The organism is Pseudomonas sp. CFBP13509 (genome assembly GCF_005233485.1).
GTDB classification, from domain to species: Bacteria; Pseudomonadota; Gammaproteobacteria; order Pseudomonadales; family Pseudomonadaceae; genus Aquipseudomonas; species Aquipseudomonas marginalis.
Map to the genome: position 1 here is coordinate 55,518 of NZ_QGAA01000009.1, position 223,401 is coordinate 278,918.

General features: G+C 61.7%; 210 protein-coding genes, 1 tRNA gene and 1 riboswitch (2 of these 212 running past the window's edge). Of the genes, 91 read left to right on the forward strand and 120 right to left on the reverse strand.

Going from position 1 to position 223,401, the window contains the following annotated elements; translation table 11 throughout:
- Positions 1-660: the 5' portion of a monofunctional biosynthetic peptidoglycan transglycosylase gene (mtgA, locus tag PspCFBP13509_RS16405; protein ID WP_065923856.1), read on the reverse strand. It extends 63 nt beyond the left edge of the window; 660 of the gene's 723 nt are visible here — the first part of the coding sequence; it begins with the start codon at positions 658-660; its stop codon lies beyond the left edge, outside the window.
- 74 nt (positions 661-734) lie between these two features.
- On the opposite strand from mtgA, the gene PspCFBP13509_RS16410 reads away from it, so the two are divergent.
- The 4 genes from PspCFBP13509_RS16410 to trmB all read left to right on the forward strand — a co-directional run bounded on the left by PspCFBP13509_RS16410 (position 735) and on the right by trmB (position 2,979).
- Entirely contained in the window at positions 735-1,109 is a 375-nt protein-coding gene (locus tag PspCFBP13509_RS16410) for a DUF423 domain-containing protein (RefSeq protein WP_065923855.1), read from the forward strand.
- A gap of 79 nt (positions 1,110-1,188) precedes the next feature.
- Positions 1,189-1,389: a sulfur carrier protein ThiS gene (thiS, locus tag PspCFBP13509_RS16415; RefSeq protein ID WP_049711100.1), complete on the forward strand. Its 201-nt coding sequence runs from the start codon at positions 1,189-1,191 to the stop codon at positions 1,387-1,389.
- A gap of 60 nt (positions 1,390-1,449) precedes the next feature.
- Positions 1,450-2,244 carry a thiazole synthase gene (locus PspCFBP13509_RS16420; protein ID WP_065946518.1) on the forward strand — a complete coding sequence of 265 codons (795 nt, stop codon included), beginning with the start codon at positions 1,450-1,452 and terminating at the stop codon, positions 2,242-2,244.
- 9 nt (positions 2,245-2,253) lie between these two features.
- A complete protein-coding gene (gene trmB, locus PspCFBP13509_RS16425; protein WP_065946517.1) occupies positions 2,254-2,979 on the forward strand; it encodes a tRNA (guanosine(46)-N7)-methyltransferase TrmB in 726 nt (241 codons plus the stop codon).
- 81 nt (positions 2,980-3,060) lie between these two features.
- On the opposite strand, the gene PspCFBP13509_RS16430 is transcribed toward trmB, so the two are convergent.
- The 9 genes from PspCFBP13509_RS16430 to PspCFBP13509_RS16470 form a co-directional block, all read right to left on the reverse strand.
- Positions 3,061-3,384, reverse strand: a complete 324-nt coding sequence (locus tag PspCFBP13509_RS16430) for a DUF3392 domain-containing protein (RefSeq protein ID WP_010207241.1) — start codon at positions 3,382-3,384, stop codon at positions 3,061-3,063.
- A gap of 18 nt (positions 3,385-3,402) precedes the next feature.
- On the reverse strand, positions 3,403-4,605 hold the full coding sequence (hemW, locus tag PspCFBP13509_RS16435; RefSeq protein WP_065946516.1) for a radical SAM family heme chaperone HemW: 1,203 nt from the start codon (positions 4,603-4,605) through the stop codon (positions 3,403-3,405).
- The gene (rdgB, locus tag PspCFBP13509_RS16440; RefSeq protein WP_027606096.1) at positions 4,602-5,198 is read right to left on the reverse strand and encodes an RdgB/HAM1 family non-canonical purine NTP pyrophosphatase; all 597 of its coding nucleotides are present in this window, start codon (positions 5,196-5,198) and stop codon (positions 4,602-4,604) included. Before rdgB ends, hemW begins: the two co-directional genes overlap by 4 nt.
- The gene (locus PspCFBP13509_RS16445) at positions 5,195-5,629 is read right to left on the reverse strand and encodes a DUF4426 domain-containing protein (protein WP_027606095.1); all 435 of its coding nucleotides are present in this window, start codon (positions 5,627-5,629) and stop codon (positions 5,195-5,197) included. Before PspCFBP13509_RS16445 ends, rdgB begins: the two co-directional genes overlap by 4 nt.
- Before the next feature lie 21 nt (positions 5,630-5,650).
- Positions 5,651-6,271, reverse strand: coding sequence for a methionine biosynthesis protein MetW (gene metW / locus PspCFBP13509_RS16450; protein WP_017735309.1), 621 nt, complete (start codon positions 6,269-6,271; stop codon positions 5,651-5,653).
- A 7-nt stretch (positions 6,272-6,278) separates the two neighbouring features.
- Positions 6,279-7,418, reverse strand: a complete 1,140-nt coding sequence (metX, locus tag PspCFBP13509_RS16455; RefSeq protein WP_027606094.1) for a homoserine O-succinyltransferase MetX — start codon at positions 7,416-7,418, stop codon at positions 6,279-6,281.
- A gap of 126 nt (positions 7,419-7,544) precedes the next feature.
- On the reverse strand, positions 7,545-8,132 hold the full coding sequence (locus PspCFBP13509_RS16460; RefSeq protein WP_065923851.1) for a YggT family protein: 588 nt from the start codon (positions 8,130-8,132) through the stop codon (positions 7,545-7,547).
- 25 nt (positions 8,133-8,157) lie between these two features.
- Positions 8,158-8,976, reverse strand: coding sequence for a pyrroline-5-carboxylate reductase (proC, locus tag PspCFBP13509_RS16465; RefSeq protein WP_027606092.1), 819 nt, complete (start codon positions 8,974-8,976; stop codon positions 8,158-8,160).
- Positions 8,977-9,009: 33 nt separating this feature from the next.
- Positions 9,010-9,696, reverse strand: a complete 687-nt coding sequence (locus tag PspCFBP13509_RS16470; protein ID WP_065923850.1) for a YggS family pyridoxal phosphate-dependent enzyme — start codon at positions 9,694-9,696, stop codon at positions 9,010-9,012.
- Between the two features lie 57 nt (positions 9,697-9,753).
- Between PspCFBP13509_RS16470 and PspCFBP13509_RS16475 the strand changes: the two genes are divergently transcribed.
- On the forward strand, positions 9,754-10,788 hold the full coding sequence (locus PspCFBP13509_RS16475) for a type IV pilus twitching motility protein PilT (protein ID WP_065923849.1): 1,035 nt from the start codon (positions 9,754-9,756) through the stop codon (positions 10,786-10,788).
- Between the two features lie 78 nt (positions 10,789-10,866).
- On the opposite strand, the gene PspCFBP13509_RS16480 is transcribed toward PspCFBP13509_RS16475, so the two are convergent.
- A complete protein-coding gene (locus tag PspCFBP13509_RS16480; RefSeq protein ID WP_027606089.1) occupies positions 10,867-11,502 on the reverse strand; it encodes a C40 family peptidase in 636 nt (211 codons plus the stop codon).
- 250 nt (positions 11,503-11,752) lie between these two features.
- Here PspCFBP13509_RS16480 and PspCFBP13509_RS16485 point away from each other — a divergent pair, with 250 nt between their 5' ends.
- Positions 11,753-12,181 carry an NINE protein gene (locus tag PspCFBP13509_RS16485; RefSeq protein ID WP_027606088.1) on the forward strand — a complete coding sequence of 143 codons (429 nt, stop codon included), beginning with the start codon at positions 11,753-11,755 and terminating at the stop codon, positions 12,179-12,181.
- Between the two features lie 126 nt (positions 12,182-12,307).
- Here PspCFBP13509_RS16485 and PspCFBP13509_RS16490 read toward each other — a convergent pair whose 3' ends face one another.
- The 7 genes from PspCFBP13509_RS16490 to gshB all read right to left on the reverse strand — a co-directional run bounded on the left by PspCFBP13509_RS16490 (position 12,308) and on the right by gshB (position 18,296).
- Entirely contained in the window at positions 12,308-13,579 is a 1,272-nt protein-coding gene (locus PspCFBP13509_RS16490) for a dihydroorotase (protein WP_065923848.1), read from the reverse strand.
- A complete protein-coding gene (locus tag PspCFBP13509_RS16495) occupies positions 13,576-14,580 on the reverse strand; it encodes an aspartate carbamoyltransferase catalytic subunit (protein WP_027606086.1) in 1,005 nt (334 codons plus the stop codon). The genes PspCFBP13509_RS16490 and PspCFBP13509_RS16495 overlap by 4 nt, the downstream gene beginning before the upstream one ends.
- A gap of 24 nt (positions 14,581-14,604) precedes the next feature.
- On the reverse strand, positions 14,605-15,111 hold the full coding sequence (gene pyrR / locus PspCFBP13509_RS16500) for a bifunctional pyr operon transcriptional regulator/uracil phosphoribosyltransferase PyrR (protein ID WP_065923847.1): 507 nt from the start codon (positions 15,109-15,111) through the stop codon (positions 14,605-14,607).
- 153 nt (positions 15,112-15,264) lie between these two features.
- Positions 15,265-15,702 (reverse strand): Holliday junction resolvase RuvX, encoded by a 438-nt coding sequence (ruvX, locus tag PspCFBP13509_RS16505; protein WP_005792259.1) that lies wholly within the window; start codon positions 15,700-15,702, stop codon positions 15,265-15,267.
- A complete protein-coding gene (locus PspCFBP13509_RS16510; protein ID WP_027606084.1) occupies positions 15,702-16,271 on the reverse strand; it encodes a YqgE/AlgH family protein in 570 nt (189 codons plus the stop codon). The genes ruvX and PspCFBP13509_RS16510 overlap by 1 nt, the downstream gene beginning before the upstream one ends.
- An 88-nt stretch (positions 16,272-16,359) precedes the next feature.
- A complete protein-coding gene (locus PspCFBP13509_RS16515; RefSeq protein ID WP_137212361.1) occupies positions 16,360-17,265 on the reverse strand; it encodes an energy transducer TonB in 906 nt (301 codons plus the stop codon).
- 77 nt (positions 17,266-17,342) lie between these two features.
- Complete coding sequence (gshB, locus tag PspCFBP13509_RS16520; RefSeq protein WP_065923845.1) at positions 17,343-18,296, reverse strand: glutathione synthase; 954 nt, start codon at positions 18,294-18,296, stop codon at positions 17,343-17,345.
- A gap of 240 nt (positions 18,297-18,536) precedes the next feature.
- Between gshB and pilG the strand changes: the two genes are divergently transcribed.
- The 6 genes from pilG (at position 18,537) to PspCFBP13509_RS16550 (ending at position 28,306) form a co-directional block, all read left to right on the forward strand.
- Positions 18,537-18,944 carry a twitching motility response regulator PilG gene (gene pilG / locus PspCFBP13509_RS16525; RefSeq protein ID WP_027606081.1) on the forward strand — a complete coding sequence of 136 codons (408 nt, stop codon included), beginning with the start codon at positions 18,537-18,539 and terminating at the stop codon, positions 18,942-18,944.
- Positions 18,945-18,990: 46 nt separating this feature from the next.
- A complete protein-coding gene (gene pilH / locus PspCFBP13509_RS16530) occupies positions 18,991-19,356 on the forward strand; it encodes a twitching motility response regulator PilH (RefSeq protein ID WP_014720320.1) in 366 nt (121 codons plus the stop codon).
- Between the two features lie 12 nt (positions 19,357-19,368).
- Positions 19,369-19,893: a chemotaxis protein CheW gene (locus PspCFBP13509_RS16535; RefSeq protein ID WP_065923844.1), complete on the forward strand. Its 525-nt coding sequence runs from the start codon at positions 19,369-19,371 to the stop codon at positions 19,891-19,893.
- Complete coding sequence (locus PspCFBP13509_RS16540) at positions 19,890-21,941, forward strand: methyl-accepting chemotaxis protein (protein ID WP_065923843.1); 2,052 nt, start codon at positions 19,890-19,892, stop codon at positions 21,939-21,941. Before PspCFBP13509_RS16535 ends, PspCFBP13509_RS16540 begins: the two co-directional genes overlap by 4 nt.
- 97 nt (positions 21,942-22,038) lie before the next feature.
- Positions 22,039-27,858 carry an Hpt domain-containing protein gene (locus tag PspCFBP13509_RS16545; RefSeq protein ID WP_137212362.1) on the forward strand — a complete coding sequence of 1,940 codons (5,820 nt, stop codon included), beginning with the start codon at positions 22,039-22,041 and terminating at the stop codon, positions 27,856-27,858.
- On the forward strand, positions 27,851-28,306 hold the full coding sequence (locus PspCFBP13509_RS16550; RefSeq protein ID WP_137212363.1) for a chemotaxis protein CheW: 456 nt from the start codon (positions 27,851-27,853) through the stop codon (positions 28,304-28,306). The genes PspCFBP13509_RS16545 and PspCFBP13509_RS16550 overlap by 8 nt, the downstream gene beginning before the upstream one ends.
- Positions 28,307-28,470: 164 nt before the next feature.
- Here PspCFBP13509_RS16550 and PspCFBP13509_RS16555 read toward each other — a convergent pair whose 3' ends face one another.
- Entirely contained in the window at positions 28,471-28,758 is a 288-nt protein-coding gene (locus PspCFBP13509_RS16555) for a HigA family addiction module antitoxin (RefSeq protein ID WP_065923840.1), read from the reverse strand.
- A 14-nt stretch (positions 28,759-28,772) separates the two neighbouring features.
- Complete coding sequence (locus tag PspCFBP13509_RS16560; RefSeq protein WP_137212364.1) at positions 28,773-29,051, reverse strand: type II toxin-antitoxin system RelE/ParE family toxin; 279 nt, start codon at positions 29,049-29,051, stop codon at positions 28,773-28,775.
- A 554-nt stretch (positions 29,052-29,605) separates the two neighbouring features.
- On the opposite strand from PspCFBP13509_RS16560, the gene PspCFBP13509_RS16565 reads away from it, so the two are divergent.
- The 10 genes from PspCFBP13509_RS16565 (at position 29,606) to madM (ending at position 37,167) form a co-directional block, all read left to right on the forward strand.
- On the forward strand, positions 29,606-29,866 hold the full coding sequence (locus PspCFBP13509_RS16565; protein ID WP_065923838.1) for a DUF6124 family protein: 261 nt from the start codon (positions 29,606-29,608) through the stop codon (positions 29,864-29,866).
- 171 nt (positions 29,867-30,037) lie between these two features.
- The gene (gene mdcA, locus PspCFBP13509_RS16570) at positions 30,038-31,708 is read left to right on the forward strand and encodes a malonate decarboxylase subunit alpha (protein ID WP_065946510.1); all 1,671 of its coding nucleotides are present in this window, start codon (positions 30,038-30,040) and stop codon (positions 31,706-31,708) included.
- Positions 31,709-32,542 carry a triphosphoribosyl-dephospho-CoA synthase gene (locus PspCFBP13509_RS16575; protein WP_065923836.1) on the forward strand — a complete coding sequence of 278 codons (834 nt, stop codon included), beginning with the start codon at positions 31,709-31,711 and terminating at the stop codon, positions 32,540-32,542.
- Positions 32,542-32,841, forward strand: coding sequence for a malonate decarboxylase subunit delta (locus PspCFBP13509_RS16580; protein WP_065923835.1), 300 nt, complete (start codon positions 32,542-32,544; stop codon positions 32,839-32,841). Before PspCFBP13509_RS16575 ends, PspCFBP13509_RS16580 begins: the two co-directional genes overlap by 1 nt.
- Positions 32,834-33,676, forward strand: coding sequence for a biotin-independent malonate decarboxylase subunit beta (locus PspCFBP13509_RS16585; RefSeq protein ID WP_065923834.1), 843 nt, complete (start codon positions 32,834-32,836; stop codon positions 33,674-33,676). Before PspCFBP13509_RS16580 ends, PspCFBP13509_RS16585 begins: the two co-directional genes overlap by 8 nt.
- Complete coding sequence (gene mdcE, locus PspCFBP13509_RS16590) at positions 33,673-34,443, forward strand: biotin-independent malonate decarboxylase subunit gamma (protein ID WP_065946509.1); 771 nt, start codon at positions 33,673-33,675, stop codon at positions 34,441-34,443. The genes PspCFBP13509_RS16585 and mdcE overlap by 4 nt, the downstream gene beginning before the upstream one ends.
- A complete protein-coding gene (locus PspCFBP13509_RS16595) occupies positions 34,437-35,033 on the forward strand; it encodes a malonate decarboxylase holo-ACP synthase (RefSeq protein WP_137212365.1) in 597 nt (198 codons plus the stop codon). The genes mdcE and PspCFBP13509_RS16595 overlap by 7 nt, the downstream gene beginning before the upstream one ends.
- The gene (gene mdcH / locus PspCFBP13509_RS16600; RefSeq protein ID WP_065923831.1) at positions 35,030-35,929 is read left to right on the forward strand and encodes a malonate decarboxylase subunit epsilon; all 900 of its coding nucleotides are present in this window, start codon (positions 35,030-35,032) and stop codon (positions 35,927-35,929) included. Before PspCFBP13509_RS16595 ends, mdcH begins: the two co-directional genes overlap by 4 nt.
- A gap of 67 nt (positions 35,930-35,996) precedes the next feature.
- Entirely contained in the window at positions 35,997-36,401 is a 405-nt protein-coding gene (gene madL / locus PspCFBP13509_RS16605; RefSeq protein WP_027606068.1) for a malonate transporter subunit MadL, read from the forward strand.
- A 1-nt stretch (position 36,402) separates the two neighbouring features.
- The gene (madM, locus tag PspCFBP13509_RS16610; RefSeq protein ID WP_027606067.1) at positions 36,403-37,167 is read left to right on the forward strand and encodes a malonate transporter subunit MadM; all 765 of its coding nucleotides are present in this window, start codon (positions 36,403-36,405) and stop codon (positions 37,165-37,167) included.
- A gap of 19 nt (positions 37,168-37,186) precedes the next feature.
- Here madM and PspCFBP13509_RS16615 read toward each other — a convergent pair whose 3' ends face one another.
- Positions 37,187-38,107 (reverse strand): LysR family transcriptional regulator, encoded by a 921-nt coding sequence (locus PspCFBP13509_RS16615; protein ID WP_065923829.1) that lies wholly within the window; start codon positions 38,105-38,107, stop codon positions 37,187-37,189.
- Between the two features lie 144 nt (positions 38,108-38,251).
- Here PspCFBP13509_RS16615 and trhA point away from each other — a divergent pair, with 144 nt between their 5' ends.
- Positions 38,252-38,869, forward strand: coding sequence for a PAQR family membrane homeostasis protein TrhA (gene trhA / locus PspCFBP13509_RS16620; protein ID WP_027606065.1), 618 nt, complete (start codon positions 38,252-38,254; stop codon positions 38,867-38,869).
- Here trhA and PspCFBP13509_RS16625 read toward each other — a convergent pair.
- Entirely contained in the window at positions 38,864-39,766 is a 903-nt protein-coding gene (locus tag PspCFBP13509_RS16625; protein WP_065947840.1) for a LysR family transcriptional regulator, read from the reverse strand. The genes trhA and PspCFBP13509_RS16625 overlap by 6 nt on opposite strands.
- 109 nt (positions 39,767-39,875) lie before the next feature.
- Between PspCFBP13509_RS16625 and PspCFBP13509_RS16630 the strand changes: the two genes are divergently transcribed.
- Genes PspCFBP13509_RS16630 through PspCFBP13509_RS16640 form a run of 3 tightly spaced genes read left to right on the forward strand, consistent with a single transcriptional unit; the run spans position 39,876 to position 42,412 of the window.
- The gene (locus PspCFBP13509_RS16630; protein WP_137212366.1) at positions 39,876-41,123 is read left to right on the forward strand and encodes a D-amino acid dehydrogenase; all 1,248 of its coding nucleotides are present in this window, start codon (positions 39,876-39,878) and stop codon (positions 41,121-41,123) included.
- A gap of 10 nt (positions 41,124-41,133) precedes the next feature.
- Entirely contained in the window at positions 41,134-41,484 is a 351-nt protein-coding gene (locus tag PspCFBP13509_RS16635; protein ID WP_137212367.1) for a RidA family protein, read from the forward strand.
- Between the two features lie 25 nt (positions 41,485-41,509).
- Positions 41,510-42,412 carry a transporter substrate-binding domain-containing protein gene (locus PspCFBP13509_RS16640; RefSeq protein ID WP_137212368.1) on the forward strand — a complete coding sequence of 301 codons (903 nt, stop codon included), beginning with the start codon at positions 41,510-41,512 and terminating at the stop codon, positions 42,410-42,412.
- 44 nt (positions 42,413-42,456) lie between these two features.
- Here the strand turns inward: PspCFBP13509_RS16640 and PspCFBP13509_RS16645 are convergent, their stop codons facing one another.
- Together PspCFBP13509_RS16645 and PspCFBP13509_RS16650 are read right to left on the reverse strand one after the other, a co-directional pair.
- The gene (locus tag PspCFBP13509_RS16645) at positions 42,457-43,176 is read right to left on the reverse strand and encodes a 16S rRNA (uracil(1498)-N(3))-methyltransferase (RefSeq protein ID WP_065923824.1); all 720 of its coding nucleotides are present in this window, start codon (positions 43,174-43,176) and stop codon (positions 42,457-42,459) included.
- Between the two features lie 37 nt (positions 43,177-43,213).
- A complete protein-coding gene (locus PspCFBP13509_RS16650; RefSeq protein ID WP_074847808.1) occupies positions 43,214-44,620 on the reverse strand; it encodes an adenosylmethionine--8-amino-7-oxononanoate transaminase in 1,407 nt (468 codons plus the stop codon).
- Positions 44,621-44,892: 272 nt separating this feature from the next.
- On the opposite strand from PspCFBP13509_RS16650, the gene PspCFBP13509_RS16655 reads away from it, so the two are divergent.
- The gene (locus PspCFBP13509_RS16655; protein ID WP_065923822.1) at positions 44,893-45,444 is read left to right on the forward strand and encodes a cytochrome b; all 552 of its coding nucleotides are present in this window, start codon (positions 44,893-44,895) and stop codon (positions 45,442-45,444) included.
- A 32-nt stretch (positions 45,445-45,476) separates the two neighbouring features.
- Complete coding sequence (locus PspCFBP13509_RS16660) at positions 45,477-46,055, forward strand: YceI family protein (protein ID WP_027606057.1); 579 nt, start codon at positions 45,477-45,479, stop codon at positions 46,053-46,055.
- Positions 46,056-46,219: 164 nt separating this feature from the next.
- Here the strand turns inward: PspCFBP13509_RS16660 and PspCFBP13509_RS16665 are convergent, their stop codons facing one another.
- The 5 genes from PspCFBP13509_RS16665 to ahcY form a co-directional block, all read right to left on the reverse strand.
- Positions 46,220-48,112 (reverse strand): DEAD/DEAH box helicase, encoded by a 1,893-nt coding sequence (locus PspCFBP13509_RS16665; protein WP_137212369.1) that lies wholly within the window; start codon positions 48,110-48,112, stop codon positions 46,220-46,222.
- A 221-nt stretch (positions 48,113-48,333) separates the two neighbouring features.
- The gene (locus PspCFBP13509_RS16670) at positions 48,334-49,125 is read right to left on the reverse strand and encodes a substrate-binding periplasmic protein (protein WP_137212370.1); all 792 of its coding nucleotides are present in this window, start codon (positions 49,123-49,125) and stop codon (positions 48,334-48,336) included.
- Positions 49,126-49,188: 63 nt separating this feature from the next.
- Positions 49,189-50,271 carry a hypothetical protein gene (locus tag PspCFBP13509_RS16675; protein ID WP_065947515.1) on the reverse strand — a complete coding sequence of 361 codons (1,083 nt, stop codon included), beginning with the start codon at positions 50,269-50,271 and terminating at the stop codon, positions 49,189-49,191.
- Positions 50,272-50,355: 84 nt separating this feature from the next.
- Positions 50,356-51,201, reverse strand: a complete 846-nt coding sequence (gene metF, locus PspCFBP13509_RS16680; RefSeq protein WP_137212371.1) for a methylenetetrahydrofolate reductase [NAD(P)H] — start codon at positions 51,199-51,201, stop codon at positions 50,356-50,358.
- A gap of 172 nt (positions 51,202-51,373) precedes the next feature.
- Positions 51,374-52,783 carry an adenosylhomocysteinase gene (gene ahcY, locus PspCFBP13509_RS16685; protein ID WP_053128057.1) on the reverse strand — a complete coding sequence of 470 codons (1,410 nt, stop codon included), beginning with the start codon at positions 52,781-52,783 and terminating at the stop codon, positions 51,374-51,376.
- Positions 52,784-52,804: 21 nt separating this feature from the next.
- Positions 52,805-52,911: riboswitch (S-adenosyl-L-homocysteine riboswitch) on the reverse strand.
- 198 nt (positions 52,912-53,109) lie between these two features.
- Between ahcY and PspCFBP13509_RS16690 the strand changes: the two genes are divergently transcribed.
- Positions 53,110-53,514 (forward strand): acyl-CoA thioesterase, encoded by a 405-nt coding sequence (locus PspCFBP13509_RS16690; protein ID WP_065925501.1) that lies wholly within the window; start codon positions 53,110-53,112, stop codon positions 53,512-53,514.
- Positions 53,515-53,590: 76 nt separating this feature from the next.
- Positions 53,591-54,481, forward strand: coding sequence for a formate/nitrite transporter family protein (locus PspCFBP13509_RS16695; RefSeq protein ID WP_065925500.1), 891 nt, complete (start codon positions 53,591-53,593; stop codon positions 54,479-54,481).
- A gap of 55 nt (positions 54,482-54,536) precedes the next feature.
- Here the strand turns inward: PspCFBP13509_RS16695 and PspCFBP13509_RS16700 are convergent, their stop codons facing one another.
- Positions 54,537-55,826 carry a cation:dicarboxylate symporter family transporter gene (locus tag PspCFBP13509_RS16700; protein WP_235865614.1) on the reverse strand — a complete coding sequence of 430 codons (1,290 nt, stop codon included), beginning with the start codon at positions 55,824-55,826 and terminating at the stop codon, positions 54,537-54,539.
- Positions 55,827-55,860: 34 nt separating this feature from the next.
- The gene (locus tag PspCFBP13509_RS16705; RefSeq protein ID WP_137212372.1) at positions 55,861-56,274 is read right to left on the reverse strand and encodes a VOC family protein; all 414 of its coding nucleotides are present in this window, start codon (positions 56,272-56,274) and stop codon (positions 55,861-55,863) included.
- A 93-nt stretch (positions 56,275-56,367) separates the two neighbouring features.
- On the opposite strand from PspCFBP13509_RS16705, the gene PspCFBP13509_RS16710 reads away from it, so the two are divergent.
- The gene (locus PspCFBP13509_RS16710) at positions 56,368-57,255 is read left to right on the forward strand and encodes a LysR family transcriptional regulator (RefSeq protein ID WP_137212373.1); all 888 of its coding nucleotides are present in this window, start codon (positions 56,368-56,370) and stop codon (positions 57,253-57,255) included.
- A gap of 20 nt (positions 57,256-57,275) precedes the next feature.
- On the opposite strand, the gene PspCFBP13509_RS16715 is transcribed toward PspCFBP13509_RS16710, so the two are convergent.
- A complete protein-coding gene (locus PspCFBP13509_RS16715; RefSeq protein WP_065925497.1) occupies positions 57,276-58,511 on the reverse strand; it encodes a cation:proton antiporter in 1,236 nt (411 codons plus the stop codon).
- Between the two features lie 189 nt (positions 58,512-58,700).
- Here PspCFBP13509_RS16715 and PspCFBP13509_RS16720 point away from each other — a divergent pair, with 189 nt between their 5' ends.
- Positions 58,701-59,087, forward strand: coding sequence for an MAPEG family protein (locus tag PspCFBP13509_RS16720; protein WP_065925496.1), 387 nt, complete (start codon positions 58,701-58,703; stop codon positions 59,085-59,087).
- A 128-nt stretch (positions 59,088-59,215) separates the two neighbouring features.
- Here the strand turns inward: PspCFBP13509_RS16720 and mltA are convergent, their stop codons facing one another.
- On the reverse strand, positions 59,216-60,412 hold the full coding sequence (gene mltA / locus PspCFBP13509_RS16725; protein ID WP_065925495.1) for a murein transglycosylase A: 1,197 nt from the start codon (positions 60,410-60,412) through the stop codon (positions 59,216-59,218).
- A 127-nt stretch (positions 60,413-60,539) separates the two neighbouring features.
- Here mltA and PspCFBP13509_RS16730 point away from each other — a divergent pair, with 127 nt between their 5' ends.
- Complete coding sequence (locus tag PspCFBP13509_RS16730; protein ID WP_074847801.1) at positions 60,540-60,989, forward strand: c-type cytochrome; 450 nt, start codon at positions 60,540-60,542, stop codon at positions 60,987-60,989.
- A 6-nt stretch (positions 60,990-60,995) separates the two neighbouring features.
- Here the strand turns inward: PspCFBP13509_RS16730 and PspCFBP13509_RS16735 are convergent, their stop codons facing one another.
- From PspCFBP13509_RS16735 to PspCFBP13509_RS16755, 5 genes are all read right to left on the reverse strand, one after another.
- On the reverse strand, positions 60,996-61,391 hold the full coding sequence (locus tag PspCFBP13509_RS16735; RefSeq protein WP_065947512.1) for a DUF1090 domain-containing protein: 396 nt from the start codon (positions 61,389-61,391) through the stop codon (positions 60,996-60,998).
- A 66-nt stretch (positions 61,392-61,457) separates the two neighbouring features.
- Positions 61,458-63,119, reverse strand: a complete 1,662-nt coding sequence (gene ligB / locus PspCFBP13509_RS16740) for an NAD-dependent DNA ligase LigB (RefSeq protein ID WP_137212374.1) — start codon at positions 63,117-63,119, stop codon at positions 61,458-61,460.
- 95 nt (positions 63,120-63,214) lie between these two features.
- Positions 63,215-63,565 (reverse strand): hypothetical protein, encoded by a 351-nt coding sequence (locus tag PspCFBP13509_RS16745; RefSeq protein WP_065925491.1) that lies wholly within the window; start codon positions 63,563-63,565, stop codon positions 63,215-63,217.
- 213 nt (positions 63,566-63,778) lie between these two features.
- Positions 63,779-64,969 (reverse strand): methionine adenosyltransferase, encoded by a 1,191-nt coding sequence (metK, locus tag PspCFBP13509_RS16750; RefSeq protein WP_065925490.1) that lies wholly within the window; start codon positions 64,967-64,969, stop codon positions 63,779-63,781.
- Between the two features lie 19 nt (positions 64,970-64,988).
- Complete coding sequence (locus tag PspCFBP13509_RS16755; protein ID WP_027606041.1) at positions 64,989-65,984, reverse strand: ArsR/SmtB family transcription factor; 996 nt, start codon at positions 65,982-65,984, stop codon at positions 64,989-64,991.
- A gap of 272 nt (positions 65,985-66,256) precedes the next feature.
- Between PspCFBP13509_RS16755 and tkt the strand changes: the two genes are divergently transcribed.
- From tkt to fba, 6 genes are all read left to right on the forward strand, one after another.
- The gene (gene tkt / locus PspCFBP13509_RS16760) at positions 66,257-68,254 is read left to right on the forward strand and encodes a transketolase (RefSeq protein ID WP_065947509.1); all 1,998 of its coding nucleotides are present in this window, start codon (positions 66,257-66,259) and stop codon (positions 68,252-68,254) included.
- Between the two features lie 169 nt (positions 68,255-68,423).
- Entirely contained in the window at positions 68,424-69,479 is a 1,056-nt protein-coding gene (gene epd, locus PspCFBP13509_RS16765) for an erythrose-4-phosphate dehydrogenase (RefSeq protein ID WP_065947508.1), read from the forward strand.
- Positions 69,480-69,496: 17 nt separating this feature from the next.
- Positions 69,497-70,660 (forward strand): phosphoglycerate kinase, encoded by a 1,164-nt coding sequence (locus tag PspCFBP13509_RS16770; protein WP_027606038.1) that lies wholly within the window; start codon positions 69,497-69,499, stop codon positions 70,658-70,660.
- 29 nt (positions 70,661-70,689) lie between these two features.
- The gene (locus tag PspCFBP13509_RS16775) at positions 70,690-70,917 is read left to right on the forward strand and encodes a hypothetical protein (RefSeq protein ID WP_027606037.1); all 228 of its coding nucleotides are present in this window, start codon (positions 70,690-70,692) and stop codon (positions 70,915-70,917) included.
- A 60-nt stretch (positions 70,918-70,977) separates the two neighbouring features.
- Entirely contained in the window at positions 70,978-71,310 is a 333-nt protein-coding gene (locus tag PspCFBP13509_RS16780; protein ID WP_027606036.1) for an MliC family protein, read from the forward strand.
- Between the two features lie 258 nt (positions 71,311-71,568).
- Positions 71,569-72,633 (forward strand): class II fructose-bisphosphate aldolase, encoded by a 1,065-nt coding sequence (gene fba / locus PspCFBP13509_RS16785; protein ID WP_003177554.1) that lies wholly within the window; start codon positions 71,569-71,571, stop codon positions 72,631-72,633.
- A 105-nt stretch (positions 72,634-72,738) separates the two neighbouring features.
- Here the strand turns inward: fba and PspCFBP13509_RS16790 are convergent, their stop codons facing one another.
- Entirely contained in the window at positions 72,739-73,404 is a 666-nt protein-coding gene (locus PspCFBP13509_RS16790; protein WP_065925486.1) for a polysaccharide lyase family 7 protein, read from the reverse strand.
- Between the two features lie 308 nt (positions 73,405-73,712).
- Here PspCFBP13509_RS16790 and PspCFBP13509_RS16795 point away from each other — a divergent pair, with 308 nt between their 5' ends.
- The 3 genes from PspCFBP13509_RS16795 to PspCFBP13509_RS16805 are packed head-to-tail and all read left to right on the forward strand — an operon-like array spanning position 73,713 to position 76,678.
- Positions 73,713-75,818, forward strand: a complete 2,106-nt coding sequence (locus PspCFBP13509_RS16795; RefSeq protein ID WP_065925485.1) for a putative bifunctional diguanylate cyclase/phosphodiesterase — start codon at positions 73,713-73,715, stop codon at positions 75,816-75,818.
- Between the two features lie 43 nt (positions 75,819-75,861).
- Positions 75,862-76,362, forward strand: a complete 501-nt coding sequence (locus PspCFBP13509_RS16800; RefSeq protein ID WP_065925484.1) for a M48 metallopeptidase family protein — start codon at positions 75,862-75,864, stop codon at positions 76,360-76,362.
- A 19-nt stretch (positions 76,363-76,381) separates the two neighbouring features.
- Positions 76,382-76,678 (forward strand): winged helix-turn-helix domain-containing protein, encoded by a 297-nt coding sequence (locus PspCFBP13509_RS16805; protein ID WP_065925483.1) that lies wholly within the window; start codon positions 76,382-76,384, stop codon positions 76,676-76,678.
- A gap of 22 nt (positions 76,679-76,700) precedes the next feature.
- Here PspCFBP13509_RS16805 and PspCFBP13509_RS16810 read toward each other — a convergent pair whose 3' ends face one another.
- The gene (locus PspCFBP13509_RS16810) at positions 76,701-77,153 is read right to left on the reverse strand and encodes a GNAT family N-acetyltransferase (RefSeq protein ID WP_065925482.1); all 453 of its coding nucleotides are present in this window, start codon (positions 77,151-77,153) and stop codon (positions 76,701-76,703) included.
- Between the two features lie 200 nt (positions 77,154-77,353).
- On the opposite strand from PspCFBP13509_RS16810, the gene PspCFBP13509_RS16815 reads away from it, so the two are divergent.
- Positions 77,354-78,091 carry a substrate-binding periplasmic protein gene (locus tag PspCFBP13509_RS16815; protein WP_065947505.1) on the forward strand — a complete coding sequence of 246 codons (738 nt, stop codon included), beginning with the start codon at positions 77,354-77,356 and terminating at the stop codon, positions 78,089-78,091.
- A 529-nt stretch (positions 78,092-78,620) separates the two neighbouring features.
- Here PspCFBP13509_RS16815 and yccS read toward each other — a convergent pair.
- The 10 genes from yccS to betI form a co-directional block, all read right to left on the reverse strand.
- Complete coding sequence (gene yccS / locus PspCFBP13509_RS16820; protein WP_065947504.1) at positions 78,621-80,804, reverse strand: YccS family putative transporter; 2,184 nt, start codon at positions 80,802-80,804, stop codon at positions 78,621-78,623.
- Between the two features lie 219 nt (positions 80,805-81,023).
- Positions 81,024-82,202, reverse strand: a complete 1,179-nt coding sequence (locus tag PspCFBP13509_RS16825) for an NAD(P)/FAD-dependent oxidoreductase (protein WP_065938167.1) — start codon at positions 82,200-82,202, stop codon at positions 81,024-81,026.
- A gap of 216 nt (positions 82,203-82,418) precedes the next feature.
- Positions 82,419-83,756 carry an ATP-dependent RNA helicase DbpA gene (gene dbpA / locus PspCFBP13509_RS16830; RefSeq protein ID WP_235865629.1) on the reverse strand — a complete coding sequence of 446 codons (1,338 nt, stop codon included), beginning with the start codon at positions 83,754-83,756 and terminating at the stop codon, positions 82,419-82,421.
- 130 nt (positions 83,757-83,886) lie between these two features.
- Positions 83,887-85,314: a multidrug transporter subunit MdtD gene (gene mdtD, locus PspCFBP13509_RS16835; RefSeq protein ID WP_065925478.1), complete on the reverse strand. Its 1,428-nt coding sequence runs from the start codon at positions 85,312-85,314 to the stop codon at positions 83,887-83,889.
- 36 nt (positions 85,315-85,350) lie between these two features.
- The gene (locus PspCFBP13509_RS16840) at positions 85,351-86,241 is read right to left on the reverse strand and encodes an alpha/beta fold hydrolase (RefSeq protein WP_065925477.1); all 891 of its coding nucleotides are present in this window, start codon (positions 86,239-86,241) and stop codon (positions 85,351-85,353) included.
- A gap of 223 nt (positions 86,242-86,464) precedes the next feature.
- The gene (locus tag PspCFBP13509_RS16845) at positions 86,465-87,781 is read right to left on the reverse strand and encodes a TldD/PmbA family protein (protein ID WP_137212375.1); all 1,317 of its coding nucleotides are present in this window, start codon (positions 87,779-87,781) and stop codon (positions 86,465-86,467) included.
- Entirely contained in the window at positions 87,778-89,223 is a 1,446-nt protein-coding gene (locus PspCFBP13509_RS16850; protein ID WP_137212376.1) for a TldD/PmbA family protein, read from the reverse strand. The genes PspCFBP13509_RS16845 and PspCFBP13509_RS16850 overlap by 4 nt, the downstream gene beginning before the upstream one ends.
- Positions 89,224-89,428: 205 nt before the next feature.
- Positions 89,429-91,132 (reverse strand): choline dehydrogenase, encoded by a 1,704-nt coding sequence (gene betA / locus PspCFBP13509_RS16855; protein WP_065925474.1) that lies wholly within the window; start codon positions 91,130-91,132, stop codon positions 89,429-89,431.
- 163 nt (positions 91,133-91,295) lie between these two features.
- On the reverse strand, positions 91,296-92,768 hold the full coding sequence (betB, locus tag PspCFBP13509_RS16860) for a betaine-aldehyde dehydrogenase (protein ID WP_065925473.1): 1,473 nt from the start codon (positions 92,766-92,768) through the stop codon (positions 91,296-91,298).
- Positions 92,769-92,878: 110 nt separating this feature from the next.
- Positions 92,879-93,472 (reverse strand): transcriptional regulator BetI, encoded by a 594-nt coding sequence (gene betI, locus PspCFBP13509_RS16865; RefSeq protein WP_053128113.1) that lies wholly within the window; start codon positions 93,470-93,472, stop codon positions 92,879-92,881.
- 390 nt (positions 93,473-93,862) lie between these two features.
- Here betI and PspCFBP13509_RS16870 point away from each other — a divergent pair, with 390 nt between their 5' ends.
- Positions 93,863-95,797, forward strand: coding sequence for a BCCT family transporter (locus PspCFBP13509_RS16870; protein ID WP_242001078.1), 1,935 nt, complete (start codon positions 93,863-93,865; stop codon positions 95,795-95,797).
- 110 nt (positions 95,798-95,907) lie between these two features.
- On the opposite strand, the gene choV is transcribed toward PspCFBP13509_RS16870, so the two are convergent.
- The 3 genes from choV to PspCFBP13509_RS16885 form a co-directional block, all read right to left on the reverse strand.
- On the reverse strand, positions 95,908-97,086 hold the full coding sequence (gene choV / locus PspCFBP13509_RS16875) for a choline ABC transporter ATP-binding protein (RefSeq protein ID WP_065925471.1): 1,179 nt from the start codon (positions 97,084-97,086) through the stop codon (positions 95,908-95,910).
- Positions 97,083-97,928 (reverse strand): choline ABC transporter permease subunit, encoded by an 846-nt coding sequence (choW, locus tag PspCFBP13509_RS16880; protein ID WP_065925470.1) that lies wholly within the window; start codon positions 97,926-97,928, stop codon positions 97,083-97,085. Before choW ends, choV begins: the two co-directional genes overlap by 4 nt.
- A gap of 69 nt (positions 97,929-97,997) precedes the next feature.
- A complete protein-coding gene (locus tag PspCFBP13509_RS16885; RefSeq protein ID WP_027606017.1) occupies positions 97,998-98,945 on the reverse strand; it encodes a choline ABC transporter substrate-binding protein in 948 nt (315 codons plus the stop codon).
- A 415-nt stretch (positions 98,946-99,360) separates the two neighbouring features.
- Between PspCFBP13509_RS16885 and PspCFBP13509_RS16890 the strand changes: the two genes are divergently transcribed.
- Positions 99,361-100,737 (forward strand): L-serine ammonia-lyase, encoded by a 1,377-nt coding sequence (locus PspCFBP13509_RS16890; RefSeq protein ID WP_065925469.1) that lies wholly within the window; start codon positions 99,361-99,363, stop codon positions 100,735-100,737.
- 537 nt (positions 100,738-101,274) lie between these two features.
- Positions 101,275-102,378 carry a choline metabolism transcriptional regulator GbdR gene (gene gbdR, locus PspCFBP13509_RS16895; protein WP_065925468.1) on the forward strand — a complete coding sequence of 368 codons (1,104 nt, stop codon included), beginning with the start codon at positions 101,275-101,277 and terminating at the stop codon, positions 102,376-102,378.
- Between the two features lie 43 nt (positions 102,379-102,421).
- Here gbdR and PspCFBP13509_RS16900 read toward each other — a convergent pair whose 3' ends face one another.
- From PspCFBP13509_RS16900 to PspCFBP13509_RS16925, 6 genes are all read right to left on the reverse strand, one after another.
- Positions 102,422-102,685 carry a hypothetical protein gene (locus tag PspCFBP13509_RS16900; protein ID WP_065925467.1) on the reverse strand — a complete coding sequence of 88 codons (264 nt, stop codon included), beginning with the start codon at positions 102,683-102,685 and terminating at the stop codon, positions 102,422-102,424.
- A 468-nt stretch (positions 102,686-103,153) separates the two neighbouring features.
- Positions 103,154-104,314 carry a gamma-butyrobetaine dioxygenase gene (locus tag PspCFBP13509_RS16905; RefSeq protein WP_065925466.1) on the reverse strand — a complete coding sequence of 387 codons (1,161 nt, stop codon included), beginning with the start codon at positions 104,312-104,314 and terminating at the stop codon, positions 103,154-103,156.
- Positions 104,315-104,323: 9 nt separating this feature from the next.
- Complete coding sequence (locus tag PspCFBP13509_RS16910; RefSeq protein WP_137212377.1) at positions 104,324-104,800, reverse strand: thioesterase family protein; 477 nt, start codon at positions 104,798-104,800, stop codon at positions 104,324-104,326.
- 13 nt (positions 104,801-104,813) lie between these two features.
- Positions 104,814-105,779 (reverse strand): L-carnitine dehydrogenase, encoded by a 966-nt coding sequence (locus tag PspCFBP13509_RS16915; RefSeq protein WP_065947496.1) that lies wholly within the window; start codon positions 105,777-105,779, stop codon positions 104,814-104,816.
- An 83-nt stretch (positions 105,780-105,862) separates the two neighbouring features.
- Positions 105,863-106,750 (reverse strand): 3-keto-5-aminohexanoate cleavage protein, encoded by an 888-nt coding sequence (locus PspCFBP13509_RS16920; RefSeq protein ID WP_065925463.1) that lies wholly within the window; start codon positions 106,748-106,750, stop codon positions 105,863-105,865.
- A gap of 87 nt (positions 106,751-106,837) precedes the next feature.
- The gene (locus PspCFBP13509_RS16925) at positions 106,838-107,782 is read right to left on the reverse strand and encodes a choline ABC transporter substrate-binding protein (protein WP_137212378.1); all 945 of its coding nucleotides are present in this window, start codon (positions 107,780-107,782) and stop codon (positions 106,838-106,840) included.
- Positions 107,783-107,975: 193 nt separating this feature from the next.
- Here PspCFBP13509_RS16925 and PspCFBP13509_RS16930 point away from each other — a divergent pair, with 193 nt between their 5' ends.
- The 3 genes from PspCFBP13509_RS16930 (at position 107,976) to PspCFBP13509_RS16940 (ending at position 110,823) form a co-directional block, all read left to right on the forward strand.
- Entirely contained in the window at positions 107,976-108,920 is a 945-nt protein-coding gene (locus tag PspCFBP13509_RS16930) for a GlxA family transcriptional regulator (protein ID WP_027606007.1), read from the forward strand.
- Positions 108,921-108,988: 68 nt separating this feature from the next.
- Positions 108,989-110,164, forward strand: a complete 1,176-nt coding sequence (locus PspCFBP13509_RS16935; RefSeq protein WP_065925462.1) for an AAA family ATPase — start codon at positions 108,989-108,991, stop codon at positions 110,162-110,164.
- Positions 110,165-110,394: 230 nt separating this feature from the next.
- Entirely contained in the window at positions 110,395-110,823 is a 429-nt protein-coding gene (locus tag PspCFBP13509_RS16940; protein WP_065925461.1) for a hypothetical protein, read from the forward strand.
- Between the two features lie 6 nt (positions 110,824-110,829).
- Here the strand turns inward: PspCFBP13509_RS16940 and PspCFBP13509_RS16945 are convergent, their stop codons facing one another.
- Together PspCFBP13509_RS16945 and PspCFBP13509_RS16950 are read right to left on the reverse strand one after the other, a co-directional pair.
- The gene (locus PspCFBP13509_RS16945) at positions 110,830-111,246 is read right to left on the reverse strand and encodes a DUF3010 family protein (RefSeq protein ID WP_065947493.1); all 417 of its coding nucleotides are present in this window, start codon (positions 111,244-111,246) and stop codon (positions 110,830-110,832) included.
- A 41-nt stretch (positions 111,247-111,287) separates the two neighbouring features.
- On the reverse strand, positions 111,288-111,689 hold the full coding sequence (locus tag PspCFBP13509_RS16950; RefSeq protein WP_074847796.1) for a lysozyme inhibitor LprI family protein: 402 nt from the start codon (positions 111,687-111,689) through the stop codon (positions 111,288-111,290).
- Between the two features lie 219 nt (positions 111,690-111,908).
- On the opposite strand from PspCFBP13509_RS16950, the gene PspCFBP13509_RS16955 reads away from it, so the two are divergent.
- From PspCFBP13509_RS16955 to etfB, 6 genes are all read left to right on the forward strand, one after another.
- Positions 111,909-112,886 (forward strand): dipeptidase, encoded by a 978-nt coding sequence (locus tag PspCFBP13509_RS16955; protein ID WP_010207105.1) that lies wholly within the window; start codon positions 111,909-111,911, stop codon positions 112,884-112,886.
- A 52-nt stretch (positions 112,887-112,938) separates the two neighbouring features.
- Entirely contained in the window at positions 112,939-113,469 is a 531-nt protein-coding gene (locus tag PspCFBP13509_RS16960) for a DUF5943 domain-containing protein (protein WP_074847795.1), read from the forward strand.
- Between the two features lie 15 nt (positions 113,470-113,484).
- Positions 113,485-115,545 (forward strand): dimethylglycine demethylation protein DgcA, encoded by a 2,061-nt coding sequence (dgcA, locus tag PspCFBP13509_RS16965; RefSeq protein WP_065925458.1) that lies wholly within the window; start codon positions 113,485-113,487, stop codon positions 115,543-115,545.
- A 156-nt stretch (positions 115,546-115,701) separates the two neighbouring features.
- Complete coding sequence (gene dgcB / locus PspCFBP13509_RS16970; RefSeq protein WP_065925457.1) at positions 115,702-117,645, forward strand: dimethylglycine demethylation protein DgcB; 1,944 nt, start codon at positions 115,702-115,704, stop codon at positions 117,643-117,645.
- Entirely contained in the window at positions 117,645-118,865 is a 1,221-nt protein-coding gene (etfA, locus tag PspCFBP13509_RS16975; protein WP_137212380.1) for an electron transfer flavoprotein subunit alpha, read from the forward strand. Before dgcB ends, etfA begins: the two co-directional genes overlap by 1 nt.
- Positions 118,866-118,875: 10 nt before the next feature.
- Positions 118,876-119,646, forward strand: coding sequence for an electron transfer flavoprotein subunit beta (gene etfB / locus PspCFBP13509_RS16980; protein WP_065925455.1), 771 nt, complete (start codon positions 118,876-118,878; stop codon positions 119,644-119,646).
- 118 nt (positions 119,647-119,764) lie between these two features.
- Here etfB and PspCFBP13509_RS16985 read toward each other — a convergent pair whose 3' ends face one another.
- From PspCFBP13509_RS16985 to gbcA, 14 genes are all read right to left on the reverse strand, one after another.
- A complete protein-coding gene (locus PspCFBP13509_RS16985; RefSeq protein ID WP_137212381.1) occupies positions 119,765-121,690 on the reverse strand; it encodes a secretin N-terminal domain-containing protein in 1,926 nt (641 codons plus the stop codon).
- An 18-nt stretch (positions 121,691-121,708) separates the two neighbouring features.
- Positions 121,709-122,200, reverse strand: a complete 492-nt coding sequence (locus PspCFBP13509_RS16990) for a hypothetical protein (RefSeq protein ID WP_065947488.1) — start codon at positions 122,198-122,200, stop codon at positions 121,709-121,711.
- A complete protein-coding gene (locus PspCFBP13509_RS16995) occupies positions 122,197-122,733 on the reverse strand; it encodes a hypothetical protein (RefSeq protein ID WP_027605995.1) in 537 nt (178 codons plus the stop codon). The genes PspCFBP13509_RS16990 and PspCFBP13509_RS16995 overlap by 4 nt, the downstream gene beginning before the upstream one ends.
- Before the next feature lie 6 nt (positions 122,734-122,739).
- Positions 122,740-123,297, reverse strand: a complete 558-nt coding sequence (locus PspCFBP13509_RS17000; protein ID WP_065925452.1) for a hypothetical protein — start codon at positions 123,295-123,297, stop codon at positions 122,740-122,742.
- Positions 123,294-124,019, reverse strand: coding sequence for a hypothetical protein (locus PspCFBP13509_RS17005; RefSeq protein WP_242001076.1), 726 nt, complete (start codon positions 124,017-124,019; stop codon positions 123,294-123,296). The genes PspCFBP13509_RS17000 and PspCFBP13509_RS17005 overlap by 4 nt, the downstream gene beginning before the upstream one ends.
- Positions 124,000-125,637, reverse strand: coding sequence for a GspE/PulE family protein (locus PspCFBP13509_RS17010; RefSeq protein ID WP_137212382.1), 1,638 nt, complete (start codon positions 125,635-125,637; stop codon positions 124,000-124,002). The genes PspCFBP13509_RS17005 and PspCFBP13509_RS17010 overlap by 20 nt, the downstream gene beginning before the upstream one ends.
- 4 nt (positions 125,638-125,641) lie before the next feature.
- The gene (locus PspCFBP13509_RS17015) at positions 125,642-126,826 is read right to left on the reverse strand and encodes a type II secretion system F family protein (protein WP_137212383.1); all 1,185 of its coding nucleotides are present in this window, start codon (positions 126,824-126,826) and stop codon (positions 125,642-125,644) included.
- Entirely contained in the window at positions 126,823-127,287 is a 465-nt protein-coding gene (locus PspCFBP13509_RS17020; RefSeq protein ID WP_137212384.1) for a transglycosylase SLT domain-containing protein, read from the reverse strand. Before PspCFBP13509_RS17020 ends, PspCFBP13509_RS17015 begins: the two co-directional genes overlap by 4 nt.
- A 1-nt stretch (position 127,288) precedes the next feature.
- Positions 127,289-127,720 carry a type II secretion system major pseudopilin GspG gene (gspG, locus tag PspCFBP13509_RS17025; protein WP_137212385.1) on the reverse strand — a complete coding sequence of 144 codons (432 nt, stop codon included), beginning with the start codon at positions 127,718-127,720 and terminating at the stop codon, positions 127,289-127,291.
- A gap of 212 nt (positions 127,721-127,932) precedes the next feature.
- Positions 127,933-129,447, reverse strand: a complete 1,515-nt coding sequence (locus PspCFBP13509_RS17030) for a lytic polysaccharide monooxygenase (protein ID WP_137212386.1) — start codon at positions 129,445-129,447, stop codon at positions 127,933-127,935.
- A 62-nt stretch (positions 129,448-129,509) separates the two neighbouring features.
- Complete coding sequence (locus PspCFBP13509_RS17035) at positions 129,510-130,025, reverse strand: type II secretion system protein (protein WP_242001077.1); 516 nt, start codon at positions 130,023-130,025, stop codon at positions 129,510-129,512.
- Positions 130,012-130,392, reverse strand: coding sequence for a type II secretion system protein (locus PspCFBP13509_RS17040; RefSeq protein ID WP_065925445.1), 381 nt, complete (start codon positions 130,390-130,392; stop codon positions 130,012-130,014). The genes PspCFBP13509_RS17035 and PspCFBP13509_RS17040 overlap by 14 nt, the downstream gene beginning before the upstream one ends.
- Entirely contained in the window at positions 130,367-130,861 is a 495-nt protein-coding gene (locus PspCFBP13509_RS17045; protein ID WP_074847786.1) for a type II secretion system protein, read from the reverse strand. The genes PspCFBP13509_RS17040 and PspCFBP13509_RS17045 overlap by 26 nt, the downstream gene beginning before the upstream one ends.
- 927 nt (positions 130,862-131,788) lie before the next feature.
- Positions 131,789-133,084: a glycine-betaine demethylase subunit GbcA gene (gene gbcA / locus PspCFBP13509_RS17055; RefSeq protein ID WP_065925443.1), complete on the reverse strand. Its 1,296-nt coding sequence runs from the start codon at positions 133,082-133,084 to the stop codon at positions 131,789-131,791.
- Positions 133,085-133,365: 281 nt separating this feature from the next.
- On the opposite strand from gbcA, the gene gbcB reads away from it, so the two are divergent.
- The gene (gene gbcB, locus PspCFBP13509_RS17065) at positions 133,366-134,466 is read left to right on the forward strand and encodes a glycine-betaine demethylase subunit GbcB (RefSeq protein WP_065925442.1); all 1,101 of its coding nucleotides are present in this window, start codon (positions 133,366-133,368) and stop codon (positions 134,464-134,466) included.
- An 86-nt stretch (positions 134,467-134,552) separates the two neighbouring features.
- Here the strand turns inward: gbcB and PspCFBP13509_RS17070 are convergent, their stop codons facing one another.
- Positions 134,553-135,593: a threonine aldolase family protein gene (locus PspCFBP13509_RS17070; protein ID WP_027605982.1), complete on the reverse strand. Its 1,041-nt coding sequence runs from the start codon at positions 135,591-135,593 to the stop codon at positions 134,553-134,555.
- Positions 135,594-135,683: 90 nt separating this feature from the next.
- On the opposite strand from PspCFBP13509_RS17070, the gene PspCFBP13509_RS17075 reads away from it, so the two are divergent.
- The 8 genes from PspCFBP13509_RS17075 (at position 135,684) to fdhA (ending at position 145,538) form a co-directional block, all read left to right on the forward strand.
- Positions 135,684-136,412 (forward strand): TraX family protein, encoded by a 729-nt coding sequence (locus PspCFBP13509_RS17075; RefSeq protein ID WP_137212388.1) that lies wholly within the window; start codon positions 135,684-135,686, stop codon positions 136,410-136,412.
- A 170-nt stretch (positions 136,413-136,582) separates the two neighbouring features.
- Positions 136,583-137,836, forward strand: a complete 1,254-nt coding sequence (gene glyA / locus PspCFBP13509_RS17080) for a serine hydroxymethyltransferase (RefSeq protein ID WP_137212389.1) — start codon at positions 136,583-136,585, stop codon at positions 137,834-137,836.
- Positions 137,837-137,858: 22 nt separating this feature from the next.
- A complete protein-coding gene (locus tag PspCFBP13509_RS17085; protein ID WP_010207084.1) occupies positions 137,859-139,109 on the forward strand; it encodes a sarcosine oxidase subunit beta in 1,251 nt (416 codons plus the stop codon).
- A gap of 15 nt (positions 139,110-139,124) precedes the next feature.
- Positions 139,125-139,427, forward strand: coding sequence for a sarcosine oxidase subunit delta (locus PspCFBP13509_RS17090; RefSeq protein ID WP_003194855.1), 303 nt, complete (start codon positions 139,125-139,127; stop codon positions 139,425-139,427).
- Positions 139,424-142,441 (forward strand): sarcosine oxidase subunit alpha, encoded by a 3,018-nt coding sequence (locus PspCFBP13509_RS17095; protein ID WP_027605978.1) that lies wholly within the window; start codon positions 139,424-139,426, stop codon positions 142,439-142,441. The genes PspCFBP13509_RS17090 and PspCFBP13509_RS17095 overlap by 4 nt, the downstream gene beginning before the upstream one ends.
- A gap of 145 nt (positions 142,442-142,586) precedes the next feature.
- Positions 142,587-143,219: a sarcosine oxidase subunit gamma gene (locus PspCFBP13509_RS17100; RefSeq protein WP_027605977.1), complete on the forward strand. Its 633-nt coding sequence runs from the start codon at positions 142,587-142,589 to the stop codon at positions 143,217-143,219.
- 142 nt (positions 143,220-143,361) lie between these two features.
- The gene (purU, locus tag PspCFBP13509_RS17105) at positions 143,362-144,219 is read left to right on the forward strand and encodes a formyltetrahydrofolate deformylase (protein ID WP_065925438.1); all 858 of its coding nucleotides are present in this window, start codon (positions 143,362-143,364) and stop codon (positions 144,217-144,219) included.
- A 119-nt stretch (positions 144,220-144,338) separates the two neighbouring features.
- On the forward strand, positions 144,339-145,538 hold the full coding sequence (gene fdhA / locus PspCFBP13509_RS17110; protein ID WP_053130983.1) for a formaldehyde dehydrogenase, glutathione-independent: 1,200 nt from the start codon (positions 144,339-144,341) through the stop codon (positions 145,536-145,538).
- Positions 145,539-145,673: 135 nt separating this feature from the next.
- Here the strand turns inward: fdhA and PspCFBP13509_RS17115 are convergent, their stop codons facing one another.
- Positions 145,674-146,132, reverse strand: coding sequence for an anti-sigma factor (locus PspCFBP13509_RS17115; protein WP_065925437.1), 459 nt, complete (start codon positions 146,130-146,132; stop codon positions 145,674-145,676).
- 138 nt (positions 146,133-146,270) lie between these two features.
- Here PspCFBP13509_RS17115 and PspCFBP13509_RS17120 point away from each other — a divergent pair, with 138 nt between their 5' ends.
- Complete coding sequence (locus PspCFBP13509_RS17120; protein ID WP_074847782.1) at positions 146,271-146,843, forward strand: DUF2780 domain-containing protein; 573 nt, start codon at positions 146,271-146,273, stop codon at positions 146,841-146,843.
- Here PspCFBP13509_RS17120 and PspCFBP13509_RS17125 read toward each other — a convergent pair.
- A complete protein-coding gene (locus PspCFBP13509_RS17125) occupies positions 146,840-147,727 on the reverse strand; it encodes an acyltransferase (protein WP_065925435.1) in 888 nt (295 codons plus the stop codon). The two genes, PspCFBP13509_RS17120 and PspCFBP13509_RS17125, sit on opposite strands and share 4 nt — an antisense overlap.
- A gap of 173 nt (positions 147,728-147,900) precedes the next feature.
- Between PspCFBP13509_RS17125 and rloA2 the strand changes: the two genes are divergently transcribed.
- Genes rloA2 through PspCFBP13509_RS31365 form a run of 5 tightly spaced genes read left to right on the forward strand, consistent with a single transcriptional unit; the run spans position 147,901 to position 152,083 of the window.
- Complete coding sequence (rloA2, locus tag PspCFBP13509_RS17130; RefSeq protein WP_065925434.1) at positions 147,901-148,401, forward strand: retropepsin-like aspartic peptidase RloA2; 501 nt, start codon at positions 147,901-147,903, stop codon at positions 148,399-148,401.
- Positions 148,402-148,410: 9 nt separating this feature from the next.
- A complete protein-coding gene (creB, locus tag PspCFBP13509_RS17135) occupies positions 148,411-149,079 on the forward strand; it encodes a two-component system response regulator CreB (RefSeq protein WP_027605971.1) in 669 nt (222 codons plus the stop codon).
- Positions 149,079-150,518 (forward strand): two-component system sensor histidine kinase CreC, encoded by a 1,440-nt coding sequence (creC, locus tag PspCFBP13509_RS17140; protein WP_065947478.1) that lies wholly within the window; start codon positions 149,079-149,081, stop codon positions 150,516-150,518. Before creB ends, creC begins: the two co-directional genes overlap by 1 nt.
- 51 nt (positions 150,519-150,569) lie before the next feature.
- Positions 150,570-151,943, forward strand: a complete 1,374-nt coding sequence (gene creD, locus PspCFBP13509_RS17145; protein ID WP_065925432.1) for a cell envelope integrity protein CreD — start codon at positions 150,570-150,572, stop codon at positions 151,941-151,943.
- The gene (locus PspCFBP13509_RS31365) at positions 151,940-152,083 is read left to right on the forward strand and encodes a hypothetical protein (protein WP_159440258.1); all 144 of its coding nucleotides are present in this window, start codon (positions 151,940-151,942) and stop codon (positions 152,081-152,083) included. Before creD ends, PspCFBP13509_RS31365 begins: the two co-directional genes overlap by 4 nt.
- An 85-nt stretch (positions 152,084-152,168) precedes the next feature.
- Here PspCFBP13509_RS31365 and PspCFBP13509_RS17150 read toward each other — a convergent pair whose 3' ends face one another.
- The 8 genes from PspCFBP13509_RS17150 to PspCFBP13509_RS17185 form a co-directional block, all read right to left on the reverse strand.
- Positions 152,169-152,798, reverse strand: coding sequence for a glutathione S-transferase (locus PspCFBP13509_RS17150; protein ID WP_065947477.1), 630 nt, complete (start codon positions 152,796-152,798; stop codon positions 152,169-152,171).
- A gap of 106 nt (positions 152,799-152,904) precedes the next feature.
- The gene (locus PspCFBP13509_RS31370; RefSeq protein ID WP_137212390.1) at positions 152,905-153,075 is read right to left on the reverse strand and encodes a DUF4175 domain-containing protein; all 171 of its coding nucleotides are present in this window, start codon (positions 153,073-153,075) and stop codon (positions 152,905-152,907) included.
- Entirely contained in the window at positions 153,072-154,175 is a 1,104-nt protein-coding gene (locus tag PspCFBP13509_RS17160) for a PepSY-associated TM helix domain-containing protein (RefSeq protein WP_137212391.1), read from the reverse strand. Before PspCFBP13509_RS17160 ends, PspCFBP13509_RS31370 begins: the two co-directional genes overlap by 4 nt.
- 171 nt (positions 154,176-154,346) lie before the next feature.
- On the reverse strand, positions 154,347-156,779 hold the full coding sequence (locus tag PspCFBP13509_RS17165; protein ID WP_065947475.1) for a TonB-dependent siderophore receptor: 2,433 nt from the start codon (positions 156,777-156,779) through the stop codon (positions 154,347-154,349).
- A gap of 86 nt (positions 156,780-156,865) precedes the next feature.
- Positions 156,866-157,846: a FecR domain-containing protein gene (locus PspCFBP13509_RS17170; protein ID WP_065947474.1), complete on the reverse strand. Its 981-nt coding sequence runs from the start codon at positions 157,844-157,846 to the stop codon at positions 156,866-156,868.
- Positions 157,843-158,361, reverse strand: a complete 519-nt coding sequence (locus tag PspCFBP13509_RS17175) for an RNA polymerase sigma factor (protein ID WP_027605963.1) — start codon at positions 158,359-158,361, stop codon at positions 157,843-157,845. The genes PspCFBP13509_RS17170 and PspCFBP13509_RS17175 overlap by 4 nt, the downstream gene beginning before the upstream one ends.
- Before the next feature lie 100 nt (positions 158,362-158,461).
- Positions 158,462-159,169 (reverse strand): 3'-5' exonuclease, encoded by a 708-nt coding sequence (locus PspCFBP13509_RS17180; protein WP_065925427.1) that lies wholly within the window; start codon positions 159,167-159,169, stop codon positions 158,462-158,464.
- A complete protein-coding gene (locus PspCFBP13509_RS17185; RefSeq protein ID WP_174562751.1) occupies positions 159,166-161,088 on the reverse strand; it encodes a putative nucleotidyltransferase substrate binding domain-containing protein in 1,923 nt (640 codons plus the stop codon). The genes PspCFBP13509_RS17180 and PspCFBP13509_RS17185 overlap by 4 nt, the downstream gene beginning before the upstream one ends.
- A gap of 246 nt (positions 161,089-161,334) precedes the next feature.
- Here PspCFBP13509_RS17185 and PspCFBP13509_RS17190 point away from each other — a divergent pair, with 246 nt between their 5' ends.
- Positions 161,335-161,781, forward strand: coding sequence for a response regulator (locus PspCFBP13509_RS17190; protein ID WP_065925425.1), 447 nt, complete (start codon positions 161,335-161,337; stop codon positions 161,779-161,781).
- A gap of 118 nt (positions 161,782-161,899) precedes the next feature.
- Here PspCFBP13509_RS17190 and PspCFBP13509_RS17195 read toward each other — a convergent pair whose 3' ends face one another.
- Complete coding sequence (locus tag PspCFBP13509_RS17195; protein ID WP_137212392.1) at positions 161,900-164,077, reverse strand: malate synthase G; 2,178 nt, start codon at positions 164,075-164,077, stop codon at positions 161,900-161,902.
- A 266-nt stretch (positions 164,078-164,343) separates the two neighbouring features.
- Between PspCFBP13509_RS17195 and PspCFBP13509_RS17200 the strand changes: the two genes are divergently transcribed.
- Positions 164,344-164,856 (forward strand): glycine cleavage system protein R, encoded by a 513-nt coding sequence (locus PspCFBP13509_RS17200; protein WP_137212393.1) that lies wholly within the window; start codon positions 164,344-164,346, stop codon positions 164,854-164,856.
- A gap of 222 nt (positions 164,857-165,078) precedes the next feature.
- Here PspCFBP13509_RS17200 and rarD read toward each other — a convergent pair whose 3' ends face one another.
- From rarD to PspCFBP13509_RS17225, 5 genes are all read right to left on the reverse strand, one after another.
- The gene (gene rarD / locus PspCFBP13509_RS17205; RefSeq protein ID WP_065925422.1) at positions 165,079-165,963 is read right to left on the reverse strand and encodes an EamA family transporter RarD; all 885 of its coding nucleotides are present in this window, start codon (positions 165,961-165,963) and stop codon (positions 165,079-165,081) included.
- A 188-nt stretch (positions 165,964-166,151) separates the two neighbouring features.
- A complete protein-coding gene (locus PspCFBP13509_RS17210) occupies positions 166,152-167,126 on the reverse strand; it encodes a serine/threonine protein kinase (protein WP_137212394.1) in 975 nt (324 codons plus the stop codon).
- A gap of 165 nt (positions 167,127-167,291) precedes the next feature.
- Positions 167,292-169,190 carry a PhoX family protein gene (locus PspCFBP13509_RS17215; RefSeq protein WP_065947470.1) on the reverse strand — a complete coding sequence of 633 codons (1,899 nt, stop codon included), beginning with the start codon at positions 169,188-169,190 and terminating at the stop codon, positions 167,292-167,294.
- Between the two features lie 79 nt (positions 169,191-169,269).
- On the reverse strand, positions 169,270-170,034 hold the full coding sequence (locus PspCFBP13509_RS17220) for a TOBE domain-containing protein (RefSeq protein ID WP_137212395.1): 765 nt from the start codon (positions 170,032-170,034) through the stop codon (positions 169,270-169,272).
- Positions 170,035-170,086: 52 nt separating this feature from the next.
- The gene (locus tag PspCFBP13509_RS17225; RefSeq protein WP_065925418.1) at positions 170,087-170,824 is read right to left on the reverse strand and encodes a ComF family protein; all 738 of its coding nucleotides are present in this window, start codon (positions 170,822-170,824) and stop codon (positions 170,087-170,089) included.
- 93 nt (positions 170,825-170,917) lie between these two features.
- On the opposite strand from PspCFBP13509_RS17225, the gene bioB reads away from it, so the two are divergent.
- The 10 genes from bioB (at position 170,918) to PspCFBP13509_RS17275 (ending at position 183,108) form a co-directional block, all read left to right on the forward strand.
- Positions 170,918-171,973 (forward strand): biotin synthase BioB, encoded by a 1,056-nt coding sequence (bioB, locus tag PspCFBP13509_RS17230; RefSeq protein ID WP_137212396.1) that lies wholly within the window; start codon positions 170,918-170,920, stop codon positions 171,971-171,973.
- 46 nt (positions 171,974-172,019) lie between these two features.
- A complete protein-coding gene (gene bioF / locus PspCFBP13509_RS17235; RefSeq protein WP_137212397.1) occupies positions 172,020-173,201 on the forward strand; it encodes an 8-amino-7-oxononanoate synthase in 1,182 nt (393 codons plus the stop codon).
- Entirely contained in the window at positions 173,194-173,925 is a 732-nt protein-coding gene (locus PspCFBP13509_RS17240; protein ID WP_065925415.1) for an alpha/beta fold hydrolase, read from the forward strand. Before bioF ends, PspCFBP13509_RS17240 begins: the two co-directional genes overlap by 8 nt.
- Entirely contained in the window at positions 173,918-174,730 is an 813-nt protein-coding gene (bioC, locus tag PspCFBP13509_RS17245) for a malonyl-ACP O-methyltransferase BioC (RefSeq protein WP_065925414.1), read from the forward strand. The genes PspCFBP13509_RS17240 and bioC overlap by 8 nt, the downstream gene beginning before the upstream one ends.
- Positions 174,727-175,407 (forward strand): dethiobiotin synthase, encoded by a 681-nt coding sequence (bioD, locus tag PspCFBP13509_RS17250; protein ID WP_137212398.1) that lies wholly within the window; start codon positions 174,727-174,729, stop codon positions 175,405-175,407. The genes bioC and bioD overlap by 4 nt, the downstream gene beginning before the upstream one ends.
- Positions 175,408-175,513: 106 nt before the next feature.
- Positions 175,514-175,795, forward strand: coding sequence for a pyrroloquinoline quinone biosynthesis protein PqqE (locus PspCFBP13509_RS17255; protein ID WP_137212399.1), 282 nt, complete (start codon positions 175,514-175,516; stop codon positions 175,793-175,795).
- Positions 175,796-176,047: 252 nt separating this feature from the next.
- Complete coding sequence (locus tag PspCFBP13509_RS17260; protein ID WP_027605944.1) at positions 176,048-177,853, forward strand: phenylacyl-CoA dehydrogenase; 1,806 nt, start codon at positions 176,048-176,050, stop codon at positions 177,851-177,853.
- 204 nt (positions 177,854-178,057) lie between these two features.
- Positions 178,058-179,347 (forward strand): GGDEF domain-containing protein, encoded by a 1,290-nt coding sequence (locus PspCFBP13509_RS17265; RefSeq protein ID WP_065925411.1) that lies wholly within the window; start codon positions 178,058-178,060, stop codon positions 179,345-179,347.
- A 90-nt stretch (positions 179,348-179,437) separates the two neighbouring features.
- Positions 179,438-181,207 (forward strand): acyl-CoA dehydrogenase C-terminal domain-containing protein, encoded by a 1,770-nt coding sequence (locus PspCFBP13509_RS17270; RefSeq protein ID WP_065947467.1) that lies wholly within the window; start codon positions 179,438-179,440, stop codon positions 181,205-181,207.
- A 122-nt stretch (positions 181,208-181,329) separates the two neighbouring features.
- A complete protein-coding gene (locus tag PspCFBP13509_RS17275; RefSeq protein WP_065925409.1) occupies positions 181,330-183,108 on the forward strand; it encodes an acyl-CoA dehydrogenase C-terminal domain-containing protein in 1,779 nt (592 codons plus the stop codon).
- A gap of 240 nt (positions 183,109-183,348) precedes the next feature.
- On the opposite strand, the gene PspCFBP13509_RS17280 is transcribed toward PspCFBP13509_RS17275, so the two are convergent.
- On the reverse strand, positions 183,349-184,248 hold the full coding sequence (locus PspCFBP13509_RS17280) for a LysR family transcriptional regulator (protein ID WP_137212400.1): 900 nt from the start codon (positions 184,246-184,248) through the stop codon (positions 183,349-183,351).
- A 209-nt stretch (positions 184,249-184,457) separates the two neighbouring features.
- Between PspCFBP13509_RS17280 and PspCFBP13509_RS17285 the strand changes: the two genes are divergently transcribed.
- From PspCFBP13509_RS17285 to PspCFBP13509_RS17300, 4 genes are all read left to right on the forward strand, one after another.
- Positions 184,458-185,726 carry an aspartate aminotransferase family protein gene (locus PspCFBP13509_RS17285; RefSeq protein ID WP_137212401.1) on the forward strand — a complete coding sequence of 423 codons (1,269 nt, stop codon included), beginning with the start codon at positions 184,458-184,460 and terminating at the stop codon, positions 185,724-185,726.
- Between the two features lie 224 nt (positions 185,727-185,950).
- Entirely contained in the window at positions 185,951-186,316 is a 366-nt protein-coding gene (locus PspCFBP13509_RS17290) for a type II toxin-antitoxin system RelE/ParE family toxin (RefSeq protein ID WP_074847776.1), read from the forward strand.
- Positions 186,300-186,620: a helix-turn-helix domain-containing protein gene (locus PspCFBP13509_RS17295; protein WP_065925406.1), complete on the forward strand. Its 321-nt coding sequence runs from the start codon at positions 186,300-186,302 to the stop codon at positions 186,618-186,620. Before PspCFBP13509_RS17290 ends, PspCFBP13509_RS17295 begins: the two co-directional genes overlap by 17 nt.
- A gap of 95 nt (positions 186,621-186,715) precedes the next feature.
- Positions 186,716-186,874, forward strand: coding sequence for a YqaE/Pmp3 family membrane protein (locus tag PspCFBP13509_RS17300; RefSeq protein ID WP_010207008.1), 159 nt, complete (start codon positions 186,716-186,718; stop codon positions 186,872-186,874).
- Between the two features lie 5 nt (positions 186,875-186,879).
- On the opposite strand, the gene pqqE is transcribed toward PspCFBP13509_RS17300, so the two are convergent.
- From pqqE to PspCFBP13509_RS17350, 10 genes are all read right to left on the reverse strand, one after another.
- On the reverse strand, positions 186,880-188,010 hold the full coding sequence (gene pqqE / locus PspCFBP13509_RS17305) for a pyrroloquinoline quinone biosynthesis protein PqqE (RefSeq protein WP_065938222.1): 1,131 nt from the start codon (positions 188,008-188,010) through the stop codon (positions 186,880-186,882).
- The gene (gene pqqD / locus PspCFBP13509_RS17310; RefSeq protein WP_065925404.1) at positions 188,003-188,278 is read right to left on the reverse strand and encodes a pyrroloquinoline quinone biosynthesis peptide chaperone PqqD; all 276 of its coding nucleotides are present in this window, start codon (positions 188,276-188,278) and stop codon (positions 188,003-188,005) included. Before pqqD ends, pqqE begins: the two co-directional genes overlap by 8 nt.
- Positions 188,275-189,027, reverse strand: a complete 753-nt coding sequence (gene pqqC, locus PspCFBP13509_RS17315) for a pyrroloquinoline-quinone synthase PqqC (RefSeq protein WP_065925403.1) — start codon at positions 189,025-189,027, stop codon at positions 188,275-188,277. The genes pqqD and pqqC overlap by 4 nt, the downstream gene beginning before the upstream one ends.
- A 106-nt stretch (positions 189,028-189,133) precedes the next feature.
- Positions 189,134-190,045: a pyrroloquinoline quinone biosynthesis protein PqqB gene (gene pqqB / locus PspCFBP13509_RS17320; RefSeq protein ID WP_010207003.1), complete on the reverse strand. Its 912-nt coding sequence runs from the start codon at positions 190,043-190,045 to the stop codon at positions 189,134-189,136.
- Between the two features lie 71 nt (positions 190,046-190,116).
- A complete protein-coding gene (gene pqqA / locus PspCFBP13509_RS17325; protein WP_003194766.1) occupies positions 190,117-190,191 on the reverse strand; it encodes a pyrroloquinoline quinone precursor peptide PqqA in 75 nt (24 codons plus the stop codon).
- Positions 190,192-190,350: 159 nt separating this feature from the next.
- Positions 190,351-192,720, reverse strand: a complete 2,370-nt coding sequence (pqqF, locus tag PspCFBP13509_RS17330) for a pyrroloquinoline quinone biosynthesis protein PqqF (RefSeq protein WP_137212402.1) — start codon at positions 192,718-192,720, stop codon at positions 190,351-190,353.
- 47 nt (positions 192,721-192,767) lie between these two features.
- Entirely contained in the window at positions 192,768-193,562 is a 795-nt protein-coding gene (locus tag PspCFBP13509_RS17335) for a carbon-nitrogen hydrolase family protein (RefSeq protein WP_065947461.1), read from the reverse strand.
- 10 nt (positions 193,563-193,572) lie between these two features.
- The gene (locus PspCFBP13509_RS17340; RefSeq protein ID WP_137212415.1) at positions 193,573-195,255 is read right to left on the reverse strand and encodes a flavin monoamine oxidase family protein; all 1,683 of its coding nucleotides are present in this window, start codon (positions 195,253-195,255) and stop codon (positions 193,573-193,575) included.
- Positions 195,256-195,423: 168 nt separating this feature from the next.
- On the reverse strand, positions 195,424-195,870 hold the full coding sequence (locus PspCFBP13509_RS17345) for an Lrp/AsnC family transcriptional regulator (RefSeq protein WP_032883895.1): 447 nt from the start codon (positions 195,868-195,870) through the stop codon (positions 195,424-195,426).
- Between the two features lie 36 nt (positions 195,871-195,906).
- Entirely contained in the window at positions 195,907-196,776 is an 870-nt protein-coding gene (locus PspCFBP13509_RS17350; RefSeq protein WP_065925400.1) for a LysR family transcriptional regulator, read from the reverse strand.
- A gap of 111 nt (positions 196,777-196,887) precedes the next feature.
- Between PspCFBP13509_RS17350 and PspCFBP13509_RS17355 the strand changes: the two genes are divergently transcribed.
- Entirely contained in the window at positions 196,888-197,313 is a 426-nt protein-coding gene (locus PspCFBP13509_RS17355; protein ID WP_027605927.1) for a VOC family protein, read from the forward strand.
- A 73-nt stretch (positions 197,314-197,386) separates the two neighbouring features.
- Here the strand turns inward: PspCFBP13509_RS17355 and PspCFBP13509_RS17360 are convergent.
- From PspCFBP13509_RS17360 to rpsU, 5 genes are all read right to left on the reverse strand, one after another.
- Positions 197,387-197,463, reverse strand: a tRNA-Ile gene (locus PspCFBP13509_RS17360).
- Positions 197,464-197,478: 15 nt separating this feature from the next.
- Positions 197,479-201,222 carry a bifunctional diguanylate cyclase/phosphodiesterase gene (locus tag PspCFBP13509_RS17365; protein WP_065925399.1) on the reverse strand — a complete coding sequence of 1,248 codons (3,744 nt, stop codon included), beginning with the start codon at positions 201,220-201,222 and terminating at the stop codon, positions 197,479-197,481.
- Between the two features lie 121 nt (positions 201,223-201,343).
- Positions 201,344-203,194: an RNA polymerase sigma factor RpoD gene (gene rpoD, locus PspCFBP13509_RS17370; protein WP_065925398.1), complete on the reverse strand. Its 1,851-nt coding sequence runs from the start codon at positions 203,192-203,194 to the stop codon at positions 201,344-201,346.
- A 67-nt stretch (positions 203,195-203,261) separates the two neighbouring features.
- The gene (gene dnaG / locus PspCFBP13509_RS17375) at positions 203,262-205,232 is read right to left on the reverse strand and encodes a DNA primase (protein ID WP_027605924.1); all 1,971 of its coding nucleotides are present in this window, start codon (positions 205,230-205,232) and stop codon (positions 203,262-203,264) included.
- A gap of 445 nt (positions 205,233-205,677) precedes the next feature.
- The gene (gene rpsU / locus PspCFBP13509_RS17380; protein WP_002551877.1) at positions 205,678-205,893 is read right to left on the reverse strand and encodes a 30S ribosomal protein S21; all 216 of its coding nucleotides are present in this window, start codon (positions 205,891-205,893) and stop codon (positions 205,678-205,680) included.
- 203 nt (positions 205,894-206,096) lie between these two features.
- Between rpsU and tsaD the strand changes: the two genes are divergently transcribed.
- Entirely contained in the window at positions 206,097-207,122 is a 1,026-nt protein-coding gene (tsaD, locus tag PspCFBP13509_RS17385) for a tRNA (adenosine(37)-N6)-threonylcarbamoyltransferase complex transferase subunit TsaD (protein ID WP_027605922.1), read from the forward strand.
- A gap of 33 nt (positions 207,123-207,155) precedes the next feature.
- Here tsaD and plsY read toward each other — a convergent pair whose 3' ends face one another.
- Positions 207,156-207,725: a glycerol-3-phosphate 1-O-acyltransferase PlsY gene (plsY, locus tag PspCFBP13509_RS17390; RefSeq protein ID WP_065925396.1), complete on the reverse strand. Its 570-nt coding sequence runs from the start codon at positions 207,723-207,725 to the stop codon at positions 207,156-207,158.
- Between the two features lie 72 nt (positions 207,726-207,797).
- On the opposite strand from plsY, the gene folB reads away from it, so the two are divergent.
- Both folB and folK read left to right on the forward strand, forming a co-directional pair.
- Positions 207,798-208,151, forward strand: coding sequence for a dihydroneopterin aldolase (gene folB, locus PspCFBP13509_RS17395; RefSeq protein WP_046069798.1), 354 nt, complete (start codon positions 207,798-207,800; stop codon positions 208,149-208,151).
- A complete protein-coding gene (folK, locus tag PspCFBP13509_RS17400; RefSeq protein ID WP_137212403.1) occupies positions 208,142-208,672 on the forward strand; it encodes a 2-amino-4-hydroxy-6-hydroxymethyldihydropteridine diphosphokinase in 531 nt (176 codons plus the stop codon). Before folB ends, folK begins: the two co-directional genes overlap by 10 nt.
- Here the strand turns inward: folK and PspCFBP13509_RS17405 are convergent.
- The 11 genes from PspCFBP13509_RS17405 to PspCFBP13509_RS17455 form a co-directional block, all read right to left on the reverse strand.
- Complete coding sequence (locus PspCFBP13509_RS17405) at positions 208,655-209,887, reverse strand: multifunctional CCA addition/repair protein (RefSeq protein ID WP_137212404.1); 1,233 nt, start codon at positions 209,885-209,887, stop codon at positions 208,655-208,657. The two genes, folK and PspCFBP13509_RS17405, sit on opposite strands and share 18 nt — an antisense overlap.
- 63 nt (positions 209,888-209,950) lie before the next feature.
- Positions 209,951-211,516: a SpoVR family protein gene (locus PspCFBP13509_RS17410; RefSeq protein WP_065925393.1), complete on the reverse strand. Its 1,566-nt coding sequence runs from the start codon at positions 211,514-211,516 to the stop codon at positions 209,951-209,953.
- On the reverse strand, positions 211,513-212,784 hold the full coding sequence (locus PspCFBP13509_RS17415; RefSeq protein ID WP_065925392.1) for a YeaH/YhbH family protein: 1,272 nt from the start codon (positions 212,782-212,784) through the stop codon (positions 211,513-211,515). Before PspCFBP13509_RS17415 ends, PspCFBP13509_RS17410 begins: the two co-directional genes overlap by 4 nt.
- A gap of 113 nt (positions 212,785-212,897) precedes the next feature.
- Complete coding sequence (locus PspCFBP13509_RS17420; protein WP_003194732.1) at positions 212,898-214,820, reverse strand: PrkA family serine protein kinase; 1,923 nt, start codon at positions 214,818-214,820, stop codon at positions 212,898-212,900.
- Positions 214,821-215,104: 284 nt separating this feature from the next.
- Positions 215,105-215,434, reverse strand: coding sequence for a thiosulfate sulfurtransferase GlpE (gene glpE / locus PspCFBP13509_RS17425; protein ID WP_065925391.1), 330 nt, complete (start codon positions 215,432-215,434; stop codon positions 215,105-215,107).
- A 9-nt stretch (positions 215,435-215,443) separates the two neighbouring features.
- Positions 215,444-216,295, reverse strand: a complete 852-nt coding sequence (locus PspCFBP13509_RS17430) for a symmetrical bis(5'-nucleosyl)-tetraphosphatase (protein ID WP_137212405.1) — start codon at positions 216,293-216,295, stop codon at positions 215,444-215,446.
- Complete coding sequence (gene apaG, locus PspCFBP13509_RS17435) at positions 216,295-216,675, reverse strand: Co2+/Mg2+ efflux protein ApaG (RefSeq protein ID WP_027605913.1); 381 nt, start codon at positions 216,673-216,675, stop codon at positions 216,295-216,297. The genes PspCFBP13509_RS17430 and apaG overlap by 1 nt, the downstream gene beginning before the upstream one ends.
- Before the next feature lie 103 nt (positions 216,676-216,778).
- Positions 216,779-217,591 (reverse strand): 16S rRNA (adenine(1518)-N(6)/adenine(1519)-N(6))-dimethyltransferase RsmA, encoded by an 813-nt coding sequence (rsmA, locus tag PspCFBP13509_RS17440; RefSeq protein WP_065925389.1) that lies wholly within the window; start codon positions 217,589-217,591, stop codon positions 216,779-216,781.
- On the reverse strand, positions 217,588-218,577 hold the full coding sequence (gene pdxA / locus PspCFBP13509_RS17445; RefSeq protein ID WP_074847768.1) for a 4-hydroxythreonine-4-phosphate dehydrogenase PdxA: 990 nt from the start codon (positions 218,575-218,577) through the stop codon (positions 217,588-217,590). The genes rsmA and pdxA overlap by 4 nt, the downstream gene beginning before the upstream one ends.
- A complete protein-coding gene (locus tag PspCFBP13509_RS17450; RefSeq protein ID WP_027605910.1) occupies positions 218,574-219,914 on the reverse strand; it encodes a peptidylprolyl isomerase in 1,341 nt (446 codons plus the stop codon). Before PspCFBP13509_RS17450 ends, pdxA begins: the two co-directional genes overlap by 4 nt.
- A complete protein-coding gene (locus PspCFBP13509_RS17455; protein ID WP_065925387.1) occupies positions 219,889-222,702 on the reverse strand; it encodes an LPS-assembly protein LptD in 2,814 nt (937 codons plus the stop codon). Before PspCFBP13509_RS17455 ends, PspCFBP13509_RS17450 begins: the two co-directional genes overlap by 26 nt.
- 130 nt (positions 222,703-222,832) lie before the next feature.
- Here PspCFBP13509_RS17455 and PspCFBP13509_RS17460 point away from each other — a divergent pair, with 130 nt between their 5' ends.
- Positions 222,833-223,401, forward strand: partial view of an aminoglycoside phosphotransferase family protein gene (locus PspCFBP13509_RS17460; protein ID WP_065947455.1) — the 5' portion only. The gene runs 457 nt beyond the window's last position; only the first 569 of its 1,026 coding nucleotides appear in the window; its start codon is at positions 222,833-222,835; its stop codon lies beyond the right edge, outside the window.

Here is a 223,401-nt window from a genome sequence, read left to right on the forward strand (position 1 = left end):
CTGGCTCATCTGCTGGCGAATCCAGGCTGCCCGTCGCGCCACATACGCGGTCGGATGGCTGGCACTCCACACCCGTGGATTAGGCAACACCGCCGCCAGGTAGCTGGCCTGCTGCCGTGATAACCCCTTGGCACTTACGCCAAAGTGATGTCGCGCCGCCGCTTGCGCGCCAAACACGCCTTCATCCCATTCCACGCTGTTGAGGTACACCTCAAGAATCCGCTGCTTGGGCCACAACACCTCGATCAGCCCGGTAAACCAGGCTTCCAGGCCTTTGCGCAAATAACTGCGACCCGCCCACAGGAACAGGTTTTTCGACACCTGCTGGCTCAGCGTGCTCGCGCCCCGGATCGAACCGCCGCGCTCGTTGTGCAGGAGCGCTGCCTGGATCGCGCCGAAATCAAAGCCCCAATGCTGCGGGAAGCGTTGGTCTTCACCGGCCATCACCGCCACTTTCAGGTCGTCGGAGAGCTCGTCCCACGGCACCCAGGTGCGTTGCAGGTCAATGGGTTCGCCGTCGAACCAGGATTCGACCTTTCGCTCCACCATCAGCGCGGTGAAGGGCGGCGGGACGACACGGAACAGCAGCACCAGCAGAACACTGCCGATGGCAAACCATTTCACGACGTTGAGAAGGCGTTTGAAGAGGACACGCAGCATAGAGATGGCTTGGCCGAACCCGTTGAGCGGGCCATTATACAGACCCTGTCCAATGAGTCTGACTGGAGTTCCTCATGCTGCGTAGCTTTCTGATGCTGGCTGCCTTTTTCGGCTTCACCGGTGTCGCCCTCGGTGCGTTCGCCGCCCATGGCCTGAAAAGCCGCCTCAGCGCCGAGTACCTGGCGATCTTTCACACCGGCGTGACTTATCAGTTGGTGCACACCCTGGCGCTGTTCGGCGTGGCGTTGCTGGCCGCGCACCTGCCGGGCCGGCTGGTAACGTGGGCTGGCATCTCGTTCGTAGTCGGGATCCTGTTGTTCTCCGGCAGCTTGTATGTGCTGACCATGACCGGCATCAGCAAGCTCGGCATCATCACGCCGTTCGGGGGCCTGGCCTTCCTGTCTGGCTGGTTCCTGTTGGGGCTGGCAGCATGGCGCTTGCAACTGTGACCGCTTGACGCTTGAAGCTGACCTTCAGGTCTCAATCGCGCTAGAATGCTGGCCCCTAAAAACGATGGCGGCCCCTGGCATGCGCATTCAGTTGAACGGCGAATCCCTTGAACTGCCCGACGGTGAAACCGTTGCGGCCCTGCTGACCCGTCTGGACCTGACCGGGCGTCGCGTCGCAGTGGAACTCAACCTGGATATCGTCCCGCGTAGCCAGCACGCCGAGACCACGCTCACCGAGGGTGACCAGGTCGAGGTGGTCCACGCCATCGGCGGCGGCTAGTCCCGCGCGTTTATGTAGCCCCGGATTCTGCAGAACCTCACCCCATTTCGAGGATTTCCCATGAGCATCGTTCGCAACGACAAGCCCTTCGTCCTGGCCGGTCGTACCTACCAGTCCCGTCTGCTGGTCGGCACCGGCAAGTACCGCGACATGGAAGAAACCCGCCAGGCCATCGAAGCCTCGGGCGCCGAGATCGTGACCTTCGCCGTGCGCCGCACCAACCTCGGCCAGATCGAGGGCGAGCCGAACCTGCTCGACGTGCTGTCGCCGGATCGCTACACCTTCCTGCCGAACACCGCCGGTTGCTACGACGCTATCGAAGCCGTGCGTACCTGCCGCCTGGCCCGTGAACTGCTCGACGGCCACAACCTGGTCAAGCTGGAAGTGCTGGCTGACCAGAAAACCCTGTTCCCCAACGTGATCGAAACCCTCAAGGCCGCAGAAACCCTGGTCAAGGAAGGTTTTGACGTGATGGTCTACACCAGCGATGACCCGATCATCGCCCGCCAACTGGCCGAAATCGGCTGTATCGCCGTGATGCCGCTGGCCGGCCTGATCGGTTCCGGGCTGGGTATCTGCAATCCGTACAACCTGCAGATAATCCTCGAAGAAGCCAAGATCCCGGTCTTGGTGGACGCCGGTGTCGGTACCGCCTCCGACGCCACCATCGCCATGGAACTGGGCTGTGACGCGGTGCTGATGAACTCGGCCATCGCCCACGCCCAGCACCCGGTGCTGATGGCCGAAGCCATGAAACACGCCATCGTCGCCGGCCGCCTGGCCTACCTTGCCGGGCGCATGCCAAAAAAACTCTACGCCAGCGCCTCTTCGCCGCTGGATGGTCTGATCAAGTAAGAGCCATTGATGACTGAATCAAACGAAACGCCGAACACCGTGGAAGAAGGCGACGAGTCCAAGCACCGCCGCATCAAGAGTTTTGTGATGCGCGCCGGCCGCATGACCGAGGGCCAGCAAAAGGGCCTGGAGCAAGGTACGCCGCTGTTCGTCCTGCCCCTGGCCGATGCGCCGGTGGACTATGACCAGGTGTTCGGCCGTTCGGCCCCGCGTTCCCTGGAAATCGGTTTCGGCATGGGCCACTCCCTGCTGGAAATGGCCGCGGCCTCGCCGGAACAGGATTTCATCGGCGTGGAAGTCCACCGCCCAGGTGTCGGTGCGCTGCTTAATGGCGTGCTGACTCAAGGCCTGACCAACCTGCGGGTCTATGACTGCGACGCGATCGAAGTGCTCAACCGCTGCATCGCCGACAACAGCCTCGACCGCCTGATGCTGTTCTTCCCCGACCCATGGCACAAGAGCCGTCACCATAAGCGCCGCATCGTCCAGGCCTCCTTCGCGGAACTGGTGCGCAGCAAGCTGAAAGTCGGCGGTGTCCTGCATATGGCTACCGACTGGGAACCCTATGCCGAATACATGCTGGAAGTGATGGACGTTGCCCCTGGCTACCGCAACCTGGCGCAAGACGGCAAATGCGTACCACGCCCGGCCGAACGCCCGATCACCAAGTTCGAGCGGCGTGGTGAGCGGCTGGGGCATGGGGTTTGGGATTTGAAGTTCGAGAAAGTCGACTGACAAGTCCCTGGCTTGGAATGCAGTAAAAAATGTGGGAGCGGGCTTGCCCCCTCCCACAGTTGTTTTGTGTTGGATTTGAGGTCAGCGGCGATCGGCGACGACGCCAATCAACACCAGCACCACCACCAGCACCGGCGCCAGGCTGTAGTTATTGAACTGGCTCAATCCCCGCACAATCCACGGCGTGGCGTAGATCAGCGCCGCACCACTGCCGATCATGCACAGCAGGGCCATCAACGGTACGCGCAACGCGCCGGCAACGCTGCCCAGGCGTGCTTCGACCCAGCCCTTGATGTCGGCGCCAAACAGCACCAGCAAACAGCCCACAAGGGCCAGGGAGATTTCCGACAGGTTGCTGCGGCTCCAGCGGGATACCGTGGCGAGCAGGTCGAGTACCAGATCCATTCGATTTCCTTAGAGCGATCAGCTCAAAAACTTCTGCAGCAGGTCATTGAGAAAGAGTTGCCCGCGATCGGTGGCCGCCAGGCGTGACGGTTCGACCTGCATTAAGCCACTTTGTTCTGCCTCGCGCCGCGCCTCGTCGAGGCTCGCCAGGTCGAGGCCGGTGCGTTCGGCGTAGAGCGTGGCGTCGACGCCCTCGGTGAGGCGCAGGGCGTTCATCAGGAACTCGAACGGCAACTCTTCGTTGGTCAGCTCCTTCGCCCCGGCCTGGAAGCTTTTGGCCGGGTTGAGGTAGTCCTTCGGCGCGCGGGTCTTCCAGGTGCGCACAATGCGCCCGTCCGGATGGCTGAGCTTGCCGTGGGCCCCGGCGCCGATGCCGATAAAGTCGCCGAAACTCCAGTAGTTGAGGTTATGCCGCGCCGGGCGCCCGGGCTGGGCGTAGGCCGACACTTCGTATTGTGCGTAACCGTGTTCGGCCAGCAGCGCCTGGCCGGCTTCCTGGATGTCCCACAGGGTGTCGTCTTCCGGCAGCGCGGGCGGCTGGTTCCAGAACACGGTGTTGGGTTCCAGGGTCAACTGGTACCAGGACAGGTGTGTGGGTTTGAGCGCGATGGCCTGGCGCAGGTCGCTCAACGCATCGTCCAGGGACTGGTCGGGCAAGCCGTGCATCAGGTCCAGGTTGAAGTTGTCGAACCCGGCCTGGCGCGCCATCCCGGCGGCGCGTACGGCTTCGTCGCCGTTGTGGATGCGGCCCAGGGCCTCAAGCTTTGCCTGCTGGAAGCTCTGGATGCCGATGGACAGCCGGTTGATCCCCAGCGCGCGGTAGGCGACGAACTTCTCTTGCTCGAACGTGCCGGGGTTGGCTTCCAGGGTGATCTCGATGTCGCCGGCAAACGGGATGCGTGCTTCCACGCCTTTGAGCAATCGGCCCAGCGCCGCAGCGCTGAACAGGCTTGGCGTGCCGCCGCCGAAGAAGATCGAACTCAGTTCGCGCCCATACACCGCGTGCAGGTCCTGATCGAGGTCGGCCAGCAAGGCGTCCACATACTCTTCTTCAGGCAGCACCTTGCTGGCGGTGTGGGAGTTGAAGTCGCAGTAAGGGCATTTGCGCACGCACCACGGGATGTGGATGTACAGCGCCAGGGGCGGCAGCACCGGCAGCGCCGCCCGAGGTGTTTGCGCGCCACCGTGGATCAGCGGCTGCGCGGAGGTGTTCCGGGTCATTTCAAGCCCAGGCGCTGGCGCAGCAAATCCATTGCGCGGGCACGGTGGCTGATCTGGTTCTTGTCGGCCGGGCTCAATTCGGCACTGGAGACATTGCGCTCCGGCACCCAGAACAGCGGGTCATAGCCAAAACCGTGCTCACCGCTGGCCGCGTGCAGGATGCGCCCGTGCCACAGGCCTTCGCAGAGGATCGGCAGCGGGTCATCGGCATGCCGTACCAAGGCCAGCACACAGACGAACTGCGCGCCGCGCATCGCGTCCGGCACGTCCTTGAGCGCGTCCAGCAGCTTGGCGTTGTTGGCCGCATCGCCCTTGCCATCGGCATAACGCGCCGAGTAGATACCCGGCGCGCCGCCGAGGAAGTCCACCGCCAGGCCAGAGTCGTCCGCCAGCGCCGGAAGGCCCGAGATGCGTGCGGCATTGCGCGCCTTGAGGATGGCGTTCTCGACGAACGACAGGCCGGTCTCTTCCGGCTCCACCTGGCTGAACTCGCCGATGGAGCGCAGCTGCACGGATTCGCCGAGCATGGCCTGGAGTTCTTTGAGCTTGCCGGCGTTATGGCTGGCCAATACGAGTTGAGTAAGGTTCATCATTCCGCCGGAAACAGTTCCTGGTTGAATTGGAAGCTATGGGCTTTGCCGCCGGTTTCCACATTGATGGTAAACGTCTTGTATTCCCGCTGCGTCACGGAGTACGGCGCGAGGTAATTGATCCCGCCTTTCTCGTCGATTTGCTTGAACGTCAGGATCTCACTCTTGCCGCCCAGGTCCTTGATGGTGCCTGTCACCTGCGCTGCCACCGGGGTTACGCCCTTGATCACGGTCACATTGATCAAGCCCTTCTCCTTGCTGCGCACCACGCCGACTTTCTGGGCGGTTTCCGGCTGCAGGAAGCTGGAGGTGAAGGTGTTGTAATGAACGGTGATATCACCGAAGTCTTTCTTGCGATTAGCGTCGATAGTGTCCGCCGCCATGGCGCTGGCGCCCAGGCATGCAGTCAGTAGAAAAATAGCCAAGCGACTCATGATCGTCCCTCTTGAAAATGATTAGACGGCAATCTTGTGATCCGTCAGGCCAGGGCTGCTGACCCGATAGATACCAATTTCGCCCAACAGATTGGGCCATAGCTTGCTTGCCCAGCCGTGACGATGCTGTTGATCGACGGCCAGGCGGTTGATCACCTTGGCTTCACGCTCGCCACACAGGGCTTCGAAGTCTTCGAAGGTGCAGAAGTGGATGTTCGGCGTGTTGTACCAGGTGTACGGCAGGAAATCCGAGACTGGCATGCGGCCCTTGGTCGCCAGGTACCAGCGGCAGCGCCAGTGCCCGAAGTTGGGGAAGGTGATGATGCACTGGCGACCCACGCGCAGCATTTCGTCGAGGATGCGGTCCGGGTAGTGCACCGCTTGCAGGGCCTGGGTCATCACCACGATATCGAAGCTGTTGCTGGCGAAGTTGCCCAGGCCCTTGTCCAGGTCCTGCTCGATCACGTTGATGCCCTTGGCCACGCACTGGGCGATGTTGTCCGGGTCGTTTTCCAGGCCGTAGCCGGTGACTTGCTTGTTGTCGCGCAGCCAGCTCAGCAGTTCGCCATCGCCGCAGCCCAGGTCGAGCACGCGGCTGCCGGCGGGGATCCAGTCTTGGATGATGTCCAGGTCGGCTCTCATGGCGTTCTCACAAAGTAATGCGGTTCATGTAGTTGCTGAAAGCCTGGAGGTAGCGCGGGATCGGAATCAGGAAGGCGTCATGGCCTTGCGGTGCATCGATCTCCAGGTAGCAGACGTCTTTCTTGGCCGCCATCAGCGCATCCACCAGCTCTCGGGAGCGAGCCGGCGAGAAGCGCCAGTCGGTGGTGAACGACATGACGCAGAACTTGGCGGTGGCGCCCTCGAAGGTTTTCGCCAGGTCGTCGTCGTGGTTGGCTGCCGGGTCGAAGTAGTCCAGGGCCTTGGTCATCAGCAGGTAGGTGTTGGCGTCGAAACGCCCGGAGAACTCCTCGCCCTGATAACGCAGGTAGCTTTCCACCTGGAACTCGACGCTGTGAAAGTCGTAGTTGAGCTTCTCGCTCTTGAGGCCACGGCCGAATTTCTCGCCCATGGAGTCATCGGACAGGTAGGTGATGTGCCCGACCATTCGCGCCAGCATCAAGCCGCGCTTGGGGATCACACCGGCTTCCTGGAACGAACCGCCGTGGAACTCGGGATCGGTGAGGATGGCCTGGCGCGCCACTTCGTTGAAGGCGATGTTCTGCGCCGACAATTTGGGCGCCGAGGCGATGGCCAGGCAATGGCGCACGCGATCCGGATACGTGATGGTCCATTGCAGGGCCTGCATGCCGCCCAGGCTGCCGCCGATCACCGCGGCCCATTGCCGGATACCCAGCAGGTCGGCGAGGCGCGCCTGGCTGTGCACCCAGTCTTCCACAGTGAGTACGGGGAAGTCGGCGCCGAACGGCCTGCCGGTTTCCGGGTTGAGGCTGCTGGGGCCGGTGGAGCCATTGCAGCCGCCGAGGTTGTTCAGGCTGACGACAAAGAACTTATTGGTGTCGATGGGCTTGCCGGGGCCGATGCAACTGTCCCACCAGCCAGGCTTGCGCTCGTCAACGCTGTGGAAACCAGCGGCGTGATGATGACCGGAGAGGGCGTGGCAGATCAGCACGGCATTGCTCGCCGTGGCGTTCAGTTGGCCGTAGGTTTCATAAATCAGGTCATAGGCAGGCAGCGAACGACCACAGGCCAGGGCCAGTGGTTCGCTGAAGTGCGCCACTTGGGGCACGACCAGTCCAACAGAATCGGGGGGGAAGGCAGTTGGCATCGACCCTGCTCTCGTTTAAATGAGGCGTAAGTCTAAAGACCGATGCACCCAGCGGCAAGCAAAGGCCAAATGTGGGAGGGAGCAAGTCGAATCGTCGCCCCGCCCCTCCTGCATTTGCTCCGCCTGTCAGATCAGTCCGAACAGTTCCTTGGGCATGTTCGCGAAGTCAGCCAGGTACGGGATGCCCCAGCCTTGTATCAGCTGGATCGCGATAAACGCGAAGATCGGCGAAATATCCAGGCCGCCCAGGTTGGGCACCCAGCGGCGGAACGGCGCGAGCACCGGCTCGGTGATCTGAGACACCAGCTCGGCACCTGGGCTGCGGCTACCCGGCGCGACCCAGGACAGGATCACGCTGATGATCATCGACCAGAAGATGATCTTCAAAAACAACGAGAAGATCCCGATCAGTGCCCATGGCAACAGCAGCACGGTGTAAGGCAGGTAGCCCTTGAGCATCAAGACCAGCACGAACAGCAGGATCTGCAGCAGCAGCGCCAGCACCAGCGACGACATGTCCAGGCCGAACATGCTCGGGACCACTCGACGCAGGGGCTTGAGCAGCGGTTGGGTGGCCTTCACCACGAATTGGCACAGCGGGTTGTAGAAGTTCGCCCGCACCAGTTGCAGGATAAAACGCATCAGCACGATCAGCAGGTACAGGCTGCCCAAGGTCTGGATGATGAAGATGACGGCGTCATTGAGTCCAAGCATCATTTATTCCTTTGTAGGGGGACGACTATTTGCCCAGCTGCTCGGCCATTTCAGCCGAACGATGTGCTGCGGCACCCAGTGCTTTTTCCACCAGGGCTTCAAAGCCCCCGGCCTGGAACGATTCGATGGCAGCCTGCGTGGTGCCGCCGGGGGAGGTGACGCGACGGCGCAACTCGGCAGCGTCCACTTCACTGGAGACAGCCATTTTCGCGGCGCCCAGGGCGGTTTGCTCGGCCAGTTGCTCGGCGACTTGCTGTGGCAGGCCCAGTTTCACGCCGGCGGCGGTCATGGCCTCGATCAGCAGGAAGAAGTAAGCCGGGCCGCTGCCCGACACGGCGGTGACCGCGTCCAGTTGCTGCTCCTGTTCCAGCCACAGGGCGATGCCCACGGCGGACAGCAGTTCCTGGGCCTGGTCACGTTGCTCGGCGGTCACCTCGTGGGTGGCGTACAAACCGCTCACACCCTGGCGCAGCAGCGCCGGGGTGTTGGGCATGCAACGCACGATCGGTTGCGCGCCGAGCCAGTTGTTCATGCTGGCGCAGGTGATACCGGCGGCGATCGACACCACCAGTTGGTGTGGCTGAAGGCTTGGGCGCAGGCTTTCGCACACGGCCTTCATGGCCTGTGGCTTGACCGCCAGTACGATCACATCGACACCTTGGATGGCTTCGGCGTTATCGGCGAAGGTTTCGATACCGTGCTCGGCGCTGACGCGGGCACGGGTCTCGGCGCCCGGATCGCTGGCGCGGATCTGCGCCGCTTCCAGGCCCTTGGCCCGCAGGCCGCCGATCAGGCTGGCCGCCATGTTGCCGGCGCCGATAAAGGCAATACGCGTGTTGCTCATGACAGGTCCTTACTTAGATGGATGTCAGCCATTTCATGGCTGGCCGTAGTCGCGGGCGCCAAACAGGGCGGTACCGATCCGCACCCAGGTGGCGCCTTGGGCGATGGCCGACTCAAGGTCGTGGCTCATGCCCATGGAAAGTGTGTCGAGCGGCAGGTTCAGGTTGTTTTGCAGGTCGCGCACGCTGGAAAACGCGGCGTCTTGTTCGGCCCGATCGTCCGTCGGCTCGGGAATCGCCATCAAGCCCCGCAGCTTCAAGCGCGGCAGGGCGCTGATGGCGTTGGCCAGGGCCGGCAGGTCGGCGGGGGTGCAGCCGGACTTGCTGGCCTCGCCACTGACATTGACCTGGATGCAGATATTCAGCGCAGGCAGGTCCACCGGGCGTTGCTCGGACAGGCGTTGTGCAATTTTGAGACGGTCCACGGAATGCACCCAAGCGAAATTCTCGGCGATGGCGCGAGTCTTGTTCGATTGAATGGGGCCGATGAAGTGCCAACTCAAGGGCAGGTCGGTTAATTCGGCCTGCTTGCCCAGGGCCTCCTGCAGATAGTTTTCGCCAAAATCACGCATCCCGGCGGCATAGGCTTCACGCACGGCTTGGGCGGGTTTGGTCTTGCTCACGGCCAGCAGGTGGATGCTGTTTGCGTCACGTTGCACGGCGTCGGCTGCGGCGCGGATGCGCTGGCTAACCTGGCCGATGTTGTCTGCTATCGTCGACATTCAAGATGCGCCCGTGGATATGGAGTCCGCGGCATTCTACTGGAAATGGAAAGCCCTATGGATATCACTGAATTACTGCAGGCCGGCGTGCGTCGCGGCGCTTCCGACCTGCATCTGTCGGCCGGTATGGCGCCTATGCTGCGTATTGATGGTGAGGTCTGGCCGTTGGATTGGCCGGTGCTTTCACCCCCGCAAGTAGCGGATTTATTGAGCCCGTTGCTCAACCGCTACCAACAAAAGGATTTCGAAACATCTCTTGAAACGGATTTTGCCTTCGAGTTGCCGGGCGTGGCGCGGTTCCGGGCGAACGTATTCCAGCAGGATCGCGGCATGGGCGCGGTGTTTCGCACCATCCCGGCCGAGGTCCAGAGCCTGGAAAACCTCGGCCTGGGGGAAGTGTTCCAGCGTATCGCCCAGCTTGCGCGCGGCCTGGTGCTGGTGACGGGCCCCACCGGCTCCGGCAAGTCCACTACCCTGGCGGCGATGATCGATTACCTCAACCAGCATCGGCGCCAGCACATCCTCACGCTGGAAGACCCCATCGAGTTTATCCACACGCCGAAAACCGCCCTGATCAACCAGCGCCAGGTGCATCGAGATACCCATAGTTTCTCGCTGGCCTTGCGTTCGGCGCTGCGCGAAGACCCCGACGTGATCCTGGTGGGCGAACTGCGCGACCTGGAAACCATCCGCCTGGCCCTGACGGCGGCGGAGACCGGGCATCTGGTATTTGGCACCCTGCACACCACCTCGGCGGCAAAGACCGTGGACAGGCTGGTGGACGTGTTCCCGGCGGGGGAAAAGGCCATGGTCCGCTCGATGCTGTCGGAGTCGTTGCAGGCGGTGGTGTCCCAGGTGCTGGTCAAGAAGGTTGGCGGCGGGCGGGTGGCGGCCCATGAAATCATGCTGGGCACGCCGGCTATTCGTAACTTGATCCGCGAAGACAAGGTGGCGCAGATGGTCTCGGCGATTCAGACCGGCGGCGCGTTGGGCATGAAGACGTTGGATATGAGCTTGAAGGCGTTGGTCACGGAAGGCGTGATCAGCCGGGAAGAGGCGCGGGAGAAGGCGAGGGTGCCTGGGGATATCTGAGGGGTGTGGACGACACACATCAAATGTGGGAGGGGGCTTGCTCCCCTCCCACATGTACTACTGCATTCCAGCTTCAGATCAGCGTTGTACTACCCGCAAGGTATTCTGCTCTTTCGGCAGAACCCGCTTGGCAATCACGTAGTTCTTGTCCCAGAACGGCTTTTTCAGCGTGTCGATGCTGACCGACTTGCCACGGCGCGGTGCGTGGATGAAGCGGTCGTTGCCCAGGTAGATGGCTACGTGGTTCACCTGGCGGCTCTTCAGTTTGAAGAACAACAGGTCACCCGGTTTCAGGTCCTTGCGCTCAACCTTCTGCCCATGACCGGCGGCCATGGCGTTGGAGGTGCGCGGCAGATCCACGGCCGCTACGTCGTTAAACGCATATTTCACCAGGCCGCTGCAGTCGAACCCTTTACTTGGGCTGCTGCCGCCCCAACGATAAGGAGTACCGAGCACGTTTACGGCGCGGCTGAGGACGGTGCTGCTTTGCCTGGTGTTGACTGCCATCAGGCCTGGAACTGCTTTACCGTGGGCCTTGCTCAGTTGAGTCGGGCGGCTGACGGTCGGCTTTGCCGATTTGGCAGTGCTGGGCGCGCTGTGGACTTTAGGGGTGAAACCGTTGACGTTCGGAAGTCGTTGCTCACGATTGGTGGCGTGGGCGGCCAGTGGCATTAATAGGCAAATGGTTAGCCATGTCTTTAAAAATGGTCGCATTAGGCGTGGCTCTTATGGGTTTGCGCGCAACTTTATAACAGCTTTTTGTGTCGTTCTCAGGCCGTTTGTCGACTGAACCTTGGGGTCAAACTCAGGAAAAACGCGACGATTCGCCGCGATTGTCCTACACAAGTCAGGTGGCATAAGGCTTTCAGGGGAGGGAAGATACCATTTGCCGTACGTCGGGCGCCTGTAAAAAAGTCACAAAGAAAGTGAAAAAATTTATCTATCGAAGCAAAAGAGGTACTCCATGAACACCTATCAACAGGTTGGTCCGCAGCAAGACACCCACAGCAAGGTGATCGGTTACCTGCTCTGGATTTTCGGGTTTACCGGGGCCCATCGTTTCTATTACGGCAAACCGGTCACTGGAACGATCTGGTTTTTCACCCTCGGCTTGCTGGGGATCGGCTGGCTGATCGACCTGTTCCTGATTCCGGCCATGGACCGTGAAGCGGACCTGCGTTTTACCGCTGGGCCTATCGAATACAACGTGGCATGGATTCTGTTGGCGTTTCTGGGGGTGTTCGGCGTGCACCGCATGTACCAGGGCAAATGGATCACCGGCCTGATCTACCTGCTGACCGGCGGCTTGTTCCTGGTGGGAGTGCTGTATGACTTCTGGACCTTGAATACCCAGGTTTCGATCCGCAATGCCGAGCGCAACGGCGGCCGGTAGATCATAAATAACCTGTAGGAGCGAGCTTGCTCGCGAAGAACGTTAACGATAACGCAGCGCTATCAGGTAGCCCGCATTGTCTATTCGTTCTTCGCGAGCAAGCTCGCTCCTACAGGTTTTAGTGGCTCAAGCCTGATAGCTGATGCGCCCGTCCACCAAGGTGTAGCGCACGCTCGCCGGCAGGCTATGGCCGATGAACGGGCAGTTTTCACCCTTGGACAGCCAGTGCTCGCCCGCAACCGTGGAGCCGGCCGGATCAAACAGCACTAGATCTGCCGCCGCCCCCACCGCCAGCTTGCCCGCCGGCAGGCGCAAGGCCTCGGCCGGGCCTGCGCTCAGGCGCGCCAGCAGTGTCGGCAGGTCCAGCAAACCGTCTTCCACCAACGTCATCGCCAGCGGCAGCAACAGCTCCACGCTGCTGATGCCCGGCTCCGTCGCGCCGAACGGCGCCAGCTTGGCATCGCGCTCATGGGGCTGGTGGTGGCTGGAAATCGCCGAGATCACCCCCGATTTCACTGCCGCACGCAAACCGTCACGATCGGCCAGTGTGCGCAGCGGCGGTTGCACGTGGTAAAGGCTGGAGAAGTCGATCAGCGCCTCATCCGTCAGCAGCAACTGATACAACGCCACGTCTGCCGTCACCGGCAGGCCACGGGCCTGGGCCTGGGCGATCAGGGCCACGCCCCGGGCGCTGGTCAGTTGGCTGAAGTGCGCACGCACGCCGCTTTGTTCCACCAGCAGCAGGTCACGGGCCAGGGCTACGGTTTCAGCGGTTTCCGGAATGCCCGGCAAGCCGAGGAAGCTGGCGACCGCACCTTCATGGGCCAGGCCGCCTTCGGCCAGGTCGCGGTCCTGGGAGTGGAAGATCACCGTCAAGTCGAAGGTGGCCGCGTATTCCAGGGCGCGGCACAGGGTGCGGGTGCTGCGGAAACTCTCCAGGCCGTTGCCGAACGCCACGCAACCGGCATCGCGCAGGGCGATCAGTTCGGCGAGTTGTTCGCCTTCCAGGCCTTTGCTCAGGGCGCCGATGGGGAACACTTTGCAATTGCCGGCCTCACGGGCACGGTCGAGGATCAGCTCGGTCACGGCCGACGTGTCGAGCACCGGCTTGGTGTGCGGTGGGCAGCACAGGCTGGTGACGCCACCGGCTGCGGCCGCGCGGGTCTCGCTGGTGATATTGCCTTTGCGGCTGAAGCCCGGCTCGCGCAGGGCGACGTTCAGGTCCACCAGGCCGGGCGCGGCCACCAGGCCTTTGGCATCGATGGTCTCGCTGGGGCTGAAAGCACCGGGCGCGGCGCCGATGGCGATGATCCGGCCGGCCTCCAGGTGCAGATCGGTAACCTGATCCAGGCCACTGGCCGGATCGATGACTCGGGCGCCGAGAATGCTGAGCTTCACTGGGCCTTCTCCTGCTCGAATTGACGTTGCGCGGTTTGCCCGCTCATGGCCATGGACAACACCGCCATGCGCACGGCGATGCCATACGTGACCTGGTTGAGAATCACCGACTGGCTGCCGTCGGCCACCGCCGACTCAATCTCCACGCCTCGGTTGATCGGCCCCGGGTGCATCACGATGGCGTCCGGCTTGGCGCCGGCCAGGCGTGCGGTGGTCAGGCCGAACAGGCGGTAGAACTCGCCTTCGCTCGGCAGCAGGCCACCCGACATGCGTTCGCGTTGCAGGCGCAGCATGATTACCACGTCCACATCCTTGAGGCCTTCGGTCATGTCGGTGTAGACCTTCACGCCGTATTGCTCGATGCCGATGGGCAAGAGGGTTTTCGGTGCGATCACGCGTATGTCCGGGCAACCCAGGGTTTTCAGGGCCAGCATGTTCGAGCGTGCCACCCGTGAGTGCAGGATGTCGCCGACGATGGCCACCGAGAGGTTTTCGAAGCTGCCCTTGTGCCGACGTATGGTGAGCATGTCGAGCATGCCCTGGGTCGGGTGGGCGTGACGGCCGTCGCCGCCGTTGATGATCGCCACCTGCGGGCACACGTGCTCGGCAATGAAGTGGGCGGCACCGGAGTCGCCGTGGCGCACCACGAACATGTCGGCGGCCATCGCTTCCAGGTTGCGCAGGGTGTCGAGCAGGGTCTCGCCCTTGCTCGCCGACGAGGTGGACACGTTCAGCGTGATCACGTCGGCCGACAGCCGTTGGGCCGCCAGTTCAAAGGTGGTCCGTGTACGGGTGGAGTTCTCGAAGAACACGTTGCAGATGGTCTTGCCGCGCAGCAACGGGACTTTCTTCACCGCCCGGCCGCCAACCTCGAGGAACGAGTCGGCGGTGTCGAGGATTTCGGTGAGCAGTTCGCGGGGCAAACCGTCGAGGGACAAGAAGTGTTGCAACTGGCCCTGAGCATTGAGCTGCAGCGGGCGCTTGGCATCTAGAGGCGTCATCGCGGGGACTCTTTACAAGGCGGTTTAAAGGGCAAGGTCTTGCAGTTCGAGTTCGAGCGGCGTGGGACCGGACAATTTTACTCGCTGGCTGGCCTCAAGGGACAGCGTGGCGCCAACCACGTCCGGGCTGATGGGCAGTTCGCCTGCGTCCAGGTCCAGCAGGCAGACCAGGGTGATGCTGGCCGGGCGCCCGTAATCGAACAATTCATTCATGGCGGCGCGGATGGTACGGCCGCTCATCAGCACATCGTCGATCAGCACCAGGTGCTGGCCTTCAATCTCGAACGGCAGGGCAGACGGGCGCACTTGCGGGTGCAGGCCGTTCTGGCTGAAGTCGTCGCGGTAGAAGGACACGTCCAGGGTACCCAAGGGTGAGTCGCTGCCCAGTTCGTCCAGCAACGCTTGGGCGACCCACACACCGCCGGTGCGAATACCGATAAAGCGCGGTTCGCTGATGCCACGGTGTTCCAGGTGCGTCTTGAGGCTAACCGCCATCTGGCGGATCAGTTCGGCGGGGTTTGGCAGGCTCATGGTGGCTCCTTCAAGGCAGGCGATAGTGTGTAGGAGCGAGCTTGCTCGCGAAGAACTCACAGGCACCGTGTTCATCCAGGTTTCATGCGTTATCGTTGACGTTTTTCGCGAGCAAGCTCGCTCCTACAAAAAGCGACAGGCAGGCCGCGTCAGTCAGGATTCAAATAAAGCAGTGTTTTCGTCCAGCCAGCCCTGTAACAACAAGGCGGCGGCGATGGCGTCCACCGGGTTATCGCGGTAGCTGCCTTTCTGGCCGCCACGGTCGCGGCGTTCGCCCTTGGCTTCAAAGGTGGTCAGGCGTTCATCGTGGGTATAGAAGGGCAGGTTGTAGCGGCCGTTAAGACGGCGGGCGAACTTTTCGGCGCGCAGGCACATGTCGCTGGGGGTGCCGTCCATGTTCAGGGGCAGGCCGACCACTACGGCATCGGGCTTCCACTCTTTGATCAGGGCTTCGACCTGGTTCCAGTCCGGTATGCCGTTCTGGGCCTTGAGGGTGCACAGCTCGCGGGCCTGGCCGGTGATGACCTGGCCGACCGCTACGCCGATCTGCTTGGTGCCGTAGTCAAAGCCGAGGATCAAACGCAAGGCCATCAGGCGTGCCCCGCCTGGCTGGTCAGCAGGCTGAGGTTGACCCGCAGCTTGGCCGCGGCGGCTTCCAGGCGCAGTTCGCTTGCGGTGTTGAACAGGATGTCGGCATCGAACGGGCAGGTCAGCCAGGCATTGCTGGCCAGTTCGGCTTCCAGCTGCCCGGCTTCCCAGCCGGCGTAACCCAGGGTGATTACACTTTGCTCAGGGCCCACGCCGTCGGCGATGGCGAACAGCACGTCCTGGGAGGTGGACAGCGAGACTCCGTCCAGGTCCACCGTGGCCTGGAACTTCGGCCCGGTGGGGTGCAGCACAAAGCCGCGATCGGTCTGCACCGGCCCGCCGATGTAGATCGGCACGCCCTGGCAACGGGCCGGCGGGTCGACCTCCGGACGCAGCTGTTCAAGGATATCGGCCAGGTTCAGCGCCTGCGGGCGGTTCACCACCAACCCCATGGCACCATTGGCCGTGTGCTCGACGATGTAGGTCAAGGTCTGCGCAAAGTTCGGGTCGGCCATATGGGGCATGGCGATCAGGAATTGGTGCTTGAGGTAGGTCGGGCTGACATTTTTCATGTCCGCTAGTGTGGCGTTGGAGGGGCGAACTGACAAGCTGGACGTGACCCGAATACAGTGCTGTCGGCTTTTCTGTAGGACGGCGCGTTCAGTTGCTGGAAAGGCGATCACCCTTGGCAAACTTCCAGGTGCGGATGATTTCCAGGCGGTCCACATCGTTCAAGTCCCCGGTAAACGGGGCAAAGGGCGCGGCCAGGCGCACGATGCGTTGGGCGGCCTGGTCCAGCAGCGGCTGACCGGACGATTCCAGCACCTGCACTTCATATAAGGTGCCGTCGCGGTTGATCGACACCAAAAGACGCAAATTGCCGTAGATCTGCTGGCGCCGTGCCTCTTCCGGGTAGTTGAGGTTACCGATGCGCTCGACCTTCTTACGCCACTCGTCCTTATACCAGGCGCCCTTGTCGCGCATGGTCGAGGCGGCGTTCAGGCGGTAAATGCGTGGGCGCTTGGCGTAAAGCTGTTGTTCATGGGCCAGTTCGGCTTCCAGGCTGGAGATTTCGTCGGACAGTGTCGAGCTGTCGAACGTCGGTGCCGGCTTCACGGGCTCGGGTTGCGGCTCGGTCTTGGTTTTCTCGCGCTGGACCGGGGCTTTTTGCGGCTTGGGTGCGACGGTGGTCACCGTGGGCTTGGGCGTGGCCTGTTTGACTTCAGGCTTGGGCGCCGGCGGCGGTGTGACCTTATTGACCTTGTTGTCCTGGAAGGGCGCCACTTCGGTGGTCTTGGGGATCGCCTTCTTGTCCAGGGTGCCACTGCCCTGCTGGTTGTCCTGGGCGATAAAGTCCACCTTATCGGGCTTCTTTTCGCTCTTGAATGTGGCGAGAGTGATTTCCAGGGTCTTGGTGATCTGCTTGGGCTCGACCATGGTGAAACCCACGCCGAGGATCAAGGCCAGGTGAATCAATGCCGCAAGAAACAGGGTAAATCCGAGCCGATCAGCCGGGCGCACGCCGCTGTGGGAGAGTTCGGAGGGCAGATCGGACGGGAGTGTCATGACAAGAAAACCAACATCGCGCGTTTCACAGGTCGGGCATGATAGCGCAATGTTGGTGTGTGTCCGGCTGTTCTATATCACTTGGCCTGCAGCTTGCGTTCGATGGCGGCCATCAACATTTCGCCGATGTTCGTGCCAAATGCGTTGTCGATCTCGCGAATGCAGGTCGGGCTGGTGACATTGATTTCGGTGAGGTTTTCCCCAATTACGTCAAGGCCTACAAACAGCAAACCCTTTTCCCGCAGGGTCGGGCCAACTTGGCTGGCGATCCAGCGGTCTTTGTCGGACAACGGCCGCGCTTCGCCTCGACCGCCTGCCGCCAGGTTGCCACGGGTCTCGCCTGCCGCCGGAATACGCGCCAGGCAGTAATCCACCGGCTCGCCGTCGATCATCAGGATGCGTTTGTCGCCGTCCTTGATCGCCGGCAGGTAGGCCTGGCCCATGATCTGCTGGGTGCCCAGGGCGGTCAGGGTTTCGAGGATCACCGACAGGTTCGGGTCGCCGGCGCGGTGACGGAAGATCGAGGTGCCACCCATGCCGTCCAGCGGCTTGAGGATCACATCGCCGTGCTTGGCGGCAAATTCACGCAGCACGTCGGCACGACGGCTGACCACGGTGGGCGGTGTGCACTGCGGGAACAACGTGGCGAACAGCTTTTCATTGCAGTCACGCAGGCTTTGCGGCTTGTTGACGATCAGCACGCCGGCACGTTCGGCCTGCTCCAGCAGGTAGGTGGAGTAGACGAACTCCATGTCGAACGGCGGGTCCTTGCGCATCAGGATCACGTCGAGGTCGCTCAGGGGGCTGTCGATTTCGTCCTGCAGTTCGAACCACTTCTCGGGGTTGGCAAACACCTGCAGCGGGCGCATGCGTGCACGGGCCTCGCCGTCGCCCTGGTAAAGGTCGCGCTGCTCCATATAGAACAGGCTCCAGCCGCGGGCCTGGGCGGCCAGGAGCATGGCCAGCGAGCTGTCCTTTTTATAGGAAATGCTGGCGATAGGGTCCATGACAATGCCGACGCGAACGCTCATGGGGGATTTCCTCTAGCAAAATTGGGGCGCATAAAAGTGGCGTCAGAGTGGCGCTGCGGCTGTTGTGGGTCAAGGAAAAACCACCGGGCGGGTGCCTCGATAGATTGCTCCCCGAGACTGTGCTAAAAAGACTGCCACGGCGCAGCAGCCCTTGAATTCCAAGGCCTGCGGCGCTCATCCTGTGCAACATCAGGCAGTACACACCGAAAACCGATTCGCTGTGGCGATGGTAGAGCAGATATGGAACAGCATTCCAACGCCTTGAGAGTGATGGTGATCGACGATTCGAAAACGATCCGCCGCACCGCCGAGACGCTGTTGAAGAACGTGGGCTGCGATGTCATCACGGCCATCGACGGTTTCGATGCCCTGGCCCGGATTGTGGATCATCACCCGCACATTATCTTTGTCGACATCATGATGCCGCGCCTGGATGGCTATCAGACCTGCGCCCTGGTGAAGAACAACCCGGTGTTCAAGTCGATCCCGGTGATCATGCTGTCCTCCAAGGACGGCCTGTTCGACAAGGCCAAGGGGCGCATCGTGGGTGTCGATCAGTTTTTGACCAAGCCTTTCAGCAAGGAAGAACTGCTGAGTGCGATCAAGGCCTATGTGCCCGGGTTCGCCGCAGTGGAACAAGCACACTGACGCCGCCTCACAAGGGCCGGCGCCGACCAATGTAGTGGGGAAAACCATGGCACGTGTTCTGATCGTCGACGATTCGCCGACCGAAATGTACAAACTGACCGGCATGCTGGAAAAGCACGGCCACCAGGTCCTCAAGGCCGAAAACGGCGCCGACGGCGTGGCCCTGGCCCGCCAGGAAAAGCCTGACGCCGTGCTGATGGACATCGTGATGCCGGGCCTCAATGGCTTCCAGGCCACCCGCCAGCTGTCCAAGGAGCCGGAAACCAACGGCATCCCGATCATCATCATTACCACCAAGGATCAGGAGACCGACAAGATCTGGGGCGCACGCCAGGGTGCCAAGGATTACCTGACCAAGCCTGTGGACGAGGAAACCCTGATCGCCACCCTGAACAAGGTGCTGGCCGGCTGACGGCACGCCATCATGACCGAGTCGCAAACCGCCTTCGAGTTGTTGCTGGACATCGACCGCCGCTGCCGCCTGCTGGCCGCCGACCTGCCATCCCAGGAAACTCGCCTGCAACGCTGGAGCGGGATTGGCTTTCGCCTGGGGCAGCATTGGTATGTCGCGCCCATGGGCGAAGTCGCCGAAGTCCTGCATGAGCCGCGTTGCACTTTAATGCCCGGGGTCAAGGCCTGGGTCAGGGGTGTTGCTAACCTGCGCGGGCGTTTGCTGCCGGTGATGGACCTCGGCGGCTTCCTTGGCCTTGAGCTGTCCAAGGCGCGCAAGCAACGGCGGGTGCTGGTGGTGGAATACAACGATCTGTTTGTCGGGCTGTTGGTAGACGAGGTGGTGGGGATGCAGCATTTTGCACAAGACGCCTTGCTGGCGAGCCCCAGCCCCGGCGCGCCATTTATCCAGGGCCAATTCGACGGCGAGCCGCTGTGGCAGGTCTTCAGCCCCTTCGCCCTGGCCCAGGCCCCTGGCTTCATGGATGTCGCCGCATGACCACCGCTACTACGCCCAAACCCCAGGCCGGCTCGCGCAGCCGTTCACAGATCATCGTGCTGTTTATCGCGCTGATCGTATTCATCATGCTGCTGTTCGCCAACTTTGCTTACCTCAACACCCAGTCCACCTACGACAAGCAGTACATCGGCCACGCCGGTGAACTGCGCGTGCTGTCCCAACGCATCGCCAAGAACGCTACCGAGGCCGCCGCCGGCAAGGCCGCCGCATTCAAGCTGTTGGGCGACGCGCGCAACGATTTTGCCCAGCGCTGGGGTTACCTGAAAAAAGGCGACCCGGAAACCGGCCTGCCCGCTGCGCCCAGTGCGGTCCGCGCCGAAATGCGCGCGGTGCAGACGGACTGGGAAGCGCTGTTGAAAAACACCGACGCGATCCTCGCCAGCGAACAGACCGTGCTGTCCCTGCACCAAGTGGCCGCGACCCTCGCCGAAACCGTACCGCAATTGCAGATGGAGTCGGAAAAGGTCGTCGACATCCTGCTGCAACGCGGCGCGCCGGCCAGCCAGGTGGCCTTGGCCCAGCGCCAGTCGCTGCTGGCCGAGCGTATCCTGGGCGCGGTCAACACGGTGCTGGCCGGTGACGAAACCGCCGTCCAGGCCGCCGACACCTTTGGCCGCGACGCCAATCGCTTCGGGCAGGTGCTCAATGGCATGCTCAACGGCAACCCCGGGCTGCGCATCACTCAGGTAGAAGACCGCGATGCCCGCGCGCGGCTGGCGGAAATCGCCGAGTTGTTCGAGTTTGTCTCCGGCTCCGTGGATGAAATCCTCGAAACCTCGCCGCAGTTGTTCCAGGTCCGCGCCTCGGCGAGCAATATTTTCAACCTGTCGCAAACCCTGCTCGATGAAGCCTCGCACCTGGCCACCGGTTTTGAAAACCTCGCCAGCGGACGCAGCTTCGACACCATCGGCGGCTATGTGCTGGGCCTGTTGGCGCTGGCCTCGATCATCCTGATCGGCCTGGTGATGGTGCGCGAAACCAACCGCCAACTGCACGAGACCGCCGAGAAGAACGAGCGCAACCAGAACGCGATCATGCGCCTGCTCGATGAAATTGAAGACCTGGCCGACGGCGACCTCACTGTGACCGCCTCGGTGACTGAAGACTTCACCGGCACCATCGCCGACTCCATCAACTATTCCGTGGACCAGCTGCGCGACCTGGTGGCCACCATCAACCTCACCGCCGGGCAAGTGGCGGGTGCCGTGCAAGAGACCCAGGCCACCGCCATGCACCTGGCCCAGGCCTCCGAGCATCAGGCCCAGCAGATCGCCGAAGCCTCCACCGCGATCAACCAGATGGCCCAGTCCATCGACCAGGTGTCGGCCAACGCGGCCGAATCATCGGCGGTGGCTGAACGTTCGGTGGAAATCGCCAACAAAGGCAACGAGGTGGTGCACAACACCATCCACGGCATGGACAACATCCGCGAACAGATCCAGGACACCGCCAAGCGCATCAAGCGCCTGGGCGAGTCGTCCCAGGAGATTGGCGACATCGTCAGCCTGATCGACGACATTGCCGACCAGACCAACATCCTCGCCCTCAACGCCGCGATCCAGGCGAGCATGGCCGGGGATGCCGGACGCGGCTTTGCGGTGGTAGCCGATGAAGTGCAGCGGCTGGCCGAACGTTCGTCGGCGGCCACCCGGCAGATTGAAACCCTGGTGCGCGCGATCCAGGCCGACACCAACGAAGCCGTCATCTCCATGGAACAGACCACCACCGAAGTGGTGCGCGGTGCACGGCTGGCCCAGGACGCCGGGGTGGCGCTGGAAGAGATCGAAGGCGTATCGAAAACCCTGGCCGCGCTGATCCAGAGCATCTCCAACGCGGCGCAGCAACAGACCTCATCGGCGGGACAGATCTCCCTGACCATGAACGTGATCCAGCAGATCACCACGCAGACGTCATCGGGCTCCACCGCTACCGCCGAAAGCATCGGCAACTTGGCGAAGATGGCCAGCCAGTTGCGCAGGTCGGTGTCGGGTTTCACCCTGCCAGCGGCCAAACAGGCTGATGATTGAAATGCGATCCAAATGTGGGAGGGGCTTGCCACCTCCCACACTCGATCTCCATTGGCTTTGAGATCCAGGCAACCCACGAATTCTAAGCGGAGCAGTTATGGTTGATCGGCACGACTACGTGGCCCTCGAATGGGTCAAGGGCGACATTGCCGAAACCCTGAAACAGGCCCGTTCGGCGCTGGATGCATTTGTCGAGACCCACGACGATGGCGTGATCAGCCAGTGCCTGGACGCTATCCACCAGGTGCATGGTGCGCTGCAAATGGTCGAGTTCTACGGCGCGGCGCTGCTGGCCGAAGAGATCGAAGAACTGGCCCTGGCGCTCCAGGCCGGGCATGTCGGCCAGCGCGAGGAAAGTATCCGCCTGCTGCAACAGGCCCTGGGCCAACTGCCGTTGTACCTTGACCGGGTGCACAGCGCTCGCCGTGATTTACCGCTGGTGGTGCTGCCGCTGCTCAACGACCTGCGCAGTGCCCACGGCGAAAGCCTGCTGTCGGAAACCAGCTTGTTCAGCCCGCAACTGCTGTCGATTGCGCCGCTTCCCGATGACGCCCTGGCTCAACGCGCGCCGGCCGACCTCCAGGCGCAACTGCGCCAGTGGCATCAACTGTTGCAGCAAGCCCTCGCCGGGCTGCTGCGTGAAGACCACGGGCCGAGCAACCTGGAAGATATGGCGCGGGTGTTCGCGCGCCTTGAGGCGCTGTGCCAGGGCGCGCCGCTGTTGCCGCTGTGGCAAGTGGCGTCGGCGCTGGTCGAGGGCATGCTCACCGGCGTAGTCGCCAACAGCCCGGCGCTGCGCAGCCTGCTCAAGGCCAGCGACAAGCAGCTCAAGCGCCTGCTGGCACAGGGCATCGGCGGGATCAACCAACCCGCACCGGATGAACTGCTCAAGAGCCTGTTGTTTTACGTCGCCAAAGTCACCCGACCGACCCCGCGCATGCAGAGTCTGAAAGAGCGCTACAGCCTGGATGAGGCCTTGCCCGACAGCACGGTGGTGGACGCCGAACGCGCGCGCCTTGCCGGGCCGGATCGCAACGCCATGGGCTCGGTGCTCGGTGCGTTGTGTGAAGAGTTGGTCCGGGTCAAAGAGCGCCTCGACCTGTTCGTGCGCAGCGACCGCCAGCACACGAGCGACCTCGACGCGCTGCTGGCGCCCCTGCGACAGATTGCCGATACCCTCGCGGTGCTGGGGTTTGGCCAGCCGCGCAAAGTCATCATCGACCAGCTGGCCGTGGTATTGAGCCTGGCCCAGGGGCATCGCGAGCCCAACGATGCGGTGTTGATGGACGTCGCCGGCGCGCTGCTCTATGTGGAAGCCACGCTGGCGGGAATGGTCGGCACCGTCGAGCCGGAAGGCCATGAAGAGAGCCGCCTGCCCACCACCGACCTGACCCAGATCCACCAGTTGGTCATCCGCGAATCCTGCCAGTGCCTGCAGCAAGCCAAGGAGCTGGTGATCGACTGTATCGAAGCCGATTGGGACCGCCAGCGCCTGGAATCCCTGCCGGAACTGCTGAGCCAGGTGCGCGGCGCGCTGGCGATGATCCCCTTGCCCCGCGCGGCCAGCCTGATGCGCGGTTGCACCGATTATGTCGACGAACAGTTGATGGTCAACGACAACCCGCCGTCGGAGGTACAACTGGGGCATTTCGCTGACGTGATCAGCAGCCTGGAGTATTACCTCGAACGCATGCTCCAAGACCCGGACGCCGCCGGTGAACGGGTGTTGGAAATGGCCACCCAAAGCCTGGCTGCGCTGGGCTACCTGCCTGCCGAAAAACCCTGGCGCCAGGCGCTGGCAGCACCCGATGGCGCGCTGTCGAGCGAGGTTGCGCCCAGCCAGTCGCAGTTCGACGCACTGGCCAACCCCACTTCGGGCCTCAATCCGCCGGCCTTGCAACGCCCCGGTAGCCTGCTGCCGCCGCCGGCCGATGAAGCGCCCATCGACGATGAACTGCGCGATGTCTTCCTCGAAGAAACCGAGGAAGTCCTTGAGGTGCTGCACCGTCACCTGCCCAACAGCGCGGACAAAACCGCCCAGGGCGAAATGCGCCGCGCTTTCCACACCCTGAAAGGCAGCGGCCGCATGGTACGCGCCCTGGTGCTGGCGGAGCTGGCCTGGGCCGTGGAAAACCTGCTGAACCGTGTGCTCGAGCGCAGTGTGGCCCTCGGCCCCGAGATCCAACAGGTGCTGGATGACGCCGTGGCCCTGCTGCCGGCATTGATCGCCGACTTCGCGACGGGCGAGCAACACCAGCGCGATGAGGTCGACGCCCTGGCCGCCCGCGCCCACGCCTGGGCCAACGGCGCAGGGTCAGGCGCCGAACCCCACGATCCGATGTTGCTGGAGATCTTCCGCAACGAAGCCCAGAGCCATCTGGACAGCCTCAACCACTTCCTGCAACAGGCCGCCGAGCATGTGCCGCTGCAAGTCAGCGATGAACTGCAACGGGCCCTGCACACCCTCAAGGGCAGCGCCTACATGGCTGGCGTGTTGCCCATCGCCGAGCTGGTGCGCCCACTGGATCACCTGACCCGCGAATACAAGGCCCATCGCCTGCCGCTGGACCTGGACGAAGTCGAGTTGCTGCTGGAAGCCGAAGGCCTGTTCCAGCGCGGGTTGCGTCAACTGGACCGCGATCCCCTGGTGCCGATCAAGGGCGCGGATGACTTGATCCGCCGTACCCAGGCCCTGCTCGACCATCAACTGGCCGCGCTGCTCGACGCCCCCAACACGGGGTTGCGGATCAAGCGCGACCCGCAACTGATTGCCAACTTCCTGGCCCAGGGCATGGACATTCTGCTCGACGCCGAAAGCCTGCTGCGCCGCTGGCAGCAACACCCCGGCGAACGCCAGGAACTCACCGCGCTGCTGGATGAATTGACCACGTTGGGGGAGGGCGCGCATGTTGCTGACCTGCACGCCATCGATGAACTCTGCGAAGCCTTGCTCGACCTCTACGGCGCCGTGGAAGAAAGCAGCCTGGCGGTCAGCGAGCGGTTTTTCCATGAGGCCGAACAGGCCCATGAGGCGCTGATCAGCATGCTCGATCAATTGGCCGCCGGCCAGGAAATCATCCCGGCTCCGGCACGTGTACACGCCCTGCGCGAACTGCTGGACGATGCGCTGGACCCTTCTGCCACCGGCCTGATCAAAAGCGACGGCAGCCGTACCCTGAGCATCTCCGAACTGGGCGCCGCCACCGCGCAACTGCAGGATGAAACGTGGATCGACGATGAACTCGTGGAGATCTTCCTCGAAGAAGCCGTGGATATCCTCGACAGTGCGGGGCAGTCGCTCAAGCGCTGGCTGCTGGAGCCGGACAGTGCCGCGCCGTTGTCGTCCCTGCAGCGCGACCTGCACACCCTCAAGGGCGGCGCGCGCATGGCCGACATCGGACCGGTGGCCGACCTTGCCCATGAATTGGAGTGCGTGTACGAAGGCCTGGTGGATCGGCGCTACAGCTACTCCAGCGAGCTGTCGCAGGTGCTGATGGCCAGCCATGAGCGACTGGCCTTGCAACTGGAGGAACTGCAGCACCATCAACCCTTGAGCGACAGCGCCGAACTGGTCGCCAGGTTGCGCGCGCTACGCCAGGGCGGCATGCCGGCTGCACAGGCCGCTCCACCTGCGGAAACGCCGGGCACCGACCCCGAGTTGCTGGACATCTTCCTCGAAGAAGCCGCCGACATTCTCGACAGCTCCGGCAGCGCCTTGCTGCGCTGGCAGGCCGAGCCGAACAATCGCCAGGAAGTCGAAACCCTGCTGCGCGACCTGCACACCCTCAAGGGCGGCGCGCGCATGGTCGAGATCGGGCCGATCGGTGACCTGGCCCATGAGCTGGAATTTCTCTACGAAGGGCTGTCCGCCGGTTTGCTCGCGCCGTCCGCCGAACTGTTCGCGTTGCTGCAGGGCTGCCACGACCGCCTGGCGCAGATGATCGACGCCGTGGCGGATGGGCTGCCGGTGGGGTCGGTGGACAAGCTCATCGAACGTATCAAGAGCCTGGTGCACCCCAGCGATGAGCCCGTGACGCCCGTGGCGCTGCCCGCAGGCAAGGTCGAAGCGGTGGTTGATCCCGGCGCCGACATGGTGAAGATTTCCGCTGACCTGCTGGACGACCTGGTCAACCTGGCCGGCGAGACCTCGATCTTCCGTGGTCGTATCGAGCAGCAAGTCAACGACGCGCGCATTGCCCTGCATGAGGTGGAAACCACTATCGAACGCATGCGCGACCAACTGCGCCGCCTCGACACCGAAACCCAGGGGCGCATCCTCAGTCGTCAACAGGCCGAGGCCGAGCGCCTGGGCTATGAAGAATTCGACCCGCTGGAAATGGACCGTCATTCGCAGTTGCAGCAACTGTCCCGGGCGCTGTCGGAATCGGCCTCCGACCTGCTCGACCTCAAGGACACCCTCGACCGCCGCAACGAGGACGCCCATGACCTGTTGCAGCAACAGGCGCGCATCAACACCGAGTTGCAGGAAGGCCTGATGCGCACGCGCATGGTGCCCTTCGAACGCATGCTGCCGCGCCTCAAACGCATCGTGCGCCAGGTGGCGGGCGAGTTGGGCAAGGACGTGGAATTCATCGTCGGCAATGCCGAGGGCGAGATGGACCGCAATGTGCTGGAGCGCATGGCGGCACCGCTGGAACACATGCTGCGCAACGCCGTCGACCATGGCCTGGAATCCCGCGATGCGCGGCTGTTGGCCGGCAAGCCGGAGAAGGGCCGCATCACCCTGGACCTGGCCCACGAAGGCGGCGATATCGTTTTCGACATGCGCGACGACGGTGCCGGCGTGCCCTTGGAAGCGGTGCGGCGCAAGGCGATCAAGCGCGGTTTGCTCGCCCCTCATCAAGAGATGAGCGACCGTGATGTGTTGCAGTTCATCCTGCAGCCGGGGTTCTCCACGGCGGAAAAGATCACGCAGATTTCCGGGCGCGGCGTGGGCATGGACGTGGTGCACGAAGAAGTGCGCCAGCTCGGCGGCTCGATGTTCATTGACTCGACACCGGGGGAGGGCGTGCACTTTCGCATCCGCCTGCCGTTTACCGTGTCGGTCAATCGGGCGTTGATGGTGCACTGCGCGGACGATCAATACGCGATCCCGCTCAACACCATCGAAGGGCTGGTGCGGGTGCTGCCCCATGAGCTGGCGGGGCACTACCAGCAGGATCCGCCGTGTTATGAATATGCCGGCCAACGCTACGAGCTGTTTTACCTGGGTGACCTGCTGCACACCGTCGGTCGCCCGAAATTACTGGGCCAGTATCAACCCGTGCCGGTGTTGCTGGTGCAGTGCAACGAGCGCCGTGTGGCGGTGCATGTGGACGCCATGGCCGGCACCCGGGAGATTGTGGTCAAGGGCCTGGGCCCGCAGTTTTCCGGGGTGCAGGGGTTATCCGGCGCGACCATCCTGGGGGATGGGCGCGTGGTGTTGATCATCGACCTGCTCGCGCACATCCGCGCCCGGCAACCGGCCTTGCCGGCCCAGGCGGTGGATGCTCCGTTGATCCTCAACGACCCGCTGAAAAAGCGCCCGCTGCTGGTGCTGGTGGTGGACGACTCGGTCACCGTGCGCAAAGTCACCAGCCGCCTGTTGGAGCGCAACGGCATGAACGTACTCACCGCCAAGGATGGCATCGACGCCCTTGCCGTGCTCGAGGAACATACCCCCGACCTGATGCTGCTCGACATCGAAATGCCGCGCATGGACGGCTTCGAAGTGGCCATCCAGGTGCGCAACGACCCCCGGCTGATGCGCCTGCCGATCATCATGATCACCTCCCGCACCGGCCAGAAACACCGCGACCGCGCCATGGCCATCGGCGTCAACGACTACCTGGGCAAGCCGTACCAGGAATCGGTGCTGCTCGAAAGCATCGCCTACTGGAGCAAATCCCGTGCTTGACCACCGTACCAGCCAACTCACCGGCCTGCTCCTGCCCCTGGCCGACCGCCACCTGATACTGCCCAACGTCGCCATCGCCGAGTTGATCGACTTCCAACGCGGCGAACCGGCCAGCGATGCGCCGCCGTGGTATTTGCGGCAAGTGACCTGGCGGGATCGGCAAATCCCGTTAATCAGCTTTGAAGCGGCGTGCGGCGAGGCCGGCGTGACCGGCGAACGCTCGCGGATCGTGGTGTTGAATGCACTGGGCGGCCGACCGACGTTGAAGTTTATTGCGCTGGTGATCCAGGGTATTCCACGGTCGTACAAGCTCGATAGCGAATTGAGCTACGTGGACGTGCCGCTGTGCCCGCTGGAACTGGCGGCGGTGCAGGTGGGGGAACAGGTGGCTAAGGTGCCGGATTTGATGGGGCTCGAGGCGTTGCTGGTGGAGTCCGGGTTGGCGTGAATCTAAGTCATGTGAGGATCCCCTGTGGGAGGGGCATCTGAATGTGATATTGCGTAGCAGCTGTCGAGCCCCGGCGAGGCTGCGCTTGCGGCCCGTCTGACACACCGCTGACGCAGCCTCGCCAGGGCTCGACAGCTGCTACGCAGGGAGACTTGCTCAAGCCCTCAATCAATCCGCGCAAACCGCTCAATCAACGGCTGCTCCCGATGCTCGGCCTGCCACAAGTCGTAGGCACTTTGCATCGATAGCCATAGTTGTGCAGTACTTACGCCGGCTCGCTCCAACCGGACGGCAAGGTCCGGGCTGACGGGAGCGTGGCCATGCAAGATCCTTGAAAAAGTTTCGCGGGCAAAGCCAAGACGTTTAGCCATTTCGGTGATGGTGATGCCCAAGGCTGGGACCACGTCCTCAAGCAGAATTTCACCTGGGTGAGGTGGGTTGTGCATACCCATATCGATACCTCTACTCAGTGGTAATCAAGATAATCAACCAGTTCGACCTGATCGTCGAACATCCGAAAAATGATGCGCCAGTTACCACTTATGCTGACTGACCAGTAGTCGATCAGGTCGCCCTTCAAACGGTGGAAGCGCCAGCCGGGCAGATCCAGTGCATCTGGGTGCTCGGCCTTGTCCAGAATGAGCAGCATGCGGCGCAAGCGCTTTGCATGATTTGCGTTGATGCCTCTGGTTGAACCGGTCTCATAGAACGCCCTGAGTCCTTTATGTTTACAGCTGACGATCATGGCGCGATTGTGATGTGATACATCACGCTCTGCAATGGCCTTGCATCGGGATTAACGATCGGGTTCATGATGCCTGCCCGTAGCTATTCGGAGCGAAAAGCCTAGGGACAACGGTTCCGAGCAACAACCTGAAAAGTCTGTCAGATAATTCTCTTCTGAGTGTCGATGATCGTTCCCACGCTCCGCGTCACCCTATTGCAGGGCTTTGGCCTTGCGCTGGCTGGCGGCTGGGGCTTCGGATTTTTCCTGCAAGATTTTGGGTTATGCATGAACTTGTCGCGTGCAGTCAGCGCGCCTAGTCTTCGTCCCGTCATCGCAAAAAACGGTGACACGGACGTGCAAGTCCGGTTACATGTCGGCGCACCAACGCCCATAGCCATTCAACGGGCGTTTTTTATGCCTGCTGTATTTGTTATGGCGGCTGTGCGTGGGAGATCCTTCGGGGTCTGCCGGGGTCCGATATGCCCGGTCTTGCACACCTGCGCACAGCTGCCACCTTAATTCGCGTGCAAGCGGAAAAGGGCAGTCTCCATCACATATCGGAGTTGTAAATCATGGTTAAACCTACCCCCAATCCGCCCGCAAGCCTCTTCACCGTAAACCCCCACCAAAACACCGAAACCCTGCTGGTCAACGCCAGCGAAACCCTGTCCTCCCTCAACGCACTCACCTGCAACCTGGCCTTCGACCTGGACACTTCCCAGCGCGCCATCATGCTTGGGATCCAGCAAATGGCCGAGTTGGGGCAGTTGTTGGTGGATAGAGCTCTGGAGCAGGTCAGCCCTTCTGCGGAAGAGGTCCCAGCCAGGGACTGATCATTCCCTTTTTGGGACCGCCCCTCCCACATTTAGATCATCTTTTGGCTCGGGTCAGCGTTTGCTGATGCTCCATTACTCCAACCGTAACGATCCACCGCCCAGCTTGATTGATGGCCCCCTGAATCACTCCTAAGGTACAGCCCACGACAGCAAACCCGTGGAGCGACCATGACAACAACAATAAACCCCGACTCGCGCTGGACGCGGCGGCGCGACGAGAAGCAGCGGCGGCTGGGGCTGGTCAAAAAAATCGCAGACGGGGCCGTGTTGCCCAGTGACAGGATTGTCGAGGCGCTTGAGGCGCTGATCCTCCCCGGCGACCGCGTGGTGCTGGAAGGCAACAACCAGAAGCAGGCCGACTTCCTCTCGCGCTCCCTGGCCCAGACTGACCCGGCCAAACTCCACGATTTGCACATGATCATGCCCAGCGTCGGGCGGTCCGAGCACCTGGACCTGTTTGAAAAGGGCATTGCGCGCAAGCTGGACTTTTCCTTCGCCGGCACCCAATCCCTGCGCATCAGCCAACTGCTCGAAGACGGCCTGCTGGAAATCGGCGCGATCCACACCTACATCGAGCTCTATGCACGGCTGGTGGTGGACCTGATCCCCAACGTCGTACTGTCCGCCGGTTTCATGGCCGACCGTGCCGGCAATATCTACACCGGCGCCAGCACCGAAGACACCCCGGCGCTGATCGAACCCGCCGCGTTCAGCGATGGCATCGTGATCGTGCAGGTCAACCAGTTGGTGGATGACGTCAGCGACTTGCCCCGCGTCGACATCCCCGCCAGCTGGGTGGATTTTGTGGTGGTGGCCGACAAGCCGTTCTACATCGAGCCGCTGTTCACCCGCGACCCGCGCCATATCAAGCCGGTGCATGTGTTGATGGCGATGATGGCGATCCGCGGCATCTACGAAAAACACAATGTGCAGTCCCTCAACCACGGCATCGGCTTCAACACCGCCGCCATCGAATTGATCCTGCCCACCTACGGTGAATCCCTGGGCCTGAAGGGCAAGATCTGCCGCAACTGGACCCTCAACCCGCACCCCACGCTGATCCCCGCCATCGAAAGCGGCTGGGTGGAAAGCGTGCATTGCTTCGGCACCGAACTGGGCATGGAGAACTACATCGCCGCGCGCCCGGATGTGTTCTTCACCGGCCGCGACGGTTCGATGCGCTCCAACCGAATGTTCTGCCAGCTGGCCGGCCAATACGCGGTGGACCTGTTTATCGGCGCTACCCTGCAAGTCGACGGCGACGGCCATTCCAGCACCGTGACCCGTGGCCGCCTCGCCGGCTTTGGCGGGGCGCCGAACATGGGCCACGACCCGCGTGGCCGTCGTCACGGCACGCCGGCGTGGCTGGACATGCGTCACGGCGACGCGCCGGAAGCGCTGCTGGAGCGCGGCAAAAAGCTCGTGGTGCAGATGGTCGAGACCTTCCAGGAAGGCGGCAAGCCCACCTTCGTCAACACCCTGGATGCGGTCGAAGTGGCGCGCAAAAGCGGCATGCCCCTGGCGCCGATCATGATCTACGGTGACGACGTCACCCACCTGCTCACCGAAGAAGGCATCGCCTACCTGTACAAGGCGCGGTCCCTGGAAGAGCGCCAGGCGATGATCGCCGCCGTCGCCGGGGTCACCGCCATCGGCATGCGCCACAACCCCAAGGACACCGCACGCATGCGCCGCGAAGGCCTGATCGCCTTGCCCGAAGATTTGGGCATCCGCCGCACCGACGCCACCCGCGAGCTGTTGGCCGCCAAGAGCGTGGCCGACCTGGTGGAGTGGTCCGGTGGCCTGTACAACCCGCCCGCCAAATTCAGGAGCTGGTAAATGCGCGCCCTTAAACTGCACGAACTCAGCCTCGCGGATCGCCTGGCGGATATGGCCGTCGATGCGCTGATCGATGAAGCCGACCTGTCGCCCAAGCCCGCCCTGGTGGACCGTCGCGGCAACGGCGCCCACAGTGATTTGCACCTGGGGCTGATGCACGCGTCAGCGCTGTCGCTGTGGCCGATGTTCAAGGCAATGGCCGAGGCGGCGCTTGAACTCGGTGAAGTCGGCTTGCCCCTGCGCGAAGCCCTCGGCCGTATCGGGCGCGAAGGCGAACAGGCGATGCTCGTCACCACCCACGGCGTGAACACCCATCGCGGTGCGATCTGGGCCCTTGGCCTGCTGACCGCAGCGGCTGCCCTGGAACCGCGAGCCATAACGCTGAACGCCGCCAGACTGGCCCTGCTCAACGACCGTTACGCGCCCCAATCGATGAGCCACGGCGCCCAGGTCGCGCAACGCTACGGCGCACGCGGTGCCCGTGAAGAAGCGCAATTGGGCTTCCCCGCCGTGACCCAACGCGGTCTGCCGCAACTGCGCCAGAGCCGCCGCCAGAACGTCGGTGAACAGAACGCGCGTCTTGACGCCTTGCTCGCGATCATGACCGACCTGGCCGACACCTGCGTGCTCTATCGCGCCGGCCTGGAAGGCCTGCATGCCATGCAGCGCGGTGCCCAGGCCGTGCTCGACGCCGGCGGCAGCGCAAGCCTCGCCGGGCGCCGCCAACTGCATGAGCTGGACCATCAACTGCTGGCCCTGAATGCCTCCCCCGGTGGCGCCGCCGACCTGTTGGCCGCCTGCCTGTTTATCGACCGCCTCGACGGAGCGTTGTGATGGAAACCTTATCCTTTGAATTCCCCGCCGGGCAGCCGCCAACAGGCCGTGCGCTGGTGGGTTGCGTCGGCTCGGGCGACCTGGAAGTGCTGCTGGAGCCGGGCACGGCCGGCACGTTGACCATCCAGGTACAGACCTCGGTGAATGGCGCCGAACAACGCTGGCAGCACCTGTTCGAACGCATTTTCCAAGAGCAGACGCCACCGGCCCTGAACATTGATATCCACGATTTCGGCGCCACCCCCGGCGTGGTGCGTTTGCGCCTGGAACAGGGATTCGAGGAGATCGGCCATGACTGACTTGCTGGCTAAACACAGCTTCGTGGAACTGGGTGCGCGGCAGCGGGCCAAGGCCTTGTTGGATGCCGGCACCTTTCGCGAACTGATCGACCCGTTCCAGAGGGTCATGTCGCCCTGGCTCAGCCGCCAAGGGGTGGTGCCCCAGGCCGATGACGGCGTGGTGATCGCCAAGGGCAGCATCGGCGACTTGCCCGTAGTGATTGCGGCCATTGAAGGTAACTTCCAGGGCGGCAGCCTCGGTGAAGTGGGCGGCGCGAAAATCGCCGGCGCCCTGGAACTGGCCGCCGAAGACAACCGCAAGGGCATCCCGACCCGCGCCGTGCTGCTGTTGGAAACCGGCGGCGTGCGCTTGCAGGAAGCCAACCTCGGCCTGGCCGCGATTGCCGATATACACGCGGCGATTGTCGACCTGCGCCAGTACCAGCCGGTGATCGGCGTAGTGGCGGGCAGCGTTGGCTGTTTCGGTGGCATGTCTATCGCCGCCGGGCTGTGCAGCTACCTCGTCGTCACCCGCGAAGCGCGCCTGGGCCTGAATGGTCCGCAGGTGATCGAACAGGAAGCCGGGTTGGAAGAGTACGACTCCCGCGACCGTCCTTTTATCTGGAGCCTCACGGGCGGCGAACAGCGTTTCAACAGCGGCCTGGCCGACCGTTACGTGGCCGACGATGCGGCGCAGATCCAGCAGACGGTCAGCGCGTTGTTGCAGCAAGGCGTGCCCGCCCAACAACGCAGTCGCCAGGCTGATTATTACCTCACACGCTTGGCCGAGTTGGACGCCGTAGCGCAAATCGACCCGGCGACGGTGCGCGAGCTGTATCAGGGAGAACGCTCATGAGAGGCTTGCAGTGGTTCAACGCATTGAGCGCCGGCGCTCCAGTTGTAGACGATTTGCCGGCGTCGCTGAGGGTGGCCGACGGTGTATTGGGTGAGCAACAGGTGCGCTTTGTCGCCGTGGTGACCGACGCGCAAAACCGCTTCCCTCGGGCGCGCAATGGCGAAGTCGGCCTGCTCGAAGGCTGGGGCCTGGCCAAGGCCGTCGATGAGGCCATCGCCCGCGGCGACAAGCGGCCCATCATCGCCATCGTCGATGTGCCCAGCCAGGCCTACGGCCGTCGTGAAGAAGCCCTCGGCATCCATCAGGCCCTGGCCGCTGCCGCCGACAGCTATGCCCGCGCGCGCCTCGCCGGCCACCCGGTGATTGCGCTGCTGGTGGGCAAGGCCATGTCCGGTGCGTTCCTGGCCCATGGCTACCAGGCCAACCGCCTGATTGCCCTGCGCGACCCCGGCGTAATGGTGCACGCCATGGGCAAGGCCTCGGCCGCGCGGGTGACCCTGCGCAGCGTCGAAGAGCTGGAAGCCCTGGCCGCCAGTGTGCCGCCCATGGCCTATGACATCGACAGCTATGCCAGCCTCGGCTTGCTGTGGGAGACCTTGTCGGTCAGCCAGATTGAACAGCCCACGGCGGACGATGTAGCGCGGGTCAGTGATTGCCTGGTGAATGCGATCAAGGACATCGGCAGCGCCGATCTACGCGGACGCCTCGGCGCGACTAATCGGGCAGCCTCCAGCCAGGTTCGCCAACTGCTGCGGGAACAATGGTGAACGCCCACGACTTGCTCTGGGGCATGACCCCGGCGCATGCGCCCGCCGATGCACCGGCCTGGGTGCTCGAAGCGCTCGGCGCCGGCCATCCGGTGGTGGTGCGCCGCGCCATTGCCGCGCCGGGGCATGTGGCGGTCGGCGTGCGCGGGCGTTTGCGTGAGCAGCGGTTCGCCGCCGAGATGCCGCTGGCGGCGGTGCAGCGGCGTGTTGCACCGGAAGCCCTGCGCGACGTGGTTTCGTCACGGGATTTACCCGCGCTGCAAGCGCTTGCTCAATTGCGTTCGGTGCTGGTGCACGAGGCATGGGGCGTCAGTGGTAGCGCAGGCTTTGAATTGGCCACCGGCATCGAAGCGCTGCATGCCCAGAGTGATCTGGATTTGATCCTGCGCACGCCCAAGCGCCTTGAACGCGCCGATGCCGAGGACCTGCTGGCGAGCCTGGACACGACGGTGTGCCCTGTGGACCTGCAACTGCAAACCCCGTTTGGCGCCGTCGCCTTGCGCGAATGGGCCAGCGGCTCACGCGGTGTGCTGCTGAAAACCGCCAGCGGCGCGCATCTTGTGCTCGACCCTTGGCAGGCCGTGGCATGAGCAGCCTGCTGGTGTTTCCAGGGCAGGGCGCTCAGCGACCAGGCATGCTGAAGTCGTTGCCCGAACCTGTGCTGGCAGAAGCCAGCGATGCCCTGGGCGAAGACGTGCGCGTGCTCGATTCCGCGCAAGCCCTGGCCAGTACCCGCGCCGTGCAACTGTGCCTGTTGATCGCCGGCGTCGCCCACGCCCGCCTGTTGGAGCGCACCCCGGATTACGTGGCGGGCCTGTCCATCGGCGCCTACCCGGCTGCGGTCATCGCCGGGGCCCTGGATTTTGCCGATGCGGTAAAGCTTGTGAGCCTGCGCGGCCAACTGATGCAAAACGCTTATCCACACGGCTACGGCATGACCGCGATCATCGGCGTGGAGTTATCCACCGTCGAAACACTCCTCGCCGACATCCACAGCCCTGAAACCCCGGTGTACCTGGCCAATATCAACGCCGATAACCAAAGCGTGATCGCCGGCAGCGACGAGGCCATGAAGCGTGTTGCCGCGCGCATCAAGGGCAACGGCATCGCCAAACGCCTGGCCGTCAGTGTGCCGTCCCATTGCGCGCTGCTGGAGCAGCCGGCCGAGGTCCTGGCCCAGGCATTTGTCCCGCTCAAGGCGCCGCGCATCACCTACCTGAGCAGCACCCGCGCGCGGCCGATCCACAACCCCGAACACCTGCGCGACGACCTGGCCTTCAACATGTGCCGCGTCGTTGACTGGCGCGGCACCGTACAAAGCGCCTACGAGCGCGGTGTGCGCCTGCAAATCGAACTGCCCCCGGGCGCCGTGCTCACCGGCCTGTCACGCCGCGTGTTCGAACAAGGCACCGTGATCGCCTGCGAAGGCGCACGCCTGGATACCTTGCAGGCCCTGCTGGAAGAGGAGGAGCGCCGCCACCGATAAAGCACCACCCAAGGCTGTCGAAGCACAAAAACAACAATTTCGATCGAGCACTTCGAGGACAACAACAATGATTATTTACGGTGTGGCATTGCTGGCGATCTGCACGCTTGCAGGTGTGATCATGGGCGACATGCTCGGCGTGTTGCTGGGCGTCAAATCCAACGTGGGCGGGGTGGGTATCGCCATGATCCTGCTGATCTGCGCTCGCCTGTGGATGCAAAAACGCGGCGGCATGACCAAGGAGTGCGAGATGGGCGTGGGCTTTTGGGGCGCCATGTATATCCCCGTGGTGGTGGCGATGGCCGCGCAGCAGAACGTCGTAACCGCCCTGCACGGCGGCCCGGTCGCGGTGCTGGCGGCGATTGGTTCGGTGGTGGTCTGTGGTTGCACCATTGCGTTGATCAGCCGTACTCACAAGGGCGAGCCTCTGCCCGCCGAAGAGCCGCTGATCGTGCCTGCGGGAGGTCGCTGATATGTGGGATCTCATCGAAAAAGGCCTGGAACATAACGGCCTGATCACCGCGTTTGCGTTTGTTGGCGTGGTGATGTGGATTTCCGTGGTGCTGTCCAAGCGCCTGACGTTCGGGCGCATCCACGGCTCGGCGATTGCCATCGTCATCGGCCTGGTCCTGGCCTGGGTCGGCGGCACCCTTACCGGCGGGCAAAAAGGCTTGGCCGACCTGGCACTGTTCTCCGGTATTGGCCTGATGGGCGGCGCGATGCTGCGCGACTTCGCCATCGTTGCCACGGCGTTCGAGGTGCAGGCCACCGAGGCGCGCAAGGCCGGGATGATCGGTGTGATTGCGCTGCTGCTGGGCACGATCCTGCCGTTTATCGTCGGCGCCAGCATGGCCTGGGTGTTTGGCTATCGCGACGCGATCAGCATGACCACCATCGGCGCGGGTGCGGTGACCTACATCGTCGGCCCGGTGACCGGTGCGGCGATTGGCGCGACTTCGGATGTGATGGCACTGTCGATTGCGACCGGGTTGATCAAGGCGATCCTGGTGATGGTCGGCACCCCGGTGGCGGCGCGTTGGATGGGCTTGGACAATCCGCGTTCAGCGATGGTGTTCGGTGGCTTGGCCGGCACCGTGAGCGGCGTGACGGCAGGGCTGGCGGCGACGGATCGGCGCTTGGTGCCGTATGGCGCGTTGACGGCGACGTTCCATACCGGGCTTGGGTGTTTGCTGGGGCCTTCGTTGCTGTACTTCATTGTGCGTGGGTTGGTGGGCTGACCTTGAGGGTTGCGGAGTGTCAGGCTGTTCCCTGCCGATTGGCATACATCCGACACTCCGCCAACAACGCGAGTAAATTCGGATCACGCTCCTTGGCCTTCAGGAACACCACCCCGATATGCTGCTGCAACCGATACCTGGGTTGCAGCGGTATCAGCTTCACGCGGTTCTCGTACACCGCCGCGATCCTTCCTGGCAGCAACGCATAACCCACCCCCGAACTGACCATGCTCAGCAGTGTGAAGATGTCATTGACCTGCATCGCCACCTTCGGCTCGAACCCCGCCTGCTTGAATACCCGGTTGCCATCCTGGTGGGTGGCGAAGCCTTGGGTGAGGGTGATGAAGGTGGCGTCGCGCACGTCGGCCAGGTCGATTTCCTGGGCGCGGTCGAAGGGTGAGTCGGCCGGGGTGGCGAGGAAGATGTCGTCGCAGAACAGCTCGATCTGTTCGCAGTCGGGGTCGTTGGCGTGTTCGTCGAGGGAGATGAGGATTGCGTCGACTTCCATATTCTTGAGCTTGTACAGCAGGTCGAAATTGGAGCCGAGGATCAGGTCGATATTGAGTTCGCTGCGCCTGATCTTCAGGCCCATGATCAATTGCGGCACGGTCTTGACCGTCAGCGAATACAGCGAGCCTAGCTTGAAGCGTTCGGCGGAGAAGCCGGCGGCTTCGCGGGTCAGGCGTACGCTGTCGACCACATCGGCGATGAGTTTCTGTGCGCGTTCTTCCAGCACGTAGGCGCTTTCCAGCGGGGTGAGGTTGCGGCCCTCGTGTTTGAACAGCGGGCAGCGCAAGGCATTTTCCAGCGAGTGGATGGCGCGGTGCACGCTGACATTGCTGGTTTGCAGCTCGGCGGCGGCGCGGGCCAGGTTGCCGGTGCGCATGAATGCCAGGAAGATTTCCAGTTTCTTGAGGGTGAATTCTTCGTCGATCAGCATGGCCGTGGGCTCTTGTTCGAATGCGTCCGATTGTGCCCGCAAAACCCGGCGGCGTCCTCGGAACGTCACAAGTCGCTTGCACTCTTATGCGCAAGGCTGGACGCTTGCCAGCCAGTTCCAGCGGCTACAGGAGGTCAGTGACAGATGTATCACGGGGAACGATTCAACGCCTGGAGCCATTTGCTCGGTGCAGTCGCGGCGTGTATTGGCGCCGTGTGGATGTTGGTGGTGGCGAGCCTGGACGGCAGCCCCTGGAAGATCGTCAGCGTGGCGATTTATGGCTTTACGCTGATGGTGCTGTACAGCGCGTCGACCGTGTACCACAGCGTGCAGGGGCGGCGAAAAGAGATCATGCAGAAGGTCGATCACTTTTCGATCTACTTGCTGATCGCCGGCAGCTACACGCCGTTTTGCCTGGTGACGTTGAGAGGCCCGTGGGGCTGGACGCTGTTCGGCATCGTGTGGGGGCTGGCGGTGATCGGCATCCTGCAAGAGATCAAGCCGCGCTCCGAGGCGCGCATCCTGTCCATCGTGATCTACGCGGTGATGGGCTGGATCGTGCTGGTGGCGGTCAAGCCGCTGATCGCCGCGCTGGGCACCGCCGGGTTTATCTGGCTGGCGGCGGGCGGGGTGCTGTACACCGTCGGCATCATCTTCTTTGCCCTGGAGGATCGCCTGCGGCATTCCCATGGGATCTGGCATTTGTTTGTGATCGGCGGCAGCCTGCTGCATTTCGTGGCGATCATGCACTACGTGTTATAGGCGCTCCAGCAGCTCCTGAGCCCGGTTGCCGAGGATCTGTAGCAGGTTGGCCAGCATATGCGGCGGTGGTTCATTGGCACGGGTCAAGGCGTAGAGGGTGATCGGCAGCGGCGGTGTAAGTGTGCGGATGCAGGTGGTCGCCGTCGATGCGCCGAGGGCGGTAAAGGGGTCGATGACCGTCAAGCCGGCGCCGGACTCCACCATCGCCCGTGCCAGGGAATAGGTTTGCACCGAGATCGTCACCCGAGGCGGCGGGTCGACGCTCTCCAGGTAGTTGTCGAGCTTCGCCGCCAGCGGGTCGGCGCTGGACAGGCCAATCAGCGGTGCTCCCGCCAGGTCTGCCAGGGGCAGGGCTTGATGCAGCTCAGCGTCCGGCCAGTAGTTTTTCGACGCCAGGGCCACCAACACACCGTTGGCCAGCACTTGTGTGGTCAACCCGGGATGGCCGGAGAAGCTGAGGGTCAGTGCCAGGTCGATCTCGCGCATCAACAGTTTTTGCACCAGCTCGCGGCTATGGTCGCTGGACAGTTCGCAGGCGATGTCCGGGTAGTCGCGCTTCCATTCCAGAATCGCCGGGGGCAGCAGCGACAGCGCCAATGCCGGGATTGCACCAATCCGCACACTTTGCCCCGGGGCGCGGCGCAGGCTCTTGGCCAGGCGCCGCACGCCTTGCAGGCTCGCGGTGACTTTTTCGACTTCGCTTTCCAGCGCCAGGGCTTCGGGCGTGGGCTGCAATTTGCCGCGTACCCGCAAAAACAGCGGGAAACCCAATTGTAACTCGGCATGTTGCAACACCTTGGTCACCGCCGGTTGGGAGACATGCAGCAACTGCGCGGCGGCGCTGATGGAGCCGGTCTGGCGGATGGCCTGGAAGATTTCGATATGACGCAAGCGCATGGCAGGTCCATAACCTTTGTTTATAGGTGCCCCATCTTTATTCATTGTCGGCGGCCTGTCACCTGCACCTACCCTGGGGCTTTCTTGGATCAAGGGCTGGGGGTGTTGAATGGCCAGGCAGGTTTGCATCATTGGTGGAGGCGTTATCGGCCTGGCGAGTGCCTACGCGTTGGTACGTGCAGGTCATGACGTGACGGTGATCGACGCGCGTGACACCGTGGGCAGCGAAACCAGCTTCGCCAATGGCGGGCAATTGTCCTACCGCTACGTCGCACCGCTGGCGGATGCGGGAGTGCCGCTACAGGCGATTGGCTGGTTGCTGCGCGGTGACTCGCCACTGAAGCTGCGCCCACGCCTGGACCCCCGACAATGGCGCTGGATGGCTGCGTTCATCGGCGCTTGCCGTGGCTCGGTGAACAAGCGCAACGCCGCCCACTTGCTGCGCCTGGCGAGCCTGAGCCAAAACACCTTGCAGCAATGGCGCGTCGACGATCGCCTGGACACGTTCAACTGGCGGCGTAACGGCAAGCTGGTGACCTTTCGCAATGCCGACACCTTTGAGCGTGCGCGCAGCAAGGTCACCGATATCCTGCAACAACAGGTGCTGTCGGCGCTGGATTGTGCGCGGCTGGAGCCGGCGCTGGCGCAGGTGGCGGGTGAGTTTGTCGGTGGTATCTATACGCCCAATGAAGAAGTGGCGGACTGTCATGCCTTCTGCCAACAGCTGGCGGCACGCCTTGAAGCGTCGGGGCGCTGCACCTTTCTGCTGGGGCGCAAGGTCACCAGGATTCGCCATGCCGACGGCGCGGTACAGGCCATCGAGCTGGGCGGCGAAGTGATGCCGGTGGAACACCTGGTGCTGGCGGCCGGTCATCGCGCCGCCGAGTTGGCATTGCCCGGTGTGTCACTGCCACTGTATCCACTCAAGGGCTATAGCCTCAGCGTACCGATTGGCGCACAGCACCAGGCGCCGAATGTGAGCATCACCGACTACGACCGCAAGATGGTCTACGCGCGTATCGGCGAACAGCTGCGGGTGGCGGCCATGGTGGATATCGTCGGCTTTGACGCCAGCCTTGAGCCCAAGCGCCTGGCGCTGATGAAACGCCAGGCGGTCGAGACATTTCCTACCGCTGGCGACTATGCCAATGCCGTGGAATGGGCCGGTATGCGTCCCGCCACCCCGACCGGTGTGCCGCTGATTGGCCCCAGCGTGTATCGCAACCTGTGGCTGAACCTGGGCCACGGCGCCCTCGGCTTTACCCTGGCGTGCGGCAGCGGCCAATTGCTGGCCGAGCTGATCGGCCACCACCTACCTTCCATAGATATGCAGGGCCTGGCGCCCCGCGCCGCGTGAGGATTGACCCATGACCATCAACCGAATCAGCAGCAACGACCGACTGTCCGGCGCCGTCACGTTCAAGGATCTGGTATTCCTTTCGGGCCAGGTGCCCGGCGAAGGCCAGGATGTGGCGACGCAAACCCATGAAGTGCTGGCCAGGATCGATGCGCTGCTGGCCCAGGCCGGCAGTGACAAGGATCATTTGCTCAATGCGACCATTTACTTGAAAGACATCGGCAGCGGTTTCGCGCCGATGAATGAGGTGTGGGCCGCCTGGCTATCGCCCGGGATGGCGCCGACGCGCACTACCCTGCAGGCGGAACTGGCGCGGCCGAGCGTGCTGGTGGAAATCAGCGTGATTGCGGTACGAAAATAACGTCAAAGACCAACGGAGAATAACAATGAAAAAAATCCTGTTGACCGGCTGCACCCTGGGCCTTTTGCTGGGAGTACACGCCCATGCCAACCAGGCGCCGCTGGACGGTACGCTGGGCAAGATCGCCAGTACCCAGTCCATCACCCTGGGTTATCGCGATGCGTCGGTGCCGTTTTCCTACGTGGGGGATCACAGCGGCAAGCCGATGGGCTATTCGGTGGACCTGGCCAGTAAGATCGTCGAGCGTATCCAGCAGAAAACCGGGGTGGCCGACCTTAAGGTGAAGTACAACCTGGTGACCTCTCAAACGCGGATTCCGCTGGTGCAGAACGGCACCGTCGACCTGGAATGCGGCTCCACTGGCGTCACGGCCGAGCGGCAGAAGCAGGTGGCATTTTCCTACGGGTTTATTTACGTGAAAGGCCAGTTGTTGACGGCTAAGGACAGCGGCATCAAGGGCTTCGCCGACCTGGGGGGCAAGAACGTGGTGACTACCGCCGGCACCACCAACGAGCGTTTTCTAAAGAGCTACAACGCCGAGCACAAGAGCAATATGTTCGTGATCAGCGCCAAGGACCACGGCGAGGCGTTCAAGATGCTCGAGACGGGCCGAGCGGCCGCGTTCTATATGGACGATGCATTGCTCTACGGCGAACGTGCCAAGGCCAAGGACCCACACAACTGGGTGGTGGTGGGCGAGGAGCAGTCGCGGGAGATCTACAGCTGCATGGTGCGCAAGGATGATCCGCAGTTTCTCGCGGTGGTCAACGAGACCCTCGGCGACCTGTACCGTTCGGGGGAGATCAACGGGATTTACCAGCGCTGGTTTGAACAGCCGATTCCGCCCAAGGGCTTGAACCTGGAATTCCCGATGACCAGTGAGTTGAAAGCGATCATTGCCAAGCCGATCAGCGATCCGGTGGAGTAAGAAGGGGTAACCCCATCCAAATGTGGGAGGGTTTGCAAAGTGGGTTAGAAGTCACCCCACAGCTGCTGGGCTACCGCCAATGCCACCACCGGCGCAGTCTCGGTGCGCAACACACGCGGGCCGAGGCGGGCGGCGTGGAAGCCGGCGCCTTGGGCCACTTCGACTTCCCCATCCGTCAATCCACCCTCGGGCCCGATCAGGAACGCCAGGCTCGCAGGTTTGGCATGGCTGACCAGCGGCTCGGCCACCGGGTGCAGCACCAGTTTCAGGTCCGCCTCGACCTGCTTCAACCAGTCTGCCAGCAGCAACGGCGGGTGAATCACCGGTACCGTCGAACGCCCGCACTGCTCGCACGCGCTGATCGCCACCTGGCGCCAGTGCAGCAGGCGTTTGTCGGCGCGTTCGTCCTTCAGGCGCACTTCGCAGCGGTCGCTGAAGATCGGCGTGATGGCGTTGACGCCCAGCTCGGTGGCTTTCTGGATCGCCCAGTCCATGCGTTCGCCCCGGGACAGGCCCTGGCCGAGGTGGATGTGCAGCGGCGATTCGGCCTGGCCGGCGAAGCTTTCGGTCAGTTGCACAGTGACGCGTTTTTTCCCGACTTCCAGCAGGCTGCCCAGGAACTCCTGGCCGGAGCCGTCGAACAATTGCACGGCGTCACCTTCGCCCATGCGCAGCACGCGGCTGATGTAGTGCGCCTGGGCTTCGGGCAGTTCGTGATCGCCGAGGCTCAGCGGGGTGTCGGTGAAAAAGCGGGACAGTCTCATTTTGGTTCTCTGGAAAAAGGTGTAGGTGTGCCGGCAATCAACCCGGATCGCGGAAACCAGGGTGGAAATCCTTCGGCACCGCCACGCTGACTTTGCTGTTGGTGGCGATGTCGATGCCTTCGCTGGCGACTTCGGCGAGGAAGTCGATCTGCTCCGGTGTAATCACATAGGGCGGCAGGAAATACACCACGCTGCCCAACGGCCGCAACAACGCGCCGCGTTCCAGGGCGTGTTCGAACACCTTGAGACCACGGCGCTCCTGCCACGGGTAAGCGGTCTTGGTGGCCTTGTCCTGGACCATCTCGATGGCCAGCACCATGCCGGTCTGGCGTACTTCCGAGACATGCGGATGGTCGACCAGGTGCGCCGTTGCGGTGGCCATGCGCCGCGCCAGGGCCTTGTTGTTTTCGATGACGTTGTCTTCTTCGAAAATATCCAGGGTTGCCAGGGCCGCCGCGCACGCCAGTGGGTTGCCGGTGTAGCTGTGGGAGTGCAGGAAGGCGCGCAGGGTCGGGTAGTCGTCGTAGAACGCGTCATAGACGTCATCGGTGGTGACCACGGCGGCCAACGGCAGGTAGCCGCCGGTCAGGGCCTTGGACAAGCACAGGAAGTCCGGGCGGATGCCGGCCTGTTCACAGGCGAACAGGGTCCCGGTGCGTCCGAAACCCACGGCGATTTCATCGTGGATCAGGTGCACGCCATAGCGGTCGCAGGCCTCGCGCAGCAGCTTGAGGTACACCGGGTGGTACATGCGCATGCCGCCGGCGCCCTGGATCAGCGGTTCGACGATCACGGCGGCGACGCTGTCGTGGTGCTCGGCCAGGGTCTGTTCCATGGCCAGGAACATCGTGCGCGAGTGTTCTTCCCAGCTCATGCCCTCGGGGCGCAGGTAACAATCCGGGCTCGGCACCTTGATAGTGTCCAGCAGCAGCGCCTTGTAGGTCTCGGTAAACAGCGGCACGTCGCCCACCGACATCGCGGCGATGGTTTCGCCGTGGTAGCTGTTGGTGAGGGTGACGAAGCGTTTTTTGTCCGGCAGGCCACGGTTGAGCCAATAGTGGAAGCTCATCTTCAGCGCGACTTCGATGCACGACGAACCGTTATCGGCATAGAAGCAGCGGGTCAGGCCCTCGGGGGTCATCTTGACCAGGCGCTCGGACAGCTCGATCACCGGCTGGTGGCTGAAACCGGCGAGGATCACGTGTTCCAGCTGGTCGACCTGGTCCTTGATGCGCTGGTTGATGCGCGGGTTGGCGTGGCCGAACACGTTGACCCACCAGGAGCTGACGGCGTCGAGGTAGCGCTTGCCTTCGAAGTCTTCCAGCCAGACGCCTTCACCGCGTTTGATCGGGATCAGCGGCAGTTGCTGGTGGTCTTTCATCTGGGTGCAGGGATGCCACAGCACCGCGAGGTCGCGTTGCATCCACTGGTTGTTCAAGCCCATCGGTGATCTCCTCGAAGCGGTCCTGCGAGCGGCGCAGGTGAAACAATCGCGCAAGCCTATGCAATGGTGGCCCCGGTCACAAGCCATTGTGGGGAATTCGGAGTAAACGTAGGACGGACTGTCACGTTTCTTAGGAATAGTCCTTAATCCTTGGTTAACTTATTGTGCATACGCTCTAGATCGTATTTCTCGATATTTCAAAGCAAAATTTTCCGCTTTAATTCGATAGGTAAATCGCTAGTCTTGGGCGCAGCTCTTACGGGATTAAGTACATGCAGCTACGTAACTCACCGGCCCGTTATGGCTGGGTCAGTATGGTTTTGCACTGGGGCGTGGCCCTGGTGGTGTTCGGCCTGTTCGCCCTGGGCTTGTGGATGGTGGGCCTGGACTACTACAGCGCCTGGCGCAAGGAAGCACCGGACCTGCACAAGAGCATCGGCATCACGCTGTTCGCCATCATGCTGGTGCGTATTGTCTGGCGCCTGATCAGCCCACCGCCTCCGCCGCTGGCCAGTTACAGTCGCTTGACCCGTATCGGTGCCGCGTTCGGCCACGCGTTCCTTTATCTCGGGCTGTTTGCCGTGATGATCGCCGGTTACCTGATTTCCACCGCAGACGGTGTCGGTATCCCGGTGTTTGGCCTGTTTGAAATTCCTGCCGTGGTTTCCGGTCTACCGGACCAGGCAGACACCGCTGGCGTGGTGCACCTGTACCTCGCCTGGGTGTTGGTAGTCTTCGCCGGCTTGCACGGCGTGGCTGCGTTGAAACACCACTTTATCGATCGTGATGCGACCCTCTCGCGAATGCTGGGGCGCAAAGCCTGATGTTCAACCTCGACTCACAAGGAATAGAAAGCATGTTGAAAAAGACCCTCGCCGCTCTGGCAATCGGTACAGCGCTGCTGTCTGCAGGTCAGGTGATGGCTGCCGACTACAAGATCGACAAGGAAGGCCAGCACGCCTTCATCGACTGGAAAATCAGCCACCTGGGCTACAGCTACATCCACGGTACCTTCAAGGACTGGGATGGTACGTTCAGCTGGGATGCCGCCAAGCCTGAAGCCAGCAAAATCGCGGTCGACGTGAAAACCGCCAGCCTGTGGTCCAACCACGCCGAACGTGACAAGCACATCGCCAGCAAGGACTTCCTGGATGTCGGCAAGTTCGCCGATGCCAAGTTTGTCTCCACTGCGGTTAAATCCACCGGCGAGAAAACCGCTGATGTGACCGGCGACCTGACCTTCCACGGCGTGACCAAGCCTGTGACCTTCAAGGCCACGTTCAACGGTGAAGGCAAGGATCCATGGGGCGGCGAACGTGCCGGCTTCAACGCCAAGACCACGCTGAACCTGAACGACTTCGGCATCAAGGGCCCAGGCCCGACTTCCCAGACTGTCGACCTGGACATCTCGCTGGAAGGCGTCAAGCAGAAGTAATTTCTGTCCGCACACAAAAAACCGGATCTCAGCATCCGGTTTTTTTGTGCCTGCGCTTATTTCCTGTAGTGAGCGAGCTCGCTCATATCAGGGAACGTGTGGGGAGGAGATAAAAAACGCCCCGCATCTTTCGATGCGGGGCATTTTTCAAGGCGCTTTGAAACTCAGCGGTTGCGGGTCAGCAATGCCGGTTTTTCACCACGAGGACGGCCTGGCAGTTGATCCAACTGCTCGGGTGTCGGGAAGCGGTCGGCTTTCGACTCCTTGTGGATGATCTTCGGCGCCGGGCCACCGCGCGGGTTCTGCACGGCGGGCTCGGACAAACGTGGCTGGTCGTCACGGGCCGGGCGGCGGTTGTTGCTGCGCGAATCTTCGCGACGCGCCTGGCCGTCACGCGGTGCACCGTTACGCGGGCCGCTGCGCTTGGCCGGCGGGGTGCCGGTCGTGCCGCCGCTGCTGTTGCGCGGGCCGTTCTGACGTCCGCCCTGGGGCTGGCCACCACGTGGCGCGCCTGTCCCGGCAGCTGCGCCCGGCGCCGGAGCACCTGGACGACGGCCACGGCCTTGGGCCGGTTTGGCCTGGGGCACGTAGTCAACGCGGTTACCGAAGTTATCCACGTCGTCGTCGAGGAATTCGTCCGGGGCGCGGTCGGCTGCGGCACGTGGGGGCTGGCTCGGCTGGCGCTGTTCGCGGGCCGGGGTGCCTTCACGGGGCTTCTGCTCACGGGCCGGGCGTTCGCCACGGCCGTTGGTTGGCGCTTTTTCCTTGCCGCCCTTGTCCTTGCCCTTGTCGCGACGACCACCGCCACCACCGCCGCCGTTCGGGCCATCGCCCTTCGGACCGCGTGGGTTGCGTGGGTTACGCACGTCCGGACGTTCGCGCACTTCAGGCTTTTCGGCCTCAACGGCGCTGGCATCGAAGCCCATCAGGTCGCCATCGGCGATTTTCTGCTTGGTCATGCGTTCGATGCTTTTCAGCAGTTTCTCTTCGTCCGGGGCAACCAGGGAAATGGCTTCACCCGAACGCCCGGCACGGCCGGTACGGCCGATACGGTGCACGTAGTCCTCGTCGACGTTTGGCAGCTCGAAGTTGACCACGTGTGGCAACTGGTCGATGTCCAGGCCGCGGGCGGCGATATCGGTGGCGACCAGGATGCGCACTTCACCGGCCTTGAAGTCGGCCAGGGCCTTGGTGCGGGCGTTCTGGCTCTTGTTGCCGTGGATGGCGACGGCGGTGAGGCCGTGCTTGTCCAGGTACTCGGCCAGGCGGTTGGCGCCGTGTTTGGTGCGGGTGAACACCAGCACCTGTTCCCAGGCGCCGGCGGTGATCAGGTGCGCCAGCAATGAACGCTTGTGGCTGGCGGCCAGGCGGAATACGCGTTGCTCGATACGCTCGACCGTGGTGTTCGGCGGCGTGACTTCGATGCGTTCCGGGTTGTGCAGCAGCTTGCCGGCCAGGGCGGTGATGTCGTTGGAGAACGTTGCCGAGAACAGCAGGTTCTGACGTTTGGCCGGCAGGCGGGCGAGGACCTTCTTCACGTCATGGACAAAGCCCATGTCGAGCATGCGGTCGGCTTCGTCCAGCACGAGGATTTCCACGTGGGACAAATCAACGCTGCCTTGGCCGCACAGGTCGAGCAAACGACCGGGGCACGCCACCAGCACGTCAACACCACGGGACATGGCCTGAACCTGTGGGTTCATGCCGACGCCGCCGAAGATGCAGGCGCTGACGAACTTCAGGTCGCGGGCATACAGCTTGAAGCTGTCGTGCACCTGGGCGGCGAGTTCGCGGGTAGGGGTCAGGACCAGTACGCGCGGTTGGCGCGGGCCGTGACGCTGGGATTTGTCCGGATGACCGTTGGGGAACAACCGCTCCAGAATCGGGAGGGCGAAGCCGCCGGTTTTACCCGTACCTGTCTGAGCCGCAACCATCAGGTCGCGACCTTGCAACACGGCGGGAATAGCCCGCTGTTGCACCGGAGTAGGCTCGGTATAGCCCGCTGCCTCGATGGCGCGGACTAAAGCCTCGGAGAGACCGAGGGAAGCAAAGGACATGAGTAATCCTGTTTTAGTTAGGGCTTGGCCCAGAGGGATAATCTTGCCGGGCGCGAATGGCGCTTAGGGGAGCGCAATCCCGTCCGGTCCTGCTGCGTCTGGCGGGCACTCCACCGGCTCGCGCGGGCTGAAAGCTGCGCAGTAGCGGGGTTGGGTGCCTTTTTCAGGACCTCAGCGGCCGGGCGTAAGCCTGGCGGAAAGGCCGGAGTATAACAGAGCAATCACTGTGCGCCGCTTTCCTGCTGCTCAACGGTGTGTCCGGACGCTGTTTTGGCTTGGGTTCCACCATATTTGGCGCTTAAGACGGCGTAGGCCGGCTCCTGTTTGAAACGCTTGAGTTCGGCGGCAAAGCGTTGCACCAGCAGGTCCATGCCCGCGCCACGGCGTACGGCGAGGTACTGCTGCTGGCGGCTGACCACGACGGGGGCCTGGCTGACCTTGCCTTCCAGGCCCAGGGCCTTGATCACATGCTGGCCGACCCGGCGGTCGGTGATCAGCAGGTCGATGCGTCCCAACAGCAATTTACCGAAGTTGGCCTCGTGGCTGGGGGCCGGCTCGCGGCTGAACCGGGTGGAGTCGCTGAATGGCGCGCCGTACAGATAGCCTGGCGACGTGCCGACAGTGAGGCCGTCCAGCTCGTCGAGGCCTTGGACCGGGTGAGGGCGTTCGTTGGCGTAGAACATCACGAATTCCACTTCCGACAACGGTTCGCTGGGGTACAGCAGCAGGGCGTCGCGGTCGTGGCTGTGGAAAATATCCAGTGCGCCATCGGCATGGCCCTGATCGAGCATGGCCAGGCAGCGCTTCCAGGGCAGGAACTGCCATTGCACATCGACCCCCAGGCGCTGGAACACGATCACCGTGGTTTCGTAGTCCAGCCCGCGCATGGCGCCGTGTTCCTCATACACGTAAGGCGCCCAGGGCTCGGTGACAATGCGCAATTTCTCGCCATAAGCGGCCAGGCTCAAGCAAGTAAAAAGCGCAACGGTCAACAGCTTCAGAATGACGGGCATGCCCCGAGGTTACGACGCCCGTGCGCTAAAGAGAAGCGCTGGCACACCCATCTGCGGGCGACGCTATTTTGTCGGTGAGGTCATCAGGTGTTCATAGATGGCTGCACGTCGCTCGCCCAGAATCAGGCGCACCACTGGGTTGGCGAACCAATGTTCGAGCTGGTGCGCATCGACCGGGCTTTTTTGCCGCTCTTCCTGATTCTGCAGGGCCTTTTCCCACCAAATCGGGCCACAGGCCTGGTCGAATTCATTTTCGTGCTCGTAGCAGCCGTAGAGGATTTCGCGGATGAACTGCTGCTTGCGTTTGGGCAAGGCCAGGGTGATCAGCTTGTACATCAAGCGTTGCAGTCGGGGCGGGCGGGGCAGGTGGGCAGACACATTGCGGGTGTCGGCCAGGGCTTTGGCGCAGATAGGGTCTGCGGCGTGCTTGGTGACCCACGCCTTGACCTTGGCCCGGAACAACTGCTTGCGGCTCCAGTAGTGGTGGATCAGGTCGGGGCACTGGCGCACATTGAGCGTACGGTAAGCGGCCACCGACAGGCAGAACTCTTCCAGGGTGTAGGCACCGTGGGCCATCGGGAACAGCTCGTCCATCAACTCGATCGAGCGATCAAGGATGTGCGCATCTTGCCGGGTCAGGCCCATGACGCCGGAGTTGAGCAGCCACATGTCGTCGTCGGCCAGGCCTTTGTCTGCAAGGTGCCTGGCCAGGGTTTCATACAGCACGCTTTCGCGGTTGTCGCCGTACTTGGCGTGGAAGGCATTGCACAGCACGGTGTCGGGCGCGACACGTTCGAACAGCGCCATGGGCGAGTCGTGAAAAAAGGTGTCGGTGTCGATCAACAGCGCCCGTTCCGCTGTTTCCAGCACCTGGCGCAACAGCACGTGCTTGGTGCGGAAATGGTAGCCGTGGGGCTCGCTCCAGCGTTTGCGCGTGGCGTCGTCCAGGGTGTGAACCTGTACCGGCAAGCCGCGATAGGGGGCCGGATTGTCGCTGAACACCTGGATGTCCAATGGCATGTCCTGGGGGCCGCCCAGGTGGGCCAGGGCACTGGCGATGCTGAATACGGCTTCCTGATGATAGGTCTCGGCGCCGAATACCAGGTACACCAGTTGCGGGCGGGGAGTCGGGGACGCTGTATTCATGTACTGCAGGCTTCCTTTCCAGGGGGTATGTAGACGAAAAAAGCCCCCGTGATAACGAGGGCTGGGTACAGCGATTAAACCGGCCTAGCGTGGCAGTTTAAGGTTGTTCCAGATCGCGAGGCTTGGTTCAGCCTGGTTCAGGGTATAGAAGTGCAGGCCTGGCGCGCCACCTTGCAACAATTCTTCACACATATTGCTGATCACCTGTTCGCCGAACGCCTGGATGCTCTTGACGTCGTCGCCATAGGCTTCCAGTTGCTTGCGCACCCAACGTGGGATTTCAGCACCGCAGGCGTCGGAGAAGCGCGCCAGCTTGCTGTAGTTGGTGATCGGCATGATGCCCGGCACGATCGGGATGTTCACGCCCATGGCGCGTACACGCTCGACGAAGTAGAAGTAGCTGTCGGCGTTGAAGAAGTACTGGGTGATCGCGCTGTCGGCGCCGGCGTTGGCCTTGCGCACGAAATTCTGCAGATCGTCTTCGAAATTGCGCGCCTGGGGGTGCATCTCCGGGTAGGCGGCCACTTCGATATGGAAGTGATCGCCGCTTTCTTCGCGAATGAAGCTCACCAGGTCATTGGCGTAGCGCAGCTCACCGCTGGCCATGCCCATGCCGGACGGCAAGTCGCCACGCAGGGCAACGATGCGCTTGATGCCGGCGGCCTTGTATTGGGTCAGCAGGCCGCGCAGGTCGGCCTTGCTGTCGCCCACGCAGGACAAATGCGGAGCGGCGGGAATTTTGACTTCGCTTTCAAGCTGCAACACGGTGTTGATCGTACGATCACGCGTCGAACCGCCGGCGCCGTAGGTGCAGGAGAAGAAGTCGGGGTTGTAGCTGGCCAACTGCTTGGCAGTCGCCATCAGTTTTTCATGCCCAGCATCGGTCTTGGTGGGGAAGAACTCGAAGCTGTAGCGACGGTCTTGGGACATGGTCATACCCTTTGAAACTCAGAAGCCGACTGTGCAACCCATCTGCACTGTAGGAGCGAGCTTGCTCGCGAAGAACGTCAACGATAACGCGTAGAAACAGGATGTACGCGGTGTCCTTGAGTTTTTCGCGAGCAAGCTCGCTCCCACAGGTAGAGCAGGTTGGGCTGATTACTTAGTAGCGGTAAGCGTGCGGCTTGAACGGACCTTCGACGGTCACGCCGATGTAGTCGGCCTGGGTCTTGGTCAGCTGAGTTACCACGCCACCGAAGCCGCGGACCATTTCCAGGGCCACTTCTTCGTCGAGTTTCTTCGGCAGTACTTCCACGGTCAGGCGCTCGGCTTTCTGGGCTGGCGACAGGTCGGCGTATTTCTGGCCGAACAGGAAGATCTGGGCCAGTACCTGGTTGGCGAACGAGCCGTCCATGATGCGGCTTGGGTGGCCGGTGGCGTTGCCCAGGTTAACCAGGCGGCCTTCGGCCAGCAGGATCAGGTAGTCGTCGTTCTGTGGGTCGAAAGCGCCAGCGCCGGTACGGTGAACCTTGTGTACCTGCGGCTTCACTTCTTCCCACGCCCAGTTCTTGCGCATGAAAGCGGTGTCGATCTCGTTGTCGAAGTGACCGATGTTGCACACCACGGCGCGCTTCTTCAGGGCCTTGAGCATGTTGGCATCGCAGACGTTGACGTTACCGGTGGTGGTCACGATCAGGTCGATCTTGCCCAGCAGGGCCTTGTCGATGCTGGCTTCGGTGCCGTCATTGACGCCATCGATGAACGGCGAAACCACTTCGAAACCGTCCATGCAGGCTTGCATGGCGCAGATCGGGTCGACTTCGGAGACTTTGACGATCATGCCTTCCTGGCGCAGGGATTGGGAAGAACCCTTGCCCACGTCGCCGTAGCCGATCACCAGGGCTTGCTTGCCCGACAGCAGGTGGTCGGTGCCGCGCTTGATGGCATCGTTCAGGCTGTGACGGCAGCCGTACTTGTTGTCGTTCTTGCTCTTGGTCACCGAGTCGTTGACGTTGATGGCCGGGATTTTCAGCTCGCCCTTGGCCAGCATGTCCAGCAGGCGGTGCACGCCGGTGGTGGTTTCTTCGGTCACGCCGTGGACGCGGTCGAGGATCTGTGGGTACTTCTTGTGCAGCAGCTCGGTCAGGTCGCCGCCGTCGTCGAGGATCATGTTGGCATCCCAAGGCGCGCCATCTTTAAGGATGGTTTGCTCCAGGCACCACTCGTACTCTTCTTCGGTCTCGCCTTTCCAGGCGAATACCGGGATACCGGCAGCGGCGATGGCGGCAGCGGCCTGGTCTTGCGTCGAGAAGATGTTGCAGGACGACCAACGCACTTCGGCACCCAGGGCAACCAGGGTTTCGATCAGCACGGCAGTCTGGATGGTCATGTGGATGCAGCCGAGGATCTTCGCGCCTTTGAGCGGTTGCTCGGCGGCGTACTTGCGACGCAGGCCCATCAAGGCTGGCATTTCGGATTCGGCGATAAAGGTTTCGCGACGGCCCCAGGCGGCGAGGGACATGTCGGCGACTTTGTAGTCGTTGAAATCTGCAGGCGTAATTACAGCGCTCATGAAGAGCCTCCATTCGTAGTGTGCGAATGGGCGCCGTTGTGCGTTTAGTATCAGGCCAGGGCAACCAGGCCGGACAACGCCCCATCCGAGCCTGACAGGTTGAACCTGCTGCAGCGCCCCTCGGACAGGTGGCGGGAGAAACGGTATCAACTGAAGATGACCGTTTTGAAGCGGGGCGATTATAGCCGTGTACGCGGCACTTCCCAAGCCTTTCTGTCGGCCATATGAAGATCGCACATGGGGTTGATAGGCAATGGCGCATAGAGCTTGGGGGCAGGCTCTGCCATGATGTTGCCCATCATTCGGCAAGACGCTTTGGAGTGACCATGAACTTCCACACCCGCAAATGGGTAAAACCCGAAGACCTCAACCCCAACGGCACCCTGTTCGGCGGCAGCCTGCTGCGCTGGATCGACGAAGAAGCGGCCATCTATGCCATCGTCCAACTGGGCAACCAGCGCGTGGTGACCAAGTACATCTCCGAAATCAACTTTGTCAGCGCCTCGCGCCAGGGCGACATCATCGAACTCGGGATCACTGCTACCGAGTTTGGCCGCACCTCCATCACCCTGACCTGTGAAGTGCGCAACAAGATCACCCGCAAAAGCATCCTCACCGTGGAAAAAATGGTCTTCGTCAACCTTGGCGAGGACGGTTTGCCCGCACCTCATGGGCGCACCGAGATCAAGTACGTCAAGGACCAGTTCCAGGAAGATGGCATCCGCGAGTAAACCTGCGCCGGGCCAGTGAACGCTCTTGATCAACCATAGGTCGTACCTGAACATCGCCCCCCGTTCAGGTACCACCATGGCCACGCAAGAAGACGGCAAGACCCCGAACCTGTCCCAGGAAGAGCAGCAGGACGTCGACAAGAACCAGCCGCCCCGCGCGGCGGTGCTGCATGAAATTATCCGCACCCAGGGCGATCAGGAGTTGGAGCGCAGCGTCGCCGCCTTGTGGTGGTCGGCATTGGCAGCCGGCCTGACCATGGGCCTGTCATTGATGGCCATGGGGCTGCTCAATTCACGCCTTCCGGACGGAGAGGCCTTCAAGGTGATCGCCAGCTTCGGCTACTGCGCAGGCTTTCTCGCGGTGATCCTGGCGCGCCAGCAACTGTTCACCGAAAACACCCTGACCGCCGTGCTGCCGGTGATGAGCAAGCCAACCCTGGCAAATGCCGGGCGCCTGTTGCGGCTGTGGTCGGTGGTGCTGGTGGGCAACCTCTGCGGCACGCTGTTGGTGGCGTATGTGATGCTGCATCTGCCGATCTTCGACACCAAGACCGACCTGGCCTTCCTCGAAATCGGGCGCAAGATCATGGAAAACGACGCCAGCCAGATGTTCGCCAAGGGCATCGTCTCGGGCTGGATGATCGCCACCATGGTGTGGATGATCCCGTCGATGGAAAGCGCCAAGATGTGGATCATCATTCTGATCACCTACCTGATGGCCCTGGGGGATTTCACCCATATCGTGGTGGGTTCGGCGGAAGTGTCGTACCTGGTGTTTGCCGGCGAGTTGCCGTGGAAGGATTTCTGGCTGGTGTTTGCCGGCCCCACACTGGCCGGCAATATCATCGGTGGCAGCTTTATCTTTGCGTTGATCAGTCATGCGCAGATTCGCAGCGAAAGCAAGGCACCTTCTGCTACTCACTCCGGCGCACGGGAGCAGCTTTCCCAGAGTAAGAAAAAGGCCTGATCTCGCCCCGCAAAGACTCAAACGGGTTCTTTGCGAGGCACCTGGACCAGGACTTTCAGACTTTGAGCGACGCGCTGGCAGACTCGGTGGCAATTGTGCGGTCAGGTGCATTCAGCCGCCCCTCCCACCGGGCAATAACCAATGGCGCCAGCGCGTTGCCCAGCACATTCAATGCTGTGACCGGCATATCCATCAGGCGATACACGCCTGCAATGATCGCCACTCCTTCCACGGGCAGACCCGCGGCGGTCAAGGTCGCGGTAAGGATGATAAACATGAAGCCCGGTACGCCCGCCGCGCCCTTTGATGTCAACACCATGATCAATACCAGCATTCCCTGATCAGCCAGGCTCAAGTCAATGCCATACGCCTGGGCGATGAACAACGTGCCCAACGCAGCAAAAAGCGAAGCGCCATCCAGGTTGAACGAGTAGCCCAGCGGGATAACCATGCTGGTAATAGGGCGCGGGGCGCCGTAGCGCTCCATTTTTTCGATCAATTGAGGCATGACTGTTGCTGACGCAGCGCTGCTATAGGCCAGCAATAATTCACTGCGTATCTCCCGCACCAAGTGGAAAAAGCCGACCCCCGCCAATCGTGCAACTGCTCCCAATACGCACAATGCAAATAACAGCACTGCGACATAAGTCGTGCCGATCAGTTTGGCCAGCGGCAGCAAGGCACTGAGGCCAAAGCTGGCGACGGTGACTGCGATCAGCCCGAAAATGCCGATTGGTGAGTAATGCATGACCAGATGGGTGACTTTGAACATGGTGTCGGAGATGGCCTGCATCACACCGATCAGGGGGGCCTTGCGCTGCTCGGGCAGCATAGACAAGGCGCAGCCGAACAGGATGGCGAAAAACAGCACGGAGAGCAGCTTGCCCTGCGACATGGCCAAGACGATGTTATCCGGCACAATCGCCAATAGCGTTTGCCCCAGATTCTGCGTTTTGCCGTAGGCGGCCAGTTCTGTTACTGGCGTCTGCAACGTACTGCCAAATTCGGCACCTGAGCCGGGCTCGACGACGTTTCCAACGATCAGACCAAAGACGATTGCAACACTGGTGATCGTGAAGAAGTAAACGAAGGTCTTCACGCCGACGCGTCCCAAGGCGGCAGGATTTCCCATGCCGGCAATGCCGACTGTCATGCAAGCGAAGACCAGAGGCACGACGATCATCTTCATCAGCTTGATAAACAAGTCGCCTGCCGGTTGCAGCAGATTGTCGATGAACCAGATCTTGTGTTCGGGAAACTGGTTGAGAAGGATGCCGACGATTATCCCGGCGGCCAGACCGATCATGATACGGGTGACAAGGCTGGATGGTTTTTTGGTGGTCATGTGGGTGCCCCTTATTGTTGTAGATATCAGGGATTTATTGAGCGAACAGCCCGGCGAAGTCCTTGAACCCTTTCACCTCGATGGGGTTGCCGCTGGGGTCAAGGAAAAACATCGTGCGTTGCTCGCCTGGCTCGCCAGCGAAGCGGATCACGGGCGGAATCTCGAAACATGTGCCCAGGTGGGCAAGCCGTTCGGCAAGCGTCAACCATTCCTCAAGCGGTAACACCACGCCGAGATGCGGCATCAGGACTTGATGCTCACCGACCAGCCCGGTACGCGTGGTGGGAAACGGCGTCCCCAGGTGCAGTGAAAGCTGGTTCCCGAAAAAATCGAAGTCGATCCAGGTCTCGCTGCTACGGCCTTCCGTGCAGCCCAAAACATCTCGATAAAAAATGCGCGCCTGATTTAGGTCGTAAACATGATATGCAGCGTGGAAAGGTCTGTTCATGGGAGGGATCTCTGTGTGGGAGAGCCCTCAAATTAAACAGGCCGTGTACCCGGGTAAAACGGGTTCGCCTTGGTCTGAGCGAAAGGAAAACTTATGGATGTTCGATTCCTGAGAAGTCTGGTCGCCGTCATTGAAGCCGGCTCCATTGCAGCGGCCGCGCGACGTGAAAACCGTACCGCAGCGGCGATCAGCCAGCGGGTCAAGACGCTTGAGCGGACGCTGGGGTGCACGCTGCTTATGCGCACTGCGCATGCCGCGTGGCCCTCGGACCAATGCCTATTGTTGTTACCAAAAATTCAAGCAGTCATTGAGCAGGCGCGCGAGTTGCAGGAGGACCTGAGCCAGGATGGCTTGTCGGGAGAGATCAAGATCGGTGCCATTTCGACGGCATTGACCGGCGTCTTGCCGGGGGCGATAGAGCGACTGGCGTTGTCGGCACCTGGGCTGAGGCTGAAGATCACACCGGGAGACTCCAGAAGCCTCTATGAGAGATTGCTGGCCCAGGAGCTGGACGCGGCGATTCTTGTCAGGCCACCCTTTCAGCCACCCAAGGCTTTGGCGACGACCTTGTTGCGGGCTGAACCTCTGATTCTGATTGCCCCCGCTGAGTGGGGCACGCAAACGTTAGAAGCATTGCTGCGCGAGCGATCATTCATTCGCTACGACGCTCGCTCGTGGGGTGGGCAGATTGCCCAGCGTTTCCTCGATGAACAGTCCTTTGATCCGCAGGTGTTGTGTGAGCTGGATGCCTTGGAAACCATCGTCATGTTGGTCGCCCAAGGCATGGGTGTATCACTGGTACCGCAGTGGGCAGGGATGTCTCGCAATGGCCTGTGTGTCTTGCCGGTCGACGACGCGCCGCGCTATGCGCGGGATCTGGTCGTCATGCATAGCTCGACGCCGCGCCGCCCACTGGCGATGCGGCACTTGCTTGAACACCTGTGCAATTGCAGTGCACCCGTAGGCAAACGTGTGGTGTAGCGAGGTAAATCCTCACCGCTTCACTGAGGCTCGGCTACGCGCTTTACGACTCGGCCAATGGTCAAGCCCTGCACCAGGATCGACGACAGCACCACGATGTAGGTGATGCTCAGCAGCAGATCGCGCTCCGGGCCCAGCGGCAGGGCCAGCGCTAGAGCCACCGAGACCCCGCCGCGCAGGCCGCCCCAGGTCAGGATACGGATGGTGCCGCGCGGCACCGTACGCCAGCGGCGCAGCAACAGGATCGCCGGCGCCACGGTCAGCAGGCGCGACAGCAGGATCGCCACCGCCAGCAAACCGGCCGCGAACACGTGCAGCCAGTTGAACGGCAACAGCAGCAGCTCCATGCCGATCAGCGCAAACAGCAGCGCGTTGAGCATGTCGTCCAACAATTCCCAGAAGCCGTCCAGGTAGCGCCGGGTCATGTCGTTCATCGCCAGCTTGCGTCCCAGGTTGCCGATGATCAGCCCGGCCACCACCATCGCGATCGGTGCGGAGACGTGCAGTTCGGTGGCCATCGCCGAGCCGCCGATGACCAGGGCGAGGGTCAGCATCACTTCGATCTGGTGCTGTTCGATGCTCTTGATCATCAGGTACACCAGATAGCCGATCAGCCCGCCGAAGACCACGCCGCCAATTGCCTCATGGGCGAACAGCAAGGCCGTGGCGCCCACGGTAGGCGTCTCGCCCAACTGCGCGATGCCCAGCAATACGGTAAACACCACCACCGCCGTGCCGTCGTTGAACAGGCTCTCGCCCACAATCGTGGTCTTCAGCGGTTTCGACGCATTGGCGGTTCGCAGCACGCCCAGTACCGCAATGGGGTCGGTGGGCGAGATCAGTGCGCCGAACAACAGGCAGTACAGGAAGCTCACGTGCCAGCCAAACAGGGCGAAGATGTAATACGCCAGGCTGCCGATCACCACGGTGGCGATCAACACACCGAAGGTTGCCAGCAGGCCGATGGGCCAGCGGTAGCTGCGCAGGTCGTTCAAGTTGACGTGCAAGGCGCCGGCGAACAGCAGGAACGACAGCATCCAGTTCATCAGCAGGTCGCCGAAGTCGATCTGGCCGATCAATTGCTGGATGCGCTCCTCAAGGCCTGGGTAGCCGAGCAGGCTCAGGCCTTGCAGGATCAGGGAGAACAGCAGGGCCGTGACCATCACGCCGATGGTGGGCGGCAGGCCGATAAAGCGGAAGTTCACATAGGTGAGCAGGGTAGTGAGGCAAATGAAGGCGGCGACAAGTTCAAGCATCCGGGGTCCTTGGAAGGTGGGGGGTTGTTAGTGGGGGATGGACCGCAGTGGCGGCGTGAGGTTGCAAGGTCTTGGGTGAAAGTGCGGTAGAACCTTTCGGTAGCGCGCGGCTCATAGCGGTTAGGTGCGATATTGAGTTTTTAGTGCTAGAACTCTAATCGCTGCATAAAACGACAAAAGGACTGAGTGATGACGGCTGCTTTCTGGTGTGTGTTGATCGCGATTTTTCTGCCTTACCTGTGCACGGGCGTGGCCAAGTTCAGTGGCGGCAAGTTCGGGCCGCGGCAGAACCACGACCCGCGTGCTTTCCTGGATACCCTTGAAGGGTTTGCCAAGCGCGCCCATAGTGCGCAGCTCAACAGCTTTGAAGTGACGCCCGCGTTTGCCGCCGCGGTGATTATCGCCCACCTGGCCGGCACGGCCGAACTGGTGACCATCAATGTGCTGGCCGTGCTGTTTATCACCAGCCGCCTGCTCTACATCATTTGCTACCTCGCCGACTGGGCGATACTGCGCTCGCTGGTGTGGGCGGTGGGCATGGTGTTGATTGCGAGCTTCTTCTTCGTGTCGATCTGAACCGGTTTCTGTAGGAGCGAGCTTGCTCGCGAAGAACGAACAGACGACGCGGGCTGCCAGAAAGCGCTGCGTTATCGTTGACGTTTTTCGCGAGCAAGCTCGCTCCTACGGTGTGTTTTCGGCGAGTGTCAGGTTCCGGTGGGTACATCCGGCACCTGCGGCAACGCCGCGCCCTTGGGCCATAGCATCCAGATCTGCCCTTGCTGCTTCATATTTCCCGCCAGCTCTCCGGCAGCGTCACCCGTGCCCCAGAACAAATCCGCGCGCACTTCTCCGGTGATTGCACCGCCGGTGTCCTGCGCGGCGACGGGGCGTGCCAATGGCGAGCCGTCGGGCTTGGTAGTCGACAGCCACAACAGGCTGCCCAACGGAATCACCTTGCGATCCACTGCTACGCTGTAGCCAGCGGTCAACGGCACATTCAGCGAACCGCGCGGGCCTTCATTACTGTCGGGGCGAGCGCTGAAGAAGACGTAGCTGGGGTTGCTCGCCAGCAGTTCCGGGATGCGCTCCGGGTGCGCCTTGGCCCAAGCGCTGATGGCGCCCATGGTCACGTCTTCTTTCTTCAACTCGCCTTGCTCCACCAGCCAACGGCCGATAGGGCGATAGGGGTAGCCGTTCTGGTCGCCGTAACCGACGCGCAGCTGGCGCCCGTCCTTGAGTTGAATGCGCCCCGAGCCCTGGATCTGCAGGAATTGCAGGTCCATCGGGTTGGTCAGCCAGGCAATCGGCTTGGCGGTGGAGCCTTGACCGTTGATGGCGCTGGCATCGTCATAGGGTTTGAGCACGCGGCCTTCGAGGCGGCCGCGCAGGCGCTTGCCCTTGAGCTCCGGGTAGATGCTTTCCAGATTGACGATGATCAGGTCATCCGGCACGCCATACACGGGTACGTGAGCGGCGGCGGTCTTGGTCAGGCTGCCGGGGTAGACCGGTTCGTAGTAGCCGGTGATCAAGCCGTTGGGGGTGTTGTCAGCCGAACGCAGGCCGAACACATCCAGGCGCTCCTTGAGAAAACCGCGCACCGCCACGGCATCGGCTGGCACGGGACCCGCTGCTGCGCAGGTGGCCCCCCATATAGGGTCGGCCTTGAGGCGTTGGCAGGCGCTGCGCCAGGATTCGAAGCCGGCCAGCAGGTCGCTGTCGGACACGGCGGGCAACGCCTCCCAGGGAGCGCTTACATAGGTGGCGACGGCGTGGGGCTTGGCAGCTTCTTCTTTAGCCGTGTCTTTACCGCTGTCCTTGCCCGCGTCACAGCCTGCCAGCAGTGCAATCATCGGCAGAGCCCATGCCAGGCGGCGGCTCCAGTGTTTCAATGTGAGATTCATACAAACGGTTCCTGAAGCGATTGCCCGCGCCGTAGCGCCTGTGGGCAACCCTTATTATTAATAGGGCTATTGGTCTTTACGGGCAGGGCGAGGATACTGGCCGCCGTTTCCCGTGACCTGAGCCACCATGACTTTTAAAAAAATTACGCTTGTGCTGTTGGCCTGCCTGGCACTGTCCGCCTGCGGCGGCGTCGATCCGAATTCGCCCCTGGGCCAGCGCAAGGCGATCTTCAAGCAAATGCTCAAGACCGCTGAAGACCTGGGCGGCATGTTGCGCGGGCGCATTGCCTTCGATGGCGCGAAATTCGCCGAAGGCGCGGTCAAGCTCGATGCGCTGTCCCATGAACCGTGGAAACATTTTCCGAGCGTACGCGAAGAGGATCACACCAGCGCCAAGGACGACGTGTGGCAAAAACAGGCGCAGTTCCAGCAACTGGCCCGCGATCTGGAAGCGGCCACCGGTGAGTTGGTGAGCGCCAGCCAGGTGCAGCCCTACAAGGCCAGCAACCTTACGCCTGCCGTACAGAAAGTCGAAGATGCCTGCAGTGCCTGCCATAAACAATTTCGCGACCACTGACCGGTTTTACTGGTCGAGTTCTTCCACGGCGTCCTGCAGTTCCTTGCGTGACTCGGCGAGCTTGTCCTTGCGCTTGTTGATCTTGTCCGCGTCGCCTTTTTTCATCGCCTTGTCGAGGTCGGCCTGACGGCGGCTGACGTCGTGCTTGGCGTCGAGTACCTTGTTTTCGCGCTCCTTCCTCAAGGCGGCATCCGTGCAGTTGGCGGTGACTTCGCTCAGGGCTTTTTCCAGGCCGGCTTGCTGGTCGCTGTTGCCGTGGGCCTTGGCTTGTTCGATCTGGGTGCTGATGGCCTGGCGCTTGGCGGCGCAGCCGGTGAGTGGGGTGGCTTCTTCGGCGGCCAGCAGTGGCGTAGTCATGAAGCTTGCGACGGTCAGCAGGGCAAAAGGGGCGAGGAATTTCATGTGGAGCTCCGGGGTCGCAAATAGCAGGGTGAATTCTGCTGTGATTTAAAGGTGGCTGGGTCGGGTTCAAAACCCGTCTATTCCGGCCACACGTAATGTTTCAGCCAATGTCTGTACGTGTGGGTCGCGAAAAAAAGCGCTCAGTTGCGCTGCGCGACCCGGGCCGATGCCATCGATGGCCAGCCAGGCCTGTGTGTCTCTGGCGACCAGCGTCTGCCAGTTGCCCTCCAGGTTGCCGCGTGCCGCAGGCGGTACACCCAAGGCCTTGAGCCATTGTGCGAAGGGGCGTTGCCGAGCGCTGTGAAGGCTGTCGAGCAGCCGCGTGCGGCTGCGCTCACCGAAGCCATCAATGTTAGCAAGCTCTGCCGCATCCAGGGTTAACCAATCGAGAAAGCCTGCGATTAGACCGGCCTGGATCAATATGTTCCACGTCTCGTGGCCTATGTGTGGCAATGCCAGGCCCTGGTTGCCGCTCAGCCAGGTAAGGCGTGCGAGCAGCTGTTCTTCGCAGCCGGGGTCCAGTTGCCAGCAACTCAAGGCGTGAAAGTCCCGAGGGTCGGGCACTGGCAGGTCGACCCTGGTGGTATTGCGCAGGATCACCTGGTCCAGCCGAGGGATCACTTGGCCCGCCAGGCTGATGGACACGTGGTCGCCCGGGCGAATATCCAGGGCCTGCCAGCGTTTCAAGGAGCCGGCGCTGACCCGGCTGATCCGGCGGTCGTCCAGGCGCACCGGCTCCAGTTCCAGAATGGGGGTGATGCGTCCGGTGCGGCCGATCTTGAATTGCACCTGGCGTACCAGGGCCAGGGCTTTGGAGGCGGGGTACTTCCAGGCGACCGCCCAATAAGGCGCACTGGCCTGCCAGCGTTCAGCGGGTGCGCGCTGCGCCTGGTGCAGCACCACGCCGTCACTGGCAAAGGGCAGGGGGTGGTTGTACCAATAGGTGCGCCAATGTGCTGCTTCGATGATGTCCTGGACGGGCTGGCTGTAGCGCTGGCTGTCGGTGAAACCCCAGCGAGCCAGGGTGGCCAGGCGTTCGGTAAAGGCTGCGGGGCCATTCGGCCAGGCCCAGACAAACAGGCCGATGCCGGCGGCGTCGGTGTCGCTCAACTGCCGACGGTTCATCAGCCCGGCCACCCTGCTGCGCGCGTTGAGCCCGCCGCGTGCCGATTGCACATGCTCGTCGAGGCGCCAATAAAGTTCGCCTTGCAGCACCAGGTCGATGGGTTCCGGCAGTTGCTGGACAATGCCGGGGATCTTGCGCGCGGAGGCCGACCAGTCCTGGCCCAGCTTGCCATCGCCACGGCTGATCACCTGTTTCAACCGCCCCTGGCGGTACACCAGGGTCACTGCAACGCCGTCCACCTTGGGTTGGATCCATACATCCTGGCGCGTGCCCAGCCAGGCGCCCACGGCTTGCTCATCCAGGCGCTTTTCGAGGCCGGTATGGGCGACCGGGTGCGGCAAGGTGCCCCGTGAACTGGCCAGCGGATCATCAGGCGCCGTGGGGGTGGGCACGCATTGGCGCCAGTGGGCCAGACGCTGGCGGGCCTGGTCGTAGAGTTCATCACTGACGGGGGATTGGCCGAGGCGGTGGTAACTGTCGTCCCACAGGCGGATTTGTTCGGCCAGGGTGTCGACCTGGGTCCCGGCCTCATCGGGGCAGTTTTCAGTCCAGGCCGAAAAGGGTAGAGCGCTGAGGAGCAGAGCAATCAGTAAACGCATCATGAGCATCCTTGCTCGAAAGGGGCGCCCAGCCTAAATGATCCGTTCACCCACAAAAAAGCCCCGACGCTGCGGGGCTTTTTACCGGGTGTTTCGGCTTACTTGAACAGGCCGCCCAGCGCTTTCACGGCATCAGGCTTATCAGCCTTGGCTTCCTGGGTTTGCTGCTTGGCATCGGCTTTGGCCTGGGCTTCGGAGAGTTTGTCACAACCTTTGTTGATCTGGTCTTGCGCTGCTTTGAAGGCCTTCACTTTCAAGCTGTCTTTGCTGGCTTCGGCCGCATCGATCTTGGTTTGCAGGTCTGCGGATTGCTTTTGGCAGTCGCCGGAATTGCCGACACCCAGTTGGGAGCCCAGGGCGCCGCTCAATGCGCTCAGGTCGGCGGCGTGGGCCGGCAGGGCGAACAGGCTGATCAGAAGGGCGGCAGGGGCGAGCGTGGAGATGCGCATGAAAAACCTCAATGTTCGATTGCCTGCGCACTTATGAGTCCCGGGCGGGTGCAGGGCAATATCCAAAATAAGGTGAAGGCCCGAGAGGGCGCGGATTCTAGAGGGCCATTATTGTGCCTGCAAGCTTTGGATCCAAAAAATGTGAAGGCGGTCCCGCAGGCAAGAAAAAGCCCCGCCGGGCAAACCCGGCGAGGCTTTATGTACCGTGGGCGATTACAGGCCGGCGGCAGTGCGCAGGTCGTTGGCGCGGTCGGTTTTTTCCCAGGTGAAGGTGGTGAAGGTGTCGTCGCCGACGGTCTTCTGCGCAGGGGTACGACCGAAGTGGCCGTAGGCTGCGGTTTCCTGGTACATCGGGTGCAGCAGGTCGAGCATGGTGGTGATCGCGTAAGGGCGCAGGTCGAAGATCTCGCGCACCAGCTTGATGATCTTGTCATCGCTGATCTTGCCGGTGCCGAAGGTATTCAGCGAGATCGACGTAGGCTGGGCCACGCCGATGGCGTAGGACACCTGAATCTCGCAACGCTCGGCGAGGCCGGCAGCAACGATGTTCTTGGCCACGTAGCGACCGGCGTAGGCGGCCGAACGGTCAACCTTGGATGGGTCTTTACCGGAGAAAGCGCCACCGCCGTGACGAGCCATGCCGCCGTAGCTGTCGACGATGATCTTGCGACCGGTCAGGCCGCAGTCACCTACCGGGCCGCCAATGATGAACTGGCCGGTCGGGTTGATGTGGAACTGGGTGTCCTTGCTCAGCAGTTCGGCCGGCAGCACGTGCTTGACGATCAGCTCCATCACGCCTTCGCGCAGGTCAGCGTAGGAAACGTCCGGGTTGTGCTGGGTCGACAGTACGACGGCGTCAATGCCGACCACCTTGCCGCCTTCGTAGCGGCAGGTCACCTGGGACTTGGCGTCCGGGCGCAGCCAAGGCAGCACGCCGGATTTACGCGCTTCGGCCTGGCGTTGCACGAGCTGGTGCGAGAAGGTGATCGGGGCTGGCATCAGCACCTCGGTTTCGTTGCTGGCGTAGCCGAACATCAGGCCCTGGTCGCCGGCGCCCTGGTCTTCCGGCTTGGCACGGTCGACGCCCTGGTTGATGTCGGGCGACTGCTTGCCGATGATGTTCATCACGCCGCAGGTCGCACCGTCGAAACCGACGTCGGAGCTGTTGTAGCCGATGTCGGTGATCACGTCACGAACGATCTGCTCCAGGTCAACCCAGGCGGTAGTGGTCACTTCGCCGGCGATGATCGCTACACCGGTTTTCACCAGGGTCTCGCACGCCACACGGGCGAACTTGTCTTCAGCGATGATGGCATCCAGCACCGCATCAGAAATCTGGTCGGCGATTTTGTCCGGATGCCCTTCAGACACGGACTCGGAGGTGAAAAGGGAGTATTCGCTCATCTCGATGTTTTCCTGATATTTACCGATGGTGAGTGTCGCCAGTCGGTCGCTGAAAGTGGCGGACCTGGATCTGGAAACCATTACGTAAACCTACATAGAGGCTTTCCCCGGGAACGAGTCCCGCAGCGGTGGCCCAACGGGCCAGATCGTCCTGTTCAAAACCCAACCAGAGATCACCGCAGGCCTCCCTGGCCCAATTCTGGTTGTGGCTGCATAAATCCGTAACCAACAGGCTACCGCCGGGGTGCAGCAACCCGGCCATTTGCTTTAAAGCGTCGGCGGGGGCGGCGAAATGGTGCAAGACCATGTTCAGCACCACGCAATCGGCCTTGATCGTTGTGCTGCTCAGGGCATCAGCCAACTGCAGGCTGACATTGCCCAACGCCTCGCGCTCACAGAGCTGGCGTGCCAGTTCGAGCATCGCCGGGCTGTTGTCCAGCGCCGTGACCTGCCGAAAGCGGCGTGCCAGTTCCGGCAGGAAGCCGCCATCTCCAGGCCCGACTTCCAGCGCCGTCGCTTCTTCACTGAAGCTCAGCTTGTCCAGCAGCGCCAGTACGCTGTCGCGGTATTGGGCCAGGCCTGCGATCAAGTCCTGCTGGGCGCGAAATTTCTCGGCAACCCGTGCGAAAAAGTCCTGGCTCGCGGCGGCACGTTGCCCGTGGACCTGGCCGATGCGTGACTGCACGTCATGGGGCAGGCTCAGGCTGTCCACTTCCTCAAGCAGGGCCGCGTGCAACTTGCCGCCGAGCAGGTCGGCGTGGGGCAGGGCGCGGCGGTAGAAAATCGCATTGCCTTCGCGGCGGGTGGCGACCAGGTCGGCCTGGGCCAGCACCTTCAGGTGGTGGCTCATGCCCGACTGGCCGATGGCGAAGATCTGTGCCAGTTCCAGTACGCCGAATGAGTCGTTGGTCAGTGCGCGCAATACGTTCAGACGCAATGGGTCGCCAGCGGCCTTGCACAAGGCTGCCAGCTCTTCGCCGTCGTCAGGACGCAGGGTGGGCACGGGTAGGTTCATAAGGCCAGCAGTCTAGTGACGGGTGAGTATCCCCGCAAGGTCAATATCAAAAAGTTTTGATATTGATCGATAAGTGGCGGTTATAAGCAGCCGCTATAACCTTTAGACGAAGCGGTTAAAGGTTTCTGCAAGCGATTGCTGCCCAAAGCACAGGAAAAACACCTGCAAGTGACTATCTGTCATTGCCCGCAGGCGGTGGCTGAGGGAAAATGCCGATCCTTTTTTCCGTTTCTTTTAATCATTCACTCTTCAAAATCCTCAGGAGAACAGCGATGCCCAGCCGTCGTGAGCGTGCCAACGCCATTCGTGCCCTCAGCATGGATGCCGTGCAAAAAGCCAACAGCGGCCATCCCGGTGCCCCGATGGGCATGGCGGATATCGCCGAGGTACTTTGGCGTGATTACCTGAAGCACAACCCGAGCAACCCCTCGTTCGCCGACCGTGACCGCTTCGTACTGTCCAACGGCCACGGCTCGATGCTGATCTACTCGCTGCTGCACCTGACCGGCTACGACGTCACCATCGATGACCTCAAGAGCTTCCGCCAGCTGCACAGCCGCACCCCGGGTCACCCGGAATTCGGCTACACCCCGGGCGTCGAGACCACCACCGGTCCCCTGGGCCAAGGCCTGGCCAACGCCGTGGGCTTCGCGCTGGCCGAAAAAGTCCTGGGCGCGCAGTTCAACCGCCCTGGCCACGACATCGTCGATCACCACACCTATGTGTTCCTGGGTGATGGCTGCATGATGGAAGGCATTTCCCACGAAGTCGCGTCCCTGGCCGGTACCCTGGGCCTGGGCAAGCTGATCGCCTTCTACGATGACAACGGTATCTCCATCGACGGCGAAGTCGAAGGCTGGTTCACCGATGACACCCCCAAGCGTTTCGAAGCCTACAACTGGCAGGTAATCCGCAATGTCGACGGCCACGATCCGGAAGAGATCAAGACTGCCATCGACACCGCCCGCAAGAGCGCGCAGCCGACCCTGATCTGCTGCAAGACCACCATCGGCTTCGGCTCGCCGAACAAGCAAGGCAAGGAAGATTGCCACGGCGCCCCATTGGGTGACGCGGAAATCGCCCTGACTCGCGCCGCGCTGAAGTGGAACCACGGCCCGTTCGAAATCCCGGCCGACATCTACGCCGAATGGGATGCCAAGGAAAAAGGCCTGGCCACCGAAGCCGAGTGGGACCAGCGTTTCGCCGCCTACTCCGCCGAATTCCCGGAATTGGCCAACGAGCTGGTGCGTCGCCTGGCCGGTGACCTGCCTGCCGATTTCTCGGAAAAAGCCTCGGCCTACATTGCTGAAGTCGCGGCCAAGGGCGAGACCATCGCCAGCCGTAAAGCCAGCCAGAACACCCTGAACGCCTTTGGCCCGCTGCTGCCTGAGTTCCTCGGCGGTTCGGCCGACCTGGCCGGTTCCAACCTGACCCTGTGGAAAGGCTGCAAAGGTGTCTCGGCCGAAGACGCCAGCGGCAACTACATGTACTACGGCGTGCGCGAATTCGGCATGAGCGCCATCATGAACGGCGTGTCCCTGCACGGCGGCCTGGTGCCTTACGGCGCGACCTTCCTGATGTTCATGGAGTACGCGCGCAATGCCGTACGTATGGCCGCGCTGATGAAGAAGCGCGTGATCCATGTGTACACCCACGACTCCATTGGCCTCGGCGAAGACGGCCCGACGCACCAGCCGGTCGAGCAACTGACCAGCCTGCGCACCACGCCGAACCTGGATTGCTGGCGCCCAGCCGACGCGGTGGAATCCGCGGTGGCCTGGAAGCACGCGATCGAGCGCAAGGACGGCCCTTCGGCGCTGATCTTCTCCCGTCAGAACCTGCAACACCAGGTGCGTACCGACGCGCAGATCGCCGACATCAGCCGTGGCGGCTACGTGCTCAAGGACTGCATCGGCGAGCCCGAGCTGATCCTGATCTCCACCGGTTCCGAAGTGGGCCTGACCGTTCAGGCGTACGACAAGCTGACTGCCCAAGGCCGTAACGTGCGCGTTGTGTCCATGCCGTGCACCAGCGTGTTCGAAGCCCAGGACGCCGGCTACAAGCAATCGGTCCTGCCGTTGCAGGTCAGCGCGCGTATCGCCATCGAAGCGGCTCACGCCGACTACTGGTACAAGTACGTGGGCCTGGAAGGCCGCGTGATCGGCATGACCACCTACGGTGAGTCGGCGCCGGCGCCAGCGTTGTTCGAAGAGTTCGGTTTCACCCTGGAAAATATCCTGGGTCAGGCTGAAGAGCTGCTGGAAGACTAAAGCGCTAACGCGGTGGCCTACTGGTCACCGCCTCTACTGTAGGAGCGAGCTTGCTCGCGAAGATCGTTAACGATAACGCAGCGTTTCTGGTTTAACGCGGCGCTCTCAGGTTCTTCGCGAGCAAGCTCGCTCCTACAGTGGTTTGTGTCGCCCACAATGCGAGAACCCCATGCCCCAAACGCGTCCCTACAAAGTTGCACTCAACGGCTACGGCCGCATTGGTCGTTGCGTCTTGCGTGCTCTGTTCGAGCGAGGGGCGGCAGCCGGGTTTGAAATTGTCGCGATCAACGACCTGGCCGACATGGCCAGCATCGAATACCTGACACGCTTTGACTCCACCCACGGCCGCTTTCCCGGCGAAGTGCGGGTCGAAGGCGATTGTCTGCATATCAACGGCGACTGCGTGAAAGTGTTGCGCAGCGCCACCCCCGAGGGCATCGACTGGGCGGCGCTGGGCGTCGACCTGGTGTTGGAATGCTCCGGTGCCTATCACACCCGTGCCGATGGCCAGCGTTTCCTCGACGCCGGTGCTCCGCGTGTGCTGTTTTCCCAGCCGATGGCCAGCGAGGCGGATGTCGACGCCACCATCGTCTTCGGCATCAACCAGGATTGCCTGACCGGCAATGAGCTGCTGGTGTCCAATGCCTCCTGCACCACCAACTGCAGCGTGCCGCTGTTGCGCCTGCTGGATCAGGCGATCGGCCTGGACTACGTGTCGATCACCACCATCCACTCGGCGATGAACGACCAGCCGGTGATCGACGCCTATCACCATGAAGACTTGCGCCGCACGCGCTCGGCGTTCCAGTCGGTGATTCCGGTGTCCACAGGCCTTGCCCGCGGCATTGAACGCCTGCTGCCGGAACTTGCCGGGCGAATCCAGGCCAAAGCCGTACGGGTGCCGACGGTGAACGTGTCCTGCCTGGACATCACCATGCAAACCGTCAGCGACACGGATGCGACGGAGGTCAACCGGATCCTGCGCGACGCCGCCACCAGCGGCCCGCTCAAAGGCTTGCTGGCCTACACCGAGTTGCCCCACGCCAGTTGTGATTTCAACCATGACCCGCATTCGGCGATTGTCGATGCCAGCCAGACCCGCGTTTCCGGTCCGAGGCTGGTGAACATCCTGGCCTGGTTCGACAACGAATGGGGCTTTGCCAACCGAATGCTCGACGTTGCGGAACATTATCTGCATATCGCCTCTAAACAACCTCAACAGTAATTCAGGAACTGCCACCCATGACCGTGTTGAAGATGACCGACCTCGATCTGCAAGGTAAGCGCGTACTGATTCGCGAAGACCTCAACGTCCCCGTCAAGGACGGTGTTGTCACCAGCGATGCGCGAATCCTGGCCTCGCTGCCGACCATCAAGCTGGCCCTGGAAAAAGGCGCGGCCGTGATGGTCTGCTCCCACCTGGGTCGCCCGACCGAAGGTGAGTTCTCTGCCGAAAACAGCCTCAAGCCGGTAGCCGACTACCTGAGCAAGGCCCTGGGCCGTGACGTGCCGTTGGTGGCTGACTACCTGGGCGGCGTCGACGTTAAGCCTGGCGACATCGTGCTGTTCGAAAACGTGCGCTTCAACAAAGGCGAGAAAAAGAACAGCGACGAACTGGCCCAGCAATACGCCGCCCTGTGCGACGTGTTCGTGATGGACGCTTTTGGTACCGCCCACCGTGCCGAGGGTTCGACCCACGGCGTGGCCAAGTTCGCCAAGGTGGCGGCTGCCGGCCCATTGCTGGCGGCTGAACTGGAGGCACTGGGCAAGGCCCTGGGCGCTCCGGCCCAACCGATGGCTGCCATCGTTGCCGGCTCCAAGGTGTCCACCAAGTTGGACGTGCTCAACAGCCTGAGCCAGATCTGCAACCAGTTGATCGTTGGTGGCGGCATTGCCAATACCTTCCTGGCGGCAGCAGGCCACCCGGTGGGCAAGTCCCTGTATGAGCCGGACCTGCTCGACACCGCCCGCGCCATCGCCGCCAAGGTCAGCGTGCCGTTGCCGGTGGACGTGGTGGTTGCCAAGGAGTTCGCTGAAACCGCCGAAGCCACCGTCAAGCTCATCGCCGACGTGGCCGCCGACGACATGATCCTGGACATCGGCCCGCAAACTGCAGCCAACTTTGCAGAACTGCTGAAAGCCTCCCAGACCATCCTGTGGAACGGTCCGGTCGGCGTGTTCGAGTTCGACCAGTTCGGCAACGGCACCAAAGTGCTGGCCAAGGCCATCGCAGACAGCTCGGCATTCTCCATCGCCGGCGGCGGCGACACCCTGGCGGCCATCGATAAATATGGCGTTGCCGACCAGATCTCCTACATTTCTACCGGTGGCGGTGCATTCCTCGAATTCGTCGAAGGCAAAGTCCTGCCCGCCGTGGAAGTGCTGGAAACCCGAGCCAAAGGCTAAGGCTCGTGATCCGGAAAAGGAGTATTCCCATGATCAAGTCGTTGGCAATGGTGATCGCAGCGGGCCTGTTGGCCGGCTGCGGCAGCACGCCAAGCGCAGCGCCGGCGGCAGGCAAACCTGCCACGGAGCAGAAAAAAAGCTGCTATCAGGCTGACTGGCAAGCCGAGACCATGCCGGTAATCAACAAGCGCATCGGCAACGAACGGCTGGAGAAATACGACTCCGCGCCCAACGGTCAGGAACAGGGTTGCCCTTGACGGGTCTGATCAACTAACCGACGGCATCGGCGGCCTTTGGCCCCGCTGCGAGGATTGGCAATGAAAGGCGTTTTCGCCCTGGCAGCCCTGGCCCTATTGGCCGGTTGCAGCAGCATGAACATGTTCAACAAGGCAGAGCCGGAAGGTAAGTGGACCACCTGGACCTGCGACAGCAAGGCCGAGGTCAACTGGCGCTTCGCCAACCAGGCCCGCAGTGAGGTGGATGTACGCCTCGGCGGTTCCGACCAGGTTTATCGCCTCAAACAGGATGTGGCGGCTTCGGGCGTGCTGTACAGCAACGACCAGTTGGCGTTTCACACAAAAGGTGAGGAAGGCCTGGTTTACTGGGTTGCCACCGACGATTTGATCGGGCGCGGCTGCAAGGCCCAGTAAATAGAACGCGGTCTCAACATCGATGAGACCAAAATGTGGGAGGGGCGGTGCGACGATTCGACTTGCCCCCGATAGCGGTGGATCAGCCAACAGAGTCATCACTGACAGGCTGTCATCGGGGGCAAGCCCCCCTCCCACATCAGCAATAACGATTCAGCACGCCAGGCATGCAAAGCCTGACCTGCAATAACTTGAATAGCAGCCGCCGCTACGGCAGGCTTGCACGATTAACGACCCTCGACCGGGAGAGACAACACAATGGCACTTATCAGCATGCGTCAAATGCTGGACCACGCAGCCGAGTTCGGCTACGGCGTCCCAGCCTTTAACGTCAACAACCTTGAGCAGATGCGCGCCATCATGGAAGCCGCTGACAAGACCGACTCCCCAGTGATCGTCCAGGCTTCGGCCGGTGCGCGCAAATACGCCGGTGCCCCGTTCCTGCGTCACCTGATCCTCGCCGCGATCGAGGAATTCCCACACATCCCGGTGTGCATGCACCAGGATCACGGCACCAGCCCTGACGTGTGCCAGCGCTCAATCCAGCTGGGCTTCAGCTCGGTGATGATGGACGGCTCCCTCGGCGAAGACGGCAAGACCCCAACCGACTACGAGTACAACGTACGCGTGACCCAACAAACCGTGGCCATGGCCCACGCCTGCGGCGTTTCGGTTGAAGGCGAACTGGGTTGCCTGGGTTCCCTGGAAACCGGCATGGCCGGCGAAGAAGACGGCATCGGCGCCGAAGGCGTGCTGGATCACAGCCAGATGCTGACCGACCCGGAAGAAGCCGCCGACTTCGTCAAGAAGACCCAAGTGGACGCCCTGGCGATCGCTATCGGCACCAGCCACGGCGCCTACAAGTTCACCAAGCCACCGACTGGCGACGTACTGGCCATCGACCGCATCAAGGAAATCCACAAGCGCATCCCTAACACCCACCTGGTGATGCACGGTTCTTCCTCGGTACCGCAAGAATGGCTGGCGATCATCAACCAGTACGGCGGCGACATCAAAGAAACCTACGGCGTACCGGTTGAAGAAATCGTCGAAGGCATCAAGTACGGCGTGCGCAAGGTCAACATCGACACCGACCTGCGCCTGGCGTCCACCGGCGCGATGCGTCGCCTGATGGCCACCAACCCGAGTGAGTTCGACCCGCGCAAGTTCTTCGGTGCGACTGTGACCGCGATGCGTGATGTGTGTATCGCTCGTTATGAAGCGTTCGGTACTGCCGGTAATGCTTCGAAGATCAAGCCGATCTCGTTGGAAGCGATGTACCAGCGGTATTTGAAAGGTGAGTTGAACGCTAAGGTGAACTAAGCCTCAGGCGTTAAAAAAGAAGCCCGCAGCGATGCGGGCTTTTTTTTGGCCGGAAATCAGTCTTGCGCCCATCGGGCATGCCTGCTCGAATCGAGGCCGATCCGTTCACTCGTGATCAATATCCAACTTGGCAAACGTCACCTTGGCGCCTTCCTTGCTGTCCCCGCTGTTGTCCTGCACATAAGCGCCTGCCTTGAAGTACAGCGGCTTGGCGGCCCACGCTGCACCGATGCGTTCATTCCACTCGCTGTCGGCGGCGTACACGCTGAGCAGCCCGGCTTTGTTGAGGTTGATTACGTAGGTGAAGCTTTTCTCCAGCGGCACATTGGACGCGACGATGATCACGCGGCTTTCATCTTCGTCCGGGCGCATGCGCACCTTGGCGACGATGTTGCCGGTCTGGGTCTTTTCCTTGAACTGGTATTCGAGCTTGATCAGCGGTTTCTGGCTGTCATAGGCGTGGATCTGGCCGATGACGATCTTGCCGCTGGAGGGCACCTGGTTGACCGCCAATGTGGCCCGCAGGAAGTTGTCGGCTTCGGGGTAGGTCCAATTGCGCAGGCGGCCGTCGGCGTAGGTTTCGCGCAGTTCGCTGCGCGGGTACACGGCGTTTTCGGTGCGGGTGCCGGTGACGGGGGTCCAGAATTGCACGTTGCTGCCTTCGGCCTGGAAGTATTGGTCGTTGAAGCCGCTGAGCAGCCTGGGCGTGTCGATCGTCGCGGGGGGCGAGCCGACCGGAATGCTCAGGTTCCAAGTGGAGAGGTCGATCATGGCATTGGCCTTTTACAGGGGGTGAAGGCTTTGGCCCGGGGGCCTGACAGGTTCTTTATAGGCGGTGGCCGGCCAGTTGTTAAACGTTTGCTGGCAATTTATTGGCGCCAAGGGAATGCCAAAAAGCCATGTTTCCCATGAACCGTGGGCTGTAGAGGTTGACCGTTAGTCGGCTGACTGAACTTTGGCGCAATGATGGCGTCCACGTCACTTCTGATTTTCAGGATCCGGGGCTAGAGTGAGGCCTCAATGTTTGTCCGGGTTTTCTCTCAGAAGTGACCGGAGTAGACCCAAGGAAGAGACCTAGCATGGAATGCGCTCCACCTCATGGCGATGGCAGTTCGGTTCTTCTGGTGGTCGATGACTACCCGGAAAATCTGATCAGCATGCGTGCGCTTCTGCAGCGTGATGATTGGGTGGTGATCACCGCCGCGTCCGGGGTGGAAGCCCTCGAGTTGCTGCTGCAGCATGAGGTCGACCTGGTGCTGCTGGATGTGATGATGCCCGGCATGGACGGTTTCGAAGTCGCTCGCTTGATGCGCGGCAGCCAGCGCACGCGCATGACCCCGATCATTTTTCTGAGTGCCAACGCCCAATCCCCCGCCGCCGTGCTGGAAGGCTACGCCAGTGGCGCCATCGACTACCTGTTCAAGCCCTTCGACCCGCACATCCTCAAGCCCAAGGTCCAGGCGTTGCTGGAGCATCAGCGCAACCGCCGGGCCTTGCAGCGCCTGAGCCATGACCTGGAGTCCGCCCGGGCGTTCAATGCCTCGGTATTGGATAACGCCGCCGAGGGCATCCTGGTGGTGAGTGAAGAGGGCGTGATCGAATACGCCAACCCGGCGATTTCGCGCCTGCTCAATGCCACGATCCAGGAACTGCAAGGCCAGGACTTCCTGAGTTTCCTGCAAAAGCCCCATGTGCCCACTTGGCCGGATTCGCAAATGTACGCCGACTACCGCCGCGGTGAAACCTGGCGCCTGCACGATGCGCTCCTGCGCACCAGCCGGGGCCAGCAAGTGCCGGTGGCGTTGTCCTGCGCGCCGCTGCCCGCAGAGCAGAAGGCCATGGTGGTGACGGTGCTGGATATGTCCGAAGTGCGCCACCTGCACCAGCAGCTGGAATTCCAGGCCGTGACGGATCCGCTGACCGGGCTGTTGAACCGGCGTGGTTTCTACCAGGCGGTGGAAAACACCTTATCCCGCAGTGAGCGGACAGAGCAGTCCCTGGTGTTGCTGTACCTGGACCTCGACGGTTTCAAGCGGGTCAACGACTCCCTGGGTCATGATGCCGGCGACCGTGTATTGCGCTGGGTCTCGGAGCAATTGCAGGGCTGTCTGCGCTCCTACGACATTATTGGCCGCATGGGCGGCGATGAATTCACGGCGCTGCTGGAGCTGGAGTTCCCGGAGCAGGCGGCAAAGATCTCGGAAAAGCTGATCGAGCGAGTGTCGGTGTGCCAGCAGGTCGACGGTTTGGATGTCATGCTCGGCGTCAGCATCGGCATTGCCACCTTCCCGGATTGCGGCGCGGATTTGAGTGGTTTGCTGCGCGCGGCCGACATCGCCATGTACGAAGCCAAGCGCGCCGGCCGCCAGCAATATCGCTATTACGACCAGGAAATGAACGGTCGCGCCCGCTCGCGGCTGATGCTGGAAGACAGCGTGCGTACGGCGATTCAAAACAAGGATTTCACCCTGGTCTATCAGCCCCAGGTTTCGCTGGTGGATGGGCGTTTGCGCGGCGTTGAGGTGTTGTTGCGCTGGCGGCACCCCAGCGTCGGCGATGTGCCGCCGGGGCTGTTTTTACCGTTGCTGGAAGAGGCGCGGCTGATCAGTCAACTGAGCACGTGGATCTATCAGCAGATCGCCGCCCAGCGCCAGGCGTGGCAAGCCGCGTTCGACGATGAATTGGTGTTGAGCGTGAGCCTGAGCAGCAGCCAGTTCAATATGCCGAACCTGGTGAACCAACTGCAGCAGATGCTCGAGCGCTATGGGCTGGAGGGGTACCAGTTGGAGGTGGAAATCAGCGAGGACTGCCTGATGAGTAACCTGGAAGAGGCCGCCAAGCAGCTCAAGTTGCTGCGCCGTATCGGGGTGCGTATCGCCCTGGATGACTTCGGTTCGGGACAGTGTTCCCTGGCGCATTTGCGCGACCTGGCCTTCGATACACTCAAGCTTGATCCGCAATTGGTTGCGCGGCTGCCGGGCTCGGTGCGGGACGCGGCGATGGCGCGCAGCATTATCGAGCTGTGCAGGCATTTTGAGGTGGTCGTGGTGGCCGAGGGCGTGGAAACCCAGGAGCAGGCCCAGTGGCTCAAGGCCCAGGGTTGCCCGTTTATCCAGGGGCCGTGGGCGGCGCAGCCCCTGATGGCTGAAGAAGTGGTCGACTGGTCACGCGCCCGCGTGCGCTGAATTCGCTACACTGGCGCCCATCCGAATCCTGTTGCAGACCCCAATGACCGCGCTGAAATACCTCCAGGCCTACCCCGCTGCCCTCCAGGAGCAAGTGCGCCAACTGATCGCCAAGGACCAGTTGGGCGCCTACCTGGAGCAGCGTTACCCCGATCGCCATGGGGTGCAGAGCGACAAAGCCCTGTACGCCTATGCCCAGGCCTTGAAGCAGGAACACCTGCGCAACGCGCCGGCCATCGACAAAGTGCTGTTCGATAACCGCCTGGACCTGACCCACCGCGCCCTGGGCCTGCACACCACGATTTCGCGGGTGCAGGGCGGTAATCTCAAAGCCAAGAAAGAGATCCGCATTGCCTCGCTGTTCAAAGAGGCCGCGCCGCAATTCCTGCGCATGATCGTGGTTCATGAGCTGGCGCACTTCAAGGAATCGGACCACAACAAAGCGTTCTACAAACTCTGCGACTACATGATGCCCGGCTACCACCAGGTGGAATTCGACCTGCGGGTATACCTCACGTATCGCGACCTGCAGGGCAAGCCCTGACCGCACAAGGCGACCAACCATGGATGTGAGCAAGACCAAAAGCAGCTTCTACCGCCGGCTGTACGTGGCGTACCTGATCGACAGTGGGCTGGCCAGCAGCGTCCCGGCGCTGACCGATGTCACCGGCATGCCCCGGCGCACCGCGCAGGACACGATTGCGGCGCTGGCGGACCTGGATATTGTGTGTGAGTTCGAGCAGGAGGATGGGGCCCGCAACCATGCCGGGCATTATCGGATTCGCGATTGGGGCGCGATTGATCGGGGGTGGATCGAGGTGAATCTCAGCCAGATCAAGCGGGTTCTGGGTTACCCCTGAGTTCAGCGGTGGCTGGGCGGCCTCAAGCGCGCCGCATCCCGATATGCGGAATGTCATCCTCCAGGTATTCCTCACCCGCCACCACAAACCCATACCGCCCGTAATACCCCTGCAGATGGGCCTGGGCTGACAGGAAGATCGGCATCTCAGGCCAGATCTCGTCAATCTGCCTGAGGGTTTCTTCCATCATCTGGTGCCCCAGCCCGGTGCCCCGTGCAACCGGCGCCACGATTACACGGCCGATCACCACGTCGCCGCCCTGGGACTCCGGGTCCAGCAGGCGCAGGTAGGCCACCAGCTCGTCGTCTTTCCACGCCATCAGGTGGTGGGTATCGCCCGCCAGGTCTTGCCCGTCGATATCCTGGTAGACGCACTTCTGCTCGACAACGAAGACCTCGCCGCGCAAACGCAAAATGGCGTACAGCTGCTCCTTGCCCAGGTCGGTGTGATGTTTACAGACCCAATCGACTGTCATGGTGTGTTCTCACTTGAATGTCTGTTCTGGATAGTAAGCGCGACGGACGACTCTGTCTAAATCGACTATTTTTGTGAATGAAATCAATTTGCCATCATTGAGTGCTCTCGACGTCCGTTTCTTTGTGTAATCTGAGCTAATGTTAGAACCTCAGGCCCTGCCTGAGCCAAGGCCACCGCCCGCCGCCAAGGATTTTGAGCATGCCGCGATTGTCTCGTGCCGTTGCTTTGATTGGAGTGTTGTTGCTGGCGACACCTGTGTTCGCACAGCGTCTGCGCCTGGTCGCGGATGCCTGGCCACCGTTTACCGATGCCACCTTGATCAACGGTGGCCTGGCCACCGATATAGTCACCACGGCCTTGGCCCGTGCGGGCTATGCCAGCGACTTCCAACAGGTGCCCTGGGCGCGGGCGCTGATGGGGGTGGGCGATGGGCGCTATGACGTGCTGGTCAACGCCTGGTACGACGAGGCCCGTACACAATTGGGGCAGTTTTCCGGCGAATACCTGCTCAATCGCGTGCGTTTCATCAAGCGCCGTGACGATCCCATCGAGTTTCAGAACCTGGAGCAGTTGCACGACTATCCCATTGCCGTGGTGCGCGGTTATGCCTATTCGGCGGCGTTCGATGGGGATGGGCAGTTGCAGAAAGTGCCGGTGCATAACTTCGCCATGGCGGTACGCATGCTGGCGGCGCAGCGGGTGCGGTTGACCGTGGAGGATGAGTATGTGGCGCGCTATTACCTGTCGCGCGAGTCGGCGCGGGTGCGCAATGCGGTGGAGTTTCTGCCCACGCCACTGAGCGAAAACAGCCTGCATATCCTGGTCAGCCTGAAGAACCCCGAGCATGCGCAGATTGTGGCGAGCTTTGACCGCGAGATTGCCAGGATGAAGGCGGATGGCAGTTATGAGCGGTTGATGAAGGCCCATGGCATGTAGTGCCTGTGCGGGCCTCATCGGGGGCTTGCCACAATGCCAGTCAGTTAAGGAGGAACACCGTAACTGTGGTGAGCGGGCTTGCCCCGCGCTGGGTTGCGAAGCAGCCCCAAAACCTTCACCTCGATTGATTCTGGCACTCTGCGTTGACCTTATTGGGGCCGCTTCGCAGCCCAGCGCGGGCGGTGCGACGATTCGACAAGCCCGCTCACCACAGAGTTATGTGTCAGCCTTTAAGAGTTGTGTAGATACCTATGGCTATCGGGGGCAAGCCCCAATGCCGGTCAGTTAAGGGACAGAACGGGCAACCCGTCACCTGTGGCGAGCGGGTTTGTCGAATCGTCGCACCGCCCGCATTGGGCTGCGAAGCAGCCCCAAAACATAGCCCCGGAGCTGTCTGGCACACTGCAGTGCTCTTATTGGGGCTGCTGCGCAGCCCAACGCGGGGCAAGCCCGCTCACCACAGAAGCCTAATTGCCATAGATTCCGTATTCACTGGAAGTTGTGTAGATACCCATGCCCCGATAGCGACCTAAGCCGCGCTGGTGTCCTTGATCAAATGCGCCGCCAAGGTGCGCAACGGCCCCAATTGCCGGCATATCAATGCCAACTGCGTCTGCACCAGCCTCTGCCCTTCATCAATCTCATCCGGCATCTGCTCCAGGTCCGCCGCCAAGGCCTCCTCGGCATCGCTCTGAATCGCAATCGGCTGCTTGTTAGCCAGCCCGGTGGCGATTTCGTCAATGCTCGCCGCCAGGCTATTGCCGGCGCCATCGATCAAGTGCGCGCGCACCTCGGCCGGCAGTTGGGTTTCGCGGTGTGCCCCGAGCCCCGACAGGTAGCTGAGCAAGGTGTGCGACAGCACCAGGAAGCGAAAGCCCACGTCCGCTTCCTTACGGAAATGCCCCGGCTCCATCAGCATATTGGCCAAGGTGGTGGACAGCGCCGCATCGGCGTTGTGGGCATTGCGCCGGGCCAGGCGGTAGGCCAGGTCGTCGCTCTTGCCAGCGGCGTATTGCTGCATGATCTGGCGCAGGTAGATGCTGTTGCAGGTCAGGGTGTTGGCCAGCACTTTGTTCAGGCGCCGGCCTTGCCAGTCCGGGAGGAACAGGAACACCGCCAGGCCCGCGATCAGGCTGCCAAGCAGGGTATCGAACAGGCGTGGCAGGAACAGTCCGTAGCCATCGCCCACCTGGTTGAAGCAGAACAGCACCATCAGGGTGATCGCCGCCGTGGCCAGGGTGTAGCGGGTGGTGCGGTTGATAAAGAACACCAGGCCGGCGGCGATGGCGAACATCGATTGCACCAGCGGGCTCGGGAACAGGTCGAACAGCGCCCACGCCACGGTGAGGCCGATGGCGGTGCCGATGATTCGCTGGCCGAGCTTGCGCCGCGTGGCACCGTAGTTCGGTTGGCAAACGAACAGCGTGGTGAGGATGATCCAGTAGCCCTGGGAGGCGTGGATCGCATGCAGCATGCCGTAGCCGACGGTCAGCGCCAGGGACAGGCGCAGCGCATGGCGGAACAGCAGCGATGTCGGCGTGAGTTGGGTACGCAGGCGCGTCCACATTTCCTTCAGGTTGCGTGGGGCGCGGTCCAGCAGGTTGCTGTCGGTGGCATCGGCCAGGGCGTCGGGGTTGCTGGCGTCGCCGAGCAGGCGGTCGAGGGTGGACAGGTTGGCCGCCAGGGCGCGCAAGGAGCGCAGCAGGCCGCGCCAGGCCGGGTTGCTCTGGATGCGCAGGTGTTCCAGGGAGGCGTTCAGGTCGCTGAGGGCTTCGGCGAAGCTGTCGTCATAGATGAACGGCTGGCGCAGCTGGATCGACTCGGCCAGGGCCTGGCAGGCCTTGCCTTGCTGACGCAGCAGGCGTTGGCAGCGGAACAGTACATCGCTGTGGAAAAACGCATCGGCCAGGGCGTTGTAAGGATAGTGGGACGAGCTGGCGCGTTCGTGGATGTCCTGGGCCAGGAAGTACAGCTTGAGGTAGCGACTGACCTTCGACCCCGGCCGGCCATTGCCGACACGGTGCAGGATGATTTCCTTCGCCGCATTCAGCGCCGCCACCACCCGGCCGTTTTGCTGGGCCAGTTCCAGGCGGCGGGCTTCCACGTCCAGTTGGCGAATCGGTTCGAACAACGATGATTTGAGCTTCAGGTAACGCCCCAGCTCGCGGAACAACCGCGCCAGGCTCTGCTGCACCGGCTGGTTGGAGAACAGCGCCTGCCACAGCACCGATAACGCGCCGTACCAGGCGGCGCCGGCCACCAGCAGCAACGGCTCGTGCCAGAAATCACTGACGGCGCCGCCGCGCTGGTCCACGCCGATCATGGTGTAGACCGACAGGATCAAGGTGGCCGAAGCAATCGCGCCATAGCGTTCGCCCAAGGCGCCGAGCATGGTCAGGCAGAACGTGGCCAGGGCCAGGGAGATGGCGAAAATCCAGGGGTAGGGGAACAGCAGCTCCACCGACAGCGCGGCAATGCTGAAACACACCAGCGTCACCGCCAGGGCGTTGAGGCGGCCTTGCCAACTGTCGTCGGTCTCGGCCAGGGCGCTGGCGATAATCCCCAGGAACAGCGGGATCAGCAGGGCCATTTCATCCTGATACCAGCACAGCGCCATGCTGCCGGTGAGGGCGATAAACACCCGGATGCTGTAGCTGAATTTATCCAGCGCCCACAGGCGCCGCATGGACTGCTTGAACGAGGTCGATGACATGAAGTCTGGAGTCTTCCGGGACGATGCCGCTAAATTGAGCCATCAGTGACGCCACGGCAAGGGTGGTGATCACATCTGGCAGCAAATTATTCCCAGGCATACCGTAAATCAAATGTGGGAGGGGGCTTGCTCCCGATTGCAGTGTGTCAGTCAGAACATCTATCACTGATACACCGCTATCGGGAGCAAGCCCCCTCCCACATTTTTTACTGCGTCGTGTCAAACAAACTGCGCGGCCGCGTAACCGGAAGCCCAGGCCCACTGGAAGTTAAACCCGCCCAGATGCCCGGTCACATCCAGCACTTCCCCAATAAAGTACAGGCCCGGGCTTTTCAGCGATTCCATGGTCTTGGACGAGACTTCCCGCGTATCCACCCCGCCCAAGGTCACCTCGGCCGTGCGGTAGCCCTCGGTGCCCGCCGGCACCAGTTGCCAGCTCGAGAGTTTTTGCGCGATATCGGCCACTTCAGCGTGGGTGTACTGCTTCATCGGCTTGGACGCGAACCAGGTGTCCGCCAGCAGGTTGGCCATCTTCTTGGTGAAGATTTCACCCAGCAGGGTTTTCAGCTCGCTGTTGGGGCGCTCCACCTGCTGCTGTTGCAGCCAGGTGTGGGCGTCGTGGTCGGGCAGCAGGTTGATCTCCAGCGTGTCGCCGGACTCCCAGTAGGAGGAAATCTGCAGAATCGCCGGGCCGCTGAGGCCGCGATGGGTAAACAGGAGGTTCTCGCGAAAGCTCTGGCCGTTGCAGCTGACCAGGCAATCCACCGAGGTCCCGGACAGCTCGCCACACAAGTCCTTGAGCTGGTCGGTGATGGTGAACGGCACCAGCCCGGCGCGGGTCGGCAGCAGTTCGTGGCCGAACTGCCTGGCGACTTGATAGCCAAAACCGCTGGCGCCCAGGGTCGGGATCGACAGGCCGCCGGTGGCGATCACCAGGGATTCGCAGCGCAGTTCACCCAGGGTGGTCTGCAACTGGTAGCCGCTGTCGACCTTGGCGATTTCTTCAATCGAGGTGTCCAGGTGCAGGCTCACGCCGGTCTGGATGCACTCGTCCAGCAGCATGCCGAGGATGTCACTGGATTTGTTATCGCAGAACAGCTGGCCGAGTTTCTTCTCGTGGTACGGCACACCGTGCTTGGCCACCAGCCCGATAAAGTCCCACTGGGTATAGCGGGCCAGGGCGGACTTGCAGAAGTGCGCGTTGTGCGAGAGGAAGTTGGCCGGCTCGGTGTACATATTGGTGAAATTGCAGCGGCCGCCGCCTGACATCAGGATCTTCTTGCCGGCCTTGTTCGCATGGTCGAGCAACATCACCTTGCGCCCACGCCCGGCGGCGGTCAGTGCGCACATCAAGCCTGCGGCGCCGGCGCCAATGATCACAACTTCGGTCGAGCGCACAGCAATGTCCTCACAAAAATAGGGGGCTGAAATGCAATCAAAACTGGGGGAGGGGGCTTGCTGTGGTGAGGGGGGCTTGCTCCCCGATTCAGTGGGGCTGCTTCGCAGCCCAGCGCGGGGCAAGCCCGCTCACCACAGCAAGCCCGCTCACCACAGCCCCGTTCACCACAGCAAGCGCCCTCCCACATTGGATCTCCATATAGGTCGGAGACCGTGTTACAGGATCCGAACGCGCAACGAACGGCCTTTGATCTTGCCGTCGTTCAAGCGCTGCAACGCCTGCTTGGCGATGCCGCGTTCCACGGCCACGAAGGCCTGGAAGTCGAAGATCGCGATCTTGCCGACCTGGGCACCCGGGATGCCGGCTTCGCCGGTCAATGCGCCGAGGATGTCGCCCGGGCGCACCTTGTCTTTGCGCCCGGCGGCGATGCACAGGGTGCTCATCACCGGCAGCAGCGGACCACCGCTTTGCGGCTTGAGGTTGTCGAGTTGGTCCCAGTTCAGCGGCGACTTCTGCAGTTGCTCGATGGCCTGGGCGCGATGCGCTTCGGACGGCGCCACCAGGCTGATGGCGATGCCGGTCTCACCGGCACGACCGGTACGGCCCACGCGGTGGATGTGGATTTCCGAGTCGCGGGCCAGTTCGACGTTGATGACCATGTCCAGCGCGTCGATGTCAAGGCCGCGGGCGGCGACGTCGGTGGCCACCAGGACCGAGGTACTGCGGTTGGCGAACATCGCCAATACCTGGTCACGGTCGCGCTGTTCCAGGTCGCCATGCAGGCCGACGGCGGAAATGCCCTTGGCCGTCAGGTGATCGACGGTTTCCTGCACTTGCTGCTTGGTGAAGCAGAACGCCACGCAGGAGGCCGGGCGGAAATGCGCCAGTACCTTGGTCACGGCGTCCATGCGTTCTTCCGGGGAGATCTCGTAGAAACGCTGCTCGATCTGGTCGTCGGAGTGGAACGCTTCGGCTTTCACTTGCTGCGGCGCGCGCATGAATTTCGACGCCAGTTGCTTGATGCTCACCGGGTAGGTGGCCGAGAACAGCAGGGTCTGGCGGCGCGGCGGGGTCTTGCTGATGATGTCTTCGATGGCGTCGTAGAAGCCCATGTCGAGCATGCGGTCGGCTTCGTCGAGGATCAGGGTGTTCAAGCCGTCCAGCACCAGCGAACCCTTGCGCAGGTGTTGCTGGATACGGCCCGGGGTGCCGACGATCACGTGGGCGCCGTGCTCCAGGGAGGCGATCTGCGGGCCGAGGGACACGCCGCCGCACAGGGTCAGGACCTTGATGTTGTCTTCGGCGCGGGCCAGGCGGCGGATTTCCTTGGCGACCTGGTCGGCCAGCTCACGGGTCGGGCACATCACCAGGGCCTGGCAGCCGAAGTAGCGCGGGTTGATCGGGTTCAGCAGGCCAATGCCGAACGCCGCGGTCTTGCCGCTGCCGGTCTTGGCCTGCGCAATCAGGTCCAGCCCCTTGAGGATCACCGGCAAGCTTTGCGCCTGGATCTGCGTCATCTCGACATAACCCAGCGAGTCGAGGTTAGCCAGCATGGCGGCGGACAGGGGCAAAGTATTAAAAGCGGTGGCGATGGTAGTCACGGGACTGGCTCTGCAAAACAAAATGTCGCGCAGTGTACCAGCCCTGTGGGAATTTCCCCGCAAGTTCTAGACGAGACGCTGGTTAATGCTCGATATGCTGTTCCGGGCTGGCCGCCCGTTTACCGTCTTTGGGCGACAATTGCAGGAAGATCGCCGCCGCCAGCATCGCCATGATGCCCACGGTGAGGAAGGTCAGCTGGAAGGCGCCGAGCACGCTTTCCACGCCATCGTTGCCGGACTCGGCAGTAAAGCCGCCAAGCAACGCACCGGCGCATGCTACCCCAAGGCTCAGGGACAATTGCGCCACCACTGACAGCAAGCTGTTGCCGCTGCTGGCCTGGGCGTCGTCAAGGTCGATGAGGGTGACGGTGTTCATCGCGGTAAATTGCAGCGAGTTGATCGCCCCCAGCACCGCCAGCATGGCCAGCAGCAGCGGGTAGGGCGTCTGTTCGCTGACCAGGCCCATGCTCGCCAGCATGATGCCCAGGGCCAGGGTGTTGCCGGTCAGCACCACGCGATAACCCAGGCGCTCGATCAACGGGCGCGCCACCGACTTGGCGAACATAGCCGCCGCCGCCAGGGGCAGCATGCTCATGCCGGCCTGGGACGGCGAATACCCCAGGGCCACTTGCAGCAGCAACGGCACCAGGAACGGCAAGGCACCGCTGCCCAGGCGCGCGAACAGGTTGCCGAGGATGCCCACCGCAAACGTGCGGGTCTTGAACAGCGCCGGTGAAAACAACGGGTTATCGATATGCCCGGCGCGCAGCCAGTACGCCGCCAGGCACGCCAACCCGCCGAACAGCAGCAGCATCACCCGCAGGTGGGGCAGATGCAGCTCGCCCAGACCTTCCATGGCAATGGTGATCAGCACCATCGCCGCGCCGAACAGCAGGAAACCGAGGCCATCGAAGCGCGTGCGCTCGCTGCCGCGCAGGTCGGGGATGAATTTCCACACGGCGTAGCAACCGATCATGCCCACCGGCAGGTTGATCAGGAAGATCCAGTGCCAGGTCAGGTATTGCACCATCCAGCCGCCCATGGTCGGGCCGAGCAAGGGCCCGAGCAGGCCGGGGATAGTAATGAAACCCATGATCCGCACCAGCTCGGAGCGGGGGTAGGCGCGCAGCACCACGAGCCGCCCGACCGGCAGCATCAGCGCACCGCCGAGGCCCTGGATGACCCGCGCGCCCACCAGCATGGTCAGGCTGCTGGACAGGGCGCACAGCAAGGAGCCGATGCTGAACAGCATGATCGCACCGAAGAAAATCTTCTTGGTGCCGAAGCGGTCGGCGATCCAGCCCGAGGCCGGGATCAGCAAGGCGACGGTGAGCATGTAGGCGATCACCACCCCTTGCATGCGCAGCGGGTTTTCCGCCAGGTCCCGGGCCATGGCCGGCAGTGCCGTGTTGAGAATCGTCCCATCCAGCGATTGCATGAAGAAGGCAATCGCGACCACCCAGGGGAGCCAGCGGGCGGTCTTGGCATCGAGAGGGGCACGATCTGGCATGGGGTACCTTTTTGTTAGCCGGCTATGTGTCGGCGATTATGCGCCATTCGTCGCTCCTTTTCCCACTGGCGGTTCGTCTAAGTCCGACAAGTTCGCGTGCTCTCCCACCAGGAAATCCAACAACGCCCGGTGCACCGCCAAAGCGGCCTCGCGGGACTCCAGGTCGAGTAAATGCCCAGTGTGTTCGGCCACCGCAAAGCTGCTGTGGCCCACGTACTGTTTGAACAGTCGGGCCTCGGCGGCGGGGGTGTATTCGTCCAGCGCACCATTGAGAAAGTGCACCGGGGTTTCGATCTGCCGCAGCGCCGGCAGGTAGTTGCCATCACCCAATGCCAGCACCTGGTGGATATGAAAGCGCGCCTGGCGGTACTCGGTGGTGGCCATGTTTGACAGGTGCCGATGGTTGTTGCGCTTGAGGCGTGGCGACAGGTATTTGCCGACGGTCTCGTTCAGCAGGTGGCCGACGGCGGATTTGTCATCGGCCTCGATCAGCACCCGCACGCGCTCCACATAGTCGAGCATGGCCTGGTTGAGGTTGGGCGCCAGGGCCATCACCACCGAGCTTTCGATCGACGGCGGGTTGTGCGCCAGGGTCAGCAGCGTGGAGATGCCGCCCCAGGAGGCCGAGACCAGATGGTTGACCTGGAAGCGTTCGACCAGGGCGCGCAGGATTTGCACCTCGTCATCCTTGGTCACCAGGTCGAGGTCGGTGTTGTGTTCGCGGGAATAGCCCGAGAAGGGCAGGTCGAACAACAACACATTGAAATGCTCGGCCAGGCATTTGCTGGTACGGGCGAATGAGCGTGTGGTGGACAGTGCGCCATTGACCATCAGAATGGTGTTCTTTTCCGAATCGTTTCCCAGTTGCTCAACATGAACGTTGTAGTGCTTGAACAGCTTTTCTATGACAAAACTTCCATGGTTCATGTCAACGCTCCAGCTTGCCCTTCCCGGGCAAGGTCGTGCTCTCGTGGGTGGGGTGGCGGGGTGCCACTAACCGTTATAACGAGGTTTTTCGCAGGCGACAACAGGCTGCCCGTGCAGACTGGGAGGAAGAGAATTTACGGTAGGAAGGGCTGAAACCGGGATGTCTGAAATCAGCACAGGACAAGGTGGGAGAGGGCAAGCCCGCTCCCACAGGGGGGGGTATCTACAGGGTCAGGGTCAGGCGTTTAACCAGGGCACCCGGCAACAGGTTGGACGCGGTATTGCGCTGGCTATAAGTGCTGGCCGACAGCAGCAGTTCCCGCTCGGCGGTCAGCGCTTCCAGTTGCGAACCGAGCAACTGGTAGACGCTGTCATCAAAACGCATGGTGCTGACCGGCGCCTTGATCTCGCCGTCTTCCACCCAGAACGTGGCGAAGCGCGTCATGCCGGTCAGGCGTGCGGCGGGCAGGTCGGAGTAGTTCAGGTACCACAGGTTGCTGATGTAGAGCCCGGTGCCCAGTTGCTTGAGGATCTCGGCCTGGGCCAGGTTGCCCGCCGCGATCTGCAAGGCGCTGGGGGATTCGTCGCCGCTGGCGCCGTTGGCGCTGAGGCCATATTCGGCGGCGCTGCGCGAGTTCACCAGTTGGCCGTCGGCCTGGCCGGCATTGATCAGCGTGACGTCACTGCGCGGGTAGCCTTCGCTGGAGAACGCCTGGCTCAGGGAGTCGGTGATGTGTTCTTTCACCGTCACCAGCGGGCTCAAGGACTGCTCGCCGGCATACAGCCGTTGCAACGAGCTGCCTTTGCTGGCGATGGCCTGGGCGGAAAAACCACCCCAGGTGATGATGCTGATGATTTCTTCCAGCGCCGCCGGCGCGAGGTAGGCGCGGTATTGTCCGGGCGCCAACGGGTGCAGCGGGCGGCCGAGGAATTCCAGCTGTTCACGCGCCAGTTGGAAGCGCCGGGCGAACTCGGCGCTGTCCCAGGCGTCGCCGGCGTAGCTGGCTTTTACCGCCTCGCCATTGGCGTGGAACAGGCTGAAATCGAAGTTGAAGCTATTGGCCTGATGCCAGCCAAACGCACCGTCCGAACTGGCGAAGCCCCGGCTGATCGGGCCGGCGGCATAGAAGCCGACCAGGTCGAGGCCATCGGCGGCCTGGCTGATTTCTTTCAGTACCTGGGCCAGGTCGGGCAGGGGGCGGGCCTGTTCGTTGTGGCTTTGCCAGGCGTTGTGGTTGAGCAGCAGGTACGGGTCATGGGGCAGCAGCGGCAGGGTTTCGCGCAATTGGCGCAGGCCGTCGGCGAGGCGCTGGCGATCCAGCTCGGGCTCGCCGGCCAGGGTGATGCCGAGGTCGGCATGGCGGCCATCGCTGATCAGCTTGAGGTTGAGGCTGGCCTGCTGCACGTGCCCGGCCTGACGCACCTTGGCGTGGTTGAAGCGCACGAACTCGGACGATTCTGCCGCGTAGCCCAGGTGGAATTGTTCCTTGTCGGTGATGGCCTGCTTGAGCCACTGCACCAATGCCTTGAAGGTGTTCATAAGGCATCTCCTCCAAATACGTCAACGTTGCTGAACACACAGGCCGGCGACGCATGGCCGACGCGGATCACCTGGTTGGGCTCGCCCTTGCCGCAGTTCGGCGTGCCCAGCACCTTGAAGGTGCTGGCGTCGCCCACGGCGCTGAGGTTGCGCCAGAACTGCGCGGAAATCGCCCGGTAGTTGGGGTTCTTTACCACGCCCTTGAGCTCGCCGTTTTCAATCAACTGGCCCCACTCGCAGCCGAACTGGAACTTGTTGCGTGCATCGTCGATGGACCACGAACGGTTGGTCGACATCAGGATGCCGCTTTCGATGCCGCCAATCAGTTGCGCCAGGCTCTTATCGCCGGCTTCGATATTCAGGTTGGCCATGCGGTCGATCGGCGGGCGGTTCCAGCTGCTGGCGCGGCTGTTGGCCACGCCGCCCATGCCCGAGCGGAACTGCGACAACGCCCCACCCAGGGGCTTGAGCAGCAGCCCTTCGCGGATCAGGAATTGCTTGCTGGCGGCGGTGCCGTCGTCGTCATGGCCGTAGCTGGCCAGTTGCTCGGGAATGTCCGGGTCGAACGTCACGTTCAACAGCTTGGAACCGTATTGCAGTTGGCCGAAGTCGCTGGCCTTCACAAAACTGGTGCCAGCGTAATTGCGCTCGTCGCCGAGGATGCGGTCGAGTTCCAGTGGGTGGCCGATGGACTCGTGGATCTGCAGGATCATCTGGTCGGGCATCAGCAGCAGGTCGCGCGGGCCCTGGGGCGTGTTTGGCGCCAGCAGCAGTTGCAGGGCTTCGTCGGCAATGCGCGGCGCGGCGCCCACCAGGCCGAAGCGGCTGATCACGTCAAACCCGCCTTGCTGGCCGAAGTTGCTGCCGCCGAGGGTGCGCGACTGGCTGTCGTTGCCGTCGTAGGCGGTGACGTTGACGCCGGGGAACACAAACCGCTGGGCCTGGCGCAGTTCGGCGCCGGCACTGTTGAGGTAGATCTGCTCGACGTGGGTCAGGCCGAGGCTGATTTCCCAGTTCACCAGGCGCTCGTCCTGGGGCACTGCAGAGGACTCATCGCCGAGCAGTTGGTAGCAGTCGCTCAAGGACGGGAAGGCGTGCTCGAGGTGCGGCGACAGGTAGTCGGCGACGTCGCTGGACACCGGTTGGTCGCGCAGGTCGAGCAAGGCGTGAGGTTTTATCAGGCGGGCTTGCTGTTCGGCGCGCTCGAGGGCGGCTTGCAGGCCAGGCAGGGAAATATCGTGGGTCGCGGCGTAGGTTTCCACACCGTTCAAACGCACGGTGAGCATGGCGCCTTCGTCGTGGTTCAGGTGCGGCGGTTCGGCGACGTTCTTGCGCACCGACAGGTACTGGCCGGACTCGCGCACGTAACGCAGGGAGAAAAATTCGGCGGTGGTGCGCAGGGCACTGAAGTGCTGCTTGAGTGTGGCGTGGTGGTCGAACATGGGGCCTTCCTTGTGGGCGGCTCAGCGCGGGCAGGCACACAGAGTAGGCCTGGGCTGGGGAGCGATCAAGGAGAGGTGATTCTTTGTGGCAAGTGCCCCTGTGGCGAGCGGGCTTGCCCCGCATTGGCTGCGCAGCGGCCCCAAAAATATTGGGAGCGCTGCGCACTCCAGCGCGGGGCAAGCCCGCTCACCACAGGGTTTAGCGTTATTGCGCCAATGGCCCCACTTCACGCAACGGCTTGCCACGCACCGGCGCGTCGCCGGCCACGTAGTAGTCGGCAGTGCTGCGCGGCAGCGGCTGGCGGCCACGGATCTTGTCGGCGATTTTCTCGGCGATCATGATCGTCGGCGCGTTCAGGTTGCCGGTGGTGATGATCGGCATGATCGACGCATCGACTACGCGCAGGCCCTGCATGCCATGCACGCGGCCTTCGCCATCGACCACGGCCATCTCGTCGTCGCCCATCTTGCATGAGCAGGACGGGTGGAACGCGGTTTCGGCGTGCTCGCGGATGAACTTGTCCAACTGCTCATCGGTTTGCACCTCGATACCCGGGCTGATTTCGCGGCCACGGTACGGGTCCAGTGCCGGCTGCTGCATGATTTCGCGGGTCAGGCGGATGCCGTCGCGGAATTCCTGCCAGTCCTGCTCGGTGGCCATGTAGTTGAAGAGGATGCTCGGGTAGTCCCGTGGGTTCTTCGACTTCAGTTGTACGCGACCACGGCTCGGCGAGCGCATGGAGCCCATGTGCGCCTGGAAACCGTGCTCTTTCACACCGTTGCTGCCGTTGTAGTTAATCGCGACCGGCAGGAAGTGGTACTGGATGTTCGGCCATTCGAATTCTTCACGGGTACGGATGAAACCGCCCGCTTCGAACTGGTTGCTGGCGCCGATGCCGGTGCCGTTGAAGAGCCACTCGGCACCGATGGCCGGCTGGTTGTACCAGAGCAGCGACGGGTACAGCGACACCGGCTGGGTGCACGCATATTGCAGGTACAGCTCAAGGTGGTCCTGCAGGTTTTCGCCGACGCCAGGCAGGTCGTGGACCACCGGGATGTCGAGGCTTTCCAGCAGCTTGGCCGGGCCGACGCCGGAGCGTTGCAGCAGTTGCGGCGAAGCGATTGCGCCGCTGCACACCAGCACTTCTTTACGCGCACGGGCTTCAACGCGCTCTTCGGCGGCACCGATCAGGTAACGCACGCCAACGGCACGCTTGCCTTCGAACAACACCTTGTCGGTGAGGGCGTGGGTGACGATGGTCAGAGTCGAACGCTTCTTGGCCGTGTCCAGGTAACCGCGCGCGGTGCTGGCGCGACGGCCGTTAGGCGTGACGGTGCGGTCCATCGGGCCGAAGCCTTCCTGCTGGTAGCCGTTCAAGTCCTCGGTGCGCGGGTAACCGGCCTGCACGCCCGCTTCAACCATGGCGTGGAACAGCGGGTTGTTGCCGGCTTTAGGTGTGGTCACGCTGACCGGGCCATCGCCGCCGTGCCAGTCGTTGGGGCCGATGTCGCGGGTTTCGGCCTTGCGGAAATACGGCAGGCAGTCGAGGTAGCTCCAGTCTTCCAGGCCCGGCAGCTTCGACCAGTTGTCGTAGTCCATGGCGTTGCCACGGATGTAGCACATGCCGTTGATCAGCGAAGAGCCACCCAGGCCCTTGCCGCGTCCGCATTCCATCCGGCGGCCGTCCATGTGTGGCTCCGGATCGGTCTCGTACGCCCAGTTGTAGCGGCGGCCTTGCAGCGGGAAGGCCAGGGCGGCGGGCATCTGGGTGCGGAAATCGAGGCGGTAGTCGGGGCCGCCGGCTTCCAGCAGCAGGACGGTGACGCCTTCGTCTTCGGTCAGGCGGGTCGCCAGGGTGTTACCGGCGGAGCCGGCACCCACAATGATGTAGTCGTATTCTTGGGACATAAATGCACCCTCTTAAAAGGTTGGCCGCCCGTAGCAGCTGCCGAGGAACGAGGCTGCGTTGGGCTGCGTAGCAGACCCCAAGATCGCTACGCAGCCTCGCTTGCGCTCGTCAGCTGCTACGGCGGACCTTGGGATCGATACGCGCTGAGTTGAGTGGGGTTGCTTAGAACACCGAGGCGTAGTCGCCCAGCTCAACCTGTACCGATTTGATGCGGGTGAAGTTGTTCAGCGAGCTGATGCCGTTTTCACGGCCCACACCGGATTGCTTGTAGCCACCCACCGGCATTTTCGCGTCGGATTCGCCCCAGGCGTTGATCCAGCAGATGCCCGCTTCCAGCTGGTGAATCACGCGGTGGGCGCGGTTCAGGTCCTTGGTCACAAGGCCCGCAGCCAGGCCGAAGTCGGTGTCGTTGGCGCGGCGGATCACTTCTTCTTCGGTTTCGTAGGTGAGGATGCTCATCACCGGGCCGAAGATTTCTTCACGGACGATGGTCATCTCGTCGGTGCAGTCGGTGAACACGGTCGGGGCCACAAAGGCGCCTTTGGCCAGGTCGCCGTCGGTCAGGCGGTCGCCGCCGCACAGCACGCGGGCGCCTTCTTCCTTGCCTTTGGCGATGTAGCCCAGCACGCTTTCCATGTGGGCGAAGCTGACCAGCGGACCGAAATTGGTGTTGGCGTCCTGGGGGTCGCCAACGCGGATGCGCGCAACACGCTCAACGATCTTGGCTTCGAATGCCTCTTGCAGGTGCTTGGGCACGAACACGCGGGTGCCGTTGGTGCAGACCTGGCCGGAGCTGTAGAAGTTGGCCATCATCGCGATGTCGGCCGCACGATCCAGGTCGGCGTCTTCGAACACGATCAGCGGCGACTTGCCGCCCAGTTCCATGGTCACTTCCTTGAGCGACGAGCTCGAAGCGCTGGCCATGACTTTCTTGCCGGTGTCGGTGCCGCCGGTGAACGAGACTTTCTCGATGCGCGGGTGCTCGGTCAGCCAGGTGCCGACTTCACGGCCGCTGCCGGTCAAGACGTTGAACACGCCTGCTGGAACGCCGGCTTCGGTGTAGATCTCGGCCAGTTTCAGGGTGGTCAGCGAGGTGACTTCGCTTGGCTTGAAGATCATCGCGTTACCGGCGGCCAGGGCCGGTGCGGATTTCCACAGGGCGATCTGGATCGGGTAGTTCCAGGCGCCGATACCGGCGACCACGCCCAGGGGCTCGCGGCGGGTGTAGACGAACGAGGTGTCGCGCAGAGGGATCTGCTCGCCTTCGATGGCCGGTACCAGGCCTGCGTAGTATTCCAGCACGTCGGCGCCGGTGACGATGTCGACGTACTGGGTTTCGGAGAAGGCTTTACCGGTGTCCAGGGTTTCCAGGGCGGCCAGTTCGTCGTTGCGCTCGCGCAGGATGTCGACGGCACGACGCAGGATGCGCGAACGCTCCATGGCGGTCATGGCGGCCCAGATTTTCTGGCCTTTTTCCGCGCTGACCACGGCACGTTCAACGTCGTCGAACGTTGCGCGTTGCACTTGGGCGAGAACTTCACCGTTAGCCGGGTTGATGGCGTCGAAGGTGGCATCGCTGCCAGCGTCGCTGTAGCCGCCGTCAATGTAGAGTTTTTGCAGGTCGAAACGGGCCATAAAGTCCTCGCAAGTGCATAAGTGGTTGGCGTTACCCGCCGCAAAGTGGGCCATGAGGGTGTGGCAACACTGGGCGGCGGACGTTCAGGGGTTGAGCGTTTATAAGGGCTCTAACTCACCTGCTTGGCCAATTGGAAATCCATGTATTCGTAAGCGATCCGTTGCGCCTGCGCCGTGTCGAAAGCGTCTCCCGACAGGGCACCGCGCAACCACAAACCGTCGATCAGGGCCGCCAGGCCTCTGGCTGCTTTGCGTGCGTGCGGCAGCGGCAGCACTCGGCGGAACTGGCAGCACAGGTTGGAATACAGACGTTGATCGTTGATCCGCTGCAACCTGTGCAATGACGGGTGATGCATGCTGGTGGCCCAGAAGGCCAGCCAGGTTTTCATTGCCGGGCCATTGACCTGGCTGGCGTCGAAGTTGCCCTCGATGATCACCCGAAGGTGCGCCCGTGGGCTGTCGTCCTTCAGCGCAAGCCTGCGTTCGTGGACGTTCTCGATCAGCACGTTCATCAGGTAGCGCATCGTCGCGGCGATCAGGCCGTTCTTGTCCTGAAAGTAGTGACTGATGATGCCGTTCGAGACCCCGGCCAAACGGGCGATCAGCGCGATGCTGGCATCTCCCATTCCGACCTGGTCGATGGCCGTCAATGTGGCTTCGATCAACTGTTGGCGGCGTATGGGTTGCATACCGACCTTGGGCATGTAGCACCTCTCCTTAGGCCTGCCGACGGGCGATGAACGTTCGTCGACTTGAAGGCCAGTCTATTTTGTTTTGATTGAACGTTCAATCAACAAAGAATAAGCTCTGCGACAAATGGTCGCTGCCTACAGGTATTTCCTACGTGAAGGCCGCGACATCCGGCACCTGCAAAAACCTTTGAAACAGGCGGTATCAAGGCCTGCCCACTGCCTGGTGGGGCTCAAGGATTTTCGGGGTGTCTTTATAACACCCGTCCGTCGACTGCCGAAAAATCGATAGGCCGGGATAACCGTTGCCTTGTGTTTCTCTCTCGCACTGCCTGGAGCATCTGCGCCATGAGTTCTGCCTCTCTTATAAAGACCCCGCCGGAAAAGGTGCGGGTCAACGGTTGGGTGTTCTACACCTCCACCGCGCTGATTCTGTTGTTGACCGCCATTCTGATCATCGCTCCGCAGGAGGCCGGGCGCATGCTCGGCGTAGCCCAGGCCTGGCTTTCCAAAAGCTTCGGCTGGTACTACATGGTGGTCATCGCCGCTTACCTGGTGTTTGTGGTCGGCCTGGCGTTTTCGTCCTATGGCAAGTTGAAACTGGGCAGCAAGGACGACACCCCGGACTTCAGCTACGGCGCCTGGGCCGGCATGCTGTTCTCGTCGGGCATCGGTATCTCGTTGCTGTACTTCGGTGCCTCCGAGCCGCTGGATCACTACTTCAACCCGCCCGAAGGCGCCGCCGCCAGCAACGGCGCGGCACGCCAGGCGTTGCAGTTGACCTTTTTGCACTGGGGCCTGCATGGCTGGGCGATCTATGCGCTGGTCGGCCTGGCGGTGGCGTACTTCGCCTACCGGCATAACCAGCCGCTGGCCTTGCGTTCGGCGCTGTACCCGCTGGTGGGTGAGCGTTGGGTGAAGGGCGCGGCCGGTCACGCGGTGGATGGTTTCGGCATGTTCGTGACCCTGTTGGGCCTGGTGACCAACCTGGGCATCGGTTCGATGCAGGTGTCGTCCGGCCTGGAAAACCTGTTCGGCATGGCGCACAGCAACACCAACCTGCTGATCGTGATCATCGTGATGAGCACCGTGGCGACCATCGCCGCCGTGTCGGGCGTGGAGAACGGCATCCGCCGCCTGTCCAACCTCAATATCGTGCTGTTCAGCGGCTTGCTGATCTTTGTGCTGCTGTTCGGCCCGACCCTGCACCTGCTCAATGGCCTGGTGCAGAACACCGGCGACTACCTCAACGGCATCGTGCTGAAAACCTTCGACCTCTATGTGTACGAAGGCGACGGTGACAAGACCGAACGCTGGATGGGCCTGTGGACCCTGTTCTACTGGGCCTGGTGGATTTCCTGGGCACCGTTCGTGGGCATGTTCATCGCGCGGATTTCCCGTGGCCGCACGGTGCGTGAACTGGTGGCCGGCGTGTTGCTGATTCCCCTGGGCTTTACCCTGGCGTGGCTGTCGATCTTCGGTAACTCGGCGCTGGACCTGGTGTTGAACCATGGTGCGGTGGAGTTGGGCAAGACGGCGCTGGAACAACCGTCCATGGCCATCTACCAACTGCTGGAGCATTACCCGGCGTCGAAAATCGTCATCGGCGTGTCGATCTTCGTGGGCTTTGTGCTGTTCCTGACCCCGGCGGATTCCGGTGCGGTGATGATGGCCAACCTTTCCTGCAAAGGCGGCAATGTGGATGAAGATGCGCCGCACTGGCTGCGCATCTTCTGGTCGGCGGTGATCACCCTGGTGACCATCGGCCTGCTGTTTGCCGGCAACTTCGAAGCCATGCAAACCATGGTGGTGCTGGCGGGGCTGCCGTTCTCGGTGGTGCTGATTTTCTTTATGTTCGGTTTGCACAAGGCGATGCGCCAGGACGTGGCGATCGAACAGGAGCAGGCGCAACTGGCTGAACGCGGGCGTCGTGGCTTCAGCGAGCGCTTGACGGCACTCGACCTGCAACCGAGCCAGGGCACTGTGCAGCGCTTTATGGACAAGCACGTCACGCCGGCGCTGGAAGAGGCGGCGGTCGCGTTGCGTGAGCAAGGGTTGGAAGTGCAGACGCTGTTGGGCAAGTCCAAGCGCTGCATCGGTGTGCGCATCGAGATGGAAGAGGGCAACCCCTTCGTTTATGAAGTGAGCCTGGATGCTTACTCGTCGGCACCGAGCGACCTGCCCGAAGAAGAACGCACCCGCTATTACCGGGCCGAGGTGTACCTGCACAACGGGCCTCAGGAATACGACCTGATGGGCTTCGCCCAGGAACAGATCACCCGGGACGTGCTCGATCAGTTTGAAAGCCATCGGCAGCTCCTTGGCCGTGTCTATAGCTGATGCGTTGAAAGCCCGGTGGTGTCACTGACATCACTGGGGCAAAAAATGTGGGGGGCAAGCCCCCTCCCACATGTTTGACCCGGTTTCTGCACTGGCGTTTGCGGTGTTTGCTAGCCCAGGTTTTTGCCCAGCAGGGCGTGGTAGAGCTCACTGTCGCCAAGGATCCCCACCACCTGGTTGTTGTCATGCAACACCAGCTTGTTCCCCGTCTGGTAACGAATCTGCAGCGCATCACGCATGCCGATATTCGAATCCACCAGGGTCGGTACCCGGCCCAAACCTTCCACCGGTTGCCCCGGCGCCCAGTTCTGCAGGTTCATCACCATGCCATTCTGGCGGGCGCCCTGGATGGTGTTGCCTTCGGACAGGTCCAGCCACGAATCGCCGCCCGGGTCGAGGCACACCGAACCGTTGACGCGTTTGCAGTTGTCCAGTGTGCGCATCAGGCTGCGGCCGCACAGTACGTTCAGCGGGTTGGTATGGGCGACGAAGGTGCGTACGTAGTCGTCCGCCGGGTTCAGCACGATCTCTTCCGGCACGCTGTACTGGATGATCTTGCCGTCTTTCATGATCGCGATGCGGCTGCCCAGCTTGAGCGCCTCGTCGAGGTCGTGGCTGACGAACACGATGGTCTTGCTCAGCTTGCTTTGCAGTTCCAGCAACTCGTCCTGCAGGCCCTGACGGATCAGCGGGTCGAGGGCGGAGAAGGGCTCGTCCATCAGCAGGATGTCGGCATCCATCGCCAACGCGCGGGCCAGGCCGACGCGTTGTTGCATGCCGCCGGACAGCTCATCGGGCTTCTTGTTGCGCCACTGGGTCAGGCCCACCAGCTCGAGTTTCTCGTCCACCAGCTTGCGCCGTTCTTTTTCCGGGCGGCCCTGCATTTCCAGACCAAAGCTGATGTTCTCGCGCACCGTCAGCCAGGGCATCAGGGCGAACTTCTGGAACACCATGGCGATGCGCTTGGTGCGCATCATTTTCAGCTCGGCGGGGCTGCAGGAGGCGATGTCGATCTGGCGACCTTCATGCTCGACGAACAGTTGGCCACGGCTGACGGTGTTGAGGCCGTTGATGCAGCGCAGCAGGCTCGACTTGCCGGAGCCCGACAGGCCCATCAGCACGCAGATCTCGCCTTTTTCCACATCCAGGCTGGCTTTTTCAACGCCGACAATCTGCCCGGTTTTTTTCAGGATCTCGTTACGGCTCATGCCCTGGTCCAGCAGCTTGAGCGCTTCGCGTGGGTCTTTGGAGAAGATCACGTCGACATTGTCGAATCGGATAATGCTCATGCATCACCCCCTACTTTGGCGTCGGGTTGTTTGCAGATGCGGTCGAGCATGATGGCCAGCAGCACAATCGCCAGGCCGGCTTCAAAGCCCAGGGCGATATCGGCGGTGTTCAGCGCGTTGACCACCGGCTTACCGAGGCCGTCGGCGCCCACCAGGGCCGCGATCACCACCATCGACAACGACAGCATGATGCATTGGGTAATACCGGCAGCGATGCTCGGCATGGCGTGGGGCAGTTCAATGCGCGAGAGCAACTGACGGCGCGAGCAGCCAAAGGCCTTGCCGGCGTCCATCAACTCTTGCGGTACATCACGGATACCCAGGTAGGTCAGGCGGATCGGCGCGGCAATCGCGAACACCACCGTGGAAATCAGCCCGGGCACCACACCCAGCCCGAAGAGGGTCAGGGTAGGGATGAGGTAGACGAAGGTCGGCACGGTCTGCATCAGATCGAGCACCGGCCGCATCATGGTGTAAAACAGCGGTTTGTGCGCGGCAACAATGCCCAGCGGCACACCGATGACCACGCAGACCAGGGTGGCGAACAGCACCTGCGCGAGGGTCTCCATGGTTTCCTGCCAGTACCCCAGGTTGAGGATCAGCAGGAAAGAGACGATGACAAAAACAGTCAGTCCCCATTTACGTTGAATAAAGTGAGCCAGCAGCGCAATCAGACCGATCAATGCCAGCGGATTGAACCAGGTCAGCGCGAACGTCACGCCGTGGATCATCGTTTCCAGTGTCGATGCGATTGCGTCGAAGTAGTTGGCGCCGTGTTGGGTCAACCATTCGACGAAGGCAGCGATGTACTGGCCTAGTGGGATTTTCTGTTCAGTCAGCATGGTAGTGAATGTCCACATGCGAAGAGGGAAAACATCCCGGGGCAGCGCACCGCCCCGGGGTCAGCGGGATTACTTGGCGAGATACGCTTTGACGGCCTCCAGGCCTGGTTTGCCATCGACGGTATTGACTCCGGCGAGCCAGGTGTCGAGGACTTGCGGGTTCTTTTTCAGCCAGGCCTTGGCGGCGGCATCGGGCTTCATCTTGTCGTCCAGGACGTTACCCATCAGGGTGCTTTCCATGTTCAAGGTGAACACCAGGTTCTTCAGCAACTGACCGACGTTGCTGCATTCCTCGGTGTAGCCCTTGCGGGTGTTGGTATAGATGGTGGCCTGGCCGTAGTTGGGGCCGAACGAATCGTCACCCCCGGTCAGGTACTTCATCTTGAAGCGGGTGTTCATCGGGTGCGGTTCCCAGCCGAGGAACACGATGGCCTGGTCACGCTTGGTGGCGCGCTCAACCTGGGAAAGCATCCCGGCTTCGCTGGATTCGACCACTTTGAAGCCGGCGGTCTTGAGGCCGAAGGCGTCTTTGTCGATCAGCGTCTGGATGGTGCGGTTGCCGTCGTTACCCGGCTCGATGCCGTAGATCTTGCCGCCCAGCTCATCCTTGAATTTGGCGATATCGGCGAAGTCTTTCAGGCCCTTGTTGTACAGCGCCTCGGGTACCGCCAGGGTGTACTTGGCGTTTTCCAGGTTGGCGCGCACGGTTTCCACGGTGCCGGCATCACGGTACTGCTTGATGTCGTTTTCCATGGTCGGCATCCAGTTGCCGAGGAACACGTCCATGTTCTTGCCGTCGGCCAGGGACTTGTAGGTCACAGGAACGGAAATCATCGTGGTCTTGGTCTTGTAGCCCAGGCCCTTGAGGATTTCGCTGGTGGTCGCGGTCGTGACGGTGATGTCGGTCCAGCCGACATCGGAGAAGTTGACGGTCTTGCACTGTTCCGGTTCTGCGGCGTGCGCCATGACTGGCAGACTCAGCATGGCGGCCAACAACAACGAGGGTGAACCTTTCATCTGGGTAGACTCCTGTGTTTTTTCTGGCGGCATTCGCCGCGCTTTATAAGTGTTGCGGTTGGAGCGTGCGGCAACAGCTCTGCCACGGTGCCTTGCAAACGAGTCGAGACTGATCATGTACCAGTGAAAATCTGACGCCTACAGGGGGCGTCGTATCCAGTACAGGGAGGGTCGTATCCAGTGTCGGTGACGTCGCTTACAGGTTTTTCCCAAGGTAAAACCGCTGTTTTTGCCCGTCTGCACCGCTAAAAACGGCTGAAACAGGCGATCGCACGGGAGCGACGCTGGTGAGCATGGGTGCGTCGGTGTGAGACGCCGTGAGCGACAGCAAAAGCTTGATGATGCCGCCATCTGGGCGATCTGAGCGTAGCACCTCGTTCAAGCCTGGCCGTGCTTATCGAGGAGTTCTACCGTAATGGCTATCAGTGTTTTCGACCTGTTCAAGATCGGCATCGGGCCTTCCAGTTCTCACACCGTCGGCCCCATGCGCGCCGCGGCGTTGTTCGTCCAGGGGTTACGTGAACGTGAACTGTTGGAACAAGTCAGGCGTGTCGAAGTTCAGCTGTACGGTTCGCTGTCCGCCACCGGCATCGGCCACGGCAGCGACACCGCCACCATCATGGGCCTGATGGGCGAGTGGCCGGACGCGATCGATCCGTCGCAGATCGGCCTGCGCATCCACACCCTGCGCGAAACCGACACATTGCTGCTCGATGGGCGTTTGCCCGTGCCGTTCGTGTGGGCCCGGGACATGCGCCTGCTCGACGAAAACCTGCCGTTCCACCCCAACGCCATGACCCTGGTGGTGTACGGCGATGAAGGCGAGCTGCACCGCGACACCTACTACTCAGTGGGCGGTGGTTTTGTGGTGGATGAAGCCCAGGCGCAGAGCGGTGTGGCGGACATGGACCGCACCGAGTTGCCCTATGATTTCTCCAGCGCGGTGGAGTTGCTGCAGCTGTGCAAGACCCACAACCTGCGCGTTGCCGAGTTGATGCTGGCCAATGAAAAAGTCTGGCGCTCCGAAGACGAAATCCGCAGTGGCCTGATGAAACTCTGGCGCGCCATGCAGGCGTGCGTGGAGGAGGGCCTCAAGCACGAAGGCATCCTGCCCGGCGGCCTCAATGTGCGCCGTCGTGCCGCCAAGTTGCACCGCAGCCTGCAGGAGTTGAACAAGCCGAATGTGATCGGCTCGACCTTGAGTGCGATGGAGTGGGTCAACCTGTTCGCCCTGGCGGTGAACGAAGAAAACGCCGCCGGTGGACGCATGGTCACGGCGCCCACCAACGGTGCGGCGGGGATCATTCCGGCGGTGCTGCACTACTTCATGAAGTTCAGCGACGAAGTCACCGAAGCCAACGTGGTCGACTACCTGCTCAGTGCAGCGGCGGTGGGGATCCTGTGCAAGAAGAACGCCTCGATCTCCGGGGCCGAAGTCGGTTGCCAGGGTGAAGTGGGTTCGGCCTGCGCCATGGCCGCTGCCGGGCTGGCAGAGATCCTCGGCGCAACCCCGGAGCAACTGTGCAACGCCGCCGAAATCGGCCTGGAGCACAACCTCGGCCTGACCTGCGACCCGGTGGGCGGGCTGGTGCAAGTGCCGTGCATCGAGCGCAATGCGATTGCCGCGGTGAAGGCGATCAACGCGGCGCAGATGGCCCTGCGCGGTGATGGCCAGCACTTTATCTCCCTGGACCGCGTGATCCGCACTATGCGCGATACCGGGGCGGATATGCATGACAAGTACAAGGAGACGTCCCGGGGCGGGTTGGCGGTCAGTGCGGTGGAGTGCTGATTAGCTTGTTGTGATGAACAGGGCCTTTGTGGTGAGCGGGCTTGCCCCGCGCTGGGTAAAGGCACCACATAGTTTCAGATAAAACCCGGTCGCCTGATTTTGGGGCGGCTTCGCCACCCAGCGCGGGGCAAGCCCGCTCACTACAAGTGAACACTCCAACCAAAATCGCCACCTTTTAGCGCGTCGCAAACAGATAAGTAGCTTCCAAACGATTTTCCCCTCGACCACCCGTCACCTGTGCGTGCGGTGACAGACTTTTCCTACGCGCTGAAAGCGCCTTCCCACAAGTGATACCGAACTGCTCACACACCTTGAGCAGGGCCGCTCCGACGTCTATTTCAGCCATATCCCGTACTCCTCGCGCGGGCTTATTTAGACGCGTCATCAGGTCGTTTTCAGGATTTGTTGAATAGCCATTCAAATTTAGGCATGGCATTTGCTCTACCAATTCAAAGCCTCTCGCCTTGCCGGATGAAGAGCGCAATAACAAGAGCCTCGCCTGAGGCCATCACCTGCTTTGTGTGAGGAGATACCGCCATGACGTCGTTCAACTCCGGGGCCCAACCCCAGAACCGTGCGCCTCAATCCATCGGCTTTTTGCTGCTGGACAATTTCACGCTGATTTCCCTGGCCTCGGCCGTGGAACCGCTGCGCATGGCCAACCAGCTGTCCGGCCGCGAGCTGTATCGCTGGACAACCCTGAGTGTCGACGGCAACCAGGTATGGGCCAGCGACGGTCTGCAAATCACCCCCGATGCCTCCATGCACAAAGCCCCGGCCCTGGACACTGTGATTGTGTGCGGCGGCGTGGGTATCCAGCGTACCGTGACCCGTGAGCATGTGTCGTGGCTGCAAAGCCAGGCGCGCCAGTCCCGTCGCCTTGGCGCAGTGTGCACCGGCAGCTGGGCCCTGGCCTGTGCCGGTCTGCTCGACGGTTTTGATTGCAGCGTGCACTGGGAATGCCTGGCGTCGATGCAGGAAGCCTTCCCGCGTGTGTCGATGAGCACCCGTTTGTTCACCCTCGACCGCAACCGCTTCACCAGTTCGGGCGGCACCGCGCCGTTGGACATGATGCTGCACCTGATCAGCCGCGACCATGGCCGTGAACTGTCGGCGGCGATCTCCGAGATGTTCGTGTACGAGCGCATCCGCAACGAACAGGATCACCAGCGTGTGCCGCTCAAGCACATGCTTGGCACCAACCAGCCGAAGCTGCAGGAAATCGTCGCGCTGATGGAAGCCAACCTCGAAGAGCCGATCGACCTCGACGAACTGGCGGTGTACGTCGCCGTGTCGCGTCGCCAGCTGGAGCGGCTGTTCCAGAAATACCTGCACTGCTCGCCGTCGCGCTATTACCTCAAGCTGCGCCTGATTCGCGCGCGGCAGTTGCTCAAGCAAACGCCGATGTCGATCATCGAAGTGGCCTCGGTGTGCGGGTTTGTCTCCACGCCGCACTTCTCCAAGTGCTACCGCGAATACTTCGGCATTCCGCCACGGGATGAGCGCGTAGGCTCCAACACCACCCAGCAGGTGGCGATGATGCCGATTCCGCAGGCGCTGGTGTTGTCACCGCTGTCGGGACCGATGGCGGCGTTGAGCCAGGCGCGCAATGAGTCGACTTTCGCGAGTGTACGGCTCTAAACCGAGTTGACTGCATCGGGGGCTTGCCCCCGATAGCGGTCTGTCAGGCGCCGGAGTTCTGCTTGAACTGCATCAGCGCCGGCAACAGTTGCTTATCGATCGCCTGGCGCACCGCCGGCAAAATCGTCGCACTGCCGGTGTACATCTGCTCAACCATACCCTTGAGCGCCTTGGCCCGTGCTTCGCTCAAACCGCGTACGGCACATTCGCAGGCCTGCTCGGCAGTAGAGCCGCTGGAGACTTCGAAACCCAGCGAGCGCAGTTGGCTCAGCAGGTCATCCTGGTCAATCAAATCCGCATGCATCATGACGTTTATCCTGGTGAGGGGAGCGGGGTTCGACCTCGATTCTGGTAGCCACCCAAGCGGTCGGCAAGGGCAGAATGCGCGAATGCCTCAGATGGCTATGGGCATGTCGTTTTCGGGCCATTTGCCGAAGGCACTTACCGGCACACTGAACCCAGGCACACAGCTTGATGGTTTGGTCACCCTCGGGATGTAACGCTCTCACAAGGCACCTCTGCCCCGATCCAGTCACGGCTGGATCGGGGCTTTTTTTGCCTGGGTTTTTTCGGTGTCTGTGCCGGCCTCATCGGGGCACAAGTATCTACACAACTTCAGTAGGATAACGCGTAGCAGCTGTCGAGCCTTGGCGAGGCTGCGTTTGCGGCGCGTCTGACACACCGCCGACGCAGCCTCGCCAAGGCTCGACAGCTGCTACGCAGGGGGCTCGGCTCAAGATGTGTAGATACCTATGCTCATCGGGGGCACCACGGTTTACCGCTGTAACACCAATATCCTTGAGAGCAACTCGTCGCGATCGATATAGCATCCCTGGAAATGCCGCGCTCCCGAAGTGGGATCAAACGCATTGCGCGCATGCAACGTGCGGCGGTTATCGAAGCACCACAGCTCGCCCGGGTTCAGGCGCTTGACCAGCCGAAAGCGCGCCTCGCGCGTCATCGCGATAAAGCGTCGATAAGCCTGATACAGCAACGGCATCTGCGCCACCGACGTCTCGAACGGCCCACGCAAAAAGTTGGCCATGCGAATCTCTGCCACATCCCCCAGTGCGTCCAATGCGATGATCGGCGCGAGGCGACGATAGTCGCTGTGGCGGTCTTTGTTGCGAAACTCCACGGGTATTTCACACAAGGCACGAAACGCTTCGGGATCTTCCTCGCGCAGGGCATTGGCGATGGCAAACCCATCGACAAAAATACTTTCGCCCCCGTCGGCATCGTTGACCAGGCAATGCAGGAATTGCAGCCCCGGTTGCAGCTCCCGGGTCGGCAAATCACTGTGCAAGGGCAGGTTGAAAGCGGTGTAGGCATTGCTGTCGGCATCGGCCTTGGATTGCACGTTGAACAGCACGCCGAAATTGCTCTCGCGGATAAATGAAATACGCTGGGCAACACGCGCCAGGGAGCCGGGTTCGGTGGGTACGCCGCGCATTTGCGTCAGGCCCGCGTCACGCAAGGCCAGCAGCCATTGCAGCAGCGCCGCAGGGTCTTGCATGACCGCCGCGTAGTCGAATATAGGCAGTTCGAAGGTGTTGTCCCAGAGCCGCGATTTTGGTTTCGCCGCCCGGCGTTCGGCGCGGGATTCATCGTCGTAGGCATGGGCCCGCAGCCAGCCGGGATCGTACCGGCTGCGATGACCGCCGTGCCATTCCACGCTGAGGAAGCCCTGGTCGATACGCACGCTGATGGCGCTGAGGTTTTCATCCACATCGACAATTTCCAGCACTTGCTCGCGGGTCACGCTGTACACGCATTGCGTGCACGGGCAGTTGTCCCGCAGCCACTGATGGTGAAACGGGCTGACCCGGCCATCGGCCCATGTCACGCGAACCTGATCGTCCAGCACCTGTGCATCGGCGAGGTCGAAGCGTTTCGGGTAAATACGGAAATCGGCAACAGCGGCGGCGGTTTGCATGATGGCTCCTTATTTTTTCGGGGGCAGTCCAATCACCCGGCCGAGGAGGGCGGGCCTTGGCAGGTCGGCTTGCCCAGCGCTGATCGCAATGAGTTTCTCCAATGTCGCCTCGGCAAACGGGGCCGAATGCGGACCCGCCAGGTCGACGTGCAGCAGCATCTGTTCGTTGCCGGCCAATGCTTTCTCATCGCCCACTAAATGCAGGCTGTGATAAAGGTGCAGGCGCTTGGCGTCGTGGGCGATCAGTTGCGTGTGCACCTCCACTTCGGCACCGAGTTTCACTTCGTGCAGGTAGTTCAGGTGCAGTTCCAGGGTGAACAGCGAATGGCCGCTGGCTTCGCGGTTTTCACTGTCCAGGCCGAGGGTGTCCATCAGCGCGTCGGTGGCGTAGCTGAAGATCAGCAGGTAGAACGCGTCGCGCAGGTGGCCGTTGTAGTCCACCCAGTCGGCAAGGACTGGGGTGGTGTAGGTGGTCAGTGCAGGCATGGTGAGGGTTCCGTTATTCGGCGAAGGTCATGCCGTGCTTGGCTTTGGTGGTTTTCACCGCTTCCAGCACCGCCAGCAGGCAATCATCACGATAGCGTTCCAGCGCCGAAATGCTGTGTTTGCCCAGTTGCTCGCTGGTGCCATCGACCACATCGTCGATCAACTTGTCGGTCAGCTCCGGAGCCGGCAGGTAGGTCCACGGCAATTGCAACGCCGGGCCGAACTGCGCCATGAAGTGGCGCATGCCCGCATCGCCACCCGCCAGGGTGTAGGTGAGGAATGTGCCCATGAACGACCAGCGCAGGCCGGCGCCAAAGCGGATGGCATCGTCGATCTCGCCGGTGGTGGCCACGCCGTCATTCACCAGGTGCAACGCCTCGCGCCACAGCGCTTCGAGCAAGCGGTCGGCGATAAACCCGGGGACCTCCTTGCGCACATGCAGCGGGCGCATGCCGAGGGATTCATACACCTTGATCGCGGCCTGGATCGCTTCCGGCGCGGTGTGCTTGCCGCCGACCACTTCCACCAGCGGCAGCAGATAGACCGGGTTGAACGGATGGCCGACCACACAGCGTTCCGGGTGGGTCGAGCCCTCGTAGAACTCACTCGGCAACAACCCTGAGGTACTCGAACCGATCAGTGCATTGGGCTTGGCCGCGGCGCTGATCCTGCTGTGCAATTCCAACTTCAGTTCCAGGCGTTCCGGGGCGCTTTCCTGGATGAAGTCGGCGTCTTTCACACATTCTTCGATGGTGGCCACAAAGCGCAGGCGGTCTTGCGCTGCGCCGGGTGCCAGGCCCTGTTTTTCCAGGGCGCCCCAGGCATTGGCGACGCGTTTGCGCAACGCCGCTTCGGCACCCGGTGCGGGGTCCCAGGCGACCACGTCGAGGCCGTGGGCCAGGGCACGGGACACCCAGCCGCTGCCGATGACACCGCTGCCGAGGGCGGCGAAGGTTTTGATCTCAGTGATAAAGCGCATGGCGACGATCCTGAAGTATTCACACATTCTGTTTTGGGAACCGGCTCAAACTGTGGGAGGGAGCAAGCCCCCTCCCACATTTTTTAGCCGCGCTTGGTCAGGCCCATCTTGATGCGGCCTTCCGCCGGGGTCATGACCCGTGCGCCCAGGCGGCTGAGAATTTCACTGGCGCGTTCCACCAGTTGGCCATTGGTGGCGAGTACGCCCTTGTCCAGCCACAGGTTGTCTTCCAGGCCGACCCGTACGTTGCCGCCCAGCAGCACCGCTTGCGCAGCCATGGGCATTTGCATGCGGCCGATCCCGAACCCGGCCCACACCGCGTCGGCGGGGAGGTTGTCGACCATGGCCTTCATGGTGGTGGTGTCGGCCGGCGCGCCCCATGGAATGCCCAGGCACAGTTGGAACAGCGGGTTGTCGAGCAGGCCTTCCTTGATCATCTGCTTGGCGAACCACAGGTGGCCGGTGTCGAAGATTTCCAGCTCGGCCTTCACGCCCAGTTCCTGGATGCGCTTGGCGCCCGCACGCAACTGCGCCGGGGTGGAGACGTAAATCGTGTCGCCGTCACCGAAGTTCAGGGTGCCGCAGTCCAGGGTGCAGATTTCCGGCAGCAGCTCTTCCACATGGGCCAGGCGGGTCAGCGGGCCGACCAGGTCGGTATTGGGACCGAATTCCATCGGGTGCTCGCCGCCGCCGATCTCGAGGTCGCCGCCCATGCCGGCGGTGAGGTTGACGATGATGTCGATGTCAGCCTCGCGGATGCGCTCCATCACTTCGCGATACAGGGCAACGTCGCGGCTGAACTTGCCGGTCTCGGGGTCGCGCACATGGCAGTGCACCACGGTGGCGCCCGCCTTGGCGGCTTCCACCGCAGCGGCGGCGATTTGCTTGGGGGTGACCGGCACGTGTGGGCTTCTGGCGGTCGTGTCGCCAGCACCGGTGAGTGCGCAGGTGATGATGACGTCGTGGTTCATGGGGCGGTTCCTTACGGGCGTGTGATTTCAAGGCGTACGGTGCCGTTCGCAGCCAGGAGCGGCTGCGACACGGTGGTTCAAGTCAGGTTATTTGCTGGTGAGTTGCAGGTTGGCTGCAGCCGGTTTGCCATCGAAGGTGGTCACGCCTTCCAGCCAGCGCGCCTGGTCCTGGGGGTGATCCTTGAGCCACTGCCTGGCGGACTCGAGGGCGTCCTTGTGATCCAGCAACGGCTGCATCATCCGGCTCTCGTCGGCGGCGGTGAAGGTCAGGTTGGTCAGCAGCTTGTGCACGTTGGGGCACTGTTCGGCGTAGGTCGGCGCGGTGACCGTCCACACGCTGGCCATGCCTTCGTTCGGGCCCAGGGCGTCATCGCTGCCGGTGAGGTAGGTCATCGCGATATTGACGTTCATCGGGTGCGGCGCCCAGCCGAAGAACACCACGGCTTCCTTGCGGCGTACCGCACGGTCCACGGCGGCAAGCATGCCGGCCTCGCTGGATTCCACCAGTTGGAATTTGCCCAGGCCGAACTGGTTCTTGGCGATCATCGCCTTGATCTGGGTGTTGGCCCCCGAGCCCGGCTCGATGCCGTAGATCTTGCCGCCCAGCTCCTTCTCGAATTTGGCGATGTCGGCAAAGGTCTTCAGGCCTTTGTCCGCCAGGTAAGTCGGCACCGCGAGGGTCGCGCGGGCGTCTTCCAGGCTGGGTTTATCGAGGACTTTGACTTGCTTGGCGTCGACGAACGGCGTGATGGTCTGGGTCATCAGCGGATTCCAGTAGCCAAGGAACAGATCCAGGCGTTGGTCACGGATGCCGGCGAAGATGATTTGCTGGGAGGCGCTGGTTTGTTTGGTCTTGTAGCCGAGGCCGTCGAGCAACACTTGGGTCATGGCACTGGTGGCGATGACGTCGGTCCAGTTCACCACGCCCATGCGCACGTTCTGGCAGGATGCCGCGTCGGCAGCCCATACGTTCGTGCTCAAGATGGCGCTGGCGCTGAGTGCAAGCACGCAGCGGCGAATCAGTCGGTTCATGGTGGATCCCTCGGCAGGTCGTTATTGTGGGGGCCGGCGTCTTTGTGCGCCGTGAGGCCAAGTTACGTAGCTTTGGAGGCGACAAAACGCACGGCGGCGACCAGCTCTTGCACTGCAGCGACCTGCCCCCTTGAATCCACCCGAGAACGGGAGTATCACAGTGCCACGCTGGCCGTCCTACGAGAGCGCCACCATGTCCCAGGATTTCTACTTTCTGCTGATGCCGGGGTTCTCGGCCATCGGCTTTATTTCTGCACTGGAGCCTTTGCGCGTGGCCAACCGCTTTCGTGGCGAGTTGTACCGCTGGCATGTGCTGAGCGCCGATGGCGGCGCGGTGCTGGCGAGCAATGGCATGTCGGTCAACGCCGACGCCGCGCTGGAACCGCTGAAAAAGGGCGCGACGCTGTTGGTGGTGGCCGGCTTCGAACCGCTGCAGTTCGCCACGCCGGCGCTGGAGCACTGGCTGCGTCGCCTGGACCATGACGGCGTGACCCTCGGCGCCATCGACACCGGCGCCTGCGTGCTCGCCGAAGCCGGCCTGCTCGACGGCCACCGCCTGACCCTGCACTGGGAAGCCATCGATGCCTTCAAGGAGTCGTACCCGCACCTGAGCGTGACCCAGGAACTGTTCGAAATCGACCGTCGCCGCATCACCTGCGCCGGCGGCACCGCCTCCATCGACCTGATGCTCGACCTGATCGCCCAGGCCCACGGCGCCGACCTGGCGATCCAGGTCTCCGAACAGTTCGTACTCGGCCGCATCCGCCCGCGCAAGGACCACCAGCGCATGCAGATCGCCACGCGCTACGGCATCAACAACAAAAAGCTGGTGCAAGTGATCGGCGAGATGGAGCAGCACACCGAACCGCCCCTGAGCACCTTGGCGTTGGCCGACGCGATCAAAGTTACCCGGCGCCAGTTGGAGCGTCTGTTTCGCCTGCATTTGAACGATACCCCGAGCAACTTCTACCTTGGCCTGCGCCTGGAAAAAGCCCGGCAGCTGCTGCGCCAGAGCGATATGAGCGTGCTGGAGGTGAGCATTGCCTGCGGGTTCGAGTCGCCGTCGTATTTCACCCGGAGTTATCGGGCGAGGTTTGCCAAGTGTCCGAGGGAGGATCGGCGACGGGAGGTGGTTTGACGGGCAATTATAGTGAATTATACTCATCACTATAATTTATAGTTGTTTTCATAATTGAGTATAAATCCATGTCCAAACACAGCGGCTTCGTGTTCCGTCGCCCCGCCCTGGCAAGCAGTATTGCCGATGGCCTGGTGGGCGCCGGTATTCAGGATTTCACCTCTGGCCTGTTTCTCGCGGCGCCCCGTCGCACCGGCAAAAGCACTTTCCTGCGCGAAGACCTGATTCCGGAATGTCAGCTCCGGGGCTGGCTGGCGGTGTATGTGGATCTCTGGGCTGACAAGGAGAAAGATCCTGCGGAGTTGATTGCCAGTGCTATTGCGGCTGCCCTGGTTCCCTATGAAAAGGGCATCCGCAAACTGGCCAAGAATATTGGCATCGAGAAACTGAGCTTTCTGCGGACGCTCTCCTGGGACTTTACCAAGCCACAATTGCCTGTCGGTGCGACGCTGACCCAAGCCCTGGAATTGCTCCACAGTGCTGCAGAAAAACCCGTTGTGCTGGTGATTGACGAAGCGCAGCACGCCTTGACCACCGAGTCGGGTATCAATGCGATGTTCGCGCTAAAGGCTGCCCGGGATCAGCTCAACCAGGGCCGTGACGAAGAGGGCAGCGGCTTGCGCCTGGTGTTTACCGGCTCCAATCGCGACAAACTCGCCCATTTGGTATTGGGTAAAAGCCAGCCGTTCTTCGGTTCCAGCATCACGCCGTTTCCGCTGCTGGGTAAAGAGTTCACCCAAGCCTACACCGTGCACCTCAACGCGCACCTGGCCGAGACCAACCAGTTCAGCGCGGCTGATATTGATGAGGCGTTTGAGCTGGTAGGTCGGCGTCCCGAGATGTTGCGCACGATCATCGGTGAAGTCGCGTTGGAGCTGGGCGAGGCGAGCAATCTGGGCCAATTGCTGCACAGTCGCGCCGAACTGCTGCGCGCGGGTGTATGGACCGAGTTCGAAAGCGCCTGGAACGCCCTGACCATCCCGCAGCGCGCCGTGCTGGAGGTGATGGTGGAGCGTTCCCAGAACAACGAACCCTTCGCGCCCTTCACCGACAGCACCCTCACGGCTGTCAGCAAGGCGCTGGAAGCCATGGGCAGTGACGTGGTGCCGGGCACCCAGACCGTCCAGGCCTGCATCGATGCCTTGCGCGACAAGGAGTTGGTGTGGAAGTCGGGCCGCGGTGGTTATGCCCTGGAAGACAAGTCGTTCGGGGATTGGCTCAAGGTGCGCAAGGCACGCCAGTGATTTCCTCAGCCGTACTGCAGATGGCGCGTGGCAGGGAAATGTGTGGGGTAGTCGATGTGGGAAATATCTTTTTCTATGTTGCTGGCTATGTCTTGCGCAAGTGCGCTGTTACCGTCCAGTGGCCGCTGATTAAGCTGCTAGTTGGGCCGTATATAAATAAGAACGCTTGTACTTGATCAGCTCGGCATCCGCACTTGTATCCCCATTACTTGATCGATAAGAGGTCCCGTATGCTCAAAAGAATTGTTGCCGTCATCGCGTTCGCGTCCGCTCCCGCCTGGGCAGCCAAAACCCCGGCGCCCTTCACCGGGACCGATTACAGCGGGCGTTATGAGTGTACTGGCAAGGACCGTCATATTGGTGACTTCACCGGTGTTGTCGATATGAAAATCAACACCAGCCAAAGTACCGGCAAGTACGGTGCCTACACGTTCACCCTGACCCTGGAAGATAAATCCCGTTATGACGGGTTTGCCGCTGCCACCGCAGATACGCTGGCGGTTTATTTCGCCCATACCGATCCCGCCTTGAAAGACTACGGCGTCGGTATTGCGCAACTTGTTCCAACGCCGGAGGGCAAAGTGTCCTTCGTCAAATATTATTACGGACCTGAATACGAAGGCGGCGGCCACGGGGTCGAACACTGCGTCAGAAGTTAACGTGCGTTACTTCTTCATCAGGCTCGAACAGGCAGCCTTATAAGCTTCATGCTGATACTTGTTCAGCGTCGCCGGCAGATCAAAGTTGTGCTTCTTGTTCTGCGCATTGATGGTCTGCGGCGACAGCAGCGTCACCTCAACCCCCTCCAGCAACTGAAACACCCCTTCGATCTTGAAGGTTGTCGGGCCCCCGGCGAATTCACCTTTCTTGCTGCGTTTCTTGATGGCGATGCGCTGGATGGCGTTTTCCTGCACGAACGCCCTCACCTGGGCGGCGAAGGCTTTGACGTTAACGGCTTCATCGTCGTCATCAAGGGCGATTTTCTTGATGGCCAGGGCGACATGGCTCAGCGTCTGGTTGTCCAGGGAGGCGAGGGCGATGATGGCTTCGCTGCCTTTGATTTCGATGCCGCAGATAGTCATGAATGGCCTTGGTTCAAAGAGAAAGTGGCGGCGATTGTCGCTTATTCCTGCCCAATCGACTCCAAAAACTCCGACCGCTCATCACTCATCCGCGCCAGGCAATCATTCTGCTCAATGGCGTAGGCCTTGGTGCCGGTCACCGCCGGGAAGGTGTCCACCGCGCAATCGGCGTCACGCAGTTTTTCCCACTTCTGCTGGGCATCCTTCAGACGAGCGGTAATGTCGGCGAGCTTGGTCTTGTCGCTGCCATAGGTGGAATGCATACGTTCCAGCAGACCCTGATAATTATCCTTGAGCAATTGCTCGGCAGTGGTTTTGTTGTAAGTGGCGCATTCCAGGGTTTGCTTGTCGTTTTCGATGCCATCGCACGGCGTGCTGTCGGTGTCTTCGGCCGCGTGGACGCCGGTTGCGATGAGTGCCAAAGCCAGGAAAATCGATTTCATTGCGCCGTCTCATATCAGTTGATGCGGGAATTCTGGCTCAAGCGTAAGACAAATAACAGCCGCCAGTCAGACACCTCTTAACAGCCTTTGTCGTGGATTGACGCTTTCGGCAATTCCCCTGTCGTTTTTGCACCCGGCTCCGTCGTCCCCTGGGCATATGCTGGCCCCAAAGCGCCGGCAGACGATTCGGCGCATGAATCGCCAATAAGGGGACGCCTGATGAGCCCAGCCGAATTGCACGCCGACAGCATCGTTATCGACGGGCTGATCATTGCCAAGTGGAACCGCGACCTGTTCGAGGACATGCGCAAAGGTGGCCTCACCGCCGCGAATTGCACCGTGTCGGTATGGGAAGGGTTCCAGGCCACGATCAACAACATCGTCGCCAGCCAGACCCTGATCCGCGAGAACAGCGACCTGGTGATTCCGGTGAAAACCACCGCCGACATCCGCAAGGCCAAGGAACAGGGCAAGACCGGCATCATCTTCGGCTTCCAGAACGCCCACGCGTTTGAAGACCAGCTCGGTTATGTAGAGATCTTCAAGCAGCTCGGCGTCGGTGTGGTGCAGATGTGCTACAACACCCAGAACCTGGTCGGCACCGGTTGCTACGAGCGCGACGGCGGCCTGTCGGGCTTCGGGCGCGAGATCGTCGCCGAGATGAATCGCGTCGGCATCATGTGCGACCTGTCCCACGTCGGCTCCAAGACCAGTGAAGAAGTCATCCTCGAATCGAAAAAGCCGGTGTGCTACTCCCACTGCCTGCCGTCCGGCCTTAAAGAGCACCCGCGCAACAAGTCCGATGAAGAACTGAAGTTCATTGCTGACCACGGCGGCTTTGTCGGCGTGACCATGTTCGCGCCGTTCCTGGCCAAGGGCATCGATTCGACCATCGATGACTACGCCGAAGCCATCGAATACACCATGAATATCGTCGGCGAAGACGCCATCGGCATCGGCACCGACTTCACCCAGGGCCATGGCCAGGATTTCTTTGAAATGCTGACCCATGACAAGGGCTACGCCCGCCGCCTGACCAGCTTCGGCAAGATCATCAACCCGCTGGGCATCCGCACCGTCGGCGAGTTCCCCAACCTGACAGAGACCCTGCTCAAGCGCGGCCACCCCGAGCGTGTGGTGCGCAAGATCATGGGCGAGAACTGGGTCAACGTCTTGAAGGACGTTTGGGGCGAATAAGCCAAGCACCCACGGGCAACATCACAACGAATTTTTCTGGAGTTAAGTTTCCATGGCCAAGATCGCCCCGCAATTGCCTATTGAAGTCGACAGCGAAACCGGTGTCTGGACGTCCGACGCCCTGCCGATGCTGTACGTGCCGCGCCATTTCTTCGTCAACAACCACATGGGCATCGAAGAGGTGCTGGGCGCCGACGCCTATGCCGAAATCCTCTACAAGGCCGGCTACAAGTCCGCCTGGCACTGGTGTGAAAAAGAAGCCGAATGCCACGGCCTGGAAGGCGTCGCGGTGTTCGAGCACTACATGAAGCGCTTGTCGCAACGCGGCTGGGGCCTGTTCAAGATCCAGGACATCGATCTGGATAAAGGCACCGCCAGCGTCAAGCTCGAACACTCGGCATTCGTCTATGTGTACGGCAAGGTCGGGCGCAAAGTCGACTACATGTTCACCGGCTGGTTTGCCGGTGCCATGGACCAGATTCTGCAAGCCCGTGGCAGCCAGATCCGCACCGTGGCCGAACAAGTCTACGGAGGCTCCGAAGAGGGCTTTGACTCCGGCTTGTTCACCGTCAAGCCGTTGTAAGCCGAGGACCGTGCCATGGCTTTCGAAGCAATGTTCCAGCCGATCCAGATCGGCAAACTGACCATCCGCAACCGCGTGCTCAGTACCGCCCACGCCGAGGTGTATGCCACCGACGGCGGCATGACCACCGACCGCTATGTGAAGTACTACGAAGAAAAAGCCAAGGGCGGTATCGGCCTGGCGATCTGCGGCGGTTCCTCGGTGGTCGCCATCGACAGCCCCCAGGAATGGTGGAGCTCGGTGAACCTGTCCACCGACCGCATCATCCCGCACTTCCAGAACCTGGCGGATGCCATGCACAAGCATGGCGCCAAGATCATGATCCAGATTACCCACATGGGCCGTCGCTCGCGTTGGGATGGCTTTAACTGGCCGACCCTGATGTCGCCGTCCGGCGTGCGTGAGCCGGTGCACCGTGCCACCTGCAAGACCATCGAGCCGGAAGAAATCTGGCGCGTGATCGGCAACTATGCCAGCGCCGCCAAGCGCGCCAAGGCTGGTGGCCTGGACGGTGTGGAACTGTCCGCCGTGCACCAGCACATGATCGACCAGTTCTGGAGCCCACGGGTCAACAAGCGTACCGACGAGTGGGGCGGCACCTTCGAAGGCCGCATGAAATTCGGCCTGGAAGTGTTGAAAGCCGTGCGTGCCGAAGTCGGTGACGACTTCTGCGTGGGCATGCGCCTGTGCGGTGACGAGTTCCACCCGGACGGCCTGTCCCACGAGGACATGAAACAGATCGCCAAGTACTACGACGACACCGGCATGCTCGATTTCATCGGCGTCGTCGGCTCGGGTTGCGACACCCACAACACCCTGGCCAACGTGATCCCCAACATGAGCTATCCGCCGGAGCCGTTCCTGCACCTGGCGGCCGGTATCAAGGAAGTGGTCAAGGTTCCGGTGCTGCACGCACAGAACATCAAGGACCCGAACCAGGCCACGCGCATCCTCGAAGGCGGCTATGTGGACATGGTCGGCATGACCCGTGCGCATATCGCCGACCCGCACCTGATCGCCAAGATCAAGATGGGCCAGATCGACCAGATCAAACAGTGCGTCGGCGCCAACTATTGCATCGACCGCCAGTACCAGGGCCTGGACGTGCTGTGCATCCAGAATGCCGCGACCTCCCGTGAATACATGGGCGTGCCGCATATCATCGAGAAGTCCACCGGGCCGAAACGCAAGGTGGTGGTGGTCGGTGCCGGCCCTGCCGGGATGGAAGCCGCGCGGGTGGCCGCCGAACGTGGCCACGACGTGACCCTGTTCGAGAAGAAAGAATTTATCGGCGGGCAAATCACCACCGCCTCCAAGGCGCCGCAACGCGACCAGATCGCCGGTATCACCCGCTGGTTCCAGCTGGAGCTGGCACGCTTGAAAGTCGACCTGCGCCTGGGCGTGGCCGCCGATGCCGAGACCATCCTGGACCTGCGTCCGGACGTGGTGGTGCTGGCGGTCGGCGGGCATCCGTTTATCGAACAGAACGAACACTGGGGCGCTGCCGAAGGCCTGGTGGTGAGCAGCTGGGACGTGCTCGACGGCAAGGTCGCACCGGGCAAGAACGTGCTGGTGTACGACACCATTTGCGAATTCACCGGCATGTCGGTGGCGGACTTCCTGGCCGACAAAGGCTGCCAGGTGGAAATCGTCACCGACGACATCAAGCCGGGCGTGGCGATTGGCGGTACGTCGTTCCCCACCTACTACCGCAGCATGTACCCCAAAGAAGTGATCATGACCGGCGACATGATGCTGGAAAAGGTCTACCGCGAAGGCGACAAGCTGGTGGCGGTGCTGGAGAACGAATACACCGGCGCCAAAGAAGAGCGGGTAGTGGACCAGGTGGTGGTCGAGAACGGCGTGCGTCCGGACGAAGCGATCTACTACGGGCTCAAGGAAGGTTCGCGCAACAAGGGCCAGATCGACGTCGAAGCCCTGTTCGCGATCAAGCCGCAGCCGTGCTTGAGCGAGGCGGGCGAGGGGTACTTGCTGTTCCGCATCGGTGACTGTGTGGCGCAGCGAAATACCCATGCCGCCATCTATGACGCCCTGCGCCTGTGCAAAGACTTTTGATGAGGTGAACGCGGTCAAATGTGGGAGGGGGCTTGCTCCCGATAGCGGTGGTTCAGCAACAACTGTACCAACTGACAGTCCGCCATCGGGAGCAAGCCCCCTCCCACATTCGGGCCAGTTTCACAGTAGACCTGTGCGGTCTGTGGGAGCTTCACCATGTTGAACACCTTGCTGCCTATTCTCTTATTTACCGCCCTGGGCCTTGCCGTCCTCGGCGCCCTGCGCCGGGTGAACATGTGGCGCCGCGGGCGAGCCTCCAAGGTCGACCTGCTGGGCGGCCTGCTGGCCATGCCCAAGCGCTACATGGTCGACCTGCACCACGTGGTCGCCCGCGACAAATACATCGCCAACACCCACGTCGCCACTGCCCTGGGCTTTGTGCTGTCGGCGCTGCTGGCGATCCTGGTGCACGGCTTCGGCCTGCATAACCGTATCCTCGGCTACGCCTTGCTGCTGGCGTCGGTGTTGATGTTTGTCGGCGCCACCTTCGTTTACCTGCGGCGGCGCAATCCGCCGTCGCGCCTGTCGAAAGGCCCGTGGATGCGCCTGCCGAAAAGCCTGATGGCGTTCTCGGTGAGTTTCTTCCTGGTGACGCTGCCAGTGGCGGGGATCCTGCCCGCCGACTTCGGCGGCTGGCTGCTGGCCGCGCTGCTGAGTGTGGGTGTGCTGTGGGGCGTGTCCGAAATGTTCTTCGGCATGACCTGGGGCGGCCCGATGAAGCACGCCTTCGCCGGTGCCCTGCACCTGGCCTGGCACCGTCGCGCCGAACGCTTTGGCGGTGGTCGTTCCACGGGTTTGAAACCCCTAGACCTGAGCGACAAAAGCGCGCCCCTGGGCGTGGAAAAACCCAAGGATTTCACCTGGAACCAACTGCTCGGCTTCGACGCCTGCGTGCAGTGCGGCAAGTGCGAAGCAGCGTGCCCGGCTTTCGCTGCCGGCCAGCCGCTGAACCCGAAAAAACTCATCCAGGACATGGTGGTTGGCCTGGCCGGCGGCACCGATGCCAAGTTCGCCGGCAGCCCTTATCCGGGTAAAGCCATTGGCGAACACAGCGGCAACCCGCACCAGCCGATCGTCAACGGCCTGGTGGACGCCGAGACCCTGTGGTCGTGCACCACCTGCCGTGCCTGTGTGGAAGAGTGCCCGATGATGATCGAGCACGTGGACGCCATCGTCGACATGCGCCGCCACCTCACCCTGGAAAAAGGCGCCACGCCGAACAAGGGCGCCGAAGTCCTGGAAAACCTGATCGCCACCGACAACCCCGGCGGTTTCGCACCGGGCGGTCGCCTCAACTGGGCGGCGGATTTGAACCTGCCGTTGCTCAGCGACAAAGGCAGCGTTGACGTGCTGTTCTGGGTCGGCGACGGCGCCTTCGACATGCGCAACCAACGCACCCTGCGCGCATTCGTCAAAGTACTGAAAGCGGCCAAGGTCGACTTCGCGGTGCTCGGCCTGGAAGAACGCGACAGCGGTGACGTGGCGCGGCGCCTGGGCGATGAAGCGACCTTCCAGATGCTCGCCACGCGCAATATCCAGACGTTGGCCAAGTACAGCTTCAAGCGCATCGTCACCTGCGACCCCCACAGCTTCCATGTGCTGAAAAACGAGTACGGCGCCTTCAACGGCAACTACCGCGTGCAGCACCACAGCACCTTTATGGCCGAGCTGATCGGCGAGGGCGCGCTGAACCTGGGCCAGCACAAAGGCAACAGCGTGACCTACCACGACCCGTGCTACCTGGGCCGCTACAACGGCGAATACGAGGCGCCGCGCCAAGTGCTGCGGGCGCTGGGCATCGAGGTCAAGGAGATGCAACGCTCGGGTTTCCGCTCGCGCTGCTGCGGCGGTGGCGGCGGCGCGCCGATCACCGATATTCCCGGCAAGCAACGTATCCCCGATATGCGCATGGAAGACATCCGCGAGACCGGTGCCGAACTGGTGGCGGTGGGGTGCCCGCAGTGCACGGCGATGCTCGAAGGTGTGGTTGAACCGCGACCGTTGATCAAGGACATCGCCGAGCTGGTGGCCGATGCTTTGCTGGAAGACGTCGCACCGGCCAAAGCTCCCAACAAGCGTGAACCTGCGGAGGTGCACTGATGAGCGACATTATCCGCCGCGACCCACGGGCCGAATGGATCGCCCGTAACCGTCTGCACCCGCTGCATGCGGCGATGCAGCCAGTGCAACACAGCTGGATGGGGCCTAACGGCATCCTCCGCAAGAACGTGCATGGCGTCGGTTTTATCGGCCCCAACGGCATCAAGCGCATTGACCGCAGCGGTGCCCAACAGGGCGGTGCGGCCAAGCGTACGGCAGCGATTGAAGTGCAGTTGCCGCTGCATCAGGTGCCTGCGCCTGCGTTCTACATCAACGTAGTGCCGGACATGGTCGGTGGCCGCTTGAGCAGCCACGACCGCGACCTGCTCGGCCTGGCGCGGCAACTCGCCGGCAACGACGGCGCGGTGCTGGCAGTGGTGTTTGGCGAACACAAGGAATGCGCGTTTGCCACGGCCGGTGTCGATCGCCTGCTGGTGCTCGACGGCCACGAATTTGACGGTTATTCACCGGAGCAACGTGTCCAGGGCCTGCGGGCTGTGGATAACCAGTTCAACCCGCGCCACTGGTTGTTGCCCGACAGCCGCAGTGGTGGCGGCGAGTTGGGTCGGCGCTTTGCCGCCAGTCTCAAGGAGCGCCCGGCCACTCGCGTCTGGCAGATCAAGGGCGATGAGTGCATCGGCCGCGCCGGTGCGGGCCGGGAAGACTTGGCGCGGCCGCTGCCACGCCTGATTCTGGCTGCCGCCGAATGTGCCGATCCGGTCAGCGACACACGCCATGAAGTGCTGCCCGTGGAGTTATCCACAGGCCTGGCACGCAGCCTGCCGCGTATCGAGGATCTTGGCGCGGTGGCGGTGGACCCGGCGGCGATTCCCATGGCCGAGGCCGAGTTTATTTTCTCCGGCGGCAACGGCGTGAAGGACTGGGCGCTGTTCCACCAGACCGCCGCGGCTTTGGGGGCCACCGAAGGCGCCTCGCGGGTGGCGGTGGACGATGGATTCATGGCCCGTGATCGCCAGGTCGGCGCCAGCGGTACCTGGGTGACGGCGCGGGTGTATGTGGCCGTGGGGATTTCCGGGGCGATCCAGCACCTGCAAGGCATTGGCGCCTGCGACAAGGTGGTGGCGATCAACCTCGACCCGGGCTGCGACATGATCAAGCGTGCCGACCTGTCGGTGATCGGCGAAAGCGCCGCGATTCTGCAAGCCTTGATCGCTGCGGTCGAGGCCTACCGCAACGGCGCCAAGCGCGATGCGGCTTGAGGACATGACCATGACCACGAATGTAATCAGCCTGGTGTCCATCGGCGCCCACCCCACCTCCGGCCGGCCACGCCGCGCCGAACAGGATGCGCGCGCCGTCGAACTGGGTCTGCAGATGGCTGGGGATAAGTTGCAGGTGCTGCACGCCGGCAACATCGCCGAACCGACCCTGCGCAGCTACCTGGGCATGGGCCTGCCACAGTTGCACGTGCTGGAACAACCGGAGGGCAGCGATGCGTTGCCGGTGCTCAGCGAGTACCTGCGCGACGCCGGTGCCCAGGTGGTGCTTGCCGGCAGCCAGGCCGAAACCGGTGAAGGCTCGGGCATGTTGCCGTTCCTGTTGGCCGAGCAATTGGGCTGGCCGCTGATTGTCGGGCTGGCCGAGGTGGAGTCCATCGACGGCGGTGTGGCCCATGTGCTGCAAGCCTTGCCCCGTGGGCAGCGCAGGCGCTTGAAGGTGCGCCTGCCGTTTCTGGCGACGGTGGATAACGCCGCGCCAAAACCTCGGCAAAGCGCCTACGGTCCGGCACAACGCGGTGAATTGGCGGCCCACGAAGTGGAAGTCGAGCAGGACGCGTTATTCACAGGCGCCGTGCTGCAACCGGCCAAGCCCCGGCCCAAGCGCCTCAAGGTGATCAAGGCCAAGAGCGGCGCCGACCGCATGAAAGCCGCCACCGCCAAGGCCAGTGGTGGCGGTGGGCAGGTGCTCAAGGGTGTGAGCGCCGAGGAAGGTGCCCAGGCAATCCTCAAGTTGCTCATAGAAGAAGGCGTCGTGCGCTAACCCACCAACACTGCAAAACAAATGTGGGAGGGGGCTTGCCCCCGATAGCGGTGGACCAGTCAAGGATACTGAGACTGACACATTGCAATCGGGGCAAGCCCCCTCCCACATTGGATCTTCATTGGGGCGCAGGTTCGGGCGCAGGCTTGGGCACCAGATCCGGCAGCAGTGGCGGCAGGGGTTGCCAGGTGGCATCCGGCTGTTGCATCGGCGGTGGCAGCGCCGGCGTGGGGTCGCCGCCAATCGGCTTGAGGATCATTTTGTCGGTGGTGTCGCGCAGGATCATGCCCTGGGTCGAACTGCGCGCCTCGGTGCCGCTGTGGAAGGTGCTGATCTGGGCAATCGGCAGGTCCAGGTTGCGTTCGATCCTCGGGGTCAGCAGCAGGATGATCTCGGTTTTCTGCTGGGTATTCTGGTTGGTGCCGAACAGCTTCTTGCCGATCCACGGGATCTGGCTCAACCATGGCAGCCCCGAGCCCTCGTCGACGTCCGCCGTGCGGATCAGCCCCGAGACGATCTGGGTTTCATTGTTGCGCGCGGTCAGCAGGGTCTTGGTGGCCCGTGAGCCGAGTTCGAAGGTGGCCGGTACGTTTTCCGAGCCGGGAATACGCTTGGTGATATGGCTCATTTCCACGTTCAGCTCCAGGTTCACCTCATCGCTCAGGCTGATGTTCGGCTTGACCGTGATCTGCAGTCCCACGTCCTGGTAGGACACCGACGAGGTGGTGATCTGGTTGGCGGTGGTGGTGGTCACCACGGGGATCTTGTCGCCGATGTTCACCTGGGCTTCTTCGCGGTTGCGCACCCGCACCCTGGGGTTGGCCAGGGTCACGGTGTTGCCGCTGCGTTGCAGCATATTGATGCGCGCCGAGGTACTGCCCGCGTCGAGCAGGATGTTGTCGCCGTTGATCCCGCGCAATGCGCTGAGTGGGATACCCGCCAGCCCGGCAGGCACGTTGGCCAGGTTGCCCACGGACAGGCCGATGCTCTCCGGGTACTGGATGCCCAGGTTCAACTCGTCGGTCAGGCTGACCTCCAGCACCTGGATGTCGATGGTCACTTCCGATTGTGCGATATCAATGGCTTCCACCAGTTTTTCCACGGCGCTCAGGGTATCCAGGCCATCGCGCACGATCACCGCGTTCAGGCGTTCGTCCACCAGCACCTCTTTGGGCTTGAGCACCTGTTTGATCTCGGCGGCGATGACCTTGGGGTCGCCATGGCTGAGGTAGAAGGTACGCACGGCCAACTCGCGATATTCCCGTTCCTTGTCCGGGCGGCGGGGGTAAACCAGGAGGGTGTTGGCGTTGAGGACCTTCTTGTCCAGTCCCTGGGTGGTCAGCAGCAGGTTCAGCGCGTCTTCGGCGGTGGTTCGGCTCGCGGTCATGCTCGCCGAGGCACTGGGATTGACGTCCTTGTCGATGACGAAGTTGACCCCCGACAGGCGCGCAATGGTCTCGAAAATCGTGGTCAGGCTTTGGGCGCTGAACTCCAGGCTCAAGGGTTTGCGCATGGCCTCGGAGAGGTCGGCGCTGAGGTAATCGGCGCTCACCAGTTCACGGGTCAGGGCATTGCGAAAGTCCAGGGCCTCTCGGTAGTTGGGCTTTTGCGCGATGATCCGGCGCACCAGGTTGAGGGCTTCCACCGGGTTGGAGCGCTTCATTTCGTAGGCCTGGGCCAGTTGCGGGCGCAGTTGTTTCATCGCCTGGATGCTCTGGATTTCCTGGCGCGCGCCGAGGTTGCTGGGGTCGTATTTGAGGATGGTTTCCAGGGCGCGGATGGCAGCGGCATCGTCGCCACGCATCAGCGCGGTGCTGGCTTCGCGGCTGTATTGGGCCACCAGCAATTCCAGCTTGCTGAAGTTGGCGGTGCGCAGTTGCACATCGTCGGGGGCCTGTCTGGCTTCGGCTTGCAGCACTTCGACCGAACGGATGATGTCGCCCTTCTGGCGCAACTCGTCGCTCTCCTTGATCGCCCGCTGGGTCTGGCAGGCGTTGAGCAGGGCCACGGCCAGGCTCAAGGGTATCCACGTGCGTATGGCCATGATCGTGTCCTGCGCCGGTCAGTGAGTGTCCAGCCGCAAGGTGCTGACATGCTTGAGGGGCATGTAGGTCAGCACCACGGCGGTGTCGGTAAGTTTGTCCAGCCGGTAATGGGCGTCGAGCATCTTGCCGGGCACGATGCGCCCGGGTACCGAGCAACGGTTGCACAGGGTGTACTGGCTGCCATTGCCGCTGAGTACGACGATTTTCGCCTGGTTCTCGTAGCGCCATTGCGCGCTCACGGTGAAGGGCAGGGGCGGCGGCTTGGGCGCTGAGGTGTCGACCGGTATGGGCGGCGGTGCAGGTGTCCAGGTCTGGGCGGGAAACAGGTCGATGGCTTCGGCCACCGCCGGTGCAGGTGCGGCAACCGGTGCCGAGGGCACCTGTACAGGGCGGGCGATCACTGGCACCGGCGAGGGTGCGGGGTTGTCCGCAGTGTCCTGCCAGAACAGCCAGCCGCAGCCGATCAAGGTCAGCAGCAACAGCACGCGCAGATACAGCGGCAGCGTCATTCCACCACCCCCAGCACACTCACCTTGAGGCTGATGTTCAACATGCCGCTGGTGATTTCCTTGCGCTCCAGGGCCAGGCGTTCGATGCGCACGGCCGGCTCATTGGCGACGTCGACCAGGGCATCGCGCAGCAAGGCGTAGGGGCCGACGAGGGGAATGTCCACGTCCAGCCGTTGCAGCCCGGTGTCGCCGGGCGCGGAGTAGGCCAGGGTGGTCTGTTCGATGATAAAGCCGCGCCGGGTGAGGACGTCCAGCAGCTTTTCCAGGCGTGGGGCGAAGTCCTGTGCACTGGGCAGGCGTTCGACCACGGCCGGTTCGGTCACCTGCACATCCTGGGGCTGCTCGGCGATACCGGCCTCCAGTTCCTGGCGCCGCAGGCTGTCGGCAATGCCTGCCGGATGTATCACTGTGACTTCGATCAGCAACGTTGCCGCCATCAGCCCCAACGCCAGCAGCCCCCAAAAGCCCAGGCGCTGCTGCCATTGCATCAGGTGCCAGCGCACGCGCGGGAGGTGGCGGGTCAGTGCGTCCATGGGCGACTACCCTGCACCAACCGCAAGTTTGACCTGCACCGGGTGTTGCGGGTCATTGGCCTTGCGTGCGCTTTGTTGCAGGTTCACGTGTACACCTGGCTGGGCCTTGAGCCGTTCGACAAATCGAAAGGCATCGCCCAGCACCTTGGCTTCCAACTCCAAGTGAATCAGTCGGGCCTGGGTGTCGACCTCCACGCGCGTCAGCGCGACTTCCGCGGACCAGGCCCGGGCCACGGCGTCCATCAGTGCGAAGGGCGTGTCCTGCTGTCGGGAAAAGGCGGCCAGTTGTTGTTTCTGCTGGGGTGACAAGCGAATGGCGGCCTGGATCAATTGCTCCTGGCGACGTGTCAATTCGATAAAGCGCTGCTCCAGTGCGTCGGTCTGTTGTTGCTGATGCTCCATGCGCTGCCAGTGTTGCCAGGTCACGAAGACAAGCCCGGCGGCGACCAGCCACAACACACTCACCAGCGGCCGATAGACGGCATTGGGGTGCAGGAAGTCGATGCCCGGCGCCTGCCGCTGTCGCCAGGCACCGGCGAGTTGTGATTTCAGCTGAGCGATCATGCCAGCGGCTCTCCGAGCCAGGGATGCAGTGGCCCCAGCCAATGTTCAGTGGGGTGATTGGCGACGACCCATGTGGCCGCCGCGTGCCGTTGCGCCAGCAGGTCGGCGGTGAACAGGTTGTCGCTCAAGTGGCTGCCGGGTGGGGTTTGCAGCACGCAGACTTGTTGAGCCACACCCTGTTGCCGGTAAAGGCAACTGAGACCTCGCGCCTCAGGTACCGCCAGCACGCAATCGTCAGGCAATTGCTGCCAGTACCGTTGGGCCACGGCCGTCAACAATGGCGTGCATGTCACCAGCGGCAGGTGCTGTCGCTTGAACAACTCCCGCAGGTCTTGCAGCAAATTCCGTGACGTCGCGACCGCCAGGCGTTCATCTCCAAAGGTGCTGTTGGCGACTTGCACTTGCCACTGTCCGGGGTCGATGCCGGCCTGTTGGTTGAAGGTCACTTCGGCCAAGCCTTGCCAGTCGGCCTGGCTGTACACGCCGGTTTGCCACGCCAGCATCAGGTAGTGCACATGGGGGAAGCCCAGCAGCACCGTGGCCCGGTCCAGAAACCCGACGCGGCCGCGCGGCGCCTGTTCCAGCAGTTCGGCACAGGCGGCCAATGGCTCGCCAGTCTGTTGCGCACGCCATACTGCTGCACCGCGCCAACGCGGTCGCGCGGCCCATTCGGCGCCGTCGCTGTGCAGCCAAACCACATGCTCAATAAAGGGAAATGACACGGTGGATCTCCTTGAGCGTGGTGTCGCCCTGGGCGGCGTGGGCCAGGGCGATGTCGCGGATAAACACGTGGCCGGCTTCACGGGCCAGTTCGCGCAGGGTGGAGGCCGAACTGCGGTTGAGCAGGCCCTCCTTGATGCTGTCGGTCAGTGTCAGCACTTCGGCCAGGGCGAGTCGGCCGCGATAGCCGGTGTGACGGCAGGCCTCGCAGCCTTTGCCCACGCGGTAGTGACCCTGTTGGAGTTGAGCCTCGGCGAGTTGGGCGAGGTGGGTGATCTCGGGGTCGGGGTCGGCATCCGTACCGCAATCCGGGCAGATGCGCCGCACCAGGCGCTGGGCGACCACGCCGTTAAGGGCTTCGACAAAGCTGGCCGGGTCCACGTCCATGTAGGTAAAGCGCTCCAGCACACTGAACGCGCTGTTGGCGTGCACCGACGACAGCACCAGGTGCCCGGTCAACGCCGCTTGCACCGCAATGCCGGCCGTTTCACCGTCGCGTATTTCCCCCACCAGGATGGTGTCCGGGTCGTGGCGCAGGATCGAGCGCAGGCCACGGGCGAAGGTCAGGCCCTTCTTGTCGTTCACCGGGATTTGCAGGACCCCGGGCAGTTCGTATTCCACCGGGTCTTCGATGGTGATGATCTTTTTCTCGCCGGTATTGGTCTCCGACAGGGCGGCATATAGCGTGGTGGATTTGCCGCTGCCGGTGGGGCCGGTCACCAGCAACATGCCATAGGGTTCGCCGGCCAATACACGGATGCGCGCGATGGTCTCGGCGTTCAACCCCAGGGTTTCCAGGCTCAGGGACTCACCGCGCTGGGACTTGTCGAGAATCCGCAGCACCGCATCTTCACCGTGGATGCTGGGCATGATCGACACGCGAAAGTCCACTTCGCGACCCTGGATTTTCATCTTGAAACGCCCGTCCTGGGGCACCCGCCGCTCGCCGATATCCAGCTCCGACAACACCTTGATCCGCGACAGTGCCTGCTCGGCCATGTCCAGGCCGCTGGCCTGGCCCATCTGCTGCAACACACCGTCGATGCGGTACTTGATCACCAGGCCCTGGGGCGTGGTTTCCACATGCACATCGCTGGCACGGCTTTGCAGGGCATCGAACAGCATGGAGTTGACCAGGCGCACCACCGGGTTGTCGTCGCGGGCGATGCTGCTCAGGGAAATTTCCTGGGCGGCCTGGCTGACGCGGGCATTCTCGTCGTCCTCACCGAAAGGTTGCATCACCCGTTGGCTGGCTTCGGCCAGGCTCAACTGGGCCTTGACCGCGCCGGGCAGGCTCATGGCCAGGGGCAGTTGACGCAAGGTTTTCGAGGATTGCAGCCAGTGCCGGCTGGCCAGGGTGAAAGGGTCTCCCAGTACCAGGCACGGCTGGCCGTGGTTATCCACCGGCAGCACGTTATGGATCAGCGCCTGGGGCAGTGCCAGCAGATCGAAGCGCCAGTGTTCACTGAGGTTTTCCGGGGCGATGGCAAGCAGGCCCAGGGGCTGGGCGATGGTGCTTAATTGGTCGGGCGCTTTCTCCAGCACCTCCAGCAGGTAATTGGACAAGCTCAGCCCGCGTTGCTCTGCAAGGGCCTGCCATTGCCGTGTCTGTTCGCTCATCGCACTACCCCTGGATGGAGCCTGCCAGTTCGAAAATCGGCATGTACAACATGAATACGATCAGGCCGATCAGCCCGCCCACCACCAGCATCAACAACGGCTCGAAGACTTTGCTGAACAGCTCGATGGCACGCTCCAGCGCTTCATCGTGGAACTGCGCGATGCGCTCGCACATCGCCGCCAGCTCACCGCTTTGTTCACCCACGCGTAGCAGGCGTTCGGCGACGGCGGTGGTCAATCGATGGCGGGCGAGGGCAGTGGACAGTGGCTGGCCGGCCTGGATGTCGGTCATGGCCTGGCGCAGGTCCGCCTGGCGTTCCACGGGCAGCAGCGCACCGGACAGCTCCACCGCAGTGACCACCGGCATGCCGCCCATCAGCAACATGCCGGCGGTGCGATAAAAGCGCGCGAGGATAAACAGCGTGCGTTGGGCGCCCAGGCTGGGGATCTTCCAGAACAGCTGGGCGATGCGGCGCTTGAACCCGGCGCTGCGCAACAACAGCACCAGCGCGGCAATCGCCAGCACCAGGCCAAGCAGCAACTCCATGCCACGCGTGTCTACCAGTGCGCCCCACCACACCATAAAGCGTGCGGTGGCCGGCAGATCGGCCACGGCGTCGAACACCGAGGCAAAGCGCGGGATCACGAAGAACAGCAGGAACAGCAGGATCAACGCGCCGACGCTGAGTACCACCAAGGGGTACATCAGGGCGCCGCTGACGCGCTTCTTCACGGTTGCCAGGTGGGCTTCAAAATGATGGTAGCGGCGCAGGGCCACGGCCAATTGGCCGCTGTGTTCCGAGGACGCCACCGTGGCAATCAACAGCGGCGCAAAGGTCTGCGGCTTGAGCTGCATTGCCCTGGACAGCGAGTTGCCCTCATACATCGAGGCGAGCAGATCGCTCATGACCTGCCGGTTGATGCCGGCGGGCGCCTTGTCGCGCAGGGTTTCCACCGCTTCCACCAGCACCAGGCCGGCGTCGAGCAGGACTACCAGCTCCTGGATAAACAGGCCCAGGGCGAACGTACTGCGACGGCTGGGCAATTTGAGTGGGCGGCGGGCTTTCAGCGAGATGACCTGGGCGCCGTCGGCCTGCAGTTGCTGGCGCGCCTGGGCGACGTCAACGGCTTGCAGGCGCAGGGTCTGCACATGGCCGTCACGGATGATGCGCACGTCAAAGTCGGTCATGGCATTTGCCCCGCCCGTTGTTGGCGCTGTTGCAACAACAACGCGTAGTAACGCCACACCGCCAGGGCGTAGCGTGAGCGCCGTGCTTCCCGGTCCGGCTTGGCCCCGGCGTTATAGGCGCCCACGGCCTGCCAGCCATAACCCTGCTCGCGGATAAACCCGGCAAGAATCCACGCGCCCACCATGACGCTGGTGCAGGGCTGGGTGATCAAGTGCTGCTCGGTGATGCCGAACCGGGCCAGTGCGGGCAAGTGGCGGCTGTTGATTTGCATCAGGCCGATGTCCTGGCTGCCATCGCTGTTGAGGTTGCGTGCGCTGGGGTTGAGGCCGGATTCGACCTTGGCGATCGCATAAAGCAACAGCGGGTCGACGTGGTAGCGGCTGGCTGCCAGTTGCCAGCAGTTGGCCTGTGCGGTACCCGTGAGGCACAGCAGTATCAGGACCAGCCGCAGCGTGTGCATGTCACAGGCCGTACACAATGTCGGCGTAGGTATTCACCCCGCCGGCCTTGCCGTCACGACCCAGGCAGATGATCTCCGCATCGTTGGGTGGTGTGCCGGGGTTCTTGTAGAGATACGGGTTACCCCAAGGGTCTGGCGGCAGCGTCTTCACATAGGGGCCCTGCCAATGGCTGGCGTTGGCGGGCCGGGTGGTGAGGGCGTCGAGGCCGAGGGTTTCGTCGGGGTAGTTGCCGTTGTCCAGGCGGTACTGGTTCAAGGCATCGGCAAGGGCTTTCATCTGGCCCTGGGCGGTTTGTACCTTGGCCAGCTCCAGGCGGTCGAACATCTTCGGGCCGACGTAGCCGGCGAGCAGGGCGATGATCAGCAGGACGACCAGCAGCTCCAGCAGTGTGAAGCCACGTTGAGGACTGTGGATAAGTGAGTGCGCGCGCATGGAGAGACCCTGTTGGGAGTGCCAAGGTACGGCGGTTGTGTATAACTCTCCCGGCCCACTGTTAAGCGGGCACCGCCGGTAGAACTGCGTTAGAACCTTTTCAATTCAAGTACATCTTCAACTGTAGCGTTGCTCGATATAAGGCGCCGTGAGGCGCCCTATAACGTTTGGCGCTTACGCTTATCCACTAACTGAATATGCGCTGGAAGGGGTCACTGAACTTCCTCCCAGGCCTGTTCCCATGCGTTGCCCGAGCCAGGAGCATACGCCCATGCGGCGCCTGCGCACCACGCGGTGTAAGGGTGGGGTTTGCATTTATAGTTTTTGCTGTTGTTGGTCACGATGTCGCCGGCTTTATAAGCGGTGCCTTCTTTGTAGGCCGGGTATTCCCCGCCGCCACTGGCGGGCGTAACAGTGAACGTCAACTCCGCTTGGCTGGTTTTCCCGTTTTGCATATCACGCACATTCAAGCGAACCGTGTGTACCGCTGGCTGAGGGACTGTCACGGCTACACCCTTTACGGTGACGTCGTTGAAGGGTGGGGTCGACCCAATAACGGCCCAGCTATAACTCAACGGACCGTTGTAGCCGACCGACTGGCTGGCGCTGAAGGTAAACGGTTTGCCCGATTGCATGGTGGTAGGTCCGGAGATCTTCGCTACAGGTGCAGTAGGATTGGCCGGGCCTGGACCCTCGCCTGCAATGATCGCCATCGCTCGGCTGTATCCCTTGGCGGTGGTGTAGACCGAGTTGGCGCTGGAGTCGGTGGGGTTGAATACGATCGTGTTGCCCTTTTTCTCCCCCACTCTGGCAATGGTTGGATCGATCCTGTCCGCCAATTGCTTGCCCCAGATGTTCGGGTCCAGGTTGTTCGCGGTGATTGGCAGGGTGATGTCCACCACTTCCTTGGCCGCCGGAGAGTTATCGAGGATGCGGAAGTGCACCGAGTCACCCGCTTTGAGGGTGTTCATGATCGAATCGATGAATTGGCCGATATCGACCCACTGCTCCGGGATTCCGGCACCGACGATGTTGATGTCACTGCAGTTGTAGAACCCTTCACCCGCTGGATCGATACGCTGCCACTGCACGAACAGCGTGGCGTTGCCCGTTTGCCCCGATGGGATAGGTACAGCGAACTTGAAGTACCCCGAGGCTCCCGACATGATGGGTGGATTATTGCCCCAGTCGGTTTGCGCGCGCTCGAACTGCTGGGTGTGGATGAGCGTCAGGTCATTCCAGGTCAGCGGCGACCTGGTCGGGTCAAAGCCCGGTTTTGTGAGAAAGACCTTCGCGAAACTGGGCACGTGTGGCGCAGTGCCGATGATGCGCACATCCATCATGCCATTGGTGGGCGTAACGTCGGTGCGATGCCACTGGTCCGACACAATGTTCAGGCCATCTTTCTTGCTGTCAGCCGCCGAACAAAGTTTGCCATCGGGCACTTCTCGTTTGACGATTTCAGGGTCGTCGTAACCCGGTTGCCTGATCAAATGGGCCACTTCATTCCATTGCTGGCCTGGATACTGTCCACTTTTTGCGGCCAAGGCCGCACATCCATTATCGCTCGGGCTTCCTGACCAGAAATCCGGGAGCGTCTTGCAATAGACCTGCCGTGCAATGGGCTTGTCCACCGCACCGTGGGCCATGACCAGCGCCGGTGCCAACAAGACCGCCGCCAACAACCATTTCGCTAAGTGTGTGATGCACCGCTGTAAGTTATTCATGCTTAATCCACCTCAATCCAGATAAACAAGTTCCGAACTGCTGGAACGATCAGTGTGCTTATTCAATTGGCATCATTGGTTGGCTGAACTCCCATGGGAGCGATGCGGGTTGCAGGATTGTTCTGCCCAGGACCAAACAGAAACACCCACCCTTGATAACTGCCTTGTCCTGTAAAACTCTGATTGATGGCTGAAAAATTGCCTTGTTTGAACGGCGTGCCCTGGGCGGTGCTGAACACGCCCATGAACGTTTCGCCTGGGCCCGCGACTACGCCCCATTCGGCGCTGCCAGTCAGCGGATCGGTGTAGGCACGGCGCAGATAGCGCTGGGTGGTGGGTTGGCGACGGTCGAGCACCAGGTCGTCGAGGGACTTGGGAAAGGTATTGCCCGCGGCGTAATACAGCCCGATCGCCCGGCGGATTTCATTGCCCCGCGCCAGCAGTTCCAGCTCGCGTTCGCGCTGCAGCACGCTGGACCACAGGGTGCCGACTTCCATCAGCATCACGGCCACCACGGCCACTGTCACCAACATGCCCATGAACACCGAGCCCTGCTGGTTGTGCCTACCAATCTGCATAGGCGCTCCCGTTCGTGTCGGCACCTGTGGCACCGCTGCGTACATCGCCCAGGCCTTGTTCGTCCGAAGGTTGCAGTTGCCAGGTGTCACGCCTGCCGGTCAGCGGGTCCATGGGGATCTCGCGCAGGTAGCGACGGTCCACCAGGGCTTGCAGGGACTCGGGATTGGCGCTGTGGTCCTCGCGGTATTGGTCCAGGGCCTGGCGAATGGAAGACAGGTTGTGGCGCAGCACGGTTTCCTGGGCCTTGGTGTGCTGGCGGAAGTACTGCGGGGTGACCAGGGTCATGAGGGTGGCGATGATCGCCATGACCACCAGCAACTCAATCAGGGTAAAACCCCGATCACCATTGGCTGTATGACGTTCCATTCAAGCTCTCCCGGGTGCTTCGGGATGAAACGTCGAATACATCTTCTCCCTCTTGTGGGTTGTCGGCGCTGCTCTTGTAACTGCGCAATTGCCAGGTTTTGTCGGCCGCCAGCTCGGGACACTCGCAGAATGGGTCCCGGGGAATACGTCGCAGGAAATAGAGTTTGTTGCCTTGCAGATGGGTGTTGTCCGTTACGCCTTCGACCAATACCTGCAGGGAAGGTGGATAACCGCTGTCGGTGATGCTCTTTTCAATGCGGCCATCGTCACTGGCGTCTTTGTAGGCATCGATCGCACGCCGGATTTCCCGCAACGAACGTTGCAGGTCCAGTTCTCGATCACGTTTACCCATCAATGCTGTCAGCGGATAAGCCACTGTCGCAAGCGTGGCCAGCAGGGCCAGCGTCAGTAGTAATTCAATCAGCGTAAAACCTTTGGCGCAGTGATGGCTGGGCTTGCCCTGCCACATCACCGTTCTTCCTCCCGATCAGGCTGCCAAGGACTTCCGCGTTAACCCAGGCCATGGAATTGACTGCAAGGGTGAGTGTAGATGCTGGGTGTTTTTTGTACAGGTGCGCGGTTACCCACAAACGCTGTGAGCCTGGCTGTGGATAAGGTGTTGGTGGTTATCCACACGCCCCGTAAATCAAGGCCTGCAAGCTCCTGTACGAAAAACGACCAAGCTAAGTTACGGTTTTCTGGTGCTTTTTTGTGTGGATAAGGAGGAAGCAGCGGTTTGAGTTGCCCCCAAAGTCTGTTGGCGCTTCTGTGGATAAGATGTTTGCTATCCGCTACAGGCCTTATGAATAGAGGCTTTCCGTCGTCTGGTTGTTTATTGATCAAATTGCCGCTAAACCCCAGGAATATAGCTGAAACCCTTGGTATATGAAGGTTTGACGCGGTTTTCCACAGCGCTGCCGAAGTTGCCCCCAAAGTCTGTTGGCGGTTCTGTGGATAAGGTGTTTGCGTACCGCTACAGGTCACGTTCTACGTAGCTTGTATGGTTTTGATCAATAAATGATCAATGTGCCGTTGGAACCGTCAACTTGAATAAGTCACGGATTTTCTTCAATTAATTTTGGTTGGATAGCGCAGTTGCCCACAATTGCTGTGGGTGGCTTTGTGGATAAGTTGTTGGGTAAAGGCTGGAGGGCAGGCTGCCAGTGGTCTGCGAGAGAGTTGATCAAATATTAAGCAGTGTGAGGTTCAAATGTGGGAGGGGCCCTAATGCCGGTCGCGTACATCGCTTCTTGTAGGAGCGAGCTTGCTCGCGAAAAACGTCAACGATAACGCGTGCTTCCTGAATGAACGCGGCGCTTGTGAGTTTTTCGCGAGCAAGCTCGCTCCTACAAAAAGCCTTAAGCCCCCTCCCACAGTTTTGAGTTGTGGGTATCGGTTATTCGTGTGCAGCCACACCCTTGAGGTAAGGCGCCGGGGCTGCGCCGAGGTTGTTCAACATGCGCTCGCTGTACCAGTCCACGAAGTTCACCACGCCGAACTCATAGGTCTTGGAGTACGGGCCAGGCTGGTAGGCGGTGGAGTTGATCCCGCGCTGGTTCTCTTCGGCCAGGCGACGGTCCTGGTCGTTGGTGGCGTCCCACACCTGGCGCATGCGCTCCACGTCGTAGTCCACGCCTTCAACGGCGTCCTTGTGCACGATCCACTTGGTGGTGACCATGGTTTCCTGGGCACTGATCGGCCACACGGTGAACACGATGATGTGGTCGCCCATGCAGTGGTTCCACGAGTGCGGCAGGTGCAGGATGCGCATCGAGCCCAGGTCGGGGTTCTTGATGCGGCCCATCAGCTTGGCGCAGCCCTGCTTGCCGTCCAGGGTCATCGACACGGTGCCCTTGAGCAGCGGCATGCGCACGATGCGGTTACGCAGGCCGAAGCTTGCGTGGGCGTAAGGGATCTTCTCGGCGTCCCAGGCGGCTGCAGAGGCGGCTACGTGGTCCTTGAACGCCTGGTCGGCGCGTGGGTCGGTGACGTCGTCCCATTCCAGCAGGGTTTTCAACAGTTCGGGGTGCGACGCGTTGCAGTGGTAGCACTCGCGGTTGTTTTCCAGCACCAGTTTCCAGTTGGCCTTCTCGAACAAGGTGGTCTGGATCGCCACCTTGGTGTTTTCCATGTCGTACGGTTCCATGTAATGGTTCAGCGTCGACAGGAAGTCATCGATGGCCGGCGGGTTTTCGGCCAGGCTGATGAAGATGTAGCCACCGGCGGTCTTCACGTTCACAGGCTTGAGGCCGTACTGCTTCATGTCGAAGTCGGCACCCATCTCGGTGCCCGCGAACAGCAGGCGCCCGTCCAGCTCGTAGGTCCACTGGTGGTAGTGGCACACGAGCTTGGCGACTTTGCCTTTGTCGCTGGTGCACAGGCGCGAACCCCGGTGGCGGCAGACGTTGTGGAACGCATGCACCACGCCTTCGGCGCCACGGATCACGATGATCGGGTTCTTGCCGATTTGCAGGGTCAGGTAGTTGCCCTTGGCGGGAATTTCGCAGGTCATGCCGGCGATCAACCACTCTTTCTGGAAGATCTCCTGCATATCGATATCAAACAGCCGCTCATCAGAGTAGAACGGCTGCGGCAGCGAAAACGTGCGCTCGCGCTCTTGCAGCATTTGCGCGGTGGCCTTGCGTGCGGGTTCCAGCGGATCGCCCAAGCTTAAGGTTGCGGTGACGTCCATCGTGTGTGTCCTCAAGGCCATTCTGTGTGGCCGACGAATAGTGGCTGATCAGGTTTGCAGCAAGGCGTAAAGAAAACGTCGTTGTTGGGAGCGAGTGTGGGGCTGCTGATGCGCCGAACCTTATCCATGAGCGACATGGCCCACTCTGTTCCCGACGCGCAACCCCCGTGGCATGGGGGCTGGTCGCGATAAGTATGTGAATGTCGCAGATAGGTAAATGGGCGGTTCCCGCGTTACGCAGAATCGCCACCATAAGGCCGACGTCGGCGGTGGAGAACAACATGTCCAATAATTTCCTGAATCCGGTAACCACCCAGACCTGGGCCAATGGTCGGCACATCGTCCGTTGCGTCAAAGTCATCCAGGAAACCTGGGATGTGCGCACCTTCTGCTTTATGGCCGACCAGCCGATCCTGTTCTTTTTCAAGCCGGGGCAGTTCGTCACCCTGGAGCTGGAGATCGAGGGTCAGCCGATCATGCGCTCGTACACCATTTCCAGTTCGCCGTCGGTGCCCTACAGCTTCTCGGTGACCATCAAGCGTGTGCCGGGCGGCAAGGTGTCCAACTGGCTGCACGACACCCTGCATGAAGGCCAGGAATTGGCGGTGCACGGGCCGGTCGGGTTGTTCAATGCCATCGACTTCCCCAGCCCGAAAGTGCTGTACCTCAGTGGCGGCGTGGGGATCACGCCGGTGATGTCCATGGCGCGCTGGTTCTACGACACCAACGCCAACGTCGACATGACGTTTATCCACAGTGCCCGCTCGCCCAAGGACATCATCTACCACCGCGAGCTGGAGCATATGGCGTCGCGGATCGACAACTTCAGCCTGCACCTGATCTGTGAGAAGCACGGCCTGGGTGAGCCTTGGGCGGGTTATCGCGGTTACCTGAACCACAAGATGCTCGAACTGATGGTGCCCGACTTCCTTGAGCGCGAAGTGTTCTGCTGCGGCCCGACGCCCTACATGAATGCGGTGAAACGCCTGTTGGAAGTCGCCGGTTTCGACATGGCGCGCTACCACGAGGAATCCTTCGGCGCTACGCCGCCGGAAGCCCGCGCCGACGCGGTGGAGCAGGCCGAGCAAGCGGCGGATGCCCCGGAAATCGACCTGGCGGATCTGCATCAGGTGGAGTTCATCGCCTCGGGCAAGAGCATTCGCGTCGCCCCTGGCGAGACCGTCCACGCAGCGGCGGCCAAGCTTGGTCTGTTGATTCCAAAGGCCTGCGGCATGGGGATTTGCGGGACGTGCAAGGTGATGAAGCTGGGCGGTGAGGTGGAGATGGACCACAACGGCGGGATTACCGAGGAAGACGAAGCCGAAGGCTACATCCTGTCGTGCTGCAGCGTACCGAAGGGCGATGTGCGCATCGAGTTCTGATTGCTCGAGCAGGCACAACACAATCCAAATGTGGGAGGGGGCTTGCTCCCTCCCACATTTGTTTTATGCACATCAGTGAGTCATTGTCAGGCGCCCATGACTTCGCGGATGTCTGCGGCCAATTCTCTTACTCGCTCTTCGTCGGTATCCCACGCGCACATGAACCGCGCACCGCCTTTGCCGATGAAGGTATAGAAGCGCCAGCCCTTGGCCGTCAGCGCGGCAATCGCCGGTTCCGACAGTTGCAGGAACACACCGTTGGCCTGCACCGGGAACATCAACTCCACACCGGGAATATCCGCCACCAGGCTACTGAGCAATTGCGCGCAGTGGTTGGCGTGGCGCGCATGTTTGAGCCAGGCGTCGTTTTCCAGCAGTCCCACCCAAGGGGCGGACAGGAAGCGCATTTTCGAGGCCAGCTGGCCGGCCTGTTTGCAGCGGTAGTCGAAGTCTTCCGCCAGTTTGTGGTTGAAGAACAGGATGGCTTCACCCACGGCCATGCCGTTCTTGGTGCCGCCAAAGCACAACACGTCCACTCCGGCTTTCCAGGTCAGGTCGGCGGGTGAGCAGCCGAGGAACGCACAGGCGTTGGAAAAGCGTGCGCCGTCCATGTGCAGGTTCAGCCCCAGTTCCTTGCAGGTAGCACTGATGGCGCGGATTTCTTCCGGGGTGTAGACGCTGCCGACTTCGGTGGCCTGGGTCAGGGTCACTACGCGGGGTTTGGGGTAGTGGATGTCCTGGCGCTTGAGGGCGATCTCGCGGATCGATTCCGGGGTCAGCTTGCCGTTTTCGGTGCGGGCTGTGAGCAGCTTGGAGCCGTTTGAGAAAAACTCCGGCGCGCCGCATTCGTCGGTTTCGACGTGGGCGGTTTCCGAGCAAATCACGCTATGGTAGCTCTGGCACAAGGAGGACAGCGCCAGGGAGTTGGCGGCCGTACCGTTGAAGGCGAAGAACACTTCGCAGTCGGTTTCGAACAGGTTGCGGAAACCGTCGGCGGCGCGGTGGGTCCATTCATCATCACCGTAGGCACGTTGATGACCCTGGTTGGCTTGTTCCATGGCGGCCCAGGCTTCGGGGCAAATGCCCGAATAGTTGTCACTGGCGAATTGTTGGCTCTTGTCGGTCATGGCCCATTCCTGTGGTCGATGTTGGTGCGCACTGTAACCAAGATGGTTGGCGCTGCGCACGCACTGTAAATGCAAAGTCACTGGGGAATTATGCACGGTTCTGAAACGATGCCTGTCGGACGCGTCCGTGATGGCGCTTTGGATTTGCTCAAGTGGCTGGCGCTGCTGAGCATGGTGCTGGACCACCTGCGTTATGTCGGTCTGAGCCTCGATAGCCTGTATGTGCCGGGGCGCCTGGCGTTTCCGTGGTTTTGCCTGGCGATTGCGGCGAACCTGCACCGGGCCCGAAATGCGCCGGTGACCGGCCAGTGGCGCTACCTGGGCTGGCTGCTGCTGTTCAGCGTGATCAGCGAAGTGCCGTATCGGCTGTTTATCGAGGACGCCGATACGTTGAACGTGCTGCCCACCTTGGCGTTGGGGCTGCTGGTTGCCCGAGGATGGCAGCAGAAGGCGTTTTTTGATCGAGGATTGGCGTTGATCGCCGTCACGATAGCGGCGGTATTTTCGTCGCACTTAATGTTCGGTTTCTTTGGTGTGTTGCTGCCACTGGCGATGTTGCTGGTGTTTCGTCGGCCTTGGTACTTCAGTGTGTTGCCAGGATGGGTCTGCGTGGCCGCCAACCAATGGCAGATCCTGCTCAATAGCGCCACGCCAGTGGCGCTCCTGGGATTGGTCGCGTGTCTGATCGCGCCGTTGGCGGGCTTGGTCTTATTGCGACATGCCAAAAATGTCTCGCCACCGCCTATGCGCCGCTGGGCGTATGCCTTATATCCAGTGCATTTCCTCCTGCTGCTACTGGTCCGTCAGATCATCGCCTGACCCCCTCCCACACAAGCCCTATTCCACATTTATTTCGTGGCGCTCCTCTAATGTCGTAAACGCACCTTTGCGTGGCGTGCGCAGGCATTTGGCCTGTCTGCGCCAGCCCTACCATCGCATCAAAGGGCCCTGCACGGGCCTCAACAATACGAAAGGCTGGGAGAGACGCGATGTTCAGCAAACAAGACCAGATCCAGGGATATGACGACGCACTGCTGGCGGCCATGAACGCCGAGGAGCAGCGTCAGGAAGATCATATCGAGCTGATCGCGTCGGAGAACTACACCAGCAAGCGTGTGATGCAGGCCCAGGGCAGCGGCCTCACCAACAAATACGCCGAAGGCTACCCGGGCAAGCGCTACTACGGTGGCTGCGAGCACGTGGACAAGGTCGAGGCCCTGGCCATCGAGCGCGCCAAGCAGTTGTTCGGCGCCGATTACGCCAACGTGCAACCGCACTCCGGTTCGTCCGCCAACAGCGCCGTGTACCTGGCGCTGATCAACGCGGGCGACACCATCCTGGGCATGAGCCTGGCCCACGGCGGTCACTTGACCCACGGCGCCAAAGTGTCGTCCTCGGGCAAGCTGTACAACGCGGTGCAATACGGCATCAACACTGACACCGGCCTGATCGACTACGACGAAGTCGAGCGTCTGGCCGTCGAGTGCCAGCCGAAAATGATCGTGGCCGGTTTCTCCGCCTACTCCAAGACCCTGGATTTCCCACGCTTCCGCGCTATCGCTGACAAAGTAGGCGCGCTGCTGTTCGTCGACATGGCCCACGTCGCCGGCCTGGTCGCCGCCGGCCTGTACCCAAACCCGCTGCCGTACGCCGATGTGGTCACCACCACCACCCACAAGACCCTGCGCGGTCCCCGTGGCGGTCTGATCCTGGCCAAGGCCAACGAAGAGATTGAAAAGAAACTCAACGCCGCCGTCTTCCCTGGCGCCCAGGGCGGCCCGCTGATGCACGTCATCGCCGGCAAAGCGGTGTGCTTCAAGGAAGCGCTGGAGCCCGGTTTCAAGGCCTACCAGCAGCAAGTGATCGATAACGCCCAGGCCATGGCCAGCGTGTTTATCAAACGCGGCTACGATGTAGTGTCCGGCGGCACCGATAACCACCTGTTCCTGGTCAGCCTGATCCGTCAGGGCCTGACCGGCAAAGAGGCGGATGCCGCCCTCGGTCGCGCCCACATCACCGTCAACAAGAACGCCGTGCCGAATGACCCGCAGTCGCCGTTCGTGACCTCGGGCCTGCGCATCGGCACCCCGGCGGTGACCACGCGCGGTTTCAAGGTGCCGCAGTGCATCGAGCTGGCTGGCTGGATCTGCGACATCCTCGACAACCTCGGCGACGCCGACGTCGAGGCCAACGTGGCCAAGCACGTGTCTGCCCTGTGCGCTGATTTCCCGGTTTATCGCTGAGCGCGGTTTTGGAGTAATGACTATGCAACGCTACTCGGGCTTCGGCCTCTTCAAGCACTCCCTCAGCCACCACGAAAACTGGCAGAAGATGTGGCGCACGCCGACCCCGAAAAAGGTCTACGACGTGGTCATCGTCGGCGGCGGCGGGCATGGTCTGGCGACGGCTTACTACCTGGCGAAAGAGCACGGCATCACCAACGTGGCCGTGGTCGAGAAAGGCTGGTTGGGCGGCGGTAACACCGCGCGCAACACCACCATCGTGCGTTCCAACTACCTGTGGGACGAGTCGGCGCACCTGTACGAACACGCGATGAAATTGTGGGAAGGCCTGTCCCAGGACCTGAACTACAACGTGATGTTCTCCCAACGTGGCGTCTACAACCTGTGCCACACCCTGCAGGACATCCGTGATTCCGAGCGTCGCGTCAGCGCCAACCGCCTGAATGGCGTGGATGGCGAGCTGCTGAATGCCAAGCAAGTGGCCGACGAGATTCCGTATCTGGATTGCTCGAAAAACACCCGTTACCCGGTACTCGGTGCCACCGTGCAACGTCGCGGCGGCGTGGCTCGTCACGATGCCGTGGCCTGGGGCTTTGCCCGCGCCGCCGACGCACTCGGCGTGGACCTGATCCAGCAGACCGAAGTGATCGGCTTCCGCAAGGAAAACGGCGTGTGCATCGGTGTGGAAACCAACAAGGGCTTTATCGGCGCCAAGCGCGTCGGCGTGGTGACCGCCGGTAACTCCGGGCACATGGCCTCGCTGGCGGGCTTCCGCCTGCCGATCGAATCCCACCCGCTGCAAGCGTTGGTGTCGGAGCCGATCAAACCAATTATCGACAGCGTGATCATGTCCAACGCCGTGCACGGCTACATCAGCCAGTCCGACAAGGGCGACCTGGTGATCGGCGCCGGTATCGACGGCTACAACGGCTACGGCCAGCGCGGCTCGTACCCGGTGATCGAACACACCATCCAGGCCATCGTCGAGATGTTCCCGGTGCTGTCGCGGGTGCGCATGAACCGTCAGTGGGGCGGCATCGTCGACACCACGCCGGATGCGTGCCCGATCATCTCCAAGACCCCGGTACCGAACATGTTCTTCAACTGCGGTTGGGGCACCGGTGGCTTCAAGGCCACGCCGGGCTCAGGCAACGTATTTGCCGCCAGCCTCGCGAAGGGTGAAATGCACCCATTGGCGGCGCCTTTCTCCATCGACCGTTTCCACAACGGTGCGTTGATCGACGAACACGGTGCTGCGGCCGTCGCCCACTAACAGGAGAAATTCCCTATGTTGCATATCTTCTGTCCTCACTGTGGCGAACTGCGCTCCGAAGAGGAATTCCACGCGTCCGGCCAAGCGCACATCCCGCGCCCGCTGGACCCGAATGCCTGCACCGACGAGCAGTGGGGCGACTACATGTTCTTCCGCGATAACCCCCGTGGCCTGCACCACGAACTGTGGATTCACGCCGCCGGTTGCCGCCAGTACTTCAACGCGACCCGCGACACCGTGACCTACGAAATTCTTGAAACCTACAAGATCGGTGAGAAGCCTCAGTTCACCGCCAAGGCCTCTGGAGAGAAGGTATGAGCCAGATCAATCGCCTGTCCAACGGTGGCCGGATCGACCGTAACAAAGTCCTGACCTTCAGTTTCAATGGCCAGAGCTACAAAGGCTTCGAGGGCGACACCCTGGCCGCTGCTTTGCTGGCCAACGGCGTCGATATCATCGGCCGCAGCTTCAAGTACTCGCGCCCGCGGGGCATCTTTGCCGCCGGTGCCGAAGAGCCGAACGCCGTGCTGCAGATCGGCGCTACCGAAGCCACGCAAATCCCTAACGTGCGCGCCACGCAACAGGCGCTGTACCAGGGCCTGGTCGCCACCAGCACCAACGGCTGGCCGAGCGTCAACAACGACATGATGGGCATCCTCGGCAAGGTCGGCGGCAAGCTGATGCCGCCGGGCTTCTACTACAAAACCTTCATGTACCCGCAATCGTTCTGGATGACCTACGAGAAGTACATCCGCAAGGCCGCCGGCCTGGGGCGCTCGCCGACCGAGAACGATCCGGACACCTACGACAACTTCAACCGTCATTGCGACGTGCTGGTGGTCGGCGCCGGCCCTGCCGGCCTCGCCGCTGCACTGGCTGCAGCACGCAGTGGTGCGCGGGTGATCATTGCCGATGAGCAGGAAGAGTTCGGTGGTTCGCTGCTCGACTCCCGCGAAAGCCTCGACGGCAAGCCGGCCACCGAGTGGGTCGCCAGTGTCATCGCCGAACTGAAAGCCCTGCCGGACGTGGTGCTGCTGCCCCGCGCCACCGTCAACGGCTACCACGACCATAACTTCCTGACCATCCACGAGCGCCTTACCGACCACCTCGGTGACCGTGCGCCGATTGGCGTGGTGCGCCAGCGTATCCACCGTGTACGTGCCAAGCGCGTGGTGCTGGCCACCGGTGCGTGCGAGCGTCCGCTGGTGTACGGCAACAACGATGTGCCGGGCAACATGCTGGCCGGTGCGGTCTCCACTTACGTGCGCCGCTACGGCGTGGCACCGGGCAAGAAACTGGTGCTGTCGACCAACAACGACCATGCCTACCGCGTTGCATTGGACTGGCTGGATGCGGGCCTGCAAGTGGTGGCAGTGGCCGATGTGCGCCACAACCCACGCGGTGCACTGGTTGAAGAAGCCCGCGCCAAAGGTATTCGGATCCTCACCGGCAGCGCCGTGATCGAGGCCCGTGGCACCAAGCGCGTGACCGCTGCGCGTATCGCCGCGATCGACGTCAAGGCGCACAAAGTCACCAGCCCCGGCGAATGGCTGGACTGCGACCTGGTGGCCAGCTCCGGCGGCTACAGCCCGGTGGTCCACCTGGCCTCGCACCTGGGCGGCAAGCCGACCTGGCGCGAAGACATCCTCGGGTTTGTACCGGGCGAAGCCCCGCAGAAACGTGTGTGCGTCGGTGGCATCAACGGCGTCTACGGCCTTGGCGATTCCCTGGCCGATGGTTTTGAAGGCGGCGTGCGCGCCGCCAGCGACGCCGGTTTTGCCCCGGTGGAAGGTACGCTGCCAAAAGCCTTGAGTCGTCTGGAAGAGCCGACCCTGGCGCTGTTCCAGGTGCCTCACGAGAAAGCGACCGCACGGGCGCCGAAGCAATTTGTCGACCTGCAAAACGACGTCACCGCCGCTGCCATCGAACTGGCCACCCGCGAAGGTTTCGAGTCGGTGGAACACGTCAAGCGCTACACCGCGCTGGGCTTCGGCACCGACCAGGGCAAGCTCGGTAACGTCAACGGCCTGGCGATTGCCGCGCGCTCGCTGAACGTGACCATCCCGCAGATGGGCACCACCATGTTCCGCCCCAACTACACGCCGGTGACCTTCGGCGCGGTGGCGGGCCGGCACTGTGGGCACATCTTCGAGCCGGTGCGCTACACCGCCCTGCAAGCCTGGCACGTGAAAAACGGCGCCGAGTTCGAAGACGTCGGCCAATGGAAACGCCCGTGGTACTTCCCGCGCAACGGTGAAGACCTGCACGCCGCGGTGAAACGCGAATGCCTGGCCGTGCGCGACAGCGTCGGCCTGCTGGATGCGTCCACCCTCGGCAAGATCGATATCCAGGGCCCGGATGCCCGTGAGTTCCTCAACCGCATCTACACCAACGCCTGGACCAAGCTCGACGTGGGCAAGGCGCGCTACGGCCTGATGTGCAAGGAAGACGGCATGGTCTTCGACGACGGCGTTACCGCCTGCCTCGCCGACAACCACTTCCTGATGACCACCACCACCGGCGGCGCCGCCCGTGTGCTGCAGTGGCTGGAAATCTACCAACAGACCGAATGGCCGGACCTCAAGGTGTACTTCACCTCGGTCACCGACCATTGGGCGACCATGACCCTGTCCGGCCCCAACAGCCGCAAGCTGCTGGCGGAAGTCACCGACATCGACCTGGACAAGGACGGCTTCCCGTTCATGACCTGGAAAGAAGGCCTGGTGGGTGGCGTACCGGCGCGGGTGTTCCGTATCTCGTTTACCGGTGAGCTGTCGTACGAAGTCAACGTGCAGGCCGACTACGCCATGGGCGTGCTGGAACAGATCGTCGCGGCCGGCAAGAAGTACAACCTGACCCCGTACGGCACTGAAACCATGCACGTACTGCGGGCCGAGAAGGGCTTCATCATCGTCGGCCAGGACACTGACGGCTCGATGACCCCGGACGACCTGAACATGGGCTGGTGTGTCGGTCGCACCAAGCCGTTCTCGTGGATCGGCTGGCGCGGCATGAACCGGGAAGACTGTGTGCGTGAAGAGCGCAAGCAACTGGTGGGCTTGAAGCCGATCGACCCGAACGTGTGGCTGCCGGAAGGCGCGCAACTGGTGTTCGATCCGAAGCAGACGATCCCGATGAAGATGGTCGGTCACGTCACCTCCAGCTACGCGCACAACTCCCTGGGTTATTCGTTTGCCATGGGCGTGGTCAAGGGTGGCTTGAAGCGCATCGGTGAGCGGGTGTTCTCGCCCCAGGCGGATGGCAGCGTGATCGAGGCGGAGATTGTGTCTTCGGTGTTCTTTGATCCTAAGGGTGATCGGCAGAACATCTGATAGACCGCGGCGCGGCCATCGGGAGCAAGTCGAATCGTCGCACCGCCCCTCCCACATTTTGATGTGTGAATACTTTCAAATGTGGGAGGGGGCTTGCTCCCGATGAGGCCATCAGCCTCACAACAGAATTCAGGAAAGGTGCTCCATGACAGCAGCCAATGTTTACCAGCAACGCCCCACCTCCGGTGCCAAGGCCGAGTCGTCGCTGCACCATGCCGACCTCGCCAGCCTGGTCGGCAAGGGCCGCAAGAACGCCGGCGTGACCGTGCGCGAAAAGAAATTGCTTGGTCATCTCACGATCCGTGGCGACGGCCATGACGCGGCCTTCGCCGCCGGTGTGCACAAGGCCCTGGGCATCGAACTGCCTGGCGCCCTGCAGGTCATCGTCAAAGGTGAAACCAGCCTGCAATGGCTCGGCCCGGATGAGTGGTTGCTGATCGTGCCAGGCGGTGAGGAATTCGCCGCCGAACAAAACCTGCGCGCCGCCCTGGGTGACCTGCATATCCAAGTCGTCAACGTCAGCGGCGGCCAGCAGATCCTCGAACTCAGCGGCCCGAACGTGCGCGATGTGCTGATGAAGTCCACCAGCTATGACGTGCACCCCAACAACTTCCCGGTGGGCAAGGCGGTGGGCACGGTGTTCGCCAAGTCGCAGCTGGTGATTCGCCATACCGCTGAAGACACCTGGGAGCTGGTGATTCGTCGCAGCTTCTCGGATTACTGGTGGTTGTGGTTGCAGGACGCCTCGGCCGAATTTGGCCTGAGCGTTCAAGCCTGATATGACCCTGTAGGAGCGAGCTTGCTCGCGAAAAACGTCAACGATAACGCGCGCATCCTGAATGAACGCGGCGCCCTTGGATTTTTCGCGAGCAAGCTCGCTCCTACAGTAAGCAGCATCGCTGTATGAGGAGTTAACTGTAATGAGCCGCGCACCCGATACATGGATTTTGACCGCCGACTGCCCCAGCGTGCTCGGCACGGTGGACGCGGTTACCCGCTACCTGTTCGAGCAGGGCTGTTACGTCACCGAGCACCATTCGTTCGATGACCGCCTCTCGGGCCGGTTTTTTATTCGCGTGGAATTCCGTCAGCCGGATGGCTTCGACGAACAGGCGTTCCGCGACGGCCTGGCCTCGCGGGGTGAAGCCTTTGGCATGATCTTCGAGCTGACGGCGCCGAACTACCGGCCAAAAGTGGTGATCATGGTCTCCAAGGCCGATCACTGCCTCAACGACCTGCTGTACCGCCAGCGTATCGGGCAACTGTCGATGGACGTGGTCGCGGTGGTGTCCAACCATCCCGATCTCAAACCTTTGGCCGACTGGCATCAAATTCCCTACTACCATTTCCCCCTCGACCCTAACGACAAACCGTCCCAGGAGCGTCAGGTGTGGCAAGTGGTGGAAGAGACCGGCGCCGAACTGGTGATCCTTGCGCGTTACATGCAAGTGCTGTCGCCGGAGCTGTGCCGCAAGCTGGACGGCAAGGCCATCAATATCCACCACTCGTTGCTGCCGGGGTTCAAGGGCGCCAAGCCGTATCACCAGGCGTACAACAAGGGGGTGAAACTGGTCGGTGCCACGGCGCATTACATTAACAACGACCTGGACGAAGGCCCGATCATCGCCCAAGGTGTGGAGGTGGTGGATCACAGTCACTATCCCGAGGATTTGATTGCGAAGGGGCGGGACATCGAAGGGTTGACCTTGGCCCGGGCCGTTGGGTATCACATTGAGCGACGGGTGTTTTTGAACGCCAATAGGACTGTGGTGCTCTGACTGCTCCCGATGAGGCCCTTACAAACAACGCAATAACAGCATCTGTACCCGAGCACTTAAACGCGCTGCCCACCCAAAAGGGCAACGCAGTTCCATAAAAACAACAGCGAGGTGAAAGCATGTCTGGTAATCGTGGTGTCGTGTATCTCGGCAACGGCCAGGTCGAAGTACAGAAAATCGACTATCCCAAAATGCAGGATCCCCGTGGCAGGAAGATTGAGCACGGCGTCATCCTGCGCGTGGTCTCCACCAACATCTGCGGGTCCGACCAACACATGGTGCGCGGCCGCACTACTGCCCAGACCGGACTGGTGCTCGGTCACGAGATCACCGGTGAAGTGATCGAGAAGGGCAGCGACGTCGAAAACCTGAAAATCGGCGACCTGGTTTCCGTACCCTTCAACGTCGCCTGCGGCCGCTGCCGCTCGTGCAAAGAGCAACACACCGGCGTGTGCCTCACCGTCAACCCGGCCCGTGCCGGTGGTGCCTATGGCTACGTCGACATGGGCGACTGGACCGGCGGCCAGGCCGAGTACGTGCTGGTGCCGTACGCCGACTTCAACCTGCTGAAACTGCCGGACCGTGACAAGGCCATGGAGAAAATCCGTGACCTGACCTGCCTCTCCGACATTCTCCCCACCGGCTACCACGGCGCCGTCACTGCCGGCGTCGGCCCTGGCAGCACCGTGTACATCGCCGGTGCCGGTCCGGTCGGCCTGGCGGCTGCCGCGTCTGCACGCCTGCTGGGTGCCGCGGTGGTGATCATCGGCGACGTCAACCCGATCCGCCTGGCCCACGCCAAGGCCCAGGGTTTTGAAATTGCCGACCTGTCCACCGACACCCCCCTGCACGAACAAATCGCCGCGCTGCTCGGCGAGCCCGAAGTGGACAGCGCCGTCGACTGCGTAGGCTTTGAAGCCCGCGGCCACGGCCACGACGGCGTCAAGGCCGAAGCCCCGGCCACAGTGCTCAACTCACTGATGGGCGTGGTGCGCGTGGCGGGCAAGATCGGTATCCCTGGCTTGTACGTCACCGAAGATCCAGGTGCTGTGGATGCCGCCGCGAAAATGGGCAGCCTGAGCATCCGCTTCGGCCTGGGCTGGGCAAAATCCCACAGCTTCCACACTGGGCAAACGCCGGTGATGAAGTACAACCGCCAACTGATGCAGGCGATCATGTGGGACCGTATCAACATTGCCGAGATCGTTGGTGTGCAGGTGATCAGCCTGGATGACGCGCCACGTGGGTATGGCGAGTTCGATGCGGGCGTGCCGAAGAAGTTTGTGATTGATCCGCATAAGTTGTTTAGTGCGGCGTAAATCCCAGGCATACGAAAACCCAAATGTGGGAGGGGGCTTGCTCCCGATAGCGTTCAGTCAGTTACCTATTTGCTGGCTGACTCAACGCCATCGGGAGCAAGCCCCCTCCCACAGTGGGTTGTGGTGTTTGGAACATCAGCGGTTGGCCAAAGCCCCCTGATAGACGGTCGGTCCCGTCGGTTGCTTGCTCACTGAGCCGCCTTTGCTCTCCGCACTCACCATCAATTCCACCGGTTTGCTGATCGAGGCCTGCTGCCTCGGGTTCAAGCCGATGATGCCCTCGCCATCCTTTGGTATCAGTCCAAGTGACACGGGCTTGCCGCCGTCGGGTATCGCCCACAGTTCCAGGCTCTGGTCCGGCGCGGGTGCGGTGATGGCGATGGGTTGCACTTCCAGGTAATCCTTGTGCGCCATGATCTGCGCCGCCGGCTGTTGGGTGGTGGTGATCAGGGTGGCGGCGGACTTGACGTTGTCCTGGGTGTAAAACGCGCCGCCGAGGCCGGCGACTATGGCCACGCACACACCGATAAACAGACGGGGGCGGCTCCAGAAGGGGGGCTTGGGCTCAATCACTTGGGGACGGGTCGCGCTCATAGGGCTGTTTCCTGGCAAGTTTTTGACGTTGTTTCATGGACTCTGACCTGGCCATTGGGTTCCTGGGGCGCCCGGAACAATGCGCCGGATACCCAGTCAAACGCCTGCTTTCACCCCCTACACCCAGAGGTTGTCTCGATGAAGATTTCACGCGGTTTCGCCTTTTCCTGCCTGATGAGCCTGGCCGCCACCCCGGTGTTTGCCGCAGGGTTCAGCCTTGGCGACGCGGCCAATGCCATTTCCGGCATGCAAGGGGGCAACAACAAGGCCGCAGCTGCTGCACCGTCGTCCGAGACGGCCGGCCTGCTCAGCGCCCTGACCTCGCAACTGAACATCACTCCCGAGCAGGCCGTCGGCGGTACCGGCGCGATGCTGGGCCTGGCCAAGAACAAACTCAGCGGCAACGACTATTCGCAGCTGGGCAACAGCGTGCCGGGCCTCGACCAACTGTCGGGTAACAATGCATTGGGCAGCCTCGGGGCCTTGAGCGGGATGCTCGGCCAGGCCGGCGGCAGCAAGACCAGCGGCCTGGACGGCCTGCTGGGTAACGTGAAGAACACCAGCGACCTGAACACCGCGTTCAGCGCACTGGGCATGGACAGCGGGATGGTCAGCCAGTTTGCTCCGGTGATCCTGCAATACCTGGGCGGGCAGGGCGCCAACAGCTCGCTGCTGGGTAAACTGGCCCAGGCCTGGGGCACCGGTAGCTAAATACGCTCCGCGCGCAGTTGTTCGATGCGCGCATCCTTCTGCGTCCAGAGCTGGTTGACCCAGTTCTGGACGGTCTGGCGAAACGCCGGATCATTCTCGTAATCCCCCTGCCACAACGCCGGGTCCAGCTCACGGGTCTGGATGTCGATGATCACCTTGGGCACCGCGCCGCTGATCAAATCCCAGAACCCCGGAATCTTTTGCTGCGGATAGACCACGGTCACGTCGAGCACGGCGTCCAGCTGTTCGCCCATTGCCGCCAGCACAAACGCCACGCCGCCCGCCTTGGGCTTGAGCAAGTGAGTGAATGGCGAAGCCTGCTGCTTGCGCTTGGCCTCGCTGAACCGCGTGCCTTCGAGGTAATTGACCACGGTCACCGGCTGGCGCTTGAACAGCTCGCACGCCTCCTTGGTGATCTTTAAATCCTGCCCTGCCAGCTCCGGGTGTTTGGCCAGGAACACCTTGGTGTAGCGTTTCATGAATGGGTAATCCAGTGCCCACCAGGCCAGGCCCAGGAAGGGCACCCAGATCAGTTCTTTTTTCAGGAAGAATTTGAAGAACGGTGTGCGGCGGTTGAGGGCCTGGATCAGCGCCGGGATGTCCACCCAGGATTGGTGGTTGCTGATCACCAGGTAGCTGGTGTCGCCGCGCAGCTCGTCGCCGCCGCGAATGTCCCATTGGGTGGGGATGCACAAGGCGAAAATAAGCTTGTCGATCTCGGCCCAGGTCTCGGCAATCCACATCACCGCCCATGAGGCGTAGTCCCGATAGCGCCCGGGCGCCACCAGTTTGAGCAGGGCAAACACCAGCAGCGGCCCGATCAAGACCAGGGTGTTGAGCAACAGCAGCAGTGAAACCAAACAGCCGGTGAGCAGGCGGCGCATAAGTAACTCTTGGAATCTTGTGGGCGGGCCATCATAAGCAAGCTGAGTCTAGAGGCCAAATCGCAAATGGCCGTACGAATGTTTCACAATGTGCCAGTTATGGTGGGCGTGACTAACTAAGTGCTGTCTTTGCGGTCTAGAATCCGCCTACTTCTTTCCGAGGAAATCACTTCGTGAAACTGCTTCTTGCCTCCCTCGCCCTGGTTGCCCTGCCTGTCATGGCCGCCGAGCCGACCCTTTACGGTCGCTACGAATACATCCAGTTGCCGGAGATCGGCGAAACCTTCAAGGCCAAAATGGACACCGGCGCGCTGACCGCCTCGCTGTCGGCCCGTGACATCGAGACCTTCACCCGTGACGGTGACGACTGGGTGCGCTTCCGCCTCGGCGGCAAGGACGCTACCAACAAGGTTTACGAACACAAGGTCTCGCGCATCAGCAAGATCAAGAGCCGCGCCGACGAAGACGACGAAAAAGACGAAGCCTCTGTGACCAAGCGCCCGGTGATCGACCTGGAAATGTGCCTGGGCAACGTCAAGCGTACCGTCGAGGTCAACCTCACCGACCGCAGCAGCTTCAATTACCCGTTGCTGATCGGCGCCAAGGCCTTGCGTGAATTTGGCGCAGCAGTAAACCCGGCCCGTCGCTACACTGCCGACAAACCGGACTGCTGATTTGAACCCATGCCCCACATCCTGATTGTCGAAGACGAAGCGGCGATAGCCGACACGCTGATATTCGCCCTGCAAGGCGAGGGCTTTACCACCACTTGGCTGAGCCTCGGCCAGGAGGCGTTGGCCCATCAGCGCCAGACCCCGGCCGACCTGATCATCCTCGACATCGGCCTGCCGGACATCAGCGGTTTTGAAACCTGCAAGCAATTGCGCCGTTTCAGTGAAGTGCCGGTGATGTTCCTCAGCGCGCGGGATGGCGAGATCGACCGCGTGGTGGGGCTGGAGATCGGCGCCGACGATTATGTGGTCAAGCCGTTCAGCCCACGGGAAGTGGCGGCGCGGGTGCGGGCGATCCTCAAGCGCGTCGGCCCTGGTGTGGCGCCGGCGCTGTTCCAGGTCGATCTGGAGCGCATGCAAATCAGCTATCGCGGCCAACCCCTGAGCCTGACCCGGCATGAATTCCGCCTGCTGCAAAGCCTGCTGGAGCAACCCGAGCGGGTGTTCAGCCGCGAGCAGTTGCTGGACGCGGTGGGCGTGGCGGCCGACGCCGGTTACGAGCGCAATATCGACAGCCACATCAAGAGCCTGCGCAGCAAGTTACGCAGCGTGGCCGCCGATGCCGAGCCGATCCAGACCCATCGCGGCCTCGGCTACAGCTACAGCCCGAGCAACAGCTGATGCGCCTGGGGCTGCGGATTTTCCTGGTGTATGCGCTGTTTATCGGCCTCACCGGTTACTTCGTGCTCAGCACGGTGATGAAGGAAATCCGCCCCGGCGTGCGCCAGTCCACTGAAGAAACCCTGGTGGACACCGCCAACCTGCTGGCCGAAATCCTGCGCGATGACGTGAAGCACGGCACCCTCGGCCAGAGCCACTGGCCCGAATTACTCAAGGCCTATGGCAACCGCCAGCCCGGCGCGACCATCTGGGGGCTGGCGAAAAACCAGGTCAACCACCGTATCTACGTGACCGACGCCAAAGGCACCGTGCTGCTCGACTCCACGGGCGAAGCCGTGGGCCAGGACTACTCGAAGTGGAACGACGTCTACCTGACCCTGCGCGGCGAATACGGCGCGCGCTCCACCCGTAGCGCAGCGGATGACCCCACCTCATCGGTGATGCACGTCGGCGCACCGATCCGTGATAACGGGCAGATCATCGGCGTGGTCACCGTGGCCAAGCCCAACAGCTCGTTGCAGCCGTATGTCGACCGCACTGAGCGCCGCCTGCTGTGGTACGGCGCGGGCCTGGTCATCCTCGGCCTGTTGCTCGGTGCGTTGCTGTCGTGGTGGCTGAGCGTTGCACTGCGTCGCCTGACCGCCTACGCCGAAGCCGTCAGTGAAGGCCGAAGGGCAGAGCTGCCGCATTATCGCGGCGGCGAGCTGAAGCAGCTGTCCACCGCCGTCGAGCACATGCGCACGCAACTGGAGGGCAAGGCCTACGTCGAACATTACGTGCACACCCTGACCCATGAATTGAAAAGCCCGCTGGCAGCGATTCGCGGCGCGGCCGAGCTGTTGCAGGGCGAGATGAGCCGCGAACAGCAGCAGCGCTTCGTCGGCAATATCGACAGCGAAAGCGCGCGCCTGCAGCAGTTGATCGAACGTCTGCTGAACCTGGCGCAGGTGGAGCAACGCCAGGGGTTGGAGGCGCAGGCGAGTATCCCGCTGGCGGCCTTGGTCGATGACGTACTCAACGCCCAATGTGCGCGAATCGAAGGCGCCGGGCTGCACGTCGAGCAAGGGATTGCGGCGGATGTGAAGGTGTTTGGCGAGCCCTTCCTGTTGCGCCAGGCACTGGGCAACTTGCTGGACAACGCGCTGGACTTCACACCGCCCGGTGGCGTGTTGAGATTCAGCGCACAGACGCTGCACAACGACGTGCAGGTGAGCCTGTTCAATCAGGCCGCGCCTATCCCCGACTATGCCCTGCCGCGCCTCAGCGAGCGCTTCTATTCCTTGCCGCGTCCCGTAAGCGGACGCAAGAGCACCGGCCTGGGCCTCAACTTTGTCGAGGAAGTCATGAAGCTGCACGGCGGCACCTTGCAGATCGGCAATGTGCCGGGCGGTGTGCACGTGGTGCTGCATCTCCACACAGTCTCCACATTGCCCACATAAATCCCCCACACAGGCTGTCCAGACTCTCCCCATCAAAACAGGGAGAGACCCATGAACCGCAGCCTGCTTTTCAAACTTGGCGCGATTGCGCTGCTGATCCTGCTGTTGCTGATTCCATTGCTGATGATCAACGGCATCATCAGTGACCGCCAGCAACTGCGCGACGGCGTCCTGATGGACATCGCCCGAAGTTCCAGCTACGCCCAGCGCCTCACCGGCCCGGTGATGGTGGTGCCGTATCGCAAGACCGTGCGCGAGTGGAAGCTCAATGAAAAGCTCAACAAGCGCTACGAGGTCACCCGTGAAGAGCGGGGGCGCCTGTATTTCCTGCCGGACCGTTTTGAGCTCGACGGCAAGGTGCAGACCGAACTGCGCGCACGGGGGATTTACCAGGCGCGGCTGTTCCATGCCGACAACCGTATCAGTGGGCGTTTCGAGCTGCCGGCACAGTTGGGCATCACCGAAGACTTTGCCGATTACCGCTTCGAACCGGCGTTTCTGGCGGTGGGGATAAGCGATATTCGCGGCATCGAAAATGCGCTGAAGCTGGAGCTGGGCAGCCAGCGCCTGGAGTTCGAGCCGGGCTCCCAAGTGGACTGGCTGGGGGAGGGCGTGCATGTGGCATTGCCGGAGCAGGACAGCAAGAAACCGGCTGTAGTGGACTTCGCCTTCGACCTGCGCCTGCAAGGCACCGAGCAACTGCAAGTGGTGCCGGTGGGCAAGACCAGTCAGGTGTCCCTGGCCTCCAACTGGCCGCACCCCAGTTTTATCGGCAACTTCCTGCCGGCCCAGCGCGAAGTGACTGACAACGGCTTCACGGCCAACTGGCAGACCTCATTCTTTTCCACCAACCTCGAACAGGCCCTGCAAACGTGCCTGGACGGCCAGGGCTGCAACGACTTCAACAACCGCAGCTTCGGCGTGAACTTCATCGACCCGGTGGACCAGTACCTCAAGAGCGACCGCGCGATCAAATACGCGCTGCTGTTTATCGCCCTGACCTTTGCCGGTTTCTTCCTGTTCGAAGTGCTCAAGAGCCTGGCGGTGCACCCCGTCCAGTACGCATTGGTGGGCGTTGCCTTGGCGTTCTTCTACCTGCTGTTGTTGTCGTTGTCCGAGCACCTGGGCTTTGCCTTGGCCTACCTGATTTCGGCGAGTGCCTGCGTGCTGTTGATCGGGTTCTACGTGTGCCACGTGCTGCGCAGCGTTGCCCATGGCCTGGGGTTTTCGGCGGGGCTGGCGGCGCTGTATGGCTTGCTGTACGGGCTGTTGAGTGCCGAGGACTACGCGCTGCTGATGGGCTCGCTGCTGCTGTTCGGGCTGCTGGGGACGGTGATGGTGCTGACGCGTAAGCTGGATTGGTACGGCGTGGGCAAGCGCAAGGCGGCCGAGCCGCTGCAGTTCGACCTGGAGGCGGTGCAATGATCGGGTTGCGCGAGGATCAGCAGGCGCGGGTGCTGTTGGTGGGCAAAATCAATGCGCTATTTCCAGTGTGGCGAAGTGCTGTTGTGGTGAGCGGGCTTGCCCCGCGCTGGGGCGCGAAGCGGCCCCATTCCAGGCAATGAGTTTCTCCAGATGGACCGCCATTGCAGGTTTTGGGGCGGCTTCGCCACCCAGCGCGGGGCAAGCCCGCTCACTACAACAGGCCCGCTAGGCCGGCGGCTGGGTCTGCTGCATCGAAGGCCGCTGGCTGACCTCGAGGTACCAGGCGGCAAGCTTGGGGTTATCCAAGCGCCATTGCATGTCGGGATGACGAAAGTCGAGGTAGCCCAGGGCGCAGGCCACGCTGATCGAAGCGATATCGAAGTGGCTGGTCAGTTCGGCAATGGCGTCCTGTTCCAGCTCGGCGAGGGCGCGGCGGATCTTGTTGCGCTGTTCGTCGAGCCACTGCGCCCAGTGTTTTTCCACCGGGCGCAGGGCGGTCTCGTAGCGCACCAGCACGGCGGCATCCATGATGCCGTCGGCCATCGAAGCCAGGGTCAGGCGGCGCCAGCGGGCCGAGCCATCGCGGGGGATCAGCGGGTTGCCGACGTGCTGGTGGTCGAAGTAATCGAGGATCACCCGGCTGTCGTGCAGCACGCTGCCGTCGGCCAGGCGCAGGGCCGGGATCTTGCCCACGGGGTTGTCTTGCACCAGCTGCGCATCGGGGTTGACCGGGGTCGGCATGCAGCCATGCAGGGCGACGCGGTCCTGCTGGCCGGTCTCGGCCAGCAGCACGCGGACTTTACGCACGAACGGTGACGCGGGGTTGTGGAACAAGGTCATGCTGGGCGCAGACATGGGCTTTCCTCTGTAGGAGCGAGCTTGCTCGCGAAGAACGTTAACGATAACGCAGCGCGTCTGCTTTGACGCGGTGCTCTCTGGTTTTTCGCCGGCAAGCCGGCTCCTACAGGAGGGCCCATGCGCCGATCAACGCGGGGATGCCCAACCCCACCCAACTCAACGAATCCCACAGCCCATCCCCCAGCAACGCCGCAAACAACCCGGCGGCGCTGAGCAGGCCAATCCCCAGGGGAATGCCAAATACCCTCCAGAAACTCGACTGCCTTGGCTTCATGCCTTGCCCGCCTTGCGCCGCACGATCCACAAGTAAATCCCGCTCACCAGCACGATGATGGTCAGCACATCCAGCGCCGCCCAGAGGATCTTCATCGGCATGCCGCCGTAGTCGCCGAAGTGCAGTGGTTGCGACATGCCCATGGCGTCCATGTACCACGGCCGTTCGGCGATGGCGGTGACGGCCAGGGTGCCGGCGTCGATCAGGACCGGCGTGAGCAGGTGTGAGGTCAGGTGTGTGCTGCCCTTCATGAACACTGCGTAATGGTGCTCGCTGGAAAAGCGCGTGCCGGGGAAGGCGATAAAGTCCGGCTGCATGCCGGGCGCGGCCTTGGCGGCGATGCTCAGCAGCTCGCTCGCGGGGGCGCGTTGGGTCAGGGGCGGGGCGTTTTTGTAGGGTTCGATCATCGCGCTGAGGCTGTCGGTGCGCCAGGCGGCGATGATCAAATCGGCACAGGCGCTGATCACGCCGGTCACGCCCACCACCAGCGCCCAGGTCAGGGTGACGACGCCGATCAGGTTATGCAGGTCGATCCAGCGCAGGCGCCTGGACTTGTCCTGGCGCACCGTGGCGAACTTCAAGCGGCGCATGAATGGCAGGTACAGCACCGTGCCCGAGACAATCGCGAGCACAAACAGAATGCCCATGAACGCCAGCAGCAACTTGCCCGGCAGGCCGGCGAACATATCCACATGCAGGCGCAGCAGGAACAGGGTGAAGCCGCCATTGGCCGCCGGCATCTCGACCGCGTCGCCAGTGCGCGCATCGAGCATGAAGGTGTGGGATGAGTTGGGTTCGGTGCCCGCTGTGGCGGCCATGATCGCGATCACGCCGTTCTTGTCATCTTCATCCCACGCCAGGTATTGCATGGCCTCGCCCGGGCGATGGGCCTGGGCTTTGGCCACCAACTGCTCAAGGTTGAGCTGTGGCGTATCGGCGGGCATCTGCGCCAGCTGGGGCTCGTTGCCCAGCAGGTGGTCGATCTCGTGGTGAAACACCAGCGGCAGGCCGGTGAGGGCGAGCAGCAGCAGGAACACCGTGCAGATCAGGCTGGTCCAGGTGTGGATGAAGGACCAGCGGCGGATGGTTTTGCTTTTCATTTTCTAGCCTTGTAGCAGCTGACGAGCGCAAGCGAGGCTGCGTTTGCGTTATGCCTGACACACCGCAAACGCAGCCTCGCCAAGGCTCGACAGCTGCTACGCATTAGCCTATTGAAGTTGTGTAGAGACTCATGCTTCAAACACGCCAAAGCCGCCCACATAAGCGGTCGATTACCACTGGTAGGTGGCGCTGGCGACGACGCTGCGCTGGTCGCCGAAGTAGCAGTAGTTGCCATCACAGGTCGACAGGTAGTCCTTATTGAACAGGTTGGTGGCGTTCAACTTGACCGATGCACCCTTGAGGCTGTTGTCCAGGCGGCCCAGGTCGTAATGCACCGCACCGTCAAACACGGTATAGGCGTTGGCCTTTCCCAGCCAGGTGTTGGCCTGGTCGCCATAGGTGTTGCCGGTGTAACGGGCGCCAAAGCCGATGCCGAAACCGTCAAGCACACCGGTGTGCCAGGTGTAGTCGGTCCACAGCGAGGCTTGCTGGTTGGGCATCAGTGTCAGGCGGTTGCCTTTGTAGATGCCTTTCTGCACTTCGGATTTTGCCAAGGTATAGGCGGCGATGACCTTAAGGTTCTCGGTCACATCGGACACGGCTTCCAACTCCAGGCCCTTGACCTTCACTTCGCCGGTCTGGCTGTTGATCTGCTGGCCCCCAGCGCCGAGGGTGGTTACCTGCACATTCTTCTGGGTCAGGTCGTAGACCGCTGCACTGAGCAACGTATTGGAGCCGGGCGGCTGATACTTGACCCCCATTTCCCACTGCTTGCCTTCGGTGGGCTTGAACGTCTTGAGCGCGTTTGTATCGGCGTTGCTCGCCGGTTGAAACGACTCGGCGTAGGACAAGTAGGGTACGAAGCCCGAGTCGAATACATAGCTCAGCGCCGCGTTGCCGCTGAAGTGTTTGATGCGGTCAGTGTTGGTCGCATCGCTGTCGTTGAAGTAGGTGGTGCCCTGATGCACCCAATCTTCACGCCCGCCCAGGGTCAGGCGCCACTTGTCCAGGGCCATCTGGTCCTGCACGTAGAGACCGGTCTGCACGGTTTTCTGGTTGTAGTCGTAAAAAGGTCGGACATCGGTCGGGCGCAGGGTTGGCTGGGTATTGATCGGGTTGAAAATATTGGTGCCCGAGGCCGTCCCGAATATCGCGCGATAGGAGGTATCGGTGCGCTGGTGGTCCAGGCCGAGCAGCAGGGTGTGGATGACATCGCCAGTGACAAAGTCTGCCTGGAAGTTGTTATCCACTGCGAACTGGCCGATGTCCTCGTCGACGTTGGTGGTCGAGCGGCTGATATTGCCCGCTGCATCCGCGGGGGAGAACGCGTAGGAACCCACGGTCAGTTGCTGGAACGACAGATCCGACTTGGTGTAGCGCAGGTTTTGCTTGAACTGCCAGGTGTCGTTGAAACGATGCTCGAAGGCATAGCCCAGCGCGTAGTAGGTGCGATCGTAGAACTCGTAGTCCGGGTCGCCCAGGTTCTTGTGGTGGGAGACCTCGCCCAGCGGCGATTTGATCTTGGTGCCCTGGATCGGCATGAACTGGCTGGTGGTCCCGGTATCGTCACGGGTGAACTGCGAGAGCAGGGTCAGCTTGGTGTCGGTATCGATGTTCCAGGTCAGGCTCGGCGCAATGTTGTAGCGCTTGTTGTCGATGTGATCGACCTGGGTGCCGGCATCGCGTACCACGCCGCTGAGGCCATAGAGGAATTGGCCTTCATCATCGATCTTGCCGGTGCTGGCGAAGTTGATCTGGCGGTAGTTGTCGCTGCCGTATTGCACTTGGATGGCGTTGCTCGACTCTGCGCTGGGGCGTCGGCTGACCATGTCCAGCAGGCCGCCCGGTGGGGTCTGGCCGTACACCGACGAGGCCGGGCCACGCAGCAGCGCGAGGCGGTCGAGGTTCCAGGTTTCCGCTTTGGGGTTGGCGTACACACCGCGCGGCAGTGGCAGACCATCGAGGAATTGGGTGGGCTCGAAGCCGCGCACGCGCATCCAGTCGTAGCGGGTGTCGCTGCCATAACTGGCGGACACGATGCCGGGCATGTATTTGACCGCGTCGTCCAGGTTCTGCACGTTGCGATCCTGCATCTGCTCGCGGGTGGCCACGGAGATCGAACGCGGGGCCTCCACCAGGGCGGTGTCGGTCTTCGTGCCGGCGGCGGTCCGTGTGGCCAGGTAGCCTTGGACCGGGCCCCAGGCACTTTCCTGGTTGCCATCTTGCCCTGTGATGTTAGTCACCGGCAGCGCCATCACCCCCTCCGGAACCGCCACCAGCGTATACGTCCCGGCGCTGCTCTGCTCCAGCTGCAAGCCGGTGCCACGCAAGGCTTCACGCAGTGCACCCGGTGCATCGAACTGGCCCTGGACCGGGGCCGAGGTCTTGCCCGAGGCCAATGCTGGGTTGAGGGTCAGTGCCAGGCCGGCCTGGCTGGCGATCTGGTTCAGGGTGCTGGTCAAGGGCGCGGCCGGCAGGTTGTAGGCGCGCACGCTGGAGGCTTGTTCGGCGGCAATCAGCGCAGTGCTGGCCAGCGGGGCGCTGAGGGCAATGGCCACGGCTAACAGGCTGGGGCGCAACAAGGTGTCTAGCGTGCGGGACATAGGGCGGCTCCTGAATGGAAGTAATTCGCAATTGCCTATGTGCCGAGCGAGATTTCAAAAGTGATAGGGCCGGTGGAAAATATTTTTTATTTGGCCTCAGGTGTCTTGGCGACCACTGTCACCCACCACGGCGTGTGCTGTTCGATCTGCACCGGCAGGGTGGGCAGCAGCGCGTTGAGCGCCAGGGTGGTGTCGTGCAGCGGGAAGCTGCCGGTGATGCGCAGGTCGGCCACGTCTTTATCCACCCCGAGATGGCCTGTACGGTAGCGGCTGAGTTCCTGCACCACATCGCCCAGGCGGACGTTGTCGACCACCAGCATGCCGCGCGTCCAGGCATCGGTGGCGGGCGTGACGGCCAGGGCAGGGCCGAGGCCATCGCTGCGCATCAGCACTTGCTGGCCTGCCTTGAACACCTGTTCCTGCGCCAGCGCTTCGGGCTGGGCGCCCACGGCCGATTGCAGCACGCTCAGGCGCGTGGCGTCGTCTTCGCGCTTGACGATAAACCGCGTGCCCAGCGCGCGCAGGCTGCCGTCGCGGGTTTGCACATAAAACGGGCGCGCATCGTTGTGGCCGGTTTCGACGAGGATTTCGCCTTCCTGCAACACGATCAGCCGGCGCTTCTCATCGAAGCGCACGTCGATGGCGCTGTGGGTGTTGAGGTTGATCAACGTACCGTCCGCCAGTTTCAGCGTGCGCTGCTCGCCGGTGGCGGTGCGCTGGTCGGCGAGCCAATAGTGGATCGGCACGTAGCGCTCGCCGGCAAACAACGCCAGGCCGCACACCAGCGCAATGCTCGCCAGGCCGCTGCCGAGCTTGCGCACGCGCTGGCGAATGCCCTCGCGCGACTGTAACAACGCCGCCCGCGCCGGGCCCGAGGCCACGCTGAAACGCTGGTCGAGCATGCCCAGTTGGCGCCAGGCACGGGCGTGCTCTTCATCGCTGGCCAGCCATTTGCTGAATTCTTCGCGCTCCACCGCGCTGCCATCACCCGAATCGAGGGACAACTGCCAGGCAATCGCCGCATCCAGGACACGGGCCGACACGGGCTTGGAGCTGATCACGTTCACAGCGGCTCGCCATACAGGGCGATGTAGCACTGGCGAATGCCCTGGGCCAGGTACTGGCGCACACGCGGCACCGACACGCCCAGGCGCTGGGCGATTTCGGCGTGGCCCAGCCCGTCGAGGCGGTTATAGAGGAAGGCGGCGCGGGCCTTGCTCGACAGCTTGCCGAGCAGGCGGTCGATGGCCTTGAGGTCTTCGAGGATCAGTTGCTGTTCTTCCGGCGACGGGTGTTCGCTTTCCGGGATCAGCATCAGTTCGCTGAGGTAGGCCTGTTCGAGGGCCGCGCGGCGGAAGTAGTCGAACAGCAAGCCCTTGGCGATGGCCACCAGAAACGCCCGTGGCTCGCGGGGCTCGCGCAACTCGTCACGGCCGAGCAGGCGCATGAAGGTGTCCTGGCTCAGGTCTTCGGCACGGCTCGGGCAGGCCACATTGCGCCGCAGCCAGGCCAGCAGCCAGCCACGATGGTCGCGGTACAACGCGCCAACAAGCTCACTGTGTGGGTTCTGGACCGACGACAAGGCATCACCGAATAAACAAGAGGTTTAAACTAACGAGAATTATTCGCGATTGTGTCAGAGGCGTGGGGCGGGCGCAATTGGCGTCTGTCGGGAGATCACATTAAAACGATGGCGCGTGTTTACGCCGTTTCCATTGGCTCAAGCGCTCTTGCAGCGCCTGAGGCGTATCGATCTGCTGCTGACGCGCGCGGCTGAACAGGATCAGCATCAGCTCCGCCGTGGCCAGGGCATCGGCGCTGGCGTGATGGCGTTCGCCCACGTGCAGGTTGAAGTGGTTGACCCAGTCGTCCAACCCGGCTTCGCGGATATGCGCCTCGGGGCACAACAGCGGGGCGATGTCGGCCACATCGAGGAAAGTGTGGGCCAGTCGATACCCCAGGCTGTCCTTGAGCGCGCGGCCCAGCATGTGTTGATCGAATGGGGCGTGGAAGGCGAGCAGCGGGCTGTCGCCGACGAACTCCATGAAGTCCAGCAGGGCCTCGGCCGGGTCGCTGCCCGCCGCGATGGCGCTGGGGCCGAGGCCGTGGATCAGCACACTGGGGCTGAGTTTGGTGTCGGCGCGGTGCAGGGTGCGCTCGAACAGTTGGGAAAAATCCACCGCGCCGTCCTCGATCACCACCGCGCCGATGGACAGCACCTGGTCACGGTTGAGATTCAGGCCGCTGGTCTCCAGGTCCACCACTACCCAGCGTTGGCTGCGCAACGTGCTGTCGCCCAACACCGCGGGCTTGGAGAGTTGTTCCAGGCGCTGTTGTTGCGCGGTATCCAGTCTGGGCTTGGCTGTGCGCAGCCAGTCAAACAAGCTCACAGCTGATACCGCAAGGTCAGGCTGCTTTGCAGGCGCTGGGCCTGGCGCAGGGATTCGCGCAGGATGCGGCGGTCCAGGTGGTTGAGGCTGTCGGGGTCGACGCGGTTGGAGTACGGCTGGTTCTCGCGGGTCTGCAACTGATGCTGTTGCATGCGGGTTTGCTGGATAAAGTGATAGGCCTCTTCATAGGCGGCGCCGTCCAGGGGCTCGATCACTTCCTTGACCACCAGTTGGCGCAGGCGCTCCAGGGTGTTATTGGCATGGATGCCGTTGGCCAGGGCCAACAGGCGTGCGCCGTCGACAAAGGGGGTAAGCCCCTGCACCTTGAGGTCGAGGGTGGCCTTTTCCCCGCCTTTACGCGTCAGCACAAAATCGCGAAAGCGTCCTACGGGCGGGCGCTGGCGCAAGGCGTTCTCGGCCAGCATGCGCTGGAACAGCCGGTTATCCCCGACCTGGTCGAGAATGCCCTGGCGCAGTTGCTCGCAGCCGCGCTCATCGCCCCACACCACGCGCAGGTCAAAATAGATACTCGAGCCCAGCAGGTTTTCCGGCGTCGCCTCGCGAATAAACGCCGCAAACCGCCGCGCCCATTCCGCCCGCGAGAGGCACAGCTCGGGATTACCGGCCATGATGTTGCCCTTGCACAGGCTGAACCCGCACAGTGCCAGGCTCTGGTTGATCTGCTGTGCCACGGGCAGCAGCCGCCCGCGAATCTCGGCGGCCTCCACGGCGTCCCTGGCCTCGAACAGGATGCCGTTGTCCTGGTCGGTGTACAGCGTCTGCTCGCGCCGGCCTTCGCTGCCGAAACACAGCCAACTGAACGGTACGCCGGGATCGCCTTTTTCGGCCAGGGTCAACTCGATCACCCGGCACACGGTGTGATCGTTGAGCAGGGTAATGATGTGGGTGATCTGGGTAGACGACGCCCCATGGGCGAGCATGCGCTCCACCAGTTGGCCGATCTCGCCACGCAGCGCTACCAGGTTCTCCACCCGTGGCGCATTGCGGATGGTGCGGGCCAGGTGCACCAGGTCGACCCGTTGCAGGGAAAACAGGTCGCGCTCGGACACCACCCCGCACAGGCGCTGGTCCTTGACCAGGCAGACGTGGGCGATATGCCGCTCGGTCATGGCGATGGCCGCGTCGAAGGCGCTGTGGTCCGGCGTTAAAAAGAACGGCGCCTGGGTCATATGGCCTTCAATGCCCTGGCTGAAGTCGCCGGTACCGTCGGCCACCACTTGGCGCAGGTCGCGCAGGGTGAAAATGCCCAGGGGCGCCTTGTGTTCATCGACAATCACAATGCTGCCCACCTGCTGCTCATGCATCAGCGTTACCGCTTCGCGCAACGGTGTCTGCGGGCTGCAGGTGACCGGATGGCGCATGGCCAATTCGCCCAGGCGGGTATTCAGGGAATATTGGGTACCGAGGGTTTCCACGGCTTTTTGCTGCACTTGCTGGTTGACCTGGTCGAGCAGGCTGCTGACACCGCGCAGGGCGAAGTCGCGGAACGGGCTGGACAGCGCGAACAGCTTGATAAAGGCCGGTTTGTTCAGTTGCAGGCAGAAGGTGTCTTCAGCGGCCTTGTGTTCGGTGCGGGTGGCGCGCTCACCCAACAGCGCCGCGAGGGGGAAACACTCGCCGGTGGTGATTTCGAAGGTGGCTTGCGTGGCGTCCGGCCGTTCACCCACGACGCGGCCCTGCTTGACGATGTAGAAGTGTTCCACCGGCCCGCCCGACGGCTTGAGGATGCTCTCGCCGGGGCCGAAGAAGCGCAGTTGGCACTGTTCCACCAGAAACGCCAGGTGCGCGTTTTCCATCTGGTTGAACGGTGGGAAGCGTTGCAGGAACTGCAGGGTGCCGTGGATGTTCTGCAATACAGCAGTTTTTCCCGCCTGGGCGAAGGCATCAGCTTTACTCATAACCATGACCGCAATTTTTTTGTCGTTATCGTCCTGCATGGTCGACTCCTGAGCGGCGGGTGCCCATTGGACGTAAGTCTAGGTCGATGAAAACGCCGCAGAACTAGGGAAAAACCTTACACGACTATCGTCCAAACCCCGTAGAACACCCACTAGGCAAACTTTCCGACGAAGTGCACATTGAACGCCCTTCCGCAGATGTCTGACGAGTGTGCTGGAAGATTGTCGAAAACCGCTGAGAAACGTATGTCCGACCACGATATTTTGAGTGATGCCGAGCGCGAGGCGCTGAGCGCCGTGATGCTGGAGCCTGATTTACCGCCACAACGCGTGTTGATTGTTGATGACGACAAGGACGCGCGTGAACTGTTGGCGGAGATCCTGGGCTTGGACGGTATTCGCTGCATGACGGCCGACAGTGGCGAGGCCGCGTGGGATTTATTGAAGTCCAGCAGTTCCATCGGCTTGCTGATCACCGATCTGCGCATGAAACCCAGCAATGGTCTGGAGTTGATCAAGCAAGTGCGCGAATCCACCCGCGCGGCGCTGCCGATCATCATCATGTCGGGGGATGCTGAAGCGCCGGATGTGATTGATGCGATGCATTTGAGCGTGGTGGATTTTTTGCTCAAGCCGATCGATAGCGTCAAGTTGGCGAAGCTGGTCAAGCGGGAGTTGGGGATGGCTTCCTGATTTTTGCAGTGTCTGTACGGGCCTCATCGGGAGCAAGCCCCCTCCCACAGTTGACCGCGTACATCCACACCACAGCCCCAAAGAAAAAGCCCTGATCTCACGATCAGGGCTTTTTCATTTACAGGCCGTTTTTAGCCTTGAACTCCCGACGCCTGCGGTGCAACACCGGCTCGGTATAGCCATTGGGCTGTTTGGTCCCTTCAATCACCAACTCCACCGCTGCCTGGAACGCGATATTGCTGTCGAAATCCGGCGCCAGCGGACGGTACAGCGCATCCCCGGCATTCTGGCGGTCCACCACCGGCGCCATGCGCTTGAGGCTTTCCATCACCTGGGCTTCGTTGACGATGCCGTGGCGCAGCCAGTTGGCAATGTGCTGGCTGGAGATGCGCAGGGTGGCGCGGTCTTCCATCAGGCCGACGTCGTTGATGTCCGGCACTTTCGAGCAGCCCACGCCCTGGTCGATCCAGCGGACCACATAGCCGAGGATGCCCTGGGCGTTGTTGTCCAGTTCGTTGCGGATTTCTTCGTCGGACCAATCGGTATTGCTGGCCACGGGAATGGTGAGGATGTCGTCCACCGACGCGCGTTCGCGCTTGGCCAGTTCGGCCTGGCGTGCGAACACGTCGACCTTGTGGTAGTGCAGCGCGTGCAGTGCGGCGGCCGTCGGCGATGGCACCCAGGCGGTGTTGGCGCCGGCCAGTGGGTGGGCGATTTTCTGTTCGAGCATCGCCGCCATCAGGTCGGGCATCGCCCACATGCCTTTACCGATCTGCGCACGGCCTTGCAGGCCGGTGCTCAAGCCGATATCGACGTTCCAGTTCTCGTAGGCGCCGATCCATTTTTCCGCCTTCATCGCCGCCTTACGCACCATCGCACCGGCTTCCATGGAGGTGTGGATCTCGTCGCCGGTGCGGTCGAGGAAGCCGGTGTTGATAAACACCACGCGCTCGCTGGCGGCCTTGATGCAGGCCTTGAGGTTGACCGTGGTGCGGCGCTCCTCGTCCATGATCCCGACCTTGAGGGTGTTGCGCGGCAGGTTCAGCACGTCTTCGATGCGGCCGAACAGCTCGTTGGTGAACGCGGCTTCTTCAGGGCCGTGCATCTTCGGCTTCACGATGTAGACCGAGCCGGTACGGCTGTTCTTGCGTGTGTTGTTGCCGTTGAGGCTGTGGATCGCGGCCAGGCTGGTGAGCAGGCCGTCGAGGATGCCTTCCGGTACTTCGTTGCCGTGTTTGTCGAGGATCGCGTCGATGGTCATCAGGTGGCCAACGTTGCGCACGAACAGCAGCGAACGGCCGTGCAGCGTCACGTCCTGGCCGTCGACGCCGGTATAGACGCGGTCGGCATTCATGGTGCGGGTGAAGGTCTTGCCGCCCTTGGCCACTTCTTCGGCCAGGTCGCCCTTCATCAGGCCGAGCCAGTTGCGGTAGATCACCACCTTGTCATCGGCATCGACGGCGGCGACGGAGTCTTCGCAGTCCATGATGGTGGTGAGTGCGGCTTCCATCAGCACGTCTTTGACACCGGCGGCATCGGTCTGGCCAACCGGGGTGCTGGCGTCGATCTGGATTTCGAAGTGCAGGCCGTTGTGTTTCAGCAGGATCGCGATCGGCTCGGCCGCAGGGCCCTGGAAACCAATCAACTGGGCGTCGTCACGCAGGCCGCTGTTGCTGCCGCCCTTGAGGCTGACGATCAGCTTGCCGTCGACGATCTTGTAGCCGGTGGAATCGACGTGGCTGCCGGCGCTCAGCGGCGCGGCTTCGTCGAGGAAGGCGCGGGCGAAGGCAATCACCTTGTCGCCACGCACTTTGTTGTAGCCCTTGCCCTTTTCGGCGCCGTCGGCTTCGCTGATGGCGTCGGTGCCATACAGGGCGTCGTACAGCGAGCCCCAACGGGCATTGGACGCGTTGAGGGCGAAGCGGGCGTTCATCACCGGCACCACCAGCTGCGGGCCGGCCATGCGGGCGATTTCGTCATCGACGTTTTGGGTCGAGGCCTGGAAGTCTGCGGCTTCTGGCAGCAGGTATCCGATGTCTTGCAGGAAGGCTTTGTAGGCCACCGGGTCGTGGGCCTGGCCGGCGTGAGTCTGGTGCCAGGTATCGATCCGCGCCTGGAAATCGTCGCGTTTGGCGAGCAGGGCTTTGTTCTTCGGTGCCAGGTCGTGGATGACCATGTCGGCACCGGCCCAGAACTGGTCGGCAGTGATGCCGGTACCGGGAATGGCTTCGTTGTTCACGAAGTCGAACAGGACTTTGGCGACCTGCAGGCCACCGACTTGAACGTGTTCAGTCATTGCTTGCCTCACTCTGCGGAGCTAATGCGCTGTTTCGGATTTTCATTATGTAGTGCACGGGAGGGCATACTACATGATGACTTGCGGTTGTGAAAATTAGACTAAATACGTCGTTTAGCGACCCACTTTGGTCGTACGGTCACAGCGGAGAACCGGATGTTCTCAAAAAACTATTGGATTGTTCCAGATAAATATAAAAATGGTACACGATTTGTTTTCGCGGGCCCCCGGGTCCACCTTGTAGATTGAATTCAGAGGGCTTCGCCATGGACCATCTTGTACTCACTATTATCGCCGCCGACAAACCCGGCCTGGTGGAACGCATCGCGCAGAACATTACGGCCCACGGCGGCAATTGGCTGGAAAGCCGAATGGCGCATATGGCCGGGCAGTTCGCCGGGATCCTGCGGGTCAGCGTGCCTGCCGAGAGTCGTCAGGCCTTGGTGGGGGCTTTGGATGATTTATCCACACACGGTATTCGCGTGCTGGTGGGCGAGGGCAGCAGTGGCCAGGCATCGGCGTCCAAGTCGATTGTGATGACGCTGCTGGGCAACGACCGTTCGGGCATCGTGCGCGAGATCACGGCGCTGTTGAGCAAACAGGGTGTCAACCTGGAGCGCTTGAGCACCGATGTACGCCCGGCACCGATGAGCGGTGATCCGCTGTTCAGCGCCGAGGCGTTGTTGCAGGTGCCATCGAGCTTGTCCTTGGAGGCGTTGCAGGAATCCCTGGAAACCCTGGCGGATGATCTGATGGTGGAACTGCACAGCGAGGAATAACCACCCTCAAGGTTATGCATGGAAATCTTGCATGGGCCTGTGGATAACCTGTAGAGACCCGGCGCCAGGCCACGTCCACCGGGCTTCTCCGCCAGCTGAGCAAAAAACGAGCAGTTTCAAGGGCTTGTGCACAAATGACGGGGACCAGGTTGTGGGTAACCTTGGGATGGATCTCTGCAAGCCAGGCCGGCTGGGGCTTGCAGAGGTTTGTACGTTATTTGATCAGCGTTTGCGCACGCTCAACCAGGCATCGACGCTGTAGACCACCAGCCCGGCCCAGATAAAGGCAAAGGCGATCAGCGTGCTCGATGCCAGGTGCTCACCGAACAGCAGCACCGCTTCCAGCAACACCAGGGTCGGTGCCACATACTGTAAAAAGCCCAAGGCGGTGTAAGGCAAATGCCGTGCGGCGGCGTTGAAGCACACCAGCGGGATCAACGTCACCGGACCGGCCGCCACCAGCCACCAGGCTTCGGATGTGCTCCAGAACGCCAGTTGCGCACTGTGGGCCGACGGGTTGAACAACAACCAGGCCACCGCAATCGGCACCAGCATCCAGGTCTCCACCACCAGCCCCGGCAGCGCCTTGACCGGCGCCTGCTTGCGGATCAGGCCGTAGAAACCGAAGGTCAGCGCCAGTACCAGCGATACCCACGGCAAGCTGCCCACCTGCCAGACCTGTTGCGCCACACCCACTGCGGCCAGCCCCACGGCCACCCATTGCAGGCGACGCAGGCGTTCGCCGAGCAACAGCATGCCCAGCAGCACATTCACCAGTGGGTTGATGTAGTAACCCAGGCTGGCTTCAAGCATTCGCCCGCTGTTCACCGACCACACATAGGTCAGCCAGTTACCGGCGATCAACGAACCGCTGAGGGCCAGGATTGCCAGGCGCTGGGGGTTGTCGCGCAGTTCGCGAAACCAGCCGGGGTGCTTCCACACCATCAGCAGCAAACCACCGAACAGCGCCGACCACAGCACCCGGTGCACGATGATTTCGGCGGCGGGCACACTGGCGATGGCTTTGAAGTAGAGCGGGAACAGACCCCAGATGACATAGGCGCTCAGGCCCAGGATGTACCCCTTGCGGGGGTTGGCGGCTTGCATGCGTAATCCTTGCTTAGGCAGCTAACAAAGCGCGATTGTAAGGATATTTGTCAACCAATGGGATTACCCTTCTGTAGGAGCGAGCTTGCTCGCGAAGATCGTTAACGATAACGCGGGCATCCTGACTGCACGCGGCGCCCTCAGGGTTTTCGCGAGCAAGCTCGCTCCTACAGGAGCGAGCGGCGATTTCAGAAGAGTTTGAGGGGTTCTTCGTTGAGCGCTGAGAGTTGCTCGCGCAGCGCCAGCACCTGGTCGCCCCAATACCGCTCGCTGCCGAACCACGGGAAGCTGTGGGGGAACGCCGGGTCATCCCAGCGCCGTGCCAGCCACGCGCTGTAGTGCATCAGGCGCAACGCGCGCAGCGGCTCGATCAGCGCCAGTTCACGCGGGTCGAAGTCGTGGAATTCCTGGTAGCCGTCCATCAGTTCCGACAGCTGGCCCAGGCATTCCTGGCGATCACCGGCGAGCATCATCCATAAGTCCTGCACCGCCGGGCCCATGCGGCAGTCGTCGAGGTCGACGATGTGGAACATCTCATCGCGGCACATCATGTTGCCGGGGTGGCAATCGCCGTGCATGCGGATGTTCTTGTGCGGCGTGGCTTTGTACATCTCTTCCACGCGCTTGAGCAGGTCGCGGGCCACGGACTCGTAGGCTGGCAGCAGGCTCTTGGGAATGAAATTGCCTTCGAGCAGGGTAGTGAGGGAGTCGTGGCCGAAGTTCTTCACACCCAAGGCTTCGCGGTGTTCGAACGGGCGGGTAGACCCCACGGCGTGCAAACGGCCGAGTAGCTGACCCAGACGATACAGCTGGTCAAGGTTGCCCGGCTCCGGCGCACGGCCGCCACGGCGGGGGAACAGGGTGAAGCGGAAACCTTCGTGTTCGAACAGGCTTTTGCCGTTATGAATCATCGGCGCGACGACCGGCACTTCGCATTCGGCCAGTTCGAAGGTGAAGCGGTGTTCTTCAAGGATCGCGTCGTTGGTCCAGCGCTGGGGGCGATAGAACTTGGCGATCAGCGGCTCGGAGTCTTCGATGCCCACCTGATACACGCGGTTTTCGTAGCTGTTGAGCGCCAGGACGCGAGCATCGCTGAGGAAACCGATGCTTTCGACGGCATCGAGCACCAGATCAGGGGTGAGGGTTTCAAACGGATGGGCCATGGGAACTCCTGCGGGCAGCAGGGCGCCGCTTCCGGCCGAGTATGGTACCGCTGTAGGAGCGAGCTTGCTCGCGAAAAACCTGAGCGCGCAGTGGAGTGTCAGGTTCCGCTGCGTTATCGCTGACGGTCTTCGCGGGCAAGCCCGCTCCTACAGTGGGGCGGTCTATCAGGCACCGACAATCCCGCCATCATCCCGCCGAATCGCCATCACCGAGGAGCGCGGCTTGCCGTTAGGCAGATGTTCCGGCCAAGTCGAACCCCCGGTTTCCCCCGGATGCTGAATCCCTACAAACAGCGTCTTCTGATCCGGCGAGAAGCTGATCCCCGTCACCTCACAGGCCACCGGCCCAACCATGAAGCGGCGGATTTCGCCGGTCGCCGGGTCGGCGCAGAGCATCTGGTTATTGCCCATGCCGGCGAAGTCGCCCGCGTTGCTGTAGTCGCCGTCGGTGAGGATCCACAGGCGCCCGGCCTTGTCGAAACCCAGGCCATCGGGGCTGTTGAACATGTTCTGCGGGTTGATGTTGGACGATCCGCCCTTGGGCTTGCCGGCGTGCACGCCAGGGTTGCCGGCCACTACAAACAGGTCCCAGCTGAAGTCCGCGGCGCCATGGTCATCGGCGTTGGCCTTCCAGCGCAGGATCTGGCCGTAGACGTTTTTCTCACGCGGGTTGGGCCCGCCCACCGGTTGGCCGTCTTCGCCGCGCTTGGCGTTGTTGGTCAGGGTGCAGTAGACCTGGCCGTCGGTGGGGCTGACCACGATCCATTCCGGGCGGTCCATGCGCGTGGCTTTGACCACACTGGCGGCCAGGCGCGCGTGGATCAGCACTTCGGCCTGGCTGGCGAAGCCGGTGCTGGCGTCGATGCCGTTTTTGCCATGGGTCAGCTCGACCCATTGCCCTTTGCCCTTCGGATGATCGGCGTTGCCATCGCCCGCATCGAAGATAGCCACGTACAAGGTGCCGTGGTCGAGCAGGTCTTTGTTGGCCTTGGGGCTCTTGTGGTTGATCTTGTCGCGGCTGACGAACTTGTAGATGAACTCGCCGCGCTCGTCGTCGCCCATGTACACCACGGCGCGGCCGTCACGGGTTTGCGCCAGGGCGGCGTTCTCGTGCTTGAAGCGGCCCAGGGCGGTGCGTTTTGCCGGGGTGGATTGCGGGTCGAACGGGTCGATTTCCACGACCCAGCCGTGGCGGTTGAGTTCATTGGGGTTCTTGGCCAGGTCGAAGCGCGGGTCGTGCAGGTGCCAGTTGATCTCTTTGCTGGCGGCCACCACGCCGTAGCGTTTCTGCCCGGCATCGAACGCTTGCTGGGGGTTGCTGCTGCCAAAGCAGTCGGTGAAGTTCTCTTCGCAGGTCAGGTAAGTGCCCCATGGGGTCTGGCCGTTGGCGCAGTTCTGGAAGGTGCCGAGGGCTTTTTTGCCGGACTTGTCGGCGCTGGTTTTCAACCATTCGTGGCCGGCGGCGGGGCCGCTCAGGCGGATCGGCGAGTTGCCGTGGATGCGCCGGTTGTAGCGCGAGTCCTGGACGAACTGCCAGGTATCGCCCTTGCGCCGTACTTCGATCACCGACACACCTTCACTGGCCTGGGCCTTGTGCACGTCTTCGGCCGATTGCGGCGCGCCGCCGTGGGCGAAGAGGTAGCGGTAGTTGGTGTATTCGTTGTTGATTGCCATCAGCGCGCGGTTGTCGTCGCCGGGGAAGGCGAACAGGCTCATGCCGTCGTTGTTGTCGCCGAACTGTTGTTCCTGGGCTTTGGCGGTGCCGTTGCCGGACGGGTCGAAGGCCGGCGCGCTCTTGTGCAGCGGCTGGCCCCAGCTGATCAGCACCGAAGCGCTGTAGCCCGGCGGCAGGGTGATGGTGTCGCTGGTGGCCGCAGCGATGCTGGTAAAGCCCAGCAGCGGGCTGGCGGAGGCGGCGTTGACGGCCAGGGCGCTGCGGCTCAGCAGGTTGCCACCGAGGAACATCGCGGCACCGCACAGGGCGCCGGCACCGATGAAGCGGCGGCGGGTGAGGCCGACCATCTGTTCGAGGTCGGTGGCTTGGTTTTCTTCTAATAGGTTCATGTCAGGCTCCCTGCGGTTTTTGCAGACACCATAAGGAGCGGGCGTGACGAGATTGTTGCAGTTTGAAGAGCTACTCGGCTCAGACCGGCGTGCCGAGCAGCACATTGCTGGCGGCAAATTGCACTTGGAGCGTCCTGCCAGCGGCGGCGCCCAGGGCCTCGAGCGCGGCGGGCTGCCCCAAGGCGCATAAAACCTGGCCATTGGGCAGGGCGATGCGCACTTCGCTGGGGCCGTCCTCGGCGGCGAGAATCGCGTCTACGGTCCCGCTCATGCAATTGTGTCCAGGTGTTGCAGGTTTGTCGGGCGCCAGCAATTCCAGCCAGCCGGCCTTGATCAGCGCAACGACTTCCACGCCGACTTCCAGCTCCAGCCGTTGCGTACTGTCATGGGTGATTTGCGCCGCCAGGGTCAGCCCTCCGGCGAGCTGCAAGTGAATCAGGTCGTTGCGGCCACGCTGTTCAATCGCAATGACCTGACCATGCAACTGGTTACGGGCGCTGGTGCGCAGCATCAAGCGGCCGAGCAGGTTGAAGTCGCTGGCGGCCTCGTCCGAGCCGAGCACTTCGGCCTGCAACACTTGCAGGCGCTGGTAGAGGCGCAACACCCGTTCACCCTCGGCCGTGAGTTTGGCGCCGCCGCCGCCCTTGCCGCCGACACTGCGTTCGACCAAGGGTTTTTGCGCCAGGTTGTTCAGCTCGTCGATGGCGTCCCAGGCGGCCTTGTAGCTCAAGCCCGCACTTTTGGCGGCGCGGGTGATGGAGCCCTGCTCGGCGATATGCCCCAGCAGGGCGATACGCTGGGGGCGGCGGACAATATGTTGGCTGAGCAGCGTCGGTAGGGACATGGGCATTCGCTGTGGTGGGATGAGCGGACGTTGCGGCCGCGAGGCATGAGAGTCAAGTGCCAGGCTTTGGCGTGCGGGCCAGGCAGTACACGTCTACCTGTCGCGCGCCGGCGTTGATCAATAACCGCGCCAGGCTGTGGGCGGTGGCGCCGGTGGTGAGCACGTCGTCCACCAGTGCCAGGTGGCGGCCGCGCACCTCGGCACCCGGGGCCAGGGCGAAGGCGTTGAGCAGGTTGCGCTTGCGCGTCTTGGCGTCGAGGGCTTGCTGCGCGACGGTTTCATAAGGGCGTAGCAATAGATGTTCATCGTGGGGAAGGTCGAGGTCGACGCTGAGCCAGCGCGCCAGCATCAGCGCCTGGTTATAGCCCCGTTCACGCAGGCGCCTGCGGGCCATGGGCACTGGCAGCAGCATGTCCGGGCGGGTGAGTGAGTGGTTGTCGAAGCGATGTTGCAAGTAGTGCCCCAGCAAGCGCCCCAGCATATGCCCGAGGGGCCAGCGTGCCTGGTGCTTGAAGCGACTGATCAGGGTGTCCACCGGAAAGCTGTAGGTCCAGGGGGCGATCACGTGTTTAAAGGCGGGCGGTTGTCTCAGGCACTGGCCGCAGACCAGGCCGTCCATCGCCAAAGGCAGGGCGCAGATTTCGCAATGCTCCATCAGCCAGGGCAGCTCGGTTTCGCAGACGTTGCAGACACAGTCGGCGGTTTCAGTCGTCTCGTCGCAGATTAAACATGTCTGTATGTTTTTTGACCAGATGTAAACTTCGTGTTTGTAGCTTGGTTGACAGTGCATGAATCTTCCTTAAATATGCCGAGCATCCGTGTCGTGTCTGTGGGTATTGCCCCTTCCCGCAGCGCTTGCCAAAGCATAATCAAGGAATCGCCCATGAGCGCCAGCACCACCGCCACCTTGCGTCACGATTGGTCCTTAGCCGAAGTCAAAGCGTTGTTCGTGCAGCCGTTCAATGACCTGTTGTTCCAGGCGCAGACCGTGCACCGCGCGCATTTCGATGCCAACCGTGTACAGGTGTCGACCCTGCTGTCGATCAAGACCGGTGCCTGCCCGGAAGATTGCAAATATTGTCCGCAGTCGGGCCACTACAACACGGGCCTGGAAAAAGAAAAGCTGATGGAGGTGCAGAAGGTCCTCGAAGAGGCCGCTCGCGCCAAGGCCATCGGTTCGACCCGTTTCTGCATGGGCGCCGCCTGGAAACACCCGTCGGCCAAAGACATGCCTTATGTGCTGCAGATGGTCAAAGGCGTGAAGGCCATGGGCCTGGAAACCTGCATGACCCTCGGCCGTCTCGACCAGGACCAGACTACGGCCCTGGCCCAGGCCGGCCTGGATTACTACAACCACAACCTAGATACGTCGCCGGAGTTCTACGGCAGTATCATCACCACCCGTACCTACAGCGAGCGCCTGCAAACCCTGGCCTATGTGCGTGAGTCGGGGATGAAGATCTGCTCCGGCGGCATCCTTGGCATGGGCGAGTCCCTTGATGACCGCGCCAACCTGCTGATCCAGTTGGCCAACCTGCCGGAGCATCCGGAGTCGGTGCCGATCAACATGCTGGTGAAAGTCGCCGGCACACCGTTGGAAAATGCCGAGGACATCGACCCGTTCGATTTCATCCGCATGCTGGCCGTGGCGCGCATCCTGATGCCGCAATCCCATGTGCGCCTGTCGGCGGGGCGCGAAGCGATGAACGAGCAGATGCAGGCCCTGGCGTTCTTTGCCGGTGCCAACTCGATCTTCTACGGCGACAAACTGCTGACCACCGCCAACCCTCAGGCCGACAAGGACATGCAACTGTTCTCGCGCCTGGGCATCCTGCCGGAAGCCCGTGAAGAGCATGCGGATGAAGTGCACCAGGCGGCCATCGAACAGGCGTTGGTGGAGCAGAAGAGCAGCGAGCAGTTCTATAACGCCGTTGTTTGATTCCCATATGTTTTGACCGAGTTGCACCTGCCACCCCGAGGCCTGCATGTCTTTTGATCTCTCCGCGCGCCTCGCTGCCCGCCGTGCCGAACACCTTTACCGTCAACGCCCGCTGCTCCAGAGCCCCCAAGGCCCGGCGGTGGTGGTTGACGGTCAACCCCTCCTGGCATTCTGCAATAACGATTACCTGGGCCTGGCCAATCACCCGCAAGTGATCGAGGCCTGGCGCGCCGGGGCGTCCCATTGGGGCGTGGGCGGCGGTGCCTCGCACTTGGTGGTGGGCCATTCCACGCCGCACCATGAACTGGAGGAGGCGCTGGCCGATCTCACTGGCCGCCCGCGTGCGCTGCTGTTTACCACCGGCTACATGGCCAACCTCGGTGCGGTCACGGCGTTGGTGGGGCAGGGCGATACGGTGCTGGAAGACCGTCTCAACCATGCCTCGCTGCTGGATGCCGGCTTGCTGTCCGGTGCGCGCTTCAATCGCTACCTGCACAACGACTCGATCAGCCTGGCCAAGCGCCTGGAGAAAGCCACCGGTAATACGCTGGTGGTCACCGATGGTGTGTTCAGCATGGACGGCGACCTGGCCGACCTGCCGGCACTGGCCCGTGCAGCCAGGGCCAAAGGCGCCTGGTTGATGGTGGATGATGCCCATGGCTTTGGTCCGCTCGGCGCCAATGGCGGCGGGATCGTCGAGCATTTCGGCTTGAGCCAGGACGACGTGCCGGTATTGGTCGGCACCCTGGGCAAAGCGTTCGGCACGGCGGGCGCGTTTGTCGCGGGCAGTGAGGACCTGATCGAAAGCCTGATCCAGTTTGCCCGGCCGTATATCTACACCACCAGCCAACCGCCGGCGCTGGCCTGCGCCACCCTGAAAAGCCTGGAGCTGCTACGCACCGAACATTGGCGGCGCGAGCACCTCGACCGCCTGATTCGTCAGTTTCGCCAGGGCGCCGAGCAGCTTGGCCTGGACTTGATGGACAGCTTTACACCGATCCAGCCGATCCTGATCGGCGACAGTGCCAAGGCCGTGCGACTGTCGCAGATGCTGCGTGAGCGGGGCCTGATGGTCACGGCGATCCGCCCGCCCACCGTACCCGCCGGCAGCGCGCGTTTGCGCGTGACCTTGACCGCAGCCCACAGCGAGGCGCAGGTACAGCTATTGTTAAACGCATTGGAAGAGTGTTTCCGCTTGTCTGGTGCCACGGAGCCCGACCATGCGTGATCGACTGATCCTGCTGCCCGGCTGGGGTCTCGGCGTATCGCCGCTGGAGCCTTTGGCCGCCGCCTTGCGTGGCCTGGACGCACACCTGCAGGTGCAGGTCGAGCCATTGCCGGCGCTTGCTTCCAGCGACCTCGATGAATGGCTCGACGAACTCGACGCTACCCTGCCCGACAACGCCTGGCTGGGCGGCTGGTCCCTGGGCGGCATGCTCGCTGCCGAACTGGCGGCGCGGCGCGGCGAGCGTTGCTGCGGCTTGCTGACCCTGGCGAGCAACCCGTGCTTCGTCGCACACGACGGCTGGCCCCATGGGATGCCCGCCGCGACCTTCGATGCGTTCCTGGCCGGCTGCCATGCCGACTCCCAAGTCACCCTCAAGCGCTTCGGCCTGTTGTGCGCCAAGGGCGCCGAGGACCCGCGGGGGCTGTCGCGCCTGCTGGTCAGTGGCGCGCCGCATTCAGCGTCCAGCGTGTTGATGCCCGGTCTGGAACTGCTGGCCCAACTGGATACCCGCGAAGCCTTGCTGGCTTATCGCGGCCCACAGTTGCACCTGTTCGCCGGCATGGACGGATTGGTGCCCGCCGAAGCCGCCAGCGACCTGCTGAGGCTGCTGCCGGATGTGGAAATCGGCCTGATTGAACAGGCTGGTCACGCTTTTCTTCTGGAAGACCCCCACGGTGTGGCGGGGGCCATCCAGGCTTTTTTGCATGAGTGCGTCGATGACTGATTTATCCCATCCCTCCCTGCCGGGCGCCTTGCCGGACAAACGTCAGGTGGCGGCGTCGTTTTCCCGTGCGGCGGCCAGTTACGACAGCGTCGCCGAGTTGCAGCGCGCCGTAGGGCATGGGCTGCTGGCCCGGCTGCCATCAGCGTGTGCGCCACGGCACTGGCTGGATATGGGCTGCGGCACGGGTTATTTCAGCCGTGTGCTGGGCGAGTTGTTGCCCGCCAGCCAAGGTGTGGCGCTGGATATTGCCGAGGGCATGCTTAACCATGCGCGGCCTTTGGGTGGCGCACATCATTTTGTCGCGGGTGATGCAGAACGCTTGCCGCTGAAAGCCGAGAGCTTCGAGCTGCTCTTCTCCAGCCTGGCGGTGCAGTGGTGTGCGAACTTCGAGGCGGTGCTCAGCGAGGCCTATCGCGTGCTGCAGCCGGGTGGCGTGCTGGCGTTCGCCAGTTTGTGCGTCGGGACGCTGGATGAGTTGCGCGAAAGCTGGCGGGCGGCGGATGGCCTGGTGCACGTCAATCGCTTCCGCACTTTCGAGGCGTACCAGCAGTTGTGCGCGGCCAGCGGTTTGCGCGTGGTCAGCCTGGAGCGACGTGCCCATGTGCTGCATTATCCGGATGTGCGCAGCCTGACCCATGAGCTCAAGGCGCTCGGTGCGCACAATCTCAATCCGGGCCGCCCGGGAGGGTTGACGGGCCGTGCGCGGATTGTTGCACTGGTAGACGCCTACGAGCAGTTCCGTCAGGCCGAGGGACTGCCGGCCACTTATCAAGTGGTGTACGCCGTCCTGGAGAAGCCCCTATGAGCGCCGCCTATTTCATCACCGGCACCGATACGGATGTCGGCAAGACCACTATCGCCGCCGGCCTGTTGCACGCCGCTCGGCTAGCCGGCAAAAGTACTGCGGCGGGAAAACCCGTGGCTTCCGGCTGCCAGATCACGGCCAAGGGCTTGCGCAACGCCGATGCCCTGGCGCTGCTGGCCGAATGTTCATTGCCGTTGAGTTATGCCGAGGTCAACCCGGTGGCGTTCGAACCCGCCATCGCGCCCCATCTGGCCGCGCGGGAGGCCGGCGTCGCGCTGACGGTGCAGTCGTTGTTGAAACCCATGCAGCAGATTCTGGCGCGTCAGGCGGATTTCACCCTCATCGAAGGCGCAGGCGGTTGGCGTGTGCCGTTGGCTGACCAGGACAACCTGTCGGACCTGGCCATGGCGCTGCAACTGCCGGTGATCCTGGTGGTGGGCGTGCGCCTGGGATGCATCAGCCATGCCTTGCTCACCGCCGAAGCCATCGCCCGGGACGGTTTGCCCTTGGCCGGTTGGGTGGCGAATATCATCGACCCCAAGACCTCTCGTCTGGAAGAAAACCTCGCCACCCTGGCCGAGCGTTTGCCCGCGCCATGCCTTGGACGAGTGCCCAAGCTCAAGCACGCCGGCGCCGAGGCGGTAGCTGAGTACCTGCAACTGGACCTGCTTGACTGATTCTGGCTATCGGCAAGGCATTATGCCATTAGTGTTTTTAACGGGCTTTTTGCCAGTATGTCTGATTCAATTCAACTCCACGATTCTCTAAAGGCAGGTTGAAGCCATGGACATCTCTGGCAGCAGCGCGTTTTACTCGGGGCTGAGCACCATTCAGGCCGGGCAGAGCCGTGTCGACCAGGCCGCCGGCAGGATTGCCAGCGCCGCGACCACCCAGCCGTCGGACGCACAGCGCGACCGGTTGCAAGCCAATGACCTTGCCCAGCCGACGAACTCGGCGAGCAATATGGTTGAAATGGCCCAAGGCAAGTTTCAAGTGGAGTTGGGCGCCAAGGTCGCCAAGGCTTCAGACGAAATGCTCGGTACCCTGATCGACACCTTCGCTTAACCCCTCTTTCGTACGACCGGCTTCTTCCTGGGGCTGGTCGCCTTTGCGCAATCCTCCATTTTCTTCTGAACACCTTGTGGCATCCCGCCGCAGGCCTCGCCATGCCTGCCATTGACCCGCGTCATGACAAACGGTGTCTGGACGACGCTTGACATCCCCAGGTCGTAAACGTATGTTTCAAACACCTGTTTGACCGCCATAACAAATCCACGCGGTTGTTCATTCCAGATACATCAGCAGAGGTTTATCGCTATGCCTGACTACAAGGCCCCCTTGCGTGATATTCGCTTCGTTCGTGACGAACTGCTCGGCTATGAAGCGCACTATCAAAGCCTGCCGGCTTGCCAGGACGCTACCCCGGACATGGTTGACGCCATTCTCGAAGAAGGCGCCAAGTTTTGTGAGCAAGTGCTGGCACCATTGAACCGCGTGGGTGACATCGAAGGGTGCACCTGGAGTGAGTCTGGCGTTAAAACCCCTGCTGGGTTCAAAGAAGCCTACAAACAATTCGTCGAAGGCGGCTGGCCAAGCCTGGCCCACGACGTGGAGCACGGCGGCCAAGGCCTGCCGGAATCCCTGGGCCTGGCCGTGAGCGAAATGGTCGGCGAAGCCAACTGGTCGTGGGGCATGTACCCGGGCCTGTCCCATGGTGCGATGAACACCATTTCCGAGCATGGCACCCCCGAGCAGCAAGAGGCTTACCTGACCAAGCTGGTGTCGGGCGAGTGGACCGGCACCATGTGCCTGACCGAGCCACACTGCGGTACCGACCTGGGCATGCTGCGCACCAAGGCCGAGCCTCAGGCCGATGGTTCCTACAAAGTCTCCGGTACCAAGATCTTCATCTCGGCCGGTGAACACGACATGGCCGACAACATCGTCCACATCGTGCTGGCCCGCCTGCCGGACGCACCGGCGGGTACCAAAGGCATCTCGCTGTTCATCGTGCCCAAGTTCCTGCCCAACGCCGACGGCTCGATCGGTGCGCGCAACGCCGTGAGCTGTGGTTCCCTGGAACACAAGATGGGTATCCACGGTAACGCCACCTGTGTGATGAACTTCGACGCGGCCACCGGTTTCCTGATCGGCCCGGCGAACAAAGGCCTGAACTGCATGTTCACCTTTATGAACACCGCTCGCCTGGGCACCGCGCTGCAAGGCCTGGCCCACGCCGAGATCGGCTTCCAGGGCGGCCTGAAATATGCCCGCGATCGCTTGCAGATGCGTTCCCTGACTGGCCCGAAAGCGCCGGAAAAGGCCGCTGACCCGATCATCGTGCACCCTGACGTGCGCCGCATGCTGCTGACCATGAAAGCCTTCGCCGAAGGTAACCGTGCGATGGTGTACTTCACCGCCAAGCAAGTGGATATCGTCAAGTACGGCACCGACGACGAGGCCAAGAAACAGGCCGACGGCCTGCTGGCATTCATGACTCCGATTGCCAAGGCGTTCATGACCGAAGTCGGTTTTGAATCCGCCAACCACGGCGTGCAGATCTATGGCGGCCACGGCTTTATCGCCGAGTGGGGCATGGAGCAGAACGTTCGCGACAGCCGTATCTCCATGCTGTACGAAGGCACCACTGGCATCCAGGCACTGGACCTGCTCGGCCGTAAAGTGCTGATGACCCAGGGCGAAGCGCTCAAGGGCTTCACCAAGATCGTGCACAAGTTCTGCCAGGCCAACGAAGGCAACGACGCGGTCAAGGAATTCGTGGCACCGCTGGCTGCGCTGAACAAAGAGTGGGGCGAGTTGACCATGAAGGTCGGCATGGCCGCAATGAAAGACCGCGAAGAGGTGGGGGCCGCTTCGGTGGATTACCTGATGTACTCCGGTTACGCGTGCCTGGCTTACTTCTGGGCCGACATGGCGCGCCTGGCTGCCGAAAAACTCGCCGCCGGTACCAGCGAAGAAGCGTTCTACACCGCCAAGCTGCAAACCGCGCGCTTCTACTTCCAGCGCATCCTGCCGCGGACCCGTACCCACGTGGCCACCATGCTGTCGGGCGCCAGTAACCTGATGGACATGAAAGAAGAAGACTTCGGCCTGGCTTACTAAGCCTTACCGGGTTCATTTGAAACCGTCGCTTCCCTTGGGAGCGGCGGTTTTTTCATTGGGGGATAAAAAACACAGTGCAGCGCTCAGGGATTTTCTCCGGCTGCCGTTACAGTGATGGCAATGTGATACATGACGGGCAGGGTGTGCTTAACTGTTCGCATCAAGGCACAGTGCCACTACTTTTTGCGGGTCGGAGTTTTACCCTTGTCACGCGTGTCTGCTTTACGTTTCAGTCACTTTCTTCCTTCGTTGCTGCTGTTGCTGGCCGGGCTCTCGGCTGCGTACGTCAAGGACCTCAGCGTCTTCTTCACCTCGCTGTTCAATGTGTTGCCGACCCTGGTGCTGTTGCTGGGCGGTTCGTACTGCGCGGTTTATCGCCGTCAGCGTGAATTGTTCCTGATGATCACGGTGTACATCGCCTACTTCCTGCTCGATACCCAGACCGATTTCTATCGCGACAATGGCCGCGTGCGCGAAGACGCGGCCGTGGTGTTTCACCTGTGTTGCCTGTTATTGCCGTTGCTGTTCAGCATCTACGCGCTGTGGCAGGAGAAGACCCACCTGTTTCGCGACTTCGTTGCCCGTTGTGCGGTGCTGCTGGCAATCGGCAGCGTGGCCCTGGCCCTGGAGCAAAGTTATCCCCAGGCACTGCTGAACTGGCTGGCGGAGATCCGCTGGCCCGCTCTGCATGGGACCTGGATGAGCCTGATCCAGTTGTCTTACCCGATGTTCCTGGTCGGCTTCCTCGCCCTGGCGGCGCAATACTGGTACCAGCCGCGCCCGCTGCATGCAGCGCAACTGGTGGGCTTGCTGGGGATGTTCTGGATGTTGCCGCAGACCTTCATCCTGCCGTTCACGCTGAATATCATGTGCAGCCAGGTCATGCTGATGATCGCCGCCGGCGTGGCCCACGAGGCTTATCAAATGGCGTTCCGCGACGAACTGACCGGCCTGCCGGGGCGCCGTGCCCTGAACGAACGCATGCAGCGGCTGGGGCGCAACTATGTGCTGGCGATGACCGACGTCGATCACTTCAAGCGCTTCAATGACACCCATGGTCACGATGTGGGCGACCAGGTGCTGCGCCTGGTCGCGAGCAAGCTGTCCAAGGTCAATGGGGGTGGGCGTGCCTACCGCTACGGCGGTGAAGAGTTCGCCGTGGTGTTCGCCGGCAAGACCCTGGATGAGTGCATGCCGCACCTGGAGGAAATCCGCGAGATCGTCGCCAACTATGACATCAAGCTGCGTAATTCGGACCGGCCCCAGGATGATCAACAAGGCCGTCAACGCCGGGCGGGCAGCGGCGCGTCGAGTGTGTCTGTGACGGTCAGCATCGGCGTGGCCGAACGCCAGATCGACCAGCGCACGGCGGAAGAAGTGCTCAAGTCCGCCGACCAGGCGCTGTACGCCGCCAAGGGCGCGGGGCGTAACTGTGTGGTTGCGGCCGGGCAGACCCGCCGTGGCGCGGTGCGCATGCAGAGCGCTGCCGGTTGAGTGATGGCGCTGTATTCAGCGGTTCTACAATGATTGTCCGAGGCGCTGGCCGGCAGTAGGTTGAAAGGATCTGCTGCCGGAGACATCGCCATGCCTGAGTACAAAGCTCCCCTGCGCGACATGCGCTTTCTGATCGACAACGTGTTTGATTTCCACGGCCACTACGCTGCCCTGGGCGCCACGGACGCCAGTCCGGACATGGTCAGTGCAATCCTGGAAGAAGGTGCCAAATTCTGCGAGAACGTGCTTTCGCCACTCAACCGCAGTGGTGATGAGGAGGGCTGCCATTTCGACAACGGCGTGGTGACGACGCCCAAGGGCTTCAAGGAAGCCTTCGCCCAATACGTCGAGGGCGGCTGGCACGGTGTGGCGGCAGACCCGGCCTACGGCGGCCAGGGCCTGCCGCAATCGTTGGGCCTGGTGCTCAGCGAGATGATCGGCTCCAGCAACACCTCGTGGGGCATGTATCCGGGCCTGACCCACGGCGCGATGTCAGCGATCCACGCCCACGGCACCGAAGAGCAGAAGGCCACGTTCCTGAGCAAACTCACCGCAGGCGAATGGACCGGCACCATGTGCCTGACCGAAGCCCATTGCGGCACCGACCTGGGCCTGATCAAGACCCGTGCCGTGCCCCAGGCGGATGGCAGCTACGCGATCACCGGGAGCAAGATCTTCATCTCGGCCGGTGAGCACGACATGAGCGCCAATATCATCCATCTGGTGCTGGCCAAGCTGCCGGATGCGCCGGCGGGCACCAAGGGTATCTCGTTGTTTATCGTGCCCAAGTTCCATGTGGATTCGGCTGAGCGCAATGCGGTGCACTGCGGCTCTATCGAGCACAAGATGGGCATCAAGGCCTCGGCCACGTGCGTGCTCAACTTCGACGGCGCCAAGGGCTTTTTGATTGGCGAGGCGAACAAGGGCCTCAACTGCATGTTCACCATGATGAACCACGCCCGCCTGGGCACCGGCATGCAGGGCCTGTGCAATGGCGAGGCGAGCTTCCAGGGCGCGATCAAGTACGCCAACGACCGCCTGCAAATGCGCGCGCTGACCGGCGCCAAGGCCCCGGAGAAAGCCGCCGACCCGATCATCGTGCATCCCGATGTGCGCCGTATGCTGCTGACCATGAAAGCCTTCAACGAAGGCAACCGCGCACTGACCTATTTCACCGCGCAGTTGCTCGACACCGCGCACCTTTGCAGCGACGCCGGCCAGCGCCAGGAGGCCGAAGACCTGTTGGCGTTCCTCACCCCCATCTGCAAAGCCTTTATGACCGACACCGGGCTGGAGGTGACCAACCACGGCATGCAGATATTCGGCGGCCATGGCTACATTCGTGAGTGGGGCATGGAACAACTGGCGCGCGATGCGCGGATTGCGCCGATCTACGAAGGCACCAACGGCATCCAGGCCCTCGACCTGCTGGGGCGCAAGGTGTTGGGCAGCCAGGGCAAGCTGCTGCGCGGCTTTACCAAAATCGTGCATAAGTTTTGCGCGGCGAATGCCGAACATGCGCAGCTCAAGGGCTATGTGGTGCAGCTTAATCAACTGAATCAGGAATGGGGCGAGCTGACTACCCAGGTCGGTATGGCCGCGATGAAAAACCCGGATGAGGTGGGCGCAGCGGCGGTGGATTACTTGATGTACAGCGGTTACATCATCCTCGCCTACCTGTGGCTTCGGATGGCCATTGCAGCGCTGGCGCACGATGACACTGACTTCGCCAAGGCCAAGCTGGCGACCTGCGACTTTTACTTCAAGCGCCTGTTGCCACGTACCGCAACCCACCGCGCCGCCGTGGAAGCGGGCAGCGAATGCCTGATGAGTCTGCCTGCGGAGTCGTTTGCGCTGTGATGACTTAAAAATACCAGTCAGTCACAAGTGGACCCTATGTGTCTGAAAAGTTGTTCGGGTACACTCGGAGCCTGTAAAACCGATCCTATCGAATCACTTTTCACGTTCTCACGAGGTTTGCCATGGCTGATTACAAAGCGCCGCTGCGTGATATGCGCTTCGTCCTCAACGAAGTCTTTGAGGTCGCCACCACTTGGGCCCAATTGCCGGCATTGGCAGACAGCGTTGACGCCGAAACCGTAGAGGCCATCCTCGAAGAAGCCGGCAAGGTCACCGCCAAATCCATCGCCCCGCTCAGCCGTGGCGGCGATGAACAGGGCTGCCGCTGGGATAACACGGCGGTGTTTACTCCGGATGGTTATCCACAGGCCTACAAGACCTACGCTGAAGGTGGCTGGGTCGGCGTAGGCGGCGACCCCGTGTTTGGCGGCATGGGCATGCCCAAGGCGGTATCGGCCCAGGTCGAGGAGATGATCAACTCGTCAAGCCTGGCGTTCGGCCTGTACCCGATGCTGACCTCCGGCGCCTGCGTGTCGATCAACACCCATGCCAGCGAGGAACTCAAGGCCATCTACCTGCCGAAGATGTATTCCGGCGAGTGGGCAGGCTCCATGTGCCTGACGGAAGCACACGCGGGTACCGACCTGGGGATTATCCGCACCAAGGCCGAGCCGCAGGCAGACGGTTCCTACAGGATCAGCGGAACCAAGATCTTTATCACTGGCGGTGAACACGACCTCACCGAGAACATCATTCACCTGGTGCTGGCCAAACTGCCGGACGCACCGGCCGGTCCCAAGGGGATTTCGCTGTTCCTGGTGCCGAAGTTCATGGTCAACGCCGACGGCAGCCTGGGCGCGCGCAACCCGGTGAGCTGCGGCTCCATCGAACACAAGATGGGTATCCAGGCATCCGCCACCTGCGTGATGAACTTCGACGAAGCCGTTGGCTACCTGGTGGGCGAACCCAACCGTGGGTTGGCGGCGATGTTCACCATGATGAACTATGAGCGCCTTGGCGTGGGTATCCAGGGCCTGGCGTCCGGCGAGCGCTCCTACCAGAACGCGATTGAATATGCGCGGGACCGCCTGCAAAGCCGTGCGCCGACCGGTGCCCAGGCCAAAGACAAAGTGGCCGACCCGATCATCGTCCACCCCGACGTGCGCCGTATGCTGTTGACCATGAAAGCCTCCAACGAAGGCGGACGCGCGTTTTCCACCTATGTGGCGACGCAGCTGGACATCGCCAAGTTCAGTGAAGATGCCGCTGCCCGCGAGCGGGCCGATAACCTGGTGGCCTTGTTGACGCCGGTCGCCAAGGCGTTCCTCAGCGACCTGGGCCTGGAAACCACCGTGCTCGGCCAGCAAGTGTTTGGTGGCCACGGTTACATTCGTGAGTGGGGCCAGGAGCAACTGGTGCGTGATGTACGTATCACCCAGATCTACGAAGGCACCAACGGCATCCAGGCACTGGATTTGATGGGACGCAAGATCGTCGGCAGCGGCGGTGCGTTCTACACCTTGTTCGCCGACGAGATTCGCCAGTTCATCGCCTCGGCGGGGCCCGAATTGGCGGAGTTCACCCAGCCACTGGGCGCAGCGGTGGATAACCTGGACGAATTGACCGCCTGGGTGCTGGATCGTGCCAGGACCAATCCGAACGAGATCGGCGCAGCCTCGGTGGAGTATTTGCATGCATTTGGTTACATGGCCTACGCCTATATGTGGGCGCGCATGGCCAAGGCCGCGTTGGGCAAAGAGACTGAGGAAGACTTCTACGCCAGCAAGCTGGGCACCGCGCGCTTCTACTTTGCGCGTCTGTTGCCACGTATTCACTCGCTGAGTGCGTCGGTAAAAGCCGGTAGCGAATCACTGTTTTTGCTGGATGAGGCACTGTTCTAACGGCTTGGAGGGCGTGTAAGCATTCTCTTACATGACGTACTGCTAATCGTCCTCTATCGCCAAATTGGATCCACGGATAATCTACTTCACATGGACGTCGCGCAGGAAGCGCAAAGCAACAACACGGACACGTAGGATTCTGCCAGGATGGCGGAGTGAAATGGATGTCAGGGAAACAGTCTGCAAAGCCCCGCTTCGGCGGGGTTTTCTTTTGCCCGCGAAAAAGTCAGGCGCCGAATTTCAGGGCAGGGCCTGCGGCGCATTCATCACGTCTTCCAGCAAGGTGCGCAGCAGCGCCATGGTTGCCTGCTGGCGCTGTACATCGCGACACACCAAACCTACCTTTAACGGCACCCTGGGTTCACTCAAGGGTTTCCAGAGCAGCGACTGGCTGTTGTGTTCGTCCTGGGAGCGTCCCGGCAGCACCGTGGCCAATTTGGTGTTAGGCAAGCTGTCGAGAATCCCCACCATGGTATTCAACTCCGCCTGTACCTGCGGCCGGCGTCCGAGGTTGGATAACTGACCCTGCCAGATCTGTCGAACCTGGAACTCTTCCCCCAGCAACAACATCGGCAGTTCGGCGGCCTGTTTCAGCGAGACTTTCTTGAATTCGCGCAGGGGATGGTCCTCGGGGATGACTATCTTCAATTCATCTTCGTACAACAACACACCGTGCAGCCCCGGCTGGCGTGGTGGCAGATAGCTGATGCCGATGTCCAGCGAGCCGTTAAGCAACCGCCGTTCAATCTCGATCCCGGTCAATTCGTAGATCTGCACCACCAGGTGCGGCTGGGCCTTGCGCACGCGCTCTAGCATTTGCGGGACCAGGCTGGTGTGCACGGTTTGCAGCACGCCGATGGCCAGGGTGCGCATGGCCTGGCCCTTGAAGTTACGCAAGGCTTCGACGGCTTGCTGCATGCCATCGATCAGCGGCAAGGCATGGTTGTACAGCGTATGGGCGGCCAGGGTGGGCAGCAGGCGTTTGCTGCTGCGTTCGAACAGGCTCACATCGAGGTTGCGCTCCAACTGGCGGATCTGTTGTGAGAGCGCTGGCTGGGAGATCGACAGGCGTTCAGCGGCACGGCCCACATGGCCTTCTTCATACACCGCGACGAAATAACGCAGTTGCTTAAAATCCATAAGGTTTGCTTATCGAAAAAGCTGGAAAAACGAAATGGCCGGTGGCCCCCGAGGCGCCTAGTCTAGCGCCTATTCGCAGGGCTTACAGGGCCGGATCGGGCAATGAACAGCGTTTATGTTGATGGCGTTTACATAGGCAAGGCAACACACCCTCAGACAGTGATTGCAGGGAAAACCGACCAAGGTCCGGTTGCCACTGGGGGCAAGCTGTGAATCTCTTCAATATGCGTCGCCCCGTGCCCAGCCTGGACGACCTGGTGCTGGAGGCTTCACCCGATACGCTGTCCAGCGAGGCGCTGATGCCCACCGTGGCGAGGCCGCCTCAGGTTTTCGTTCGTGGCCAGGGCTCGTGGCTGTGGGACAGCGACGAGCGTGCCTACCTGGATTTCAGCCAGGGCAACGCTGCCAACAGCCTCGGCCACAGCCCGCAGGTCTTGATCAAAGCCCTTGCCGACCAGACCCAGGCCCTGATCAATCCAGGCCTGGGGCTGCATAACCGCGCTCAACTCAATCTTGTCGACCGCCTGTGCCATCGTACCGGCAGCGACCAGGCCTACCTGCTCAACAGTGGCGCCGAGGCCTGCGAAGCGGCGATCAAGTTGGCGCGCAAGTGGGGCCAACTGCATCGCGGCGGGGCCTACCGCATTATCAGCGCGAGCAATGGTTGCCATGGTCGCAGTTTCGCGGCACTGGCGGCGTCGGGGGGAGCGCTGGAAAACCGCTTTGAACCGCAATTGCCCGGCTTCAGCCATGTGCCGTTCAACGATCTGCCGGCCCTGCATGCAGCGGTCGATGCACAGACAGTCGCCATCCTGCTGGAGCCGGTCCAGAGCGAGGCCGGTGTGATCCCCGCGACGGAGCATTACCTCAAGGGGGTTGAACGGCTGTGCCGCGAACTGGGGATCCTGCTGATCCTCGACGAAGTACAAACCGGCCTTGGCCGTTGCGGCACCTTGCTTGCCGAACAGCAATACGGCGTGCGAGCCGACATCATCACCCTCGGCAAAGGCCTGGGCGGCGGCGTGCCATTGGCTGCGCTGCTGGCGCGCGGCAACGCCTGTTGCTTCGACGTGGGTGAGCTGGAAGGTACCCATCATGGCAACGCATTGATGGCATCGGCCGGGCAGGCGGTACTCGATACGGTGCTGGAGCACGGCTTCCTGGAACACGTACGTGAATCCGGCCTTTACCTGGGCGAAGGCCTTGCCCGACTGGCCTACCGCTACGACCAGGGCCAATTGCGCGGCCACGGCCTGATGTGGGGCCTGACGTTGGCGGATGATTCTGCAGATGCAGTGGTAAAAGCCGCCCTGCACGAAGGCCTGATCCTCAACGCCCCGCAACCTGACTGCCTGCGCTTCACCCCGGCGCTTACGGTGAGCAAAAGCAACATCGACGAAATGCTCCTGCGCCTGGCCCGCGCTTTTTCCCGGGTGCGCACCGCCCAGTTGCAATGCCGCAAGGGCATCGCTGTTTAACCCACATTCCTGAACCGTCTCGCGGTATACGCGGCGCCTCCAGCCTGATTCTTTCGGCTGGGGGCGTTTTTTTGCGTGTGAAATTTTTGGATTGAAAGCGTTGATTGATCGCCTGTGAAAACAATGGCTTTTTAGCGTGCGTCGATAAGGACTGTCGACGGAGCATTGGTTGCTCCACTTCTAATCTATGCCACTGGGTGGTATGTTTATGGGAAGGGATATCCATGAGGCTTAGGTTGTTTAAAACCAGGAATTTTGCTGAGGCGGCCAGAAAGGCGTGGATCTGTGATTCGGAGTTGAGGGAGGCGTTCGGCCAATTGCTCAGGGGGCAAGCTGACAATTTGGGAGGTGGTGTCTGGAAGAAACGCCTCAAAGAGAACCGACATCGATCTATTGTCTTGGCCAAGGGCAGGCATTACTGGGTTTATAACTCTCTTTTTGACAAGCAGAGGCGAAGCAATATCAGCCATAAGGAACTCAGCGCGTTGCGAGCACTGGCTAAGGTTTATGAAGGGTTAAACGAGGTACAGGTTCAACACCTTCTGGATAGTGGGGAATTTGTGGAGATGCACCATGACCAAAAAATATGAAAGCGAAATTCTTGAGTCTGTTCACCAATCTGCCAAAGCGCTTTATGCAATTGGCGCCATCAACAAAACTACTCTTCGTGAGTTCGACGAGGCATGCCTTGCAAAGATCCCCGCGCAAATCCCTGCCGAACAGATCAAGCAGCTACGTGAAAGTAGCCATGTCAGCCAACCGGTGTTTGCTCGTTACCTGAATACCAGCGCCTCCACGGTGAAGAAATGGGAATCTGGCGAGAAGCAACCCAGCGGCATGGCGCTCAAACTTCTTAGCATCGTGCAAAAGCATGGGTTAGAAATTCTGGCCTGAAGGATGGCCCGGTGCCAGATCCCACTGAACCCTCACGAACGCCCAAGGTCGATTAGCTACACGGCTCACACGAGCCGATTTTCTGGAGCTGACCCATGGACATCATTCGTATCATCATCGCCATTCTGCTGCCGCCACTGGGTGTGTTCCTGCAAGTGGGTTTCGCCGGCGCGTTCTGGCTGAATATTCTGCTGACCTTGTGCGGTTACTTCCCAGGCATCATTCACGCCGTGTACATCATCGCCAAGCGCTGAGCCCGTCAGCCTTTTGCGATGAGCCGTGAATTGCGCTCATTGCGAAAGGCCAGTTGCTCGATGGTCTGGGTAGCGTGCTCGGCTTCTTCCCGCGCCTTGAGGATGATGCCGTGCTGCTCGGACTTGCTGCACACCGGGTCGGCATTGCTCGCATCCCCCGTGAGCATGAAGGCCTGGCAACGGCAGCCACCGAAATCCTTTTCCTTTTCATCGCACGAACGACACGGCTCGGGCATCCAGTCGTAGCCGCGAAAGCGGTTGAACCCGAAAGAGTCGTACCAGATGTGCTGCATGCTGTGGTCGCGCACATTGGGAAACTGCACCGGCATTTGTCGGGCGCCGTGGCAGGGCAGGGCGGTGCCGTCTGGCGTCACGGTCAGAAAGATACTGCCCCAGCCGTTCATACAGGCCTTCGGGCGCTCCTCGTAGTAGTCCGGTGTCACGAAGATCAGCTTGCACGGATGGCCTTCGGCTTCGAGCTTGGCACGGTATTCGTTGGTGATGCGTTCGGCGCGCACCAGTTGTTCCTTCGTCGGCAATAAACCCACGCGATTGAGTTGTGCCCAGCCATAGAACTGGCAGGTGGCAAGCTCGACAAAATCCGCCTCCAGCGCAATACACAGCTCGATGATGCGGTCGATCTTGTCGATATTGTGCCGATGGGTGACGAAGTTCAGCACCATCGGGTAGCCATGCGCCTTCACGGCGCGGGCCATTTCCAGTTTTTGCGCAAAGGCTTTTTTCGAACCGGCCAGCAGGTTGTTCACCTGTTCGTCGCTGGCCTGGAAGCTGATCTGGATATGGTCCAGGCCGGCTTTCTTGAAGTCGCTGATCTTCTGCTCGGTCAGGCCGATGCCTGAGGTGATCAGGTTGGTGTAGAACCCCAGCTTGCGCGCCTCGGCGATCAACTCGGCGAGGTCCTGGCGCACCAGCGGCTCACCGCCGGAAAACCCCAACTGCGCCGCGCCCATCTCGCGGGCCTCACGAAATACCTTGATCCACTGCTCGGTGCTCAGCTCCTTGCCCTGCTCGGCAAAGTCCAGCGGGTTGGAGCAATACGGGCATTGCAGCGGGCAGCGATAGGTCAGCTCGGCGAGCAACCACAGCGGCAGGCCGATGGCGGGTTTTTCAGGCAAGGGTGATCCAGTGCTCAGCACGGGCGACCTCCATGAATTGCTCGATGTCGTCACCCAGCTCAGGTACGCCGGGGAACTGTTCTTCGAGGGCGGTAATGATCGCCGCCACGTCGCGCTCACCGTCAATCAGGCCACCAATCAGCGCGGCGCTGTCGTTGAGCTTGATCATGCCTTCGGGGTAGAGCAACACATGGCCTTTTTGCGCGGGTTCGTACTGGTAGCGGTAGCCCTGGCGCCAGGTCGGTTTTCTGCTGCGATCAAAGCTCATAGGGTGATCCCTTTATGCCAGACCCGCTGCTCGGTCACGCTGTGATACGGCGGGCGTTTCAGTTCGTAGGCCATGCTCATGGCATCCAGCATGCTCCACAGGATGTCGAGTTTGAACTGGAGGATTTCCAGCATGCGCTCCTGGCCTTCTCGGGTGGTGTAGTGCTGCAAGGTGATTGCCAGCCCATGCTCCACGTCGCGCCGCGCCTGGCCCAGGCGGGTGCGGAAATATTCGTAGCCGGTGGGGTCGATCCACGGGTAGTGCTGCGGCCAGCTGTCGAGGCGCGATTGGTGGATCTGCGGCGCGAACAGCTCGGTGAGCGAGCTGCTGGCGGCTTCCTGCCAGCTGGCGCGGCGCGCAAAGTTGACGTAGGCGTCTACCGCAAAGCGTACGCCGGGCAATACCAATTCCTGGGAGCGCAACTGGTCGGGGTCGAGGCCGACCGCTTGGCCCAAACGCAGCCAGGCTTCGATACCGCCGTCCTCACCCGGTGCGCCATCGTGGTCGAGCAGGCGCTGAATCCACTCGCGACGGATCTCGCGGTCCGGGCAGTTGGCCAGGATCGCCGCGTCTTTCAGCGGGATGTTCACCTGGTAATAGAAACGGTTGGCGACCCAGCCCTGGATCTGCTCGCGGGTGGCACGGCCTTCATACATCGCCACGTGGTACGGGTGATGGATATGGTAGAAGGCGCCTTTGGCCCGCAAGGCGGCTTCGAATTCGGCGGTGTTCATCGGTCTATCAGTCATAAGAGGTCTCCTGTAGGAGCGAGCTTGCTCGCGAAGGTCGTTAACGATGACGTGGGCGTTCTGAATGAGCACGGTGCCCTTGGGTTTTTCGCGGGCAAGCCCGCTCCTACAGTTCGATGCTCATGCCGTCGTAAGCGACTTCGACATTGCGCCGCACCAGTTCCGCGCGCTCGGGAGAATCTTCATCGAGGATCGGGTTGGTGTTGTTGATGTGGATAAGCACCTTGCGCTGCTTGGGCAACTGCTCCAGCACTTCGAGCATGCCGCCGGGGCCATTTTGCGCCAGGTGGCCCATCTCGCGGCCGGTGCGGGTGCCGACGCCACGGCGCTGCATTTCATCGTCGTCCCACATCGTACCGTCCACCAGCAGGCAATCGCTGCCGGCCATGATCTCCAGCAACGGCGCGTCGACCTTGCCCAGGCCCGGGGCGTAGAACAGTTTGCCGCCGGTGCGCAGGTCTTCGACGATCAGGCCGATGTTATCGCCTGGGTGCGGGTCGAAGCGGTGCGGCGAGTACGGTGGGGCGGCGCTACGCAGGGGCAACGGGGTGAAGCGCAGGTTGGGGCAGGCCGGGATGGTGAAGCTGGCATCCAGCTCGATGCGGTTCCAGGCCAGGCCGCCGTTCCAGTGGGTGAGCATGGTGAACAGCGGGAAGCCGGTGCTCAGGTCTTCATGGACCATGTCGGTGCACCACACCTGGTGCGGGCAACCTTCGCGCAGGCTCAACAGGCCGGTGGTGTGGTCGATCTGGCTGTCCATCAGGATGATGGCACTGATGCCGGTGTCGCGCAGTGCGCGGCCGGGCTGCATCGGCGCAAAACCCTGGAGTTGCGCGCGGATATCCGGTGAGGCATTGCACAGTACCCAGTTCACGCCATCGTCGGAAATGGCGATGGACGACTGGGTCCGCGCCTGCGCCCGCAGGCTGCCGTCACGAAAACCTGCGCAGTTCACGCAGTTGCAGTTCCACTGCGGGAAGCCGCCGCCAGCGGCGGAACCTAGAATCTGGACAAACATGGCCGCTCCATCAAGCAAAGCTCAAAACAAAAACGCCCCGGGCGAACCGAGGCGTTGTATTACCCAGCGGCTTAGCGGCTGGCGAAGTACATGGTGACTTCGAAGCCGATACGCAGATCAGTGTAAGCAGGTTTGGACCAGGTCATATTCTTACTCCTACGAAGGGATGGGACGTTTACTACCAAGTAATACATATAGTCCACCTCCAGTCGGAGATGTTCAGATGTGTGCGTGGGAATGTTACGCAATTCTTCTCAAGTTAGCGCTGTCTTGGTGGAAAAAGCCTGTTGCAGGGTTGGCAATGATCAGCTCGCCGGTTGCCAGCTCTCGTCGACAGGTGGGCCGTTGGCGATGCAGCGCCAGCCGCCGGTCGCGTCGTGCAGTTGTTGGGCCGCGTGTTGCAGGTCCTCCCGTGTGCGGGCCTGGATCAGCTGTTGAAGCCGGTACAGATAATCCGACGGGTGGCCCGCCAGGCGCGCGTGCCAAAGCAGTTCGGCGCTTTGGGTGATCGGTAACGTCGCGGCGCAGAACTGCTGTGCCAAGGCGTGATTGCCCACGTCACTGGTGCCGTCGATCAACAACGGTAGGTGTTTCAGGAAGGCTTTCAGGTGATCGACGATACCTGCCAGTGAAACGCTGGGTGATTGCACACCCAACAGCAGGCCGGTTTGCCCGTTGATCTGTCGGACACCGCTGAATACGGCGTAGCCCAATTGCAACTCGACCCTCAGGCGTTGGTAGAACGGCCCTTGGAGCAGGTGCCCAAGCAGCCGCCATGAGGCTTCATCGGCCAGGGATTGGCTGGGTGCCGGGCAAAACAGCAGCACCGCGGCTTCGGTTGAGGCAGTTTTAACCGTATGCCACACACGTTGACCACCGAGGTGTTGAAGAGACGGTTCGAAGTGTGCAGGTTGCCCGGGCAGACGGGCGGCGGCGGCCTTTATCAACGTTTCACATGCGGCGGGCAGACTCAGCCCCAGGCCGTGCCAGCGGGCAGTGGCCCAGGATCCAGGCTGTTCGCTGGCGTCGGCACGGCCGGTGGCGCAGCACGTGGGCAGGGCCTGGAGCAGTTCCCGGATAGCGATCATGGGCGCAGGTGCCGGGGCAGTTTCCTGCGGCAGGTTGAGGTGTTGCGCCAACGCCTCCAGCACGGCCGGCATCGGCTCGTGCAGTCCTATCATTTTCATCCGCCACTCATTGCCGGTGGCTTCGAACGATAATTCGACGCCCGCCTGGCGCGCATGCTCACGCAATGGCTGCAAGGTGTTTTCCAGCCCGGCAGGCGCTGGCGCGTCGAAGCGCCACTGTGCATACAGCGCGCCTTCATCGCCGTCATCCGCCAAGGCCTGGCTGAAGGTCAGCGCCGATACGTCCCTTCGCCCCCGTGAACGATCCTGGGCAAACGTGCGCAAGCCTCGGTGAGCGCTGGTTTGGCCACGGATCAGGCCGGCGCGTTCTTCTTTGACCGGTGGGCGCAGGAACGGGTTGTTCGGCGGCAGTTGCCAACGGTGTTCGGCGGGCGGCAAATGCAGTGAATCAAGCAGGGCCTTGAGCGCGGCGACGCCCTGTTCACTGAGGTCTTCGCTGTCGTTTCGAGCCAATGCCAGGGCGCCCTGGACCTGTTGTTGGCGAGCGTTCAGCAGGGCGAACTCTTCGCGCAGTGGCGTCCAATCGCTGTGGGCGAAAAAGCTCAGCCAGTCGTGCAGCAGCGTCTCAATGTGTGTGGGCGGTTCGTCCTTGCTGTCGAGTGTAAAGTCGATGTCCAGCACGGCTTGACCGGCGAAGTGGTACAGCACCGATGCCTGCAGGACGCTGGCCAAGTGTCGGGTTTTCAACTCGGCGAGCAGCCCGCCCGGCGCAGAGGCATTGAGCCAGGTGCAGAGGAAATCCAGGGCTTCACGGGGCGCGTCACAGGTGATGACGTGGTGCAAGTGGTTGTTGTCGATGTGTTGATAGCGCCGAGCCTGGCCTTGCATCAAGGCCGATGGTGAGGCCTGCGGATGCAAGGGGCCAGCGATCAGTTGCGCGCTGAAACGCTGCGCCAGGGCTTCCAGTTCTTGCAGCGGTTGCGGGCCGGCGAGGCTCAATGTCATCTGCCCGCTCTGATAGAAATGCGTGTGGAATTCCCGCAGTGCTTGCTGAAACGCCTCGCGCTCCACCGGCAGGCTGTCGCGGTTGCCCGCGTGAAAGCCGCGCAGTGGATGATCCGCTGCCAAGCCTTCTAGCAGCGCCACCTGCTGCTGTGCCTTGGCATCCTGGGACCAGGCGACGTACTCGGCGTGCAGCACTTCGCGCTCGCGCCGTTGATCTTCCAGGGTCAGGCGCGGATGGGTCAGCATGTCCGCCAGTCGCTCCAGCCCGTGCGCATAGACTGAAACCGGTAGTTCAAAGAAGAAGTCCGTGGTGCGTTCGCGGGTGCTTGCATTCACTTGGCCGCCGTGGCGCTGTACGTAGGCCATCAGCCCTTCGCCTGCAGGAAATCGCTCGGTTCCCAGAAACAACAAATGCTCAAGAAAATGCGCCAGTCCCGGCCAGGCCAACGGCACGTCGTGGCTGCCGGCAGCCACCCGCAGCGCCGCCGCGCAACGTTTTAAGCGCGGTGCATGGCGCAGGGAAACCCGCAGGCCATTGGCCAGGGTCAGGTGAACGGGATAAAGGTGGGCCGGGGCGGGCATGGGCACTTCCAGAACGGGCAAGTGCCTATGCTAACAAACCCATTCAGTCAGGGCTTGTACAGCGGGCCGTAAAGCTCGGGACGCCGGTCTTGCAGGTAATGGTTGGCGGCGCGGGCGTCGAGGATCGATTGCCGGTCCACTGTCCCGACAATCAAGGCTTCATCCAGGCCGGCCTGGGCGATTCGCTGACCATCTGGTGCGGCAATGCTGCTTTGCCCGCAGTACTGGATATCGCCTTCGTGCCCGCAGTAATTGGCGTAGGCCACGTAGCACTGGTTCTCGAAGGCCCGCGCCCGCACGGTGACATCGGCGACGAAGTCGAACGGCACCATATTGGCGGTGGGCACCAGGATCAGCTCGGCACCGGCCAGGGCCAGGCGTCGGGTGTTTTCCGGGAACTCCAGGTCATAGCAGATCAGGAACCCCAACTTCCATCCGTTGAGTTCCACCAGCGGGAAATCATCGTCGCCGGCACTGAACATCGAGTGATCCAGATCGCCGAACAGATGGGTCTTGCGGTAGTTGCACAGGCGCTGGCCGTGGGCGTCGATCAACTGCACGGCGTTGTAGATCTGCCCGTCTTCGGCCCGCTCCGGGTAGCCGTACAGAATCGCCAGCCCGGCGCTCTGCGCGATTTCGGCAACGGCTTGGGCAGACTCCCCGTCCTGGGCTTCGGCCAAGGCACCCACGGCTTCGGCACCGATGTTGTAACCGGTGAGGAACATCTCCGGCAGCACCAGCACATCGGCACCGGACGCTTCATGCGCCAGTTGGTGCAGACGCTTGAGGTTGCCTGCGACATCCAGCGGCAGCGGTGGGCATTGGTACAGGGCGACGCGCATGTTCAACTCCTTAGTCAGCCAGGGCAATCGGCCCGATCTCATCGAACACATCACCCGGCCCCGGGTTCTCGGGGTGAGTGCTGCCACCAAAGTGGTTCATGATGCCCCACACCGCGTTCAATGAGGTTTGTACCGCGCCCTCCACCCATGCTGGAGTCCAGGACACGTCGTCACCGGCGATAAAAATCCCACGCTGTTCAGCGGGCATGTCCTTCTGCATGAAGTGCGCATACATACGTTGGTTGTAGCGGTAGTGACCCGGCAGCGCGCCTTTGAAGGCCCCGAGGAAATGCGGGTCGGCTTCCCAGGACACGGTGATCGGGTCGCCGATGATGCGCGCCTTGATGTCGACTTTCGGGTAGATCTTGTTCAAGGCGTCCAGCGCCAGTTTCACCCGTTTGTCGATGGGCTGCGGGAGCATTTTCAGCGCGTCGCTCATCCACGAGTACGACAGGCAGATCACCCCTGGCTTGTCGTCGCCGTTGTCGAAAAGGTAAGTGCCGCGCGTGAGGCGATCGGTGAGGGTCATGCTCATCAGGTCGCGGCCGGTCTCCGGGTCTTTGTCTTTCCAGAACGGGCGGTCGACCATCACGAAGGTCTTTGACGATTGCATGTAGCGCGTGCGGTCGAGGGCCATCCACATCTTTTGCGAGAACAGTGTTTCATCGCACTCGATCTGGGTGGTCAGCAGCCAGCTTTGGCAGGTGGTGAGCACGGCCGCGTATTCGCGGGTATCGCCGTAGTTGTCGGTCACCGCGAAACGGCCATCGGCAGCATGGGCGATGCGTTTTACCCCGGCCCGTGGTGCACCGCGGTGCAGCGAGCTCAGGCTGGTACCGGCGGGCCAATGGGCGCAACGCTCCGGCACATGGCGCCAGATGCCCATCGGCACCTGGGCTACGCCGCCGACCACCAGGTGCTGGTGATCGTCACAGTTGGTCATGACCACGCGGAATATTTCCAGCATGGAGTTGGGGAAATCCGAGTCCCAGCCACCGGTGCCGAAACCTACCTGGCCAAACACCTCGCGGTGGTGGAACGACAACTTGGCGAAGGCCTTGGAGGTGGCTACGAAGTCGTAGAAGGTGCGGTCGTCCCACAAGGGCACCAACTTGTTCCACAGCGCTTTGAGGCGTGGCACATCACGGTCGCGGATGGCTTGCTGGATATCGCCGAACTGCGAGCCGGCTTCCAGGGCGTCGGCCCAGGCGTCAGCCACTTCCTGGAACAGCGCAGGCAGATCGGACAGCTTTTGTGCGTAGTGGGTCTGGCCTTCGAGATCGATCACCGTACTGCCGGAAGCCGGCGTCAGCGGGTTGGGGAAGGGTTTGGTTTCCAGACCCAGCTTGTCGACGTAGTGATAGAACGCGGTAGAGGACACCGGAAAACGCATGCCGCCCAACTCGGCGATGATGCCTTCGGCGCCTTCGAAGGCCTGGGAACGCAAACGGCCGCCCATCTTCGAGGCCTCATACACCACGGGCTTGAGGCCCAGCTTCATCAGCTCGTAGGCGGCGACCAGCCCGGCGATACCGGCGCCGACGATGGCCACTTCGGCGCCATGATTGGCGGCGGGGATACTGCCGAGTCCGGCGGGGTGTTCGATCCAGTCATCGAAGGCGAACGGGAAATCCGGGCCAAAGATGGTGATGGGTTTTTTACCGTCGGCAGGGTGGCGATGGGTCTTGCTGATAGTGCTGGACGGAATGCTCATGGCGGGCCCTTGCTGACGACTCGGCGGGAAGTGACCCGCTGAGTATAGGAAAAGATGGCAGCCAGTTTAGGGAGCGTTGCGTTCGTTAATAAGACGCAAAGTGTCGTCGGAATGAATTGTTTTTAGTCATAGTGACGAATTAGGTGGTCAGATTGGTTGGCCGCGATCCAATTTGTTACTGAGGATGATCGATGTGGTGGTTTTCTCCACGCCATCGACACTGCCGATCTGGTCCAGTAATTGATCGAGCTGTTCCGGCGAATCGGTGCGCAACCAGGCCACGTAATCGAACTCGCCGCTGACCGCGCACAATTGTTGAACCTGGGCCATGGCGCTCAGCCTGCGCAGCACTTCTTTGCCCGAGCGCGGTTGCACGGTGATCCCCACATAGGCCTGCAAGCCGCCATCTGCCACGCGTTGACCCAGGCGCACACCATAACCGGTGATCACCTGGGTTTTCTCCAGGCGCGCAAGGCGCGACGTCACCGTGGTGCGCGCAATGCCCAACTGCCGGGCAAGCATGGCCACGCTTTCGCGGGCGTTGATCTGCAAGGCGGCGATCAACTGGCGATCGATTTCATCTAGAACAGGCACGTGGGGCTCCGTGACGGGCGGCAATGGGAACGCATGTTACAGGCTTGGATCGGCCAGCAGGCAGCGGGCAAACAGTTGTGGTACCGGCAGGTGACGTTGGCTGTAGCGGCCCAGCAGGATGATCTCGCGGAAAAAAGTCAGCTTGCCCAGCGGGATTATTCTTACTTGGGGCGAGCGCTCCAGCCACAAGCCTGCCTTTGGAATCAACGATACGCCCAGGCCACACTCCACCATCCTGACGATGGCTTCGAGTTCATCCAGCTCCAGCGCCACTTGCACCTCAAGCTTCTGCTCGCGCAGAAACCGGCTTACGAGTCGGCCGCCAAACGAAGCACGGTCATAGCGCACATGGGGCTGGGTGTTGAGTAGGTGCAAAGGGTCGTCGCCCACCAATGTGTTCGGCACGACCAACACGAACGGCTCCTTGCGCAGCACCTGCACATACAACTCCTTGGGCAGGTCGAAGGGCGGTCGAATGATGATTGCCGAATCCAACTCTCCAGCGTCGACCTGGTTCAACAGTTCCAGGGAGACACCAGGCACCAACTTGCACTCAACCGTTGGCGCGGCCTGGCGCAAGCGCACCAGCGCCTGGGGCAGCAAACCGGTTTGAGCCGTAGTGATAGCACCGACTTTCAACTCACCCCGGTATTCATTGGTATTCACCGGCACCGCCATGCGGTTGAAGGTCTCCAGAATCTCCTTGGCCAAGGGTAATGCGCGCAAACCGGCGGCATTCAGGGTGGCCTGGCGGCCGGTGCGGTCGAACAGCTGCACGCCCAGCGCTTGCTCCAACTGACGAATCTGGGCACTCACCGCTGACTGCGTCAGCCCGATATGCATGCCCGCTGACGCAAACGTCCCGTGGCGCGTTACCGCAATAAAGGTCTTCAATTCACGCAGCATCGATGTCTCGATTCATCAAAAATTTTTGAGCTCGACGCAAAAACTATCGTCTTTTCATCGTTGGGAGCAAGGCTAAACTCGGGTTACTAACGCCCATAGAGGTTTGAACTGATGACACTCGCGCCCTTTCACCTGGCAATTCCGGTATTCGATCTCGCCGCTGCACGGCACTTCTACGGCGACGTCTTTGGGTTGGAGGAGGGCCGCTCCAGCGAACACTGGGTCGACTTCAACTTCTTCGGCCATCAACTGGTGATCCACGAACACCCGAAAACCGCCTCCCAGGAAGCCGCCCACACCAACGCCGTCGACGGCCACGACGTGCCCGTGCCGCATTTTGGCGTGGTGCTGGGCTGGGAAGATTGGCACGCCCTGGCAGACCGTTTACAGGCGCGGCAGACGACGTTTGTGTTGGAACCGCATATTCGGTTCAAGGGACAGGTGGGTGAGCAGGCGACCTTGTTCCTGTTCGACCCGTGCGGCAATGCGTTGGAGTTCAAGGCATTCAGGGATATTGGGCAGTTGTTTGCGAAGTAAGGTTGTACGCAGCCCCCCACGCAAAACGTCTGTGCCAGACACACAAAAGCCGCGCAATGCGCGGCTTTCGAATTGGTGGGCCCACACGGACTTGAACCGTGGACCAAAGGATTATGAGTCCTCTGCTCTGACCAACTGAGCTATAGGCCCTCAGTAGGTCGCGGATTATAACGATGGTTTCTCCACTGTGCTATCCGAAAAATCCTCAATGCTCCTGCGAAGGAAGGTAGCCGCAAAAAGCTCGGGCGGTAGTGGCAGGCTGACAATGTAGCCCTGCATCTGTTCGCAGCCTTCAGCGGCCAGGAAGGCTTGCTGCGCGGGGTTCTCCACGCCTTCTGCGATGATGGTGAATTGCATGCTGTGGCCCAGGGCGATGATGGCGCGCACGATGGCGACGTCGTGGGGGTCGTCAGGCAGGCCGCGGACGAAGGACTGGTCGATCTTCAGGAAATCCAGGGGCAGGCGCTTGAGATAGCTGAGGGACGAATAGCCGGTGCCGAAATCGTCGATCGCCAGCTGTACGCCCAGGCGCTTGAGTTGGTGCAGGACTGCCAGCGCTTCTTCGGCCTGGCTCATGATGAAGTTTTCAGTGATCTCCAGTTGCAGGCAGCCCGGTTCGAGGCTGTAGTCGCGTAGTAGCTGTTCGATACGAGCCAGTAAACCAGGGTGGCGCAGTTGCGCGCCGGCGAGGTTGACCGATAGCGGGCCAAAACCATCGAAAGTGCTTTGCCAGGTGTGCATTTGCAGGCAGGCGTGCTCCAGCACCCAGTCGCCAATCTGCAGGATCATGCCGTTCTCTTCGGCCAGGGCAATGAAGTGTTCGGGCGAGACGTCGCCAAAGGTGGGGTGGTGCCAGCGGATCAAGGCTTCGGCGCCGATCAATTCTTGTGTCAGCAGGCTCAGTTTTGGCTGGTAATACAGGACCAACTCATCACGTTCGATGGCTCGCCGCAGTTCGTGCTCCAGTGCCACGCGCTCGTTGGCCTGAGCTGTCAGGTCGCGGGTGTAACTTTCGACCCGGTTACGCCCCTTGGCCTTGGAGCGGTACATCGCGGCGTCGGCGTTCTTGACCAGGGTGGCCACGTCGGTGCCGTCCTGGGGGTACAGGCTGGTGCCGATGCTGGCGCTGATGAAGAACTCGTGTTCGCCGGCCTGGAACGGTGGGGTGAAGCAGGCCAGCAGCTTATTGGCCAGTTGCTCGGCGTCGCTGGCGTGTTGCAGGCCGGGCAGCAGGATGATGAATTCATCGCCGCCCAGGCGCGCGACGGTGTCGATGTCACGCAGTTGCTCCTTGAGGCGTACTGCGATGTCTTTGAGCAGCAGGTCGCCGATCGGGTGGCCGAGGCTGTCATTGATGTGTTTGAAACGATCCAGGTCGAGAAACAGCACCGCGCCTTGTTTGCCGGTTTCCTGATGGCCGTTGAGGGCCGCCTGCAGCCGACTTTCAAACAGTGTGCGGTTCGGCAGGCCGGTCAGCGGGTCGTGGTGCGCCTGATAGTCGAGGCGCGCCTGGGCCAGCTTGAGGCTGGAGATGTCGGCAAACACCGCGACAAAATGCGTGATCAACTGGTCGCGGTTGCGCACGGCGCTGATGGTCAGCCAGCTGGGGTACAACTCGCCGTTCTTGCGGCGGTTGGAGATTTCGCCCTGCCAATGACCTTGGGCCGTCAACTGGTGCCACATGGCGGCGTAGAAGGCACTGTCATGCAGGCCGGAGGCGAGCAGGCGCGGTGTCTGGCCAAGGGCTTCGGCTTCGCTGTAGCCGGTGATCTCGCTGAAGGCGCGGTTGACGGCGCTGATGTTCTGGCGCGTGTCGGTGATCAATACGCCCTCGGCGGTACTCTCGAATACCGTGGCGGCCTGTTGCAGTTTTTCCTGCATCAGCTGGCGCTCGGTGATGTCCCGGGCGATGGTGAGCATGCAGTCTTCACCGGCAATTGGCAGTGGTCGGCTGGAGACTTCGCACAGCCGGATCTGCCCGTCGCTGCGGCGTATATGGCAGATGAAGTCACGCACGTATCCATCTTGATGCATCAACTCCAGCATGTGTTTGCGTTCGTTAAGATCGACCCAGATGCCCAGGTCAAGGGTCGATTGGTCGAGGGATGTCGTGCTGTTGAAGCCGGTGATGCGACTGAAACCATCGTTCACTTCAATCAGCAGGCCATCCCGCTGGCGGCTCAGCAGCAAGCCATCGGGAGAGGCGTGGAAGGCCTTGGCGAATTTCTCTTCGGAGATTTGCAGTTGTTGCTGGGTTTCCTTGAGCTGGGTGATGTCGCGGACCACCACCACAATGGCTTCAGTGGTGTCGAGTTGAAACGGCTCGGCGGAAATCAGCCCGATAAAGGCCTGGCCATTGCTGCGCAGAAAGGGCATTTCCAGGTTGCGAATGCTGGTGGTTTGCACGCGTTTCAACAGATCGGGGCCGATACCGGGGATGCCCCAGATATTCAGGGCGGTCGCGGTTTTTCCGATCACCTGCGCGGCTTTCAGGCCCACTTGGTCCTCAAATGCTTTGTTGACCTCAAGCAGGCAGCCATCGGACAGTCGCGCGATCACCAGGATGTCCGGGCATTGCTGAAACACGGAAGCAAATTTTTGCTCGGAAAGCTGCAGCGCCTCTTCAGTACGTTTGGCTTCGCTGATGTCGATCATCAAGCCCCGCAACACTGGCTCATGGCCGTGTTCGATCAGGCTCACAATGTCGCGCACCCAAAGGCAGCGGCCGTCCGCCGTGATCACCCGATAGTCGATGCTGTGGTCGCGGTTGGCGCGGGTTTCCCGGTAGCAATAGGCTTCGGCGCGGATGAGGTCGGCGGGGTGAATGATATTGCGCCAGAAGCCCGGAATCAGCCAATGGGCGCGCGGGTAACCGAGCAGATCCTCGGCGTGGGGTGACACATAGCTGTAGGTGAAATCGCTAACGCTGGCTTCCCAGGCGATGGCAGACAGGCTCTCCACCAGGCCGCGATAGTGGTATTCGCTGCTGCGCAGTTCCTGTTCGAGGGCGACGCGGCGGGAAATTTCCGAGCTCAGTCGGCGATTGATCCGAATGACGATGGCCAATACGGTGCTCAACAACAGCACGGCGGGCAGGCCGTACATCAGCAGGTCGGTCCAGAACGTACGGTGGTCGGTGAGGCTGCCCACCCAGTGTTGCTGGATGGCTTCGGTTTCGGCCGGGCTGAGGTCAGCGAGAACCTTGTCCAGGATGCCCACCAGTATTTTGTTGTCCCGTGGTACACCCATCGCCAATTGATAGCGGTACGGCGTTTCACCACTTACGTACAGGCCATCGAGCTTGAGCTGGCGCAGACTCCAGACGCTTGACGCGAGGTCGCCCACCACGGCGTCGACTTCGTCGGTGGCCAACGCCTGCAGCGTCGAACTGACATTGGGCAGGGCCACCAGGTTGAGGTCTGGATGGTGGGTGCGTAGCAGTTCATGGGGGGCATAATTTTCCACCACGGCAATCTTCAGCCCATAAAGGTCATTGAGGTTGCGTGGTCGGGCGCCGCCTTCATGGGCAAGGATGACAATGGGAAAGTCCAGGTAAGGGCGTGTGAATGCCATGAAGTCCTGGCGCTCGGGGGTAGACATGATGCCCGGCAGCAGGTCGAGTTGGTTGTGGCGTGCCCGCTCCAGCAAGGCACTCCAATTGACCGGCTCAATCAGTTTGATCCTGACCCCCAGGCGTTCCTGGATCAGGCGTACGTAGTCCGCCGCCAGGCCTTGGTAGCGGCCCTCTTCATCACGGTATTCGAAAGGTGGCCAGGAGGCGTCCACCCCCACGCGCAACTCCTGATGGTCCGCCAGCCAGCCACGCTCATCATCGCTAAGAGTCAACGCGCCAGCCGTTGCGGTCCAGGTCAGCAGCGACAGCAGTAACACAGTCGGCAATCTGGGCATAACGGTCTCGTTATGGCACGGGGAATGTTTCGAGTGTAGACGGGCATTACGGGGGAGGGGATTTGCGCGGGATTTTATCTGTACAAAGCAAAACCCCCGGCCTGGGCCGGGGGTTCTGGTGTCACTCGTCGAGGAAGGAGCGCAGATGCTCGCTCCGCGTCGGGTGGCGCAACTTGCGCAACGCCTTGGCTTCGATCTGGCGGATCCGCTCGCGGGTCACGTCAAACTGCTTACCGACTTCCTCAAGGGTGTGGTCGGTATTCATGTCGATGCCGAAACGCATGCGCAGTACCTTGGCTTCACGGGCAGTGAGGCCGGACAGTACGTCGCGGGTCGCTTCTTTAAGGCTCTCAACAGTGGCGACATCGATTGGCGACTGCATGGTCGAGTCTTCGATGAAGTCACCCAGGTGGGAGTCTTCGTCATCACCGATCGGGGTTTCCATGGAGATCGGCTCTTTAGCGATCTTCAATACCTTGCGGATTTTATCCTCAGGCATTTCCATGCGTTCGCCCAGCTCTTCCGGGGTCGGTTCGCGACCCATTTCCTGCAACATCTGCCGGGAAATACGGTTGAGCTTGTTGATCGTCTCGATCATGTGCACCGGAATACGGATGGTGCGGGCCTGGTCGGCGATCGAGCGAGTGATCGCCTGACGGATCCACCAGGTGGCATAAGTCGAGAACTTGTAGCCGCGACGGTATTCGAACTTGTCCACAGCCTTCATCAAGCCGATGTTGCCTTCCTGGATCAGATCGAGGAATTGCAGGCCACGGTTGGTGTACTTCTTGGCGATGGAGATCACCAGACGCAAGTTCGCTTCAACCATCTCTTTCTTCGCGCGGCGGGCCTTGGCCTCACCGATCGACATGCGACGGTTGATGTCCTTGATCTCGGCAATCGTCAGACCTGTTTCGGTCTCAAGCGCGGTCAGCTTCTGCTGGCAACGGATGATGTCCGGCTGCAGGCGACCAATGGCTTCAGCGTACTTCGCCTTGCCTTTGGCCAGGGCGTCGCTCCAGCTTTCGTCAACTTCGTGGCCCGGGAACTGGCGCAGGAAGTCGGTACGCGGCATGCGCGCATCACGGACACAGAGCTGCATGATCGCACGCTCTTGTGCACGCAGACGCTCAAGGGCGCTACGAACGCGTTCAACCAGGCCTTCGAATTGCTTCGGGACCAGCTTGATCGGCATGAACAGCTCAGCCAGCGCCAGCAGCTCGGCAATTGCCAGCTTGTTGGAGCGACCGTGCTTTTTCAGGGCCTTGCGGGTGATTTCCATTTGATCGGAAACCGCGCCGAAACGCTGGGCAGCAATGATCGGGTCTGGGCCGCTTTCGACTTCGTCTTCGTCGTCGGTGCTGGCTTCAGCCTCGTCGTCTTCGGTGTCATCGTCCGCTTTCGCGGCTTTGGCATCGACAGGCGGCGGTACTTCGGCAGCAGGCGGCGCGATGCCGTCGTCCGGGTCGATATAACCGCTCAGGACGTCGGACAGGCGGCCACCTTCGGTGGTGACGCGAGTGTACTCGGAGAGAATGTGGTCAACCGTGCCAGGGAAGTGCGCGATTGCGCCCATCACTTCACGGATACCCTCTTCGATACGCTTGGCGATTTCGATCTCGCCTTCGCGCGTCAGCAACTCGACGGTACCCATTTCACGCATATACATGCGCACAGGGTCAGTCGTGCGACCGATGTCGGTCTCCACCGCGGCCAACGCGGCAGCGGCTTCTTCAGCGGCTGCCTCGTCGGTATCGGCGTCGGCCAACATAAGGGCGTCCGCATCCGGAGCACTCTCGTGTACGGGGATCCCCATGTCATTAATCATGCGGATGATGTCTTCCACCTGCTCTGGATCTGAAATATCCTCAGGCAGGTGATCGTTGACCTCTGCGTAAGTCAGATACTTCTGCTCACGACCAAGGGTGATCAACTCTTTGATACGAGACTGCTGTTGCGCTTTTCCGGACATAACACCCTATCCACTGAAGGTCTTGGCGGGCAAAAAACAAGCCGAGGATTATACCCGAGCTATGACCTCACACGCCAGCTGAGGTCGGGTTTGATGCGGAAACATTCTGTTTTAAGAGGTCGCGCATCTGTTTTGCTATCTGAATTTGCTCTTCAGCCGATAATCCCGGCTGTCTTGCTCTCTTGATCAGTTCATCGAGGGTCTGCGTGTGCTGACCCGCGGATAACCTAGTAATGGTGTCTAAAAACTGTTGTTCAAGGTTATCGCCGTCAATTAGCCACTCCTTTTCCGCGAGTGCCTTCAACAAACGACCCTGTTCCGTGCCATGCCAGCGAGCCATCAGCTGAATGGAGTTTAGCTTAGGATTTTTCTGCACGGCCTCGATCAGTGCGATCAGCACCTGAGCGTAGGTATTGCTCGCGTTGGCAAAATGGTCGGCGCTTTCAACCTTGCTCGCTAATTGCGGGTGGTGGATAAGCGTGCGCAGGGCAATCAATGTGGGCGCTTCTACGGCGACCGGCGTGCGAGGTGCGTAGGCTTCATCGCGATCACCGCGCTTGCCGTTTTTGCTCCAGGGTTTCTTGTCCCATTTCTTGCCGCCGGCACCGGGCTTCTTCGGCGTCCATTCCTGCTGGGGGGCATACGCCTCCTGGGGTTGATGGAAGTCGGCATAGTCCGGCATGGCGTCATAATCCATGCCTGGGTCGTAGGCAGGCGGCGCGTCCTGCGGCGCGCTGTGCACCAGCTGGCTGACGGCCTCGCCACTCAGTCCTGTAATTTCCAGCAGGCGTTGGCGCATCAGGGTGCGCAGGTTCGCCCCTGGAACCTTGTCGATCAAGGGTGCCGCGAGGGTGGCCATATGGGCCTTGCCTTCGAGGGAGCGTGGGTCGGCTTCTTCGGTCAGTTGCTGGAAGAAATAATCCGCCAACGGCTGCGCATGTTGATTGATGCGGGCGCGGAATGCGTCGGTGCCTTCGGAGCGCACCAGGGTATCCGGGTCTTCCCCTTCGGGCAGGAACAGGAAGCGCGCGCGGCGCCCATCCTGCAGGCTCGACAGGGTGGCTTCGAGCGCGCGCCAGGCGGCGTTGCGGCCGGCCTGGTCGCCGTCGAAGCAGAACAGCACGCTTGGCACGACGCGAAACAGGCGCTTCAAGTGTTCTTCGCTGGTGGCGGTGCCGAGGGTGGCCACGGCGTTGCGCAAACCTTGCTGGGCCAGGGCGATCACGTCCATATAGCCTTCGACCACGATGATTTCATCGAGGTTTCGATTGTTCTTGCGCGCTTCGAACAGGCCGTAGAGTTCCTGGCCCTTGTGGAATACCGGGGTTTCCGGGGAGTTCAGGTACTTGGGCTTGTCATCCCCCAGCACTCGGCCGCCGAAGGCGATGATGCGGCCACGGCTGTCGCGGATCGGGAACATTACGCGGTCGCGGAAGCGGTCGTAGCGCTTGCCGGTCTCGGCGTTCTCAACCAGGAGGCCGGCGTCGATCATGGCTTTTTGCTGCAGGGTATCGCTGCTCAGGTGTTTGTACAGGTTGTCCCAGCCAGGTGGAGCAAAGCCGAGGCCGAAGTCGCGGGCGATTTCGCCGGTCAGGCCGCGCCCCTTCAGGTAGTCGACGGCGGCCTTGCGCTGTGGATGGCTTTTAAGGGCCTGACGGTAGAAGTCGGCAGCGGCAGTCAGCAGCGGGTACAGAGGCGAGTCGGTGGGTTGCCGTGGTTTATGCGGGCGGCCACTTTCTTCGCGGGGGACTTCCATGCCGGCGGCTTTCGCCAGGTCCTCGATCGCCTGGGGGAAGTCCAGGTTGTCGTGGTCCATCAGGAAGCCGAGGGCGTTGCCGCCTGCGCCGCAGCCGAAGCAGTAGTAGAACTGCTTGTCGGGGCTGACGCTGAATGACGGGGTTTTTTCCTTGTGGAACGGGCAGCAGGCTGTGTAGTTTTTGCCGGCCTTCTTCAATTGCAGGCGCGAGCTGACAACATCGACAATGTCGGTGCGGTTCAGAAGGTCGTCAATAAAGCTCTGGGGAATCAGCCCGGCCATGGCGTTCTCGTCATCACTGCGTGTAAATGAGTGCCCGTGAAGTGCTCAAGCGCACGTATCGAATGGCTTGACCATCAATCGTCTGCTTGGGCTGTCAGGAAGTGTATCTGCCGAACATTCACTGACGTTAGTTTCAATCAGTGTGTCGGCCTGGAAATGTTGCCCTCGAGTCCGGCGCCGGCCAATCGTGGCCTCGGATGCTCGTCGCTGGGCACAGCCGATACAGTTGATCGCCTGCTTATAAAATGAGTGTGCTCGTCAGTAGCCTTGTTAGGCTCGTCAGAAGAGACGTGCACCGCTGGCAAAAGAGCCAGTCCTGACGTTTGAAGCAGGTGTATCAGTCGCGTGTGCGGCGTCAACGATGAAGCATCAAGCGATATCCGCAAATGCCAACAGCCCGGCTGAGGGCCGGGCTTGGCAGAAGCTTGCTACGAACGTCTGTGTATTAGTACAGACGAACGGCGCGGCGCTGTTCGCGCTGAACTTTCTTGGCGTGACGCTTAACAGCGGCTGCTGCTTTACGCTTACGCTCAGAAGTTGGCTTCTCATAAAATTCGCGGCTACGAACTTCAGCCAGAACACCGGCTTTTTCGCAGGAGCGCTTGAAACGACGCAGAGCTACGTCGAAGGGTTCGTTCTCTTTTACTTTGACGGCTGGCATCCAGAGCTACCTTCTTTCATTACCGGGAATCAACGTTCTCGTCGCAAAAAATTCGCGGCTGAGGTCGTCGGTTTTTAAGGGTTGCGGATGTTAACCCCTCATTGGCAGGAATGCAAAGCCTCTGATCGAAAACCGCTAGTCGGGAGGGGGAGTGGCGACTATTATGCGCGCCTTCGAATTCAGCCTCTACAAGGCGCAAACCCATGCTAGTACTGGGACTTGAAACCTCCTGCGACGAAACCGGTGTCGCACTTTACGACAGTGAACGCGGGCTCTTGGCCGATGCACTGTTCAGTCAGATCGACTTGCATCGGGCCTATGGCGGCGTTGTGCCGGAGCTGGCCAGTCGTGATCACGTCAAACGTATGCTGCCGTTGATTCGCCAGGTGTTGGACGAGGCCGGTTGCGTGCCGACCGAGATCGATGCGATTGCCTATACGGCGGGCCCTGGATTGGTCGGAGCCCTTCTGGTTGGCGCCTCTTGTGCCCAGGCGCTGGCTTTTGCCTGGGGCATTCCGGCCCTCGGCGTGCACCATATGGAAGGCCATTTACTGGCGCCGATGCTGGAAGAAAACCCGCCGCAGTTCCCGTTCGTCGCTTTGTTGGTTTCGGGCGGGCATACGCAGCTGGTCCAGGTCGACGGAATCGGTCAATACACGCTGTTGGGCGAGTCCTTGGACGACGCCGCCGGCGAAGCTTTCGACAAGACCGCGAAGATGATGGGCCTCAATTACCCGGGTGGGCCGGAAATCGCCCGCCTGGCCGAAAAAGGCGTTGTCGGTCGCTACACCTTCCCGCGCCCGATGTGCGATCGCCCTGGTCTGATGTTCAGCTTCAGCGGCTTGAAAACCTCCGCGTTGAATACCTGGCAGCACAGTGTCAGCGCCGGGGACGACAGTGAGCAAGCCCGTTGCGACATCGCGCTGGCGTTCCAGCAGGCCGTGGTGGAGACTTTGACCATCAAGTGCAAGCGTGCCCTGAAACAGGCCGGCATGAAGCGCCTGGTGATCGCCGGTGGCGTCAGCGCCAACAAGGCGTTGCGCAGTTCATTGGAAAAGATGCTTGGTGATATGAAGGGTGATGTGTTCTACGCCCGCCCTGAGTTCTGCACCGACAACGGCGCGATGATCGCCTATGCCGGTTGTCAGCGCCTGCAGGCGGGGCAGCACGAAAGCCTGGCGATCAGCGTGCAGGCGCGCTGGCCGATGGAGCAGCTGCCGCCCTTGTAAGAGTGCAACGTGAGTCGGGCTCATTGGCGGTATTTAAAAATGCCGTTCGCGCCCGGCAAACAGGTCGCGTAGATTGCCCCGGTGTCGCCAGACGATCAGCAGTGTCAGCACGCTCATCGGCAGCAGCGCCGCCGGTTCCTGCCAGGCCAGCAACGGCAGGGTGAGCGGTGTGGCGATCAGAGCTGCCAGCGAGCTGGTGCGGGTCAGGTAGAACGTCAGCAGCCAGGCGAGCACGGCCAGCAACGCCGCCGGCGGGTAGATCCCCAGCAGCATGCCGGCTGCCGTGGCGACACCTTTACCACCGCGAAAACGGAAGTACAGGGGAAACAGATGGCCGAGGACGGCGCACACGCCCACCCAGGCCTGCTGCTGCAGGGTCAGGCCGGCGAGGCTGGCGATCAGTACGGGCAACAGGCCCTTGCATACGTCGCCCAGCAGCGTCAGTACGGCGAGCTTCTTGCCGGCCAGGCGCAACATATTGGTGGCGCCGGCATTGCCTGAACCACTCATTCGCGGGTCGGGATTTCCCGTCAGGCGGCTGAGCAAAATGGCGAAGGACAGCGAGCCGAGCAGGTAGGCGAGAATCGCCAGTGACCAAAACATGCTAACTATTCCGGGCGAGGATGCCCTGATTCTAACGGGGCATCGCGCCCTTGTCGTGCTGCGGAGAAGAGCTTGGACAGAGTGTTTATCGAAGGCCTGGAAGTCGACACCGTGATCGGGGCCTACGACTGGGAGCGCGGGATCCGCCAATGCCTGCGCCTGGACCTGAGCTTCGCTTGGGATAACCGCCCGGCTGCGGCTGGCGACGACCTGGCCCTGGCACTGGATTACGCCAGTGTGTCCGCGCGGATCCAGGCCTTTGCCGAGCAGTCCCAGTACCAGCTGGTCGAGACCTTTGCCGAACGCCTCGCCGAAGTGCTGATGAGCGAGTTCCAGATTCCCTGGCTGCACCTCAAGCTGACCAAGCCCGGCGCAGTGCCGGCTGCCAAGGGTGTAGGCGTGGAGATTGAGCGCGGATGTCGCTGACTCAGGTTTACCTTGGCCTCGGTAGTAATATCGAGCGCGAGCCCCACCTGCGCGCCGGGCTCGACGCGTTGGCGAGTTTCCTTACGGATATGTGCTGCTCGGCGGTGTTCGAGAGCCAGCCGGTGGGCATCAAAAGCGGGCCATTCTTCAATCTGGTGGTGTCGGCCTATACCGACCTGTCATTGATGGAGTTGGATCGTCGGTTGAAATCCATCGAGGCTGACAATGGCCGCTATGCGCCGGATCGCAAAGGCCTGCCGCTGGATATCGACGTGCTGCTGTACGGCGAGTTGGTGGGTGACTTCGATGGTTTGATCCTGCCGCGGGCGGAGATCCTGAAAAATGCCTTTGTGCTGTGGCCGCTGTCGATGATGGCGCCGGACCGGGTGCACCCTGAAGCGGGCAAGACGATGGCTGCGTTGTGGCGTGATGCTCAGATTGATCAGGTGCTGGCGCCTGTCGGGTTTGAATGGCAGGGCCAGCAACTCACCCCGGACTCGCTCCTACAAGGGTTTGTGTAGTTCCTTGTAGGCTTTGAGTGCCCTGAGTCGTTCACGCTTGAGCGCCTCGCCCAACTCCGGCCCCTTGAATCCCCGCTCAAGCAGTGGCGCAACTGCAACCTCGCGCGCTGCTTTCGCCGCGCCGCGTAAGTAATCCGCCTGTGGATAACTTCTTCGCTCCAGCCCCTTGCGGCCCCGGGCATCCATTTCGCAGGCGACCACAAACTCCTCAAAGCGCTGTGGCCTGCGGTATACGTCAAAACTTTGCAGCAACTCCAGCAACGTCGAGGCTTTCAGCTCCAGCGCGCGATGACCGTGGGTGTGATACTGGCCCACCAACAGCGCCAATTCCTGGCAATCCCTTGGCACTTTGAAGCGCTCATTGACGGCCTTGATCAGCTTCAAGCCTCGATGCTCATGAGCGATGTGCTGCGGTAACTTATCCACAGGCGTCAGGCCCTTGCCCAGGTCATGCAGCAGGCAGGCCCAGCGTACGGTCAGGGGCTGTTTGTGCTCGGCAGCTTGTTCCAGCACGCTCAAGGTGTGCACACCCGTGTCGATCTCGGGGTGATGGGCCTCGGGTTGTGGCACGCCAAAGAGTGCGTCCACTTCCGGCATCAAGATCTTCAGCGCATTACAGTCCCGAAGTACCTGGATAAACACCTGGGGCTGATCTTCCATCAACGCCCTGGAGATTTCTTTCCAGCTGCGCTCCGGGGTCAGGGCTTCCAATTCACCGGACTCGCTGAGTTGACGCATCAGCTCCAGTGTCTCCGGTGCTACCGTAAAACCCAGGTGTGCGTAGCGCGCGGCAAAACGGGCGACACGCAGAACTCTGAGTGGATCTTCGGCGAATGCGGGGGAAACGTGACGAAGTATGCGGGACTCAAGGTCGCGCTGGCCGTGATACGGATCAGTCAGGTTACCGTCGTCGTCTTCGGCGATGGCGTTGATGGTCAGGTCGCGACGGATCAGGTCTTCTTCCAGCGTCACCTCGGGGCTGGCGTGAAACACAAAACCACCGTAACCCCGACCACTCTTGCGTTCGGTACGGGCGAGGGCGTACTCGTCGCCGTTTTTTGGATCGAGGAACACCGGGAAGTCCGAACCCACTGGCTTGAAGCCCTTGGCGAGCATCTCTTCGGTGCTCGCGCCGACGACCACGCGGTCGACATCGGTGACCTTGATGCCCAGCAGGCGGTCACGCACGGCGCCGCCGACTTTGTAGATTTTCATGAAAAAGCCTCCATTAGCGGCACAGGATACCGCCTGTGCCTGGCCAATGGAGGCTTTGCTGTTTCAGAGATGAACGACGGCCAGGTCCAGGCGGCCGTAGTCGTTGTCGTTGTGATCGTTGCGCGGTGGTACATGGTGGGTCTTCATCACTTGGTCGCCCTGCAGGGTTTCCAGGTGGATGTCGAAGCCCCAGAGCCGATGCAGGTGCTTGAGCACTTCTTCGGTGGATTCGCCCAGGGGTTTGCGGTCGTGCTGCTGGTGGCGCAGGGTCAGCGAGCGGTCGCCGCGCACATCGATGCTGTAGATCTGCACGTTGGGCTCACGGTTGCCCAGGTTGTATTGTGCCGCCAGGGTTTCACGGATGGTGCGGTAGCCGGGTTCATCGTGGATGGCCGGCACCACCAGGTCATCCTTGAGGTCATCATCCAGGATGCTGAACAGTTTGAGGTCGCGGATCACCTGGGGTGAGAGGTACTGCAGGATAAAGCTCTCATCCTTGAAGCTGCTCATGGCGAACTTGATCGTCGACAGCCAGTCACTGCCGGCGATTTCCGGGAACCAGCGGCGGTCCTCATCGGTGGGGTGTTCGCACATGCGCCGAATATCGCGGTACATGGCAAAACCCAGCGCGTAAGGGTTGATCCCGCTGTAATACGGGCTGTCGAAGCCGGGTTGGAACACCACGCTGGTGTGGGACGTCAGGAACTCCATCATGAAGCCGTCGGTGACCAGGCCTTCGTCGTACAGGTCGTTCATCAGCGTGTAGTGCCAGAACGTCGCCCAACCTTCGTTCATCACCTGGGTCTGGCGCTGTGGGTAAAAGTACTGGGCGATCTTGCGTACGATACGCACGATTTCCCGTTGCCACGGCTCCAGCAGCGGTGCGTGCTTTTCCAGGAAGTACAGGATGTTTTCCTGTGGTTCGGAGGGGAATCGCGCGTTGTCCTTGTCGCTGTTCTTGCCGGCGCGTTTGGGAATGGTGCGCCACAGGTCGTTGATCTGCTTCTGCAGGTGCTCTTCGCGCTCCTTCTGGCGCAGGCGCTCTTCCTCGGCAGAAATAGGGTACGGGCGCTTGTAGCGGTCGACGCCATAGTTCATCAGGGCATGGCAGGAGTCGAGCAAGTCCTCCACGGCGTCGATACCGTGGCGCTCCTCGCACTGCATGATGTACTGCTTGGCAAACACCAGGTAATCGATGATCGAGCTGGCGTCGGTCCAGGTGCGGAACAGGTAGTTGCCCTTGAAGAAGCTGTTGTGCCCATAGCAGGCATGGGCCACCACCAGCGCCTGCATGCAGATGGTGTTTTCTTCCATCAGGTAGGCGATGCACGGGTCGGAGTTGATCACGATCTCGTAGGCCAGCCCCATCTGCCCCCGGGTGTACGACTTTTCGGTACTGAGGAAGTGTTTGCCGTACGACCAGTGGTGGTAACCCAGGGGCATGCCGACGGAAGCATAGGCATCCATCATCTGTTCGGCCGTGATCACTTCGATCTGGTTGGGGTAGGTGTCCAGGGCATAACCCGCCGCGATGCGGCTGATTTCCCGGTCATAGGCCTGGATCAGTTCAAAGGTCCACTCGGAGCCGGTGGAAATGGGTTGGCGCTTAGTCTCTTTTTTGGCGGTCATGTCACTAACCTGCGCTGGAAGAGTTCACGGAAGACCGGATAGATATCGCCGGCCGAGACCAGTTGCTGCTGGGCGAACGTGTCGGCAAAGGCTTCGCCGATGCGCTCGTATTCAAACCACAGGGCCTGGTGCTCACGGGGGGTGATTTCGACGTAAGTGTAGTACTGCACAAACGGCATGATGTGGTTGATCAGGATGTCGCGGCAGATCGGCGAATCGTCGTTCCAGTTGTCGCCGTCGGAGGCCTGGGCCGCGTAGATATTCCACTCGTTGGCCGGGTAGCGCTCGGCCATGATCTCCTGCATCAGCTTCAAGGCGCTGGACACGATGGTGCCGCCGGTTTCCCTCGAGTAGAAGAACTCCTCCTCATCCACTTCCCGTGCGCTGGTGTGATGGCGGATGAACACCACGTCGATCTTGTCGTAGTTCCGCTTCAGGAACAGGTACAGCAGGATAAAGAAACGCTTGGCGATGTCCTTGGTCGCCTGGGTCATTGAGCCTGACACGTCCATCAGGCAGAACATCACGGCTTTTGAGCTGGGGTTGGGCTGCTTGACCAGCAGGTTGTACTTGAGGTCAAAGGTATCGAGGAACGGCACGCGGTGGATACGCGCGCTGAGTTTCTCTATTTCCGCCTCGATTTCCTGGATATCGCCGAAGTTGTCTGGCTCTTCGCGCTTTAAACGCGCCAACTCTTCCTTTGCCGTCCTCAATTTGGCGCGGCTGCTGCCCGACAGGGCGATACGCCGTGCATGGGCCGAGCGCAGCGTGCGGATGATGTTGATTCGAGAGGGGTTGCCTTCGTTGCTGATCCCGGCGCGTACGGTCTTGAAGGTATCGGTGCCGGTCAGGTTACGCTTCACCAGGTTGGGCAGTTCCAGGTCTTCGAACATGAACTCGAGGAATTCTTCCTGGGTGATCTGGAACACGAACTCGTCCATGCCTTCGCCGGAGTTACCGGCCTTGCCCGGGCCTTTGCCACCGCCACCGCCCTGCGGGCGCTGGATATGCTCGCCGGTGGTGAACTCTTTATTGCCGGGGTGTACGACGGTCTGCTTGCCGCCCCGGCCGTGGTGCAGCACCGGTTCGTCGATGTCGCGTCCGGGAATGCTGATTTGTTCGCCATGCTCCATGTCTGTAATGGAGCGGCGGCTGACGGCCTCTTCAACGGCCTTTTTGATGTGGTCACGGTAACGCCGCAGGAAACGCTGGCGGTTTACCGTGCTCTTGTTCTTGCCATTAAGGCGTCGGTCGATCACATAGCTCATGAGGAGCCCTCCGGGCAGCTTCACGTTACAAGCTTCAAGCGGCGAGCTGGAAGCTTAGAGACAAGCGGTCAACTGCCAGGCCCATGACCTGGCAGTTGACGCCCATCGCTGCCTTACTGCGATTTGCGTACCCGCAGGTACCACTCGGAGAGCAGTCGTACCTGTTTGTCGGTGTAGCCGCGCTCGACCATTCGTGTGACGAAGTCGTTGTGTTTTTGCTGGTCCTCCTTGCTGGCCTTGGCATTGAAGCTGATGACCGGCAGCAGATCCTCGGTGTTGGAGAACATTTTCTTCTCGATGACCACCCGCAGCTTCTCGTAGCTGAGCCAGGTAGGGTTCTTGCCGTTGTTGTTGGCGCGGGCACGCAGTACGAAGTTGACGATTTCGTTGCGGAAATCCTTCGGATTGCTGATGCCGGCGGGTTTCTCGATCTTCTCCAATTCTTCGTTGAGGGCTACGCGGTTGAGGATTTCGCCGGTTTCCGGGTCGCGGTATTCCTGGTCCTGGATCCAGAAGTCCGCATACAGCACGTAGCGGTCGAAGATGTTCTGGCCGTACTCGCTGTAGGACTCCAGGTACGCGGTCTGAATTTCCTTGCCGATAAACTCGATGTAGCGCGGCGCGAGGTATTCCTTGAGGAAGCGCAGGTAGCGTTCGCGGGTTTCGGCCTGGAATTGTTCCTGTTCGATCTGCTGCTCCAGCACATACAGCAGGTGCACCGGGTTGGCGGCGATCTCATGGGGGTCGAAATTGAAGACCTTGGACAGGATCTTGAACGCAAAGCGCGTCGACAGGCCGTTCATGCCTTCATCCACGCCCGCTGTGTCGCGATATTCCTGGATCGACTTGGCCTTGGGATCGGTGTCCTTGAGGTTCTCGCCGTCGTACACGCGCATCTTCGAATAGATATTCGAGTTTTCCGGCTCCTTGAGACGCGACAGCACGGTGAACTGGGCGAGCATCTTCAGTGTGTCGGGTGCGCAGTGGGCCTTGGCCAGGGAGCTGTTGAACAGCAGCTTGTCGTAGATCTTGATTTCATCGCTGACCCGCAGGCAGTACGGCACCTTGACGATGTAGATCCGGTCGATGAAGGCTTCATTGTTCTTGTTGTTGCGGAAGGTGTGCCATTCCGATTCGTTGGAGTGGGCCAGCAGGATCCCGGTGAACGGAATCGCGCCCAGGCCTTCGGTACTGTTGTAGTTGCCTTCCTGGGTGGCGGTGAGCAGTGGGTGCAGCACCTTGATCGGCGCCTTGAACATTTCCACGAATTCCATCAGGCCCTGGTTGGCCCGGCACAACGCGCCCGAGTAGCTGTAGGCGTCGGCGTCGTTCTGCGGGAATTCCTCCAGCTTGCGGATATCGACCTTGCCCACCAGCGCCGAGATGTCCTGGTTGTTCTCATCGCCCGGTTCGGTCTTGGCCACGCCGATTTGGTTGAGGATCGACGGGTAGAGTTTCACCACGCGGAACTGGCTGATGTCGCCGCCGAACTCGGCCAGGCGCTTGGTGGCCCAGGGCGACATGATGGTGTTGAGGTAGCGTCGTGGGATACCGAAGTCTTCTTCGAGGATCGCGCCATCTTCCGTGGCGTTGAACAGGCCCAGGGGCGATTCGAAGACCGGCGAGCCCTTGATGGCGTAGAAGGGCACCTTCTCGATCAGTTGCTTGAGTTTTTCGGCCAGGGACGATTTACCACCGCCAACGGGGCCGAGCAGGTAGAGGATCTGTTTCTTCTCTTCCAGGCCTTGGGCGGCGTGGCGGAAGTAGGAGACGATCTGGTCGATGCATTCTTCCATCCCATGGAAGTCTTCAAAGGCCGGATAGCGGCGGATCACCTTGTTGGAAAATATTCGCGACAGGCGCGAATTATTGGCGGTTTCCACCAGCTCCGGCTCGCCAATCGCCAATAACAGGCGTTCGGCGGCAGATGCGTAGGTGCTGCGGTCCTGCTTGCACAGCTCGAGATACTCTTGCAGCGTGAGTTCTTCCTGCTGTGTGGACGCGAAGCGTTGTTGGAAGTGGCTGAAAATACTCATGACGTCGTCACCTCGCTCGATACGTGGAGCCGACGCCGGATCTATCAGTCGATGCTGGCAGTCATTGGCGAACGCCAATGGCTGTTTTCCCCCCAGAACACCCTGAAACGCTACCGATGACCCGTACGCCGGTGTACCGGCTCTCCCCTGATTCGGATGGCCTGCGCTTAAGGATAGTCGGAATCGGAGAGGGCAAGGGATGATGAGCAATTAGTTTGGCTGCGCCGTTCGTCAGAAACGGCGCGAGCCCAAGCGTCACGCGGGGTAGCGGGGTGTGAAAAAAATTATTGCGAATCGCCGGAGGCAATTTCTGCAGGATACGTCGTACGCCACAGCTCAAAGCCGCCGTCCAGGCTGTAGACGTCGGAGAAGCCCTGGCTGACCAGGTAGGCGGCTGCGCTCTGGCTGGAATTGCCGTGGTAGCAGGCCACGATCAGCGGTGCATCAAGGTCGGCGGCACGGATGAAATCAGCGATGTTGACGTTGTCCAGATGCTGGGCGCCAGCGATATGGGCGGCGGCGTAAGTAGGCTGGTCGCGGATATCAACCACCACTGCACCTTGCTCGCGCAGGGCCTGGGCTTGTTCGGGAGGGATACGTTTGAATTCGCTCATGGCGGGCTCCTATGGCCTGGCTGCAGCCGGCAGGGTAACGGGAAGAGTGGGTTGGCACTGGCAGCCGTGGCGCTCGCCGGTGTCGATGTTCATCAGGGTCATGGCGCCGCCCCACACGCAGCCGGTGTCGAGGGCAAACACGCCAGGTTCGTCGCACTTGCCTTCAAGGGCGGCCCAGTGACCAAAGATGATCCTGGTGTCGCGGGTCTTGCGTTCCTTGTGGGCAAACCATGGTTTGTAGCCGGGCAGTGCCGTGTCGGCGCCTTCCTTGCTCTTGAGGTCCAGCTTGCCCTCGGCGGTGCAGAAGCGCATGCGTGTGAAATAGTTGGTAATCACCCGCAGGCGGGCGACGCCGGTAAGGTCGTTGTCCCACTTCACTGGCTCGTTGCCATACATGCCGTCGAGGTAGGCGGTGTACAGGCTGTCATCGGCCAGGGCGTTTTCGACTTCGGCGGCGCACTTGAGGGCTTTTTTCAGCGTCCACTGCGGCGGGATACCGGCATGGACCAAGGCCATATTGCGGCTTTCGTCGTAATGCATGATCTTTTGCCGACGCAGCCAGTCAAGCAGTTGTGCGCGATCTGGCGCTTCGAGGATTTCGCGCAGGGTATCGCCCTTTTTCAGGCGCTCGATGTTATTGCCGGCCGCCAGCAGGTGCAGGTCATGGTTGCCCAGTACGCACACCAGGGAATCCCGCAGGCTATACAGGTAACGTAGCGTTTCCAGGGACTCGGGGCCGCGATTGACCAGGTCGCCGACCAGCCACAGGCGATCGTTGGCCGGGTCGAAGGCCACCCGTTCAAGCAGGCACTTGAGAGGCTCCAGACAGCCTTGCAGGTCGCCGACCGCGTACGTTGCCATCAGTGCAGGGCGCCTGGTACGGCGAGGCGGAAAGGCTTGATGATGGCGTCGAACAGTTTGCCATCAGTGGCTTTCATCTGATACGAGCCTTGCATGGTGCCGACCTTGGAGGTCATTACCGTGCCGCTGCTGTAAGTGTGGCTGGCGCCAATGTCGATCAACGGTTGCTGGCCGACAACGCCTGCGCCGCGAACTTCCTCGACCTGACCGTCACCGTCGGTGATCACCCAGTGGCGTGACAGCAGCTTGGCCGGCACCTGCCCGTTGTTTTTCACCGTGATGGTGTAGGCAAAGGCGAAGCGGTTCTGTTCAGGTTGCGATTGGTCCGCGAGGAAGCGGGTGACGACGCTGACGTCGATCTGGTAGCGAGGATCGGACATGCAAGAGGCCTTAAAAGCAAAAGCGGAGGACAGCAGATGCGGATCAGTCTAGGCCAAGAGGTGGGCACTAGGCCAGACATGTGTCTGGCCATGCCTGGGGGTTTCAGTCGGCGACTGGCGCAGGCTGGATGGCAAGTTGGTCGGCCAGGCGCACGAACGCGGCGAGGTCCAGTTGCTCGGGACGCAGGCTGCCGTCGACGCCGGCTGCTTCGATCTCGGCGTTGCTCAGCAGGGCCTTGAGTGTGTTGCGCAGGGTCTTGCGGCGCTGGTTGAACGCCTCACGCACCACGCGTTCCAGCAATTTGTGATCCTTGGCCGGGTGTGGCAGCACGGCGTGAGGCACCAGGCGCACGATGGCCGAATCGACCTTCGGCGGCGGGTTGAATGCGCCCGGGCCGACATTGAACAGGTGTTCGACGCGGCAGTGGTACTGAACCATGATCGACAATCGGCCCCAATCACCACCACCAGGGCCGGCAGCCAGGCGTTCCACCACTTCTTTTTGCAGCATGAAGTGCATGTCGCGGATGATCCCGGCGTTGTTCAGCAGGTGGAAAATCAGCGGTGTGGAGATGTTGTACGGCAGGTTACCCACCACACGCAGGCTATTAGGCGCGGCGTTGAGGGTATTGAAGTCGAACTTCAGTGCATCGCCCTGATGCAGGTTGAAGTTGGGCTTGCCGGCGAACTGCTGGTTGAGGATTGGGATCAGGTCCTTGTCCAGTTCCACCACGTCCAGTTGGCCGCCACTGGCGAGCAAGCCTTGGGTCAGCGCGCCCTGGCCCGGGCCGATTTCCAGCAGGCGGTCTTCTGGCTTGGCATGGATGGAGCGCAGGATACGGTCGATCACGCCTGCGTCGTGCAGGAAGTTTTGCCCGAAGCGCTTGCGCGCCCGGTGTTGGTAATGCTCGGTCATATACGGGTCTCGGCCATCTGATAGGCGGTTTCCAGGGCCACGTGCAGGCTGCCGGTATCGATCTTGCCGCTGCCTGCCAGGTCCAGGGCGGTGCCATGGTCGACGGAGGTGCGGATGATCGGCAGGCCCAGTGTCACGTTGACTGCGGCGCCGAAGCCTTTGTACTTCAGCACGGGCAGCCCCTGGTCATGGTACATCGCCAGCACTGCGTCGCAGTGCTCCAGATATTTGGGGGTAAACAGAGTGTCTGCTGGCAGTGGGCCACGCAGGTCCATGCCTTCCAGGCGCAGACGCTCCAGGGTTGGTTCAATGATGTCGATTTCTTCATGGCCCAAGTGTCCGCCTTCGCCGGCGTGGGGGTTGAGCCCGCAGACCAGGATGCGCGGTTGGGCGATGCCGAATTTTTGTTGCAGGTCGGCATGCAGGATGCGCGTAACGCGCTCCACACGCTCGGCGGTGATGGCGTCGGCAATGTCGCGCAATGGCAGGTGCGTGGTCACCAGGGCGACCCGCAGGCCGCGTGTGGCCAGCATCATGACGACTTGAGCGGTGTTGGTCAGCTCGGCCAGGAACTCGGTGTGGCCGGAAAACGCAATGCCCGATTCGTTGATCACGCCCTTGTGGACCGGCGCGGTGATCATGCCGGCGAAGTCGCCGTCGATGCAGCCTTGCCCCGCGCGGGTCAGGGTTTCCAGGACGAACGCCGCATTGGCCTTGTCGAGTTGACCGGCAACGACCTTGGCTTGCAGCGGGGTGTCCCACACATACAAGCTGCCGGCGGGCGCCGGCAGGTCGGGCCAGTTGCCCGGTGCCACGTCCAGCAGACTGACGACCACACCCAGCTGCGCGGCCCGCTCAAGGAGCAGGTCGCGGCTGGTAATGGCAATCAGGGGGTGCGGCTGGGGGTGCGAGGCGAGCAGCAGGCACAGGTCTGGACCAATGCCGGCCGGCTCGCCGGGTGTCACGGCGAAACGCTGGGGTTTCACGGAGCTGCCTGGTCGGTGCCTGTTTGCTCGGCGCCTGGCAGCTTGTTTTCCACGTAGGCTTCGTCACGGATCTGACGCAGCCAGGTTTGCAGCTCTTCGTCGTATTTGCGGTTACGCAGTACGTTCAACGCCTGCTGCTCGCGGGCCTGGCTGGTGTTGTCGGTGGCACGACGACCAAGGACTTCCAGTACATGCCAGCCATATTGGGTCTTGAACGGCTTGGACAGTACGCCTTGCGGAGTATCGGCCATTACCTGCTGGAACTCAGGCACCAGGGCTTTCGGGTCGATCCAGTTCAGGTCGCCGCCGTTGAGGGCGGAACCCGGGTCTTCCGAGAAGCTCTTGGCCAGGGTGGCGAAGTCTTCACCGCTTTCGATGCGGTCATAGATCTTCTGGGCCAGTTCCTTGGTTTGGGCCTCGGTGCGGATTTCGCTTGGTTTGACCAGGATATGACGAACATGCACTTCGTCTTTCAGCGAGGTCTCGCCACCGCGACGTTCCAGCAACTTCAGGATGATGAAGCCGCCTGGAGTGCGGGCTGGCTGGGTGATGCCACCCACTTCCATGGCACTCAGTTCACGGTCGAACGGAGGTGGCAGTTGAGCAGCTTTACGCCAGCCCATATCACCACCTTCAAGGGCGTTGTCGCTGCCGGACTGGGCAATGGCCATCTGGGCAAAGTCAGCGCCGGCTTTCAGGCGATCATAGATAGCCTGGGTTTTCGCCGCCGCCGCATTCAGTTGCTCGGAGTTGGCACTGTCCGGCGTCGGAATCAGGATATTGGCCAGGTGCAGTTCTTCGGAAAGCTGCATCTTGCCCAGGTCCGAGGCCAGGAAGTTCTTCACTTCCTGCTCGGATACCTGGACCCGCTCGGCAACGCGACGCTGGCGCACACGGCTGATGATCATTTCGCGGCGGATCTGGTCACGGGCGTCTTCATACGAAAGGCCATCGTGGGCCAGGGCCGCGCGGAATTGATCAATGCTCATGTTGTTGCGCTGAGCGATGGTGCCGACCGCCTGGTTCAGTTCTTCGTCCGAAATGCGGATGCCGGAACGCTCGCCGATCTGCAGTTGCAGGTTTTCGACGATCAGGCGTTCCAGTACCTGCTGGTCCAGCACGCTGGTCGGTGGCACGCCACCGCCACGCTTGGCGATGGTTTGCTGCACTTCCTTGACGCGCTGGTCCAGTTGGCTTTGCATGATCACGTCGTTATCGACGATGGCCACTACTTTATCCAGTTGCTGAACCGCAGCGTGAGCCGATACGGTGCCCAGGAACAGCGCGCCCAGCACTAGCGGGCGCAGACAATCAGAAAGCTTGGTCTTCACGTTCACGATAACCTTCAATGCCTTTGTCGAGGAAGCTCTCTACCTTGGCGCCGGTCAGGCCGCCGAGTCCTTTGAGGACGATCTGCAGGAAGAGCCCGTGGTCACCCTTTTCGTTAAGCGGGGCGATCTGGCTGTATTCGTCGTTGGAAACCCAGTAACGGTTGATGACGCGCAGTTTCCAGCAGCAGTTGTCGTACTCGAAACCACCGAAGGCTTCCAGGGTACGGTTGCGAGCGTAGTCATACTGCCAGCGGGTGATCAGGTTCCACTGGGGAATGATCGGCCACATCATCGAGAAGTCGTGTTGTTGGATTTTGTAGTAATCCTTCACGTAGTTCGGATCGCCTGGTTGACCGTAGTCGCCACCGAACTGCCATTTGCCGGTCAACTGGTTGTAGACGACCTGGTCGTTACGATAGCGATAACCGACGTTGATGATCTTGTTCGGGTTGTCTTCCGGCTGGTAGTGAAGCATCGCGCTACCGGAACGAGGGCTGTGCTCCTCGGTGTCCCAGTTGTAGTCGGCAGTGGCGCGCCAGTCGCGGTTGAAGCGGAACTCGTAGTCCAGGGCAACGGGCGATACGTCGGACTGTGCATCGGCACGGTCGGCCGCCAGGATACCAGGCAGTTGTACTTCACGATCCTTGAAGTACAAAGCCTGTCCCACGGATACGCGTTGACGCTCGAAACCGTTTTCTTCGATCCACCGGCTGGTCAAGCCCAGGGACAGCTTGTTCTCGTCGCCGATACGGTCGGAGCCGCTGAAGCGGTTGTCGCGGAACAGGGACGCGTAGCTGAACGAGTATTCGCTGGTGTCGAAGACCGGGATATCGGCCTGGTCCTTGTTCGGCACGTACAGGTAGAACGCGCGCGGCTCGAGGGTCTGGCGATAATCCTTGCCAAACCAGTTGGTGTTGCGATCGAAATACAGGCCGCTGTCGACGCTGGCCACCGGAACCGCACGGTCCTGGGAGCTCTTGAAGGTGCCGCCCGCGTACTGGGTACCGGCTGCCACTGCTGCAGCCTGATCAACAAGGATCTGGTTCTTGCCGATGTTATCCAGGTCCAGGTCGTACTTGGTGTACACGTACTTGAGCTTTGGCGTTACAAAGCCGTAGGTCCAGTTCATCGGGTACTCGACAGCCGGCGCTACGTTCAGGCGTGTGCCATTGGCACGGGTAAGACCGCGGACATAAGTGTCGAGGCGGCGCTCGATGTCCCCGTTCTCATTGCTGAAATTGCCGTTTTCCAGGTCGCGATCAAAGCGTACGGCTTCGGTCTCATAACTGAAGTTCAAGCCACCCGGATGATAAGGCAGGGTACCGTTGAAGGTGATCTGCGGCAGGCGGTTATACGGCGTGACCTGGGAGATCGTTGCCAACTGGTAAGCCTGCAGGTTCAGGCGTGCCTGGAAGGTGTCACCGCGATAAGCCACGGAGCCCTGCTGGTTGACGTAGTCGCGGCTCTCGACACCTTCCTGGTAGGACTTGAGGTCCTGGAAGTAGTAAGGGTCACTGATCGTGGTGTAGTCGACCTGGGTCAGTACACGCGAATCCAGCCCGCCCTTGTGCTGCCAATTGAGCATGTAGCGGGTTTTTTCGTAGTCGGTCTGCTTCTTGCGTTCGTCGTTGTCGTCGTTCAGGTACGCGCCGCCGAACTGGCCTTCGCTGGACTTGGTGAGGTAGCGGAATTCGCCTTCCATCATCATGCCGCGCTTCGTCATGTATTGCGGGTACAACGTGGCGTCGTAGTTTGGCGCCAGGTTGAAGTAGTACGGCGTGACCAGGGTAAAGCCGGTTTCGCCGCCGGTGCTGAAGCTCGGTGGCAGGAAGCCGGACTGACGACGGTCGTCGATCGGGAAGTAGATGTAAGGGGTGTACAGGATCGGAATGTTCTTGATCCGCAGCGTCGCGTTGGTGGCCGTACCGAAACCGGTGGCCGGGTTCAACGTGATGTTGTTGCCCCTGAGCTGCCAGGCATTGCTGTCCGGCTCGCAGGTGGTGTACGTACCGTCCTTGAGGCGGATGATCGCGTTTTCGGCGCGCTTGGCATACAGCGCGTTACCGCGGATACGCGACTTGTGCAGCACGTATTCGGCGTTGTCGATCTGCGCCGCGCCGGTATCCAGTTGAACCTGGGCGTGGTCGCCGACGATCAATGCACCGTTGTCGCGCAGTCGCACGTTACCGTTCAGCTCGCCACGGTTCTCGGCCTGGTACAGGCTGGCTTCTTCCGACTCCAGCTGCATGCTGCCCTGGCGCATGACGACGTCACCGGCCAGGGTTGCGACTTGTTGTTCCTGCTCGTAACGAGAGGCCTTGGCACCGATGAAGGTGGGCGCATCGCTCTTGTTCGTCTTGTCGTTCATGCCAGGACGAGTTGGCTCGATGTACGCGCCGCCGCAGTAGGGACCGGTTTCCGCCAGCTGGGCTGCGGTCAACTTTTCGCGAGGCACCCAGTCCAAGTGGCTGTAGTCGGCGCTGCGCGAACGCAGGCCACGGCCCTTGGACTCGGTGACCAGTGCGGTCTTCGGCTCGGCTTCGGCACTGCCGCCAGCGTCGGCCTGCGCCGTGCTGTTGGCCGAGCTGACGGCTGCGCCGTCATGCACCGGGCGCGGTGGCAATGGGGCTGCGGCGGTCTTCGGCGCGCAGTCCCAGGCACCCGAAGCAGAGACTGAGCAGTCATACTGTTCCGCGGCGACCACGAATGAGGTGGCGAAGGGTTGCATGACCAGCAGACTGCCGGTTACCAGCAACGGAAATTTTCTACGAAACGCGGGGGATTTCAATGCCATCTTATTAGTCCGGGCTTCCTGCGTGCCATCTGCCCGCGGTTTGGGCCGCACGCCTCTCGATGGTCTGAAAAAGATGCGTGATAATAAAGCATGACCCGCTTGACGGCTAGCGCCGTCGGAGACCCTTGTAATGCCCGAGCAAGATCTACGTTTACAGCAGCTGGAAGTCTGGCTGGATGAGCAGTTGCCGATCCTTTTCAACGCTCAAGGCTGGGGTGCCGTACCCCCGGCCACATTGACCGCGGCCAGCAGCGACGCGAGTTTCAGGCGCTATTTTCGTTGGGAAGGCGGCGGTCGGACTTTCGTGGTAATGGACGCGCCGCCCCCTCAGGAAAACTGCAAGCCTTTCGTCGATATCGCTTATTTGTTGTCGACGTCGGGAATAAATGTTCCAAAAATTTATGCACAAGACTTGCCGCGAGGCTTTCTTTTGCTCAATGACCTGGGCAGAAAAACCTACCTGGACGTGATAAACGACGAAAACGCCGATCAATTGTTTGCCGATGCCATTGACGCCTTGCTGGCTTATCAGCAGTTGCCGATGGACGCACCACTGCCCAGCTATGACGTCGCCTTGCTGCGCCGTGAACTCGAATTGTTTCCCGAATGGTACGTGCGCCGACACTTGGGTCTCGAGCTGGATACCCGGCAGCATGCACTTTGGCAGCGTGCCAGCGATCACTTGATCGACAGCGCCCT

Excerpts from the sequence above, each read along its gene's own strand:
- PspCFBP13509_RS16710 (WP_137212373.1), top strand. The coding sequence starts at position 56,368 with ATGGATGTTCGATTCCTGAGAAGTCTGGTCGCCGTCATTGAAGCCGGC.
- bioB (WP_137212396.1), top strand. The coding sequence starts at position 170,918 with ATGAGCGCCAGCACCACCGCCACCTTGCGTCACGATTGGTCCTTAGCC.
- etfA (WP_137212380.1), top strand. The coding sequence starts at position 117,645 with ATGAGCGACATTATCCGCCGCGACCCACGGGCCGAATGGATCGCCCGT.
- PspCFBP13509_RS17300 (WP_010207008.1), top strand. The coding sequence starts at position 186,716 with ATGGACATCATTCGTATCATCATCGCCATTCTGCTGCCGCCACTGGGT.
- glyA (WP_137212389.1), top strand. The coding sequence starts at position 136,583 with ATGTTCAGCAAACAAGACCAGATCCAGGGATATGACGACGCACTGCTG.
- PspCFBP13509_RS16595 (WP_137212365.1), top strand. The coding sequence starts at position 34,437 with ATGGTGAACGCCCACGACTTGCTCTGGGGCATGACCCCGGCGCATGCG.
- PspCFBP13509_RS17040 (WP_065925445.1), bottom strand. The coding sequence starts at position 130,392 with ATGGAACGTCATACAGCCAATGGTGATCGGGGTTTTACCCTGATTGAG.
- PspCFBP13509_RS16575 (WP_065923836.1), top strand. The coding sequence starts at position 31,709 with ATGCGCGCCCTTAAACTGCACGAACTCAGCCTCGCGGATCGCCTGGCG.
- PspCFBP13509_RS16790 (WP_065925486.1), bottom strand. The coding sequence starts at position 73,404 with ATGATCGACCTCTCCACTTGGAACCTGAGCATTCCGGTCGGCTCGCCC.
- PspCFBP13509_RS17240 (WP_065925415.1), top strand. The coding sequence starts at position 173,194 with ATGCGTGATCGACTGATCCTGCTGCCCGGCTGGGGTCTCGGCGTATCG.
- PspCFBP13509_RS16655 (WP_065923822.1), top strand. The coding sequence starts at position 44,893 with ATGCAGCTACGTAACTCACCGGCCCGTTATGGCTGGGTCAGTATGGTT.
- PspCFBP13509_RS17100 (WP_027605977.1), top strand. The coding sequence starts at position 142,587 with ATGACAGCAGCCAATGTTTACCAGCAACGCCCCACCTCCGGTGCCAAG.
- PspCFBP13509_RS16715 (WP_065925497.1), bottom strand. The coding sequence starts at position 58,511 with ATGCTTGAACTTGTCGCCGCCTTCATTTGCCTCACTACCCTGCTCACC.
- PspCFBP13509_RS16910 (WP_137212377.1), bottom strand. The coding sequence starts at position 104,800 with ATGCCTGCACTGACCACCTACACCACCCCAGTCCTTGCCGACTGGGTG.
- pqqD (WP_065925404.1), bottom strand. The coding sequence starts at position 188,278 with ATGAGCTTTGATCGCAGCAGAAAACCGACCTGGCGCCAGGGCTACCGC.
- fba (WP_003177554.1), top strand. The coding sequence starts at position 71,569 with ATGGCACTTATCAGCATGCGTCAAATGCTGGACCACGCAGCCGAGTTC.
- bioF (WP_137212397.1), top strand. The coding sequence starts at position 172,020 with ATGTCTTTTGATCTCTCCGCGCGCCTCGCTGCCCGCCGTGCCGAACAC.
- PspCFBP13509_RS16700 (WP_235865614.1), bottom strand. The coding sequence starts at position 55,826 with ATGACCACCAAAAAACCATCCAGCCTTGTCACCCGTATCATGATCGGT.
- PspCFBP13509_RS16420 (WP_065946518.1), top strand. The coding sequence starts at position 1,450 with ATGAGCATCGTTCGCAACGACAAGCCCTTCGTCCTGGCCGGTCGTACC.
- dbpA (WP_235865629.1), bottom strand. The coding sequence starts at position 83,756 with ATGCTGGCTAACCTCGACTCGCTGGGTTATGTCGAGATGACGCAGATC.
- PspCFBP13509_RS16515 (WP_137212361.1), bottom strand. The coding sequence starts at position 17,265 with ATGACACTCCCGTCCGATCTGCCCTCCGAACTCTCCCACAGCGGCGTG.
- PspCFBP13509_RS16930 (WP_027606007.1), top strand. The coding sequence starts at position 107,976 with ATGTCCCAGGATTTCTACTTTCTGCTGATGCCGGGGTTCTCGGCCATC.
- PspCFBP13509_RS17000 (WP_065925452.1), bottom strand. The coding sequence starts at position 123,297 with ATGATCGCTCAGCTGAAATCACAACTCGCCGGTGCCTGGCGACAGCGG.
- proC (WP_027606092.1), bottom strand. The coding sequence starts at position 8,976 with ATGAGCAACACGCGTATTGCCTTTATCGGCGCCGGCAACATGGCGGCC.
- PspCFBP13509_RS16810 (WP_065925482.1), bottom strand. The coding sequence starts at position 77,153 with ATGACAGTCGATTGGGTCTGTAAACATCACACCGACCTGGGCAAGGAG.
- PspCFBP13509_RS17210 (WP_137212394.1), bottom strand. The coding sequence starts at position 167,126 with ATGGCCCATCCGTTTGAAACCCTCACCCCTGATCTGGTGCTCGATGCC.
- mltA (WP_065925495.1), bottom strand. The coding sequence starts at position 60,412 with ATGAATCTCACATTGAAACACTGGAGCCGCCGCCTGGCATGGGCTCTG.
- PspCFBP13509_RS16555 (WP_065923840.1), bottom strand. The coding sequence starts at position 28,758 with ATGGGTATGCACAACCCACCTCACCCAGGTGAAATTCTGCTTGAGGAC.
- PspCFBP13509_RS16795 (WP_065925485.1), top strand. The coding sequence starts at position 73,713 with ATGGAATGCGCTCCACCTCATGGCGATGGCAGTTCGGTTCTTCTGGTG.
- glpE (WP_065925391.1), bottom strand. The coding sequence starts at position 215,434 with ATGAGCGAATTCAAACGTATCCCTCCCGAACAAGCCCAGGCCCTGCGC.
- dgcA (WP_065925458.1), top strand. The coding sequence starts at position 113,485 with ATGGCTTTCGAAGCAATGTTCCAGCCGATCCAGATCGGCAAACTGACC.
- bioD (WP_137212398.1), top strand. The coding sequence starts at position 174,727 with ATGAGCGCCGCCTATTTCATCACCGGCACCGATACGGATGTCGGCAAG.
- gbcB (WP_065925442.1), top strand. The coding sequence starts at position 133,366 with ATGTCCAATAATTTCCTGAATCCGGTAACCACCCAGACCTGGGCCAAT.
- thiS (WP_049711100.1), top strand. The coding sequence starts at position 1,189 with ATGCGCATTCAGTTGAACGGCGAATCCCTTGAACTGCCCGACGGTGAA.
- PspCFBP13509_RS17190 (WP_065925425.1), top strand. The coding sequence starts at position 161,335 with ATGTCCGACCACGATATTTTGAGTGATGCCGAGCGCGAGGCGCTGAGC.
- PspCFBP13509_RS16720 (WP_065925496.1), top strand. The coding sequence starts at position 58,701 with ATGACGGCTGCTTTCTGGTGTGTGTTGATCGCGATTTTTCTGCCTTAC.
- PspCFBP13509_RS17335 (WP_065947461.1), bottom strand. The coding sequence starts at position 193,562 with ATGCGCGTCGCCCTGTACCAATGCCCACCGCTGCCGCTGGATGTCGCA.
- PspCFBP13509_RS17275 (WP_065925409.1), top strand. The coding sequence starts at position 181,330 with ATGGCTGATTACAAAGCGCCGCTGCGTGATATGCGCTTCGTCCTCAAC.
- PspCFBP13509_RS16885 (WP_027606017.1), bottom strand. The coding sequence starts at position 98,945 with ATGAAAGGTTCACCCTCGTTGTTGTTGGCCGCCATGCTGAGTCTGCCA.
- betI (WP_053128113.1), bottom strand. The coding sequence starts at position 93,472 with ATGCCCAAGGTCGGTATGCAACCCATACGCCGCCAACAGTTGATCGAA.
- PspCFBP13509_RS16665 (WP_137212369.1), bottom strand. The coding sequence starts at position 48,112 with ATGTCCTTTGCTTCCCTCGGTCTCTCCGAGGCTTTAGTCCGCGCCATC.
- PspCFBP13509_RS17035 (WP_242001077.1), bottom strand. The coding sequence starts at position 130,025 with ATGCAGATTGGTAGGCACAACCAGCAGGGCTCGGTGTTCATGGGCATG.
- ruvX (WP_005792259.1), bottom strand. The coding sequence starts at position 15,702 with ATGGCCTTGCGTTTGATCCTCGGCTTTGACTACGGCACCAAGCAGATC.
- gbdR (WP_065925468.1), top strand. The coding sequence starts at position 101,275 with ATGACGTCGTTCAACTCCGGGGCCCAACCCCAGAACCGTGCGCCTCAA.
- PspCFBP13509_RS16695 (WP_065925500.1), top strand. The coding sequence starts at position 53,591 with ATGGCCACGCAAGAAGACGGCAAGACCCCGAACCTGTCCCAGGAAGAG.
- PspCFBP13509_RS17215 (WP_065947470.1), bottom strand. The coding sequence starts at position 169,190 with ATGAACCTATTAGAAGAAAACCAAGCCACCGACCTCGAACAGATGGTC.
- mdtD (WP_065925478.1), bottom strand. The coding sequence starts at position 85,314 with ATGCCAGATCGTGCCCCTCTCGATGCCAAGACCGCCCGCTGGCTCCCC.
- PspCFBP13509_RS17125 (WP_065925435.1), bottom strand. The coding sequence starts at position 147,727 with ATGCGCCGCCTGCTCACCGGCTGTTTGGTTTCACTGCTGCTGTTGCTC.
- plsY (WP_065925396.1), bottom strand. The coding sequence starts at position 207,725 with ATGTTTTGGTCACTGGCGATTCTCGCCTACCTGCTCGGCTCGCTGTCC.
- ligB (WP_137212374.1), bottom strand. The coding sequence starts at position 63,119 with ATGATGCGTTTACTGATTGCTCTGCTCCTCAGCGCTCTACCCTTTTCG.
- PspCFBP13509_RS17075 (WP_137212388.1), top strand. The coding sequence starts at position 135,684 with ATGCACGGTTCTGAAACGATGCCTGTCGGACGCGTCCGTGATGGCGCT.
- PspCFBP13509_RS16625 (WP_065947840.1), bottom strand. The coding sequence starts at position 39,766 with ATGCGCTTGCGTCATATCGAAATCTTCCAGGCCATCCGCCAGACCGGC.
- gbcA (WP_065925443.1), bottom strand. The coding sequence starts at position 133,084 with ATGGACGTCACCGCAACCTTAAGCTTGGGCGATCCGCTGGAACCCGCA.
- metX (WP_027606094.1), bottom strand. The coding sequence starts at position 7,418 with ATGCCAACTGCCTTCCCCCCCGATTCTGTTGGACTGGTCGTGCCCCAA.
- PspCFBP13509_RS31370 (WP_137212390.1), bottom strand. The coding sequence starts at position 153,075 with ATGAAGCCAAGGCAGTCGAGTTTCTGGAGGGTATTTGGCATTCCCCTG.
- pqqF (WP_137212402.1), bottom strand. The coding sequence starts at position 192,720 with ATGCCCGCCCCGGCCCACCTTTATCCCGTTCACCTGACCCTGGCCAAT.
- PspCFBP13509_RS16675 (WP_065947515.1), bottom strand. The coding sequence starts at position 50,271 with ATGAATACAGCGTCCCCGACTCCCCGCCCGCAACTGGTGTACCTGGTA.
- betA (WP_065925474.1), bottom strand. The coding sequence starts at position 91,132 with ATGTCCCAAGAATACGACTACATCATTGTGGGTGCCGGCTCCGCCGGT.
- PspCFBP13509_RS16650 (WP_074847808.1), bottom strand. The coding sequence starts at position 44,620 with ATGGGCTTGAACAACCAGTGGATGCAACGCGACCTCGCGGTGCTGTGG.
- PspCFBP13509_RS17160 (WP_137212391.1), bottom strand. The coding sequence starts at position 154,175 with ATGAAAAGCAAAACCATCCGCCGCTGGTCCTTCATCCACACCTGGACC.
- metW (WP_017735309.1), bottom strand. The coding sequence starts at position 6,271 with ATGAGAGCCGACCTGGACATCATCCAAGACTGGATCCCCGCCGGCAGC.
- PspCFBP13509_RS16460 (WP_065923851.1), bottom strand. The coding sequence starts at position 8,132 with ATGCTTGGACTCAATGACGCCGTCATCTTCATCATCCAGACCTTGGGC.
- PspCFBP13509_RS17270 (WP_065947467.1), top strand. The coding sequence starts at position 179,438 with ATGCCTGAGTACAAAGCTCCCCTGCGCGACATGCGCTTTCTGATCGAC.
- PspCFBP13509_RS17095 (WP_027605978.1), top strand. The coding sequence starts at position 139,424 with ATGAGCCAGATCAATCGCCTGTCCAACGGTGGCCGGATCGACCGTAAC.
- PspCFBP13509_RS17350 (WP_065925400.1), bottom strand. The coding sequence starts at position 196,776 with ATGCTGCGTGAATTGAAGACCTTTATTGCGGTAACGCGCCACGGGACG.
- PspCFBP13509_RS17010 (WP_137212382.1), bottom strand. The coding sequence starts at position 125,637 with ATGAGCGAACAGACACGGCAATGGCAGGCCCTTGCAGAGCAACGCGGG.
- rarD (WP_065925422.1), bottom strand. The coding sequence starts at position 165,963 with ATGCAAGCCGCCAACCCCCGCAAGGGGTACATCCTGGGCCTGAGCGCC.
- PspCFBP13509_RS16780 (WP_027606036.1), top strand. The coding sequence starts at position 70,978 with ATGAAAGGCGTTTTCGCCCTGGCAGCCCTGGCCCTATTGGCCGGTTGC.
- choW (WP_065925470.1), bottom strand. The coding sequence starts at position 97,928 with ATGCTGACTGAACAGAAAATCCCACTAGGCCAGTACATCGCTGCCTTC.
- etfB (WP_065925455.1), top strand. The coding sequence starts at position 118,876 with ATGACCACGAATGTAATCAGCCTGGTGTCCATCGGCGCCCACCCCACC.
- PspCFBP13509_RS16510 (WP_027606084.1), bottom strand. The coding sequence starts at position 16,271 with ATGAAAAATGTCAGCCCGACCTACCTCAAGCACCAATTCCTGATCGCC.
- mdcH (WP_065923831.1), top strand. The coding sequence starts at position 35,030 with ATGAGCAGCCTGCTGGTGTTTCCAGGGCAGGGCGCTCAGCGACCAGGC.
- PspCFBP13509_RS17410 (WP_065925393.1), bottom strand. The coding sequence starts at position 211,516 with ATGACCGCCAAAAAAGAGACTAAGCGCCAACCCATTTCCACCGGCTCC.
- PspCFBP13509_RS16840 (WP_065925477.1), bottom strand. The coding sequence starts at position 86,241 with ATGAACCATGGAAGTTTTGTCATAGAAAAGCTGTTCAAGCACTACAAC.
- PspCFBP13509_RS17070 (WP_027605982.1), bottom strand. The coding sequence starts at position 135,593 with ATGACCGACAAGAGCCAACAATTCGCCAGTGACAACTATTCGGGCATT.
- PspCFBP13509_RS16730 (WP_074847801.1), top strand. The coding sequence starts at position 60,540 with ATGACTTTTAAAAAAATTACGCTTGTGCTGTTGGCCTGCCTGGCACTG.
- PspCFBP13509_RS17115 (WP_065925437.1), bottom strand. The coding sequence starts at position 146,132 with ATGAGCGCGACCCGTCCCCAAGTGATTGAGCCCAAGCCCCCCTTCTGG.
- pilH (WP_014720320.1), top strand. The coding sequence starts at position 18,991 with ATGGCACGTGTTCTGATCGTCGACGATTCGCCGACCGAAATGTACAAA.
- PspCFBP13509_RS16660 (WP_027606057.1), top strand. The coding sequence starts at position 45,477 with ATGTTGAAAAAGACCCTCGCCGCTCTGGCAATCGGTACAGCGCTGCTG.
- PspCFBP13509_RS16850 (WP_137212376.1), bottom strand. The coding sequence starts at position 89,223 with ATGTTCGACCACCACGCCACACTCAAGCAGCACTTCAGTGCCCTGCGC.
- PspCFBP13509_RS17030 (WP_137212386.1), bottom strand. The coding sequence starts at position 129,447 with ATGAATAACTTACAGCGGTGCATCACACACTTAGCGAAATGGTTGTTG.
- bioC (WP_065925414.1), top strand. The coding sequence starts at position 173,918 with ATGACTGATTTATCCCATCCCTCCCTGCCGGGCGCCTTGCCGGACAAA.
- PspCFBP13509_RS17150 (WP_065947477.1), bottom strand. The coding sequence starts at position 152,798 with ATGTCTGCGCCCAGCATGACCTTGTTCCACAACCCCGCGTCACCGTTC.
- PspCFBP13509_RS17200 (WP_137212393.1), top strand. The coding sequence starts at position 164,344 with ATGGACCATCTTGTACTCACTATTATCGCCGCCGACAAACCCGGCCTG.
- PspCFBP13509_RS16565 (WP_065923838.1), top strand. The coding sequence starts at position 29,606 with ATGGTTAAACCTACCCCCAATCCGCCCGCAAGCCTCTTCACCGTAAAC.
- tsaD (WP_027605922.1), top strand. The coding sequence starts at position 206,097 with ATGCTAGTACTGGGACTTGAAACCTCCTGCGACGAAACCGGTGTCGCA.
- betB (WP_065925473.1), bottom strand. The coding sequence starts at position 92,768 with ATGGCCCGTTTCGACCTGCAAAAACTCTACATTGACGGCGGCTACAGC.
- PspCFBP13509_RS17195 (WP_137212392.1), bottom strand. The coding sequence starts at position 164,077 with ATGACTGAACACGTTCAAGTCGGTGGCCTGCAGGTCGCCAAAGTCCTG.
- PspCFBP13509_RS16495 (WP_027606086.1), bottom strand. The coding sequence starts at position 14,580 with ATGACGCCTCTAGATGCCAAGCGCCCGCTGCAGCTCAATGCTCAGGGC.
- rpsU (WP_002551877.1), bottom strand. The coding sequence starts at position 205,893 with ATGCCAGCCGTCAAAGTAAAAGAGAACGAACCCTTCGACGTAGCTCTG.
- PspCFBP13509_RS17420 (WP_003194732.1), bottom strand. The coding sequence starts at position 214,820 with ATGAGTATTTTCAGCCACTTCCAACAACGCTTCGCGTCCACACAGCAG.
- gshB (WP_065923845.1), bottom strand. The coding sequence starts at position 18,296 with ATGAGCGTTCGCGTCGGCATTGTCATGGACCCTATCGCCAGCATTTCC.
- PspCFBP13509_RS16410 (WP_065923855.1), top strand. The coding sequence starts at position 735 with ATGCTGCGTAGCTTTCTGATGCTGGCTGCCTTTTTCGGCTTCACCGGT.
- PspCFBP13509_RS17255 (WP_137212399.1), top strand. The coding sequence starts at position 175,514 with ATGGACATCTCTGGCAGCAGCGCGTTTTACTCGGGGCTGAGCACCATT.
- PspCFBP13509_RS17260 (WP_027605944.1), top strand. The coding sequence starts at position 176,048 with ATGCCTGACTACAAGGCCCCCTTGCGTGATATTCGCTTCGTTCGTGAC.
- PspCFBP13509_RS16770 (WP_027606038.1), top strand. The coding sequence starts at position 69,497 with ATGACCGTGTTGAAGATGACCGACCTCGATCTGCAAGGTAAGCGCGTA.
- PspCFBP13509_RS16580 (WP_065923835.1), top strand. The coding sequence starts at position 32,542 with ATGGAAACCTTATCCTTTGAATTCCCCGCCGGGCAGCCGCCAACAGGC.
- PspCFBP13509_RS17020 (WP_137212384.1), bottom strand. The coding sequence starts at position 127,287 with ATGCACACGCTGCGGCTGGTCCTGATACTGCTGTGCCTCACGGGTACC.
- PspCFBP13509_RS16950 (WP_074847796.1), bottom strand. The coding sequence starts at position 111,689 with ATGAAATCGATTTTCCTGGCTTTGGCACTCATCGCAACCGGCGTCCAC.
- PspCFBP13509_RS16815 (WP_065947505.1), top strand. The coding sequence starts at position 77,354 with ATGCCGCGATTGTCTCGTGCCGTTGCTTTGATTGGAGTGTTGTTGCTG.
- fdhA (WP_053130983.1), top strand. The coding sequence starts at position 144,339 with ATGTCTGGTAATCGTGGTGTCGTGTATCTCGGCAACGGCCAGGTCGAA.
- PspCFBP13509_RS17165 (WP_065947475.1), bottom strand. The coding sequence starts at position 156,779 with ATGTCCCGCACGCTAGACACCTTGTTGCGCCCCAGCCTGTTAGCCGTG.
- PspCFBP13509_RS16800 (WP_065925484.1), top strand. The coding sequence starts at position 75,862 with ATGACCGCGCTGAAATACCTCCAGGCCTACCCCGCTGCCCTCCAGGAG.
- purU (WP_065925438.1), top strand. The coding sequence starts at position 143,362 with ATGAGCCGCGCACCCGATACATGGATTTTGACCGCCGACTGCCCCAGC.
- PspCFBP13509_RS16890 (WP_065925469.1), top strand. The coding sequence starts at position 99,361 with ATGGCTATCAGTGTTTTCGACCTGTTCAAGATCGGCATCGGGCCTTCC.
- PspCFBP13509_RS16615 (WP_065923829.1), bottom strand. The coding sequence starts at position 38,107 with ATGCTGATCGACGAAGAATTCACCCTCAAGAAACTGGAAATCTTCCTG.
- ahcY (WP_053128057.1), bottom strand. The coding sequence starts at position 52,783 with ATGAGCGCTGTAATTACGCCTGCAGATTTCAACGACTACAAAGTCGCC.
- PspCFBP13509_RS16630 (WP_137212366.1), top strand. The coding sequence starts at position 39,876 with ATGGCCAGGCAGGTTTGCATCATTGGTGGAGGCGTTATCGGCCTGGCG.
- PspCFBP13509_RS17090 (WP_003194855.1), top strand. The coding sequence starts at position 139,125 with ATGTTGCATATCTTCTGTCCTCACTGTGGCGAACTGCGCTCCGAAGAG.
- PspCFBP13509_RS16585 (WP_065923834.1), top strand. The coding sequence starts at position 32,834 with ATGACTGACTTGCTGGCTAAACACAGCTTCGTGGAACTGGGTGCGCGG.
- apaG (WP_027605913.1), bottom strand. The coding sequence starts at position 216,675 with ATGTCCGATCCTCGCTACCAGATCGACGTCAGCGTCGTCACCCGCTTC.
- PspCFBP13509_RS16540 (WP_065923843.1), top strand. The coding sequence starts at position 19,890 with ATGACCACCGCTACTACGCCCAAACCCCAGGCCGGCTCGCGCAGCCGT.
- PspCFBP13509_RS17455 (WP_065925387.1), bottom strand. The coding sequence starts at position 222,702 with ATGGCATTGAAATCCCCCGCGTTTCGTAGAAAATTTCCGTTGCTGGTA.
- PspCFBP13509_RS16900 (WP_065925467.1), bottom strand. The coding sequence starts at position 102,685 with ATGATGCATGCGGATTTGATTGACCAGGATGACCTGCTGAGCCAACTG.
- PspCFBP13509_RS17430 (WP_137212405.1), bottom strand. The coding sequence starts at position 216,295 with ATGGCAACGTACGCGGTCGGCGACCTGCAAGGCTGTCTGGAGCCTCTC.
- PspCFBP13509_RS17295 (WP_065925406.1), top strand. The coding sequence starts at position 186,300 with ATGACCAAAAAATATGAAAGCGAAATTCTTGAGTCTGTTCACCAATCT.
- PspCFBP13509_RS17185 (WP_174562751.1), bottom strand. The coding sequence starts at position 161,088 with ATGAGTAAAGCTGATGCCTTCGCCCAGGCGGGAAAAACTGCTGTATTG.
- PspCFBP13509_RS16935 (WP_065925462.1), top strand. The coding sequence starts at position 108,989 with ATGTCCAAACACAGCGGCTTCGTGTTCCGTCGCCCCGCCCTGGCAAGC.
- PspCFBP13509_RS16735 (WP_065947512.1), bottom strand. The coding sequence starts at position 61,391 with ATGAAATTCCTCGCCCCTTTTGCCCTGCTGACCGTCGCAAGCTTCATG.
- PspCFBP13509_RS16745 (WP_065925491.1), bottom strand. The coding sequence starts at position 63,565 with ATGCGCATCTCCACGCTCGCCCCTGCCGCCCTTCTGATCAGCCTGTTC.
- PspCFBP13509_RS16485 (WP_027606088.1), top strand. The coding sequence starts at position 11,753 with ATGAACACCTATCAACAGGTTGGTCCGCAGCAAGACACCCACAGCAAG.
- PspCFBP13509_RS17405 (WP_137212404.1), bottom strand. The coding sequence starts at position 209,887 with ATGAAAATCTACAAAGTCGGCGGCGCCGTGCGTGACCGCCTGCTGGGC.
- madL (WP_027606068.1), top strand. The coding sequence starts at position 35,997 with ATGATTATTTACGGTGTGGCATTGCTGGCGATCTGCACGCTTGCAGGT.
- trmB (WP_065946517.1), top strand. The coding sequence starts at position 2,254 with ATGACTGAATCAAACGAAACGCCGAACACCGTGGAAGAAGGCGACGAG.
- tkt (WP_065947509.1), top strand. The coding sequence starts at position 66,257 with ATGCCCAGCCGTCGTGAGCGTGCCAACGCCATTCGTGCCCTCAGCATG.
- PspCFBP13509_RS16645 (WP_065923824.1), bottom strand. The coding sequence starts at position 43,176 with ATGAGACTGTCCCGCTTTTTCACCGACACCCCGCTGAGCCTCGGCGAT.
- PspCFBP13509_RS17015 (WP_137212383.1), bottom strand. The coding sequence starts at position 126,826 with ATGACCGACTTTGACGTGCGCATCATCCGTGACGGCCATGTGCAGACC.
- mdcE (WP_065946509.1), top strand. The coding sequence starts at position 33,673 with ATGAGAGGCTTGCAGTGGTTCAACGCATTGAGCGCCGGCGCTCCAGTT.
- PspCFBP13509_RS17085 (WP_010207084.1), top strand. The coding sequence starts at position 137,859 with ATGCAACGCTACTCGGGCTTCGGCCTCTTCAAGCACTCCCTCAGCCAC.
- gspG (WP_137212385.1), bottom strand. The coding sequence starts at position 127,720 with ATGCGCGCGCACTCACTTATCCACAGTCCTCAACGTGGCTTCACACTG.
- PspCFBP13509_RS16940 (WP_065925461.1), top strand. The coding sequence starts at position 110,395 with ATGCTCAAAAGAATTGTTGCCGTCATCGCGTTCGCGTCCGCTCCCGCC.
- PspCFBP13509_RS17225 (WP_065925418.1), bottom strand. The coding sequence starts at position 170,824 with ATGCACTGTCAACCAAGCTACAAACACGAAGTTTACATCTGGTCAAAA.
- rpoD (WP_065925398.1), bottom strand. The coding sequence starts at position 203,194 with ATGTCCGGAAAAGCGCAACAGCAGTCTCGTATCAAAGAGTTGATCACC.
- PspCFBP13509_RS16915 (WP_065947496.1), bottom strand. The coding sequence starts at position 105,779 with ATGCGCTTTATCACTGAGATCAAAACCTTCGCCGCCCTCGGCAGCGGT.
- PspCFBP13509_RS16805 (WP_065925483.1), top strand. The coding sequence starts at position 76,382 with ATGGATGTGAGCAAGACCAAAAGCAGCTTCTACCGCCGGCTGTACGTG.
- PspCFBP13509_RS16640 (WP_137212368.1), top strand. The coding sequence starts at position 41,510 with ATGAAAAAAATCCTGTTGACCGGCTGCACCCTGGGCCTTTTGCTGGGA.
- PspCFBP13509_RS16920 (WP_065925463.1), bottom strand. The coding sequence starts at position 106,750 with ATGAACCACGACGTCATCATCACCTGCGCACTCACCGGTGCTGGCGAC.
- PspCFBP13509_RS16995 (WP_027605995.1), bottom strand. The coding sequence starts at position 122,733 with ATGGACGCACTGACCCGCCACCTCCCGCGCGTGCGCTGGCACCTGATG.
- PspCFBP13509_RS16985 (WP_137212381.1), bottom strand. The coding sequence starts at position 121,690 with ATGGCCATACGCACGTGGATACCCTTGAGCCTGGCCGTGGCCCTGCTC.
- rdgB (WP_027606096.1), bottom strand. The coding sequence starts at position 5,198 with ATGATGAACCTTACTCAACTCGTATTGGCCAGCCATAACGCCGGCAAG.
- metK (WP_065925490.1), bottom strand. The coding sequence starts at position 64,969 with ATGAGCGAATACTCCCTTTTCACCTCCGAGTCCGTGTCTGAAGGGCAT.
- mdcA (WP_065946510.1), top strand. The coding sequence starts at position 30,038 with ATGACAACAACAATAAACCCCGACTCGCGCTGGACGCGGCGGCGCGAC.
- PspCFBP13509_RS16560 (WP_137212364.1), bottom strand. The coding sequence starts at position 29,051 with ATGATCGTCAGCTGTAAACATAAAGGACTCAGGGCGTTCTATGAGACC.
- PspCFBP13509_RS17220 (WP_137212395.1), bottom strand. The coding sequence starts at position 170,034 with ATGTCCCTACCGACGCTGCTCAGCCAACATATTGTCCGCCGCCCCCAG.
- PspCFBP13509_RS17290 (WP_074847776.1), top strand. The coding sequence starts at position 185,951 with ATGAGGCTTAGGTTGTTTAAAACCAGGAATTTTGCTGAGGCGGCCAGA.
- PspCFBP13509_RS16845 (WP_137212375.1), bottom strand. The coding sequence starts at position 87,781 with ATGAACACCTTCAAGGCATTGGTGCAGTGGCTCAAGCAGGCCATCACC.
- PspCFBP13509_RS17415 (WP_065925392.1), bottom strand. The coding sequence starts at position 212,784 with ATGAGCTATGTGATCGACCGACGCCTTAATGGCAAGAACAAGAGCACG.
- metF (WP_137212371.1), bottom strand. The coding sequence starts at position 51,201 with ATGTCCCAAGACCGTCGCTACAGCTTCGAGTTCTTCCCCACCAAGACC.
- madM (WP_027606067.1), top strand. The coding sequence starts at position 36,403 with ATGTGGGATCTCATCGAAAAAGGCCTGGAACATAACGGCCTGATCACC.
- dgcB (WP_065925457.1), top strand. The coding sequence starts at position 115,702 with ATGTTGAACACCTTGCTGCCTATTCTCTTATTTACCGCCCTGGGCCTT.
- PspCFBP13509_RS16945 (WP_065947493.1), bottom strand. The coding sequence starts at position 111,246 with ATGACTATCTGCGGCATCGAAATCAAAGGCAGCGAAGCCATCATCGCC.
- PspCFBP13509_RS17045 (WP_074847786.1), bottom strand. The coding sequence starts at position 130,861 with ATGTGGCAGGGCAAGCCCAGCCATCACTGCGCCAAAGGTTTTACGCTG.
- hemW (WP_065946516.1), bottom strand. The coding sequence starts at position 4,605 with ATGACCCGGAACACCTCCGCGCAGCCGCTGATCCACGGTGGCGCGCAA.
- PspCFBP13509_RS16705 (WP_137212372.1), bottom strand. The coding sequence starts at position 56,274 with ATGAACAGACCTTTCCACGCTGCATATCATGTTTACGACCTAAATCAG.
- pyrR (WP_065923847.1), bottom strand. The coding sequence starts at position 15,111 with ATGAGCCTGCCAAACCCCGCCGAACTGATCCGCCAGATGGCGGTTAGC.
- PspCFBP13509_RS17120 (WP_074847782.1), top strand. The coding sequence starts at position 146,271 with ATGAAGATTTCACGCGGTTTCGCCTTTTCCTGCCTGATGAGCCTGGCC.
- creC (WP_065947478.1), top strand. The coding sequence starts at position 149,079 with ATGCGCCTGGGGCTGCGGATTTTCCTGGTGTATGCGCTGTTTATCGGC.
- PspCFBP13509_RS16690 (WP_065925501.1), top strand. The coding sequence starts at position 53,110 with ATGAACTTCCACACCCGCAAATGGGTAAAACCCGAAGACCTCAACCCC.
- dnaG (WP_027605924.1), bottom strand. The coding sequence starts at position 205,232 with ATGGCCGGGCTGATTCCCCAGAGCTTTATTGACGACCTTCTGAACCGC.
- epd (WP_065947508.1), top strand. The coding sequence starts at position 68,424 with ATGCCCCAAACGCGTCCCTACAAAGTTGCACTCAACGGCTACGGCCGC.
- PspCFBP13509_RS17365 (WP_065925399.1), bottom strand. The coding sequence starts at position 201,222 with ATGCCCAGATTGCCGACTGTGTTACTGCTGTCGCTGCTGACCTGGACC.
- PspCFBP13509_RS16470 (WP_065923850.1), bottom strand. The coding sequence starts at position 9,696 with ATGTCGACGATAGCAGACAACATCGGCCAGGTTAGCCAGCGCATCCGC.
- pqqC (WP_065925403.1), bottom strand. The coding sequence starts at position 189,027 with ATGACTGATAGACCGATGAACACCGCCGAATTCGAAGCCGCCTTGCGG.
- PspCFBP13509_RS16445 (WP_027606095.1), bottom strand. The coding sequence starts at position 5,629 with ATGAGTCGCTTGGCTATTTTTCTACTGACTGCATGCCTGGGCGCCAGC.
- PspCFBP13509_RS16755 (WP_027606041.1), bottom strand. The coding sequence starts at position 65,984 with ATGAACCTACCCGTGCCCACCCTGCGTCCTGACGACGGCGAAGAGCTG.
- PspCFBP13509_RS31365 (WP_159440258.1), top strand. The coding sequence starts at position 151,940 with ATGATCGGGTTGCGCGAGGATCAGCAGGCGCGGGTGCTGTTGGTGGGC.
- PspCFBP13509_RS16545 (WP_137212362.1), top strand. The coding sequence starts at position 22,039 with ATGGTTGATCGGCACGACTACGTGGCCCTCGAATGGGTCAAGGGCGAC.
- creD (WP_065925432.1), top strand. The coding sequence starts at position 150,570 with ATGAACCGCAGCCTGCTTTTCAAACTTGGCGCGATTGCGCTGCTGATC.
- rsmA (WP_065925389.1), bottom strand. The coding sequence starts at position 217,591 with ATGACCGAGCATTACCAACACCGGGCGCGCAAGCGCTTCGGGCAAAAC.
- yccS (WP_065947504.1), bottom strand. The coding sequence starts at position 80,804 with ATGTCATCGACCTCGTTCAAGCAGTCCATGCGGCGCCTGTGGGCGCTG.
- PspCFBP13509_RS16955 (WP_010207105.1), top strand. The coding sequence starts at position 111,909 with ATGAGCCCAGCCGAATTGCACGCCGACAGCATCGTTATCGACGGGCTG.
- PspCFBP13509_RS17355 (WP_027605927.1), top strand. The coding sequence starts at position 196,888 with ATGACACTCGCGCCCTTTCACCTGGCAATTCCGGTATTCGATCTCGCC.
- PspCFBP13509_RS16960 (WP_074847795.1), top strand. The coding sequence starts at position 112,939 with ATGGCCAAGATCGCCCCGCAATTGCCTATTGAAGTCGACAGCGAAACC.
- PspCFBP13509_RS17280 (WP_137212400.1), bottom strand. The coding sequence starts at position 184,248 with ATGGATTTTAAGCAACTGCGTTATTTCGTCGCGGTGTATGAAGAAGGC.
- PspCFBP13509_RS16475 (WP_065923849.1), top strand. The coding sequence starts at position 9,754 with ATGGATATCACTGAATTACTGCAGGCCGGCGTGCGTCGCGGCGCTTCC.
- PspCFBP13509_RS16905 (WP_065925466.1), bottom strand. The coding sequence starts at position 104,314 with ATGCAAACCGCCGCCGCTGTTGCCGATTTCCGTATTTACCCGAAACGC.
- PspCFBP13509_RS16670 (WP_137212370.1), bottom strand. The coding sequence starts at position 49,125 with ATGCCCGTCATTCTGAAGCTGTTGACCGTTGCGCTTTTTACTTGCTTG.
- creB (WP_027605971.1), top strand. The coding sequence starts at position 148,411 with ATGCCCCACATCCTGATTGTCGAAGACGAAGCGGCGATAGCCGACACG.
- PspCFBP13509_RS16430 (WP_010207241.1), bottom strand. The coding sequence starts at position 3,384 with ATGGATCTGGTACTCGACCTGCTCGCCACGGTATCCCGCTGGAGCCGC.
- folK (WP_137212403.1), top strand. The coding sequence starts at position 208,142 with ATGTCGCTGACTCAGGTTTACCTTGGCCTCGGTAGTAATATCGAGCGC.
- PspCFBP13509_RS16535 (WP_065923844.1), top strand. The coding sequence starts at position 19,369 with ATGACCGAGTCGCAAACCGCCTTCGAGTTGTTGCTGGACATCGACCGC.
- pilG (WP_027606081.1), top strand. The coding sequence starts at position 18,537 with ATGGAACAGCATTCCAACGCCTTGAGAGTGATGGTGATCGACGATTCG.
- choV (WP_065925471.1), bottom strand. The coding sequence starts at position 97,086 with ATGAGCATTATCCGATTCGACAATGTCGACGTGATCTTCTCCAAAGAC.
- PspCFBP13509_RS16775 (WP_027606037.1), top strand. The coding sequence starts at position 70,690 with ATGATCAAGTCGTTGGCAATGGTGATCGCAGCGGGCCTGTTGGCCGGC.
- PspCFBP13509_RS16635 (WP_137212367.1), top strand. The coding sequence starts at position 41,134 with ATGACCATCAACCGAATCAGCAGCAACGACCGACTGTCCGGCGCCGTC.
- PspCFBP13509_RS16990 (WP_065947488.1), bottom strand. The coding sequence starts at position 122,200 with ATGACGCTGCCGCTGTATCTGCGCGTGCTGTTGCTGCTGACCTTGATC.
- PspCFBP13509_RS16480 (WP_027606089.1), bottom strand. The coding sequence starts at position 11,502 with ATGCGACCATTTTTAAAGACATGGCTAACCATTTGCCTATTAATGCCA.
- PspCFBP13509_RS16925 (WP_137212378.1), bottom strand. The coding sequence starts at position 107,782 with ATGAACCGACTGATTCGCCGCTGCGTGCTTGCACTCAGCGCCAGCGCC.
- pqqB (WP_010207003.1), bottom strand. The coding sequence starts at position 190,045 with ATGTTTGTCCAGATTCTAGGTTCCGCCGCTGGCGGCGGCTTCCCGCAG.
- trhA (WP_027606065.1), top strand. The coding sequence starts at position 38,252 with ATGTATCACGGGGAACGATTCAACGCCTGGAGCCATTTGCTCGGTGCA.